162 protein-coding genes, 1 tRNA gene and 11 pseudogenes are annotated in these 196,741 nt (G+C 71.4%); 107 read left to right on the forward strand and 67 right to left on the reverse strand.

The features are described 5' to 3' along the window. A pseudogene (locus ABZ622_RS19205) lies at positions 1-81 on the reverse strand (electron transfer flavoprotein subunit beta); the annotation flags it as partial. A 145-nt stretch (positions 82-226) separates the two neighbouring features. Here ABZ622_RS19205 and ABZ622_RS19210 point away from each other — a divergent pair. The 10 genes and pseudogenes from ABZ622_RS19210 (at position 227) to ABZ622_RS19255 (ending at position 10,393) form a co-directional block, all read left to right on the forward strand. Then, a complete protein-coding gene (locus ABZ622_RS19210) occupies positions 227-898 on the forward strand; it encodes a TetR family transcriptional regulator (RefSeq protein ID WP_360544880.1) in 672 nt (223 codons plus the stop codon). A gap of 143 nt (positions 899-1,041) precedes the next feature. Next, complete coding sequence (locus ABZ622_RS19215) at positions 1,042-1,401, forward strand: zinc ribbon domain-containing protein (protein WP_360544599.1); 360 nt, start codon at positions 1,042-1,044, stop codon at positions 1,399-1,401. 131 nt (positions 1,402-1,532) lie between these two features. After that, positions 1,533-1,696 (forward strand): annotated as a pseudogene (locus ABZ622_RS19220) (ATP-binding protein); the annotation flags it as partial. 288 nt (positions 1,697-1,984) lie between these two features. Further along, on the forward strand, positions 1,985-3,568 hold the full coding sequence (locus tag ABZ622_RS19225; RefSeq protein WP_360544601.1) for an ABC transporter substrate-binding protein: 1,584 nt from the start codon (positions 1,985-1,987) through the stop codon (positions 3,566-3,568). Beyond that, positions 3,565-4,518, forward strand: a complete 954-nt coding sequence (locus tag ABZ622_RS19230) for an ABC transporter permease (RefSeq protein WP_360544603.1) — start codon at positions 3,565-3,567, stop codon at positions 4,516-4,518. Before ABZ622_RS19225 ends, ABZ622_RS19230 begins: the two co-directional genes overlap by 4 nt. A gap of 68 nt (positions 4,519-4,586) precedes the next feature. Then, a complete protein-coding gene (locus ABZ622_RS19235; RefSeq protein WP_360544882.1) occupies positions 4,587-5,408 on the forward strand; it encodes an ABC transporter permease in 822 nt (273 codons plus the stop codon). Continuing rightward, positions 5,405-6,598 (forward strand): ABC transporter ATP-binding protein, encoded by a 1,194-nt coding sequence (locus tag ABZ622_RS19240; RefSeq protein ID WP_360544605.1) that lies wholly within the window; start codon positions 5,405-5,407, stop codon positions 6,596-6,598. Before ABZ622_RS19235 ends, ABZ622_RS19240 begins: the two co-directional genes overlap by 4 nt. Before the next feature lie 68 nt (positions 6,599-6,666). Beyond that, a complete protein-coding gene (locus ABZ622_RS19245) occupies positions 6,667-7,638 on the forward strand; it encodes an oligopeptide/dipeptide ABC transporter ATP-binding protein (RefSeq protein ID WP_360544884.1) in 972 nt (323 codons plus the stop codon). A 58-nt stretch (positions 7,639-7,696) separates the two neighbouring features. Next, positions 7,697-9,502, forward strand: a complete 1,806-nt coding sequence (locus ABZ622_RS19250; RefSeq protein ID WP_360544607.1) for a gamma-glutamyltransferase — start codon at positions 7,697-7,699, stop codon at positions 9,500-9,502. Between the two features lie 63 nt (positions 9,503-9,565). Next, positions 9,566-10,393 (forward strand): inositol monophosphatase family protein, encoded by an 828-nt coding sequence (locus tag ABZ622_RS19255; RefSeq protein WP_360544609.1) that lies wholly within the window; start codon positions 9,566-9,568, stop codon positions 10,391-10,393. A 15-nt stretch (positions 10,394-10,408) separates the two neighbouring features. Here ABZ622_RS19255 and ABZ622_RS19260 read toward each other — a convergent pair whose 3' ends face one another. After that, the gene (locus ABZ622_RS19260) at positions 10,409-11,287 is read right to left on the reverse strand and encodes an SDR family NAD(P)-dependent oxidoreductase (protein WP_360544611.1); all 879 of its coding nucleotides are present in this window, start codon (positions 11,285-11,287) and stop codon (positions 10,409-10,411) included. An 86-nt stretch (positions 11,288-11,373) separates the two neighbouring features. Here ABZ622_RS19260 and ABZ622_RS19265 point away from each other — a divergent pair, with 86 nt between their 5' ends. Beyond that, positions 11,374-11,805, forward strand: coding sequence for a MarR family transcriptional regulator (locus tag ABZ622_RS19265; RefSeq protein WP_360544613.1), 432 nt, complete (start codon positions 11,374-11,376; stop codon positions 11,803-11,805). A gap of 41 nt (positions 11,806-11,846) precedes the next feature. On the opposite strand, the gene ABZ622_RS19270 is transcribed toward ABZ622_RS19265, so the two are convergent. Next, positions 11,847-12,638 (reverse strand): nucleotidyltransferase domain-containing protein, encoded by a 792-nt coding sequence (locus tag ABZ622_RS19270; protein ID WP_360544886.1) that lies wholly within the window; start codon positions 12,636-12,638, stop codon positions 11,847-11,849. 159 nt (positions 12,639-12,797) lie between these two features. Here ABZ622_RS19270 and ABZ622_RS19275 point away from each other — a divergent pair, with 159 nt between their 5' ends. Continuing rightward, positions 12,798-14,213, forward strand: coding sequence for an NAD(P)/FAD-dependent oxidoreductase (locus ABZ622_RS19275; protein ID WP_360544615.1), 1,416 nt, complete (start codon positions 12,798-12,800; stop codon positions 14,211-14,213). Positions 14,214-14,378: 165 nt separating this feature from the next. Here ABZ622_RS19275 and ABZ622_RS19280 read toward each other — a convergent pair whose 3' ends face one another. Beyond that, positions 14,379-15,686, reverse strand: coding sequence for an IPT/TIG domain-containing protein (locus ABZ622_RS19280; RefSeq protein WP_360544617.1), 1,308 nt, complete (start codon positions 15,684-15,686; stop codon positions 14,379-14,381). A 255-nt stretch (positions 15,687-15,941) separates the two neighbouring features. Further along, the gene (locus tag ABZ622_RS19285) at positions 15,942-16,688 is read right to left on the reverse strand and encodes an IPT/TIG domain-containing protein (RefSeq protein ID WP_360544619.1); all 747 of its coding nucleotides are present in this window, start codon (positions 16,686-16,688) and stop codon (positions 15,942-15,944) included. A 959-nt stretch (positions 16,689-17,647) separates the two neighbouring features. Here ABZ622_RS19285 and ABZ622_RS19290 point away from each other — a divergent pair. Further along, positions 17,648-17,878 (forward strand): annotated as a pseudogene (locus ABZ622_RS19290) (macro domain-containing protein); the annotation flags it as partial. A 466-nt stretch (positions 17,879-18,344) separates the two neighbouring features. Here the strand turns inward: ABZ622_RS19290 and ABZ622_RS19295 are convergent. The 5 genes from ABZ622_RS19295 to ABZ622_RS19315 form a co-directional block, all read right to left on the reverse strand. After that, positions 18,345-19,328: an aldo/keto reductase gene (locus ABZ622_RS19295; RefSeq protein ID WP_360544621.1), complete on the reverse strand. Its 984-nt coding sequence runs from the start codon at positions 19,326-19,328 to the stop codon at positions 18,345-18,347. A gap of 17 nt (positions 19,329-19,345) precedes the next feature. Further along, complete coding sequence (locus ABZ622_RS19300) at positions 19,346-20,332, reverse strand: aspartyl/asparaginyl beta-hydroxylase domain-containing protein (RefSeq protein WP_360544623.1); 987 nt, start codon at positions 20,330-20,332, stop codon at positions 19,346-19,348. A 29-nt stretch (positions 20,333-20,361) separates the two neighbouring features. Further along, on the reverse strand, positions 20,362-21,528 hold the full coding sequence (locus ABZ622_RS19305) for a cytochrome P450 (RefSeq protein WP_360544625.1): 1,167 nt from the start codon (positions 21,526-21,528) through the stop codon (positions 20,362-20,364). Continuing rightward, complete coding sequence (locus ABZ622_RS19310) at positions 21,525-22,595, reverse strand: cytochrome P450 (RefSeq protein ID WP_360544627.1); 1,071 nt, start codon at positions 22,593-22,595, stop codon at positions 21,525-21,527. Before ABZ622_RS19310 ends, ABZ622_RS19305 begins: the two co-directional genes overlap by 4 nt. Positions 22,596-22,914: 319 nt before the next feature. Then, positions 22,915-23,649, reverse strand: coding sequence for an AfsR/SARP family transcriptional regulator (locus ABZ622_RS19315; RefSeq protein ID WP_360544629.1), 735 nt, complete (start codon positions 23,647-23,649; stop codon positions 22,915-22,917). Positions 23,650-23,816: 167 nt separating this feature from the next. Between ABZ622_RS19315 and ABZ622_RS19320 the strand changes: the two genes are divergently transcribed. Continuing rightward, positions 23,817-23,963 (forward strand): hypothetical protein, encoded by a 147-nt coding sequence (locus ABZ622_RS19320; protein WP_360544631.1) that lies wholly within the window; start codon positions 23,817-23,819, stop codon positions 23,961-23,963. Between the two features lie 334 nt (positions 23,964-24,297). Continuing rightward, positions 24,298-25,554, forward strand: coding sequence for an MFS transporter (locus ABZ622_RS19325; protein WP_360544633.1), 1,257 nt, complete (start codon positions 24,298-24,300; stop codon positions 25,552-25,554). A 33-nt stretch (positions 25,555-25,587) separates the two neighbouring features. On the opposite strand, the gene ABZ622_RS19330 is transcribed toward ABZ622_RS19325, so the two are convergent. Further along, positions 25,588-26,088 carry a winged helix-turn-helix domain-containing protein gene (locus ABZ622_RS19330; protein WP_360544635.1) on the reverse strand — a complete coding sequence of 167 codons (501 nt, stop codon included), beginning with the start codon at positions 26,086-26,088 and terminating at the stop codon, positions 25,588-25,590. A gap of 192 nt (positions 26,089-26,280) precedes the next feature. Next, positions 26,281-27,092: pseudogene (locus ABZ622_RS19335) on the reverse strand (transposase family protein). Positions 27,093-27,147: 55 nt separating this feature from the next. Here ABZ622_RS19335 and ABZ622_RS19340 point away from each other — a divergent pair. From ABZ622_RS19340 to ABZ622_RS19350, 3 genes and pseudogenes are all read left to right on the forward strand, one after another. Beyond that, positions 27,148-27,330, forward strand: a pseudogene (locus ABZ622_RS19340) (macro domain-containing protein); the annotation flags it as partial. Between the two features lie 755 nt (positions 27,331-28,085). Next, positions 28,086-29,582, forward strand: a complete 1,497-nt coding sequence (locus ABZ622_RS19345; RefSeq protein ID WP_360544637.1) for an AlkA N-terminal domain-containing protein — start codon at positions 28,086-28,088, stop codon at positions 29,580-29,582. Beyond that, positions 29,579-30,103 (forward strand): methylated-DNA--[protein]-cysteine S-methyltransferase, encoded by a 525-nt coding sequence (locus ABZ622_RS19350; RefSeq protein WP_360544639.1) that lies wholly within the window; start codon positions 29,579-29,581, stop codon positions 30,101-30,103. Before ABZ622_RS19345 ends, ABZ622_RS19350 begins: the two co-directional genes overlap by 4 nt. Positions 30,104-30,191: 88 nt before the next feature. On the opposite strand, the gene ABZ622_RS19355 is transcribed toward ABZ622_RS19350, so the two are convergent. Next, entirely contained in the window at positions 30,192-30,776 is a 585-nt protein-coding gene (locus ABZ622_RS19355) for a TMEM165/GDT1 family protein (protein ID WP_360544641.1), read from the reverse strand. Positions 30,777-31,113: 337 nt separating this feature from the next. Here ABZ622_RS19355 and ABZ622_RS19360 point away from each other — a divergent pair, with 337 nt between their 5' ends. Then, on the forward strand, positions 31,114-31,518 hold the full coding sequence (locus ABZ622_RS19360) for a (2Fe-2S) ferredoxin domain-containing protein (protein WP_360544643.1): 405 nt from the start codon (positions 31,114-31,116) through the stop codon (positions 31,516-31,518). Positions 31,519-31,555: 37 nt separating this feature from the next. On the opposite strand, the gene ABZ622_RS19365 is transcribed toward ABZ622_RS19360, so the two are convergent. The 3 genes from ABZ622_RS19365 to ABZ622_RS19375 form a co-directional block, all read right to left on the reverse strand. Beyond that, the gene (locus ABZ622_RS19365) at positions 31,556-32,317 is read right to left on the reverse strand and encodes a Sir2 family NAD-dependent protein deacetylase (RefSeq protein ID WP_360544645.1); all 762 of its coding nucleotides are present in this window, start codon (positions 32,315-32,317) and stop codon (positions 31,556-31,558) included. 115 nt (positions 32,318-32,432) lie between these two features. Continuing rightward, positions 32,433-33,647 carry a hypothetical protein gene (locus ABZ622_RS19370; protein ID WP_360544647.1) on the reverse strand — a complete coding sequence of 405 codons (1,215 nt, stop codon included), beginning with the start codon at positions 33,645-33,647 and terminating at the stop codon, positions 32,433-32,435. 165 nt (positions 33,648-33,812) lie between these two features. Next, on the reverse strand, positions 33,813-34,307 hold the full coding sequence (locus ABZ622_RS19375) for an NUDIX hydrolase (protein WP_360544649.1): 495 nt from the start codon (positions 34,305-34,307) through the stop codon (positions 33,813-33,815). A 134-nt stretch (positions 34,308-34,441) separates the two neighbouring features. On the opposite strand from ABZ622_RS19375, the gene ABZ622_RS19380 reads away from it, so the two are divergent. After that, positions 34,442-35,557 carry a glycerate kinase gene (locus ABZ622_RS19380; protein WP_360544651.1) on the forward strand — a complete coding sequence of 372 codons (1,116 nt, stop codon included), beginning with the start codon at positions 34,442-34,444 and terminating at the stop codon, positions 35,555-35,557. Positions 35,558-35,622: 65 nt separating this feature from the next. Here the strand turns inward: ABZ622_RS19380 and ABZ622_RS19385 are convergent, their stop codons facing one another. The 14 genes from ABZ622_RS19385 to ABZ622_RS19450 all read right to left on the reverse strand — a co-directional run bounded on the left by ABZ622_RS19385 (position 35,623) and on the right by ABZ622_RS19450 (position 50,694). Next, on the reverse strand, positions 35,623-36,132 hold the full coding sequence (locus ABZ622_RS19385; protein WP_360544653.1) for an SRPBCC family protein: 510 nt from the start codon (positions 36,130-36,132) through the stop codon (positions 35,623-35,625). 128 nt (positions 36,133-36,260) lie between these two features. Then, positions 36,261-37,199: an MASE1 domain-containing protein gene (locus ABZ622_RS19390; protein WP_360544655.1), complete on the reverse strand. Its 939-nt coding sequence runs from the start codon at positions 37,197-37,199 to the stop codon at positions 36,261-36,263. A gap of 94 nt (positions 37,200-37,293) precedes the next feature. Continuing rightward, the gene (locus tag ABZ622_RS19395) at positions 37,294-38,139 is read right to left on the reverse strand and encodes a PP2C family protein-serine/threonine phosphatase (RefSeq protein ID WP_360544657.1); all 846 of its coding nucleotides are present in this window, start codon (positions 38,137-38,139) and stop codon (positions 37,294-37,296) included. A 144-nt stretch (positions 38,140-38,283) separates the two neighbouring features. Next, positions 38,284-38,682: a DUF6221 family protein gene (locus ABZ622_RS19400; RefSeq protein WP_259929501.1), complete on the reverse strand. Its 399-nt coding sequence runs from the start codon at positions 38,680-38,682 to the stop codon at positions 38,284-38,286. Positions 38,683-38,834: 152 nt separating this feature from the next. Further along, positions 38,835-39,692, reverse strand: a complete 858-nt coding sequence (pssA, locus tag ABZ622_RS19405) for a CDP-diacylglycerol--serine O-phosphatidyltransferase (protein WP_259929500.1) — start codon at positions 39,690-39,692, stop codon at positions 38,835-38,837. After that, positions 39,679-40,326 (reverse strand): phosphatidylserine decarboxylase, encoded by a 648-nt coding sequence (locus ABZ622_RS19410; RefSeq protein WP_317864270.1) that lies wholly within the window; start codon positions 40,324-40,326, stop codon positions 39,679-39,681. Before ABZ622_RS19410 ends, pssA begins: the two co-directional genes overlap by 14 nt. A 181-nt stretch (positions 40,327-40,507) precedes the next feature. Further along, positions 40,508-41,713: an acyl-CoA dehydrogenase family protein gene (locus ABZ622_RS19415; RefSeq protein ID WP_360544660.1), complete on the reverse strand. Its 1,206-nt coding sequence runs from the start codon at positions 41,711-41,713 to the stop codon at positions 40,508-40,510. A 2-nt stretch (positions 41,714-41,715) separates the two neighbouring features. Next, complete coding sequence (locus tag ABZ622_RS19420) at positions 41,716-42,243, reverse strand: MaoC family dehydratase (protein WP_360544662.1); 528 nt, start codon at positions 42,241-42,243, stop codon at positions 41,716-41,718. 2 nt (positions 42,244-42,245) lie between these two features. After that, a complete protein-coding gene (locus tag ABZ622_RS19425) occupies positions 42,246-43,262 on the reverse strand; it encodes a CoA ester lyase (RefSeq protein WP_266910244.1) in 1,017 nt (338 codons plus the stop codon). Further along, positions 43,259-45,271: a protein meaA gene (locus ABZ622_RS19430; RefSeq protein ID WP_360544664.1), complete on the reverse strand. Its 2,013-nt coding sequence runs from the start codon at positions 45,269-45,271 to the stop codon at positions 43,259-43,261. The genes ABZ622_RS19425 and ABZ622_RS19430 overlap by 4 nt, the downstream gene beginning before the upstream one ends. 1 nt (position 45,272) lies before the next feature. Then, entirely contained in the window at positions 45,273-46,718 is a 1,446-nt protein-coding gene (gene ccrA, locus ABZ622_RS19435; protein ID WP_360544666.1) for a crotonyl-CoA carboxylase/reductase, read from the reverse strand. Between the two features lie 365 nt (positions 46,719-47,083). After that, complete coding sequence (locus ABZ622_RS19440) at positions 47,084-47,878, reverse strand: GNAT family N-acetyltransferase (RefSeq protein WP_360544668.1); 795 nt, start codon at positions 47,876-47,878, stop codon at positions 47,084-47,086. A gap of 79 nt (positions 47,879-47,957) precedes the next feature. Beyond that, positions 47,958-48,773, reverse strand: coding sequence for a TetR family transcriptional regulator (locus ABZ622_RS19445; RefSeq protein WP_360544670.1), 816 nt, complete (start codon positions 48,771-48,773; stop codon positions 47,958-47,960). A 139-nt stretch (positions 48,774-48,912) separates the two neighbouring features. Then, positions 48,913-50,694 (reverse strand): 3-hydroxybutyryl-CoA dehydrogenase, encoded by a 1,782-nt coding sequence (locus tag ABZ622_RS19450; protein ID WP_360544672.1) that lies wholly within the window; start codon positions 50,692-50,694, stop codon positions 48,913-48,915. A 386-nt stretch (positions 50,695-51,080) separates the two neighbouring features. Between ABZ622_RS19450 and ABZ622_RS19455 the strand changes: the two genes are divergently transcribed. After that, positions 51,081-51,665: a HEAT repeat domain-containing protein gene (locus ABZ622_RS19455; RefSeq protein ID WP_360544674.1), complete on the forward strand. Its 585-nt coding sequence runs from the start codon at positions 51,081-51,083 to the stop codon at positions 51,663-51,665. Between the two features lie 13 nt (positions 51,666-51,678). Here ABZ622_RS19455 and ABZ622_RS19460 read toward each other — a convergent pair whose 3' ends face one another. The 3 genes from ABZ622_RS19460 to ABZ622_RS19470 form a co-directional block, all read right to left on the reverse strand. Further along, positions 51,679-52,239 carry a GNAT family N-acetyltransferase gene (locus tag ABZ622_RS19460; protein WP_360544676.1) on the reverse strand — a complete coding sequence of 187 codons (561 nt, stop codon included), beginning with the start codon at positions 52,237-52,239 and terminating at the stop codon, positions 51,679-51,681. Between the two features lie 56 nt (positions 52,240-52,295). Next, entirely contained in the window at positions 52,296-53,903 is a 1,608-nt protein-coding gene (locus ABZ622_RS19465) for an alpha/beta hydrolase (RefSeq protein WP_360544678.1), read from the reverse strand. A gap of 151 nt (positions 53,904-54,054) precedes the next feature. After that, on the reverse strand, positions 54,055-55,095 hold the full coding sequence (locus ABZ622_RS19470) for an Rv2578c family radical SAM protein (RefSeq protein ID WP_360544680.1): 1,041 nt from the start codon (positions 55,093-55,095) through the stop codon (positions 54,055-54,057). A 149-nt stretch (positions 55,096-55,244) separates the two neighbouring features. Between ABZ622_RS19470 and ABZ622_RS19475 the strand changes: the two genes are divergently transcribed. From ABZ622_RS19475 to ABZ622_RS19490, 4 genes are all read left to right on the forward strand, one after another. Beyond that, positions 55,245-55,688: an SRPBCC family protein gene (locus ABZ622_RS19475; RefSeq protein ID WP_360544682.1), complete on the forward strand. Its 444-nt coding sequence runs from the start codon at positions 55,245-55,247 to the stop codon at positions 55,686-55,688. Between the two features lie 187 nt (positions 55,689-55,875). Then, positions 55,876-58,338, forward strand: coding sequence for an MFS transporter (locus ABZ622_RS19480; protein ID WP_360544684.1), 2,463 nt, complete (start codon positions 55,876-55,878; stop codon positions 58,336-58,338). 202 nt (positions 58,339-58,540) lie between these two features. Continuing rightward, on the forward strand, positions 58,541-61,000 hold the full coding sequence (locus ABZ622_RS19485) for a SpoIIE family protein phosphatase (RefSeq protein WP_360544686.1): 2,460 nt from the start codon (positions 58,541-58,543) through the stop codon (positions 60,998-61,000). Between the two features lie 120 nt (positions 61,001-61,120). Next, positions 61,121-61,864, forward strand: coding sequence for a methyltransferase domain-containing protein (locus ABZ622_RS19490; RefSeq protein WP_360544688.1), 744 nt, complete (start codon positions 61,121-61,123; stop codon positions 61,862-61,864). 15 nt (positions 61,865-61,879) lie between these two features. On the opposite strand, the gene ABZ622_RS19495 is transcribed toward ABZ622_RS19490, so the two are convergent. After that, entirely contained in the window at positions 61,880-62,920 is a 1,041-nt protein-coding gene (locus ABZ622_RS19495) for an aldo/keto reductase (protein WP_360544690.1), read from the reverse strand. Positions 62,921-63,088: 168 nt separating this feature from the next. Between ABZ622_RS19495 and ABZ622_RS19500 the strand changes: the two genes are divergently transcribed. Further along, complete coding sequence (locus tag ABZ622_RS19500; RefSeq protein WP_360544888.1) at positions 63,089-63,691, forward strand: TetR/AcrR family transcriptional regulator; 603 nt, start codon at positions 63,089-63,091, stop codon at positions 63,689-63,691. Between the two features lie 92 nt (positions 63,692-63,783). Here ABZ622_RS19500 and def read toward each other — a convergent pair whose 3' ends face one another. Beyond that, positions 63,784-64,443: a peptide deformylase gene (gene def / locus ABZ622_RS19505; protein WP_360544692.1), complete on the reverse strand. Its 660-nt coding sequence runs from the start codon at positions 64,441-64,443 to the stop codon at positions 63,784-63,786. Between the two features lie 172 nt (positions 64,444-64,615). Between def and ABZ622_RS19510 the strand changes: the two genes are divergently transcribed. Together ABZ622_RS19510 and ABZ622_RS19515 are read left to right on the forward strand one after the other, a co-directional pair. Then, positions 64,616-65,212 carry a helix-turn-helix domain-containing protein gene (locus tag ABZ622_RS19510; protein ID WP_360544890.1) on the forward strand — a complete coding sequence of 199 codons (597 nt, stop codon included), beginning with the start codon at positions 64,616-64,618 and terminating at the stop codon, positions 65,210-65,212. 37 nt (positions 65,213-65,249) lie between these two features. Beyond that, entirely contained in the window at positions 65,250-65,756 is a 507-nt protein-coding gene (locus ABZ622_RS19515) for a DinB family protein (protein WP_360544694.1), read from the forward strand. 110 nt (positions 65,757-65,866) lie between these two features. Here the strand turns inward: ABZ622_RS19515 and ABZ622_RS19520 are convergent. Together ABZ622_RS19520 and ABZ622_RS19525 are read right to left on the reverse strand one after the other, a co-directional pair. After that, a pseudogene (locus ABZ622_RS19520) lies at positions 65,867-67,478 on the reverse strand (polysaccharide deacetylase family protein); the annotation flags it as partial. Continuing rightward, entirely contained in the window at positions 67,475-67,888 is a 414-nt protein-coding gene (locus ABZ622_RS19525) for a hypothetical protein (RefSeq protein WP_360544696.1), read from the reverse strand. The gene ABZ622_RS19525 and the pseudogene ABZ622_RS19520, both read right to left, overlap by 4 nt. A gap of 307 nt (positions 67,889-68,195) precedes the next feature. Between ABZ622_RS19525 and ABZ622_RS19530 the strand changes: the two are divergent. After that, a pseudogene (locus tag ABZ622_RS19530) lies at positions 68,196-69,241 on the forward strand (hydrolase). A 55-nt stretch (positions 69,242-69,296) separates the two neighbouring features. On the opposite strand, the gene ABZ622_RS19535 reads toward ABZ622_RS19530, so the two are convergent. Then, positions 69,297-70,205, reverse strand: coding sequence for a LysR family transcriptional regulator (locus ABZ622_RS19535; RefSeq protein ID WP_360544698.1), 909 nt, complete (start codon positions 70,203-70,205; stop codon positions 69,297-69,299). A gap of 111 nt (positions 70,206-70,316) precedes the next feature. On the opposite strand from ABZ622_RS19535, the gene ABZ622_RS19540 reads away from it, so the two are divergent. After that, positions 70,317-71,318, forward strand: a complete 1,002-nt coding sequence (locus tag ABZ622_RS19540; protein WP_360544700.1) for an aldo/keto reductase — start codon at positions 70,317-70,319, stop codon at positions 71,316-71,318. Between the two features lie 75 nt (positions 71,319-71,393). On the opposite strand, the gene ABZ622_RS19545 is transcribed toward ABZ622_RS19540, so the two are convergent. Then, positions 71,394-72,815, reverse strand: a complete 1,422-nt coding sequence (locus ABZ622_RS19545) for an amidase (RefSeq protein ID WP_360544702.1) — start codon at positions 72,813-72,815, stop codon at positions 71,394-71,396. A gap of 47 nt (positions 72,816-72,862) precedes the next feature. On the opposite strand from ABZ622_RS19545, the gene ABZ622_RS19550 reads away from it, so the two are divergent. The 3 genes and pseudogenes from ABZ622_RS19550 (at position 72,863) to ABZ622_RS19560 (ending at position 74,994) form a co-directional block, all read left to right on the forward strand. Then, positions 72,863-73,510, forward strand: a complete 648-nt coding sequence (locus tag ABZ622_RS19550) for a TetR/AcrR family transcriptional regulator (protein WP_360544704.1) — start codon at positions 72,863-72,865, stop codon at positions 73,508-73,510. Further along, complete coding sequence (locus ABZ622_RS19555) at positions 73,510-74,403, forward strand: alpha/beta hydrolase (protein ID WP_360544706.1); 894 nt, start codon at positions 73,510-73,512, stop codon at positions 74,401-74,403. The genes ABZ622_RS19550 and ABZ622_RS19555 overlap by 1 nt, the downstream gene beginning before the upstream one ends. A 116-nt stretch (positions 74,404-74,519) precedes the next feature. Further along, positions 74,520-74,994 (forward strand): annotated as a pseudogene (locus tag ABZ622_RS19560) (DinB family protein). Positions 74,995-75,055: 61 nt separating this feature from the next. On the opposite strand, the gene ABZ622_RS19565 reads toward ABZ622_RS19560, so the two are convergent. Genes ABZ622_RS19565 through ABZ622_RS19575 form a run of 3 tightly spaced genes read right to left on the reverse strand, consistent with a single transcriptional unit; the run spans position 75,056 to position 77,424 of the window. Further along, on the reverse strand, positions 75,056-75,463 hold the full coding sequence (locus ABZ622_RS19565) for a GntR family transcriptional regulator (protein WP_266687572.1): 408 nt from the start codon (positions 75,461-75,463) through the stop codon (positions 75,056-75,058). Positions 75,464-75,508: 45 nt separating this feature from the next. Further along, the gene (locus tag ABZ622_RS19570; protein ID WP_360544708.1) at positions 75,509-76,483 is read right to left on the reverse strand and encodes an ABC transporter permease; all 975 of its coding nucleotides are present in this window, start codon (positions 76,481-76,483) and stop codon (positions 75,509-75,511) included. Next, positions 76,480-77,424, reverse strand: coding sequence for an ABC transporter ATP-binding protein (locus tag ABZ622_RS19575; protein ID WP_360544710.1), 945 nt, complete (start codon positions 77,422-77,424; stop codon positions 76,480-76,482). Before ABZ622_RS19575 ends, ABZ622_RS19570 begins: the two co-directional genes overlap by 4 nt. A gap of 205 nt (positions 77,425-77,629) precedes the next feature. Between ABZ622_RS19575 and ABZ622_RS19580 the strand changes: the two genes are divergently transcribed. The 5 genes from ABZ622_RS19580 to ABZ622_RS19600 all read left to right on the forward strand — a co-directional run bounded on the left by ABZ622_RS19580 (position 77,630) and on the right by ABZ622_RS19600 (position 84,698). Beyond that, positions 77,630-78,463, forward strand: coding sequence for a M55 family metallopeptidase (locus ABZ622_RS19580; RefSeq protein ID WP_360544712.1), 834 nt, complete (start codon positions 77,630-77,632; stop codon positions 78,461-78,463). After that, on the forward strand, positions 78,456-79,808 hold the full coding sequence (locus tag ABZ622_RS19585; protein WP_360544714.1) for a M20/M25/M40 family metallo-hydrolase: 1,353 nt from the start codon (positions 78,456-78,458) through the stop codon (positions 79,806-79,808). The genes ABZ622_RS19580 and ABZ622_RS19585 overlap by 8 nt, the downstream gene beginning before the upstream one ends. A gap of 21 nt (positions 79,809-79,829) precedes the next feature. Further along, positions 79,830-81,809, forward strand: coding sequence for a prolyl oligopeptidase family serine peptidase (locus tag ABZ622_RS19590; RefSeq protein WP_360544716.1), 1,980 nt, complete (start codon positions 79,830-79,832; stop codon positions 81,807-81,809). Next, entirely contained in the window at positions 81,806-82,750 is a 945-nt protein-coding gene (locus ABZ622_RS19595; RefSeq protein ID WP_360544718.1) for an LD-carboxypeptidase, read from the forward strand. Before ABZ622_RS19590 ends, ABZ622_RS19595 begins: the two co-directional genes overlap by 4 nt. Positions 82,751-82,955: 205 nt before the next feature. After that, on the forward strand, positions 82,956-84,698 hold the full coding sequence (locus ABZ622_RS19600) for a CocE/NonD family hydrolase (RefSeq protein WP_360544892.1): 1,743 nt from the start codon (positions 82,956-82,958) through the stop codon (positions 84,696-84,698). Positions 84,699-84,743: 45 nt separating this feature from the next. Here ABZ622_RS19600 and ABZ622_RS19605 read toward each other — a convergent pair whose 3' ends face one another. Next, entirely contained in the window at positions 84,744-84,989 is a 246-nt protein-coding gene (locus ABZ622_RS19605; protein WP_360544720.1) for a substrate-binding domain-containing protein, read from the reverse strand. 9 nt (positions 84,990-84,998) lie between these two features. Between ABZ622_RS19605 and ABZ622_RS19610 the strand changes: the two genes are divergently transcribed. The 4 genes from ABZ622_RS19610 to ABZ622_RS19625 are packed head-to-tail and all read left to right on the forward strand — an operon-like array spanning position 84,999 to position 88,985. Then, positions 84,999-86,840 (forward strand): hypothetical protein, encoded by a 1,842-nt coding sequence (locus tag ABZ622_RS19610; RefSeq protein ID WP_360544722.1) that lies wholly within the window; start codon positions 84,999-85,001, stop codon positions 86,838-86,840. Further along, positions 86,803-87,345: a hypothetical protein gene (locus tag ABZ622_RS19615; protein ID WP_360544724.1), complete on the forward strand. Its 543-nt coding sequence runs from the start codon at positions 86,803-86,805 to the stop codon at positions 87,343-87,345. The genes ABZ622_RS19610 and ABZ622_RS19615 overlap by 38 nt, the downstream gene beginning before the upstream one ends. Then, positions 87,342-88,412 (forward strand): hypothetical protein, encoded by a 1,071-nt coding sequence (locus tag ABZ622_RS19620; RefSeq protein ID WP_360544726.1) that lies wholly within the window; start codon positions 87,342-87,344, stop codon positions 88,410-88,412. The genes ABZ622_RS19615 and ABZ622_RS19620 overlap by 4 nt, the downstream gene beginning before the upstream one ends. A gap of 9 nt (positions 88,413-88,421) precedes the next feature. Further along, complete coding sequence (locus tag ABZ622_RS19625; RefSeq protein WP_360544728.1) at positions 88,422-88,985, forward strand: GNAT family protein; 564 nt, start codon at positions 88,422-88,424, stop codon at positions 88,983-88,985. Between the two features lie 12 nt (positions 88,986-88,997). Here ABZ622_RS19625 and ABZ622_RS19630 read toward each other — a convergent pair whose 3' ends face one another. Beyond that, positions 88,998-89,768 (reverse strand): carbon-nitrogen hydrolase family protein, encoded by a 771-nt coding sequence (locus ABZ622_RS19630; protein ID WP_360544730.1) that lies wholly within the window; start codon positions 89,766-89,768, stop codon positions 88,998-89,000. A gap of 433 nt (positions 89,769-90,201) precedes the next feature. Here ABZ622_RS19630 and asnB point away from each other — a divergent pair, with 433 nt between their 5' ends. Beyond that, a complete protein-coding gene (gene asnB / locus ABZ622_RS19635; protein WP_360544732.1) occupies positions 90,202-92,049 on the forward strand; it encodes an asparagine synthase (glutamine-hydrolyzing) in 1,848 nt (615 codons plus the stop codon). A 75-nt stretch (positions 92,050-92,124) separates the two neighbouring features. On the opposite strand, the gene ABZ622_RS19640 is transcribed toward asnB, so the two are convergent. The 4 genes from ABZ622_RS19640 to ABZ622_RS19655 form a co-directional block, all read right to left on the reverse strand. Further along, positions 92,125-94,272: an ATP-binding protein gene (locus ABZ622_RS19640; protein ID WP_360544734.1), complete on the reverse strand. Its 2,148-nt coding sequence runs from the start codon at positions 94,270-94,272 to the stop codon at positions 92,125-92,127. Further along, positions 94,269-94,988, reverse strand: a complete 720-nt coding sequence (locus ABZ622_RS19645) for a DUF4255 domain-containing protein (protein WP_360544736.1) — start codon at positions 94,986-94,988, stop codon at positions 94,269-94,271. The genes ABZ622_RS19640 and ABZ622_RS19645 overlap by 4 nt, the downstream gene beginning before the upstream one ends. Next, positions 94,985-98,131, reverse strand: coding sequence for a hypothetical protein (locus tag ABZ622_RS19650; RefSeq protein WP_360544738.1), 3,147 nt, complete (start codon positions 98,129-98,131; stop codon positions 94,985-94,987). The genes ABZ622_RS19645 and ABZ622_RS19650 overlap by 4 nt, the downstream gene beginning before the upstream one ends. Positions 98,132-98,343: 212 nt before the next feature. Beyond that, positions 98,344-99,039 carry a LuxR C-terminal-related transcriptional regulator gene (locus ABZ622_RS19655; protein WP_360544740.1) on the reverse strand — a complete coding sequence of 232 codons (696 nt, stop codon included), beginning with the start codon at positions 99,037-99,039 and terminating at the stop codon, positions 98,344-98,346. 240 nt (positions 99,040-99,279) lie between these two features. Between ABZ622_RS19655 and ABZ622_RS19660 the strand changes: the two genes are divergently transcribed. The 16 genes and pseudogenes from ABZ622_RS19660 to ABZ622_RS19735 all read left to right on the forward strand — a co-directional run bounded on the left by ABZ622_RS19660 (position 99,280) and on the right by ABZ622_RS19735 (position 116,370). Further along, on the forward strand, positions 99,280-100,596 hold the full coding sequence (locus tag ABZ622_RS19660; protein ID WP_360544742.1) for a hydrolytic protein: 1,317 nt from the start codon (positions 99,280-99,282) through the stop codon (positions 100,594-100,596). A gap of 484 nt (positions 100,597-101,080) precedes the next feature. Then, entirely contained in the window at positions 101,081-102,610 is a 1,530-nt protein-coding gene (locus tag ABZ622_RS19665; RefSeq protein WP_360544744.1) for a phage tail sheath family protein, read from the forward strand. A 41-nt stretch (positions 102,611-102,651) separates the two neighbouring features. Continuing rightward, positions 102,652-103,092, forward strand: coding sequence for a phage tail protein (locus ABZ622_RS19670; protein ID WP_124720830.1), 441 nt, complete (start codon positions 102,652-102,654; stop codon positions 103,090-103,092). Next, positions 103,089-103,595, forward strand: a complete 507-nt coding sequence (locus ABZ622_RS19675) for a hypothetical protein (protein ID WP_360544746.1) — start codon at positions 103,089-103,091, stop codon at positions 103,593-103,595. Before ABZ622_RS19670 ends, ABZ622_RS19675 begins: the two co-directional genes overlap by 4 nt. Then, positions 103,592-103,750, forward strand: coding sequence for a DUF6760 family protein (locus ABZ622_RS19680; protein ID WP_164495324.1), 159 nt, complete (start codon positions 103,592-103,594; stop codon positions 103,748-103,750). The genes ABZ622_RS19675 and ABZ622_RS19680 overlap by 4 nt, the downstream gene beginning before the upstream one ends. A 4-nt stretch (positions 103,751-103,754) precedes the next feature. Then, a complete protein-coding gene (locus ABZ622_RS19685; protein ID WP_360544748.1) occupies positions 103,755-106,844 on the forward strand; it encodes a hypothetical protein in 3,090 nt (1,029 codons plus the stop codon). Positions 106,845-106,900: 56 nt separating this feature from the next. Next, the gene (locus tag ABZ622_RS19690) at positions 106,901-107,326 is read left to right on the forward strand and encodes a phage tail protein (RefSeq protein ID WP_266910169.1); all 426 of its coding nucleotides are present in this window, start codon (positions 106,901-106,903) and stop codon (positions 107,324-107,326) included. A 60-nt stretch (positions 107,327-107,386) separates the two neighbouring features. Then, positions 107,387-108,109, forward strand: coding sequence for a LysM peptidoglycan-binding domain-containing protein (locus ABZ622_RS19695; protein ID WP_360544750.1), 723 nt, complete (start codon positions 107,387-107,389; stop codon positions 108,107-108,109). Beyond that, positions 108,106-109,872, forward strand: a complete 1,767-nt coding sequence (locus ABZ622_RS19700; RefSeq protein ID WP_360544752.1) for a VgrG-related protein — start codon at positions 108,106-108,108, stop codon at positions 109,870-109,872. Before ABZ622_RS19695 ends, ABZ622_RS19700 begins: the two co-directional genes overlap by 4 nt. Positions 109,873-109,938: 66 nt before the next feature. Then, the gene (locus tag ABZ622_RS19705) at positions 109,939-110,256 is read left to right on the forward strand and encodes a PAAR domain-containing protein (protein ID WP_360544754.1); all 318 of its coding nucleotides are present in this window, start codon (positions 109,939-109,941) and stop codon (positions 110,254-110,256) included. Continuing rightward, positions 110,253-110,678, forward strand: coding sequence for a GPW/gp25 family protein (locus ABZ622_RS19710; protein ID WP_124720822.1), 426 nt, complete (start codon positions 110,253-110,255; stop codon positions 110,676-110,678). The genes ABZ622_RS19705 and ABZ622_RS19710 overlap by 4 nt, the downstream gene beginning before the upstream one ends. Beyond that, the gene (locus ABZ622_RS19715; protein WP_360544756.1) at positions 110,678-112,639 is read left to right on the forward strand and encodes a putative baseplate assembly protein; all 1,962 of its coding nucleotides are present in this window, start codon (positions 110,678-110,680) and stop codon (positions 112,637-112,639) included. The genes ABZ622_RS19710 and ABZ622_RS19715 overlap by 1 nt, the downstream gene beginning before the upstream one ends. Continuing rightward, positions 112,636-113,199 carry a phage tail protein I gene (locus tag ABZ622_RS19720; RefSeq protein ID WP_360544758.1) on the forward strand — a complete coding sequence of 188 codons (564 nt, stop codon included), beginning with the start codon at positions 112,636-112,638 and terminating at the stop codon, positions 113,197-113,199. Before ABZ622_RS19715 ends, ABZ622_RS19720 begins: the two co-directional genes overlap by 4 nt. A gap of 4 nt (positions 113,200-113,203) precedes the next feature. Beyond that, a pseudogene (locus ABZ622_RS19725) lies at positions 113,204-113,266 on the forward strand (zinc ribbon domain-containing protein); the annotation flags it as partial. Positions 113,267-113,905: 639 nt separating this feature from the next. Continuing rightward, on the forward strand, positions 113,906-114,679 hold the full coding sequence (locus tag ABZ622_RS19730) for a zinc ribbon domain-containing protein (RefSeq protein ID WP_360544894.1): 774 nt from the start codon (positions 113,906-113,908) through the stop codon (positions 114,677-114,679). Between the two features lie 263 nt (positions 114,680-114,942). Further along, positions 114,943-116,370: an LAETG motif-containing sortase-dependent surface protein gene (locus tag ABZ622_RS19735; protein ID WP_360544760.1), complete on the forward strand. Its 1,428-nt coding sequence runs from the start codon at positions 114,943-114,945 to the stop codon at positions 116,368-116,370. Between the two features lie 939 nt (positions 116,371-117,309). On the opposite strand, the gene ABZ622_RS19740 is transcribed toward ABZ622_RS19735, so the two are convergent. Next, positions 117,310-117,651 (reverse strand): DUF6204 family protein, encoded by a 342-nt coding sequence (locus ABZ622_RS19740; protein ID WP_360544762.1) that lies wholly within the window; start codon positions 117,649-117,651, stop codon positions 117,310-117,312. A gap of 265 nt (positions 117,652-117,916) precedes the next feature. Here ABZ622_RS19740 and ABZ622_RS19745 point away from each other — a divergent pair, with 265 nt between their 5' ends. Next, positions 117,917-119,887 (forward strand): DUF5107 domain-containing protein, encoded by a 1,971-nt coding sequence (locus tag ABZ622_RS19745; RefSeq protein WP_360544764.1) that lies wholly within the window; start codon positions 117,917-117,919, stop codon positions 119,885-119,887. Positions 119,888-119,914: 27 nt separating this feature from the next. Here the strand turns inward: ABZ622_RS19745 and ABZ622_RS19750 are convergent, their stop codons facing one another. After that, the gene (locus ABZ622_RS19750; RefSeq protein ID WP_259929438.1) at positions 119,915-120,271 is read right to left on the reverse strand and encodes a VOC family protein; all 357 of its coding nucleotides are present in this window, start codon (positions 120,269-120,271) and stop codon (positions 119,915-119,917) included. A gap of 62 nt (positions 120,272-120,333) precedes the next feature. Beyond that, positions 120,334-121,143 (reverse strand): methyltransferase domain-containing protein, encoded by an 810-nt coding sequence (locus tag ABZ622_RS19755; RefSeq protein WP_360544766.1) that lies wholly within the window; start codon positions 121,141-121,143, stop codon positions 120,334-120,336. A gap of 180 nt (positions 121,144-121,323) precedes the next feature. Between ABZ622_RS19755 and ABZ622_RS19760 the strand changes: the two genes are divergently transcribed. From ABZ622_RS19760 to ABZ622_RS19775, 4 genes are all read left to right on the forward strand, one after another. Further along, on the forward strand, positions 121,324-121,908 hold the full coding sequence (locus tag ABZ622_RS19760) for a TIGR03086 family metal-binding protein (protein WP_360544768.1): 585 nt from the start codon (positions 121,324-121,326) through the stop codon (positions 121,906-121,908). 167 nt (positions 121,909-122,075) lie between these two features. Further along, the gene (locus tag ABZ622_RS19765) at positions 122,076-122,927 is read left to right on the forward strand and encodes an SMP-30/gluconolactonase/LRE family protein (protein ID WP_360544770.1); all 852 of its coding nucleotides are present in this window, start codon (positions 122,076-122,078) and stop codon (positions 122,925-122,927) included. Positions 122,928-123,083: 156 nt separating this feature from the next. Beyond that, positions 123,084-124,334: an aminotransferase class I/II-fold pyridoxal phosphate-dependent enzyme gene (locus tag ABZ622_RS19770; RefSeq protein WP_360544772.1), complete on the forward strand. Its 1,251-nt coding sequence runs from the start codon at positions 123,084-123,086 to the stop codon at positions 124,332-124,334. Between the two features lie 25 nt (positions 124,335-124,359). Next, positions 124,360-125,424, forward strand: a complete 1,065-nt coding sequence (locus ABZ622_RS19775) for an MBL fold metallo-hydrolase (protein WP_360544774.1) — start codon at positions 124,360-124,362, stop codon at positions 125,422-125,424. Here ABZ622_RS19775 and ABZ622_RS19780 read toward each other — a convergent pair. Next, the gene (locus tag ABZ622_RS19780; protein ID WP_360544776.1) at positions 125,414-126,034 is read right to left on the reverse strand and encodes a VTT domain-containing protein; all 621 of its coding nucleotides are present in this window, start codon (positions 126,032-126,034) and stop codon (positions 125,414-125,416) included. The two genes, ABZ622_RS19775 and ABZ622_RS19780, sit on opposite strands and share 11 nt — an antisense overlap. Further along, positions 126,031-126,813, reverse strand: coding sequence for an MBL fold metallo-hydrolase (locus ABZ622_RS19785; RefSeq protein WP_360544778.1), 783 nt, complete (start codon positions 126,811-126,813; stop codon positions 126,031-126,033). Before ABZ622_RS19785 ends, ABZ622_RS19780 begins: the two co-directional genes overlap by 4 nt. A gap of 196 nt (positions 126,814-127,009) precedes the next feature. On the opposite strand from ABZ622_RS19785, the gene ABZ622_RS19790 reads away from it, so the two are divergent. From ABZ622_RS19790 to ABZ622_RS19820, 7 genes are all read left to right on the forward strand, one after another. Beyond that, a complete protein-coding gene (locus ABZ622_RS19790) occupies positions 127,010-127,414 on the forward strand; it encodes a hypothetical protein (RefSeq protein ID WP_360544780.1) in 405 nt (134 codons plus the stop codon). Positions 127,415-127,504: 90 nt separating this feature from the next. Further along, positions 127,505-129,604, forward strand: a complete 2,100-nt coding sequence (locus ABZ622_RS19795) for a phage holin family protein (RefSeq protein WP_360544782.1) — start codon at positions 127,505-127,507, stop codon at positions 129,602-129,604. A 27-nt stretch (positions 129,605-129,631) separates the two neighbouring features. Beyond that, positions 129,632-131,749: an NAD-dependent DNA ligase LigA gene (gene ligA, locus ABZ622_RS19800; RefSeq protein ID WP_360544784.1), complete on the forward strand. Its 2,118-nt coding sequence runs from the start codon at positions 129,632-129,634 to the stop codon at positions 131,747-131,749. A gap of 145 nt (positions 131,750-131,894) precedes the next feature. Then, a complete protein-coding gene (locus ABZ622_RS19805; protein ID WP_360544786.1) occupies positions 131,895-132,719 on the forward strand; it encodes a rod shape-determining protein in 825 nt (274 codons plus the stop codon). A 29-nt stretch (positions 132,720-132,748) separates the two neighbouring features. Continuing rightward, positions 132,749-133,300: a hypothetical protein gene (locus tag ABZ622_RS19810; protein WP_360544788.1), complete on the forward strand. Its 552-nt coding sequence runs from the start codon at positions 132,749-132,751 to the stop codon at positions 133,298-133,300. A 57-nt stretch (positions 133,301-133,357) separates the two neighbouring features. After that, complete coding sequence (gene secD / locus ABZ622_RS19815; RefSeq protein ID WP_360544790.1) at positions 133,358-135,727, forward strand: protein translocase subunit SecD; 2,370 nt, start codon at positions 133,358-133,360, stop codon at positions 135,725-135,727. A 123-nt stretch (positions 135,728-135,850) separates the two neighbouring features. Beyond that, positions 135,851-136,594 carry a YoaK family protein gene (locus ABZ622_RS19820; RefSeq protein WP_360544896.1) on the forward strand — a complete coding sequence of 248 codons (744 nt, stop codon included), beginning with the start codon at positions 135,851-135,853 and terminating at the stop codon, positions 136,592-136,594. On the opposite strand, the gene ABZ622_RS19825 is transcribed toward ABZ622_RS19820, so the two are convergent. Then, the gene (locus tag ABZ622_RS19825; protein WP_360544792.1) at positions 136,584-137,387 is read right to left on the reverse strand and encodes a helix-turn-helix transcriptional regulator; all 804 of its coding nucleotides are present in this window, start codon (positions 137,385-137,387) and stop codon (positions 136,584-136,586) included. The two genes, ABZ622_RS19820 and ABZ622_RS19825, sit on opposite strands and share 11 nt — an antisense overlap. Before the next feature lie 63 nt (positions 137,388-137,450). Here ABZ622_RS19825 and ABZ622_RS19830 point away from each other — a divergent pair, with 63 nt between their 5' ends. Beyond that, complete coding sequence (locus ABZ622_RS19830; RefSeq protein WP_360544794.1) at positions 137,451-137,756, forward strand: 4a-hydroxytetrahydrobiopterin dehydratase; 306 nt, start codon at positions 137,451-137,453, stop codon at positions 137,754-137,756. Positions 137,757-137,889: 133 nt separating this feature from the next. On the opposite strand, the gene ABZ622_RS19835 is transcribed toward ABZ622_RS19830, so the two are convergent. Both ABZ622_RS19835 and ABZ622_RS19840 read right to left on the reverse strand, forming a co-directional pair. Further along, complete coding sequence (locus ABZ622_RS19835; RefSeq protein ID WP_360544796.1) at positions 137,890-138,852, reverse strand: LysR family transcriptional regulator; 963 nt, start codon at positions 138,850-138,852, stop codon at positions 137,890-137,892. Positions 138,853-138,965: 113 nt separating this feature from the next. Then, positions 138,966-141,923, reverse strand: a complete 2,958-nt coding sequence (locus tag ABZ622_RS19840) for a hypothetical protein (RefSeq protein WP_360544798.1) — start codon at positions 141,921-141,923, stop codon at positions 138,966-138,968. 342 nt (positions 141,924-142,265) lie between these two features. Here ABZ622_RS19840 and ABZ622_RS19845 point away from each other — a divergent pair, with 342 nt between their 5' ends. From ABZ622_RS19845 to ABZ622_RS19855, 3 genes are all read left to right on the forward strand, one after another. Next, positions 142,266-143,192: a class I SAM-dependent methyltransferase gene (locus ABZ622_RS19845; protein ID WP_360544800.1), complete on the forward strand. Its 927-nt coding sequence runs from the start codon at positions 142,266-142,268 to the stop codon at positions 143,190-143,192. Between the two features lie 281 nt (positions 143,193-143,473). After that, positions 143,474-144,595 (forward strand): CoA transferase, encoded by a 1,122-nt coding sequence (locus ABZ622_RS19850; protein WP_360544802.1) that lies wholly within the window; start codon positions 143,474-143,476, stop codon positions 144,593-144,595. Positions 144,596-144,898: 303 nt separating this feature from the next. Then, the gene (locus ABZ622_RS19855; protein ID WP_124720797.1) at positions 144,899-145,441 is read left to right on the forward strand and encodes a hypothetical protein; all 543 of its coding nucleotides are present in this window, start codon (positions 144,899-144,901) and stop codon (positions 145,439-145,441) included. Between the two features lie 381 nt (positions 145,442-145,822). Here the strand turns inward: ABZ622_RS19855 and ABZ622_RS19860 are convergent, their stop codons facing one another. Further along, positions 145,823-146,305 (reverse strand): RICIN domain-containing protein, encoded by a 483-nt coding sequence (locus ABZ622_RS19860; RefSeq protein WP_360544804.1) that lies wholly within the window; start codon positions 146,303-146,305, stop codon positions 145,823-145,825. A gap of 86 nt (positions 146,306-146,391) precedes the next feature. Then, positions 146,392-147,228 carry an aldo/keto reductase gene (locus ABZ622_RS19865; RefSeq protein ID WP_360544806.1) on the reverse strand — a complete coding sequence of 279 codons (837 nt, stop codon included), beginning with the start codon at positions 147,226-147,228 and terminating at the stop codon, positions 146,392-146,394. Positions 147,229-147,554: 326 nt separating this feature from the next. Between ABZ622_RS19865 and ABZ622_RS19870 the strand changes: the two genes are divergently transcribed. The 4 genes from ABZ622_RS19870 (at position 147,555) to ABZ622_RS19885 (ending at position 153,367) form a co-directional block, all read left to right on the forward strand. Next, on the forward strand, positions 147,555-148,340 hold the full coding sequence (locus ABZ622_RS19870) for a Tat pathway signal sequence domain protein (protein ID WP_360544808.1): 786 nt from the start codon (positions 147,555-147,557) through the stop codon (positions 148,338-148,340). Between the two features lie 219 nt (positions 148,341-148,559). Then, complete coding sequence (locus ABZ622_RS19875) at positions 148,560-149,639, forward strand: chitinase (RefSeq protein WP_360544810.1); 1,080 nt, start codon at positions 148,560-148,562, stop codon at positions 149,637-149,639. A gap of 9 nt (positions 149,640-149,648) precedes the next feature. After that, entirely contained in the window at positions 149,649-151,289 is a 1,641-nt protein-coding gene (locus ABZ622_RS19880) for a glycosyl hydrolase family 8 (protein ID WP_360544812.1), read from the forward strand. Between the two features lie 11 nt (positions 151,290-151,300). After that, the gene (locus ABZ622_RS19885; protein WP_360544814.1) at positions 151,301-153,367 is read left to right on the forward strand and encodes a PQQ-dependent sugar dehydrogenase; all 2,067 of its coding nucleotides are present in this window, start codon (positions 151,301-151,303) and stop codon (positions 153,365-153,367) included. Between the two features lie 43 nt (positions 153,368-153,410). On the opposite strand, the gene ABZ622_RS19890 is transcribed toward ABZ622_RS19885, so the two are convergent. Together ABZ622_RS19890 and ABZ622_RS19895 are read right to left on the reverse strand one after the other, a co-directional pair. Further along, positions 153,411-155,210, reverse strand: coding sequence for an AMP-dependent synthetase/ligase (locus ABZ622_RS19890; protein ID WP_360544816.1), 1,800 nt, complete (start codon positions 155,208-155,210; stop codon positions 153,411-153,413). 336 nt (positions 155,211-155,546) lie between these two features. After that, entirely contained in the window at positions 155,547-156,449 is a 903-nt protein-coding gene (locus tag ABZ622_RS19895) for a LysR substrate-binding domain-containing protein (RefSeq protein ID WP_360544818.1), read from the reverse strand. 119 nt (positions 156,450-156,568) lie between these two features. On the opposite strand from ABZ622_RS19895, the gene ABZ622_RS19900 reads away from it, so the two are divergent. Next, positions 156,569-157,597 (forward strand): bile acid:sodium symporter family protein, encoded by a 1,029-nt coding sequence (locus ABZ622_RS19900; RefSeq protein WP_360544820.1) that lies wholly within the window; start codon positions 156,569-156,571, stop codon positions 157,595-157,597. Positions 157,598-157,619: 22 nt separating this feature from the next. Here the strand turns inward: ABZ622_RS19900 and fdhD are convergent, their stop codons facing one another. Continuing rightward, positions 157,620-158,468, reverse strand: coding sequence for a formate dehydrogenase accessory sulfurtransferase FdhD (gene fdhD, locus ABZ622_RS19905; protein WP_360544822.1), 849 nt, complete (start codon positions 158,466-158,468; stop codon positions 157,620-157,622). Between the two features lie 302 nt (positions 158,469-158,770). On the opposite strand from fdhD, the gene ABZ622_RS19910 reads away from it, so the two are divergent. The 26 genes from ABZ622_RS19910 to ABZ622_RS20035 all read left to right on the forward strand — a co-directional run bounded on the left by ABZ622_RS19910 (position 158,771) and on the right by ABZ622_RS20035 (position 190,902). Beyond that, positions 158,771-159,721 (forward strand): beta-ketoacyl-ACP synthase III, encoded by a 951-nt coding sequence (locus tag ABZ622_RS19910; protein ID WP_360544824.1) that lies wholly within the window; start codon positions 158,771-158,773, stop codon positions 159,719-159,721. 67 nt (positions 159,722-159,788) lie between these two features. Further along, complete coding sequence (locus ABZ622_RS19915) at positions 159,789-160,466, forward strand: GntR family transcriptional regulator (RefSeq protein WP_266910092.1); 678 nt, start codon at positions 159,789-159,791, stop codon at positions 160,464-160,466. Positions 160,467-160,515: 49 nt separating this feature from the next. Continuing rightward, complete coding sequence (locus ABZ622_RS19920; protein WP_360544826.1) at positions 160,516-161,934, forward strand: VWA domain-containing protein; 1,419 nt, start codon at positions 160,516-160,518, stop codon at positions 161,932-161,934. Positions 161,935-162,103: 169 nt separating this feature from the next. Further along, positions 162,104-163,285, forward strand: coding sequence for an ROK family transcriptional regulator (locus tag ABZ622_RS19925; protein WP_360544828.1), 1,182 nt, complete (start codon positions 162,104-162,106; stop codon positions 163,283-163,285). A 179-nt stretch (positions 163,286-163,464) separates the two neighbouring features. Next, entirely contained in the window at positions 163,465-164,991 is a 1,527-nt protein-coding gene (locus ABZ622_RS19930; protein ID WP_360544830.1) for a sugar ABC transporter ATP-binding protein, read from the forward strand. Further along, positions 164,988-166,040 (forward strand): ABC transporter permease, encoded by a 1,053-nt coding sequence (locus ABZ622_RS19935; protein ID WP_360544832.1) that lies wholly within the window; start codon positions 164,988-164,990, stop codon positions 166,038-166,040. The genes ABZ622_RS19930 and ABZ622_RS19935 overlap by 4 nt, the downstream gene beginning before the upstream one ends. Positions 166,041-166,109: 69 nt before the next feature. Beyond that, the gene (locus ABZ622_RS19940) at positions 166,110-167,147 is read left to right on the forward strand and encodes a substrate-binding domain-containing protein (RefSeq protein WP_360544834.1); all 1,038 of its coding nucleotides are present in this window, start codon (positions 166,110-166,112) and stop codon (positions 167,145-167,147) included. Positions 167,148-167,220: 73 nt separating this feature from the next. Beyond that, complete coding sequence (locus tag ABZ622_RS19945) at positions 167,221-168,459, forward strand: Gfo/Idh/MocA family oxidoreductase (RefSeq protein WP_360544836.1); 1,239 nt, start codon at positions 167,221-167,223, stop codon at positions 168,457-168,459. A 12-nt stretch (positions 168,460-168,471) separates the two neighbouring features. Continuing rightward, the gene (locus tag ABZ622_RS19950) at positions 168,472-169,476 is read left to right on the forward strand and encodes a sugar phosphate isomerase/epimerase family protein (protein ID WP_360544838.1); all 1,005 of its coding nucleotides are present in this window, start codon (positions 168,472-168,474) and stop codon (positions 169,474-169,476) included. A 298-nt stretch (positions 169,477-169,774) separates the two neighbouring features. Next, a complete protein-coding gene (locus ABZ622_RS19955) occupies positions 169,775-173,503 on the forward strand; it encodes a ThuA domain-containing protein (RefSeq protein ID WP_360544840.1) in 3,729 nt (1,242 codons plus the stop codon). A gap of 134 nt (positions 173,504-173,637) precedes the next feature. Next, complete coding sequence (locus ABZ622_RS19960; protein WP_360544842.1) at positions 173,638-174,756, forward strand: inositol-3-phosphate synthase; 1,119 nt, start codon at positions 173,638-173,640, stop codon at positions 174,754-174,756. Next, positions 174,753-175,928, forward strand: a complete 1,176-nt coding sequence (locus ABZ622_RS19965) for an SCO3242 family prenyltransferase (protein ID WP_360544844.1) — start codon at positions 174,753-174,755, stop codon at positions 175,926-175,928. The genes ABZ622_RS19960 and ABZ622_RS19965 overlap by 4 nt, the downstream gene beginning before the upstream one ends. Further along, positions 175,925-176,782, forward strand: coding sequence for a sugar phosphate isomerase/epimerase family protein (locus tag ABZ622_RS19970; protein ID WP_360544846.1), 858 nt, complete (start codon positions 175,925-175,927; stop codon positions 176,780-176,782). Before ABZ622_RS19965 ends, ABZ622_RS19970 begins: the two co-directional genes overlap by 4 nt. A gap of 21 nt (positions 176,783-176,803) precedes the next feature. Then, on the forward strand, positions 176,804-177,469 hold the full coding sequence (locus tag ABZ622_RS19975; protein WP_360544848.1) for an EboA domain-containing protein: 666 nt from the start codon (positions 176,804-176,806) through the stop codon (positions 177,467-177,469). Beyond that, positions 177,469-178,317 carry a TatD family hydrolase gene (locus ABZ622_RS19980; RefSeq protein ID WP_360544850.1) on the forward strand — a complete coding sequence of 283 codons (849 nt, stop codon included), beginning with the start codon at positions 177,469-177,471 and terminating at the stop codon, positions 178,315-178,317. Before ABZ622_RS19975 ends, ABZ622_RS19980 begins: the two co-directional genes overlap by 1 nt. A gap of 4 nt (positions 178,318-178,321) precedes the next feature. Further along, positions 178,322-179,497, forward strand: a complete 1,176-nt coding sequence (eboE, locus tag ABZ622_RS19985) for a metabolite traffic protein EboE (protein ID WP_360544852.1) — start codon at positions 178,322-178,324, stop codon at positions 179,495-179,497. After that, the gene (locus ABZ622_RS19990) at positions 179,494-180,900 is read left to right on the forward strand and encodes a nucleotide pyrophosphatase/phosphodiesterase family protein (RefSeq protein ID WP_360544854.1); all 1,407 of its coding nucleotides are present in this window, start codon (positions 179,494-179,496) and stop codon (positions 180,898-180,900) included. The genes eboE and ABZ622_RS19990 overlap by 4 nt, the downstream gene beginning before the upstream one ends. A gap of 30 nt (positions 180,901-180,930) precedes the next feature. Beyond that, positions 180,931-181,962 (forward strand): sugar phosphate isomerase/epimerase, encoded by a 1,032-nt coding sequence (locus ABZ622_RS19995; protein ID WP_360544856.1) that lies wholly within the window; start codon positions 180,931-180,933, stop codon positions 181,960-181,962. 494 nt (positions 181,963-182,456) lie between these two features. Then, positions 182,457-182,544: transfer RNA gene (locus ABZ622_RS20000), tRNA-Leu, on the forward strand. A 293-nt stretch (positions 182,545-182,837) separates the two neighbouring features. After that, entirely contained in the window at positions 182,838-183,854 is a 1,017-nt protein-coding gene (locus ABZ622_RS20005; RefSeq protein WP_360544858.1) for a LacI family DNA-binding transcriptional regulator, read from the forward strand. Continuing rightward, positions 183,851-185,413, forward strand: coding sequence for a sugar ABC transporter ATP-binding protein (locus tag ABZ622_RS20010; protein ID WP_360544860.1), 1,563 nt, complete (start codon positions 183,851-183,853; stop codon positions 185,411-185,413). Before ABZ622_RS20005 ends, ABZ622_RS20010 begins: the two co-directional genes overlap by 4 nt. Beyond that, positions 185,403-187,376 carry a substrate-binding domain-containing protein gene (locus tag ABZ622_RS20015; protein ID WP_360544862.1) on the forward strand — a complete coding sequence of 658 codons (1,974 nt, stop codon included), beginning with the start codon at positions 185,403-185,405 and terminating at the stop codon, positions 187,374-187,376. Before ABZ622_RS20010 ends, ABZ622_RS20015 begins: the two co-directional genes overlap by 11 nt. A 60-nt stretch (positions 187,377-187,436) precedes the next feature. Then, positions 187,437-188,399 carry a ribokinase gene (locus ABZ622_RS20020; RefSeq protein WP_360544864.1) on the forward strand — a complete coding sequence of 321 codons (963 nt, stop codon included), beginning with the start codon at positions 187,437-187,439 and terminating at the stop codon, positions 188,397-188,399. Then, complete coding sequence (rbsD, locus tag ABZ622_RS20025; protein ID WP_360544866.1) at positions 188,396-188,785, forward strand: D-ribose pyranase; 390 nt, start codon at positions 188,396-188,398, stop codon at positions 188,783-188,785. Before ABZ622_RS20020 ends, rbsD begins: the two co-directional genes overlap by 4 nt. A 321-nt stretch (positions 188,786-189,106) precedes the next feature. Then, on the forward strand, positions 189,107-190,066 hold the full coding sequence (locus ABZ622_RS20030; protein WP_360544868.1) for a hypothetical protein: 960 nt from the start codon (positions 189,107-189,109) through the stop codon (positions 190,064-190,066). Beyond that, positions 190,063-190,902 carry an alpha-L-glutamate ligase gene (locus ABZ622_RS20035; RefSeq protein ID WP_360544870.1) on the forward strand — a complete coding sequence of 280 codons (840 nt, stop codon included), beginning with the start codon at positions 190,063-190,065 and terminating at the stop codon, positions 190,900-190,902. Before ABZ622_RS20030 ends, ABZ622_RS20035 begins: the two co-directional genes overlap by 4 nt. 292 nt (positions 190,903-191,194) lie before the next feature. Here the strand turns inward: ABZ622_RS20035 and ABZ622_RS20040 are convergent, their stop codons facing one another. From ABZ622_RS20040 to ABZ622_RS20060, 5 genes and pseudogenes are all read right to left on the reverse strand, one after another. Continuing rightward, complete coding sequence (locus tag ABZ622_RS20040; RefSeq protein WP_360544872.1) at positions 191,195-191,827, reverse strand: class F sortase; 633 nt, start codon at positions 191,825-191,827, stop codon at positions 191,195-191,197. Positions 191,828-191,961: 134 nt separating this feature from the next. Further along, the gene (locus ABZ622_RS20045) at positions 191,962-192,387 is read right to left on the reverse strand and encodes a hypothetical protein (RefSeq protein ID WP_360544874.1); all 426 of its coding nucleotides are present in this window, start codon (positions 192,385-192,387) and stop codon (positions 191,962-191,964) included. 125 nt (positions 192,388-192,512) lie between these two features. After that, positions 192,513-194,519 carry a HAMP domain-containing sensor histidine kinase gene (locus tag ABZ622_RS20050; RefSeq protein WP_360544876.1) on the reverse strand — a complete coding sequence of 669 codons (2,007 nt, stop codon included), beginning with the start codon at positions 194,517-194,519 and terminating at the stop codon, positions 192,513-192,515. Beyond that, on the reverse strand, positions 194,500-195,210 hold the full coding sequence (locus ABZ622_RS20055; protein WP_360544899.1) for a response regulator transcription factor: 711 nt from the start codon (positions 195,208-195,210) through the stop codon (positions 194,500-194,502). Before ABZ622_RS20055 ends, ABZ622_RS20050 begins: the two co-directional genes overlap by 20 nt. 138 nt (positions 195,211-195,348) lie before the next feature. Further along, positions 195,349-195,567: pseudogene (locus ABZ622_RS20060) on the reverse strand (sphingomyelin phosphodiesterase); the annotation flags it as partial. Between the two features lie 643 nt (positions 195,568-196,210). Here ABZ622_RS20060 and ABZ622_RS20065 point away from each other — a divergent pair. After that, a pseudogene (locus tag ABZ622_RS20065) lies at positions 196,211-196,312 on the forward strand (DUF2662 domain-containing protein); the annotation flags it as partial. Positions 196,313-196,492: 180 nt separating this feature from the next. On the opposite strand, the gene ABZ622_RS20070 reads toward ABZ622_RS20065, so the two are convergent. Next, on the reverse strand, positions 196,493-196,630 hold the full coding sequence (locus ABZ622_RS20070; protein ID WP_360544878.1) for a hypothetical protein: 138 nt from the start codon (positions 196,628-196,630) through the stop codon (positions 196,493-196,495). Between the last annotated feature and the right edge of the window lie 111 nt (positions 196,631-196,741).

Below are 196,741 nucleotides of genomic sequence, written 5' to 3' on the forward strand. Positions count from 1 at the left end.
CACCGTCAGATCATCGGCGAAATGCCGGTCACCCGTGGCGTCGGGCACGTACTTCACACAGACAACGATCCTCAAGCTCACGCCGGCTCTCCTACCTGGGTGTGGTTCGTAGGGATGACAATATGGCACTCAGTACCCTCTGTAAAGGAACCCGGTGTCAGAATGGGCCTTCCGGTGCTACGTTCCCGGCATGACTGACGCGCGCAGACCGGCGAAGAAGGCACCGATGCGGGAGGTGCTCGCCCAGGCGGCCTTCCAGCTCTTCCTGGAGCGGGGCTTCGAACAGACCACGGTGGACGACATCGTGGCGCGGGCCGGGGTCGGCCGCCGGTCGTTCTTCCGCTACTTCCCGTCCAAGGAGGACGCGGTCTTCCCGGACCACGAGCGGTGCCTCGCCGACATGACGGAGTTCCTGGCCCGGGCCGGCGATGCCGACCCGCTGGACGCGGTGAGCGACGCGGCCAGGCTGGTGCTGCGCATGTACTCCGCCGATCCGGAGTTCTCCGTCCAGCGGTACCGGCTCACCCGGGAGGTCCCCGGGCTCCGCACCTACGAACTGTCCGTGGTGCGGCGGTACGAGCAGACGATGGCCGGATATCTGCGCGGCAGGTACGGGGAGTCGGGCGACGGGGCGCTGCGTGCCGAGGTGATCGCCGCGTCCGTGGTCGCCGCGCACAACAACGGGCTGCGGACCTGGCTGCGTTCGGGCGGCGAGGGGGACGCGGAGGCCGCCGTCGACCACGCCCTCGCGATGGTGCACCGGGTGTGGGGGAGCGGGGCGGACGGGGGTGCGGCCGTGCCTTCGGCGGATAGTGACGTGGTGGTGATGGTCGCCTCGAAGGGCGCTCCGATGTGGCGCGTGGTGCAGCAGATCGAGTCGGTCATCGGGCAGGACTGAGCCCCGGCCCGACCTGATCTGGCACTGAGTGTCTTTACGATTCGGCACTCAGTGCCCTATGGTGCGGACGCGCCGACGCGCAGGTGCGGCGCATCCGAGCCGAGCGCAGGGGGTCGAACGTGTCCCAGTCATCAAGTGGCACCGTGCAGACGGTGCATGAGGAATCCGGCCTGGAGTACAACCGGTGCCGCTGGTGCGGCACGGCCTCCTTCCGCAGACTGTTGTGCCCGGTGTGCGCGTCGGGCGACCTGAAGCCCGAACGCAGCGCCGGCCTGGGCGTGGTGGTCAGGTCCGGTGTCGTCCACCGCTACACGGAGGCCGCACGCAACGAGTCCCTCGTCCGGCTCCCCGAAGGCTTCGTGTTCCGCTGCCGTGTCGTGGGCGCGGCACCGCACAGGGTGTCGGTCGGCGCCCGGGTGCGACCCGTCGTTGCGGACGGGACGGACGCGGGTGAAGTGGTCTTCGAGCTCTGCGAGCCGCCCAGGGACGACGACTGGTTCTGAGGGCGCCCCCGGGGCCGAGCCGGGCATGGCATCGCGGCTCGGCCCAGCTCGGCTCGGCCTAGCTCGGCCTAGCTCGGCCCGGCCCAGCTTCGGTCCCGGATTCGCGGGTGTTCGACGCCGAGAAGGCCGGCGTGACACTCAGGGGCGTCAAGCCCGAGCCGCCCCGGACGAGCACTGCCAGGACCGGCCGCCGTGCCGGTCGCTCGTCGTCGGGACCGCCCGCCGCGTACTCGACCGCGCCGGCGGCACTCCGGTGGTGCCCATGGCCGTCCTGGTCGAGCAGTGCTGGCGCGAGTCGGCGCGGGCCTCGCCCGACCGGCCGGTGAACCGTCGGGCGAGGACGCGCGCCGACAGGTCCGCGTGCGCGGCCGGGCTCTCGACGGTCGTCGGTTCGCCGAGCCGCCGCGGCCGACGAGGTCCGCCCCACCCTGACGACCGGCCGTTATCCGATCGTCAGCAAAATTCGTCCGCTATCTGGGAACTCCTCTTGCCTTGCGGACTGTATGCGAAATACGGTCTGCGATATTCCTTGATCACCCCTGGCGGGAGGTAGGCCCTCGTGCGCCGAAAAGTGGTTGCCCTGGTGGCAGTTGCATTGGTGTCCCTCACCTCGGGCTGCGCATCGCTGCAGTCCTCGGCGACCGAGGTCGGCGGTGTGCGGAAAACCGACGAACGGTCCGTACGCGACGGCGGGACACTCACCGTCGCTCTCAACTCCGACCCGGACAAACTCGACCCCACCCTCGCTCAGACCCTCGTGGGCCGGACGGTCTTCGCGGGCATGTGCGAGAAGCTCTACGACATCGACGAGGACGGGGTCGTCGTGCCGCAGCTGGCCGCCGCCCTGCCCACCACCTCGGCCGACGGCCGCACCGTCACCCTGCGGGTGCGGCGTGACGCGAAGTTCAGCGACGGCACCCCGCTCGACGCCCGGGCCGTCGCCGCTTCGCTGCTGCGCCACCGCGACCTCCCGGGCTCCGCCCGCGCCACCGAGCTGGCCCCGGTCGACACCATCGAGGCCACCGGCCCGGACACTGTGACGATGAGGCTCAAGCAGCCCTACGTCCCGCTCACCGGCGTCCTCGCCGACCGGGCCGGGATGGTGATGTCGCCGACCGCGATCGAGAAGTACGGCAAGAACTTCACCAACCACCCCTCCTGCGTGGGGCCGTTCCGCTTCGTCGAGCGCGTCGGCGGCGACCGGATCGTGCTGAGGAAGGACCCCAACTACTACGACGCGGACCAGGTCCACCTCGACGGTGTCGTCTACAAGCCCATCCCCGACGGCAACGTCCGGCTGGCCAATCTGCGCTCGGGCGACCTCCAGGTCGGCGACCAGATGGGCCCCGTCGACGTACAGAGCGCGCTGACCGAGCCGGGGCTCCAGCTCTTCAACTCGCCCTCGCTCGGCTACCAGGGCATCGGCCTCAACGTGGGCAATGTGAACGGACTCGGCCAGAAGCCGGGGAAGCTCGACACCCCGCTCGCCCGCGACGTGCGGGTCCGCGAAGCCTTCGAGCTGGCCATCGACCGCGACACCCTCAACAAGGTCGTCTTCCAGGGCATGTACGAGCCGGCCTGCGGCCCGATCTCCCCGCAGTCCGCCATCGCCCCCGGCGTCGCACCGGAGGACTGCCCGAAGCGCGATGTGGCGAAGGCGAAGAAGCTGCTGGCGCAGGCCGGGGTGAAGACCCCGGTGAGGATCGAGCTGAAGACCTCCACCACCCCCGAACAGGGCCGCGTCGGGCAGGTCCTCCAGGCCATGGTCAAGGAGGCGGGCTTCGATCTCGCGCTGCGGCCCACCGAGTACGCCACCATGCTCTCGGAGACCGACGCGGGCCACTACGACGTCTTCACCAGCGGCTGGTCCGGCCGGCTCGACCCCGACGGCAACGTCTCCAACTTCCTGAGGACCGCGGGCGCCATGAACGCCTACGGCCTCGGCGACCCCGGGATCGACCGGCTGATCGACGAGGGCCGCACCATCGCCGACCCGGCCCGCCGCACCGGGATCTACGACGAACTCACCCGGCGCGTCCAGGACGCCCACACCATGATCTACCTCTACCGGCAGAAGAACTATGTCGTCGCCACCAAGTCCGTCGCGGGCATCCGCGTCTACGGCGACGGACTGGTCCGGGTCAAGACTGCGGGGTACACCCGATGACGAAGTACCTGCTGACGCGGCTGCGTCAGTCCCTCATCACGCTCTTCCTCGTCTCCGTCGTGGTCTTCGCCGGAATCCGGGCACTGCCCGGCGACCCGGCACTCGCCCTGGCCGGCGAGGAACGCAGCCCCGAGGCGCTCGCCGCGATCCGTGAGGCGTACGGTCTGAACGACAACATCGTCGTGCAGTACGGACGGTTCATCGGCCACGCCCTCACCGGCGACCTCGGCACCTCCTCCCGCACCGGACTCCCGGTCGCGGACGCCATCGGCCAGGCCCTGCCCGTCACTCTGGAACTGGCCGCGCTCTCCCTGCTGCTCGCCGTCGTCCTCGGCATCGGCGCCGGAGTCGTCGCCGCCGTGCGGCGCGGCAGGCCCGAGGAGTGGCTCGCCAACGTCATCGCGCTGATCGGGCTGTCCATCCCGACCTTCTGGCTCGGTATCGTCCTGGTTCTCGGATTCGCCATCGCCATACCGGTGTTCGCCGCCTCCGGCTACGTACCCTTCGGCACCGACCCGGTCGACAACCTGCGCCGCATGGTGCTGCCCGCGATCGTCCTCGGCTCCGGACTCGCCGCCGTGGTGATGCGCCAGACCCGGGCCGCGATGCTCGACTCGCTCTCCGCCGACTACGTGCGCACCGCCCGCGCCAAGGGACTGTCCAAGCGGTCCGTCGTCGGCGGGCACGCACTGCGCAACTCGCTCGTCACCGTGGTGACCGTGCTCGGTCTCCAGCTCGGTCATCTGATCTCCGGTGCCGTCGTCACCGAGCAGATCTTCGTCCTGCCCGGCTTCGGCAAGCTCACCATCGACGCCGTCTTCACCCGCGACTACGCGACACTCCAGGCCGTGGTGCTCTGCACCTCCGCCGCGTACATCCTCATCAACCTGCTGGTCGACGTGGTCTATTCGGTCATCGACCCGCGCATCAGGCTCGGAGGTGCCCGGTGACCACAGCGACCCAGACGCTCCCCACCGCACCGGGGACCGCCGCGAAGAAGCCGGCCGGCGGCGGCAGGCTGCGGGCCCTGCGCAGGAACCGGCTCGCCCTCACCGGCGGCATCATCGCCGCGGTCTTCGTCCTCGCCGCACTGCTCGCCCCGCTGCTCGCCCCGTACGACCCGGCGCAGCCCGACTTCGGCAACGTACTGGCCGAACCGAGCCGGGCACACTGGCTCGGCACCGACGACCTCGGCCGGGACCAGCTCTCCCGCATCGTGTACGGGGCACGGGCCTCCATGCAGGTCGGCCTCGTCGCCGTCGTGCTGGCCTTCGTCATCGGCGTACCGCTCGGGCTGCTCGCCGGCTACTACGGCAGGCTCACCGACAGCGCCGTCTCCCGGCTCACCGACACCATGCTGGCCTTCCCCTTCCTGGTGCTGGCCGTCGGCCTGGCCGCGATCCTCGGCCCCTCGCTCACCAACGCCACCATCGCCATCGGCATTTCGCAGATCCCCGCCGTCATCCGGATCACCCGGGCCGAGACGCTGCGGCTCAAGCACGTCGACTACGTAGGGGCGGCCGTCGTCAACGGCGGCGGCGACGGCACCGTGCTCTTCCGGCACATCCTGCCCAACGCCACCTCCGCACTGATCGTCCAGGCGACCGTCGGCATCCCCGCCGCGATCATCGGCGAGGCACTGCTCAGCTTCCTCGGCCTCGGCGTGCAGCCGCCCGCCCCGTCCCTCGGCGTGATGCTCTCCGGCGCCCAGTCCTTCCTGGCGCCCGCGCCCTGGCTCGCCGTCTTCCCCGGCCTGGCGATCGTCGCGGCGACGCTGGCCTTCAACCTGCTCGGCGACGGACTGCGTGACGTCCTCGACCCCCGCGGAGGCACCCGATGACCCCAGCCGTACACGAAACGGCGCCCGGCGCCGTGCGCGAACCCGTGCTCAGTGTCCGTGATCTGTCGGTCTCCTTCCGCTCCGACACCCGGACCGTGCACGCCGTCGACGGGGTCTCCTACGACCTGTTCCCCGGCGAAGTCCTCGCCGTGGTGGGGGAGTCGGGGTGCGGCAAGTCCGTCACCTCGATGGCCGTCATGGGTCTGCTGCCGCCCACCGCGCGGATCGGCGGCTCCATCCGGCTCGGCGGCCGGGAACTGGCCGGCGCGTCCGAGAAGGAGCTCCAGAAGGTCCGCGGCAAGGACATCGCGATGATCTTCCAGGAGCCGATGACCTCGCTCAACCCGGTCCTCACCATCGGCCGGCAGATCGGCGAAGTGCTCCGCAGACACCAGGGGCTGAGCCGGAAGGAGGCCCGGGCGCGTGCCGTGGAACTCCTCGACCTGGTCGGCATCCCCGCCCCGCAGCGGCGCGTCGAGGAGTACCCGCACCAGCTCTCCGGCGGCATGCGGCAGCGCGTGATGATCGCCATCGCGGTCGCCTGCGACCCCCGCGTACTCATCGCGGACGAACCGACCACCGCACTCGATGTCACCGTTCAGGCGGGCATCCTGGAGGTCCTCCAGTCGCTGCGCGAACGGCTCGGCACCGCGATCGTCCTGGTCACCCACGACCTCGGTGTGGTGGCCGAAGCGGCGGACCGGGTGCTGGTGATGTACGCGGGCCGGACCGTCGAACAGGCCCCGGTCCACGACCTGTTCGGCTCCGCCCGCCACCCGTACACCCGCGGGCTGCTCGGCGCCGTGCTCCGGCCGGGCGGCGAGGGCAAGCGGCGGCTGCCGGAGATCCCCGGACTGGTGCCGAGCCTCGACAGCCAGCCGGACGCCTGCACCTTCGCACCCCGGTGCGGCCGCGCCGACGACACCTGCACCGGCGGCCGCCCCGGCTTCAGGTCCATCGACCCGGTGGCGGGCGCGGACGCCCGCCACCGGGCGGCGTGCTGGCACCCGTACGGCACCGACGAGCGGTCCGGCACCCCCGGACCGGCCGCCCCCGAAGCAGCCGGCGAAGCCGCTCCCGAAACGGCCCCTGAAACGGCCCCTGAAACGGCCCCCGACCCCGAAGCCGCTCCCGAAGCGGCCGGCGCAGCGTCCGCCGCCGCGCGACCCGACCAGGAGGCTGGAGAGTGACCACCCCGCAGACCGTCCCCGCACCGCGCGACAGCGACGAGGACTCCTCGCCCCGGCAGCCCCCCGTACTGCGGATCGACTCCCTGGAGCGGCACTTCGCCGCCTCCGGCGGCGGCACCGTCCGCGCCGTCGACGGAGTCTCCCTCACCATCGGACGCGGAGAGGTCGTCGGCCTCGTCGGCGAGTCCGGCAGCGGCAAATCGACCGTCGGCCGCTGCGTCGTACGCCTCGACGAGCCCACCGGTGGCACCGTCCACATCAACGGCACCGACGTCACCCACCTCTCCCGCCGCGCCCTGCGCCCGCTGCGCAAGGACTTCCACCTGGTCTTCCAGGACCCGTCCTCCTCGCTGGACCCGCGCATGACGATCGGCCAGATCATCGCCGAGCCGATCAAACTGCACCGGCGGGCCCGCGGCGCGGACGTACGGGCCCGGGTAGAGCAACTCCTCGGCCAGGTCGGGCTGCGCCCCGAGCACGCCGACCGCCACCCGCACGAACTCTCCGGCGGGCAGCGCCAGCGCATCTCCATCGCCCGCGCCCTCTCCTGCGACCCCGACCTCGTCGTCGCCGACGAACCGACCTCCGCGCTCGACGTCTCGGTGCAGGCGTCCGTGCTCAACCTGCTCGCCGACCTCCAGCGCGACCGAGGCTTCGGCTGCCTGTTCATCACCCACGACCTGGCCGCCGTCGAATACCTCGCCGACCGGATCGCCGTGATGTACCTCGGGCAGATCGTCGAACAGGCCCCGACCGCCGAGCTGTTCGCCGCCCCGAAGCACCCCTACACCCAGGCACTCCTGTCCGCCGCACCGGTCCCCGACCCGGTCGAGCAGCGCTCCCGCGAACGCATCGTGCTGCACGGCGAACTCCCCAGCCCGCTGGACCCCCCGCCGGGCTGCCACTTCCACACCCGCTGCCCGCTCGCCACCGAGCGGTGCCGCACCGAGGTCCCCGAGCTGCGCGAACTCCCCGGCGCCCGGCAGGTCTCCTGCCACCTCGTCGGCGACGACGGCACCGCCCCGGACGCCGCCGCCTGACCCCCGTACATACGATCCGTTCCACCCCTTCCGCACATCGCAGCAAGGAGCCGCATCCGTGTTCACCACCCGGCCCACCCTCCAGGGCACCTTCGGAATGGTGTCCTCCACCCACTGGCTCGCCTCGCAGTCCGCGATGGCGGTCCTGGAAGACGGCGGCAACGCCTACGACGCGGCCGTCGCCGCCGGATTCGTCCTGCACGTCGTCGAGCCGCACCTCAACGGCCCGGCCGGCGAGGTGCCGATGATCCTGGCGCCGAAGGACGGCGAGGTGCGGGTGCTGTGCGGCCAGGGCCCGGCCCCCGCGGGCGCGACCGTCGCCCACTACCGCTCCCTCGGCCTCGACCTGGTCCCCGGCACCGGCCCGCTCGCCGCCGCCGTGCCCGGCGCCTTCGACGCCTGGATGCTGCTGCTGCGCGACCACGGCACGAAGACCGTCGCCGAGGTCCTGCGGTACGCCATCGGCTACGCCGAGGACGGCCACGCCCCCGTCGAACGGGTCGGCCAGACCGTGGAGACCGTCCGCGAACTCTTCGAGACCGAGTGGCAGTCCTCCGCCGAGGTGTACCTGCCCGGCGGCAGGGCACCCAGGCCGGGCGAGCTGTTCCGCAACCCCGCACTCGCCGCCACCTGGCGCCGGCTGATCACCGAGGCGGAGGAGACCGGCGGCACGGACCGGACCGCCCAGATCGAGGCCGCCCGCAAGATCTGGAGCGAGGGCTTCATCGCCGAGGCACTGGTCCGCCAGGCCGCCCGCCCCACCATGGACACCAGCGGCACCCGCCACACCGGCACCCTCACCGCCGCCGACCTGGCCGGCTGGTCCGCGTCCTACGAGGCGCCCGCCACGTACGACTGGAACGGCTGGACACTCGCCAAGGCGGCGGGCTGGAGCCAGGGCCCCGCCTTCCTCCAGCAGCTCGCCCTGCTCCCCGCCGAACTGCCCCGGTACGGCAGCGCCGACTACGTCCACCTGCTCATCGAGGGCTGCAAGCTGGCCATGGCCGACCGCGAGGCCTGGTACGGCGACGCCACCGACGTACCCCTGGACACCCTGCTCTCGGAGCCGTACAACGCCGAGCGCCGCACCCTCATCACCGCCGAGGCCTCGCACGAGCTGCGCCCCGGCAGCCCGGACGGCCGCACCCCCGTGCTCAGCGGCCACGCCCACGCGGTCGCCGCCGGCGAGGACGGCTTCGACGCCATGGGCATCCCGACGGCGGGCGTCGGCGAGCCGACCGTCGCCAAGGACGGCACGACCCGGGGCGACACCTGCCACGTCGATGTGGTCGACCGCTGGGGCAACATGGTCTCCGCCACGCCCAGCGGCGGCTGGCTCCAGTCCAACCCGGTCGTGCCGGAGCTCGGCTTCCCGCTCGGCACCCGGCTCCAGATGGCCTGGCTGGACGAGGGCCTGCCCAACTCCCTCACCCCCGGCCGCCGCCCCCGCACCACCCTCACCCCGTCCCTCGCGCTGCGCGACGGCGTCCCCGTCATGGCCTTCGGGACGCCCGGCGGCGACCAGCAGGACCAGTGGCAGGTGCACTTCTTCCTGGCGGTGGCACTGCGCGCCGAGGTCCGCGGCGGACTCGACCTCCAAGGCGCCATCGACGCCCCGAACTGGCACAACGACAGCTTCCCGGGTTCCTTCTTCCCGCGCGGGATGCGCCCCGGCAGCGTCACCGTCGAGGAGGGCATGGACCCGGAGGTCGTCGCGGAACTGCGCCGCCGCGGCCATGACGTCACCGTCGGCGACCCCTGGTCCGAGGGCCGGATGTGCGCCGTGGCCCGCGACCCGGAGACCGGGGTGCTGTCCGCGGCCGCCAACCCGCGCGGCATGCAGGGGTACGCCGTAGGACGCTGAGCGGCCACTTCCCCGACATGACCAGGTCGTCGGGGTTCCGGCGGGACATGATTGGCTGGGGGCATGATCGATGAATTCCTGGCCGGAGACCTGACCGAGGTCGAGGCGGCGGTACGCGCAGCGGCCGCCGCCGAGATCATGCCCCGCTTCCGGCAGCTCGCCGCGCACGAGATAGTCGAGAAGAACGGCCCGCACGACCTCGTCACCGTCGCCGACCGCCTCGCCGAGGAACACCTCACCGCCGCGCTGACCAAGCTGCTGCCCGGCTCGGTCGTCGTCGGCGAGGAAGCGGTCCACGCCGACCCGGCGGTGTACGACGCGCTGGGCGGCGACGCCCCCGTGTGGATCGTCGACCCGGTCGACGGAACCCGCCAGTTCGTCCGCGGCGAACCGGGCTTCTGCACCCTGGTCGCCCTGGCCCACCGCGGCGAACTCCTGGCCTCGTGGACGTACGCCGCGGCCCTGGACGAGATGGCGATCGCGGTCCGCGGCCGCGGCGCCACCCTCGACGGCGAGCCGATTCGCGCCGGCTCGCCCGTCCCCGGCGCCGTGCTGCACGTGGCGATGTCGCACCCCGACTACACGACCGACGCCCAGAAGCGCGCCCTGCTCGGCCTGCGCACCGAGGGGTTCGAGGCCCGGCCCTGCGGTTCGGCGGGGCTCGAATACCTCTACGTGGCCCTCGGCGAGCAGGACGCGGTGGCCTTCAACTGGGAGTACGCCTGGGACCACGCGGCGGGCCTGCTGCTGGTCGCCGAGGCGGGCGGCGCCCAGGCGACCCTCTCCGGGGCGCCGTTCCGCATCACCGGCGGCAACACCCTGCCGTTCACGGCGGCCCGCGACGAGGCGACCGTCGAACGCGTCCTGAGGGCGCTCCGCGGCGGAGCCTGACCGGCGCGCCCCGGGTCAGGCGAGGAGTTCGCGGGTCAGCGCCGCGAGCCGGGCGCGGGCCCGCGGGTCGTACGCCTGCTCATGGGCGGGCGTGTCCGTGAACCGGTCGAAGTATCTGCCGGTGACTTCGGCGAGGGCCGGATCGGTGATCAGCCGGACGGTGGGGCGCACGCCCTCCTCGACGGGTACGGCCGGCGTGAGCCCGTACTCCCGCACGCCCCGGGTGTCCATCAGGTGCGCCGGGTGCAGGGCGTTGACCGTGACCCCGCTGTCCGCGATCCGGTCCGCCAGATCGAAGGCCGACATGATCAGCGCGAGCTTGCTGCGGCAGTACGCCTCCAGTCCCTCGTAGCCGCGCTCCATCATGACGTCGTCGAAATCGATGGGCGCCTGGCCGACCGAGGCCACATCGACCACCCGGGCGGGCGCCGACGCGGTGAGCAGCGGCAACAGCTCACGGGTCAGCAGGAAAGGCGCCAAGTAATTGACCGCGAACCGGAGTTCATGGCCCTGGCGGCTCACCTCGCGCCGGAGCGGAGCGGCGCCGCCACCCGCCACCGCATTGTTGACCAGGACGTCCAGCCGGGGCTCCCGCTCGCGGACCTCCGAGGCCATGGCCCGGACCTGGTCCAGGTCGGCCAGGTCCGCGAGGTAGGTGCGCACAGCGGCCCCGGACCCGGCCGTACGCACCTCGGCGGCGGCTTCGTCCAGCCGTGCCCGGTCCCGGCCGTGCAGCAGCAGCGTCGCGCCCCGGCGGGCCAGGTCGAGTGCGAGGTGGCGGCCTATTCCCTGGGTGGCACCGGTGATCAGCACGGTCCTGTCGAAGGCGGAATCCGGCCGGGCCTGCGCCGCAGCGGGCTCTGTGGTGCGGTTCTCCGTCGGGTGAGTGTCCATGGGATGAGTTATATCAAGACCTTGCTATAAAGGTCTTGATGAAACATCCGGGGTTGACCGATGAGCGTGCCTGTACGCTCGCCGTCATGGGAATGACCGCCGACGAACGCCTGGGCGCGGACATCAAGCGCGCGGAACAGGCACTCATGGCGGCCAAGAGCGCCGCTCTCAAGGCCGCGGGGCTCACCGTCGCCCAGTACGCGGCACTGTTCGCCCTCGCCGACAACCCCGGGATCTCGGGGGCCGCGCTGGCACGGACATGCCTGGTCACACCGCAGGCGATGGCGGCGGTGCTGAAACACCTCGAAGAGCGCGGACTGGTCGTCCGCTCGGCGCACCAGTGGCATCAGAAGATGCTGGAGACCCGGCTTACCGACACGGGCCGCGAAACACTCCGGGCCGCCGACGAGCAGGCGGTAAGGATCGAGCGCCGGCTCGCCGACGAGTTCACCCCGGAGGAGCGGGACACCCTGCGGGCCCTGCTCGCGCGCTGCGGCACGGCCATCCGGCGGGACTGAGCGGCCGGGGCGCGGGCTTTCCGCCCGGCGGCGGCCCCGCCTCAGTCCTCCCCGCCGCCCGGCCCGAGGGCCGACCGGACATCCCGTACCAGCTCCGCGGCCCGCTCCACCGCCGCCGGATCCAGGCCCCGCAGCGCCTCACCGATCCGTTCGGTGTACCGCGCCGGGGTGTCCGGCAGTGCGGCAGCCGCCGCGGACGCGCCCTTCTCGTTCAGGCACCAGGTGCGGTGGTGGGCGTGGAGGGACTGGGCGAGGATGCCGAACGCCCGGGACAGGCACAGCGCGACATGGAGCGTGTCCCCGCCGGGGGCCGACTTGCGGGCGGCCTCCACCGAGAACTCCGCCTCCCAGGCGGCATCGACGAGCGCGGTGCGCAGCGCCTCCGGATAGTCCCGAACCTGCTCCTGAAGCGCCGTCAATTCCCTGTGCGGGTCCACGATCACGCGCCCCAGCGCGACTTCGCCGGGGTATGCGGGCGACCAGAACCCGAGCGGGTGCCCGGGCTGCACACCCACCTCGAAGCGCCCCTCGCGGCAGCCCGCCCAGACCGCCTCCACCCGGTCCAGATCGCGCAGGATCCAGTCCACCGGCACGCCGCCCACCCGCAGCCAGGCCCCGCCATCGACCCACGGCCCCCACCCGCCGGGACCGGCCACCTCGACGGGCGAACCCTGCACCTCACGGGCCAGCGCGGCCAGCGCTGCCACGTCGGGGCTGCCCCGGTAGTACAGGCCCAGATCCCAGTCGGAGTCCGGACGGTGGGCGCCGCGGGCCCGGCTGCCGCCCAGCGCGACGGCCCGGATGCCGGGCACCGCGGTGAGCCGGGCGGCCATGTCGGCGATACGGGCGGGCACGGCTGCTTCGTCGGCCGTCGCAGGCGCGGCCTGGGAGTTCGGTGTGTTCATCGCGCGGCGACGATACCCGTGCCCGCGCTGTCGGTGCATCGGAATATCCTGGGTGCCCTGGCCGTCGGCTGACGAAGGAGTCCGAAGGTGCCGTCGATGCTCGATGCAGTCGTCGTTGGGGCGGGCCCCAACGGACTGACCGCCGCGGCCGAACTGGCCCGCCGCGGCTTCGCCGTGGAAGTCTTCGAAACGCAGGACACCGTCGGAGGCGGTGCCCGTACCGAGGAGCTCACCCTCCCCGGATTCCGCCACGACCCCTGTTCCGCCGTCCACCCGCTGGGCATCGGCTCACCCGCGTTCGACGCGATGCCGCTCGCCCGGCACGGCCTGGAGTGGCTCCAGCCCGAGCTGGCGCTCGCCCACCCGTTCCCGGACGGCACGGCCGCCGTGCTCACCGGTTCGGTGGGGGAGAGCGCCATGTCGCTGGGGCCCCGGGACGCGGGGGCGTACCGCAGGCTGGTCGCGCCCTACCTAGGCCACTGGGACACCCTCGCCCAGGACTTCCTGCGCACACCGTGGGACGGGCTGCCCCGTGACCCCTACCGCTGGGTGCGATTCGGTCTCGACGCGCTCCAGCCCGCGTCGCTGCTCTCCCGCCGCTTCGGCGGTGCCAAGGCGCGCGGCCTGTTCGCCGGGCTCGCCGCCCATGCCATAGCGCCCACCAGCGGCCTGGCGACCGGCGGGATCGCCCTGCTCTTCGCGCTCGCGGCCCACGAGAAGGGCTGGCCCGTGCCGCGCGGCGGATCGCAGGCCATCTCCGACGCCCTCGCCTCGTTCATACGCGAACAGGGCGGCACGATCCGCACCGGCACGGAGGTCAAGCGCCTGGACGAGCTGCCGCCCGCCCGCGCCTACATCTTCGACACCTCGCCGACCGCCCTCGCCCGGATCGCCGGCCTGGGCCACGCGTACCGCGGCTACCGGTACGGCGCGTCCTGCTTCAAGATCGATTACGCCCTCTCGGGCCCCGTCCCCTGGACCGCCGAGGAGGCCCGCCGGGCCGGCACCGTCCACGTCGGCCCCACGGCCGGTGAGATCGACGCCGCGCTGACGGCCGCCGTGACCGGCCGTGACCCCAGCGTGCCGTTCCTGATCACCGCACAGCCCAGCCTGGTCGACCCGTCCCGCGCGCCCGAGGGCCGGCACGTCTTCTGGGTGTACGGACACGTCCCGTCGGGCTGGGAGGGCGATGCCACCGACGTCATCGAACGGCAACTGGAGCGCTTCGCCCCCGGCTTCCGCGACCTGGTGCTCGCCCGTGCGGTGGCGGGACCGCCCGAGCTCGCGAAGCGCAATGCCAACTACGTGGGCGGTGACATCGCCTGCGGCGCGTTCGCGGGCCTCCAGACGGTGCTGCGCCCCAAGCTCGCCCGCGTCCCGTACGCGACGGCGCACCCCGCGGTGTTCCTCTGCTCCTCCGCCACCCCGCCCGGCCCCGGGGTGCACGGAATGTCGGGCCACCACGCCGCGAAGGCGGTCTGGCGGCGCCTGCGGGCGGTCTGAACAGCAGGTCCCGCCCGGACCGCATGGGTTCGGACAGACCTCCAGATCTCGGCCACCGCAGCCGCCCGATCCGCGTAACACCGATCGGCCGGCCACATCTCACCTCGATCGCGGAAGTGCGGTCGCGCAACGACGTGCGTCTGAGCATCTCGCGTGCCCGGCTGCTCAGATGCCGGGCGGGTCAACCCGGGTGTACGGAACGCCGATACTGGTCCAGCCGGGAATGACGACCCTGACGGTTACCGCGCCCGCCGCGCCGGGCGGTGCCGTGACCGTCAGCTGGGTGTCCGAGACCACGGTGAAGGCGGCGGGCACGGCCCCGAACAGCACCGCGGTGGCATACGTCAGGCCGGTGCCCGTGACAGTTACCGTGATTCCGCCTGCCGAGGGCCCCTGATTGGGCGTCAGACCAGTGATGACCGGGGCACCCAGGTATACGTAGGTCGCACCGTTGCTCGTGCCGCCGGGCGTGGTGACGGTGACCGGGACGGTGCCGACGGCACCCGGCGGTACCACCGCCCGGATCTCCGTGGCCGAGGGAATGGTGAAGCTGGTCGCCGCCGTCGTGCCGAAGCGAACCGCGGTGGCCTGGAGAAGATTCGCACCGGTCAGCGTCACGCTGTTGCCACCGCCCACCTGCCCCGCCCCGGGTGTGACACCGCTGAGAACCGGTGCGCCGAGGTAGTAGTAGAAGACGGCTTGGGTACTGGTCCCACCGGGCGTGGTGACCGTGACCGGAACCGGCCCCGGTCCGCCGGTGGGGACAACCGCGGTCACCTGAGTCGACGAGACGATGGTGAACGAACTCGCTGCGTCGACCCCGAAGTGAACGGAGGTCGTCCCGGTGAGGCCGGTCCCGGACAGGGTGATGCTGTTGCCGCCCGCGAGTGGCCCCTGGGCCGGAGCCACACTGCCCAGAACCGGAACGGCGAGATACGTGTAGGGAATCCCGGCACTGGTGCCGCCCGGAGTGGTGATCGTGACATTGACGGTGCCTGCGGGCGCGGCGGGAGCGACCGCGGTGGCCTGCGTCGCGGAGACGGCGGTGAACGCGGCGGCCACGGCGCCGAAGCGGACCGAGGTGGCTCCGGTGAAGCCCGTGCCGGTCAGCGTGACCGTGGTTCCGCCGTCGACCGAACCCTGGTTAGGGGCGATGGAAATGATCGTGGGCGTCGGGATCGTGTAGGTGAAGTTGGCGCCATTGCTGGTTCCGTCGGGCGTGGTCACCGTGATCTGCACGGTGCCCGTACCGGCCGGGGCATTCGTGGTGATCTGGGTTGCGGACACCACGGTGAACGAAGCGGACGGAGTGCCGCCGAAGGTGACCGAGGTCGCACCGGTGAATCCGGTGCCGGTCAGCGTGACGACCGTTCCGGCGGCCCCCGAGGAAGGGCTGCTCGTAGTGATCACGGGGGCCGCCGCGGCCGTCGACGGCCGCATGGTGTGAGGCGTCGAGCTGTCGGAGTAGTCCACAGCCGTTCTCCTGTCTGGTGATGTGATGCACGGGTTGTGATCGGGGCGCTGTGGACAGGAAGCAGAGGCGGGAACGCGGTGATCGGGGTGCCGCCCGAACCTCCTGGCCCGGCGACGATGAGTGGGTGTTGCCGAGCGGGATGCCCGCCCGGCCGGGTACCCATCGTCCCGGGCCGGGCGAACATCAGGCATTGGATGCGGTACCGACGCCGGGCGTTGAGCCGCGTCGGCAGCCGGTGCCGCAGCCGTGGCGGATCAGATGCCGGGGCCCGCCGCATACGTGAAGGCGTTGGCATCCGTGGCTGTGCCCGCGGGGTTGGAGAGAGTGACGTCGACCGCACCGACGGTGCCGGGCGGGGTGACGGCAGACACGGTCGTCGCGTTGATGACCGAGAACGGTGCCGTCACTCCGTCGAACGTGACCTGGCTCGTCGAGGTCAGGTTGGTGCCCGTGATGGTCACCGCGGTTCCGCCGGACGTCGGTCCGGACGTCGGAGTGATCCCGGTGATGGTCGGGACGTCGATGTACGTGTACGACAGGCCGTTGTTGGTGCCTCCGGCGGTCGTCACACTGACGCTCACCGGCCCGGCTGCCGCACCCGCGGGCACGACGACGCTGACCTGGCTGTCCGACAGCACCGTCGGCGTCACGGTATTGGCGCCGAAGGACACCCCCGTAGCGGTGGACAGGCCGGTGCCGCTGATGACGGTGGTGTTGCCACCCGCGGTGGGGCCCGAACTCACGCTCAGACCGGACTTGAACGGGGCGCCGACATAGAAGAACGGAATCGGGTTGCTGGTTCCGCCGGGCGTGGTCACCGACACGCCCACCGCGCCGGAGCCGGCCGGCGAGACAGCGGTGACCTGGGTGGGCGAGACATTGGTGACGCTGGTGGCCGGCTTGGTGCCGAAGAGCACTGCGGTAGTGCCCGTGAGGTTGGTGCCCGTGATGGTGACCGCGGTACCGCCACCGGTGGAGCCCTGGTTCGGACTGATTGGCATGGTTGTCCTCCCTGTGTGAACTGCGGTGTGAAACTGGGAAGTTGGCTTTGAGCCAGATCAAGGTCGAGACCCTTTGGCCGCGACGTGGACCATCGGCCTACCGAATCGGCCGTCCTCGCTCGCCTCCTCCTCGGCCGCTCCCACGGGCATGTCGATGGGCGCACCCGGGGGAAGTGTCCGAAAGTTGCCTGCTGGGAGAAGGCGCCGGCAGCGGCCTTCGCTGCCGTGGAATCGTGATGAGCTTGTACAGCGGGCCGTCGGCCCCGATCGCCGTGGCCGGCCCTCCACGGGTTCCGCTCCTACGAGCCTGTTCTGCCCCCGCGGTGATGAGCCGACAGCCGTCGAACTTCCCTCCTCGGCACGAGGCCGAGGTGTTCATGTGACTGATGTCGATTTGCTTACGGCGGCCATGACCGCACGCGGGTCGCAGAGTTCGCGGCCACGCCCGTGACCTTGACGACGAGGTACTCGGTGTGCGCGGATGGCTCGCGCACCGCTCCCTTGCAGAGGCCGGGGGTTGCCGCATCAGCCTCTGCAATGACCTGGCAGAGGCGACTGGTCGTATCCAAGTCCTCTACGGGGGCGCCCATCGGGGCCATCCTGAGCAACCGATGCCGAGGTCCGTCATGCATGGACGGTCGGCGATCAGAACGGTTCCGCGCTCCCCCGGAGAGGGATGGGCGGCCCGCCGGTTGAGATACCCAAGTGACCCATACAGATGGGATATGACACAAGCGCCTTGACGGAAGGTCAGTCGGATGGACGAGCGCACAAGGGCGGTCGAAACAGTACGCCAGGGGGACAGGCGTCCGCCGCTGGTCCCATCGCGCGCCCCCGGGGTGTGCGGCGTGGCGGGCCACCACGTGGTGAAGGCGGTCCGGCGGAGCCTGCGGGCGGCCTGCGAACCCCGCAGGGCACGATGGTCCGCATGCGTACACCCGAGGGCGTCACCATCGACCTTGGTCCGCGGTGACATCACCCGGCAGTCCGCCGATGTCATCGTCAACGCGGCCAACTCCTCCCTGCTCGGAGGAGGCGGGGTCGACGGCGCGATCCACCGCCGGGGCGGTCCGGAGATCCTCGCCGCGTGCCGGGAGTTGCGCGCGTCGCGGTACGGGAAGGGCCTGCGCACCGGCCGGGCCGTCGCGACCACCGCGGGAGCGCTCGACGCGCAGCGGGCCGTCCACACCGCGGGTGGATGGGGTCGGTGATGGTCATGCCGACCGAGTACGACAGTCACCTGCCCGCTGGGCGAGGCAGGCGACGGGGAGGAAGGCGGGTCGTAATCGAGGGGCGGGGCAAGGGGAACGCCCCGTGAGGCAGGTGGAGGTGGCGGCCCGGGTCCCCCCGGGCCGAGACGGCCGTCGGGGACGCAGATCGCGCGCGGCCCGATCACGCGTACTCAATGGTGGCACGTATGTCCCGCGCCAGCTTCGGTACCCGACGCCGACCCATGCAGGTCGTGGCGCTCTGCACGAGGCCAGAGCCCTTCGTGCGTGTCGTGTTGCGGTGGTCCGTCGTGTCCCTTTTCCAACACGACTGTGCGACTGGAATCACGCCCGTGGGAGTGAGTGCGTCAGCTGGAACGATAGGTGAACGTACGACTTCGGGCAGATCGGTCTTGTCGGTGTCCCGCAGGTGATGACAGGGGATGTCTCAGCCGGGGTGCACAGGGCCGGTGCCCGCCCCCGTGCGTTCGATGGCGGCGGCTATGTCCGTCAGGTCCTGCGCCGTCAGTTCGAGGCGCAGGGCGGACAGCCAACCGTCCACTTGCTCGGTACGCCGCCCGCCCACGATCGCACCCGTCACACCCGGCCAGCTCAGTGTCCAGGCGATGGCCACGGACGGCACGCTGACCTCGTGCCGTCGCGCGATGGGGCGCAACGATTCAGCGAGAGCAAGATTGCGCTCCAGCTTCGCACCCTGAAAATCAGCGACGGCCGACCGCCAGTCGTCCTTGCCCAGTGCCTCGGCACGGGCGCGAGTGAACCCGTCGGACAGGAGACCCGCCTGCATGGGGCTGTAGGCGAGTACGCCCGTGCCGTGGTCCGCGCACCACGGAATCTCGGCACGCGCCACCTCGCGCCTGATCGCGGAGAAAGGTGGCTGAAGAGAGTCGACGTGCCCGATCGCCTCGGCCTCGGCGAGCTGGCCGGCACCGTGGTTCGACAGGCCAACCGCGTTGACCTTGCCCGTGCGTTTCAGTTCCAGCAGCGTCTCCCAGTAAGCGGTGAGTGGTGTCCCGTCCTCCGGAGGGCAGTGCATCTGGTAGAGATCGATTCGCTCCACGCCCAGTCGGCGGAGGGAATCATCGATCTCGCGCCGGATGTTCGACGGTGTTCCGACCTTCCGCAGCTCCGTGGACGCCCCGCTCCCGTCCCAGATATGCCCGCACTTGGTAAACACATAGGGACGATCGCTTGTCGGGAGCGCTGCCAGCGCCTTGGCTACGAGTCTCTCCGAGCGGCCCCGGCCGTATACCGCCGCCGTATCGATCCAATTGATGCCGTTGTCGACGGCGTGCCGAATGGTCTCGATGACCTGCTTGTCGTCGCAGGCGTCCCAGCCGGCACCTCCGAGCCCGACCCGGGTGATCTTCATGTCACTGATTCCCAGCGACCGCATGGGCTGACCGGACATGGTTCGCTCCCCCTCGTTCATGACCTCGTTCGCGATCCGGCGGGTATCGCATACGCGGGTACCGCGATGCCCCCTGCGGAGCGACCGCACCGTGTGCGAAGGACGACCCGCCCGGGGGTGCCGGTCACCAACTCGACCGTTCGCTCATCACTCCATCCCGCCAGCCTGTACTCGTCGCCCTTGATCCGGATCAAGCCGAAGGATCGGCCGCATTCAGACGTCAGATGCGCTCCGTCTGCCGATACCGTGATCACTGCGCTGGTCCGCTCGGCGGAGTCGTCGAAGATATCGTCCTCTTCCCAGTCCAGAAAGGCGGACGGAAGACGGGCCTGCCACGAGGCCGGGGTGAAGTGCCCCGCTCGCGGAGGAAGTTCGGGTTTGCAATACAGAACGTCACCGTGCTGGAAGTAGGGCCCCCAGTCGGGCGGAAAGATGTCGGCCAGCTCCGGAGTGACCAAGCAGTCGATCACCAGGTGGACTCGCACCGAAGGGCCCTCGTTGAGAACCATATGGCGGCGGCTGAAGTCACCGAACCAGAAGGTGCCGGGCTGCCAGGAGTGTTTCACCCCGTCAAGTACCAGTAGTGCACCCGGGTTTGTCGTGATCGGTACATGGAGCCGCGCCACGCCCCAGGCGGGGCCGCACTTCGTGTCGAAGTGGTCGACGCTCCGCACTCCCATTCCCAGGGCCATCAGCCGGGCGGCGCGCAGACTGCCGGGGACAGTCTTGAGGACCTCGCCGAGGTACGGAACCCTCTCCAGCCAAGGAGTGTCGGCGAAGGATTCGGCTCCCGGGCCTCCCGGATCGGTACGCGCGCCGTCTCCCCCCAAACTGCGGAGCGACAGGCAACGCCAGTCGATGCCGGCGGAGGGAAGCACATCGGCGTCGTACGGCCGCTGTTGCCCCCAGGTCGTCTCTCGAAGCGCGCGCAGCTCGTCCACGAGCCGGCTTTCGTCGAACGTTGGCAGCAGACGTGCCGCTGCGGCAGGCATGGGCACGGACATGGTCTCTCTCCTGATCGGGGTCGGCGTTCTTACGCGCGCTGCGTGACCACGGCCGGCAGCGTGGCCCGCATCCGGATGGTTGCCGCCGGTTTGTAGGTGACCGGACCGGTGACCCGAATCGACACGCTGCCTTCGGCCAGTACGGCCACCAGTTCCCGCAGCAGGAAGCGGGAGAGCATCGCGGCGGAACAGCTGTGCGGGCCATGGCCGAATGCGATGTGCTGGTTGGGCCAGCGCTCAGGCCTGAGCCGATCAGGGTCGTCGAACTTCGCCGGATCGCGGTTACCCGCGGAGATCAGTATCAGCACGTCCTCGCCCCGGCAGATCTTCGTCCCCGATAGGACGGTGTCCGCCACACAGAGACGGGTCGTGCCCTGTGAGGGCGACTCATGGCGGAGGAATTCATGAACCGCCATGTCCAGTCGCTTCTCGTCCACGGTGCCCGTCAGGAGCCCGGGGTCGCGTGCGAACCCGTGCACGATGGTGCTGAGCGACGCGGGGAGGGAGGTGAACGCGTTCGCGATCAACGTCCTTACCGAGTTCAGGGTCATGGTTCTCTCCAACCCCTCGGCCGCTGTCCTGTCTACCAGATTTCGCAGCGGCTGCTCCGGGTTCATCGAGGCGACCCAGGTCTCGATGAGCGCTGCCAGTTTCCGGTGTGCGTCCCGTCCGGGCTGGAACGCCTCGGGTACGAGACCCGCATCCATGGCGCGGTGGATGGCCTCGCCCATGGGCCGGATCTCCGGTGTGTCGAGCGACGGAACCTCAAGAACCTCGGAAAGGAACCAGCAAGCCAGAGGTTCGGTGAAATCAGGTACCAGATCCACCGGCGGGCCGGTCAGCATGCGCAGCCTGTCAGAGATGGCATGTCGCAACCTGTGGGAGAGATCCGGCGTGTTCACCTGGCGCAGTGTGGCCGCCAACTCCCGGTAGACCACTGTGCTGTCGGGCGGATCGAGCGAATGCACGCTCAGGGCACTGTCCGGCATGGACTCTCCGCCACGGCGCCAGTCGGCCGCGAAGTTCTCGTGGTCACCAAGGACGCGGCGGCACCCTTCATAGGAGGTGACGACCCAGCACTTCATGATCTCGTTCCAGCACGGGGCTCCGAGCTGCCTCATCGCCGCGTAGGTGGGGTACGGGTCGCGGACAGTCTCGGGGTCCAGCGGGTCGTAGTGGACGAGGGGCTCCTTCACGGCCGGGTCTCCAGTGGGTGAAAGGACAGCGGAAGCCGGTCGGGGTAGCGAAGGGTGGCCCGAGGCAGTCTCTCGGGTGCCCCTGCGAGGGCCAGGCGCCCCCGGGTCTGCGTCAGGCTCTCCAGGAGGGCGCGGATCATGATCCGGGCGAGAATGGCCCCGGAGCATCCATGTATTCCCCAGCCAAGGGCCAGATGCCGATTCGGTTCTCTGGTCAGCACGATGTCGTCCGGGTTCTGGAACTGCTCCGGGTCACGATTCGCCGAACCCAGCAGAGCCATGACGAGGTCTCCCCGCATGATCGTGACATCGCCGATGCGTGTCTCTTGCACACAGGCCCTGGTCGTCCCCTGGACAGGGCCGTCGAAGCGCATGAATTCGTCCACCCCGCTCCGCAGGACATCGGATCCACGCACCTGTTCCAACGCGTCGGGGTGGGTCGCCAGAGCCAGCGCGGCGTTGGCCGCAGCGCCCACAGCCGTACTGAATCCAGCCAGAAAGAGTACGCGCGCGCTGTTCCAGACGGCCTCCTGCGACACCCCCGCGCCCTGGGCTCCGGCCAGCACCTCGCCGAGCAGACCCCGGGTGTCACAGGCGTCGAACCAGCCGGCGATCTGGCGATTCAGCTCCGTCCGCGCTGCGAGCGCGGGGGCGAGCACCTCGGGAAGCAGTCCTGCGTCCATTCCTCGGGTCATCGCGTCCGCCAGGGCGGCGAAACTGTGTACCGGTGGCCTTTCGATTCCCAGCAGTTCACACACGCCGAGAAGTGCGACAGGGCGGGCCACTTCGGCTGTGAAGTCGAAGCTGACGGAGCTCCTGGACCGACGGCTGATGATCCCGTCGGCCAGATCACGGATGTGGGAACCGATCCGGTCGAGCTGCTGGTTGCGCATGGCCACTGTGAACAGCCTTCGAACGGGCGTGTGTTCCGGAGGATCCAGCTCCTGAAGACTGGCAGCCGACCCCGTTTCCTCGTGCCCGGCCCTGCTCCAGTCGCTGGCGAAGGTGTCCGCGTCGGTGAGAAGTGGCAGGCAATCGCGATATCGAGTCAGCACCCAGGAATTCATGCGTCTGCTCCAGAATATTGGAGAAGACTCCCGAAGTTTTGAATATATGGGGTACGGATCGTTAATTGCGGCAGGACTCAGCGGGTCGTAATCCATCGCGTCCCCCTCCGGAAGGGTCTGCTGTGGTCGTGGCGTGACGGGCGGGGGCGTCGATGTGATCGGCGCCCCCGCCGGAAGAATCAGTATGCGTAGCGCATGATGATCTCCTTTCGTCCGGATTTTGTCTCACCACGCTTGTGAAGCGTGCTTCAAGCGCTCGCTGATACTCGCAGCCATCGGTAAAAGAGTGCTCAAGGACCAGTAAAAGCAGTTGGGTCGCTCACCGTGTCCGGACGGCGAAACATTCCATGAAACCCGCCGCACCATCGAGCGCGGAGTCCGCGTCGAGCATGGCTCGGTGTAATTGCTGCACCTTCGTTGAAGGGTCGATACCGAGTTCCTTCACCAGATATTCGCGCAGACGTTGGTAGACGCCTAGCCCCTCGGCGCACCGGCCGCATCGGTAGAGTGCGAGCATGTGCTGGGCGTGGAATATCTCGTTGGTCGGGTATTCCGATATCATCACTGCGAGTTCCGCAGGAAGTTCGTGGTGGAGGCCGAGCCGGAACTTGACCTCCACGCGTTGCTGCAGGACTGTGAGCCTGCTCTCCTTTAAGTACGTCACGGCCGGTTCGAGCAGTGGACCTGCCTGTACGTCCGCCAGTGGCTGCCCTCGCCAAATGTCTAGAGACGCGGTCAGCAGCCGTTCGGCCAGCCTGTCGTCCCTCTGGCCCAGGGCCTTGTTACCCGCGGACGCGAGGCGCTCAAATTCATGAACGTCCAGATCCCCGTGCTGCACGTTGAACTGATAGCCGTCCTGCTTGGTCACCAGGATCTTTTCGGCCACGACTTTTGTTGGCCACCCAAGGGTACGGGCCAGGAACTTGCGAAGCTGTACGATATAAGTCTGGAGTGCGGCCCGCATACTCACCGGTGGTCGGTCGCCCCATATTTCCTGAGCCATCGCGGCAAGGGGAACCGTTCGGTTCGACTGCAGGGCGAGCAAGGCAATCATTTGACGTGGTTTTGGTGCGGTGAGTGGAGCGGTGTCGCGTAATTCTGGACCTGTCGTCAGCCGGAGTGACCCCAGTACGTCTATCCGGATCCGCTCGGAACTCCAAACGTCCGTCACTCCTATTACCTCGATCCAGTCGCAGAAATTTGCGAAGCAAAGCATGAGTAATGACTGCTGGTTTGCGAAATGACGACGATGATGGGATGGATTGGCGCAGCTTTACTGTCGATCATCCGTTCCATCGCGGCAAGGGCGCCTATGAAGCCAGAGGTTCATTCGGCGGCAAATGGGCGCATTCGGGCCGCTGCGGCTGACCCTCGCATCTCGCCGGGGTAGCGGCGGGTAAATATGCCACTGACCTGCGGCGAGTGCAGGTGCACCTAGCGAGTTTGTGCGACGGGTCACTCTCGCGCCGGCGGGGCAGCCCCGATCGCGCTCGGGTGACATCGATGCAGGTCGCGGACCGGTCCGTGGTTCTCTTCGGGGGTGGTGAGTGGAGTTGCCGAAATGGCCAAATGGCACCACTGAAATCCCCGGGGCACCTTCGCGGTGACGTGCGGCGCAGGGTATTCACGCGACAGTCCAGCATGCGTGGTTGCGCGTGCAAGTGATTGGCAATCACCAATCACTTGCACCATGCTAGCAGCCATGTACCGAGACTCCCTCTGGTTCCATCAAGAGTTCCGTCAGCTGTGGGCGGGGCAGACAGTCAGTCAGTTCGGCACGTACGTGGGGCAGACCGTGCTGCCCCTGCTCGCGGCAACGACGCTGAATGCGTCGCCGTTCCAGATGGGGGTTCTGACCGCGGCCGGGACAGCCGCCTTCCTCCTGATCGGTTTGCCCACCGGGGTGTTGGTGGATCGCGTACGACGAAAGCCTGTGATGCTGACGGCCGACTTCACCCGGGCTGCTTTGCTTCTCACCGTTCCACTTGCCGCCTGGGCCGATGCGTTGACGCTCACTCAGCTGATCGTGGTGGCTTTGCTCGCCAGTGCGGCCACGGTGCTTTTCGACGTCGCCTACCAGTCCTATCTGCCGTCCTTGGTCGGGCGCGCCCAGCTCATGGAGGGCAACACCAGGCTTCAGTCGAGTCTTTCCGCCGCTGAGGTCACCGGCCCCGGCGTCGGCGGCGGGCTCGCGCAACTGGTCGGCGGGGCGACCGCCGTCCTGACGACATCTGTCAGCTATCTGATCTCCGGCCTCCTGCTGCTCCGTATCAGGACCCCGGAGCCCAAGCCCATGGGCCACGATGGCAATCGGGTACGCACACAGATGAAGGAGGGGATGGGGTTCGTACTCGGAGAGAAGTCGTTACGGGCCATCACTGTCTCCACCGCCCTCTCCAACCTGGCGATCACGGTTGTGCTGTCGATGCAGATCCTCTTCCTCACGCGGGACCTCGGTCTGACGCCGGGCGCTGTCGGTGCAGTCCTGGCACTGAGCAGTGTGGGCGGGTTGCTCGGGGCGCTCACCGCCGGTCGCTGCGCCAAGTGGATCGGCCCCGCCCGCGCCATCTGGCTGATCCCGCTGGTCATCTCGCCCGTGGCGCTGGTCGTACCCCTCGCCGAGCCCGGCCGGCTGACCGTCCTCTGCGTTCTCGGCCTTGCCCTGCGGGCGTACGGCACCACGGTCTTCAACGTTGTCAACGTCAGCTACCGGCAGGCGATCTGCCCCCGCCGGCTGCTGGGACGGGTCAACGCCACCGTACGTTTCATCACCTGGGGTGCGATGCCCGTGGGCGGCCTGCTGGGCGGTGTCCTCGGGGGCTGGATCGGCGTCCGGGCCACCCTGTGGGTCTCGTGCTCCGCGCTCGCCCTGACCCCTCTGCCGCTCCTCCTGTCCCCGCTGCGCACCCTGCGGGAGTTTCCGGCGGTTCAGGAGGAAGAGGTCCCCTCCCGTAGCTGAGCCGCGTCTTTCACAGGCACGGCCGGACGGCGATCACAGGCTCGGGTAGAGGGCGATGTACACCGCCGTCCGCTCGGTGTCCGGCGCGACGGGATCATGGTCGAACTCCTCGAAGAGCTCATCCAGTCGCCGTTCGTACTCCTCACGCCGCTCCGGTGTGAGATCCAGCACGAAGCGGACCTGGTCGACGTCCTTCATGTCGAGCTCGCCCGCCTCGGAAAGAAAGGCCTCCAACATCGCCTCGGCGATGGGTCCTTCGTTCCGGGGTCCCCGGGCCCAGGGCAGGCCCTTGGACCGATAAGGGATCTCCTTGGCACCCCGGTTCCCCCGACGTGGGGACTGCGGTTCCAGGAGCCCCGCGTCCACCAGCTTGCGTACGTGGTGAAGTGTGGTCGCCGGATCCCGGCCCAACCGCTCGGCCAGCTCCTTGTTCGTCATAGCCTGTGTGCGCGTGAGCCGGATGATGCGGAGCCGCACCCCCGATGCGAGGGCGCTCGCTCGAACCTCGGCGGCGTCCCGGCGCTGATTCGTCATAGCTCGACCCTAAGAGCTCGTGACACGATCTTGTAACCTCAGGCGCTGCATCGCTGTCCCGCCCGCAATACTTGGACTATGGACAGCTACGAGGGCACCACGACGCCTGAGTGGTGGGCCGACCGATCGACGTGCTGATACGGCTCGTTCGAATTCCTCGAAACTGCGGGTGACAGTGAGCCCTTTCCGACCTCAGGCTGAGGCGTGGTGAAGGACGACGACGGCCTGCACAATGTTGGTGCTGCGGTTGGTGCTGCAGCGGAGTTTCCGCAAGAGGCGCCAGCCCTTGAGGACTGCCATGGTTTGTTCGACCAGGCAGCGGGGCTTGGCGTGGCTGCTGTTGTGCCGCCGCTTCCTTCGCTTGAGCAGGCGCTTCGGAGCGGGACTCGTACCGGGTATCCGGCGCCCTGGTAGGCCTTGTCCGCCCAGCACTTGGTATCGGCTTCGGCGAGTGCGTCGGTGATCCCGTGGGTCTGCGCGGCGGTCAGGTCGTGGGTGGACCCGGGCAGCGCCGGCGACGCCCATAGCAGTCGGCCGAACGGGCCGGTGACGACCTGGGCGTTCATGCCGTGGCGCTTGTGTCTCCCGGAGTAGTACGGGGTGTCTGCGACGACCCGGTCGATCGGGAGCAGGGGTGTCGTCCAGGATCACGAACGCCTTCTTCCGCATGGTCTTCATCGCCTCGTCCAGGGGCCGAGCGAGGGCGGTCAGGACATCTACGGCCTCGTTTATGTAGCAGTAAACGGTCGCGATGCCGATGCGGAACCCGGAGGTGAACCGGGCATAGGTGTCGCCGCACTACAGGTGGGTCAGGGCGAGCAGAGCTGACGTCCGACAGGCAGACGCCGCCGGCGCGCCCCGATCTCCCGCCGCCGGGCGCGGAGTTGCCCCGTCGGGTACCGAAGAGTGTGGCTGGACAGATCTATCGACGGCGGGTGGACAAGCGCGAAGCTCCTGGCGGACAGGGGGCTCTTGGTCGAAAACCCGTCCACCAAGAACTTCATCATGTTGTAAAGCAGCCCAACTCGACAGCCACGATGGCAGGTTGGAATGGGCTCAATGCTTGAGACCGTGGGCCCGGTCTGGAGCAGCTCCGAGGACCGCTCGGCCCTGCTGGCCTCCTGCTACCGCGAATCGCTGTGGGTGGCCGCAGAGTTGGGGGCGCACACCGTCGCCTTCCCGGCCATCTCGACCGGATCTACGGCCCGGCCCATGGACGACGGCGCGCGCATCGCCGTTGAGGCATCAGGAACAACCACGTCCGGCGGCGACCCCATCAAATCCGGGTCGAACAAGCTCACTACGTCATCCCACAACAAGTCGGGCATCACGCCAGGCTGCCCCGGACCTCTCCAGAACGCAGCCCGATTCCCTTGACGAACCCCATAGAGGCACCCCGCGGAGACACGGCCGGAAGAGCCTCTCAGTTGGGTCGATTCCGGATACCCGTGAGCAGTACGGCAAGGCGCTTGCGGGCTGAGCCGCCGTCGCCCTCGCCCTGGCGGGCACTGTGAGGGGCGAGGGGACGGGACATGCCCTCCGGTTCGCCGCTCTGATGGCGCCCCGCACTGTGGTGCGGCCCGGTAGCGGTGGGGGGGCACTGCGCGCCGTTCCGGCGTGGGGGAGTCATCCCATGCGCGCGGAGGGAAGGCCGGATCGTCGGTGACATCCTGTGGAATCGCTCCGTCGGCCGAGGCGGCCCGCAGGAGAGCACTTCTGAGGGGGCGTCCGGAGAGGGCGTCAAGCGACTGCTGCTCCGGGGGCCTCCGTTCACGCTGGGCACGCACCGCTGCCCCGATGATCCACGAGCCTGCCACCGGGGAGATCTGACGCGAGGCGTCTTCTCGTGCGGCAACGGGCGAGGGGCGGTGGGCGAGGGCCGTGGCGATGCGGTCGCGATCCGCTTCGACACCGGCTCGTCGGCCATGACGGCCCGGCTCGACGTCGATGTCGGATTCTCGCCAGCTCCCGGGTGCCGGGTGACCGATGCTTGAGGCATGCACACCGACACCGAGCGCTGCGTGCGGGCCGTCCGTTCCAAGGACGCCCGCTTCGACGGCTGGTTCTTCACGGCGGTCCTGACCACCCGGATCTACTGCCGCCCCAGCTGCCCGGCCGTGCCGCCCAAAGTCGAGAACATGACCTTCTACCCCAGCGCCGCAGCCTGCCAGCAGGCCGGGTTCCGGGCCTGCAAGCGGTGCCGGCCCGACACCAGCCCCGGCTCCCCGGAATGGAACGCCCGGGCCGACTCCGTCGCCCGCGCGATGCGGCTCATCCGGGACGGTGTCGTCGACCGCGAGGGCGTCCCCGGGCTCGCCGCCCGACTCGGCTACTCGGCCCGGCAGATCGAACGCCAACTGCTCGCCGAGCTCGGCGCCGGTCCGCTCGCCCTGGCCCGCGCACAGCGCGCCCAGACCGCCAGGCTGCTCATCGAGACGACCGGACTTCCCATGGCGGAAGTCGCGTTCGCCGCCGGATTCTCCTCGATCCGAACCTTCAACGACACCGTCCGCCAGGTCTTCGCGCTCGCCCCGGGCGAGCTGCGCAGCCGCGCCACCCGCTCCCGGACGCCCCCGGCCACACCGGGCGTGATCGCGCTGCGGCTGCCCTACCGCGCCCCGCTCAACCCCAGCAACCTCTTCGGCCACCTCGCCGCGACCGCCGTCCCCGGCGTCGAGGAGTGGCGCGACGGCTCCTACCGCCGCACCCTCTCCCTGCGGTACGGGCACGGCATCGTCGCCCTCACCCCGCACCCCGACCACATCGCCGCCCGGCTCTCCCTCACCGACCCCCGCGATCTCACCCTCGCGATCAGCCGCTGCCGCTGGCTGCTCGACCTGGACGCCGACCCGGAGGCCGTCGACGAACAGCTGAACGCGGATCCGCTGCTCGCCCCCCTGGTCCGCAAGGCACCGGGGCGACGGGTGCCGCGTACCGTCGACGGCGCGGAGTTCGCCGTACGGGCGGTGCTCGGCCAGCAGGTCTCGACCGCCGCCGCCCGCACCCACGCGGCCCGGCTGGTCCGCGCGCACGGCCTGCCGGTCGACGACCCGGAGGGCGCCCTCACCCATCTCTTCCCGGACCCCGGGGCACTCGCCGGGCTCGACCCGCAACAGCTCGCCCTGCCCCGCAGCCGCCGCACCACCCTCACCACCCTCGTCAGCGCACTCGCCGACGGATCGCTGCGCCTGGGCACCGACACCGACTGGGAACAGGCGCGGGCCGAACTGACCGCACTGCCCGGCTTCGGCCCCTGGACCGTGGAGGTGATCGCGATGCGGGCGCTCGGCGACCCGGACGCCTTCCTCCCCACCGACCTCGGCATCCGGCGCGCCGCCGAGGAGCTCGGCCTGCCCTCGACACCCGCGGCGCTCACCGCCCGCGCGGCCGCCTGGCGCCCCTGGCGGGCGTACGCGGTCCAGTACCTGTGGACCGTGGACGACCACCCCATCAACCACCTGCCCACCCGAGAGAGCCGGGAAGTCCAGCCATGACCGATCCGCAACCACCCGCGGCGACCCGGCAGCACACCGTCGTCGACAGTCCGTACGGCCCGCTCACCCTCGTCGCCACCGACGGCGTCCTCGCCGGCCTCTACATGACGGGCCAGCGGCACCGCCCGCCCGAGGAGACCTTCGGCGAACCCGACCCGCGGCCCTTCGAGGAGGCCGTCCGCCAGCTCGACGCCTACTTCGCGGGGGAGTTGCGCACCTTCGACCTGCCGCTGCGCCTGGAGGGCACCCCGTTCCAGCGCAGCGTCTGGGAGCAGTTGCGGCTGATTCCGTACGGTGAGACCCGCTCGTACGGCGAACTGGCCGAGAATCTCGGCAAACCGGGCGCCTCACGTGCGGTGGGGCTGGCCAACGGCAAGAACCCGGTAGGCATCATCGTCCCCTGCCACCGGGTCGTCGGCGCCTCGGGCAGCCTCACCGGCTACGGCGGCGGACTCGACCGCAAGCAGCGGCTGCTGGCCTTCGAGAGCGGTACGCAGGACGAGACCCCGGCGCTGTTCTGACACCGCCCGGCCCCGGGGAAACGAGGAGGACGGGCCCGGACATCAAGATCCGGGCCCGCCCCGAAGCCACCCGCGGGTGCGGCGGCCGTCAGCCGGTGAAGATCTCCACCAGGGTCCAGACCGCCAGCCCCAGCATGCAGATCCCGCCGATCCGCTGGACCGTCCTGAGCGGCACCCGCTTCGCGATGAACCGACCCGCCAGCAGCGCCAGCGCCGAGACGGACATCAGAGCGGCCGCGGACCCGATCGCCGTGGACCAGGTGCCGTTGCTCGCGGCCAGGTTGGCCGTGGTGATCTGGGTGAGGTCGCCCCACTCGCTGATGAAGACGGCCATGAACGCGGTCGAGTAGACCGGCAGGAAACCGGTCACCGTCTTCGTGCCGCCGTCCTCGTCGTCATCGCCGCCGCCGGAACGCAGCAGCATGAACGCCCCGAACGCGAAGAGGGAAGCCGAGACGAGCTTGACGATCCAGTCGGGCAGCAGCCCGATCAGGCTGCCCGCACCCACCGCGATGGCGACATGGACGATGAACGCGGACGACGTGCCGAACCAGACGTACAGCGGTCGCATGCGGGTGCCCATGGCGAGCGACGCGAACATCGTCTTGTCGGGAAGCTCCGCGAGGAAGATCAGACCGAAGGCGGTGAGAATCGCCCAGGGGTCGAGGTGCATTCCGGGTGGCTTTCTGTGAGAGCCGGGCCCCGGGCCTTTCGCGAAGCGCCACTCGGGCTTCCGGAGGACCACTCGGCCCGGCATGACGTCAGCACCCACTGGACGCGGGCGTGTCATACCTGACCGAAGGTCTCGCCCGCCCGTGACGATCCACGGGCCCAGCCACCGGGAACCCGGGGGTTCCAGTGTGTCGACGACCGGTTTGCGGGGCTACTCCCCTTCGCAGCCCTCAACTGTACCCCACCCGCTCACGGGGCAGAGCAGGTGTTCGATCCGGCGGCTGGGGTCGGTACAGTCCCCTGGTGATCATCCGCGCCCGCGCCGCAAGCGTCCCCGCATGAGCCGCCGCACCCGAAGGGCGGCACCCGCCGGGGAAACGCCCCGGCCCACCGTCAGCGTCTGCCGCGGCTGCTGCTGCGGGACGCCCAAGATCCCGGACGTGGACCACGCCGGCCAGCTCGCCGAGCTGCGGCGCTCGCTCGGCGAGGCCGCGACGGTACGTGCCGTGGAGTGCCTGGACGCCTGTGAACGGGCCAACGTCATCGTGGTGCAGCCGTCGGCCGAGGGCCGCCGCGCGGGCGGCCGGCCGGTCTGGCTCGGACTGGTCAACGACCCGGACGCGGTGACCGACATCGTCACCTGGGTCGAGGCGGGCGGTCCGGGGCTGGTGGACCCGCCGGAGATCCTCGACCTGTACACGTTCCGCCCCTCGCGGCGCATACAGCAGGAACTCGACCACTGACGCCGTCCGGCGCACGGACCACGGCACCGAGCGCCGCTCAGCCCTCCAAGGCCCCGCCGGAACCCGCCACCGGCCCCGCCCCGGCGGCCAGCCGCCCCAGCAGCGCGGGCAGCGCCGTGCCGATGGGCTCGCGGATGATCGTCCCGGCCAGTTCGTCGTACGGGGTCGGCTCCGCGTTCATCATGACGAGCCGCGCCCCGTTGTCCACCGCGACCCCGGCCAGCGAGGCGGCGGGGTGCACCTGGAGCGACGTACCGACCGCGATGAACACCTCGCAGGCCTTCGCGACCGACACCGCCCGACCCAGCACCATCGGGTCGAGCCGCTCCCCGAACATGATCGTGGCCGGTTTCAGGACGCCGCCGCAGACCGTGCACGGCGGGTCGGCCTCTCCCGCGTCCACCCGGGCCAGTGCCCCGTCCATCGGGGAACGGGCGTGACAGCGGGTGCAGACCACCTCATGGACGGTGCCGTGCAGCTCCAGGACCTTGCGGCCGGGGAGCCCGGCGCGCTGGTGCAGCCCGTCGACGTTCTGTGTGATCACCCGCACCGGGGTGCCGGACCGCTCCAGCTCCACCACCGCGCGATGGGCGGCGTTGGGCTCCGCGGCCAGGGCCGCCCCGGCGCGCCTCATCCGCCAGGAGCGGCGGCGGATCTCCGGATCGCCCATGTAGAAGTCGTACGTGACGAGCTTCTCGGCCTCCGGGTCCTTGCGCCAGAGCCCGTTGGGCCCGCGGTAGTCGGGGATGCCGGAGTCCGTGGAGATTCCGGCGCCGCTGAAGATCGCGACGAGAGTCATGCCACGAGGGTAAGAGGCGCCGGGCACCGTCCGCGAGACGATTTCCGTCGGGCTGCCGGACCAGCGGCGAGGCGATTTCCGTCAGGCCGCCGGACCGTCCGCGAGACGATTTCCGTCAGGCCGCCGGACCGGCGGGCCTGAACGGTGACGGGGTCAGGCCCGTCCAGCTGTTCAGCTCGGCCCGCGCCGTCTGCTTGGTGACGCCGCCGTCCTGGAGCGTGCCGCTGCGCGCGACGTAGAACCGCCCGTCGTCGAGCGACACCAGGCCGTACTGCCCGTACTGTCCCGGCGCCGGCCACCCGTACGTATCCGTGGCGGCGTCGTGCGCGCCCTCGCGCAGCAGCGGCAGCAGCAGGCCCCGCTCAGGGCGCTGCTGCCCGCGGACGAGGCCGCGAACCGGCTTGCGCGCACCGTCCAGCGCGAAGACCGAGTAGTCGGGGAAGCCCGGCTTGGTCCCCTTGTAGACGGCCATCAGCCAGTTCCCGCTGTGCCCGTCGTACTCCAGGTTCTGCACGCCGTACGTGGTGTTCCCGGTGTACGCGAAGAACTTGCCGCCGGTCCGGGCGGGCCCGCTGGTGTGCGGGGCCGACTCGGTCAGCGGGCGCTCGTACTTCTTCCACCCGGTGACGTCGTACTGGAGCAGCACCTGGTGGTCGTTGTCCGCGCGGCCCGCGTTGGCGTACACGCCGTACGCGACCGTCAGCCGCCTCGCGGCACGCTTGCCGCGCCGGTCACCGAACGCCGGACCGAAGGCGACGCCGTCGATGCCGCTGCAGCCGTAGCGGTGGTCGGGGGTGTTGCCCGTGTCGCCGTCGAAGACCCCGTCGCCGTTCATGTCGGCGGTGAAGTCCTTCACGACCTCCTTGAGATAGACGGTCGAGACGACCCCGGTGGACTGCGCGTCCATGTTCATCCGGGTGATGCGGTCGACGTCGAGGATCGCGATGTAGAAGGACTTCGCCTCCTTGTACTCCAGCGAGCCGTAGACCCGGCCGTCCTTCTCGTCGAAGTCCAGATCGCCGAGGTGGCCGGTGAATCCGGTGACCGAGCCGACCGGGGTGCCCCTGAGGTCGGTCTTGACCAGCAGATTGGTCATGGAGAAGTACATGAAGCCCTTGCGGCGGTCGATGGCCATGCCCTGGACATGGCCGGACTGCCAGGCGCCGCCGTCGACCGACAGCGGCAGCCTGCTGTGCGCGGCCCGGGCCGCGGCCGAGGCCGATGCCGGGTCCGCGAGTGCCGTCGACGCCGTGGCGACAACTGCCGTACAGGCGAGCGCTGCGACGACCGTGGCCAGTCGCCCGCCGAGGTGTCCCGTGTGCGTACGCATGATCCCTCCGCTGTCGTGGAGTCCGGATGATGCCGGTCGAGCGTGCACTGCGGACCAATGGCACATGAACTCGGGAGTCCGGCAGCCGTCGACCGGGATACCAGCTGACGAGCGGTCAGCACAACGGTACAGAAAGGTGATTCGGGACGAATCCGCCCCCGGGCGTCAGTCGTCCGCCGGACGGCCGTCCTCCAGCTCCGCCGCACCACCACCGGAGTCGAGCACGTCCAGCGCGGCCGTCAGGCGCAGCGCGAGAGGGCCGAGCAGATAGCGGTCGAACTCGGCGCGCTCGACCAGCTTCCAGGACAGCAGCTCCTCCTCCTGGAGCCGGATCGCCTTCAACTGAGCCTCGTCCAGCACCCCGCCGTCGTACAGGTAGGCGGCGATCGGCGGGCGTCGCGAGCTGCGGGCCCAGTCGATGGCGAGCAGCCGCCCCGGCGCCAGATCGAGGCCGATCTCCTCGGCCGTCTCGCGTCGCGCGGCCTGCCGCGGGCTCTCGCCGTCGTCGGACTCGATCGTTCCGCCGGGCAGCGCCCAGCCGTCCCGGTAGTTCGGCTCGACGAGCAGCACTCGCCCCTGGCCGTCCCGGAACACGGTGGCCGCGGCGGCCAGCACCCGGGGGAGCCCCGCGATGTAGGAGGTGTAGTCAGTGGTGGTCACGCGGGCAGCGTAGTGGCAGGGGCGGGCCCGGACGAAGACGGCTCTGGGCAGCGGGTATCCGCTGCGGATAGGGTCGGGGGCGGCGCGACTGCCTGTTCGAAAGCAAGGGATGCAAGGTGGCGGACGGAGCAGTGATGGAGACCGCACGCGTGCTCGTCGCGGCGGACAAGTTCAAGGGCTCGCTCACGGCCGTACAGGTCGCGGAGCGGGTGACGGCCGGGCTGCGGCGGGTCGTCCCCGACGTGCGGGTCGAGACCCTGCCCGTGGCCGACGGCGGCGACGGCACGGTGGCGGCGGCGGTGGCCGCCGGATTCGAGCGCCGCGAGGCACGGGTGACCGGACCGCTCGGCGATCCGGTGACCGCGGCGTACGCGCTGCGCGACACCACGGCGGTGGTGGAGATGGCCGAGGCATCGGGCCTCCAGCACCTGCCCGCAGGGGTGTTCGCCCCGCTCACGGCCACGACGTACGGCTCCGGCGAGCTGCTCGCCGCCGCACTCGACGCGGGTGCCCGGACGATCGTGTTCGGGGTCGGCGGCAGCGCCACGACGGATGGCGGCGCGGGCATGCTGGCCGCGCTGGGCGCCCGCTTCCTCGACGCGGACGGCAAGCCCGTGGGCCCGGGGGGCGGTGGGCTCGCCGAGCTGGCGGAGGCGGATCTGTCCGGCCTCGATCCGCGACTGGCCGAGGTGGACCTGATCCTCGCCAGCGACGTGGACAATCCGCTGACGGGCCCGAAGGGCGCCCCCGAGGTCTACGGCAGGCAGAAGGGCGCGACCGAGCAGGACATCGCGACGCTCGACGCCGCGCTCGCCCACTACGCGGCCGTCCTCGGCCCGGACCACGCCGCGCTGCCCGGAGCGGGCGCGGCGGGCGGCATCGGCTACGGGGCGCTGGTCGCCCTCGGCGCCCGCTTCCGCCCCGGCATCGAGGTCATGCTCGATGTCCTCGGCTTCGCCCCGGCGCTGGCGCGCGCCACGCTGGTGATCACCGGGGAGGGCTCGCTCGACGAGCAGACCCTGCACGGCAAGGCCCCGGCGGGAGTGGCGGCGGCGGCCCGCGCCGAGGGGATCGAGGTCGTGGCGGTCTGCGGCCGCCTCGCCCTGTCGCCGGAGGCCCTGAGCGGGGCGGGCATCCGCCGCGCGTACGCCCTGGCGGACCTGGAGCCGGACCCCGCGGTCTCGATGGCCCAGGCGGGGCCGCTGCTGGAGAGGGCGTCCGAGTCGATCGCGCGCGACTTCCTGGTGTAGCTTCCCGGCTTCCTCCGGCGGCCGGGCGGAGCGCTGATGCCGCGCACCGTCCCGGCCGCCGGAGATCAGCCCGGCCATCCCACGGAGGGCGCCGTGCCCGGACCGCCCCCGGCGTCCCGGCCGTCCCGCGCATCGTCCCGGCTGCTCAGCAGATCGGCCAGGCTCTGGAGTTCGCAAGGCAGGTCCCGGCGCCAGGCCATCGTCACGAACGGCGCGAGGATGATCATGCCGCCGTCCAGATGGGGCTTGACCGAGACGGTGACCGTCGTGCCCAGCCGGCCCGGACTCAGCCGGAACTCCAGCTCCGGGGAGTGGCGGCCCAGTGGCGTCCACATGCCCGCACCGCGGAAAGCCAGGTACTCGACGGGAGTGCTCGCGGTGCACCGGAGACGGTGCGCCCGTCGTCTGCCCGGAAACTTGCAGGTGTACTCGTCACCCAGCTCGGTGGCGATCGGGCCCTCGATCACCCGGTCGATGCTCGATGACCACTCAGCCAGGTTCCGCGGATCCCGGAGGAACGAGAAGACCTCGTCGGCGGGGCGGGACACATGGACCTTCGCAGACACATGGGGCATGGCTCCACCTCTTACGGCGCCCGTACGCCCGACTTTCGGCGTCCGGTAGCCCTCGTCGCGGTGCCGTCGCCCATCAGCCTGCTGCGGATCACCGTCCGGCGCACCCGTCGCGGGACCGATGGAGTGACTCAGGGATCCTGATGGGTCACTTTCTCGGAGAGCTGCGTGCAGAGCCGCTTGATCTCGCGGTAGGTGCGATTCCGCTCGGTGACGACCGCGGCCAGCAGCAGGGAGGTGAGCGCGGTGGTGCCGTTGAACGCCTGGAGAGTGATCATGTTGGTGAGCAGGCCGTGGTGGGCGAAGGGGCCGGTCATCCGTCCGGCGGCGAGGATCGCGAGCGTGGACACGCCCAGCGCGCAGCAGGCGGCGCCGGCCCGCTCGAAGCGGAAGGCGGCCCAGATCAGGAACGGGGAGACGAGGAAGAGCAGCGAAGCACTGGTGTCGGTGGCCAGCACGGTGACGCCGGCGGTGCTCACCGCCAGCGCGACGGCCTCCGCCCATCTGGCCGGGCCGATCCCGTACGGCCGGCGGATCCTGCGGACGACGAGCAGGAACGGCGTCACGACCATGACGCCCATGGCGTCGCCCGTCCACCAGACCGACCAGGTCGGCCAGAATCCGGCGTCCGGTAGCGCGCCCGAGACGGCCAGGGCTCCGGTGCCCACGGTCGCGCTGATCAGCATGCCTGCCAGCGCGCCCAGGAAGACCAGCGCCAGGGCGTCCCACAGCCGGTCGACCTCGCTGCGGAAACCCGCGCGGCGCAGCAGCAGGTAGGAACAGACCGGGGCGACCGTGTTCCCGACGGCGATGAGCAGCACGGGCAGTACGGAGGGCCCGATGATGATGTTGACGGCGACGGCGCCGAGAGCGATGCCGGGCCAGATCCGCACCCCGAACACGAGCAGTGCCGCGACCGCGATCCCGGTCGGCGGCCACAGTGGGGTGACCTGGCCGCGCACCAGCTGTTGGAGCAGTCCCAGACGGGCCGTCGCGTAGTAGCAGGCCGCCACCGCGAGGACCGTCAGGACTTCGACCGCGTGTTGTCGGAGCCGTGCTCTGTCCACCATTCCAGCATCGGACATCGCGCCGTTGTGTGCCGCCGGGGGCGTGCGGAGCCGGTGAACGCGGTAGGTCCCGCCCCTGCCCCGGGCCGCGAACGGGTCAGGCCCCGTGCACCGGCCCGGCCCTTCTCGGTGGACCGTCGTAGCGGACGACGAGTACGGCGGCGTCGTCCTCGTGACCGGTCCGGTCCGCCACCTGGAGCACCCGCGAGGCCAGCTCGCCGGGGTCGGCCCCGCCGGCCGCGGCGACCACCTCCGACACGGCGGCGAGCCCCTCGTCGATCGGGTACGACGGCCCCTCCACGACCCCGTCGGTCAGCAGGACGAGATACCCGGGCTGTGCCAGCCGCCGACGGGTCACGGGGTACCACTGGTCGTGCAGGATGCCCAGGGGCACCCCGCCGTCGTCCTGGGAGATGCCGGAGTCGCCGTCGTCGGTGCCCCATACGATCGGCACGTGTCCGGCGCGTGCCACGAACAGCTCGCCGCTCCGCGGGGCGATGCTCACCAGGCAGCAGGTCGTGAACAGGTCACCGCCCAGCGAGATCAGCAGATCGTTGGCGCAGGACAGCACCGTGCCCGGGTCGGTCGTGACGCTGGCGAGCGCTCTGAGGCTGGCGCGGGCCTCGCCCATGAACGCGGCGGCCTCCACCCCGTGCCCCTGCACATCGCCGATGGTGATCCCCGCGACCCCGTCCCGCATCGGGAACGCGTCGTAGAAGTCGCCGCCGACAGCCATCCCGTCCTGCGAGGGCGAGTACTGGGCGGCGATCCTGATGCCCGGGAAGTCGGGCAGCTCGGCGGGGAGCATGTGCCGCTGCAGGGCCAGGCCCAGTTCCGCCCGGGCGCGCTGGAGCCTGATGTTCTCCAGGGCCTGATCGACAAGACGCCCAAGGGTGACGAGGAGCTCGTGGGTGTTGTCCGATGTGCTGCGGTGTCGGTGCATGGCGTCCCTGCACGGTGCGATGCGATGCGCCCCTTCTGAAACCTTAGCCCTCCTGCCGCCATCCGCAGCAGGCCCGTGGCCGGGACACGGAGCCCGCGGTGAGCGGCCGGCCGTGGGTCTCCGGCGTCCCCGCGGCGGGCGCCGCTACTGGATGAACCGGGGGAGCCACCTGGCCCGGTACCCGGGATGGCCGGCGTGTTCCGCGGCCAGTTGCCGGACGGCGAATCCCAGCCCGACGGCCCGGCCGGACCGGAAGTCCTGGTCCGGGCGGTCGGTGTCCAGGCCGGCGACCTCCGCGTACTCGTCGAGGAGCACCCTGCTCGTCTCGATCCGGCGCATCGTGCGTGCGGGGTCCTGGAAGGCGATGTGCTGGTCGAAGCCGAGATTCCGCACGCTGAACGCGATGCCCCCGGAGCGGTCGTGGACCTCGCCGGGCACATCGGCCGGACACCGCCAGCTGTCGCCGCCCGCCGCCTGCGCGATGCGTTCCTCCTCGGCGAGGCGTGCGCGCACGAAGTCGATCATGTCGGAGTTGTCTGTCATCGGGTTCCGAGTCCTTCATCATCAAGGCCTGGTTCCGGGGACGGCGCCCGCAAGCCGGTTGGGCCCAAACATACTGGGCGGAGCGGGGCGGACACGCGGAAGGACCCGGGTGCTGGGGAGCACCCGGGTCCTTCTGTGTGTCGTGTGTGCCGCTACGGCAGCTGCGCCGTCCGTGCCTCGCGCCGGTTGTCGCGGAAGGTGTTCACCCGCCGGGCCGTCGCGAAGAGCGGGATGACCGCTCCCAGGACCACCTGGAGCGCGCAGCCGGTCTGGAGGAGCAGCTGCCCGCCGGGGGCGTCGAACGCCCACGCGGCGAGGAGCCCCATCGCGGCCACGATCCAGCTGAGCATCGCCACCGCGAGGACGCCCCGCGGCTTCGGGTACTCGACCCGGCTGACCATGAGCCACGCCACTCCGACGATCGCGAGCAGCGTCGGCACGAAGGGCAGCTCCAGGAGCACGATGGAGACGACCGTGAGCGCTCCGAAGGGGCTCGGCATGCCCTGGAACATGCCGTCCTTCATGGTCACGCAGGAGAATCTCGCAAGCCTGAGCACCACCGCCAGCAGCACCACGATCGCCGCCAGCGCCGAGACCCGCTGGTGTGCGTCGTCCGCGACCATGCCGTACACGAGGACGAAGTACGCCGGGGCGAGCCCGAAGCTGATCAGGTCCGAGAGGTTGTCCAGCTCGGCCCCCATCGGCGAGGAGCGCAGCTTGCGTGCCACGAGCCCGTCGAAGAGGTCGAAGACGGCCGCCAGGAGCATCAGGATCACGGCGGTGGCCGCGGAGTGCCGGGCCATGCCGCTCTCGTCGCTGCCGGTGAGGTGCGGGATCAGGATTCCGGTGGTGGTGAAGTACACCGCCATGAATCCGCACGTCGCGTTACCGAGAGTCAGAGTGTCCGCTATCGACAACCGCAGAGAGAGCGGCATGTCCTCGCCGGCGTCCTCCTCGGACTCGGCCTCGGGCACCCAGCCTGCCTGTGTGTCGGGATCAATCACGGTCAATTCGAGTCACCCCCGCGGTGGTGGCCTGGCCGACCTCGACCGCGACCTCGACACCTTCCGGCAGGTAGATGTCGACCCGTGAACCGAAGCGGATCAGGCCGATGCGCTCGCCCTGCTCCACCTTCGTGCCCTGCGGGACGTACGGGACGATGCGCCGGGCGACCGCACCCGCGATCTGCACCATCTCGATGTCGCCGAGCTCGGTGTCGAAGTGCCAGACAACGCGCTCGTTGTTCTCGCTCTCCTTGTTGAATGCCGGAACGAACCCGCCGGGGACGTGCTCGACCGAGGTCACCGTGCCGGCCAGTGGCGCACGGTTGACGTGAACATTCAGCGGGCTCATGAAGATCGCGACGCGGGTGCGTCCGTCCTTCCACGGCATGATGCTCTGCACCACACCGTCGGCGGGCGAGATGACCCGGCCCTGGGTGATCTCGCGCTCGGGGTCGCGGAAGAACCACAGCATGCCCGCCGCGAGCGCGGTGGTGGGCACGGCGACCGCGGCCCAGCGTCCGGACCTGCGGGCCCGGGCGAGGCTGAGTGCCGCGGTGGCGACGGTCGGGAGGAGCCACGGCGAAGCTCCGCGCGCAAGGCGGACCCCGCCGCGTGATGCAGAGGTTTGGCTGTCGGGCATGGATGACCTTCGTAGCGGATGATGCCGCGCTGGCAACGGGGGACGGCGGCTTTTCCGGCGATGTTATCGGTTGCGAGCAACAACTGGGCAAGCCAGCAGCCGAGTCGGACGGTGGGAAGGCACCGGCCGAGGGTGACAGGGTGTGATCTTCTTCGCGGCTAAATCGCCTCGAAAGGGACAATCACCCCTGGAACCGGTACTCCTCGAGGAGTCGGCGCCCGATGATCATTTTCTGGATCTCGGCGGTACCTTCACCGATAAGCAGCATCGGTGCCTCCCGGTAGAGGCGCTCGATCTCGTACTCCTTGGAGAAGCCGTAACCGCCGTGGATGCGGAAGGCGTCCTCGACGACTTCCTTGCAGTACTCGGAGGCGAGGTACTTCGCCATCCCTGCCTCCAGGTCGTTTCGCTCCCCGGAGTCCTTTTTGCGCGCTGCATTTACCATCATTGCATGGGCGGCTTCCACTTTGGTGGCCATTTCGGCCAGCTTGAACTGGATCGCCTGGTGCTGTGCGATCGGCTTTCCGAAGGTCTGGCGCTGCTGGGCGTAGGAAACACCCAGCTCGAATGCACGCTGTGCGACACCGCAGCCACGTGCCGCCACATTCACCCGGCCGACCTCTACTCCGTCCATCATTTGGTAAAACCCTCGGCCGGTGGTTCCGCCCAGTACTCGATTGGCCGGAATTCGCAGTCCATCCATGATGAGTTCGGTCGTGTCGACGCCCTTGTAACCCATTTTGTCGATTTTGCCGGGAATGGTGAGTCCGGGTCGGACCTCGCCGAAACCGGGCTCCTTCTCGACCAGGAACGTGGTCATCGACTTGTGCGGGGCGGTCCCCTCGGGGTGGCCTTCGTCACTCCGGCACAGGACGGCGACGAGCGAGGACGTGCCACCGTTCGTCAGCCACATCTTCTGGCCGTTCAGGACGTAGTCCTCGCCGTCCCTGACGCCCTTGGAGCTGATCGCCGAGACGTCCGAGCCCAGCGCCGGCTCCGACATCGAGAACGCGCCCCGGACCTCGCCCAGCGCCATCCGCGGCAGGAACGTGTCCTTCTGCTCCTGGGTTCCGTGCTGCTTGAGCATGTACGCCACGATGAAGTGCGTGTTGATGATTCCCGACACGCTCATCCAGCCGCGGGCGATTTCCTCCACGCAGAGCGCATATGTGAGAAGCGACTCACCCAGGCCCCCGTACTCCTCGGGGATCATCAGCCCGAACAGGCCGAGTTCCTTGAGTCCCTCGACGATCTCGGTGGGGTACTCGTCACGGTGTTCCAGCTGGGTCGCGACCGGAATGATCTCCTTGTCGACGAAATCCCGGACCGTGGAGAGGATTTCCCGCTGGATGTCGTTGAGACCGGCAGTCTGGGCGAGTCGCGTCATGGCTACTTCTCCACGTTCTTCTGCGAAGGCTGGTTCAGCTCGGGGCGGCCGGGCTGCTCGCCGCCGCGCTCCTCGATGTACGTCTCGGTGGGGACCATCACCTTGCGGCGGAACACGCAGACGAGTGTCCCGTCCTGTTTGTAGCCCTTGGTCTCCACGTAGACGATTCCGCGGTCGCTCCTGGACTTTGACGGGGTCTTGTCGAGAACGGTCGTCTCGCCGTAGATCGTGTCGCCGTGGAAGGTCGGAGCGACATGCTTCAGCGACTCGACCTCCAGATTGGCGATCGCCTTTCCGGAGACGTCCGGAACGGACATGCCGAGCAACAGAGAGTAGATGTAGTTGCCGACGACAACGTTCTTTCCGAAATCGGTCGTCCGCTCCGCGTAGTTGCTGTCCATGTGCAACGGGTGATGATTCATGGTCAGCAGACAGAAGAGGTGGTCGTCGTACTCGGTGACCGTCTTCCCGGGCCAGTGCTTGTAGACCGCACCGGCCTCGAACTCCTCATATGTGCGTCCGAACTGCATGGTCAGGCCTCCGGCGCTTCGAACTTGGAGGTGCGCTGCATGCCGGCCGCGCGGCCCTTGCCCGCGATGACCAGGGCCATCTTGCGGCTCGCCTCGTCGATCATCTCGTCGCCCAGCATCGCCGAGCCCTTCTTGCCGCCCTCCTCGGAGGTGCACCACTCGTACGCGTCGAGGATCAGCTCGGCGTGGTCGTAGTCCTCCTGCGAGGGCGAGAACACCTCGTTGGCCGCGTCGACCTGACCCGGGTGCAGTACCCACTTGCCGTCGAAGCCCAGCGCCGCCGCCCGGCCCGCGACCTCGCGGTACGCGTCCACGTCACGGATCTGCAGGAAGGGGCCGTCGATCGCCTGGAGGTCGTGGGTGCGCGCCGCCATCAGAATGCGCATCAGGATGTAGTGGTACGCGTCCGCGCCGTAGCCGGGCGGCTGCTGACCGACGACCAGGGTCTTCATGTTGATCGACGCCATGAAGTCGGCCGGGCCGAAGATCAGCGTCTCCAGACGCGGCGAGGCGGCGGCGATGTCGTCGATGTTCACCAGGCCCTTGGCGTTCTCGATCTGCGCCTCGATACCGATCTTCCCGACCTCGAAGCCCATCGTCTTCTCGATCTGGGTCAGCAGCAGGTCGAGGGCGACGACCTGCTGGGCGTCCTGGACCTTGGGCAGCATGATGCAGTCGAGGTTCTGGCCGGCGCCCTCGACGACCGTGACGACATCGCGGTACGTCCAGTGCGTGGTCCAGTCGTTGACCCGCACGACCCGGGTCTTGCCCGTCCAGTCGCCGTTGTTCAGCGCGTCGACGATGGTGTGCCGGGCGCCCTCCTTGGCGAGCGGCGCGCAGGCGTCCTCCAGGTCGAGGAAGACCTGGTCGGCCGGGAGGCCCTGGGCCTTCTCCAGGAACCGCGGGTTCGAACCGGGCACGGCCAGGCACGAACGGCGCGGACGCAGGCGGGAGGTGCCGTCCCGCAGGGACGTCTCTTGAGGGTGGTGGGAGACGGGCGGGCGGTTGACGGCAGTCATGCGGGGACCTCCAGAGGGTCGAGCTTGTTCGCTTTCCGGATCTCGTCGACGATACGGCCGATGATCTCCGTGATACCGAAATCCTTCGGGGTGAATACGGCGGCGACACCGGCCCCGATCAGGGCCGACGCGTCGGCGGGCGGAATGATCCCGCCCGCGATGACCGGGATGTCGGCGGCGCCCGCCTCGCGCAGCCGGGTGAGCACGTCCGGTACGAGTTCGGCGTGCGAGCCGGACAGGATCGACAGCCCGACGCAGTGCACGTCCTCGGCGAGGGCGGCCGAGACGATCTGTTCGGGGGTCAGCCTGATCCCCTGGTAGACGACCTCGAAACCGGCGTCACGGGCCCGTACGGCGATCTGCTCGGCGCCGTTGGAGTGCCCGTCCAGCCCCGGCTTGCCGACCAGCAGCCGCAGCCGCCCGGCGCCCAGGTCGGCCGCGGTCCGGGCGACCTTCTCGCGGACCAGGGCCAGCGGGGTGCCCGCCTCGGCGGTGACCGCGACCGGCGCGGACGAGACGCCCGTCGGGGCCCGGAACTCGCCGAAGACGTCGCGCAGCGCCCAGGACCACTCGCCGGTGGTGACACCCGCGCGGGCGCACTCCACGGTCGCTTCCATCATGTTCTCGGTGCCCGCCGCGGCCTTCTTCAGCGCGGCCAGCGCCTCGGTGGCGCGGGCCTCGTCGCGGTTGTCGCGCCAGTCGTGGAGGGCGGCGACGACCCTGGCCTCATTGGCGGGGTCGACCGTCATGATCGCCCCGTCGAGGTCCGCGGTGAGCGGGTTCGGCTCGGTCGTCTCGTAGATGTTGACACCGACGATCCGCTCCTCGCCGCCCTCGATCCGGGCCCGGCGGGCGGCGTGCGAGGAGACCAGCTCGGACTTCAGATAGCCGGACTCGACGGCCGCCATGGCGCCGCCCATCCGCTCGATCCGGTCGATCTCGGCGAGCGACTCGGCGACCAGATCGTCCACCTTGGCCTCGATGACGTGCGACCCGGCGAAGATGTCCTCGTACTCCAGCAGATCGCTCTCGTGCGCGAGCACCTGCTGGATACGGAGCGACCACTGCTGGTCCCAGGGCCTCGGGAGCCCCAGCGCCTCGTTCCAGGCCGGCAGCTGTACGGCGCGGGCGCGGGCGTCCTTGGAGAGCGTGACGGCCAGCATCTCCAGGACGATGCGCTGGACGTTGTTCTCCGGCTGTGCCTCGGTCAGCCCGAGGGAGTTGACCTGGACGCCGTAGCGGAAGCGCCGCTGCTTGGGGTTCTCGATGCCGTAGCGCTCGCGGGTGACGCGGTCCCAGATGCGGCCGAAGGCGCGCATCTTGCACATCTCCTCGATGAAGCGGACGCCCGCGTTCACGAAGAAGGAGATCCGCGCGACCACATCGCCGAACTTCTCCTCGGGCACCTGTCCGGAGTCACGGACCGCGTCGAGCACGGCGATCGCCGTCGACATGGCGTATGCGATCTCCTGGACCGGAGTGGCCCCCGCCTCCTGCAGGTGGTAGCTGCAGATGTTGATCGGGTTCCACTTCGGGATGCGGTTGACCGTGTACGTGATCATGTCGGTGGTCAGCCGCAGCGAGGGACCGGGCGGGAAGACGTGCGTCCCGCGCGAGAGGTACTCCTTGACGATGTCGTTCTGCGTGGTGCCCTGGAGCTTCGTGGGATCGGCGCCCTGCTCCTCGGCGACCACCTGGTACAGGGCGAGCAGCCACATCGCGGTGGCGTTGATGGTCATCGAGGTGTTCATCTGCTCCAGGGGGATGTCCTGGAACAGCCGTCGCATGTCACCGAGGTGCGACACCGGCACGCCCACCCGGCCGACCTCGCCGCGGGCGAGGATGTGGTCGGGGTCGTAACCGGTCTGCGTCGGCAGGTCGAAGGCGACCGACAGGCCGGTCTGGCCCTTGGCGAGGTTGCGCCGGTAGAGCTCGTTGGACGCCTCGGCGGTCGAGTGACCGGCGTACGTCCGCATGAGCCACGGGCGGTCCTTCTGACGCCCACTCATGTCAGACGTCCCGGCTGTGCTTGTCGGTCCGCTCCGCTGACGCGTCACGGCTGTGCTTGTCGGTCCGCTCCGCTGACGCGTCACGGCTGTGCTTGTCGGTCCCCTCCGCTGACGCGTCACGGAACAGATTGATGGCGTCGATGTGCTGCTCGCGCAGTTCCTCGTCGCGCACGCCGAGCCCTTCGCGCGGGGCCAGGGCCAGCACGCCGACCTTGCCCTGGTGGAGGTTGCGGTGGACGTCGTACGCGGCCTGGCCGGTCTCCTCCAGCGAGTAGACCTTCGACAGCGTGGGGTGGATCTTGCCCTTGGCGACGAGGCGGTTGGCCTCCCACGCCTCGCGGTAGTTGGCGAAGTGCGAGCCCACGATCTTCTTCAGCGACATCCACAGGTAGCGGTTGTCGTACTCGTGGTTGTAGCCGGACGTGGAGGCGCAGGTGACGATCGTGCCGCCCTTGCGGGTCACGTACACCGAGGCGCCGAAGGTCTCGCGGCCCGGGTGCTCGAAGACGATGTCCACGTCCTCGCCGCCGGTGAGTTCACGGATGCGCTTGCCGAACCGCTTCCACTCGCGCGGGTCCTGGTTGTGCTCGTCCTTCCAGAACTTGTAGCCCTCGGCGGTGCGGTCGATGATCGCCTCGGCGCCCATCTTCCGGCAGATGCTGGCCTTCTGCTCGCTGGAGACGACACAGATCGGGTTGGCGCCGCCGGCCAGGGCGAACTGCGTGGCGTACGAGCCGAGTCCGCCGCTGGCACCCCAGATCAGCACGTTGTCGCCCTGCTTCATTCCCGCGCCGTTGCGCGAGACGAGCTGGCGGTACGCGGTGGAGTTGACCAGGCCCGGAGCCGCGGCCTCCTCCCAGCTCAGGTGCTGCGGCTTCGGCATCAGCTGGTTGGACTTGACGAGCGCGATCTCCGCCAGCCCGCCGAAGTTGGTCTCGAACCCCCAGATCCGCTGCTCGGGGTCGAGCATCGTGTCGTTGTGGCCGTCCGAGGACTCCAGTTCGACCGAGAGGCAGTGGGCGACGACCTCGTCGCCGGGGTGCCAGGCGTTGACGCCGGGGCCGGTGCGCAGGACGACACCCGCCAGGTCGGAACCGATGACGTGGTACGGCAGGTCGTGGCGCCTGGTGAGCTCGCTGAGCTTTCCGTAGCGCTCCAGGAAGCCGAAGGTGGACATGGGCTCGAAGATCGAGGTCCAGACGGAGTTGTAGTTCACCGAACTCGCCATGACGGCGACCAGGGCCTCGCCGGGCCCGAGTTCGGGCACCGGGACCTCGTCGAGGTGCAGCGACTTGCGGGGGTCCTTGTCGCGGGTGGCGAGGCCGTCGAACATCGCGGTCTCGTCCTTGTGCACGGTCACCGCGCGGTACGACTCGGGGATGGACAGGGCCGCGAAGTCTGCGGCTGTGCTGTCCGGCGATTGGATCGCGTCCAGGATTTCCTTCACGGGGTGCCTCCGGCGGATGGGGGCGCTGAGGGAACGCTTGCGATCCCTGCGAGCAGGAGAGGGAACGGTGTGGAGGTGCTGCCGTCGGTTCGGCTGTCAAAGCTTCGGCCTGCTCTGTGGAGCAGAAGGGTTTGCCTGTGACGCAGGCGTCCGGGCGCGCAGGCAATTCGCTTGCGGGGACAGCCGGCGTACGTGAGTTCGCAGCACGCCGGCCGCCCGGACAACTTCAACGTATGGCACTCCGTGACACCTGGCAAGGCACTCGGTGCCAACAATTTCTCTCACTTGTCACCCGCCGGGCACGTATGAGCAGCGTGGGGGGTGTTTCGCAGGGATATGCCCGGTAAAGAATCGCGAATGATCGATCAGTGCGACCGGTACACATAGGGGGTCGTGGTGCTCAGGGCGAGGAATCCGAGCCGCCGCAGGATCGGGGCGCTCATGTCGGAGGCGTCGACTTGAAGGTAGCCGTAACCGCGCTCCGCCGCGATCCGGGCGCGGAAGGCCACCAGGGCCCGGTAGACGCCCTTCCCGCGCCACGCCTCGACCGTGCCGCCGCCCCAGAGCCCCGCGAAGCCCGTGCCCCGGTACAGCTCCATCCGGGCCGAGCTGACCGGCTCGTCGCCCACCATGGCGAGGACGCCGACGAAGCCGTCCGGGTCCTCGGCCAGCCGGGCCAGCACCTGATGCCGCAGCCGCGACCAGTCGGAGCCGAACGCCCGCTCATGGGCGAGGGCCATCAGCTCCACGTCGTCCGCGTCACGCACGGTGCGCAGCCGTACGCCGTCGGGGAGCGCCGCTTCCGTCGAGAGTTCCGCGACCGGGGCGACCAGCAGGGTCTCCGGCTCCTCCGCCTCGAAGCCGGCCGCCGACAGCCGCTGGGCCAGCTCGGCGGGCCGGTCGTGCGCGTACAGCTTCCACTCGAATTCGCCGTGCCCCAGAGCCGTGTAGTGGGCCACCTGCTCGGCGATCACCGCGTCTGTCCGGGCGGGATCCAGGTCCGGGGCCGACCAGACGACGGCGTTCCAGTCGTCGGCCGCGCCTACCTGCCGTACGACGTCTCCGGTGCGCTCGACGCGGACGCCGGGGCCGTCGGGGCGGGCGTGCTCGCGCATCTCGCGGTCGAACAGGGCCAGCAGCGCTTCTCGTTCAGGGTTCATCCGGCCCACACAACACCGGCGTCGCGGGCGCGACAACCGGGTTTCGGTGCGGGCGGGGGGCGCCCCCGCCCGTACCCGTTCAGCGGTCCTGGAGCGCCTGCTGGATCGTGCGCATCACTTCGTCGAGCGGTGCGTCGGTCCGTGCCACGGCGACCAGCACCTCGCCTCGGGACGTCACCGAGGCGGCCGGCTGCTTCGCGGGCTCGGCGCCGACGGTCCGGCCGGCCCCGATGCCGGTCCCGAAGGTGTCCCGGACGATCGCGAAGGCGTGGTCGAGCTGTGCCTCCACATCGCCCTCGCCGTCCGCCCGCAGCCAGCGGCGCAGCACATGGTTGTGCGCGGTGACCACGGCCGAGGCCGCGACCTCCGCCAGCAGCGGGTCGTCGTTGCCGACATGGTGGTCGCGCTCGTCGAAATGGCCCAGCAGATAGCGGGTGAACAGCCGCTCGTAGCGGGCCACCGAGGCGATCTCCGCCTGGCGCAGGGTGGGGACCTCGCGGGTCAGTTTGTAACGGGCCACGGAGACCGCGGGCTTCGCCGCGTACATCTTCATGACTTCCTTGATGCCGCGGCAGACGGTGTCGAGGGGGTGCTCGTGCGCCGGGGCGGCATTGAGGACGGCCTCGGCCCTGACGAGGGTGTCGTCGTGGTCCGGGAAGATCGCCTCTTCCTTGGAACGGAAGTGCCGGAAGAAGGTCCGCCGGGCGACTCCGGCGGCGCCCGCGATCTCGTCGACCGTCGTCGCCTCGTACCCCTTCGTGGCGAAGAGTTCCATCGCTGCGGCGGCCAGCTCGCGGCGCATCTTGAGCCGTTGGGCGGCGGCGCGCGTGCCTGCGGCACTTTCCTGGGCGTCGGGCGCGGCGGAGACACGGGAGGACCTGGCGGGCTGGGACATGGTGTGAACGTACTGCATCGGGTCGGGGGAGTGCGCCCGTGGGGGCGGGCCGCCCGAAGGATCGAGCAGCCCGCCCCAACCGCCCTTGGCCTCGAAGGACCCGGCAGCGGGCCTCGCGGCGCCGCGGCGCCGGGCCCGGTCAGCGCCGGGCATATTCGCGGAAGCCGCGCCCCGTCTTGCGGCCGAGGCAGCCGGCGGCCACCAGGTGTTCGAGCAGCGGCGCCGGAGCGAGGCCCGGGTCGCGGAACTCGCTGTGCAGCACCTTCTCGATGGCCAGCGAGACATCGAGCCCGACGACGTCGAGCAGCTCGAACGGCCCCATCGGGTAGCCGCCGCCCAGCTTCATCGCGGCGTCGATGTCGTCGAGGGTCGCGTAGTGCTCCTCGACCATCTTGATCGCGTTGTTGAGGTACGGGAACAGCAGTGCGTTCACGATGAACCCGGCCCGGTCCCCGCAGTCCACCGGGTGCTTGCGGACCTTGCCGCACACCTCGCGGACCGTGGCGTGGACATCGTCGGCGGTGAGCACCGTACGGACCACCTCGACCAGCTTCATCGCCGGCGCCGGGTTGAAGAAGTGCATCCCGATCACGTCCTCGGGACGCGAGGTGGCCCGCGCGATGGCCACGACCGGCAGCGACGAGGTGGTGGTGGCGAGGACGGCGCCCGGCCTGCAGACCTTGTCCATGGTCCCGAACAACTGCTGCTTGACCGCCAGGTCCTCGGCGACGGCCTCCACCGCGAGGTCGACATCGGCGAAGGCGTCCAGCGAATCGGCCGCGGTGATCCGGGCCAGCGCCGCGTCCCGCGCCTCGGTCGTCAGCCGCCCCTTGGTGACCGAACGCTCCAGAGACTTGGCGATCCGGCCCTTCGCGATGTCCGCCTTCTCCTGGCCGCGGGCGGCCAGCACCACGTCGTACCCGGCCTTCGCGAAGACCTCGGCGATCCCCGAGGCCATCGTCCCGGAACCCGCGACACCCACCGAGCGCACCGTGCGCCCGGCCGCCGCCGCCCCGTTGTCCCGGGGCGTCAGCGCGTCCGGCACCGCGGTCTGGCTGCCGGGACCCTCGTACGTGTAGAAGCCGCGGCCCGACTTGCGGCCGGTCAGCCCCGCCTCGCTCAGCTGCCTGAGCACGGGCGCCGGGGCGTGCAGCCGGTCGCGCGTCTCGGCGTACATCGCCTCCAGGACGGTACGGGCGGTGTCGATCCCGATCAGGTCGAGCAGGGCGAGCGGTCCCATCGGCAGACCGCAGCCGAGCTTCATCGCCGCGTCGATGTCCTCCCGGGAGGCGTAACTGGCCTCGTACATCGCGGCGGCCTGGTTGAGGTAGCCGAACAGCAGCCCGTCGGCGACGAAGCCCGGCCGGTCGCCGACCGCGACCGGCTCCTTGCCCAGGCTGCGGGCGAGCGCCGTGACCGCCTCCACGGCCGGCGGCGCGGTCAGCACCGACGAGACCACCTCGACCAGCTTCATCGCCGGCGCCGGGTTGAAGAAGTGCAGGCCGAGCACGCGTTCCGGGTGCAGCGACTCGGCGGCCAGCCGGGTCACCGACAGCGCGTTGGTGCCGGTCGCCAGGATCGCGGTGGGGGAGACGATCGCGTCCAGCTCCCGGAAGACCTGCTGCTTGATCTCGTACGACTCGGGCACGACCTCGATGACCAGCTCCGCCTCCGCGGCGGCCTGGAGGCCGGGGAAGGTGCGGAACCGGGCGAGGACGTCGCTCCGCTCCTCCTCGGTGATCCGCTCGCGCCGCACGGCGCGGGCGGTGGCGGCCTCCAGGGTGGCGACGGCCCGGCGGGCGGCCGCGTCGCTGGTGTCGATACCGATGACCTCGTGGCCGGCGCGGGCCAGGACCTCGGCGATGCCGGTGCCCATGGTGCCGAGACCGACGACGGCAATGGTGCTGAGCGGCGTGTCCATCACGGGACTCCAGAGAATGAGTGACGACTGAGAGGAGGCACGGCGCGCACTGGAAGAAGGGGAACCGGCGCGACACGTGCGGGTGTTGCGTGTCGTGGAACTCGGGGCCGTCGGCGCGACGAGCACACCCGGACCCGGAAAGGGGCGACGGACTCTGTCCCGGAGTCACGTCTGGCACAACTGCCGAACCGACAGGCACTCCGGGTGGCTGCGTCACCAGGCCACCGGAGCAAGCGGGGATGGTGTCCCGCTCACATGAGATTAACTGCCCGGTAACGAGCGCGCCAGTCCCCGGCCGTTGTGCCCCGTGCCACATTTCCCCCGGCCTCATGACCGAATTCCCCCACCCCTCGATACGCAGAGTCCCCGCCGATACGCTGACGGTCATGGACGAGGAGTTCCGGTCGCTGGCGGACCGGCTTGCTGACGAGGCGGAAGCGGCGGGGGAGTCGGCGCAGTGCCGCGGACTGCTCGCCACCGAGGACGAGGAGGAGCTGGCCCGGGTCCTGGTGGAACGCGAACGCCCGCTCTGGGCCCGTGAGATTGCCGCCTTCCGGCTCGGCTGCGGTGGAGACCGACGGGCCTTCGAGGCGCTGGTCCTGCTGCTCAACCACCGCGACCCGGAGCGCTGCGTCTCGGCCGCCCACGCCCTGGTGCTCCTCGGCGACCCCCGTACGCCCCGGGCCGCGGCCGCCCTGGCGACCAACACCCTGCGCACCGCGTACGCCCTGCACCCGGTGCGGCTGCTCACCGCGTTGCGGGCCCCGGAGTCCGTACCGGCGCTGATGAGCACCCTGGAGCCGCTGCTCGCGCCCGGCGGCGATCCGCACCGGCGGGTGGCGCTCGCCTGTGTGGAGGGCCTCGGCCGGCTGGGGGACGAGCGGGCCCGCCCGCTCCTGGAGGCGGCGCTGGCGCATCCGGGGCTGGGGGCCGCGGCACGCGACGCGCTCGGCCGGCTGGACGCGCCCTGAGCGGCCGTGCGGCTCAGGTGGCGGCGGGGCCGCCGAGAGCGCGTACGTAGCGGACCTCGGGCACCAGCGCGCCGTCCGCCTCGAAGGACTCCTCGGCACCGTCGGGGCGGAAACCCGCGCGTTCGTAGAAGCGGCGGGCCGGGGCGTTCTCCTTCAGCACCCACAGCGCCAGGTCCGGGAAGCCGGCGGCCGTGGTGCGGCCGAGTATCTCGGTCATCAGGGCGCGGCCCGCCCCGGTCCCGATCTGCTCGGGCGTCACATAGAGCGCGTACAGCTCGCCCCGCGCGACCGGCCTTCCCATCTCCCGGTACGGGCCGTAGCAGCCCCAGCCGATCACTCCGGAACCCGGCCGTTCGGCCACCAGGTTCACGATCGTGGTGCCCCCGCCGAGGGACGCCCGCCGCCGCTCCGCGTCCTCGGCGACGGCGAGGTCCATCTTGTCCAGATACGACTGCGGCACCAGCCCCGTGTACGCGCCCCGCCAGCCGCGCGCCCGGATCCGCGAGACCGTCTCGCAGTCGTCGACGGTCATGTCCCGGACTCGGATCCCGGTGGGTGTGGTTCTTGTCGTCATACGGGCCATCCTGGCGCATCCGTCAGGACAGCCCGTACGCGAGCCGGACCGGGGCGTCAGCCGCGGAAGCCGAGCAGCCCGTGCAGGGCGCCGCCCCTGCTGCCGGAGCCCGTACGCCGCGCCGACTTCGACGCCGCCTCGCCGGTCAGCGGCTGCGGGTCGGGGGACTTGGCGCACACCGCGTCCGCGTCGGCCCGGCTGCCCTCGCCGCGCGGGACGGTGCCCTTGGCGAGATAGTCCGCCAGATAGGTGTCCAGGCAGTCGTTGCCGCTCAGCGTGATGCCGTGGTTGCCGCCGCCCTGTTCGACGACCAGGCTGGAACCGCGCAGCCTGCGGTGCAGGGTGACCCCGCCCTCGTACGGTGTGGCCGCGTCGTCGGTGGCCTGGAAGAGCAGTACCGGAGGCAGGGCGCTGTTGGAGACGCGTACCGGATTCAGCGGCTCCACCGGCCAGTCGGCGCACGGGGCGTTGTACCAGTTGTTGTTCCAGGTGAAGAACGGTGCCTTGGCGTGCACCCGACGGCTGTCGCCGCGCCAGGTGTTCCACTGCCGGGGCCACTGGGCGTCGCGGCACTGCACGGCCGTGTAGACCGAGTACCCGTTGTCGCCCTCGGCGTCGACCGCGCCGAACTTCTTGTACGCCTTCATCAGCGGCTTCTCGTCGCCGTCGTTCGTGTACGCGGCGAACGCCTCGGCCAGAAGCGGCCAGTACCCGTTGTAGTAGCCGCCCGGCAGGAAGGTGTCCTCCAGCTCGCTCGGGCCGACCTTCCCGCCCGCCGGACGCGCCTTGACGGCCTCGCGCATCGCGTACCAGGCGGCTTCGACCTTCGCGGGGTCGCTGCCCAGCCGGTACGTGGAGTCGTGCTTCGCCACCCAGGCGGCGAAGGCCTTGTGACGGGCGTCGAAGGCGTAGTCCTGACCGATGTTGTCGTCGTACCAGACGCCGTCCGGGTCCACGTTCGAGTCGAGGGCGAAGCGCCGCACCCGCTCCGGGAAGAGCTTCGCGTACACCGCGCCGAGGTAGGTGCCGTAGGAGTACCCGAAGTAGTTGAGCTGCCGGGAGCCGGTGGCCCGCCGGATCACATCGAGGTCCTTCGCGGCGCTGACCGTGTCCATGTACGGCAGCAGGTCCGGGTACTTGCGCCCGCACGCCTCGGCGAACGAGCGGGCCCGGTTCCGGTTGGTCTGCTCCACGCCGGGCGGGCCGGGCACCGAGTCGGGGCGCAGCGGGTCGAAGTACTTCGGTACGCAGTCCAGCGCCGGCCGGCTCTTTCCGACACCGCGCGGGTCGAAGCCGATCACGTCGTACTGCGAGGCGATTGCCCTCGGCAGTGAGGACGCCACGAATCCGGCCAGCGACAGACCACTGCCGCCGGGGCCGCCCGGGTTGACGAGCAGCGGGCCCTGGAAGGTCTTCGCGGTGTGCGGGATGCGGGACAGGGCGAGGGTGATCCGCCGGCCCGACGGATCGTCATGGTCGAGCGGGGTACTGACCGATGAGCACTGCAGCCGCGGATGCGACTTGGTGCCGCAGTCGGTCCATTCGAGCCGTGCGGCGTCGGTGAGCCGTGCGCCGTTGTCGGCGGCCGCCGGGGACGGTGCGGCGGTCACCAGACCGGCGACCGTCGCACCGACGGCGAACAGAACTCCTGAACGTTTCGTCATATGGCCTCCCGTGGTGGGGGAAACACGGCTGCGCGTGGCGCAGCCCCCGCCGCATGCTCCCCGCATTCGCACCAGGAAGGACCTGTTGTGTGGAGAGTTGACCCGTTTGCCGGTGTTGTTCCGTCGGGGTCTCCACGACGGAACCGGCGGATCAGAGCAGGGTCAGCTGCGTGGCCCCGGGACCTTCGGGCGTCGAGGGCCGCTCCTTCCGGGTGGGGAGCCGCCGGGCGGTGCCGCGGTGCGAGGGGCCGATGCCGAACTCGGTGGCCAGCTCGTGGACGTGCCGGGTGATGCGGCGCTGGTACCACTTGGGCGCGTAGGCGCCCTCGGCGTACAGCCGCTCGTACCGCCGCACCAGATGGGGGTGATGGTTGCCGAGCCACTGCATGTACCACTCCCGGGCGCCGGGCCGCAGATGGAGGACGAGCGGGGTCACCGAGGTCGCCCCGGCGGCGGCGATCGCCCGGACCGTGGCGCGCAGCTGGTCTGGATGGTCGCCGAGGAACGGGACGACAGGGGCCATCAGCACACCGCAGTCGATGCCGTCCTCGCTCAGTGTGCGGACGGCGTCCAGGCGGCGCGGCGGGGACGGGGTGCCGGGCTCGACGGTGCGCCACAGCGCCTCGTCGACGAAGCCGACCGAGACGCAGACGCCGACGTCGGTGACCTCGGCGGCCTGTCGCAGCAGTTCCAGATCGCGCAGGATCAGCGTCCCCTTGGTCAGGATCGAGAACGGGTTCGCGTGATCGCGCAGCGCCGAGATGATGCCGGGCATCAGCCGGTACCGGCCCTCGGCGCGCTGGTAGCAGTCGACATTGGTGCCCATCGCGATGTGCGCGCCGTGCCAGCGGCTGGACGCCAGCTGCCCGCGGAGCAGCTCCGGGGCGTTGATCTTGACGACGATCTGGGAGTCGAAGCCGAGACCGGTGTCGAGGTCGAGATAGCTGTGGGTCTTGCGGGCGAAGCAGTAGACGCAGGCGTGCGAGCAGCCCCGGTACGGATTGACCGTCCATTCGAACGGCATCCGCGATGCGCCCGGCACCCGGTTCACGATCGAACGGGCCCGGATCTCGTGGAAGGTGATCCCCCGGAATTCCGGGGTGTCAAAGGTGCGCGTGGTCACCGCGTCGGCGGTGAAGAGCGCGCTGCTCCCGGTCGTGGCGGGGTTCTCGACCAGATTGTCCCAGCGCATGGACGCCTCCTCGGTAGTACTGGACAGAGAATAGAACACTTGTTCCCTTGATCGTTTTCTCCCCTTCGTCCCGGGCCGGATTTTGAGCGGAGTGCCCGAGGTGGTTGGCTCAGCACACCCCCGAACAACCGAGTGCTGGAGGAACAGCCATGGCGCAGGTCGAGGCCACGACAGAGCGAGTCATCGCGGCGGACGCGGAGACGGTGTTCGACGCGCTGGCCGACTACAAGGAGGTCCGGGGCAAGGTGCTGCCCGGACACTTCAGCGAGTACGAGGTGCGCGAGGGCGGTGACGGCGAGGGCACCCTCGTCCACTGGATGCTCCAGGCCACCAGCAAGCGGGTGCGCGACTGCCTGCTGGAGGTCACCGAGCCCACCGACGGGCAGCTCGTGGAGAAGGACCGCAACTCCTCGATGGTCACCACCTGGACCGTCACCCCGGCCGGCGAGGGCAGGTCGAAGGCCGTCGTCTCGACCGTCTGGAACGGTGCCGGCGGCATCGGCGGATTCTTCGAGAAGACCTTCGCGCCCAAGGGGCTCGGGCGGATCTACGACGAGCTGCTGCAGAATCTCGCCACCGAGGTCGAGAAGTAGCCCTCTCCGTGCTTGACCGGCCTCACCGGTTCGGGTGGTTCTGTCGGCCCGCCGGTTGTGCGCCGTAGCGGCTCCCACCGGGAACTAAGCCCCCGAGTGCGCTGTCGGCGCCCCTCCGTCGCGTTTGCCCTCCGTTGTTTCGCAATGGCAGAAATGGGCGGCGCAGACGCGACGAGGGGAGCGGCACGTGGTGGGTGGGATCACTCTGTTGGAGGAGGAGCCGGGCGGCGCGGGGACCGCCGGAACGGCAGCCGCACCGCCCTCGCCGCCTCCTGCCGGGGCCGGACCGGCGGCTCCCGCCCCGTACGGTGAACCGGAGACGGACCGCCGCCGCATCCGGCTGATCTTCATCGGGCTGATGCTCACGCTGCTGCTCGCGGCGCTCGACCAGATGATCGTCGCCACCGCGCTGCCGAAGATCGTCGGCGAGCTGCACGGCCTGGAGAAGATGTCCTGGGCCGTCACCGCGTATCTGCTCGCCTCCACGATCGGACTGCCGATCTACGGAAAGCTCGGCGACCTCTTCGGCCGCAAGGGCGTCTTCCAGTTCGCCATCGTCGTCTTCATCATCGGTTCCGCGCTCGCCGGCCGGTCCCACACCATGGACCAGCTGATCGCCTTCCGCGCCGTCCAGGGCATCGGCGGCGGCGGGCTGATGATCGGGGTCCAGGCGATCATCGCGGATGTCGTGCCGCCCAGGGAACGCGGCCGGTTCATGGGGCTCATCGGTGCCGCGTTCGGCCTCGCGTCCGTGGCGGGCCCGCTGCTCGGCGGCTTCTTCACCGACCACGTCACCTGGCGTTGGTGCTTCTACATCAACGTCCCGTTCGGCCTGGCCACGCTCGCCGTCATCACCGTCGTACTGAAACTCCCCAGGCCCACCGTCCGGCCCCGCCTCGACGTGCTGGGCGCGCTGCTGCTCGCGGCCGCCTCCACCTGCCTGGTGCTGCTGACGAGTTGGGGCGGAACGGAGTACGCGTGGGGCTCGCGCACCATCCTGGGGCTGGGGGCCGGCGCAGTCGGAACGACCCTGCTGTTCCTGGTGGTCGAGCACCGGGCCGCCGAACCCATCATCCCGCTGCGGTTGTTCCGTGACTCGATCTTCAATGTCACCGCGCTCGTCGGGGCGATCGTCGGGGTCGGACTGTTCGGCGCCGCCAGCTATCTGCCGACCTTCCTCCAGATGGTCGACGGCGCCACGGCCACCGAGTCCGGGCTGCTGATGCTCCCGATGATGGGCGGCATCGTCATCGCGTCCGTCGTCTCCGGCCAACTGATCTCCCGCACCGGCCGCTACCGGATCCACCCGATCCTCGGCAGCGGGATCTCGGTGGTCGGGATGTGGCTGCTCTCCCGCCTCGAAGCCGACACCCCGCCGCTCGAATACAGCATCGCGCAGGCCGTGCTCGGCATCGGGATCGGGCTGATCATGCCGGTCCTGGTGCTCGCCGTGCAGAACTCCGTCGCGCCCGCCGACATCGGCTCCGCCACCAGTGCCAACAACTACTTCCGGCAGATCGGCGGCAGCGTCGGCGCCGCCGTCTTCGGGACGCTCTTCGCCGGCCGCCTCGCGGACGCGCTCGCCGTCCGGCTGCCGTCCGGCGCCGACCTCCCCGACCCCGAGTCGCTCACCCCGCAGCTGGTCCACGCCATGGAGCCCGCGCTGCGCGACAGTTATATCCAGGCGTACGCCGACGCGATGCCGCGGATCTTCCTCTACCTCGTGCCGGTGCTCGCGCTCGGCCTGTTCTTCGCCTTCTTCCTCAAGGAGAAACCACTGGTGTCCCACCACAGCCCCGAAAGCGCCGCCGAGTCCGTGACCGTTCCGGCCGCCCGCACCACCACGACCCCCACGAGCACCGAGGCCGCCGCGCCGCCGCCCGTCTACCTCTCGGGCGTGCCGGTGTGCGGCAGCGTCCAGCACCCCGACGGTACGAAGGTCCCGCGTGCCGCCCTCACCCTCATCGACGTCCAGGGCCAGCAGGTCGGACGGGGCGCGAGCGGCGACGACGGGCGGTACGCGCTGAGCGTGCCGGGCGCCGGTTCGTACGTGCTCATCGCCGCCGCCGGCGGCCACCAGCCGCAGGCCGTCAGCGTCACCGTGGGCGAACGGCCCGTCGAGCTCGATGTGGTGCTCGGCGGGGCCGGGCGGCTCGCCGGGACCGTCGTCACCGCCGACGGCATCCCGGTCCGCGACGCCGCCGTCACCCTCACCGACGTCCGCGGCGAGGTCGTCTCGTCGACCCGGAGCGGACGCGAAGGCGGCTATGTGATCTCGGAGCTGGTCGCCGGGGAGTACACCCTCGCCGCCAGCGCCCCCGCCTTCCGGCCCGCCGCGCTGCCGGTGAGCGTGCAGGCGGCCAGGGAGACCCGGCAGGACATCGAACTCGCCGGCGGCGCGGTGCTGCGCGGCATCGTGCGGGCGAGCGGCGGCCGGCCCGTCGAGGACGCCCGGGTCACCCTCCTGGACGCGGCCGGCAATGTGGTCGACACCCTCACCACGGGCCCCGACGGGGCGTTCCGCTTCGTGGACCTCTCCACCGGCGAGTACACCGTGATCGCGGCCGGGTATCCGCCGGTCGCCACCGTTCTCCAGGTGGCGGGCGGCGGACGCACCGAACGCGACCTCCAACTGGGGCACGAGGACTGAGAGTCCGGAGCGACGACGGGCCGGCCGGCGGCTTCCCCGGCCGGCCCGTCCCGTGGCCCGGCCGCCCCAACGCGTCCCGGTGCTCCGGGCGCACAACCCCCCCGGGGGCGATTCCGCCGATGCCCGGCGGGCGCCGGTCACGGAGCCGTACCGTGGAGTCACGAACCGCAGAACGTTGCGGTGGGGAAGGAGCCTTCCACCCATGGAACCCGAGGTGCCGCCGCAGCGGACACCGGCGTCGCGCGACGCCATGACGGGCCGTGTGCCGCTGGCCGTCGCGGTGGTCGACACGAACGGTCTCGTCTCGCACTGGTCGAGCGGCGCGAGACGGCTCTTCGGCGTCACCAGACAGCAGGCGGTCGGCTGCCCGGCAGGTGAACTCCTCCCGATCCACGGTGTGTTGGGCCGCCCGGAGGAGGAGGCCCGGCCCGGATCCGGTCCCGTACCGGACTGCGGAATCGGCGCCGAGCTCGACGGACCGCCGGGCGGGAGCCTGTCGTACCCGGCGGGGGGCCGGGCCCGGGTCGACGAACCGGGGCGCGGCCGGGTCGATGTCCTGTGGTGGGCCTATCCGCTGGTCGGCCCGGGTTCCGAACGGCTGCTGGTGCTCGCCGCCGACGCCGGCCGGGTGGGCGGGGGCGGCCGGGGCGAGGGCCGGGACACCGGGACCGTCGCCCCCGCGTTCGCACTCCACACCGACTTCCCCGGCTACCGGGAGCTGGCGGGCCGGCTGCCCGAGATCCTGCCCAGCATGAGCGTCGGCGAGGCGACCAGGATCGTCGCCCAGGTACTCGAACTCGGCTATCCCGTCCTGGAGTTCAGCCACCGCAGCCAGGTTCCGGTCACCCCCGACTGGGGTGTGCCGCGACGCGACTCCCGGCACCCCGCCCGCTCCCCGCTCGGCGACGGCGGAGCAACGCCCGCTCCCCGCGCCGTCCCCCGCCCCGAACTGGACCTCGAATACGCGGCGGTCCGCGAACGGCTGGAGTTCTTGAACGAGGTCAGCGGCCGCATCGGCACCTCCCTCGACCTGGAACGCACCATCCGCGAGGTCACCAGCGCCGCCGTACCCCGCTTCACCGACTTCGCGGGTACGCATCTGCGTGCCGCGGTCCTGGCCGGCGAGGGCTTCCCGGACGGACCGCCCGACGTCACCACCGTCTGGCACCGGGTCTGGGTCGAGCACAACGACGAACCGGGCCGCTGGGACGACACCGTCCCCGTCGGCGAGTCCATCGCCTTCCCCGAACACACCCCATTCTTCCGGTGCATGGTCACCGGCGAGCCCGTCCTCGTCCCGTACGTCAGCGAGGAGGCGAGCAACCGGATCTCGGGCGAGTTCGAGAAACGCGACCTGCGCCCGCTGATCACCCACCGCTCCCTGCTGATCGTGCCGCTCAAGGCCCGTGACGTGGTCCTCGGCTTCATGGTCCTGATGCGCCGCCCCGGCCGTGAGCCCTTCGACGACATGGACCGCACCACCGGCGCCGAACTGGCCGCCCGCGCCGGGCTGGTACTCGACAACGCCCGCATGTACACCTTCCAGGAGAACGTCGCGGAGACGCTCCAGGACAGCATGCTGCCCCAGGTCGCTCCCCGGATGGCCGGCTGCGACATCGCCACCCGGTACCTGCCCGGCGCCCGGCTCGGCCGGATCGGCGGCGACTGGTTCGACTCGGTGAAGCTGCCCGGCTCCCGGACCGCCCTCGTGGTCGGCGATGTCATGGGGCACGGCCTCAACTCGGCGGCGATGATGGGCCAGTTGCGTACCGCCGTACTGACCATGGCCACGATGGAGATGCCGCCGTCCCAACTGCTGCGCAATCTCGACGACCTGGCGCAGCGCCTGGGCGAGCAGTACCTGGCGACCTGCCTCTACGCCGTCTACGACCCGATCCGCTCCGAGGTCCAGATCGCCAACGCCGGGCACATTCCGCCCGTGCTCGTCCGGGCCGAGGACGGCCGCGCCGAACTCCTGACCCTTCCCACCGGCGCCCCGATCGGTGTCGGTGGTGTCGCCTTCGAGACCGCGACCGTACGGGTGCGGCCCGGCGACCGGCTGATCCTGTGCACCGACGGGCTGGTCGAGGTGCGCGGCCAGGACATCGGCGCCGGACTCGCCGCGCTCTGCGCCTCGGCCGCCCATCCGGCGGCCTCCATGGACGATGCCTGTGACACCATCATCCGCGCCCTGAACCCGCGCGGGGGCCGCAAGGACGACGTCGCGCTGCTGATGGCCCGGCTGAACGGCATCCCGGACGGCGATGTCGCGGAGTGGCAACTCGCCCTGGACCCGCGCGAAGTGGCGCGATCACGACGACTGGTGCGGGGGAAGCTGCTCGACTGGAACCTGCCGGACGCGGTGGAGGCGGCCGAACTGATGGTCAGCGAGCTCGTGACCAACGCCGTGAAGCACGGCCGGTCCCATCACATCGTGCTCCGGCTGGTGCGCACCGGCGCCCTGCTGTGCGAGGTCAGCGACGACGAACCCGCCCCGGCCACGCTGCTCGACGCCGCCTCCCACGACGAGTCCGGGCGCGGCCTGCTCGTGGTGAGCGGCCTCGCCCGTGAATGGGGCACCAGCACCACGGCACACGGCAAGACTGTCTGGTTCGAACAGGCACTCGGTAAGATCCCGGGCCCGAGGTCGCACACCTGGTGAAGTCCCGGCAGGGAGCGGGTGGATGCCGTGCGGGGTCTTGCCGGGGCCGTCCCGGGACGGTAGTCCGGTCCTGAGCAGGACGCAGCACGGCGTCGCAGGACGAACGGACCGGGAGCGCGCATGGACGTGTCACAGCACTATCGCGAGGCGTGGGAGGGCTACTGGTCCGCCACCTCGGACACGCCCGGCGAGGCGATCTGGGACTCCGACCCGTCCCTCACCTCCGTACCCCACACCGAACTGCTGCTGCCGCACGCCGACACCTCGCTGCCCGTCGTCGACCTCGGCTGCGGAAACGGCACCCAGACCCGCTACCTCGCCACCCGCTTCGCGCGCGCGATCGGTGTGGACCTCTCGCACGCGGCCGTCGAGCACGCCCGCCGCGCGGACACCGAGGGCGTCGCGGAGTTCGCCCAGCTCGACCTCGTCGACGCGGAGGCCGTGGCGGCCCTGCGCGAGCGGATCGGCGACGCCAATGTGTATATGCGTGCCGTGATCCACCAGAGCGAGCCCGGGGCCAGGGCTGCCGTCGCCGCGGCGGTCGCGGCGCTGCTGGGAGAGCGGGGACGGGCCTTCGTCACCGAGCCGACCCCGGCCTCCAAGGAGGTGCTCCAGCAGGTGGCGCAGGGCCCGGACGGGCCGCCGGAGAAGCTGCGCCGGGTACTGGCCCACGGGCTCAAGCCGGCCAGCGCCACCGAGGAGGAGGTACGGCGGCTGCTAGGGGAGGCCGGGCTCACCACGCTGGACGAGGGCGCGACGGCCCTGGCCCAGACCGAGTACCTGCCCGACGGTACGCGGGTCGCGTTGCCCGCACGCTGGTTCGTGCTCGGCCCGCGGGCGACAGCGGCCGGTGGTGTCGGCTGACGCCCTGGGGCCGGGTCAGGCGGTGGGCCTGCGCCGCCGCTCCGCGACGGCCAGGGCCGGGCGGCGGTAGTCGGCGTCCGAGGGGTTGAGGGTGACCCCGGGCGGGACGATCTTGTCGATGCGGTCGAGGATCTCGTCGTCGAGCCGGACCTCGGCGGCGGCGAGCTGGTCGGTCAGCTGGTCGATGGTGCGGGCCCCGAGGATCACCGAGGACACCGCGGGATGCGTCGCGGCGAACGCCAGCGCCAGGTGTGTCAGCGGGATGCCCGCGTCCTGCGCCACGACCAGCAGCTCCTCCACGGCTTCGAGCTTGCGCCGGTTGCCGGGCAGTTCGAGGTCGAACTTGTGCGCCACCACGCGGCGGAAGGCGTCCAGTTCGATCGGCTCGTTCCCGCGGAACCGCCCGGCCAGCCAGCCGCTGTTGAGCGGACTCCAGGTCAGTACGCCGAGCCCGTACTTCCGTGCCGTGGGCAGCACATCGGCCTCGATTCCACGCACGAACAGCGAGTACGGCGGCTGCTCGGTGTGGAAGGGGATGTGGTTGCGCCGCTCTGCGGCCCACTGGGCCTCGACGATCTGCTCGGCGGGGAAGTCCGAGGTGCCGATGGCCATGATCTTGCCCGCGCGGACCAGGTCGGAGAGCACGGAGAGCGTCTCGTCGATATCGGTGGCCGGGTCGGGGCGGTGGACCTGGTAGAGATCGATGCGGTCGGTGCCCAGCCGCCGCAGGCTGTCGTCGACGGCCCGGGTGAGCCAACGCCGCGAGTTGCCGCGCCGGTTCGGGTCGTCGTCGCCCATCCGGACCGGGAAGTGGCCCTTGGTCGCGAGCACCACGTCGTCGCGACGGCCGTGGAGGGCCTTGCCGATGATCACCTCGGCCTCGCCACCGGAGTACTGGTCGGCGGTGTCGATGAAGTTGATCCCGCCGTCCAGCGCCGTGCGGATCAACCGGACCGCATCGTCGTGGTCGCTGTTTCCCCAGGCGCCCAGGCGCAGGGTGCCCAGCGCGAACTTGCTGACGGAGATGCCGGTGCGGCCGAGAATCCGATGCTGCATCACTGCTCCCTGATGTCGTTTCCTCACGAACGGGGCGCGGAGTCGCTACTTCCCCGACGCCGAAAAGCTACAACCTGCAACATCGATGATGCAAGTAGGAGTCTCAGAGGAGTGCTGATGTAGCGTGTCGGCATGGCGGAGCAGAAGCACACGGTGGAGCGGAAGCGCATGGTGGAGCAGAAGCAGCAGACGAAACGGCCGCTCCGGGCCGACAGCGAACGGACCGTGCGGACGATCCTGGAAGCGGCCGAGCAGGTCCTCGCGGCCAACCCGGCGGCGAGCATGGAGCAGATCGCCCGGGCCGCGGGCGTTGCCCGGACCACCGTCCACCGCCGCTTCGCCACCCGGGAGGCGCTCCTGGACGAGCTCACCGGCTGGGCCGCCCGCCAGTTCGCCGAGGCAGTCGACACCGCCCGCCCCGACGCCGCCCCGCCGCTCGTCGCCCTCTACCAGGTCACCGCCAACGTCCTCCGTGTGAAGACCGACTGGTCGTTCGCCATGAACCGCACCGCCGACGACACCCACCCCGAGGCGGCCCGCATCCACGCCGAGGTCCGCTCCACCTGCGCCCGGGTCTTCCGCCGCGCCCAGGAGGCCGGTGTGCTCCGGCCCGACATCGACCTCGACTGGACCCGGCGCGTCTACTACGCCCTCATCCACGAGGCCGCCAAGGAGGGGGCGGGCGGCGGCGACACCGACGTACTGGCCACACGAGTCGTGGACACCCTGCTGCGCGGGACGGGAGGCCCGGCCGGACTCGCGGGAGCGTGATCCGGAACGCCGGAACGCCGGAACGCCGGAACCTCAGAACGCCCGAACGCCGGAACCGTCGACCCTGAGTACGCGCCTGTCGGCGCGATCTCCTACTTGCCCAGCTTCGCGGCCGACGCGGCACGCCGGGCGAAGGTCTCGTCCCGGGCCCCGGCCATCTCCCGCAGAGCCGTTGTGCGTTCCCGCCGGGAGAGCCGGTCCAGGTAGAGGCGGCCGTGCAGGTGGTCCGTCTCGTGCTGGAGGCAGCGGGCGAAGTAGTCCCTGCCCTCGATCACCAGCTGTCTGCCGTCCTTGTCGTGGCCCCGTACGACTGCCCGGTCGAGGCGCGGCACCACGCGGTAGGGGCCGGGAACGGAAAGGCACCCCTCGGATTCGTCGACCAGCCTGCGCTGCTCGGCCGGCACCTCGTCCAGGACGGGATTGGCGATGTGCCCCACGTGGCGCACTCCCCACTCGTCCGTGATGTCCCACACGAACAACTGAAGGTCCACGCCCACCTGGTTGGCGGCCAGCCCGGCGCCCTCCGCCACCTGGTTCGTGGCGAACATGTCGTCGACCAGCTGTGAGAGCTCCGGTGTGCCGAACGCGGTGACCTCCTGGCACCGGCGGCGCAGGATCTCCTCGCCGACGACGGTGATACGGCGCACCGCACCCCGCTCCACCTCCGGCGCGAACCGGGGGAAGGACTCGACGGGTTCGCCCTGTACCCGCACCCGGCGGTCCCGCGAGGTGCCACCGAAACCGACAGCCATGGATCATCAACGCCTTCCACGCATGCCCGAGTCGGCCGGGGAGCACCGGGGCCGACGGCAGGCCACTTGACCGAATGCTTTGCAAAGTAGCAGTCTTTGCAAAGTGAGCGATGAAAACAGGCAAAGCGAGAACAGGCGGGACGACGACAGGCGGGACGAAGACAGGCGGGACGTGGTCCGGAGTCATGAGGACCGACCTGACGCATCCGCGCGACCGTCCTCACAACGGGCCCGGCGCCCGCTCCCGGACCATCCCGTACGCGTCGCCCTGCTGGACCTGCTCGCCGAGGTCGGCACCGTCACGTCCACGCAGGCCGCGGCCCGTCTCGGCCACAGCTCCGGCCTCTGCTCGTTCCATCTGCGCCAGCTCGCCCGGCACGGCCTCATCGAGGAAGTCCCGCACAACGGCGGGCGGGCCCGGCCGTGGCGGCTCCGTTGGGACTCCGCGCACCAGCCGGACGAGGCGGCGCCGGAACAGTTCGACGTACTCGCCCGCGGGCTGGAGGACGAGAGCTACCAGCACTGGCTGGCCCACCGGGACCGGGCGCCCGCCGAGTGGCAGCATGACGAATCCTTCAGCGCCGTGGTTCACCTCACCCCGGCGGAGACGGCCGAACTCGCCGCCTCGATCCGCCTTCTGCTGACCGGCTACCGCGAACGGGACCGGCGGCCCGAAGCGCGCCCGGCGGGCACGGTGGCCGTGGCCGCGGTCACCAGACTCTTCCCTCTGCTGACCGAGCATCCCGCACCGTGGCGCGGGGCGAAATGATGGGGGGCACGGCCGCCGCGGTTGACATGATGACGCGATGCATGACGATCCGAGGAACAGACCTCCGCAGGTGGGCGGCGAGCGTGCCTCGTTGACCGGCTTTCTCCAGTACCAGCGCGAGACCCTGGCCATGAAATGCGCCGGGCTGACCGACGCACAGCTGCGGGAGCCGGCCGTTCCCCCCTCGGACCTGACGCTGCTGGGGCTCGTCCGGCATCTCGCCGAGGTCGAACGATCCTGGTTCCGGCGGGTGTTGAGGGACGAGGTCGCGCCGGCGCATTGGCCGGGGCCGAATCCCGGCGAGTTCGCCGAGTTCGACGTCGCGGACGCCGACACCGAAGAGGCGTTCCGGATCTGGCACGAGGAGTGTGCCCGCTCCCGGGCCGTCGTCGATTCCGCCGAGTCCCTCGATGTCACCGGGAGCCACGGCGACGAGGTGTTCTCGCTGCGCTACATCCTCACGCACATGATCGAGGAGTACGCGCGGCACAACGGCCAGGCGGACCTGATCCGGGAGCGCATCGACGGCGCCACCGGCGAGTAGCAGCCGGACCGCACCACGCGGACCGGCGGTCGCGCAGTTCATGGCAGCAGTCGCGGCCGCCGCTTCGCCGCCAGGTCCTCGACCCAGCCGAACAGGGCCACCGACGCGGCGATGTGCTGCCACGCGCCGATCACGGTGTCGCGGTTGCCGACCTTGGCGTTCCCGGCCACCGCGCCGACCTCCGCGTCGCCGAACGGCTGCACGAGCCGGTGCACGGTGTCGGGTTCGAAGACGGTGTCGCCGTCCATCATCACGACGATGCCGTAACGCGCCTGCCGCACACCGTTGTTGAGCGCCGCAGACTTGCCCGCGTTCTCCTGGCGGACGACCCGTACGTTGGGCAGTCCCAGCGACTCGGCGATCTCGGCGGTGCCGTCGGTCGAACCGTCGTCGACGACGACGATCTCGATCGGATGGGTGCTCGCCGCGAGGGAGCTGAGCGTGTTGGCGATGCACTCCTTCTCGTTGTACGCGGGGACGATCACACTCACCGGTTCCGTGACCTCGGGCCCCCAGGTGAACCGGCCTCCGTTGCGTTGTCGGTGGTGGTGCCGGGCGAGGAGGAACATCAGGCCGAATCTGGCCATCACGGCGATTCCGACCACCACCAGTGCGGCGGCCAGGCCCGGCACGGTCCACTCCGCGACGGCCACCGCGGCGAGGAGGGTGCGGCCCTCCCAGCGGGTGGCGATGTCGGCGGTCCGGTGGGCGGCCTGCTCAGGGTTGCTCTGCCGGGCGTTGTCGGGGGCGGCGGGTCCGGCCGGTGCGCCCCGCGCGTGCTGTGTCGCCCGGGCGCTCGGTTCGGCCTGCGCGTTCGGGGCGCTCCGGGCATTCTGCGTGGCCTGTGTGTTCTGGGCGCCGCTGACCGTGGTGAAGGTGTAGCCCTTCGCCTTCATCTTCTTGATGTACTGCGGCAGCGCCTCAAGGGTCTGGGCCCGGTCGCCGCCGGCGTCGTGGAAGAGCACCGAGGCGCCCTTGCCGTTCTTCGGGGTGGCCCACTTGATGATCTTGCTGACGTCGGGCTTCTGCCAGTCCTCGCTGTCGGTGTCGATGAAGACACTGGTGTAGCCCATGGCGCCGAGCTTCTTGTGGACGGGCCAGCTGTAGTTGTCGATGGCGTCGTTGGTCGAGGAGTACGGGGCGCGGAACAGTGTCGTCGTGATGCCCGCGGCCCCTGCGAGGGCGAGCTGCGTCTGGGCGATCTCACGCGTGACGCGCGCGGAGCTCTGGTACGAGAGGTCGATGTGGGTGAAGGTGTGGACGCCCACCTCGTTGCCGTCGTCCACCGTCCGGCGCACCGTCCGGGTGGCGCGAGATCATCGAGCCGACCAGGAAGAACGTGCCCGGCACGTCGTTGTCGTCCAGGATGTCGAGCACCCGCTGTGTCCACTCGGGGTCGGGGCCGTCGTCGAAGGTCAGCACGATGGTCCTGTCCGGCACCGACCGCGTGCGCGCCGTGCCGCCCTCGAAGCTGAGGAACGGGCCGCCGTCCAGGACGCTCTGCGGAACCTTGCTCGAACCGGCGTCGGAGCGGACCCGCTGGTCGTTTCCGACCTCGGCCCGCAGATAGCCATCGAGCAGCATCACGGAGACGAGTCCGAGCAGCAGCAGAAGGGCGATGACCACCCGTGGCCGGGGAGCGGCCTGCCGGCGGACACGTCCGATCCTGCTCGGTGCGGCGTGCCGTCGCCCGGCCGGGGAGCGGCCGTGGAGCGTGGTCATCGGGCCGCTCCGGTGGCGGAGGCGGAGGGAGAGGAGGCGGACGAGGGCGGCCCGCCCGCTCCGACGCCGGGCCGGGCGCTCGGCGGCGCGCCCTCCGCGCCCGGAGGCATGTTCCCGGCCGGCCCGCCCCGAGAGGCGGGCGCGCCGTCGAAGGGGAGGAGCTGCGAGGGCGACACGGAGATGCCTCCCACGAAGGCGAGCCCGAGCACGGCCGCGTATCCGGCACAGGCGACACCCAGTGCGATGCCCGCACGGCGAAGCACTCTGGCGCGGCGCCCGGTGCTGTCCACGAATACGGGCCCCTCCTGGACCCCGGCTCCCGCCCCGGCACAGGGCTTGGGCGCACCGGCGTGCTTGCGGCGGCGCCCGGACGGCGTCGGGGCGTGCTCGATGGAGGTGACGGATTGCATGTGCGCATGCTGGCGAACGGCGATGTGCGAAGCCTGGGCCATTTCTGGCCGGACGCTGTGGATGGGCGGCCAACCTGTGACGAGCTGAGAGGGAGAGCGCCGCCGCGGCTGTTGCCTGCGCCCGTCCCGCGTACTCAAATAGCGCTGCTGCACCGTGACTTGACCATGGTCGACGTCGTTCTCCGGCCTCCGGCCAGGATTTCCTGTGAGTGGGAGCAGTGCGGGCACGTGAGAGGTTTTCGGTGTGTTCCGGTCCCTTTTCGTTGCCGTTTCCGGAAAACCCTTCACGAGAGCAGATGCAAACACCATGCGGATTTCACCGAAGCGTTCGCCCGATGGCAGGGCAGGGCGCGGGCGGCGTGTCGCCCCGGCCGTCGCCGGGCTGCTCGCCCTCGGACTCGTCTGCTCCGCCTGCTCGACCGGCGCGGTGGCGGACCAGGACCGGGGCGCTCGCGAGGCCCCCGGCCCCGGCGCCGCCGCGGCCACCACGGCGTACACCCCGTACGTCAGCGCCACGACCGCCGCCGACACGGACCCGGCCGGTTCCCCCGACACGTACAACCTGGCCTTCGTCGTAGCCGACGGCGAGGTCTGCACCCCGTTGTGGGGCGGCACCGCGGAGGCCGCCGACCGGGCGGTGGCCTCGCGGATCGCCGGACTCACCGCGACCGGCGCGGACGTCCGGGTCTCCTTCGGGGGGCCGCGGGGAACGAGCGCGCAGCCACCTGCGACAGTGCCCAGGAACTGGCCGACGCCTACGCGAAGGCGCTTGACGCGGTCGGCACGGACAAGGCCGACTTCGACATCGAGGGCGACGCGCTCACCGACCGGGCGTCGATCACCCGCCGCGACCGGGCGCTGCACCTCCTCCAGAAGGAGCGGGACCTCGATGTCACGTACACACTGCCCGTGATGCCGGACGGCCTGGAGACGACCGGGACCGCTCTGCTGAGCGACGCCGTGGAACGGGGCGTCGACGTGTCCGCCGTGAACATCATGGCGATGAACTACAGCTCCTCGTACGACGGTGACATGAGCGACTACGCGCAGCAGGCCGCCGATGCGGCCCACGGCCAGCTCACCGACGTACTGGGCCTGTCGGACGCCGCGGCCTGGCGGGCGCTGCACATCACCGTGATGATCGGCGTCAACGACGTGGCGGGGGAGACGTTCACCCGCGCCGACGCGGTGTCCCTGCGCGCCTTCGCCGAACGCAGGGGAGTCGGCGCGCTCTCCCAGTGGGCCACCTTCCGCGACCAGGAGTGCGCGGACGGGAACTCCTCGAAGGCCGACGACACGTGCAGCGGGGTCGCACAGCAGGCGGGAGCGTTCGCGAAGGCGCTGGGCGGATGACCACGGGCACCGCCCCCGGCACCGCTCATCGCATCGCCCCCGGCACCGCCCACCGTCACGGTGCGGCAGTGCCGCCGCTCGCGCCGTCGCTTCGGAGCAGCGTCATCAGCTCCCGGGCGCCGGGGCTCTGGTCCTGGGCCGCCGGGAGCACCACGACGCTCTCGTAGCAAGGCTGCTGCGGCCCTTCGAGGCCCACCGTCACCAGCCCCCGGGCCTCGGGCTTGCGGGAGAAATGATGCGGCACCAGCGCGATGCCCAGCCCCTCGTGCACCAGCTCCAGCAGACTGTGCACGTCATTCACCTCCAGCCCCACCGTGCGCCGCACCCCCGCCAGGCCGAACGCCCCGTCCGCCGCCCGCCGCGGACCCCAGTCCGGGTGGAAGTCGATGAAGGACTCCCCGGACAGTTCACGCCAGGCGACGCGCTCCGCCGCCGCGAACCGGTGCCCCGGCGCGCAGAGCACGACCATGGGCTCGCGCGCCAGCGGAATGAGATCGCCGCGCCACTCGTCGCCGCCGACCGTCGCGGCGAAGGCGGCGTCGAGCCGCCCGCCGGCCACCCCGTCCACCAGGCTCGTGGTGCCCTCCTGGCGGAGCCGGATCTCCATCAGCGGATGCTTGCGGTGGAAGGCCGCCAGCAGACGCGGCAGACGCACCCCCGGCACGCACTGCTCCACGCCCACCGACAGGGTGCCGCGCAACAGCCCCCGCACCGCGTCGACGGCGGCCCGCGCGGCCCGTGCCCCCGCCAGCGTCCGCTCGGCCTCCACCAGCAACGCGTGCCCCGCCTCCGTCAGCCGCACGCTGCGCGTGGTGCGGCTGAACAGCGGCGTCCTGAGCTCGTGTTCCAGGGCCCGGACGGAGGCGGAGAGCCCGGACTGCGACACGGCGAGGCGCTCGGCGGCACGGGTGAAGTGCTGTTCCTCGGCGACGGCGACGAAGTGTTCCAGCTGACGCAGCTCCATGATTGAGAAATATAGGCGCTGAATCCCAGCAGAATCTTCTGTTGGACCGCTGGATCGTTGTCGGCCAACCTGGAGCTGCGAACCGCACCCGCCCTCTTCCGTGGAGCCCGCATGTACCTTCCGTCCGCCGACCGCTACCAGACCATGCCCTACCGGCGCGCCGGACGCAGCGGACTGCTGCTTCCCGCGCTCTCCCTCGGCCTGTGGCACAACTTCGGCAGCGACAGGACGCCGGAGACCCAGGGACGGATCCTGCGGCGGGCCTTCGATCTCGGCATCACCCACTTCGACCTCGCCAACAACTACGGACCGCCGCCCGGCGCCGCGGAGTCGGCGATGGGGCGGGCACTGAGGACGGACTTCGCCGGGCTCCGGGACGAGCTGGTCATCTCGACCAAGGCGGGCTACCTGATGTGGGACGGCCCGTACGGGGAGTGGGGGTCCAGGAAGAACCTGCTCTCGTCGCTGGACCGGAGCCTCACCCGGCTCGGCCTCGACCATGTCGACATCTTCTACTCGCACCGTCCCGACCCCGACACCCCGCTCGAAGAGACGATGGGCGCGCTGGACTCGGCGGTGCGTCAGGGCAAGGCGCTGTACGTCGGCATCTCCAACTACTCGCCGGAGCAGACCCGTCAAGCCGCCCGGATCCTCGACGAGCTGGGTACGCCGCTGCTCATCCACCAGCCGCGCTACTCGATGCTGGACCGCGGTGTCGAGGACGGTCTGCTCACGGCGCTCGACGAGCTGGGCACCGGATCGATCGCCTACTCGCCGCTGGAGCAGGGCATCCTCTCCGACCGCTATCTGCGCGGCATCCCGGAAGGCTCGCGCGCCGCGGGCAGCAGCCCCTTCCTGACCCCCGAAGCGGTCACCTCGGAGCTGGTGGACCGGCTGCGGGCGCTCGACGAAGTGGCTTCCGCGCGCGGGCAGTCCCTCGCGCAGCTGGCGCTCGCGTGGGTGCTGCGGGGCGGCCGGGTCACCTCCGCCGTGGTCGGGGCGAGCAGCGTCGCCCAGTTGGAGAACAGCGTCGAGACGGTCCGGCACCTGGACTTCGCCGACGAGGAGCTGGCCCGGATCGAGGAGATCCTCAAGGGGCGGGCCACCGGCTGAGCCGCCCGGCGCCTCCGGGTCCCCGGACGTCGCCGGGAGTCGGGGTGGCGAGGTGATCGTCGCCACCCCGAATACTCATGCGGGGGTGGCCCGGGGCAGGCCGCCATAGCGGTGGGCCCACGGCAGGGCCTCCTCAAGGGCGGCCGATACGCCGAGCAGCAGGTCCTCGCGGCCCCAACCGGCCGTGAGCGAGACCCCGAGCGGAAGGCCCCCCGAACTCCAGCCCAGCGGAAGGCTGATGGCCGGGAAGCCGGTGGCGTTCGCCAGGACGGTGTTGCCGGTGAACGCGGTCATCGCGGCCAGCTCCGCCGCCGGGTCGGCGTCGTCGCGGAGCCGGCCGACGAGCGTCGGCGGGGTGGTCACGGTCGGGGTGATCACCACGTCCGCGTTCGCGTAGTCGAGTGCCCAGGCGCGGGCGCGGGCCTGGACCACACCGATCGAGGCGGCCAGCTCGGCCGAGCTGAACTCCTGTGCCCGGGACCGGAGATGGCGGACGATCGGGCGCAGCGACGACTCGTCGAACGACATGGTCCTGGACCCGACCAGCGCCGTGAACATCACCTGGAAACCCTCGGTCAGCTCGGGGTCCGGTGCCTGGTCCCGGATGAACACGTCGTGCCCGAGGCCCGCCAGCGTACGGGCGGTGAGCTCCGCGGCGGCGGCGACCTCGGGGTGCACGGGCGAGCCGGAGACCGACCCCTGGGCGAGTGCGATCCGCAGCCTCGGCACGGGTGCGTCGCAGGCGCGCTCGTAGCTGTCGGCCCGGGGCGGATGCACGGTACCGGCGCCGGTACGGCTGGTCAGCGCGTCGAGGAACGCGGCGGTGTCGCGGACAGTGCGGGCGAGCGGCCCGCGCACGGAGAGTCCCATCCCGTCATTGCCGTTCGGCCCCGCGGTGACCAGGCCGCGGCTGGGCTTGAGCCCGACCACCCCGCAGGCGCTCGCGGGGGAGCGCACCGAGCCCGCGGTGTCGCTGCCCTGCGCGATCGGCACCAGCAGCGCACCGACCGCCGCCGCCGCGCCGCCACTGCTGCCGGCCGCGCTCCGGGTGAGGTCGAACGGGCTGCGGGCCGGACCGGACACCTCGGGCTCGGTGTAGCAGGCGGCCCCGAACTCGGGCACGGTGGTCTTGCCGAGGCTGATCAGCCCGGCATCCGACATGACGTCGACGATCTCGTCGTTGTGCTCGGGAATCCAGTCGCGGAACAGCGCGGAGCCCAGCGTGGTGCGTACGCCCGCGGTGGCCTCCAGGTCCTTGACCGCGGTGGGCACGCCGAACAGACGCGGCAGGCCGGCGCGATCCGTCGTGCGCAGTACGCGTTCGGCCCCGGCCGCCGCGATGCGGGCCCGGTCGGCCGACACGGTGGTGAACGCCCCCACCCGGTCGCCGTCCGACATCCGGGCCAGCAGATGATCCACGACTTCGACGGGCCCCGTCCCGCCGCTCTCGTAGGCGGCGGCCAGCTCCAGAGCCGTGAGGTCGTGCAACTCCGTCATGCGCGCTCCCATTGAAGTTTCGTTACGTGTATCGATATGGTGCGGTCATGGTGGTCGAGAAGGCAAGCACTCCAAAGAACGGCCGTCCCCGGGCGGTCACGCTCGACGCGGTCCTGGACGCGGCGACCGAGCTGGCCGACGACCGGGGGCTGGACGCCGTGACCTTCCGCGCGCTGGCCGACCGACTGGGTGTGTCACCGATGGCGATCCACCGCACGACGGGCGGTATCGACGCGCTCCAGCACGCGCTGGTGTCCCGGATCGTCGGCGAGGTGACCCGGTCGGTGGACTGGCCGGACGACTGGCGCGGCATCGTCCGGCTGTTCGCCGACACGCTCCACGACCTGCTCATGCGGCACCCCGTCATCCTGGAGGCGCACCGCCGCGCCTCCCTGGTCGGGCCCGGCGCCGACGACGTCGCGTACCGGGTCGTGGCGGCGCTGCGCAGCGCCGGTCTCGGCGAGGAGTCCGCCGCGTACGCCTACGGCACCCTGCACGACTTCGTCACCGGACACGTGGCGATCCGGCTCGGCCGCGGTGATCTGGAACTGGTCCAGCTCCCACCGGAGCGCCGGGCCGCGTCGGTGTTCGCGGACCACCACGACTACGACCGCAGGTTCTCCTTCGGCCTCGACTTCGTCATCGGCGGGATCGCCGCCGCTGCCGCCACCCCCGTACCCCACGAGGAGCAGTGATGACCCCCTCCCCGCCGGACCTGCCGAAGACGCCGGAGACGGACCTGCCGCAGACGCACCGCCTGACGGCCCCGGGCGGGCGCCGCATCGCGTACTGCTCGTACGGCGATCCCGCAGCCCCGCCCGTGGTCGTGCTCCACGGCACGCCCGGCAGCCGCTACGAGGGCCTCGCCCTGCGGCAGGCGGCGGAGGACGTCGGCCTGCACCTGGTCTTCCCGGACCGTCCGGGCTACGGCGAGACCGACCCCGTACCCGGTCGCGGCTTCCACCGCTGGAACGACGACTTCGTGGCCCTGCTCGACCACCTCGGCCACGAGCGGGCCACGCTGGTGGCGATCTCCGGCGGCGGCGGGTACGCGCTCTCGGCGGCCCAGAAGCACCCCGGCCGGGTCACGAGGCTGATCCTCGCCTGCGCCGCCGTCCCCGGAGCTCCCGGCTCGGCATACGCGCGCCGGATCCCGCTGGTCAAGTGGATGAACCGGATCGTCGTCTGGGCCCCGGCGCTCGCCCGGCCGATGCTCGCCGGGAAGGGGATCTTCAAGAAGACGAGGAACGAACCGAACCTCGACGCCTGGCCCCGCTCCGACCGGCTGATCATGACCACCCCCGCCTTCCGGGCGCTGTCCGAGGTGGACACCAAGGAGGGCCAGCGCCAGGGCGTGGACGGGGTCATCACCGACCTCGCCGGCTACTTCCGCCCGCTGCCGGACCCGCTGGGCTCGGTCTCCGTACCGACCCTGTTCATCCACGGCGAGGCGGACGGCAACGTCCCCATCGAGGTGGCGCGCTGGGCGCACGCACAGATGCCCGGCTCCGAGCTGCGCACCATCCCCGAGGGCGGCCACCTGTTCCTGCTCGCGGACCCGGAACCGCTTCTGCGGGAACTGACCTGAGCGGTGAGCGCGCCGGTGTGAGGATGGCCGCCATGACATGGACGGCACCTCGCATCGAACGCGCGACGGCCGACGGCGACCAGCTGAACGTTCCGAGCACCGCGGACGAGCGGGCGATGCTGGAGGGCTGGCTCCGCTGGCACCGGGAGACCCTGCTCACCAAGTGCGCCGGGCTCACCGCCGCACAGCTCGCGCACACCACGGCCGAGCCGTCGGGCCTCACCCTGCTCGGGCTGGTGCGGCACCTCGCGGAGATCGAACGCTGGTGGTTCCGGCGGAGCTTCGCGGGTGAGCCGATCGGCGATGTCTTCACCGCCCCCGGCGACGGCGACGAAGGGCTCGAAGGGGTCGACGCCGCCCACGCCGAGCGCGACTTCGCCGCCTACCGGGCCGAGGTCGATGCGTGCCGGGCCGCCGTGGCGGGGCGGGGTCTCGACGAGACCCTTCGTGTCGGCCACCCGCGGCCGGACCGTCAGCCTGCGCTGGGTGTTCCTGGTGATGATCCAGGAGTACGCCCGTCACAACGGCCACGCGGACCTGCTGCGCGAGCGGACCGACGGTGCCACGGGCGACTACCCCGCACCGCGATGACAGCGGCCGGCCCCACCGGGGACCGGCCGCTGCTCGTCCGTGCGGCGCACGGCGCCGCCCCTCAGCCGGCGTCCGCCCCGCCCGGATACACGGCCGCGAAGGCCGACCGGAAGAGGGCGTCCACCTCCGGGCCGCTGAGGCCCTGCGCCCGCGCCTCGTTCAGCCACTCGGCGAGCGAGGCGCGCAAGGGGGAGTCGGGGCCCGACTGGGGCGGGACCAGGGAACGGGTGATGAAGGTGCCCGCCCCCTGCCGGACCTCGGCGAGCCCCGCGCGCTCCAGCTCGCGGTACGCCTTGAGGGTGGTGTTCGGGTTGACCTTGGTCTCGGCCGCCACCTGAGCCGCCGTGGGCAGCCGGTCCCCCTCCTCCAGGGCGCCCATACGCAGCGCCTGTTCGACCTGCCGCACGATCTGGAGGTACGTCGCCACTCCGCTGCGCCGGTCGATGCGGAACACGACCACTGCCTTCACCTCCCGTTCGACTGCCGAAACCCTGTGTACCTGCGTCGGCAGGTCCTAGAGGGGCCGACGGGACACCCGCCACAGGACGAACGCGGTGAGCACGACGGTACCCGCGAGCAGGATGCCCGCCCCGGTCCACTGCATGGCCGGCATCTGGTCGAAGCCGAGGTACTCGTACACATTGTTGACGATGCCGTGCTCCTTGACGCACGCGTCGGAGGCCGCCTCGGTCTCCTTGGCGCACAGGCCCCAGCCGTAGAGATGGCCGTCGGCGGAACCGATCCAGCGGTCCACCTCCCACGACTCGTCGAGCCGGGCGGGCATGTCCGCGTCGAGCGGGTAGCGGATCGTGCGGGTCGGGGCGAGGTGGACGAGCATCTCGTCCCAGAAGACCCCGGCGGCCCCGGCGAACACGAACGTGATCGCCATGGACATCAGGACGCGGCGGACCAGCACACCGATGGTGATGCCGGCGGCGGTCATGAAGAGGCAGAGCGCGGGGAGCACCGGACCGGTGGCATCGAAGACCGCCCCGTCCGACCACTGGCTGGGAAACACCGAACGGTAGGGCTTCCACCACCAGGTGAACAGCGCCGAGAGCACCGCGGTGGTCAGGAGCACCGCCGCGTAGATCCAGGCGAACTTCGTCGCCACCCAGCGCAAGCGTGACACCGACTGGGTGGTCACGAGCTGCGCGGTGCCCTGTTCCTGATCCCCCGCGACGAGCGGGGCGCCGACGAAGACGGCGAGGATCAGCGGCAGCCCGCCCAGCGCGGTGAGGACAAGCCCCACACCGTCCGAGTCGAACGACGGCTGCGCCAGTTCTTTCCCCGGCCAGCCGGCGGCGTCCAGGACGTCCTTCATCTGGCCGCGCTCGTAGACGAGCCAGATCGCGCCGAGGACCGTCACGGCGAGCAGGCTGAGCAGCGCGGCCCGGTGCTGGCGCGCGACGAGCCAGCTCAGCCCGCGCAGCATGCGGAGCCGGGGGGTGCGCCCGGTCCGGGGCGCGTCGGTCAGGGTGGTGCTCATGAGGTGTGGCTCCCTTCGGCCTCGATACGGGCACCGGGCGTGAACAGCGGGGGCGCGTCCGGCGCGCGGAGATGCGCCAGCAGCACCTCCTCCAGGCTCGGTTCGGCGACCACCCAGTCGCCCGACAGCGGGCCGTTCGGGCGGATCAGCGCGTGGAACTGCCGGCCCTGGACGCGGTACTCGATCACGGTGTGCGGTGCCAGCGCGGCGGCCGGATCCCCGTCCGTGGCGAGCCCGGTCACCAGCGCGTGCGCCGGGACGAGCGCGTCCGCGTCACCGGCCATCCGGATCCTGCCGTCCGCGAGGACGAGCAGGTAGTCGCACATGTCCTCCAGCTCGGAGAGCATGTGGGAGGACATCACCACCGTCGTTCCGCGCTCGACGGCCTCCGACATCAGCAGGGCGCTCATGTCGTGACGGGCCAGCGGGTCGAGGTCGGACATCGGCTCGTCGAGCAGCAGCAGATCGGGCCGCTTGCCGAAGGCCAGCGCGAACGCGACCCGGGTGCGCTGGCCACCGGAGAGGGTGCCGACCCGCGCGCCCATCGGCACCTGGCCGGACCGCACGATCCGTTCCGCCGCGGCCATGTCCCAGCCGGGGTTGAGCTCGGCTCCCATGCGCAGCGTCTCGGCCACGGTGAACCGCTTGAACAGCGGCTTGTCCTGGCCGAGGAACGCGAACTTCGGCATGGCCCCGGGGTCGTCCACCGGCACGCCGAAGATCCGCAGGTCACCTCCCGTGGGCTGCACCTGGCGGGTCGTGATCCCCAGCAGCGTGCTCTTTCCCGCTCCGTTGGGGCCGACGAGACCGCAGATCCGGCCGGCCGGCAGCCGGAACGAGACGTCCTGCAGCGCCCAGCCGCGACGGTAGCGCTTACCCAGTCCGCGGGCCTCCAGGGCCCAGGCTCCGGACCCGCCGTCCGGAGTGATTGCGTCTGCCATGCACCCAGCCTCAATTCCATTAGTCAATTAATGGAATCATGGTCTGGGGTAGTGGAAAGTGTCAAGGCGGGCCGGGGGCCGCCCCGGGGGAGTGTCCGTGATGCGGCTGTTCGGGGTGTGCGTCGCACTCTCTTCGGTGGACTGGACCATTGAACGTCTCCGAGGCTCTGGCCTGGCGGTTCTCGGGCGCGTAGCGTGACCCGGCATGAAGATCCTGATCAGCGCGGACATGGAAGGCGCCACCGGCGTGACCTGGCCGGCCGATGTGCTGCCGGGCACTGCGCAATGGGAGCGGTGCCGTTCCATGTTCACCTCCGACGTGAACGCGGCGGCGCTCGGCTTCTACGACGGCGGCGCCGACGAAGTCCTCGTCAACGAGGCCCACTGGTCGATGCGCAATCTCCTGCTGGAGCGGCTCGACGACCGCGTCCAGATGCTCACCGGCAGACACAAGTCCCTCTCCATGGTCGAGGGAATCCAGCACGGTGACGTCGACGCCATCGCGTTCGTCGGCTACCACACGGGTGCCGGTGCGAAGGGCGTGCTCGCGCACACCTATCTCGCCAACTCCATCACCGGGGTCTGGCTCAACGGCGCCCGCGCGAGCGAGGGTCTGCTCAACGCGCACGTCGTGGCCGAGTACGGGGTGCCCGTCGTCCTCGTCACCGGCGACGACCTGACCTGCGTGGACGCCGAGGGGTACGCGCCCCGGGCCCGCAAGGTCGCGGTCAAGGACTACGTGTCGCGGTACGCGGCGGTGTGCCGCACCCCGGCCCGTACCGCGGCCGATATCCGGGCCGCCGCGAAGGACGCAGCCGCGCTCGCCGTGCGGCACACACCGGTGGAGGGCGGACCCTTCACCGTGGAGCTGGAGTTCGACGCCGAACACCTGGCCCAGGCGGCCACCGTCGTCCCCGGCGTGGCCCCCAGTGGCGAACGGCGCGTCGCCTACACCAGCGCGACGATGTACGAAGGTATCCGCACGTTCAAGGCGGTGACGACGATCGTGTCGTCCGCCGTGGAGGAACAGTATGGCTGAGGCGACCCACCCCCAGCAGAGTGCCGGCGGCGTCGACCGGCAGGCGCTCGACGAATCGGTGACGTTCACCTCCGAACTGATCCGGATCGACACCACCAACCGCGGCGGCGGCGACTGCCGCGAACGCCCGGCCGCCGAGTACGTCGCCGAACGGCTGGCCGGCGCCGGACTGGAACCCATCCTGCTGGAACGTACCCCCGAACGTACCAACGTGGTCGCCCGGATTCCCGGCACCGACCCGTCCGCCGACGCCCTGCTCGTCCACGGCCACCTCGACGTGGTCCCCGCCGAGGCCGCCGACTGGTCCGTGCACCCCTTCTCCGGCGAGGTCCGCGACGGCGTCGTCTGGGGGCGCGGCGCCATCGACATGAAGAACATGGACGCGATGGTCCTGGCCGTCGTACGCGCCTGGGCACGGGCCGGCGTCCGGCCCCGCCGCGACATCGTGATCGCGTACACCGCCGACGAGGAGGCCAGCGCCGACGACGGCTCGGGCTTCCTCGCCGACCGGCACGCCGAACTCTTCGAGGGCTGCACGGAGGGGATCAGCGAATCCGGCGCCTTCACCTTCCACGCCGGACCGGACCTGCCGCTCTACCCGATCGCCGCGGGCGAACGCGGCACCGGCTGGCTGAAGCTCACCACACACGGCAAGGCCGGGCACGGCTCCAAGGTCAACAAGGACAACGCGGTCAGCGCGCTCGCCGCGGCCGTCGCCAGGATCGGCGAGCACGAATGGCCCGTCCGGCTCACCCCGACGGTCCGTGCCGCGCTCACCGAGATCGCCGCACTGCACGGCATACACCCCGACCTGGACGCCCCCGGCTTCGACGTCGACGAACTCCTCGGCAAGCTCGGCCCCGCCGCCGACCTGGTCGCGCCGACCGTCCGCAACAGCTCCAACCCGACCATGCTGGAGGCCGGGTACAAGGTCAACGTGATCCCGGGCCACGCCACCGCATTCGTCGACGGCCGGATGGTGCCCGGCGGCGAGGACGAGTTCCACGCCACCCTGGACCGGCTGACCGGCCCCGACGTCGACTGGGAGTTCCACCACCGTGAGGTCCCGCTCCAGGCCCCGGTCGACTCGCCGACCTTCGCGAAGCTGCGCGCCGCGATCGAACACTTCGACCCGGCCGGCCATGTCGTCCCGTACTGCATGTCGGGCGGCACCGACGCCAAGCAGTTCTCCCGGCTCGGCATCACCGGCTACGGCTTCTCACCGCTGAAGCTGCCCGTCGGATTCGACTACCAGGCGCTGTTCCACGGCGTCGACGAACGCGTACCCGTCGAGGCCCTGCACTTCGGCGTCCGGGTCCTCGACCACTACCTGCGTACTGCCTGACCGCTACAGGGGGAATCGATCATGCTGCCCACCGGGGCTCACGGAACCTGGCCGTCGCCGATCGACGCCGCGCTCGCCGCCTCCCACGACGGGCGCCCGGAGTACGTCGGCACCGTCGGCGAGGAGGTGTGGTGGACGGAGCCGCGCCCGGCCGAGGCCGGCCGCCGCGCCCTGGTCCGCCGCCGGGCGGACGGAAGCACCGAAAGCGTGCTGCCCGCCCCGTGGAACGTACGGAGCCGGGTCATCGAGTACGGCGGAGTGCCCTGGGCCGGGACCGCGCGGACCGAGGGCGGCCCACTGATCGTCTTCGTCCACTTCGCCGACCAGCGGCTGTACGCCTACGCCCCCGACGGGCCCGGCGAACCCGTACCGCTCACCCCGGCCCCGGCCACCGCCGGCGGGCTGCGCTGGGCCGACCCGCAGCTCCACCCGGACCGGGGCGAAGTCTGGTGCGTCCTGGAGGAGTTCACCGGCGAGGACCCCAGCGATCTGCGCCGGGTGATCGCCGCCGTACCCCTGGACGGCTCGGCCGCCGACGACCGCACCGCGGTCCGCGAACTCACCGACGACAGCCGCCGGTTCGTCACCGGACCCAAGCTCTCGCCCGACGGACGGCAGGCGGCCTGGATCGCCTGGGACCACCCCCGGATGCCGTGGGACGGCACCGAGGTGATGCTCGCGGACGTGGCCGGGGACGGGACCTTCCACCGCCCCCGCTCCTTCGCCGGCGGCCCCGAGGAATCGGTGACGCAGATCGAGTGGGACGCCGACGGACAACTGCTCCTGGCCGGCGACCACAGCGGCTGGTGGAACCTCTACCGGGCCGACCCGGACCGGGGCGCCATCCCTCTCTGCCCCCGCGAGCAGGAGTTCGCCGGACCGCTCTGGAAGATCGGGCTCAGCTGGTTCCGGCCGCTGGACAACGGCCTGATCGCCACCATCCACGGCAAGGGCACCACCACGCTCGGCATTCTCGACCCGCAGACCGGCGAACTCGTGGACGTCGCCGGGCCCTGGACCGAATGGGCCGAGACGCTCGCCGTGTACGGCAGCCGGGTCATCGGCGTCGCCGCGAGCCCGTACAGCTCCTACGAGGTGGTGGAGCTGGACACCGCGACCGGACGCACCCGCGTCATCGGGTCACCGCACAAGGACGCCGTCGACCCCGCGTACTACCCGCGCCCCGAGGAACGCACCTTCACCGGGCCCGACGGACGCGAGATCCACGCCCACGTCTACCCGCCCCGCAGCCCCGACCGGACCGGCCCCGAGGACGAGCGCCCGCCCTACGTCGTCTGGGCGCACGGCGGCCCCACCGGGCACGCCGCACTCGTACTCGACCTGGAGATCGCCTACTTCACCTCGCGCGGCATCGGCGTCGCCGAGGTCAACTACGGCGGCTCCACCGGCTACGGCAGGGCCTACCGCAACCGGCTGCGCGAACAGTGGGGCGTCGTCGATGTCGAGGACTGCGCGGCCGTCGCCGCGGCGCTGGCCGACGAGGGCACCGCCGACCGGCAGCGGCTCGCCGTCCGGGGCGGCAGCGCCGGCGGCTGGACCACCGCCGCCTCACTGACCGGCACCGATGTCTACGCCTGCGGGACGATCATCTACCCCATCCTGGACCTGACCGGCTGGGGAACCGACGAGACCCACGACTTCGAATCGCGGTACCTGGAGTCGCTGGTGGGCCCGCTCGCCGAGGTCCCCGAGCGCTACCGCGAACGCTCGCCGGTCAGCCGCACCGACCGGCTGACCACGCCCTTCCTGTTGCTCCAGGGACTGGACGACCCGATCTGCCCGCCCGTCCAGTGCGAACGGTTCCTGGCCGCGCTCGACGGACGCGGCATCCCGCACGCCTACCTCACCTTCGAGGGCGAGGGACACGGGTTCCGGCGCGCCGACACCATGATCCGCGCCCTGGAGGCCGAACTCTCCCTGTACGCCCAGACCTTCGGGATCGACCGGACCGATGTGCCGCGGCTGGAGCTGAAGAAGTGACCCTCGCACCACTGACCCGCCCGGCCCGGCTGCGCCCGGGGGCCAGGGTCGCCGTCGTGTCACCGAGCGGGCCGGTGCCCGCCGACCGCCTCGATCCGGGCCTGGACATCCTGCGCGGCTGGGGCCTGGACCCCGTCGAGGCACCGCACGCCCGCGACGTGCATCCGGAGCTGGACTACCTCGGCGGTACGGACGAGGCGCGGGCCAGGGATCTCCAGGAGGCCTGGTGCGACCCGGCGGTGGACGCGGTGATCTGCGCCCGGGGCGGGTACGGCGTCCAGCGGATGGTCGACCTGGTCGACTGGGCGGCGATGCGCGCGGCCGGACCCAAGGTGTTCGTCGGCTACAGCGACATCACCGTGCTCCACGAGGCGTTCGCCCTGCGCACGGGAATCGCCACCCTGCACGGCCCGATGACCGGCACCGAGACCTTCCTCAAGGACCCGGACACGCAGGAGTCCCTGCGGGCCGCCCTGTTCGAGCCCGACTCGGTACGCACTCTCGGCCTGCCCACGGCACGGGCGCTGGTCCCCGGCCGGGCCCGCGGGATCACCTACGGCGGCTGTGTGAGCCTGCTCGCCGCCGAACTCGGCACCCCGCACGCGAGGGCATCGGCCCGGGGCGGGCTGCTGGTGATCGAGGACACCACCGAGGACCCGTACAGCATCGACCGCATCCTCACCCAGCTGCTGCGGGCCGGGGCGCTCGACGGGATCGCGGGAGTGGCCTGCGGCTCCTGGGCGGGCTGCGGTCCGTACGAGGAGGTGCGGGCCGTGCTCGCCGACCGGCTGGGACCGCTGGGCGTACCCGTCGTCGAGGAGCTGGGCTTCGGGCACGGCCCGACCGCGCTCACCATCCCGCTCGGCGTGCCGGCCGTGCTGGACGCCCCGGCCGACGGCGGCCCCGCCACTCTGACGGCCGAGGTGCCGGCACTGCTCTGAACGGGCCCGAACGGTAAAGAAGTTGAGCAACGTTCACGAAACACCCCTCCCAGCGTTGACATCGCTAGGACGCGTGTCACAGCATGAGCGCGGTCCGTTACTTACCGGTTGGTAAGTCGCCCTCGGTGTGGAGGTCTTCGTGTCGCGTGCTGTTCCCCGCCCCCGGTCCGGGTACCGGACACTCACCCGGAAGTCGGCCGCGTACGTGGCCGGGGCCGCGCTCGCCGCACCGCTGGTCCTCACCGGCGCGGCGCGCGCGACCGCGGCCGAACCGTCCCAGTACACCGTCACCCCGCTGAAGTTCACTCTCCAGGCGGGCGGCCGCTCCTGCACCGTGGACGCGGATCTGTACCGCCCCGCCGGGGTCGACGCACAGCATCCGGCCCCCGCCGTGCTCGCCACCAACGGCTTCGGCGGCAGCAAGTCGGACGGCACGACCGACGCCATCGGCAAGGCCTTCGCATCCCGCGGCTACGTCGGCCTCGTCTACTCCGGACTCGGCTTCGGCAAGTCGGGCTGCCTCATCACCCTCGACGACCCGGCCATCGACGGCCGGGCCGCCGCCGGTCTCATCGACTTCCTCGCCGGAACCCGCGCCGCCGACGACGGCACGAAGGCCGACTACGTCACCGCGGACGGCGCGGGCGACCCCCGGGTCGGCATGATCGGCGGCTCGTACGGCGGTGCCGTCCAGATGGCCACCGCCGCCGTCGACCGGCGCGTGGACGCCCTCGTACCGCTGATCACCTGGAACGACCTCGCGTACGCGCTCGCCCCGAACAACGCCGGTACCCGCGAGGGTGTCTCGTCCGACACTCCCGGGGTGTTCAAATGGCAGTGGACCAACGGCTTCTACCTCATGGGGGAGGGGCAGACGATCCTCAACGCGAGCCTCGACCCGTCCCGGTTCAACAACCTCACCTGTCTGCACTTCGCGACCCGGGCCTGCGACACCATCCGGCTGCTCAACTCCGGCCGTTTCCCGGCCGGCCGGACCACGGAAATGCTCGACTACGCGCGCAGCGTGTCACCCGTCGACCACCTCGGCAAGGTCAAGGCACCCACCCTGCTCGTCCAGGGCCAGACCGACAGCCTGTTCAACCTGAACGAGGCCACCGCCACGTACGAGACCCTCAAGGCACAGGGCACCACCGCCAAGATGATCTGGCAGGCCTGGGGCCACAGCGGCGGACAGGTGCCCGGCGAACTCGACCTGGGCAAGGGCAATCTGGAGACCAGCTACGTGGGGCAGCGCGTCCTCGCCTGGTTCGACCGCTACCTCCAGCACCGGAAGAACACCGACACCGGGCCCGGCTTCGCGTACTACCGCGACTGGCGGAGCGGATACGGCACCGCCGACTCCGTACCGTCCCTTTCGAAGAAGCTGTACCTGTCCGGCGACGGGAAGCTCGTCGACAACCGGTCCAAGATCTCCCGGGGCAGCCGCCAGTACGTCAACTGGCTCGTTCCCACCAGTCATTCGGAGAACTCGCTCGCCGGACTGATCGGGCTGCCCGACCCCAAGCCCTATGACACCAGGGGCACCTACCTCGGCTGGAGCAGCGCCCCGCTGACCTCGCCCCTCGACGTGGTCGGCGCGCCGAAGGCCACCCTGAAGGTCGTCTCGCCGAAGACGGAGCGGGTCCAGAACAGCGGCGACGCCGCCGACAAGCTCGTCCTGTTCGCCAAGGTCTACGATGTCGCCCCGGACGGCAGCCGGACCCTCGTGAACCGGCTGGTCTCCCCGGTGCGGGTGCCGGACGTCACGCGCTCGTTCACCGTGCAGCTGCCGGGCATCGTCCACCGGTACGAAGCGGGCCACCGGCTGGAGTTCGTGATCGCGGCGAGCGACAGCGCGTACGCGGGCAACCGGGGAATCAAGCCGGTCACGGTGGTCAGCGCCCCCGAGGGCACCGGTGTGCTGGAGCTTCCGGTGGTCGGCGGCTAGCACCTCGCGCAAGGGACCGGGCCGGCCGGGAGCCGGCCCGATCCCTTACGCGCGTCCGGCGCCGACCACCCGCAGATACGCCTGCGCGGAGTCACGCGTGCGGATCTCGACGGGCAGCAGGACGTGCCGCACCTCGTGCGGGCCGTCCGGGTTCCGGATCCGCCGGGCGAGCATCTCCATCGCCCGTCGGCCCATCTCCCCGGAGGGGAGCCGGGCGGCGGCGACCGTCAGCGGAAGCAGGTCGAACGGGCCGGCGTCGTCCATGCCGGCCAGCTCGATCTGGCCGGGCACCTCCAGGCCGTGGCGGCCGGTGCCGTCCCCGCCGGGGCGAAGCGGGCCGTGGTCACGGTCGACTACTTCGACGCGGGCGCGGTCGGCATGGCCCTCCAGTACGACTCGCAGTCCAACATCTTCACCGGGGCGGCCGGCGTGGCGCTGAAGGGCACCGGAACCTGGCGGAGCCACCAGTTCGAGCTGGCTGACATCCGGTTCGCCGACCGGGCCAACGGGGCCGACTTCCGGCTCGATGTGCAGGCGACGGCCGACAACATGCCGCCGGTCTGCTTCAGCCGGATATCCGTCGAATTCACCGACGCCCCGCTGCTCGACATCACCTCGCGCCGCCTGCTCTTCACCCAGGGCGCGGATCAGGGCCCGATCACCTTCGCCTCCGCGGCCGGCCGGATCGGCTGGACCGTCGGAGATCCGAACGGGGTACCGCTGAAGTCCGGCACGGCGCAGGTCACCGACGGCCGGGCCGCCCTCGACATCAAGGATCTCGGCCCCGGCTACTACACGCTCACCGCCACCGCCGACTCGGGCGCCCCGGTGACACGCACGACCTCGTTCGGTGTGGTCGCCCCACTGCCCGCCAAGGACCCGTACTACGCCGTGGCCATGCACTACGGCTGGCAGCCCGGATGGGAGGACGCGCTGATCGACTCCGCCGCCACCGTCGGCTGGAGCGAGGTCAGGTCCGACGCCAACTGGGCGATGGAGAAGGAGAAGGGCGTCTACGACTCCGGGTCCTCCTCCCTCGACGCGGGCCTGAAGAACGCGGCGAAGCGAGGCATCAGGACCATGCCGATCCTCGGATACCGCAATCCGCTCTACGACGGTGGCAAGACACCCAGCACACCGGAGGGCCTGGCCGCCTTCGCCAGGTTCGCCGCCGCCGCCTACGCCCCGTACACCAATGACTTCTCCGTCTACAACGAGTACAACTCGACCGGCTTCAACGACGGAGCCTGCGGCATCACCGCCAAGTGCTACTACGACATGGTCAAGGCGGTGAAGCAGGCCATGCCGGACGCCAATCTGGTGGGCCCCACCTCGGCCGGCACCCAACTCGCCTGGCACGACGACTTCATCGCCCGCGGCGGCCTGGACCACCTCGACACCTTCAGCGTCAACTACTACAGCAGCACCGGCGACAGCCCCAGCACACCTCCGGAGGAGATCAAGGCACTCGGGGAGTTCGCCCAGCTGGTGAAGAAGGTCGAGGCACGCAAGAAGATGCCCGTCTGGGTCACCGAGAACGGCTGGCCCACACACACCGACGGTCACCGCGGACCGCAGCCGGGCGGGCGTACTGCCCCGCCGGCTGCCGGTCACCGTCGACGGTGTGCGCGGCACACTGACCACCAGGCCGGGCGCGAAGACCTCGCTCGCGCTCACCGTCCCCGCCACCGGACAGACCGGCGTACGCGATGTCGACGTGTCCTTCGGCCGGCAGGCCCGGCTGCGCACCACCACGAAGGTGGTCGATCCGTACACCGTGACCGGCCGGCCCGACATCCGCAGGAACGGCGCGGGGCTCACCGTGCGGCTCACCAACAACGACCCGGAACGGGCTCTGGTGCCCGCACCGGTCGGCTGGCGGGCCGGACCCTGGACGGGCACGATCGCGGACCCGGGGCCCGTCGCCGCGGGGAAGTCCTTCGAGACGGTCGAACTCCCTGCCGAGGCACAGCGGTTCACCTCCTACGCCTACTCCGTCACGACCGGCGACGCCACCGAATCGGGCTCGCTCAGCTTCAGCCCGGTCGAACCGGCGGCCGACACCACCCTCGCCCCGGTCGACCTCGACTCCCAGGGGGAGTGGGTGGGTCTGCGGGGCGGCACCAGGAGCGGACCCGGTGATCTCTCCGGGACGATCCGCTGCACCCACACCGACAAGGACCTGATCCTGGACGCGGTCGTCGAGGACGACGTCCACAAGGCCGACCGGACGGACCCCTCGGCGGCCTGGCAGGTCGACTCCCTCCAGTACGACCTCTACTCGGGCTTTCCCGGTACGACCGACGGCAACCGGGTCGAGGTCGGCGCGGCGCTGCTGCCGAGCGGACCCGTCGCGTACACCTGGAGCCCGCCGCCGGGGCAGCAGGCCGGTCCGACACCGGGCGCGGACGTCTCCGTCGTGCGTGACGGGGCGGCCGGGACCACCACCTACCGGCTGGCGGTGCCCTGGACCTCGCTCGGCTTCGACCGGGCGCCCACCGGAACGTTCGGACTGTCCTTCCTCGTCAACGACGCCGACGCGAGCACCGCCACCGACGCCCGGGACGGCTACCTCCAATGGGGCGCCGGCGTGGGGGCCGCGCCCAAGAACCCGGCGCGGTTCCGGTCCGTGAGGCTGGTGCGATGACCGTCCTCCTCAGCGGCGCCCACCTGCCCTACCCGCACACCAACGGATTCCACGCCGACGGCGAACGGCTCGTACTGACCAGGTACTCCCCGTCCACCGGGGCCCTCGGACTCACCAGCGTCCGCTGGCGCGACGGTGAACCAGCCGCACGGAACCTCTACGATGCAACGCCCGGCACCACGGGGCCGGAGCAACTGCTCTGGCCCGATGTGGCCCTGGCCGCCGAACGCGTCGCCTGGGTCCGCAACGACGCCGTCCACGTTCTCGACCTGGGCTCCCGGGCGGCCCCCGAGCGGCTGTACGCGGCGGCCCCCGGACACACCCTGCAGAACCTGTGCTCCCTCACGGCGGCGGGCGACCGGGTGGTGGTGATGGAACAGCCGGGGGACCGGGACGCGCCGGTCACCTGCCTGGAGATCTCCGTGTCCATCGGGAAGGCCGACGAACTGTTCACCAGGGACTGGTCCGCCAACCACCCCGCCCACAGCCTGTACGACGAGTCGTGGCTGACGTTCGCGCACGAAGGCCCCTCCCGGCAGATCCCGGACCGCGTCTGGGCCCGGCACCCCGCACGGGCCCCGGAGGGCCGCTGCGTCTTCGACCAGGCGGCGGAAGGGGGCACGCTCGCCGTGGGCCACGAACGCTGGATGTTCCACGACCTGGGCGCCCTGGTGTGCGCGTACGGCGAGAGCGAGGCGGGCCCGCGCGGCCTGTACGCACTCCACCCGGACGGCCGGCCCGCCCGCCTGGTCAGCGCGGGCGAACGCGACTGGCACTGCGACATCAGCCGCGACGGACAATGGGCCGTCGTCGACACGACCGGACCCCTGGACGCGCCGGGCCGGGGCTGGCAGAACGCCGGACAGGTCTCCGACGTGGTGCTCGTCGACATCGCCACCGGGGCCCGGACCCTCCTGGCCCGGACGGCGGCCGACCGGCACCCGAGGCACCCGCACCCGGTGTTCACGCCGGACGGCACCGCAGTCCTCCACAACCACGGCGACCCGTCGACCGGCGAGGTCGCAGTGGCCCGGGTGCCGCTGCCCCGGGAGGATTCCGGCCGATAGTCTCGCCGGATGTCCGAGAACCACAATCCGGCCGAGGGGCACCGGGTGGCGATCCGCGCCTACACCCCGGCCGATGCCGAGGAGTTCACCACCCGGGCCCGGGAGAGCCGGGAGCTGCACAGCCCCTGGCTCTTCCCGCCCACCGACGCCCGCGCGTACGCCGCCTACGCGGGACAGCTGATCGACGACCCCACGAAGGCGGGCTTCCTGGTCTGCGAACGGGCCGGGGACAGCGGGCCCGCAGGCGCCATCGCGGGGTTCATCAACATCAACAACATCGTCGTCGGCGCGTTCCGCTGCGGCGCCCTCGGCTACGGCGCCTTCGCCCACGCGGCGGGCCGCGGCCTGATGGCCGAAGGCCTGGACCTGGTCCTGCGGTACGCCTTCGGCCCGCTCGGCCTGCACCGCCTCGAAGCCAACATCCAGCCCGGCAACGAGGGCTCGCTCGCCCTCGTCCGCCGGGCCGGTTTCCGTCTCGAAGGGTTCTCGCCGGACTTCCTTCTCATCGACGGAGCCTGGCGCGACCACGAGCGGTGGGCCGTCACGGCCGAGATGGCCGGCGGGCAACTCTGAGCCCGCCCCCAATTACCGGCCGGCCCAAGGGCGACGGGCCCCGGCCGGGCCCCCGCCCACGGTCGTGGACACCACGGCGCCGGCCTCGGGCCCGGCCTGCACGACCGCCGTCCCGTCCGGTGCCCAGATGCCCGAGCCGCCCGACGTCCGGCCGTACACCCCGCTCGGGCCCGCCGAGGTCGCCAGTACCACCCACACACCGTGGGCGAGTGCCGTCCGGCTCATGTGGCCGTCGCGGCGGGCGGCCTGTTCGGGGCCGGGGCCGTAGAGGGTGCTCGCCACATAGGCGTCGATGCCCAGCGCGGCGGTGTCGGCGGCGTGTTCGGGAACCGCGGCGTCGTAACACACCGCGAGCCCCAGCCGATGTCCGTCGACCACCAGGACCTGCGGCTTCTCGCCGGGGGCGAACCGGTCGGACTCCGCGCCGTGCAGCCACGTCTTGCCGTACACGAAGCGGGCGCCGGCTCCCGTGACGGCCAGTGTGCCGAGGTGCTCACGGCCGTCCGGGGCCCGCACCGGAGCACCGGCCAGGGCCGTCGCTCCCGTCTCGCGGCAGGCCGTGACGAGGGGGCGCAGAAGCGGGTCGTCGGGGGAGACGGCCTCGGCGGTGAGGTCGTAGCCGGTGAGCGAGAGTTCCGGGAAGACGACCAGACGGGCCCCCGAACGCCGGACCGCCTCCGCGTGGGCGGCGGAGTTGGCGGCCACGTCGAGCGGAACGCAGACGGGCTGGGCGACGGCGACGGTGAGCGGCGCGGGAACGGACGGGGGAACGGGCGCGGACACGGGTACTCCGGATCAGGTGGGCGGCCGGGCTCCCCGGGGCGGGCCGTCCTGGGAAGACCGCAGGTCATCAGCTTATCGGGCGGCATCGGGGGCGGGGCGGGCGACGGGTCCGGTTGCTCCGGGCACCGTCCCGTCCGCCGTGCCGGGGCGCCGGCCGGCCGAACCGGTCCACCTCACCGGCCCACCGGGGTTGGGCAAGTCTTTGCCGATGGCCGATTCCGATATCCCCGCAGGGCCGACGAGCCGCTCCCGCAAGGGTTCCGGAGCACGGCGCCAGATACACGAACCGGAAAACCGCGGCCGAAAGTATGAGGGGCGCGCCGCCGGCCAGGTAACGACCATGTTGACCGTACGCGATCCCAGGCAGACGCTCGTCATATAGCTGCTAGATACAACTGGTTCTGCCGGGCGGGACCGGATCGGGAGGACGCATATGTGTGGCATCACCGGCTGGGTCTCCTTCGACCGTGATCTACGGGCGGCGGAGGCGGCCACGACGCTGGATGCGATGACGGAGACCATGGCCTGCCGGGGCCCCGACGCCCGGGGGGCCTGGACCGACCGGAACGCCTCGCTCGGACACCGGCGGCTCGCGATCATCGACCTGCCCGGCGGGCGCCAGCCCATGACGGTCGACACCCCCGAGGGGCCGGTCGCCCTCGTCTACTCCGGCGAGGCCTACAACTTCACCGAGCTGCGCGGCGAACTGACCGCCCGTGGGCACCGGTTCACCACCGACTCGGACACCGAGGTCGTGCTGCGCGGATACCTGGAATGGGGCGAGGCCCTCGCCGAGCGGCTCAACGGCATGTACGCCTTCGCGCTCTGGGACGGCCGCCACGGCCGGCTCGTCATGATCCGCGACCGGATGGGCGTCAAGCCCTTCTACTACTGGTCGACGCCCGACGGTGTGCTCTTCGGCTCGGAGCCCAAGGCCATCCTCGCCAACCCGCTGGCCCGGCCCCGGGTGACCCTCGACGGGCTGCGGGAACTCTTCACCATGGTCAAGACCCCGGGCCACGCCGTATGGGACGGCATGCACGAGGTGGAGCCCGGCACCGTCGTCACCGTGGACCGCGGCGGCCTGCGCCGGCACGTCTACTGGCGGCTGGAGACCCGCCCGCACACCGACGACCGGGACACCACGATCGCCACCGTACGGTCACTGCTCGACGACATCGTCCGCCGCCAGCTGGTCTCCGACGTACCCCGCTGCATCCTGCTCTCCGGCGGACTCGACTCCTCGGCCGTCACCGCACTCTCCGCCATGCAGCTCGCCGAGAGCGGCGAGAAGGTCCGCACCTTCGCTGTCGACTTCGTGGGACGCACCGAGCACTTCATCGCCGACGAGCTGCGCACCACCCCCGACACCCCGTTCGTGCACGACGTGGCCCACCGGTCGGGCACCCTGCACCGGGACATCGTGCTCGACCCCGACACCCTCGCCGACCCCGAGGTACGGGCCCGGATGATCCGTGCCCGGGACCTCCCCATGGGCCTCGGGGACATGGACGCCTCGCTCTATCTGCTCTTCCGGGCCATCCGCGAACACTCGACCGTCGCACTGTCCGGCGAGTCCGCCGACGAGGTCTTCGGCGGCTACCTCCAGTTCTTCGACGAGCAGGCCCGCACCGCCGACACCTTCCCCTGGCTGGTCCGGATGGCCGAGCACTTCGGCGAGGAGTCGGGCGTGCTCCGGGAGGACCTCGTCAGCGCCCTCGACCTGGAGGGGTACATCCGCGACAGTTACGAGACCGCCGTCGCCGGCATCGAACGGCTCACCGGCGAGAGCGACTTCGAGTACCGCATGCGCAGGATCTGCCACCTCCACCTGACCCGCTTCGTACGCGTCCTGCTCGACCGCAAGGACCGGGCGAGCATGGCGGTCGGCCTGGAGGTACGGGTGCCGTTCTGCGACCACCGGCTCGTCGAGTACGTCTACAACGCGCCCTGGGCCCTCAAGTCCTTCGACGGCAGGGAGAAGAGCCTGCTGCGCGAGGCCACCGCCGATGTACTGCCCCGGTCGGTGTACGACCGGACCAAGAGCCCCTATCCGTCGACCCAGGACCCCAAGTACGCCATGGCCCTGCAGGGGTACGCCCGCGAGCTGCTCGCCCGTCCGGACCACCGGGTGTTCGAACTCGTCGACCGGGACCGGCTCCGCCGGGCCGCCGACCACCACGCGCCCCAGGTCACCTCGGCCTCCCGCCGCGGCCTGGAACGCACCCTGGACCTCGCCACCTGGCTGGACCTGTACGAACCCGAGCTCATCCTCGGCTGAGCGGCCCGCCCCGGACGCGGCGCCCGCCCCGGGCACGGCGGGCGCCCGGGGCACGGCGGGCGCCCGGGGGATCCGCTATGCGCCGACGCCTCCCCGCCCGCCGTCCAGCCACGTACCGAACTCGTTCTCCCGCACCAGCCGGCCGAGCTTGCGGTACTCCTGGATCACCGCCGAGACGATCTGCTCCATGCCGAGCGGGCGGCCCGATTCCGCTGCCAGATAGGCGGCGGTCACCGCACAGGCGCGGATCGAGCCGCCCGCCAGCTCGAACCGGCCCGCGCAGAACTCCAGATCGAGCCCGGCCTCGCGGGGGATCGCCGTGCCGAGGCAGCGGTCCCACAGGGCCAGCCGCTGCCGGGCGTCCGGCATGGGGAACTCCGCGATCACATCGAGGCGCCGGGTGAACGCCTCGTCGAGATTGCCGCGCAGATTGGTGGTGAGCACCGCGATCCCGTCGAAGGACTCCATCCGCTGGAGCAGATAGGCCGACTCCACATTGGCGTGCCGGTCGTGCGCGTCCTTGACCTGCGAACGCTTCCCGAAGATGGCGTCCGCCTCGTCGAACAGCAGGATGCCGTTGACATCGGACGCCTCGGCGAAGATCCGTTCCAGGTTCTTCTCGGTCTCACCGACGTACTTGTCCACCACCGTCGACAGATCCACGACATAGAGCTCCATGCCGAGCTCCGACGCCACCACCTCGGCGGACATGGTCTTGCCGGTGCCGGACTCGCCCGCGAACAGCGCGATGATGCCGCGCCCCCGGCCGCCGCCCGGCCGCATCCGCCACTGACCGAGCACCTGCTCGCGGTGGCGGGCGCGCAGGGCGAGTTCGGACAGCTCGCGGCGGGTCGCGGGGGGCAGCACGAGGTCGTCCCAGCCGACCGCGGGCTCGATGCGACGGGCGAGCCGTTCGAGCCCCGCGCCGTTCTGCGCCCGGACCGCCGTGCGCAGGTCCCGCACGTCCACCGGGCGGTCCTCCAGGACGGCCAGCCGGGAGGCGACCGCGGCGGCCTTGCGCATCTGCTCGGAGTCGAGCCGGTACGAGGCGGTGGCCTCGATGACTTCCTCGCCGGCCGACCTGCTCCCGGCGGGCAGCCCGGCGGACGCGCCGGCCTCCGCGAGCGCCTGCCGCCACTGCCGCGCCAGGCCGGTCGGGCCGGGGGAGAGGACGTGCACCGGCACCGGACTCTCCCCGGCCCACAGGGGATCCCAGTTCTTCTTCCCGTACGCGAGCAGCGGCGCACCGCCGACCGCCGCGCACAGGCCCCCGAGCAGCCGGGCCCGCTCGGGGCGTTCGGGGGCGAGCGCTTCGAGCGGCCCGAGGACGATCCCGCCGTTGCTCAGCCGGACCTCGGCCGCCAACGTCCGTACGGCCTCCGCCGGTTCGGGAAGGGCGGCCAGCTCCGCGATGTCGACCACCAGCGGACGACGCCCCGCGGCGAGCAGCGCCTCGACCGCCACTCTGCCGGGGTCGCCGCCCCGGTCGAGCAGATGTACCAGACCGCTGCCCGTGCCCAGCGCCGCCGCGACCCGCAGCACCTCCGGCCCGGTGTCCGGGCCCGCCTCCGGCCGCCCGTCGGGACCGGCAGCGCGGACCAGGCCGCGCAGCCTCCCGTCGATCTCGTCGTCGCCGAGAAGAAACGCTCCGATCCGGTCCGGGACCCGCAACACCCTTGAAAGCAACGGGCGTTCGGCGTCACGGACCTCCAGCAGCCCGCCCGTGACCAGCGGGGCGGACGGCGAGAACCGGAAGCGTCCGGAGCTCGCGGCGGGCAGCCCGCAGAGTTCCAGCGCGAGCCCGATGGTGGGTCTGCGCCGGGTCAGATCGTCGTTGAGGTAGCCGTAGAGCAGCTCGAACCGGCTGTCGATGTCCGGGGCCAGCGCGACCAGCAGAAGGTCGACATCCAGCGGCACCAGGCCGAAGCTCTCGGCCAGCCGGTGGATCCGGCTCCCCGGCGGGGACTGCGGCGGGGGCCCGGAGGCATACACCGGTACGGGCGCGAACGCGTCGCGGGCCGCCACGATCCGCCCGGCCGCCTCGGGGGTGAGGTACTGCCCCCGGTACGGATCGTCCGGCTGCGGGTCGGCGGCCCGTCGGACGGCCACGGCGTTCCTGACCCGCTGTTCCACGTGGACCAGCCGCTCCCAGAGGTCCTCGATCACCGCGGACGGGGCGTCGGCCGTTCCGGGAACGGCACGGGCGCCCTGTGTCGTGTTCACCGCGCCGCGCCCCCACGCCTGCGCCGGCCCGGCGGCAACTGCCGTTCGCGCTGTGCCGCGAAGCCCTGCCCGCCGGGGTCGGACGCCCCGTCGTAGCGCAGCCGGCGCCCCGGCTCGGTGCCGTCGCCGTCCGTGCCGTCGCCGTCCGTGCCGGGCGCGCTCCTCACCACCAGCCCCTCGGTGACCGGCGGTCCCGCGGCGGTCCGTTCACCGGCCAGCGGCGCCCACACCCGCAGGTCGATCGCGGCCTTGAGCTCACCGCCGAGCGCCGACCAGACGTCCGAGGCGGACGGCCCGTCGTTACCCGGACCCGCCGCCTCGATCTCCACGGTCAGCCCCAGCTCGGCGAGGCTGCCGGTGTGCATGTGGGCGGGCAGCGCGTCCGACCGCACGAGGCAGCGCAACGCCTCGGAGAGCAGCCGGTGTTCGTCCTGTGGCCGATTGGTCCACGCGGTCACCAGATACGTCAGCTCGTACCAGCGCGGCGGGGTCCGCCGGCCGATCACCACTCCCTCGTCGTCGTGCTCCTCGGCCGCGCCGGTGCGGCGGCGGCCCGCGTCCTCACGGATACGGTGCAGGAACACACTGATCGTGGGGGCGTTGCGCCGGGCGGACCAGTCCTTCGTCGGCGCGTCGAAGACCAGGTCCACCCCGCTCTCCTGGAGCCCGGCGTCGACCAGCAACAGCCGTAGCCCCTCGTCGACTTCGTGGATCATCGGCGCCCCACCTCGTCCGGCGGGACGATGGTTCCGGCCACCACCAGGAAGGGCGTGGTGACGGGGCCGAACCCCGGACCCGAGGCGGTGATCGTGCGCGGCCCCGTCTGGTCCTTCGCCAGGATCAGCAGCTGCGCGATGAACGTTCCGTCCCGGCGCGGGAAGGCGGGCGGCGCGGTCGCCGTGATTCCCGGCTTCCAGGTGAGCTTCACGGGTGCACCGGGCGGGAAGTCCTTGCCGCGCACGGAGGTGACGAACCCCGGTTTGCCGACGGCGGGCACCGCGACGATCCGGGGCTGCAGGATGCGCAGCGGCTTCCTGGCGACGTTGTCGCGGGTGTCGGCGTCGGTGCCGGTCGTGGTCAGCGTCCCGGTGATGGTCGTCCGCAGCGCCTGATCCGGCTTGAGCACCACCCGGACGACCGTGGACGCGCCCGGTGTCAGATCGGGCAGGGTGCACACACCGTCCTTGCAGCCCGGCGGAAGCGGGCCCGCCGGGATCCGTGCGGGCAGCCCGAGCTTCAGCCGCAGGCCGGTGGCGAGCGCGTTGCGGCCGTTGCGCACGGTGTACGTCACGACCACCCGGCCGCCGACATAGCCGGGGCTGGGCTGTGCCCGCACCGAGACGCCGGGCCCCGCCTCGGGCGCGGGCGGCTCGGGAGCCGGCGGCCGGGGCGGTGTGGGCGTCGGGGTGGGTGTCGGTGTCGGAGGCACCTCCTGGACCGGGACGACCGTCTCTGTGGCGTTGTCCGTGGGGTTCGGGTCGACCACGGCTCCGGTGACCGACCAGCCGATCCGCTGGTCGCCGCTCGTCACTCCGGTGAGCCGGGCGGTGACCTCCACACTCGCCCCGGGCCGGAGCACGCCCAGTTCGCACTGGGGCGAGTCGGTGGCACAGGTGCCGGCCGGGGTGGTGAGCTTCTCCAGGCGTACCCCGGGCGGGGCGTCGACGGTCAGTACGGTGCCGGGCGCGACGGCGGGCCCCCGGTTGGTGACGGTGACCGGCACCGTGACGGAGGAACCGACCTCCACCGAGGGGCCGGTGGGCGGTGCGGTCAGGGCCAGGTCGACAGACTGCTGGAAGCTGGGCTCCTTCTGCCGCCCGCCGAGCCGCTCACCGAACGCCGTCAGGCTGCCGGAGGCGAGGTCGAGCATGGAGAGCTGCTCCGGGGAGTTCGGCGCGAGCGCCCTGCGCGAGCTGAACACCAGCCGCTGCGCGTCCGGCGACCAGGCCACGTCGCGGGGCTGGAAGGGCCCGGTCAGCGAGGTGTCGGGGATCTCCTGATGGCACGCGTCGGGGTCGTTCCGCCGGCTGGAAGGCAGTACGACCCGGCAGTCGCCGCCGTCCAGCGAGGTGACGATGATCCCGTTCTGCTCGTTGACCCGGCCGCCGCCGTCCTTGCGGTTGAAGGCGATCGTGCCGCCGTCGGGGGAGAAGGCCGGGCTGTCGTCGATCTTCTTGCACTCACCGGGGCAGACGGTGGCACTGAGGTCATGCTGCTGGTCGAGCGCCGCCACCGGCACCGTCCAGACGTGCTTGATGCCGCCGAGGCCCCGGATCACGTGGTTGCGGGTGAAGGCGAGTGTGGTGCCGTCCGACGACCACGTCGGCTGCGCGTCCCCGCCGGTCAACTGCCCGGCCGGTGGCACGATTCTGCCCAGGATCGCGCCCGATACGGCGTCCGCGATGAGGATGCTGCTCGGCCCCGCGGCCTCGCCGACCCCGCCGGGCGAGGTCCTGGTGAACGCCAGCTTGGTGCCGTCCGGCGAGAACGTGGGGTCGGTGTCCCAGTCGCGCGGACCGCGTCCGGCGAGCGGCACGGCCGCCTCGTGGGTGCCGTCCGCGTCGGCCAGCCAGATCTGTTCGACGCGCTCCTTCGCTTTGCCCTCGAAGCGGGTCACGACGATGCGCCGGCCGTCCGGTGTGTAGTTCTGCCGCTCGGTCCACGGGTCGTAGATGTCTTTCGGGTTGAACAGCGGGTCCTTGGCGGGATCCTTGTTCACGTCGGCGTCCGGGTCCTCCTTCAGGATGGTGAGTCCGAGGTCCCGGGGGTCCGAACCGTCCTGCCGGACGTCCTGGAGCGTCGCCTCGTGCTCCTCCAGGTGGGTCCGCCGTGCCACGATGGCGGTCCCGGTGTCCATGGACCCGGTCCAGGTGGGCGATTCGACCTTGCGGTCCTCGCCGAGCTTCAGGCTCGGCTCGTTCCCGTCGAAGGCGGTCGCCCGGTAGACGTGGTCGTAGTCCTTGCACCCGCAGGTCGTGTCGGGACTCAGGAAGAGCAGGTCGTTCCCGTCCGGCAGCCAGGCGGCCGAGCGGGTGCGCCAGCCGGCCTGGACCCCGGCCAGCAGGGGACGGTCCCTGCCGATCCCCTCGGTCACCCGGAGCCGGGGCCCGGTCTCCGCGTCCGTCGTGAGGGTGTACGCGACCCGGGCGCGGCGGGTGTCGTCGTCCACCGGGTTCCACGCGGGTTCGGTGGCGTCGCCGGGCGGGCCGTCACTGATCACCCTCGCCGCGCCGCCGGCCACGGCCATCTCGAATATCAGCCCGTTCCGCCCGGGACCGGAGTCACAGGAGTACGCGATCCGTGAGCTGTCCGGGGAGAACGTCGGCGAGGTCTCGTTGTTGGGGGTGTCCGTCAGCCGCCGCAGACCGGAGCCGTCGATCCCGACGATCCACAGCTCGCGCTGGACCACATCGCCCGGCCCCCGCTCCGCGGAGTCGAACACCACGGTCCGCCCGTCCGGGGAGAGTTCGGGGTGTCCGGCGTCCCGGCCGGTGGTGAGCTTGCGGACCGCGCCGCCCGCGTCGCGTACGTACACCTGCGGTCGCAGGCTGTCGCGCAGGCTGGTGAAGACCACCGTCTCACCGCGCGCGAAGGGATCCTGGTCGTAGTGGGCCGGTCCGGTGCCGAACAGCGGTGCGCTGGTGGCCGGGTCGGAGACCCGGCCGAGGCTGCGGTGCCCGGTACCGGCGTAGGCGATGCGTCCGGCATCCGCGGGGCTCTCGTCCGCCGCCGCGGCGAGTCTCGGCGCACCCTGCGGTGCGGACGCGGAACCCGCGACCAGCAGCGGTGCCAACAGCACCACAGCGCCTGTCAGTCGGCCCAGCCGGGTCTTCCTCGCCGGGCCAGCGGTGCCGGTCACGGCCCACCTCACAGTTCTGTCGATGACTCTCCACGACAAGCATCCCGCTCGCCCGGGGACAAACACAGGTCCCAAGTACCCGGCCCGGGGGAAGGGGAGGTTGCCCTTTGCGGCGCCCTTCTGCCCCGCCCGGCCGCTCCTTTCCCGAACACCGGCGCGCCCCCGTGCGGCGACGTCGGTACGCCGTCCGCACGGGAGCCCCTCGGCGGGACTCAGATGAGTCCGTGTCGCATGGCGTAGCCGACGGCATGGGCCCGGTTGCGCAGTTCGAGCCGGGTCGCCACCTCGTGCAGCACGTTCTTGACGGTGCGTTCGGAGTACGAGGTCTTCTGCGCGATCTCCGCGGTGCCGTAGCCCTCCGACACCAGCCTGATCATCTCCGCCTCCCGCGTCGTGAGGGTGGAGAGCGAGAGCCCCCGGGGGTCGAGGACCGTGCGCTGGAGGCTGCTGACATGGGTGAGGAGCTTTCCGAGCAGGTCGCCCGGCAGTACGCCTTCGCCGTTCGCCATCGCCGTCACCAGGTGGACGAGGCTGTCCTGATCGGCCTCGCCGCGTCGCAGCACGGCGGCGACGCCGCACTCGATCATGGTCTGGAGCGCGCCCGATTCGAAGAACCCGACGACGAGTCCGGTGCGGGTCGAGGTGTTGCGCTGGAGGCGTTGCAGGAGCTGGACGGTGGGTTCGTTCACCATGTCCACCACCACCAGGGAGACTTGGGCCCGGTCCGCCTCGGACTCGGGTATCAGCTCTATCTCCGGCCGTGGGCGTAATTGCTGGACCACACCGGTCTGCAGTATCAGGTCCTCCGCGTACACCGCCACGGAGACTCTGCCCCGGGGGGCCTCGGGGGCACTGTCCGCGGCGGCGTACGCCGAGGCGGCGGATCCGCGGAACCGTCCGCGATCCATTGCCCGGCTGTTGGATTCTGCTGCTGTCGTCGTCATTCTTCTGCGTGCCTGTCTTCCTCAGGTACTTCCGTCCGATACGCCGGATTCCGATCTCGACCGCGTCCGCCTGCGGCAGGGCGACCGGGCCCGGGGAGGGCTCGCCGGGACATCGTGCCGTTGGGCCGCCGGGGCACCACCCCTGCCCGTTCGTTGCCCTCGCGTCTCTGCTGCGCGGCCGCGCGTTGGGCCTACCGTCGCATCGTGACCACATCTGCCGAACTCGAAACGCCCACGGTGACGGTGTCGCCCGGCACTGAAGCGACGACGACCCTGACGGTGCGCAACGACGGTGACATCGTCGAGGCGTACACGCTCGAAGTGGTCGGCGACTGCGCCCCTTGGAGCACCGTCGAGCCGGCCCGCGTGTCCCTCTACCCGGGCACCTCCGAAGTGGTGACCGTACGGTTCGCGCCGCCCAGATCCCACGAGGTCCGGGCCGGCGAGATACCCCTGGGTGTCCGCGTACTGCCCACGGAGCACCCCGAATCGGTGGCGGTGCCCGAGGCCACGGTGATCGTCGCGCCGTTCCACGAGCTCCGGGCGGAGCTCGACCCGGGCCGGCGCTCCGGCTGGCGGGGCGCCCGCTTCCGGGCCGCGGTGCAGAACCGCGGCAACACCCCGGTCGACATCGCGCTCTCCGGGAAGCAGGCCGGGGAGGAACTCCGCCTCGCCTTCACCCAGGGCCAACGGCGCCTGGAACCGGGCGAGTCCGCCGAGGCCGGCCTGCGGGTACGGGCCCGGAAGCTGATCTGGTTCGGGCAGCCGGTGACCTGGCCGTTCGAGGTCGAGGCCGCCGAGAGCACCGAGGGGAACACCGACGGCGAGCGGTCCGGCAGGTCCGAGACGCTGCCCGGCGAGTTCGCCCAACGTCCCATCCTGCCCCGGTGGTTGCTGATCGTCCTGGCCGCGCTGCTCGCACTGCTGCTCGCGTGGTTCGCACTGGTGAGGCCCGCGGTGCGGAGCACCGCGAAGCAGGCGGCGAACGAGGCCGCTCAGGAGAAGAAGCCCGACGGACAGCAGGGTGCGGCGGACGGCGGCACGGGCGACCCGGCCGGCGGCCAGGGGCAGGACAAGGGTGACGGGAAGGGCAAGCCCGGCACGTCCGGGGGAGCCGGCTCGGGCGGCTCCAGTTCGGGGACGGGCGGCGGGACCGGTGGCACCCAGCAGAGCTCGGCGACGATCGATGTGCAGACCGGGTCCGGGGCCCAGAAGAAGGGGACGTACAAGGTTCCGGAGGGAAAGGTGTTCGGAGTCACGGACATCGTGGTGGCGAACTTCCAGGGTGACGAAGGCGTGCTGACGATCTCCTTCGGGAAACGGAAGATCACCACCATCGCTCTGGAGACCTTCCGCAACCAGGACTATCACTGGGTCACCCCCATCGAGATTCAGGAGAACGACACCGTCACCGCCTCCGTGACCTGCAACAAACCCGGCACCCCGGCAACCGGAACTCAGGCTTCCAAATGCCACCAGGTGCTCAATGTCAGCGGTGAGCTGAGCGACGTCGCACCGTAGTAACAAAGCGCCTGACCTCCTGCTTCCTCCGCAGAAGATGAGAACAGCAGAGATCCCGTTCCAAGGAAACCCGGCTTGCCGGTCTTTGGCGGTTTCCTTCCCCTGCGCACATCAAGAGGTGGGGAAGGGTGGTCAAGGACGGGATCCGGTCGCCAAAGCCCGACAGGGCCGTCGGGGCCCGAGAATTCTGGCTGATTTCCGTTGATGCGGCACCGGCGGCCGGGCACCCGAATTTCCCCCGGGGAACCGGCCGTTGCCCTGGTGGCCGGGTTCCGGAAATCCATTGTTCACACCGTTGTCACATGGCCGGAACAGGAAATGCGCCGGCCGGCGGGCCCGCCCGCGAAGGGGAGCTTTTCCTGCCCTGCGGGGTGCCTGGGAAGGCAGCACCCTTGCCCCGTGCCCAGGACCTTGAGACCTACTGTCCGCCACAGCCGCCGAGGAAGACTCGGCGACGAACGAATGACCACGCGAAGGAGCGAGCATGCCGTCGTACCTCACCCCGGGTGTTTACGTGGAGGAGGTGCAGTCCGGTGCGCGGCCCATCGAGGGAGTCGGCACCGCGGTCGCAGCCTTCGTCGGTTTCGCGGAGTCCGGCCCCTTCCACCAGCCGACGCTGGTGACCAACTGGGACCAGTACGTCCAGACCTTCGGCACCTTCACCGCCGACACCTATCTGGCCCCCGCGGTCTACGGCTACTTTGCCAACGGCGGCGGCGCCGCGTACATCGTGCGCATCGGCGGCCCCGCACAGGACTCGGCGCAGAAGTCCGTGTCCGGGTCGGCGCCGACCGCCGCCCTCGGCGGGTTCCAGGTCTCCGCGCGGCCCGGCGCGAGCGCCGACCTCACCGTCGAGATCACCGACGCCGAGGGCGAGAACCCCCCGGAGGACCGGTTCCGGCTGCTGGTGCGGCAGGCCGGCAAGGTGGTGGAGACGTACGACGCCTCCAGCCGCAAGAACGTCAAGGGCTATCTCGTCACCCAGGCCCGCCAGTCCAAGTTCGTCCAGGTCACCGAGCAGCCCGGCGCGGCCCAGACCCGCCCCGAGAACCAGAGCCTCGCCCTCGCGCCCGCCGCTGCGGCCCCCGGGGCCGGTGTCGCGCGGCTCGACCCGTCCGAGTACGTTGGTGACGCCGCTGCCCGCACCGGGTTCGCCGGCCTCGAAGCGATCGACGAGATCACCATGGTCGCCGTCCCGGACCTGATGAGCGCCTACCAGCGCGGGGACATCGACGCCGACGGCGTCAAGGCCGTCCAGCTGGCCGTGATCTCGCACTGCGAGCAGATGGGCGACCGGGTCGCCATCCTGGACACCCCGCCGGGCATGAACGCCCAGCGCGTCCGTGCCTGGCGCAACGACGACGCCGGATACGACTCGCGCTACGCCACCGTGTACTACCCGTGGGTCAAGGTCTTCGACCCGGCCACCGGCCACAACTCCCTGGTGCCGCCGAGTGGTCACGTCGCCGGCGTCTGGGCGCGCAGCGACGGTGAGCGCGGTGTGCACAAGGCCCCCGCCAACGAGGTCATCCGCGGCGCGCTGGACCTGGAGATCCGCCTCAGCAAGGGCGAGCAGGACCTGCTCAACCCGATCGGCGTCAACTGCGTACGCGCCTTCCCCGGCCGCGGCATCCGGATCTGGGGCGCGCGCACCCTCTCGTCCGACCCGGCCTGGCGCTACCTCAACGTACGCCGACTCTTCAACTACCTGGAGGAGTCGATCCTCCTGGGCACCCAGTGGGTGGTGTTCGAGCCGAACGACGACCGCCTCTGGTCGAGCATCCGGCGCAACGTCACCGCCTTCCTCACCGAGGAGTGGCGCCGCGGGGCCCTCTTCGGACGCACGGCCGAGGAAGCGTTCTACGTCAAGTGCGACCGCGACAACAACCCGCAGGAGTCGATCGACCTCGGCCAGGTCGTGTGCGAGATCGGCGTGGCTCCGGTGAAGCCCGCGGAGTTCGTGATCTTCCGCCTCGCGCAGTTCTCCGACAGCACGAGCCTCGTCAACGAGTGACCCGCCAGGGTCCCCCCGAACGGAACAGGTGACACAGAGTCATGGCAGAGGGCGACGCTCTTTCCACCCACGTCTTCGGCGTGCAGCTGGGCGGCTATCTCGTCGAGTCGATCCAAGAGATCAGCGGATTGACCGTCGAGGAGGAAGTCGTCGAGGTCCGTCAAGTGACCGCCGAGGGCAAGCAGATCATCCGCAAGCAGCCCGGCGCACGCCAGGCGGGCGAGGTGACGATCACCCGCGGGCTCGACAAGAGCAGCGAGTTCACCAAATGGATCAAGGAGACGCTCAACAACGGTGCGGTCGACACCGCGCGCCAGAACCTCACCATCGAGATCAAGGACTCGAAGGGTGAGACGGTCCGGCGCATCCAGCTGATGCAGGGCTGGGCCAGCAAGTGGGAGGGCCCCTCGCTGAAGGCCGGCGAGTCCAGTGCCGCGACCGAGACGGTGACCATCACCTTCGAGGAGATCGTGGTCGAATGAGGCGCAGGACCGTTACGTCGGGTGGGCTCGACGAAGTCCTCGACAGCCTCGCGTCCTCCTCGCCCGCCACGGGTGAGGAGGCTCCCGCACCGGCTGCGGCACGGCCCCGGGAGCGTGACCGGGACCAGCAGGAGCTGCGTACGGAGTTCGAGTTCGAGCTGCCGCGCGGCTACGTCGACGACGAGGGCCAGGTCCATCGGCACGGCTCGATGCGGCTCGCGACGGCACGGGACGAGCTGCGCCCGCAGATCGACCTGCGGGTGAAGGAGAACCCGGCGTACCTGTCGGTGGTGCTGCTGAGCCAGGTGATCACTCAGCTCGGCACCATCACCGATGTGCACGCCGGGGTCGTCGAGCGGATGTACGCCACGGACGTGGCGTTCCTCCAGGACTTCTACCGCCGGATCAACAGCGAGGGCCACACCCATGCCGCGGTGACCTGTCCGCTGTGCCACGGATCGTTCGAGGTGGACCTCTCGGGTGGGCGCCTGGGGGAATCGTGACGTACGCGCTTCCCCGGCTGCGGGAGGAGATCGCGTACGTCGCCTACCACTTCCATTGGCCACGAGAGGACATTCTCGACCTCACCCACGCCGAGCGTCAGGAGTGGGTACGGGAGATAGCGCGGATCAACACCCGCGTCAACGAAGGCGGGTGATCGTGTGGGTCTCGGGAACTGGTTCCGCCGAGGGGGCGGGCAGCAGCCTCCAACACCTTCCCGGGACGGCGTCGGGCCCGAAGCCGGGGCCGGCACCGGCTCCGCCTCCGCCGCCGCGTCCACCCCTGCCGTCGCTCCGGAACCGGAGGCCGGTGGCCGGGACGGCTCCGGCGGGGGCGACGGCGACTGGGACGGTGGCTGGCGGCGGGTCGCGCCGCCGGCGGTGACCGTCGCCCGGTCCTCGATCGGGGTGAGCGACGGCCTGCGGTTCCGGGACGGCCTCGCGTCGTGGCAGAACCTCGCGTTCGCGGGCGAACTCGGCCATGCCGTACTGCCGTCCGCACCGGTGGGCCTGATCCACGGTGTCGCCCGTCCGGGCGGCGCACGGTCCACGGCCCCCGGCGGACCGCTGCTGCTGCGTGCCGCCCCGACCGGGGCGGACGGGGAAGCGGCAGCCGCTGCGGGCCCGGCACCCGCCTCGGCGGGCGGAGCGACCGGCAGCGGCAGGGCGCGCGGGCGGTCGTCGGCCCCCGCGCCGGTCCAGAGGTCGAGCGGTACGAAGTCCACCGGCTCCTCCGGGAGCGGGGCGCCCGGGCGCTCGGACCATGGGGGCGGTGCCACTGCCGGGAAGGCCGCGGGAGCGGCGGCCCCGGTGAGGAGCACGGCGCGGGCGGACAGCACGGCTCCGGGAGCGGCTGCGGCCCGGGGACCGGCCACCGAGTCGGCGTCGCGGCAGGCCACGGACACCGCACCGGCAGCGGTTTCGATCCAGCGGGCCGGGCCCGCCGCCGTACGTCCTCGGCGGACCGCTCCGCCACTGATCGTCGCCCGGCGTCCGGCGATGGCGCTGCGTCGGATGACCGGGGTACTGCCGCCGACAGCCTCCGCATCGGCCACTACTGCCGCCGCCGCAACCGCCTCCGGCGACGCTGAGCAGGGGCGCGGTTCCGGCGGTGCGGCTCCCGCCGTCCCGGACGGTGCCGTCCTGCCGACGGACCGCGCCGTCGGCCGTACCACTGCCGCACCGGTGCGTCCCGCTCTGGGCAAGCCGCTGCGGGAGCTGCCCACCGGGGCCGTGCCCACCGGCCCGGCGGCGTCGGGCGGGGTCGCGCCGTCCGCCCCCGAAGGGCAGGGGGCGGCGGCCATGCCCGTACTGCAACGCCAGGCATCGGACGCGGCAGCCCCGGTGGTGGACACGCCTTCGCCGGGGGCGCTGGGACCGACGGTGCGTCAGCCAACTCCCGATGGCGGCCGGTTGCCGGACTCCCCGGCACCGCAGCCGTCGCAGCGTGATGTGTCCGGCTCACCTGCTCGCGCCCGTGGCGGGATCGGCGTCCCGCTCACCTCGCTTCCGCCGACCGCCAGGCTCCGGAACGACGCACCACTGCTCGGCGACCGGCGTCGGGCGCAGCCGGGAAGTGCGGGCCCTCGGCAGGACCGGACGGCGGCGGGAGAGCATGGGACGATCCCGCTCCAGCTCTCGCCATCGCCCTCGACCTCGCCATCGACCGCCCCCTCGGCAGCCGTCGAGCCGGTGCCGAAGCCGCTGAACGCGCCCGCCGAGATGCCGGTTCGCTCGTCCGCCGCACCCGCTTCGGCCGCCGGGTCCGGTGGGCCCGGTGGGCCCGGTGGGTCCGCACCGGAACCTGCGGCCGTCCAGCGCGTGGTGGACCCGGCGCGTCCGAACACGCCCCTCGCCGGCCCGTCGCCGTCCCCCGCCGGTCCCGTCGCACCGGTACGTATCCGCAGGATCACCCCGGAGCGGGAGAAGGGGCGGGCGACCGGGCCCGGCCCCGGTACCGGGGGACCAGCAGTCGTCGTTCAGCGGTCGCGGGGTCTCCTCGCGGGCAGGGCCCTGGACGTGAGCACCGGCTCAGCCGAGGGGTTTTCGGCGCAGCGGACGGCGGGCAGCACAGCCCGGCCCGTAGTGGCGGCCACCTGGCGTCGTGACGTACGGCAGCCCGGGTCCGAAGCGCCGCCGCCGCCTTCGCAGGGGCGCGGGAACCCGCGTACCGGGGAGGACCGGGGGCAGCAGTACGCCGCACCCCGGCAGCCCATTCCTCCCGCACCCACCCGCCCCGCAGACCCCACTCCGCCCCGCAGCCCGCGTGCCGCCGGCCCCGGGACGACCTCCGGCGGAGCGGCGCCCGGCGGCACCGTCCAACGCCTCGTGTCCGGGAACCCGGCGCCCGGCACCTCCGGAACCAGCGGTGCGCCCTCGGGCCGCACGCCCACCCGTGCCCCCGGCCGTACGCCCGGCAGCGACCCCGGTGCCGGAACCGGGACCGGCACCGAGCCCGACCGGCGATCGGGGCGCGGCCGGGGGCCGGCCCGTTCCCTCCTGCGGCTCGTACAGCGTTCGCCACGTGACGGCGCGGCAGGGGCACCTGCGATGGCACCGTCCCGTTCCGACGCGCACCCGCCGGAGCAGGGCCCCGCAGGGGGACCTGCCGCCCGCCGCCCCGTAGCGCCGCCCCCGGCGGCGCGCCCCGCGCCTGCCGCTCCGGGCGTCCCGCCCGCGAGACCGGCCGACCGGCCCGTCCCGGTGGTTCGTCCGCATCCGCCCGCGACGGACCGGCAGGGCGCGGCCGCCGTGCCCGTACAGCGGATGGCGTTCCCGGTGGTGCCCGAATCCGCCGCGCCCGCGACCGCCGCACCGATGCCCGAGTCCGCCGGGTCCGCGCCCCACGGACCACCGACCCTCGCGGTACGGGTTCCACAACACGCACCGGCCACCACCCGGACCGCGCCGCCGACCTCCGGTCGCACCGCGACACCGGCTGCCGCGCCGGCTGCCGGAGCCCGGAACTCCCGGGCCACGGCCGAGGTGCTTCAGAGGGTGGCGGCCGACGCCGGGATCACCGGAGTCCCGGTGCGGGCGGTCCCGGTGCAGCGGTCCGGTCCGCCGGGCCGGACCGCCCCGGCCGGACCGGACACGCCGGCCACCGGCGACCCGGCGACCGCGAACCGGGTCAGCGCGACGGACATCGAGGAACTGGCCCGTCGGCTGATCGATCCGGTGAGCCGGCTGATCCGCGCGGACCTGCGCAGAGGACGGGAACGTACCGGACGGCTGTACGACGGCCACCGCTGACAACGGTCCGCCCCTCCCGCAACGTACGTGGCAACAGCAGAGAAGAAGAGAAGCACATGACGGACAACATCTTCGCGACGAGTGTGTTCTTCAAGCTCGTCATCGGAGGCAGCGACCTGGGGGCCTTCCACACCTGCTCGGGGCTGGGCGCCGAGGTGGAGATGGAGCAGTACGCCGAGGGCGGCAACAACGGATTCACCTGGCAGCTGCCGGGGCGGATCACCTGGACCAACATCACACTGACCCGCCCCGTCACCGCCGACACGCTCAAGATCGCGCGATGGCTGAACGAGACGATTCAGCGGGTCGAGCCCAAGGACGGCGAGATCGTCGCGCTCCGCCCCGACCTCAGCCGCATCATCAGCTGGCAGGTGCAGGGAATCGTGCCGGTCCGCTGGCAGGGGCCGTCCTTCGACCCCGCCGACTCGCAGGCGGCGATCGAGACGCTGGAGATCGCACACGAGGGCCTGGAACCATCCTGACGCAACGTCATATGCCGTACCAGGAACCGATACCGGAGAAGAACGGGAAGGAGGAACGCAATGTCACCCGCTGTCCGTACGAGCCGTGCTCGCGCCCAGCTGACCATCATGGAACCGCCGGCGACCGTCGGCGCCAAGCCCGGCGGGACCCTCGCCCGGATCACGTTGCAGTTCAACCCCGCGAAGCTGTCGCTGAGCAAGAGCACCGAGTGGCGGCGTACGCCGTCCCGGATGGCCGGGCAGTCCGCACTGCCCGAATTCGTGGGCAGCGGACCCCGGTCGTTGTCCCTGGAGGTCTTCCTGGACGCCACCGCCACCCATGACAACTCGGTGGAGAAAGCGGTGGAACAGCTCATGACGGCCTGTGTGCCCACCCCGAGCAGCCTGGCCCGCAAGACGCCCGCCAGTCCCTGGGTCCGGTTCGACTGGGGCACGTCGAAGACGACCTCGTTCGACGGCGTGATGTCCAACCTCTCCGTCTCGTACACCCTGTTCGACGTCGACGGGAAGCCGCTGCGCGCCACCTGCTCGCTCTCGATCGAGGAGGCGAGCGTCGATCCGGCCGGCCAGAACCCCACCTCGGGCTCGCGGGAGGCGCGCCGCACCCATCGGGTGGTGGCCGGGGATAGTCTGCCGCTGCTGGCCTGGCGGGAGTACGGCGATGCCACCGCCTGGCGCACCATCGCGGAGGCCAACGACGTGGACGACCCGATGCAGTTGACACCCGGCAGGGAGCTGGTCGTGCCCGGACTGGAAGACCGCGCTTCGGAGGCCGGCCGGTGACCGCCGCAGGGCGCTCCTTCGCCGCGGATCCGATCGTCGAGGCCCCCGGCGAGCTGCCGGCCGCCTGGGTGGCCCAGCTGGTGAGCTGTGTGGTGGACGAGAACGTGGGCCTGCCGGACGCCGCCGTGCTGACGTACCGCGACCCCGATCACAAGCTGCTCACCGCCACCGGAATCACCATCGGCACCCCGCTGAAGATCTCCGTGGTCACCGTGCAGGAGCGGGTGCGCGAGCGGCTGTTCACCGGTGAGGTCACGGCGGTCGAGCTGGACAGCGACACCACCGGCTCGTTCACCGTGGTGCGCGCCTTCTCCAAGGCCCACCGGCTCCAGCGCGGCCGGAAGGTGGTGGCCTTCCGCAACATGAAGACCGCGGACATCGTCCGCAAGGTCGCCGCCGGTGCCGGGCTGACCTGCGGAAAGATCGAGGCCGCACCCATCACGTACAAGCAGCTGACCCAGCCCAACGTCTCGGACTGGGAGTTCCTCCAGTACCTCGCGGGCGAGAGCGGCGCGCACGTACGGGTGGACGACCAGGGCCTGTTGCAGTTCGTGAAGCCGAAGCCCGCCTCGTCGGCGCCCTCGCCCGCCACCTCCGCCACCCGCCACCCGATGGTTCTGGAGTACGGGCGCAACCTGCTGGCCCTGCGGGCCGTGCTGACCGGTGCGGACGGGGCGGACAGTGTGGAGGTGCGCGGCTGGAACGTCGACACCAAGACCCGGCTGGTGGCCCGCGAGCAGTCCGTCCGCAGCGACACCGTGTCCCCGGGGATGAGCCCGTCGCTGGCCGCCGGGGCGTTCGGCCCGAGCGCCCGGCTGACGGTCACCGACACCCCGTACCGGACCCAGGCCGAGGCCAGGGCCGTGGCCGGATCGGTGGCCGCGTCGGTGAGCTCGGGATTCGGTGAGATCGAGGCGGTCGCCGAGGGCAACCCCCGGCTGAAGGCGGGCCTGCCGGTCGCTCTCGGCAACGTCGGGCCCGCGTTCGCCGGGCGCTACACGGCGACCGCCGCGCACCACGTGCTCGAACCCAACGGCGGCTACCGCACCACCGTGCAGGTGAGCGCGGCGCCCGACCGTTCGCTGGCGGGGCTGACCAGCGGCTCCAACGCACCCTCGCGGGGCCCGCGGATGCCCGGCCTCGCGATCGGTGTGGTCACCGACATCCGCGAGGGCAAGACCGAACGGGGCTGGGTCAAGCTGAAGTTCCCCTGGCTCGACGACACCTACGTGACCGACTGGGTCCGCACGGTGCAGTGGGGCGGGCAGGGCGGCGGCGGGGTGTTCAGCCCCGAGGTCAACGACGAGGTGCTGGTCGGGTTCGAGCAGGGGATGCTGGACAGCCCCTATGTGCTGGGCGGTCTCTACAACGGGGTGGACAAACCCTCGCCGCACGACGTGCCGCTGGTCGACCCGACCAGCGGAAAGGTCAACCGCCGTTCGCTGGTGTCCCGTTCGGGGAACCGGCTGGAACTGCTGGACGCCCCGCGCGGACCGTCCGGCGTCCGGCTGGCGACCGGGGACAAGCGGCTCGACATCACACTGGACGAGCGGCGGGGCGAGATCGCCCTGACGGTGTTCGCCCGGGGAGGCACCCGCGCGCTGAGCTCCGTGACCCTCTCCTCGTCCGGGATCACCCTCGACGCCGGTACCGGGGACGTCAATGTGAAGGGACGCTCGGTGACCATCAACGGCAAGACGGGGGTCACGGTGGACGGCGGTCTGCTCGCGGTGCTCAAGGCCAAGCTCATCCGGATCAACTGAGGCCTGTATCCGGGCCCGTGCCGTTCGACGGCGACAGAATTCCCATCACAGCAAGGAGAAGAGATCATGCCCCCCGCAGCTCGCACGGGCGACAGCACCGCCCACGGCGGCGTCATCGGCACCCCGCCCCCGGGCGCGGTGGCCGTCGCCACCGTGCTGATCGGCGGTCGGCCCGCGGCCGTCACCGGGAGCCTGCACGTGTGCGTCATCCCGCACCATGCCGCGCTCGGACCGGGGAACGTGATCATGCCCGACCCGGCCGCCGCGGTCACCGGCCCGGTCCTGATCGGCGGGCTGCCCGCCGCCCGGATGCGGGACAGGACCAGCTGCGGCGCAACCATCGTCAGCGGCGCGCTGAACGTACTGATCGGGGGCCCGATGTGAGCGGCAGCGGGTTCATCGGACGCGGCTGGGGCTTCCCGCTGCGGGTCGGCGCCACCGGGGGCATCGGCATGGTCGAGCGGGACCGGGAGATCGAGGAGGCCATCGGGCTGGTGCTCGGCACGGCGCCGGGCGAGCGGCCGATGCGCCCGGAGTTCGGCTGTGGCATCCACGACTACGTCTTCGCACCCGGGGACGGCGCCACCGCCGGGCGCATCGCGCACGAGGTCCGCACCTCGCTGGAGCGGTGGGAGCCGCGCATCGAGGTGACCGACGTGGTGATCGCCTTCGACGCCATCGAGGAGGGCACCTTGTACATCGACGTGCACTACACCGTGCGGGCCACCAACGACCTGCGCAACCTGGTCTTCCCCTTCTACACCATTCCGTCCTCCGAGGGCTCCGAAGAAACGGGAGTGCGCTGATGGCCCTGCCCTCACCCAATCTGGACGACCGGCGATTCCAGCAACTCGTCGACGAGGCCAAGCGGTATGTCCAGCAGCGCTCTCCCGAGTGGACCGATCACAACGTGTCGGACCCGGGTGTCACACTCATCGAGACGTTCGCGTACATGGTCGATCAGCTGCTGTACCGGCTGAACCGGGTCCCGGACAAGAACTACTCCGCCTTCCTCGACCTGTTGGGCGTCACGCTGTTCCCGCCGACGGTGGCCCGCGCCGAGGTCGACTTCTGGCTCTCCGCGCCGCAGCCGGAGACCGTGCGGCTCCCGGCGGGCACCGAGGTCGCCACCTCACGCGGTGAGACCGAGGAAGCGGTGGTGTTCTCCACCTCCGAGGAGCTGCCGATCGTGCCGAGTTCGCTGATCCGGCTGGTCACCGCGCCGGTGTCGGGCGATCAGACCGACCGCACCGCGCCGCTCGGCGCGGGCAAGGACATCCCGTGCTTCCAGCCCCGGCCGGCACCCGGCGACGCCCTGCTGTTCGGGCTGCCCACCGCCGTGCCCCGGTGCATCGTCGCCGTACGCCTGGACAGCCGGGTGGAGGGCGTCGGCGTCGACCCGCGGCAGCCGCCGCTGGTCTGGGAGGCGTGGGACGGTGCCCGCTGGGTCACCTGCCGGACCGGCACCGACAGCACCGGCGGGCTGAACAGGCCCGGTGAGATCATCGTGTTCGTCCCCGCCGGACACACCGCCTCGGTGACCGCGGGAACCCGGGCGGGCTGGCTGCGCTGCCGGGTCACCGCGCCGGAGCCGGGCCAGCCGTTCTACTCCGAGTCGCCGACGATCCGGGAGGCCGAGGTCTTCACCGTCGGCGGCACGGCGGACGTCGAACACGCGGAGACCGTCCTCGACGTGCCGCTCGGTGTCTCCGAGGGCGTCGCCGGGCAGCGGTTCTCCGTGAACCGGGCGCCGCTGCTGCTGGACGGGGAGCCGCCGGTCGTCCAGGTGTCCTCCGCGGAGGGCTGGCAGGTCTGGACGGCCGTGGAGCATTTCGGCGCCTCCGCCCCGCACGACCGGCACGTGCGGATCGACGCCGTCTCGGGGGAGTTCGCCTTCCCGCCCGAGGTGCGCGAACCGGACGGCACGATGCGCTCCTACGGCGCGGTGCCCGAGAAGGGCGCCCAACTGCGCGTCCCCCGCTACCGCACGGGTGGCGGGGCGGCCGGCAACGTCGCGCGCGGCGCCATCAACGTACTGCGCAGCTCGGTGCCGTACGTGGCGGGCGTGGACAACCGCGAGGCGGCCGGCGGCGGGGTCGACGGCGAGACCGTGGAGAACGCGAAGGTCCGGGCGCCCAACATCCTCCGGGTGCAGGAACGCGCGGTCACGGCCGGGGACTACGAGGCCATCGCCCGCGAGGCCGCACCCTCCCTGCGCAGGGTCCGCTGCGTGCCCGCCGTCGCGGGGGAGGCCGGTGCGGTACGGGTACTGGTGGTGCCCGACGCGGTCGTCGACGAGGGCGGCCAACTCCGGTTCGAGCAGCTGATCCCGTCGGACCCGGTGCTCGCCACGGTCACGGCGCGGCTCGACGAGCGGCGCCTGGTCGGCACCCGGCTGCTGGTGGAACCGCCCGCGTACCAGGGCGTCACCGTGGTCGCCAGGCTGGTGACGAACGGCGGCGACGCCGACCGGGTCCGCGCGGACGCGATCGCGGCGCTGTTCGACCACATCGACCCGCTGCGGGGCGGGGCGGACGGGACCGGGTGGCCGTTCGGCAGGCCGGTGCAGTACGGCGAGATCTTCGCCGTGCTCCAGGGCGTGCGGGGGGTGGGCCTGGTGGACGAGGTGCGGCTGTTCCCCGCGGACCCGATCACCGGCCGGCGCGGGGCGGCGGTCGACCGGATCGATGTCGCCCCCGGCGCCCTGGTCTTCTCGCACCAGCACCAGGTCGAGGTCACCGCGAGCACGGCCGGTGACGGCTCATGACCAGAGCTGCCGTACCCGGGCTGGCCAGCCGCTACCCGATCGGCGGGCTGCTGCCCGCGCTGTACGCGGACGACGACCTGGCCCAGCGGTTCACGGCGGGCCTCGACACCGTCCTGGCGCCGGTCCTGTCCACGCTGGACAACCTTCCCGCCTACTTCGACCCGTCGCTGACCCCGGCCGACTTCCTGCCCTGGCTGTCGTCCTGGGTGGCCGCCGAGGCCGATCCGGCGTGGCCCGAGGAGCTGCGACGGGCCGTCGTCGCCCGCGCCGTCGAGCTGCACCGGTGGCGCGGCACCCGCCGCGGAATGGTCGAACAACTGCGGCTCTGCTTCGGTGTGCACGCCGACATCCAGGACGGCGGCGGCGCCGCGTGGTCGTCCCGGCCGGGCACCGAACTGCCCCCGGCCCCGACCGGGGAACTGCTGGTACGGGTCTGGGCACCGCACGGTGGACCGGTGGACGCCGACCGCGTCCGGGACGTCGTCGCCGCCTCGTGCCCCGTACACCTCACATGCCGGGTGGAGATCCTGCCGGGCCCACCGGACGAGACAGGAGACTGACGCGATGCGCTCGTGTCCGGCGTGCGGTTCCGCCAACCGCGAGGACGACGAATTCTGCGGGAACTGCGGCTCCTACCTGGGCTGGTCCTCCCGGACGCCGCGAACCCCTCCCGCCACGGCTGAGCCCGCCGCCCCGGCGACGGAGCCTTCCGGCACCACGACCGAACCCGCCGGTCCCACAACAGAACCGGCCGGTCCCGGAGCCGAGCCCTCCGACCCCGCGACGGAACCGGCCGCCCCGGCGGCGGTTCCTGCCGGACCATCAGCACCGGCGCGCCCGGCAGCCGAGCCCGCGACCGGTACTCCGCCTGTGCCCACGGCCGGTACTCCGCCCGTGCCCGCGACCGGTACTCCGCCTGTGCCCATGGCTGCCCCTCCGCCCGTGCCCGCGACCGGTACTCCATCCATGCCCACGGCCGGTCCCGCCCCGGAGCCCGCGCCGCCCTCGGCCGGTGCCCCGCCCTCCGTACGCCCCGAGCCACCGGCACCGGCACCGGCACCGGCACCGGCACCGGCCCCTGCCGGGCCACCGCTCGCCCCGTCCGCCCCTCCCGTACCGGCACCGCCGCCGCCCACGCGACCACCCCAGCCGCCCGCACCGGCACCCAGGCCGCCCGCGCGACCGCCGCAACCCGCCCCCGTACGCCCGGAACGGCCGGCGCAACCGGCCCCCGTACGGCCGGATTCACCTGCTGCGGACGAGCCGGTGGGCGCGGTGCAGCCGGCTCAGCCGATCGCCCGGCGGCCCGTCGTGCGGGCCGCGGCGGCCGACGAGGAGCCCGAGGGGCCGCCGTGCCCGTCATGCGGCACCCCGAACCTGCCGGGACGCAAGTTCTGCCGCCGCTGCGCAGCACCGCTGCAGACCCGGGAGCAGCCCGCACCGCTGCCCTGGTGGCGCACGGTGTGGCCGTTCCGCCGCCGGGTGCGGAACGGATCGGGCCGGGCGCTGCGGCGGACCGTGCTGGCGCTGGTGGTCGTCGGGCTGCTGTTCGCGGGCTTCCTGCTCGTACCCGCCGGGCGCTATGTCTTCGAGGACGTACGGGACAAACTCGGCGGCACGGCGGAGATCAGCCCGGCCGGGGCCACCGCGAGCGCCCACGCCGCCGGCCACCCGGCATCCGCCGCCATCGACGGGCTGACCAACAGGTACTGGGGCGCACCCACCCTCGGCTCGTCGCTGACGTGCGTCTTCGACAAGCCGTTCCGGCTGGTCGGCGTCGTGGTGTACACCGGCGTGTCGACGAAGCCCGAGGAATTCCGGCAGGGGGCCAGGCCCACCGAGGCCGAACTGGTCATCACCACGCAGGACGGCGAGGTCCGGAAGAAGTCGGTCACGCTCACCGACAAGCCGGGCCGGCAGACGGTACGGACAGGGATCAGCGACGTCGTTTCCGTCCAGCTGGTGCTGAAGGCCGCGGCCGGTCGGGGCGAGGGGCGGCCGATCGCGGTCGGGGAGGTCGAGTTCTTCAAACGCGCCTGAGACCCGCAGGACCACAGCAGAAGGGGGAGGGGAAGGGGAGCGCAGGGACAGGACCATGTGACTCTGTCATGTTCCGTGCTCCACCTCCCTCTTGATCATGATTCCAACTCGGAATCCTTATCTGAGCCATATGGCCCGGAAGCGGCAGGATTTCCGTCTCTAGGATCTCGTGTACTCGGGGTGTCCACATGCCCTTTGAGTCTTCCGCAGGCAACTCCGCATGCATCGACCACGCGGAGTTGCCTGCCCTAGAGGGGAATTTCATGATTTCTGACTTCCGGCGGCGCGTTGCCCGCCTGGCCGCCACGACCCTGGCGTCGGGTCTGGTCGTGACAGGCGCGATAGCCACGGCCGGTTCCGCGGCAGCGGACGAGAACGTCCGGGGTACGGGCGGAGCCACGGCGAAGCTCGGTGGCATCACCGACTCCGGCCAGGTCGACATCAAGGAGGCGGACGGCAGCCGCTGGTCCGTCGGCCGCGCCGGGCTCTTCGAGATGCGCGTCCACGACGGCGGCACGCTCTCGACGTACTGCATCGACCTGCGGACCGGGGCGAAGCAGGGCTACGACTACAAGGAAGTCGGCTGGGGCGAGTCGTCGCTGCACAACAACGCCGACGCGGGCAGGATCCTCTGGATCCTGGAGAACTCCTACCCGAAGGTCGGCGTGAACGACCTGGCCGGCAAGGTGGGGGCCAAGGGGCTCGACAAGGGCGACGCCGCCGCGGCGACGCAGGCAGCGATCTGGCACTTCTCGGACAAGGTCACGGCCACCCCGGCCGATGCCGACGCCAAGCTGCTCACCGAGTACCTCCTCGACAAGGCGGAAGCCCTGCAGGAGCCCGAGGCGTCGCTCAGCCTCTCCCCGTCGTCCGTCGCGGGCAAGTCCGGTGACAAGCTCGGACCGATCACCATCGGCACGAACTCGTCGGCCGCCAAGCTCTCCCTGGCCCCCGGTGCCCCGGCCGGCTCCCGGATCGTCGACAAGGACGGCAAGCCGGTCGAGTCCGCGGGCGACGGCGCCCAGGTCTTCCTGGACGTGCCCGCCGGCACCGCCGACGGCTCCACCGACCTGATCGCCCAGGCCGGCACCGAGGTGCCGCTCGGGCGGGCCTTCGTCAGCACCGACGGCCCCAGCCAGACGCTGATCCTGGCGGGCTCCAGCCGTTCGTCGGTCACCGCCAAGGCCACCGCCGCATGGGCGAAGAAAGGCGCGGTCCCGGCCGTCTCGGTCGCCAACGACTGCGTGAAGGGCGGCGTGAGCGTCCTCGCCACCAACGAGGGCGACGACGACTGGACCTTCGACCTCAAGGGCACGAAGTACACCGTTCCCGCCGGTGGGACCAAGGCGGTGACCGTCCCCGTCGCCGAGGACGCGGCCTACGACTTCACCGTCACCGGCCCGAACGGCTTCGAGAAGAACTTCAAGGGCGTCCTCGACTGCAAGACGGCGACCCCGGGCACCAAGCCGACCACGGCCCCGTCCGAGTCGCCCTCCCCGGTCGCGTCCGAGAGCCCGGCCACCGGTGGTTCGACCGGCTCGGCCACCGGATCCTCCACCGGCGACGGTGACCTCGCCGAGACCGGCGGTTCCTCCGCCACGCCGATGATCGCCGGTGTCGCGGCGGCCCTCGTCGTGATCGGCGGCGGCGCCGTGTTCTTCCTCCGCCGGAAGAAGGCCGCGGGCCAGTAGCCCACGAACTCCGGGGCCCGGCCCCGGCACTGCGCCCCGCCGGTCGTCCGGCGGGGCGCAGTGCTGCCGGACGACCGGCTCCGGGCCGGACGCCGCACCGGCGCCACGGGGGTCCGGCCCGGCCGCGGGTCCGCCTCACCGCCCCGGCGGGCTCAAGGGGTGCGGGGCAGGATCGAGCAGGTCGCCACCTCGGTGGGACGGGCACTCCGGGCGCGTACGACGGACACCCGCCGGCCGGCTCGAACTGTCCGAGTTCCTCCGGCAGCCGGAGCCGGGAATCGGTGAGCGACCTGCCGTCCCCGGTACGGACGGTGACGGTGACGGCCCACCAGTCTCCGTCGTGCGCTCCGGTGACGGTGACGGTGACCGACTCGACAGTCGCCTCCTCGGCCGTCGCGCCGGGCGGGCCGCGACGGTGAGCTTGGCCGGTGGGGGAGTGGTCCGGCGCCGGATACGCATCTGCCGGACCCGGCGCGGGTGCGCGGCCAGCATGAACGCGTCCGGTCCCCCGTGTCCGCCCGGTGCGCGCTCATCTCAGTACGCACGTGGGTCACAGCATCCAACTCCCGTCCGGTGAACGGGCGACGGTACCCGGCCGGTGGCGATCTCCTCGGGCCGCAGGAAGCCACTCACGACCGCCGACTCCCCGTCATCGCCGGTGAACGAGATCACCACCTCCACCTGGCCCGCCCCGACCCGGTCGGCGTGACGACCACACACAGCACGACCACGACGACGGCTTCCGCGGTGCTCACGACCACCCCTTCGCCCACGTCGGCGCACGCGTGTGGCTGCCGGTGAGCCCCGTCGGTCACCCGAGCGACTCGGGAACCACTCACGCGCAGCATGGCAGCCCGCCCGCGCGGAGGTCAGGTCCCGGGGTCCTTCGTTCGGATCGGGCCAGACCCCGTGACCCCGGCCTGATCCAAACGAGAGGAGCTAGCCGCGCCGCCCCTTGTAGTTGATTTTCATGGTGTCCATGTCCGTCACCGTGGACCGCAGCGCGCCATGCCCGTACGCGCGCCCGTCGAGGTGGGTCTCGGCCCGGTCCTCGGCGATCGCGGCCGCCATCTCCTCGCCGTCCTCCGCGTCGCAGACGACCACGTACCGGAAGCTGAAGTGCTTGAGCCCGCGGTCGTACGTGAGCGAGCCCTCCTCGGTGAACTGCATCGCACTCAGGCCGTGATCGTCCACCTCGGACAGCAGCCGGGCACGGGCCTCGTCCGTCAGACCGTCCCAGGTGCCGCGCACGATTACTCGGTAGGTGTGCTGGGTGCTCATCGTGTCCGGCTCCGCGTTCCGTTCGGGCAGGGCGCATCGGCCGCCGCCACTGATCCCCGTCGAGTGATCCCCGTCGGGGGCCAAGGTTACGGCCGTGTGGCCGGGACGCACCCGAATTACCGGGGCCGGGTCCCGGGGACCGTCCCCGGTGGGTCTTTGCTGAAGTCTGAGGCGCCCCCCCTGGCCAGGGCGTTGTCGAGCGTGTTCCATGGTCATCGGGGGGCGCCCGGACCTGTGGCGGCCCGCGCGAGGGAGCGAGGTTGCCTTGGCCACGACCGTGCGACGTACCGTACTGACTCTGCCCGCCGGGCCGCTGGGCCCGGAGAATCCGCTGCCCGCGCTGCGGCCGCTCGACGAGACGCATGCGGTCGACGAACGCGACCGGGCCGCACTGCCACGTGACATGGCACGCCAGATCGGCTTTGAACCACTGTCCACCGTGCTGCCGGCGCGCATCCTCGACGGCTACGGGCGCGAGCGCACCGCCACCGCACTCGACGCGATCGTCATCGAGAACGACCGGCTGCGGGCCACCGTGCTGCCCGGTCTCGGTGGCCGCGTCCACTCCCTCCACCACAAGCCGACCGACCGGGAACTCCTCTACCGCAACCCCGTTCTGCAGCCCGCCGACTTCGCGCTCAACGGCGCCTGGTTCTCCGGCGGCATCGAATGGAACATCGGCGCCACGGGCCACACCGCACTGTCCTGCGCCCCGCTCCACGCGGCCCGGGTCCCCGCGCCCGACGGCGGCGAGATGGTCCGCCTCTGGGAGTGGGAGCGGCTGCGCGACCTGCCGTTCCAGGTGGACCTGTGGCTGCCGGAGGACTCCGACTTCCTGCACGTCGGCGTGCGGATCCGCAATCCGCACGAACACACCGCACCGGTGTACTGGTGGTCCAACATCGCCGTCCCCGAAGGCGAACGAACCCGCGTCCTCGCCCCCGCCGACGAGGCCTGGCACTTCGGGTACGAACGAACCCTGACCCGGGTTCCGGTCCCGGTGTCCGGTTCCGTCGACCGGACGTATCCGCTGCGCGGCGAATTCCCCGCCGACTACTTCTACGAGGTGCCCGACGGCGCCCGCCGCTGGATAGCCTCGCTCGACGAGGACGGCCACGGGCTCGTCCAGACGTCGACCGATCTGCTGCGCGGCCGGAAGCTGTTCCTCTGGGGCAGCGGCGCGGGCGGGCGGCGCTGGCAGGAGTGGCTGACCGAGCCCGGCACCGTCGGATACGCCGAGATCCAGGCCGGGCTCGCCCGCACCCAGCTGGAGCACGTTCCCCTCGGACCGGGTGCCGAGTTCAGCTGGCTGGAGTCGTACGGGCCACTGTCCGCGGACCCGCTCGCCGTGCACGGCGAGGACTGGGCGGCGGCCCGCGCCGAGACCGAGCTGCGGCTTGCCGAGGCGCTGCCGCGGGCCGATGTCGAGGCCGCCCACGCCGCCTGGCGCCCCTTCGCCGACGCAGAACCCGGAGAGTCGCTCGCCACCGGATCGGGCTGGGGTGCGCTGGAGGTCAGGCGGGGCAAGTACGAGCTTCCCGGCACCCCGTTCGCCGACTCCACCCTCGGTGAACAGCAGCAGCCCTGGCTGGAGTTGCTGGACCAGGGCACCTTCCCCGAGCCGCGCCGGGCGGTCCCGCCCGGACCCTCCCTGGTCTCCCCGCACTGGCGCGACATGCTGGAGACGGCCCCCGCCGAACCCCTCACCGAATACCACCTGGGCATCGCCCAGTGGCATGCCGGCGACCGTGCCCAGGCGGTCCGCAGCTGGGAGCGCGGACTGGTGCTCGCGCCGTCCCGCTGGCCGCTGCTGCGGTGCCTCGCCGTCGCCGCCGAGGAGGGCCGGCAGCGGGACCGGGCCGCGGATCTCTACGGCGAGGCGTTCGACGACCTGTGCGCGGAGCGCCGCGACGAGGACGAGGCCTGGACGGCGGCCGCGGCGGCGCTGGGCCGGGAGGCGCTGGGGGCGCTGCTGACGGCCGGGCGCCCCGCGGCGGCCCGGTCCGTCTGGACCGCCCTGCCCCCGGCGATCCGGCAGCGCGGCCGGTTCCGTCTGCTGGAGGCCCGGCTGCTGATCGCCGAGGACGACCGCGCCGCCGCCCGCGCCGTCTTCGACGAGGGCTTCGAGGTCGAGGATCTGCGTGAGGGCGCGCAGATCCTGGACGAGGTATGGGCCGGGATCACGGACGATCCGCTGCCCGGCCGGTACAACTTCCGGATGCGCCCCGGGTGTTGACGAGGCCGCACCGGTGCCGTCCGGTCCTCACCGGCCGGACGGCACCCGGTCGACGTACTCGAAGACCGAGCCGTCCGGGTGCACCGCGATCAGATTGCGGCCGACCGGCGTCGGCACCGGACCCGCGATGATCCGGGCACCGACCCGGCTGAGGGAGGCGTGCGCGTCGTCGACGTCCTTGACCGCGATCGTCGCCGTCACCTTGCGCAGGATCTCCAGCTCCGACTCCGGGCCGCTCATCAGGAGAAAGCAGCTGATCGCGGCGACCGAGACCCCACCGCGCTCGAAACGGAGCGCCGAACTGCCCGTGAGGTCCTCGTAGAAGGCCACCGCGGCCTCCAGGTCGTCGACGCAGATACGCAGTGTGGTTCCCAGAATGTCCATGCGTACAAGGGTAGTTGGCGGCACATGGGCCGGTGATCGATTCGGCGGCGGGGCGGCGTCCCTCAGGCCCGGCAGAGCACCTCGCCGTGCGGCACCATGAACCAGGCGTCGTCCGCCGCGCCCCACTCGCGCCATGCGGCGGCGATTTCCGCCAGTTCCCCGGCGCTCGCACGGCCGCCGTCGACGGCCATCCTCGCGTACGCCGAACCGACCGTGCGGTCCGCCCACATGCCGCTCCACCAGGCCCTGCTCTCCGGGGTGGCGAAACACCAGGTGGCGGCGGTCGGGGTGATGTCGGTGAAACCGGCCGGGCGGGCCCAGGAAAGCAGCCGCCGGCCCGCGTCCGGCTCGCCGCCGTTGGCCCGGGCGACCCGGCGGTACAGGTCCAGCCAGTGGTCCAGGCCGGGCACCTGCGGGTACCAGGCCATCGCCGCGTAGTCGCTGTCGCGGGCCGCGACGACGCCGCCGGGGCGGCAGACGCGTCGCATCTCGCGCAGCGCCTGCACCGGATCGCCCACGTGCTGGAGCACCTGGTGGGCGTGGACGACGTCGAAGGAGTCGTCGGGGAAGTCCAGGGCGTGCACATCCGCGGTGATGAACTCGACGTTGTCCAGGCCGCGTTCGGCCGCGACCGCGGCCGCCGGGGACAGGATCTCCTCCGTGGTGTCGACGGCGGTCACCCGGCCGGGAGCCACCAGCGCGGCCAGGTCCGCGGTGATGGTGCCCGGACCGCAGCCCACGTCCAGCACGGTCAGGCCGGGGCGGAGCTCGTCGATCAGATAGGCCGCGGAGTTGGCGGCGGTGCGCCAGCGGTGCGAGCGCAGCACCGACTCGTGGTGGCCGTGGGTGTAGACGGCGGTCTCCTTCGGCATGGCCGTGGATCCTTTCTCGGAACGCGGCCGCAAGTGTTCCGCGGCGTGCCGGAAACGCGAGCCGCGAAGCGGTGATCGGTACGCTCACCGTACGCCGCGGCGCCGCATTTTGAGATGGACGTCTTGATATATGGGCAACGTGCACTCGCGCCCCGGCTCCGGGCCGGGGAGAGTGGACGCATGGCATCTGCTTCCGTCAGCGAAATCCTCGAACGCCACGGCGAGGTGCTCCGGCTCTTCACCGACCGGGTGCACGCGGTGCGCGAGGACCAGTGGTCCGCAGCCACCCCGTGTACCGAGTGGACCGTCCGTGACCTGGTCGCCCATCTCACCGCGGAACAGCTCTGGGTGCCGCCGCTCGTCACCGGGGGCCGCACCGTCGCCGAGGTCGGCGACGCCTTCGCGGGCGATGTGCTGGGCGAGGACCCCGTGGCCGCGTGGGACCGGGCGGCCGCCGGAGCGCGCGGGGCGTTCGAGACGCCGGGCGCGCTGGAGGGGACGGTGAACCTCTCGTACGGGGACACCGCCACCGACGCCTACTGCGCGCAGATGGTGGCCGACGCCGTGGTGCACGCCTGGGACCTGTCGCGGGCGGTCGGCGCCGACGAGCGGCTGCCCGCCCGGCTGGTCGACTTCACCCGCCGTGAGGTCGGACCGTACGCGAAGGACCTCTCGCGGAGCGGCCTGTTCGACGCCCCCGTGGAGACCGCACCGGACGCCGACCCGCAGACCCGACTGCTCGCGCTCCTCGGCCGGCAGGCCTGAGGCCGGCCGGGGCGGTCGGCATTGCCGGGTCAAAAGCCACACGATTACCCTGTGTTCGATATTCCGGTCATCGTCCGGAGTGCCGTCGGCGCGCCCCGGAACGGGGCCGTGCGGGAGGTGTCCTCGCGCGCTCCCCGGACCGGCCCGGACACCACGAGAGGCAAGAAGTGAACACCCCACACCTGGACGTGGCCGTGCACGAGCAGGCCGAGCTCGGCGAGGGCCCGACCTGGGATCCGGCCACCGGCCGGCTGATCTGGGTCGACATCGTCTCCGCGCGCGTACACACTTACGACCCGCTGAGCGGCCGCCGGACGGTGATGGCCGCCGAACAGCACGTCGGTGCCGCCAAACCGCGCGCCGGCGGCGGACTCGTGGTCAATCTGCGCGACGGCATCGGCCTGTACGACGCCGACGGCGCCTTCCGCTGGCTGGTCCGCGACCCGGTGCCGGGCCGGCGCGGCAACGACGCGGCGGTCGCGCCGGACGGGGCCCTGTGGGCGGGCAGCATGCGCTACGACGGCGCCCCGGACGGCGGCGGCCTCGTCCGCGTCGCGGCCGACGGCGCGGTGACCGCGGTGCTGCCCGTCGTGGCGTGCGGCAACGGCATCGGCTGGAGCCCGGCCGGGTCGCTGATGTACTTCATCGACACACCGACGCGCCGGATCGACGTCTTCGACTTCGACGGGGAACACGCCGTCGACCGGCGCCCGTTCGTCACCGTCGAGGAGGGCGCGGGCTTCCCCGACGGTCTGACGGTCGACGCCGAAGGGGCCGTCTGGGTCGCCCTGTGGGACGGCGCCGCGGTGCGCCGGTACACGCCCGACGGCGCCCTGGACCGGATCGTCCCGGTGCCGGTCAGGCGCCCGACCGCCTGCGCCTTCGGCGGCCGGGACCTCGACGACCTGTACATCTCCACCGCCCGCTCCGGGCTCACCGCCCCGCATCCGCTGTCCGGTTCACTGCTGGTGCTGCCGGACGCGGGGCGCGGACTGCCCGGTACGCCCTTCGCCGGCTGATCCCGCGTCATCGGCGCCCCGCCGCTCCGTCGGCGGGCGCGGCCGGCCGAACCCTCGTATAAAGGGCCCAGGGTCTGTCCGGCCCCGATCCGCCGGACAGGCCCCGAGTGCGAGACGGCGCGACAGGGTGACGGGGCGGCGGCGAAGGAGGCCCGGATGGCGCGGCAGCGGACCGAGCGGCCCGGGGACGGCGCGCGCTCCGTGCGTGAGGACCGCGGCCCCGTCCGGTACGGGCCGCCCGCCCCCGACCCGGGGCTGCCGGTGCTGCCCGAGCTGGCCGAGGTGCTCGCCGCGGCGGCGGGCCGCGGCGAGCCCGAACCGACCGGCGGCGGCGAGCATCTGCGCACCGCGGCGGCCGCCTACTGGGAGCGGCGCGGGCTGCCCGGCAGCCCGGAGCGCGTCGCCGCGGCCCCCGGCGCGTCGCCGCTGCTGCTCGCGCTGATCGCCGCGCACGGCGGCGACGTACTCATGCCGCGCCCCTGCCCCGCCACCTGGATCCCGCAGGCCCGGCTGCTCGGCAGGCCCGCCTACCACGTGCCGACCCCGGCCGAGTGCGGTGGCGTGCCCGACCCGTACGCGCTGCTGGAGACCGTGCGCAGGGTCCGTGCCGAGGGCGGCAGGCCCCGGCTGCTGCTGATCTCCGTCGTCGACGACCCGACCGCCACCGTCGCCCCGCCGGAGCTGGTCCGCGAGGCCTGCGAGGCGGCGATCGCCGAGGGGCTGCACGTCGTCAGCGACGAGACCTGGCGCGACACCCTGCACCGGCCGTACGACACGGTCCTGCTCAGCCCGGCCGAGATGTGCCCCGACGACGTCACGGTCGTCTGCGATCTCGCCGGCGCGCTGACCCCGTCCGCCTGGCCGGTCGCGGTCGCCCGGTTCCCGGACACCGAACGGGCGGCGGTGCGCCACGCCCGTACGCTCGACATCCTCACCGCGCTCGGCGCGCTCGTCGCGGGGCCGGTCGCCCTGGCCGCCGCCCACGCGCTGCGCGAACCGGAGGCCGTGACGGACCGGGCCCGCCGGGCCGCCGCGCTCCAGGCGCGGATCGCCGCCGCGGCCCACCGCGCGGTCCTGGCGGCGGGCGCGCTGGCCAGGCCCCCGCAGGCCGGACGGCACCTCTACGCGGATCTCGGCCCGCTCCGGTCCCGGCTGGCGGGCCGCGGCGTCACGGACTCGCTGGAACTGGAGGAGTACCTGACGGAACGTCTCGGCGCGCCGACGCCGGGCGGGCACCGGTTCGGCGACGAACTGGGGGCGCTGCGGGTGCGGCTGGGAACCGGGACGCTGCTGGGGTCGACCCCGCAGCAGCAGCTGGAGTCCCTCACCGCTGTGGCGCCCCTGGAATTGCCGCATGTGGCCGAGGCCCTGAGCATTTTCGCAACGGCCCTCGACGAACTCCGATGAGGAACTGCGAGACGGGAGTCTCCCGATGACGGAACAGACCGGGCGCTGCCGCGCCGGGACCGCACAGCCGCAGCCGCACCACGTCCCGCACGGCCGGATCGTCGCACCGCGTCCGCTCGGTGAGGTCCGGAGCTGGCCCAGGAGCTTCGCGGACCGGCTCACCGCCCCCCTCCCGGGTGTCATGGGCATGTCCCGACTGGCCCGTGAGCGCGCCCTGCGGCCCAACGCGGAGGGCCTGCGTGGCATCGACCGCCTCCCGTACGCCCCCGGACCCCTGCCGGTCACCTCCGAGGGCACCACGTCCGTCACCTGGGCCGGGCACGCCAGCTGGATCATCCGCACCGGCGGACTGACCGTCCTCGCCGACCCCGTCTGGTCCCGGCGCATCCTCGGGACCCCCGCCAGGATCACCCCGGTCGGCGTCCGCTGGGAGGACCTGCCGCCCGTGGACGCCGTCGTCATCAGCCACAACCACTACGACCACCTCGACGCCCCCACCCTGCGCAGACTGCCCCGGGACACCCCGCTCCTCGTCCCCGCCGGACTCGGCCGCTGGTGCCGTCGTCGCGGCTTCACCTGCGTCACCGAACTCGACTGGTGGGAATCGGCCGAGCTCGACGGGGTCCGCTTCGACTTCGTACCGGCCCATCACTGGTCCAAACGGACCCTCACCGACACCTGCCACTCCCTCTGGGGCGGCTGGATCATCACCGCCCCCGGCCCCGGGGCGCAGCGGATCCACTTCGCCGGGGACACCGGCTACGGGCACTGGTTCGGCGAGATCGGCAGCCGGTACCCCGGGATCGACCTGACCCTCCTGCCGATCGGCGCGTACGAACCGCGCTGGTGGCTCGGCGACGTACACACCGACCCCGAGGAGGCCGTGCAGGCGTACGAGGACCTCGGCGCCCGGGCGATGGCGCCGATGCACTGGGCCACCTTCCTGCTCTCCGCGGAACCCGTACTCGAACCGCTGACCCGGCTGCGTACCGCCTGGCAGCGGGCCGGACACCCACGCGACCGGCTCTGGGACCTGCCGATCGGCGCCTCGCGGGTACTGGAACCGGCACCCCGCACGATCAGTGGCTGAACCGTGCCCGCGTCCTGCGCCACACCGTGGGCACCCCGCTGACCAGCAGCGTCAGACCCACCGCCGCGACCACCCCCTGCCACGGCTCGGGGAAGAGCGAACCGCCCAGGATTCCGATCAACTGGTACGTCGCCGCCCACGCCAGACACGCCGGCACATCGCCACGGGCGAACCGCCGCAGCGGCATCCGGCCCAGCAGACACGCCAGCATCACCGGAATCCGCCCGGCGGGCACCAGCCTGGACAGCACCAGCACCATGGCGCCGTGCTCGTCCAGCTTCCGCTGCGCCTGCGCCAGCCGCTCCGGAGCCGCCCGGTCCCGGATCGTCCGCAGCCACTTCGAGCCGTTCTTCGACCGCACCCCGCGCTGACCGAGCCAGTACAGACAGACATCACCGAGGAACGCCGCGGCCGAGGCCACCGCGAAGACGATCAGCAGCGAGAACGGCGACGACTGATGCAGCGCCACCACCGCGGCCGAACTCACCAGGGCGCCCGTAGGCACCACCGGCACCAGCGCCCCCAGTGCCACCAGCAGGAACAGCGACGGATAGCCGACCGCCTGCTGCGTCGACTCCGGGGGCAGCTGCCCCACGACCTGATGGATCACCCGGCGGCCTCCGGCCGCACATGCTCGCCGTGGGACAGCCGGTGCACGGACACCTCGGGCGCCAGCAGCGCCGCCTTGCGGACGAACTCGTCACCCGGCGAGTGGAACTCGTGCGGCCTGACCCCGTCCATGCCGATCGGCCAGTACGTGCCGTAGTGCACCGGCACGGCCGACCGCGGTGCCAGCCGGGCCAGCGCCTGCGCCGCCCGGCCCGCGTCCAGATGACCGTGGCCCAGATACGGGCCCCAGCCGCCGACCGGCAGCAGCGCCACGTCCACCGGGCCGACGGCCTCGGCCATCGAGTCGAAGAGCCCGGTGTCCCCGGCGAAGTACGTCCGCGCCTCGCCCTCGACCACGAAGCCGAGCGCGGGGGAGCGGTGCGGGCCCATCGGCAGCCGCCTGCCGTCGTGCATCGCCGGAACCACCCGCACCCGCACCTCGCCGACCCGGACCTCGTCACCCGCGGCGACCTCGGTGATCCGCAGCCCGCGCATCGAGCGCAGCACCCGCAGCCCCGGCACCGCGCGCACCGCACCCACCGGCACGATCAGTCTGCTGCCGGGGGCGAGCCTGGCCAGGGACGGCAGATGCAGATGGTCGGAGTGCAGATGCGAGACGAGCACGACGTCCGCGACCGCGGCCTCGGGACCGGGCAGCTCCCCGCGGCGGCGCCGCAGATGCGCCATCCGCCGCACGAAGAGCGGATCGGTCAGCACCCGGACCCCGGAGTCCTCGATCGTGCAGGTGGCATGACCCCACCAGGTGACTTCCACCGGCACGCGATCCCTCCTCGTTTCCCGGACTCCTCGAATCCTGTCCCCGGCATCGAGCCTAAGGGCTGGGGCGCACAGGTGTTCCGGGCTCGCGCCCCGCGCTCCTCCCAACCCCTCCCGTCCCGGCACGCGCCTTTTTGCGCGGGAGGACTGAGGGTAGGGTCGCCGATACGCCTAGCACCGGGGGAACGGCCATGGGGACGTGACGGACGTACGGGTGGCGGCCATCGCCAGCCTCACACCGCTGGAACAGCTCGACGACGACCCGTTCCTCGTGGACACCCGCGGCCAGCAGGACATGTGCGCCCGCTGGGCCGCGGACAAGGGCTACGTCGTCACCCGGCAGCTGCGGCTCTACGGACTGCGTCCCGACCACCACGCCCTGTGGTCCGACGTCGAGAGCGGCGAGGTCGAAGTCTTCGTCGCCGCCAACGACCGCGTACTGGCACGGGCCCTCACCTCGGTGCCGGAGTTCGCCGCGGAGTGCGAGCGGCGCGGCGTGCGCCTGGAGCTCGCCGGGCTGGACGAGCCGCCGTACAACGCCCGTACCAAGGCGAGCGTGCACCGCAGACTCTCCATGCCGACCGCGGGCTACGACGGCTGCTGACCGTCCGGCCCCGGAGGTCCACGGCCCCGCTGTGAAAAGCTGGGGGCCGAGGCCCGGAACGGCGGGGGCCGGACGTGAGGTGGAAAAGGCGTGAGTGACGGGCGATGGCGAGCAGCCGGCAGCGCCCTGATGCGAGTGGTCGTGGTCTGGGCGGTCTCGACGCTCACGATGCTGGCGCTCGCCGGGATTCTGCCGGACTTCCAGCTCCAGTCGGACGACGGCGACAGCATAACCAAGATCGCGTTCACCGCCGCCTGGGGCGCCGGCGCGTTCGGTCTGCTCTCCGCACTGGTCTGGCCCGTCGTGGTGCGGGCGCTGCTCATCGTGCCCGCGCTGGTCCTCGGGCTGCTCGTCTTCTTCCTCAACGGCTCGCTGCTGCTGCTCGCCCTGCGGCTCATCCCGGACGGGCGCGGCGCCGCCAACCCGGAGACGGCCGTCGTCGTCGCGGCCGTGATGTCCGCCGTCGCCTCGGCCACCTCCACCGCGCTCGCCGTCCGCGACGACAACGCCTACCGGCGCAGGCTCTCCCGGCTGGCCGTCCGCCGCCGGCGTCGCACCGGCACGGACAGCGGCCGCAGCGGACCGCCGGGCACCGTCTTCATCCAGCTCGACGGCGTCGGCCACGACGTCCTCGCCCGCGCCGCCGACGAAGGGCTGATGCCGACCGTCGCACAGTGGCTGGCCGACAAGGAGGGGCACCGGCTCACCCCGTGGCGCACCGACTGGTCCAGCCAGACCGGGGCCAGCCAGCTCGGCATCCTGCACGGCAGCAACCACGACGTCCCCGCCTTCCGCTGGTACGAGAAGGAGACCGGCGACGTCATGGTCTCCAGCAGACCCGCCAGTGCCCTCGAACTCCAGCGCAGGGCCGTCGCGCGCACCCACGACGGCGGACTGCTCACCGTGGACGGCGCCAGCCGGGGCAACCTCTTCAGCGGCGGCGCCGACCAGCTGGCGCTCGTCCTGTCCATGGCGGCCCGGTTCGGCAAGGGCCGCCGCTCCCGGGCCGGGTACTTCGCGTACTTCTCCGACCCGGCCAACGCCGTACGCACCGCGCTGTCGTTCGTCGCCGAGGTCTGCCGCGAGATCGGCCAGTCGACCCGGGCCCGGATGCGGAAGGTCACACCCCGGATCAAGCGCGGCGGTCTGTACCCCTTCATCCGGGCCTTCGCGACCGTCGTCGAACGCGATGTGGTGGTCTCCGCCGTCATCGGGGACATGTTCGCCGGCCGGACCGCCGTCTACGCCGACCTGGTCGCCTACGACGAGGTGGCGCACCACTCCGGACCCGGCAGCCGCGACGCGGAGAAGGTGCTCGCCCGCCTGGACCGCTCGCTCGCCCTGATCGTCAAGGTCGCCGAACACACCCCGCGCACCTACCGGATCGTGCTGCTCTCCGACCACGGGCAGAGCCCCGGGGAGACCTTCGCGGGGGCGTACGGGCTGACCCTCAAGGACCTGGTCCGGGCCGGCTGCGGGCTGCCGGTGTCCCGCCGGGCGCAGCACACCCGCAGCGGCTCGGAGGCGCGTGACGCGGTACGGATCGCCCTGCACCGGCCGGTCGGCGAGGGCGCTGCGGAGCCCCTGGCGAAACCGTCCGGCCCGGTGGTCCTCGCCTCCGGGAACCTCGGTCTGATCTCCTTCCCCGACATCGCGGGACGCGCCTCGCGCGAACAGCTCGACCGCAGCCACCCCGCCCTGCTCGGCACCCTCGCCAACCACCCCGGCATCGGCTTCCTGCTGGTCCGCAGCGAGCGGCACGGATCGGTGGTGCTGGGCCGCGGCGGGGCGGAGATCCCGGTGCCGGAGCTGGTGGACGCGGAGGGGCCGCTGGCCCCGTTCGGCCCCGGGGCTGCCGCGGCGGTGCGGCGGACCGACACCTTCCCGCACGTCGCCGACATCATGGTCAACTCGATGTACGACGGCGCCACGGGCTGTGTGCACGCCTTCGAGGAACAGATCGGCTCGCACGGCGGCCTGGGCGGCGAGCAGTCCAGACCGTTCCTGCTGTGGCCGTCCGAGCTGTCCGCGCCGGTGGCCCCGGACACGGAGCTGGTCGGCGCCGAACAGGTGCACGACGTGCTGCGGCGCTGGCTGCGGGAGTGCTCGGGCCCGCAGATTCCGCTGCCACCACCGGGCGCGGCACGCGGCACCGACGAGCCGGACGGAACGGTCCGGGCGGCCGGCTGAGGGCCGTTGTCAGTGGTGGGCGGCAGGATGGGGGCCATGACGAACTCAGCTGTTGTGCTCGCCGACACCGCCGCCTACGCCGCCGCTGTCGAAGAGGCGTCGCGGGCCGCGGCCGCGTACTACGCCACGGGCGAGAGCACGCTCGACGACGACGCCTACGACCGGCTGGTGCGGGGGATCGCCGCGTACGAACAGGAGCACCCGGAGGAGATTCTGGACGCCTCCCCGACGGGCAAGGTGGCGGGCGGCGCCGCGACCGGGGACGTGCCGCACACCGTTGCGATGCTGTCCCTGGACAACGTCTTCTCAGCCGAACAGTTCGTCACCTGGACGGCGTCGCTGGAGCGCCGGATAGGCCGCCCCGTCGCCGCCTGGAGCGTGGAGCCGAAGCTCGACGGGCTCGCCGTCGCGGCGCGCTACCGGGCGGGCCGCCTGGAGCAGCTGATCACCCGGGGCGACGGCACCGCGGGCGAGGACGTCTCGCATGCGATCGGCACCGTGGTCGGCCTGCCCGAGCAGCTCGCCGAGCCGGTGACGATCGAGATGCGCGGCGAGATCCTCATGACCACCGAGCAGTTCGAGCAGGCCAACGCCGTACGGACCGAACACGGCGGCGCCCCCTTCGCCAACCCGAGGAACGGCGCGGCGGGCACGCTGCGCGCCAAGGACCGCGCCTACACGGTGGAGATGACGTTCTTCGCCTACGGCGCCCTGCCGCTGCCCGACTCCGCCGAGCTGACCGACCGGCTCGCCGAACTCCCGCACAGCGAGGTCCTCTCCTACGCCGCCCGGCTCGGCGTGCACACCGCGGCGGACACGGACGTCGCGCCGCGCACCGTCGCCACCGTCGAGGAGGTGCAGAGCCGGGTCGAGGAAGTCGCGGCCCAGCGCGCCTCGTTGCCCTTCGGCATCGACGGCATCGTGATCAAGGCCGACCTCGCCGCCGACCGGCGCGAGGCCGGATCCGGGACCAGGGCGCCGCGCTGGGCCATCGCGTACAAGCTCCCGGCCGTCGAGAAGGTCACCCGGCTCCTGGCCGTCGAATGGAACGTGGGCCGGACCGGGATTATCGCGCCGCGCGCCGTGCTGGAGCCGGTCGAGATCGACGGCTCGATCGTCACCTACGCCACGCTGCACAACCCCGCCGACATCACCCGCCGCGATCTGCGCCTGGGCGACCGGGTGATGGTCTACAAGGCGGGCGACATCATCCCCCGGATCGAGGCCCCCGTCGCCCATCTGCGCACCGGCGACGAGAAGCCCATCGACTTCCCCGAGGCGTGCCCGCAGTGCGGCTCCGAGATAGACACCAGCGAGCAGCGCTGGCGCTGTGTCCGGGGCCGCGACTGCCGGCTCGTCGCCTCCGTCTCGTACGCGGCGGGCCGCGACCAGCTCGACATCGAGGGCCTCGGCGCGACCCGCGTCGTCCAGCTCGTCGACGCGGGTCTGGTGGCCGACTTCGCCGACCTGTTCACCCTCGACCGTGAACAACTGCTGGGCCTGGAACGGATGGGCGAGACCAGCACCGACAACCTCCTGGCCGCCATCGCGACGGCCCGGACGCAGCCGCTGTCCCGGGTCTTCTGCGCGCTCGGCGTACGCGGTACCGGGCGCTCCATGTCACGGCGCATCGCCCGGTATTTCGCGGACATGGACCGGATCAGGGCGGCCGACGCCGAGGAGCTCCAGCGGGTCGACGGCATCGGCAAGGAGAAGGCCGCCGGCGTCGTCGCGGAGCTGGTGGAGCTGGCCCCGCTGATCGCGAAGCTGGTGGCCGCCGGGGTGAACATGACGGAGCCCGGCGCGACGCCGCCGCCCGAGCCGGGGGAGGAGAGCACACAAGCCGCCGACGGGGACGGGGACGGGGACGGGGAGGGTAGCGGTCTGCCGCTGGAGGGGATGACCGTGGTGGTCACCGGAGCCATGACCGGCGCACTGGAGAAGCTCTCCAGGAACGAGATGAACGAGCTGATCGAGCGGGCCGGCGGGAAGTCCTCGTCCAGCGTCTCCAAGCGCACCTCGCTCCTGGTCGCCGGGGAGAAGGCCGGATCCAAGCGCACCAAGGCCGAGGACCTCGGCGTCCGGATCGCCGCACCGGACGAGTTCGCCGAACTGGTCGCCGTCTTCCTGCCGTCGGAGGTGTGACACACAACAGGCCCCGGCCCTTGGATTTTGCCTGGGAGTGGCTTTCTTTGCCTCCCTATTGCATAGTGAGGGCTCGGCCATGCCTCGCGATCAGCGGGTCCATGGGTGGCATGCGTGGCTGCGGCAGCAGGGCGGGGAGGGACGGATGCGTTCTCTGCACGAGGGACGACGCCTCGGCCCGTCCGCCCGCCGGGGCCACCGGGGCGTCACCCGTGGCCTCGCCCTCGATCTCGGCAGCTCCCGCACCCGCGTCTGGGTGCCCGGACACGGTGTCCTGGCCGACACCGACGTCCGCGACGACCCCGGTACGGAGTCCGGGCCCGGTCGCCCGGTCCGGCGGGGACGCATCGTCGACCCCGAGTCCTGCGGCCGGCTGCTCGGCCGTATCGCCGACACAGCACTGGGTACGGACCGCACCGACACCGTGATCGTGGTCAGCCACCCCGTCCTCGCCGGGGCCCGGCACCGCGCCGAGGCGGCGGAACTGATCGCCGGTCTGGGGCCGACGACCGTCATCGCCCTCGACAGCGCCAGGGCCGCCGCCGCATGCGCCGGGCCGCGGACCGGCGGGCCGCTGCTCGTCGTCGACATCGGTGCCGGGCTGACCGAGGCGACCGTGCTCGTCGACGGGCAGATCCGCGACGCCCGCCAGACCGAGACCGGGCTCGACGACCTCGACCCGGCCCGGCCCCCCACCGCCGTCGTCCGCACCGTGCTCGACATGATCACGGAGATGTGGAAGCAGGACCGGCACGGCGCCGTCCTCGGGGCCCTGCGCAAGGGCCCGTTGCTGACCGGCGGCGGCGCCGCCCGCACCGACATCACCGACAGGATCGCGGTCCGCCTCGGCGTCCCGGTCCGTCCCGCCGACGACCCGGCGACCGCGGTCGTACGCGGCGCCGGCCTGGTCCTCAGCTCCGTACTCCGCCGGGCCGGCACGGCACCGGCCCCGACCGGCGAAACCGGGTGACCCCCCTCCCGGGGCCGCCCCCGGGGAATGTGCCCCCGAGGGCACGGCCGGGCGCCCCGGCACACCCCGGCACCGCGCGGGCGGCCCGGCTGCTGCTCGCCGCCCTTCTGCTCGCCGCCCTCACCGTCGTCGGCGCCGCCCCCGCAGCCGCCGGATCAGTGCCCACGGCCCGGCCGGCCGCCGGGGTGCCGCCCTCCGCCGCGTACCCGCCCGGCACCCATCAGCCCACCCAGCACACCGAGCGGACCGCCCGCACCGGCACCTTCCACGACTCCCGTCGCAGCCGCACCGCCACGGCCACCGACCACCACCGCTCCCAGCCGCCGCCCGCACCCCGTCCCCAGCCCCGGGCCGGCAGCGACCAGGCCCGTACCGCGCACCACCTCCCGCCGCCCGGCCCGGACCTCCTCCTGCCGCCCGGCGCGCCCGGCGTCCACGCGCCCCGCCGAGCCCACCACCCGGCCCCCGCCGCGCCCCCTCGTGCCACCGCCCGCTCCCGCGTCACGCTCCCCGGCGTACGCGGGCCTCCGTGGACGGCCGTTCACCGGCCACCGGTCCTGCCACCGGGCCCGTCCCGCTGAACCGCCGTCCCGTCCTCGCCGAGGTGAGGGCGCCCGGCGCCCCCTCGGAGGAAACCCATGACTCGCGCCACCACGGTGCGAGCGGTTCTGGCTGCCGCCGTACTGCTCGTCTCCGTGCTCATCACGCTGACCATGTCACCCAGACTCGGCCTCGATCTTCAGGGCGGCACCAGAATGGTGCTCCAGGCCAAGGACTCGGACACCGCGAAGGCGGACCGGGACAGCACCGACCGCACCCTGGAGGTGCTCCGCCAGCGCATCGACTCCCTCGGCGTCGCCGAACCCACGCTGACCCGCTCCGGCGAGGACCGGATCATCGTCGAACTCCCGGACGTCCAGGACCCGCGCAAGGCCGCCGAGGTCATCGGCAGAACCGCCCAGCTCAGCTTCCACGCGGTCCAGGGGCAGGGCACACGGACCGACGAAGAGCCCGGCGCGTCCGGCCCGCGGACCGAGGACAAGCCCGGCGCGTCCGGGAAGCAGGGCGGCGAGAAGTCCGGCGACGGGCCGACGCTCCCCGACGAACAGGGCCGCGCCCTCGACCTCGGCCCGGCCAGGCTCTCCGGCGCCGGGGTCAAGGACGCCACCGCCGCGTTCGACGCCCAGCAGGGCGCCGGCTGGACCGTCTCCCTCGACTTCCACAAGGCGGCGGGCCGGGACTGGACCCGGCTGACCGGCGAAGCCGCCTGCCACCCGGTCCAGGACGACCGGCGCCGTGTCGCCATCGTCCTCGACCAGCAGATCATCTCCTCGCCGCAGGTCTCGCCCTCCGTCGGCTGCAACGCCGGCCTGCCCTCCGGCTCCACCCAGATCACCGGATCCTTCAGCGCGGACGAGGCCCGCGAACTGGCCCTGCTGATCAAGGGCGGCGCCCTGCCGCTCCCCGTCGAGATCGTCGAGCAGCGGACCGTCGGCCCGACGCTCGGCGCCGCCGCCATCGACGCCAGCGCGCGGGCCGCCCTCATCGGCGCCGCCGCCACCGCGCTCTTCATCACCGTCGTGTACCGGCTCTTCGGCGCACTGGCCGCCGCCGCGCTCGCCGCCTACGGACTGATCTCCTACGCGGCCCTGGTGGCCCTCGGTGTCACCCTCACCCTGCCGGGCCTCGCCGGGTTCGTCCTGGCCATCGGGATGGCGGTCGACGCCAACGTGCTGGTCTTCGAGCGGGCCAGGGAGGAACACACCCAGCATCCGGGCCGGTCGCTGCGCTCCTCGCTGACCGCCGGATTCCGCGGCGCCTGGAGCGCTGTCGCCGACTCCAACGTGACGACGCTGATCGCGGCCGGACTGCTCTTCTTCCTCGGCTCGGGACCGGTGAAGGGCTTCGGCGTCACCCTCGCCATCGGCGTGCTGGCCTCCATGTTCTCCGCGCTCGTCATCGCCCGCGCACTCACCGAGATCGCCGCGGGCTCCCGGTTCGTCGGCGACTACCGGGGCGTCAACGGCATCTCCGGCCCCGGCCGGGTGCGCGCCTGGCTGACCCGCCGCGGCCCCCAGCTGATGCGGTCCCCGCGCCGCTGGCTGCTGATCTCCTCGGCCCTGGTCGCCGTCGCCGTCCTCGGCATCCTCGTACGCGGCGTCAACCTGGGAGTCGAATTCACCGGCGGCCGGCTCGTCGAGTACTCGACCAGCCGGCCCGTCGACGTGGAGCAGGCCCGAACGGCCCTGGCCGGTGCGGGCTTCGGCGACGCGGAGGTCACCACCGCGGGCGCGGGCGACCTCTCCGTACGGACCGGGAAGCTCGACAACGACGGCGAACACGCCCTGCGCGCCGCCCTCGCGGAGGAGGGCGGCAAGACCACCAAGGTCCGCGACGAACTCATCGGCCCCAGCCTCGGCGACGAACTCCGGCGCAACGCCCTGATCGCGCTCGGCATCGCCGTCCTCGTCCAGCTGGCGTATCTGGCGATCAGGTTCCGCTGGACCTTCGCGGTGGGCTCGGTCGCGGCGCTGGTCCACGACGTCATCGTCCTGGTCGGCGCCTTCGCCTGGCTGGGGCGCACCGTCGACGGCATCTTCCTGGCCGCACTCCTCACCGTCATCGGATACTCCGTCAACGACTCGGTGGTGGTCTTCGACCGGGTGCGGGAACTGTGGGCGAAGGCCCGCCGCCGGCCCGTCGCCGAGGTCGCCAACCAGGCGGTCATCCAGACCGTCCCGAGAACGCTCAACACCGGAATGGGCGCCCTCTTCATCCTCACCGCACTCGCCGTACTGGGCGGTGACTCGCTCGCCGACTTCGCGCTCGCCCTGCTCATCGGCATCTGCGTCGGCACGTACTCCTCGGTGATGACCGCCGTCCCGGCCGCCCTCGTCCTGGAACGGAGCAGCAAGGCACCGCCGCCCGCCAGGAAGCGGGCCCCCGGCCGTCGCTCCGGTACGAGAACGGCGCGCCGCGACCCGCTCGACAACGGAGCACGCGTGTAGCGGCCGGTGCTCCTTCCGGCTCGGCGGGCCGGGAGGAGCACCGTGGGTCGGTCATGGTGATCCACGGGTCCGGGGCGCACAATTCCGAGCAGTCGCCCCCGTGATCGGAGTGTGCCCGTGCCCATGCCCGTCCTGCTGCGTGAGGCCTGGACCACCGTCGTTCCGGACCCGGAGGACCGTCATGGACCGCTGCCGCCCGTGATGCTCGCCCTGACCGTCGTCACCGGGCTGGTGGACGCCGTCAGCTATCTGGAGCTGGGCCGGGTGTTCGTGGCGAACATGACCGGCAACGTGGTCTTCTCCGGCTTCGCCATCGCCGGAGCCCCGGGCTTCTCGCTCGCCGCGTCACTCGTCGCGCTCGCCGCGTTCGCGGTCGGGGCGCTGCTCGGCGGCCTGATCGTGCACCGCACCCTGACCCACCGCGGCCGGATGCTGCTGTACGCGCTCCTCGTCGAGACCGCCTGCGTCCTGGCCGCGCTGATCGTCACCGCGGCCTCCGGCCACCCGTTCACCGGCGGGGTCCGCTTCGCGCTCGTCGTGCTCCTCGGCCTGGGGCTCGGTGCGCAGAACGCCGTGTCCCGGGCGCTGGCGGTTCCCGACCTCACCACCACCGTGCTGACCCTGACCATCACCGGCATCCTCTCCGACAGCCGGTTCGCCGGCGGAGGCGGCAGCCGGGCCGGACGGCGGGTGCTCTCGGCCGCCGCGATGATGCTCGGCGCGGTCGCCGGCGCCACGGCCGTACTGCACGGGCATCCGAGGCTTCCGCTGCTGATCGCCGTGGCCGTACTGGCCGGTGCGACCGTCGCGGCGGCCGTCCTGGCGCGCTCCCGGGCGCCGTGGGTCGCTCCGGTCGTCAGGAAGTGAGCGAGCGCAGATGGTCGGCGGTGGCCCGGTCGGCGGGCAGGAACGTCTCGATCGCCAGCTCGGCCACCGTCACATCCATCGGTGTGTTGAACGTCGCGATGGAGCAGACGAAGGAGAGCACCGCTCCGTCGTGCTCGATCAGCAGCGGCAGCGCGAACGGCAGCGACGGAGCGGGCCCGGCACCGCCGCGGCCGGTGCTCTCCGGTACGGGATAGGCCGCGACCTCCTCGTACACCTCACGCAGCTCCGCCGAACGGGCCAGCGCGATCTGACGTTCCATCTGGGCCAGCAGATCGGCCCGCCATTCCCGCAGATTGCGGATGCGCGGGGCGAGGCCGTCCGGGTGCAGAGTGAGCCGCATGGCGTTCAGCGGCGGGACGAGCAGGTGCTCGGCCACCTTGTCCGTCAGCAGCGCCATGCCCCGATTGGCCGCCACCACGTTGTACGTACCGTCGACGACGATCGCCGGATACGGGTCGTACGCCTGGAGCAGCCGCTCCATGCCCTCCCGCAGTGTGTCCAGCGCGGGGTCGTCGAGCGCCGTCTGCGCGTAGTGCGGGGCGTAACCCGCCACCACCAGAAGGGCGTTGCGCTCCCTGACCGGGACCTCCAGGTGCTCGGCCAGCCGCAGGACCATCTCCTCGCTGGGCCGGGAACGGCCCGTCTCGATGAAGGAGATGTGCCGGGCCGAGGAATCGGCACGCAGCGCCAGCTCCAGTTGGCTGATCCGGCGCTGCTCCCGCCAGCTGCGCAGCAGCGGCCCTACCCCCGTGTCAATCGCGACAGTCGTCATACCCAGACCGTAACGTCACCGGCACCGCCGACCGGCACCGTTCGCCGATGAGGGAGACGCCGTATGCCCGCCGCACCGCTGTCGCAGCAGGAGATCGAGGACCGTCTGGGCGACCTGCCCGGCTGGTCACTGGAAGGGGACCGGATCACCTGCGTCTACCGGCTCCACAGCCACTTCGCCGCCCTCGGGCTGACCGCGCACGTCGCCGCGATCCAGGACGAGCTGAACCACCACTCCGACCTGACCCTCGGCTACAACACCGTCTCCCTCTCCGTGAACACGCACGACGCGGGCGGTGTGGTCACCGAGAACGACCTGAAGCTGGCCGCGCGAGTGGCGGCGATCGCCGACGGGCACGGGGTGCGGTAGCCGGGGCGCCACACGGTACGTGGCCCGTGGCGCGTCACATGTCACGCGGCCCATGACACGTCGTACGTCACGTGGCCCGTGACACGTCACACGCCACGCGGCCCATGGTGCGTCACATGTCACAGCCCACATGTCACATCGCCGCTCCGAACCGCGGATGCGCGGCGAGCCAGCGCGTATAGCTCTCGCTGCGCTCCGCCGCCTCCGCGTACGCCGCCCTGGTGTGTCCGCTCACCGCGCTCGCCGCGGCATCGGCCGCCGCCGACCGCGGGTGCCAGCCCAGCAGATGGCGCCAGCTGAGCGGCGAGCCGGTGATCGGCCGTGTCACCACCCCGGGCGTCGGCGGGAACGTGGCCCGGCACAGCCCGACCGCCCGGCCCACCTGTACGAGATGGACGACCGACGCCGTGTCCGTCTCGTACACCGAGACCGGGCTGAATCCGGCCCGTGCGCAGGCGCCGACGAAACAGTCGGCGAAGCAGCCCTCGCCCGGCACGTCCGCCCAGCACTCGTCCGCCAGGGCGGAGAGGCTGAGCTCCTGCGCACCGGCCAGCGGATGGGAGTCCGGCAGCATCACGAAGACCGGGTCGATGCCGATCACCTGCCAGGTCAACCGGTCGTGCGCGGGCGGCGGGCTCTGGCCACATGCCCCGATGAGCGCGAAGTCGAGCCTCCCGTCGATCAGTTGGGCGGCGATCTCACCGACCGACCAGGAGGTGTACGTCGACACGGGAGCGGCCGGGTGCGCGGCGACCAGCCGGTCCACCAGGCCGCCCAGCAGCGGTCCGTGCGTGCCGCCCAGCCGGAAGCGCTCCATGGTCCCCCAGGCATTGGCGAACCGCACCGCCTCCTCCTGGAGTTCGCTCACGGCGGGCAGCACCACCCGGGCCCGCTCCAGCACCAGCTCGCCGAGGAGCGTGGGCCGGGCGCCGGTGTGGTCCCGGTCGAACAGCGGGCCGCCGAGTGCCTTCTCGATCCTCCGCAACTGTGCGCTCAGGGCGGGCTGGGCGAGCCCGAGGGCCGCGGCCGCCTTGGTCAGGCTCCCGGCGTCGGCGATGGCACGTACGGTTCGCAGATGGCGCAACTCCAGCTCCATAAACGCAAGTTATGGGTCCGGAGGCCTACCGGCAATATGCCGGTGTCCAATCGGTGGCGGAGTGTCCGGAACGACGGCGTACGCCTGAGCGCCCCGGACCCCTCCGCGCCCGCTCACCCGTCGGTGAGCTTGACCAACTCGACGCCGCTGTACGCCGGTACCCCGTCCCGGGTGACGACGGCGCGGACCGTGACCCAGCCGGTGGCACCGCCGGGGTTCGGGGCGAGCCACACACTGCCGTCGGCGTCGGTGACCAGATGGGCGATCGGCCGGCCCTCGATCTCCCACTCGATGTCCGCGCCGCTCAGGTCGACCGGTGCGCCGTCCCAGGCGGCGAGGGCCAGCGCCGCCCGGGTGGTGCCGGCGGCGGGGAGCTCGGCGGGTGTGGCGGTGAGCCGGAGGTCGGCGTGGATCGTGTCGGACCGGTAGCCCGCCAGGTCCGCCGGGTACCACGCGAGTTCGGGAACGAACCGGCCGCCCGTCCAGCGCGCGAGATGGCCGGGCCGGTGGTGCGCGTCGTCGATCAGCGCGTACGTCGGGGTTCCGTGCTCGGAGGCGACGAAGCCGTGCGGCGCGACGGTCACCGTGCCCAGGTTGCCGGGCAGTGACAGCGCGCGCGGCTGGATGTCGTGGCTGGCGACGATCTCCACGCCTCCGTCGAACACCGTCCGTGACACCTTCAGGTCCTCCGTGAGGTACCGGAACGCGGTCATCTTCCGCCCGAAGTACCGGCCGGCGACCCGCCGCTGGACCAGCGAGAGGCCCTTGAGCATCTCGAATCCGCGCCCCGCCCTGAAGTCCCGCTCCATGTGCTGCGCCTGGTAGTGCAGATTGAGGCCGAAGGCCAGTGCCCAGCTCAGGTTCTCGGTGGTGTCGACGCCCCGGTCGAGGTTGTGCGGGTAGAACGCGACCTTGTCGTGCATGACGCCGGTCCCCAGCGGCCACTGCTGGACCACGACACCGTTGCGGTTGGGGCCGTCGTACGTGTTGGCCCGGTCGCCCTGCATGGTGTTGAGGAAGAAGCCGAGGCTCGACGCCAGGGTCTGGAAGAGCCGGTCCCCGCCGACCCCCTCGGTGCCGATCGGCAGGATCGCGGCCGACTGCGCGGTCTGCTCCACCAGCTTCTCGCAGTACGCGTACGGCGGTGCGCAGAAGTCGGCCGAGTAGTCGTACTCCCGGCGCGCGATCTCGTCCTGGAACATCATGTCCAGTCCGTAGGTGTCGCGGAACGTGCGGAGCTGGTCGAGGATCAGCGCCCGGGGCGCCTTGCGCCAGCCGCCGATGAGATACCCCAGGTTGTCGGTGTGGGTCTTGGTGACCAGCTTGCCGTGCCCGTCGCGGATCCCGATCCGCTCGACGCCGCCGAGCTCCGCCACCGCCCGGCTGTCGGGGTGCCACCACGTCGGGTTGGTGTACGCGCTGGCGTAGTGCCCGCCGTCGTGGATGGTGTCGATGAGCCGCTGGAACTCCGCCGGCCCGCCGAGGTAGTCGAAGGTGAGGAAGTCCGGGTAGTGGTGGTCGTGCTGCCCGTCGGAGTAGTAGCTGGCCAGCTCCACGCTGTACGGCCCACCGGGCACGGCACGCAGGTATTCGAGGGCCGCTTCGGGCCGGCCCGTCGCCCAGGTGCCGCCGGTCGGCTGCCACAGGTCCACCTTGAGGTGCACCGCGTCGGGCAGCCCCGCGCGCAGTCGGGGGCCGAGCTTGTCCGACAGCCCGCGCCAGGAGTCCACCTCGTTGTCCGCCCGGTAGGCCGCGAACAGGTCGAACGCGGTGCCCCCGGCCACCAGCCGGGTCGCGGGCAGGCCCCCGGACCCGCCGGGGGCGATCCAGGCGTCCAGCCGGTGCATCAGCCCGGTCAGGGACTCCTCGCGGGCCCGGGCGCCCACGAAGCCGAACTGCGTCGGGCGGTAGGGCTTCGCGCTCGCTGGCTGTACGGAGTACACGCCGAGCGCGGAGTCGTCCTCCTCGAACAGGATCAGGTCATGGGTCGCGGTGGGCATGCCGTAATTCGCGTAGAAGCCACCGGCGAGCACCGACCGGGTGTGGGCGAGCCCGCCCCACTTCGGCGCGATGCCGAGCATGGTGCCCTCGGCGGGGATCACCCGGTACGCCACCTCGGGACAGGTGATCCGGAGGATGGGCCGGGACCAGAGGTTCCGGATGGCGGTGGGGCGCAGTTCCAGGCGGCCCGCACGGAGTCTTACCGCCAGCTCGGCGGCGAAGAACCCGGGCACGGTGAGGCCGACCCGGGCCTCGTCGGCGGCGACCCGGGTGACGTCGACCGTGGCCTCGTCGGAGAAGACGCCGGTGCCGTTGTCGTAGTACACGGCGAGTGGCAGCACGCCGGGGGACTGGACCCGGCCACCGGACGTCCAGTCGAGCAGCCGGCCGTGACCGTCGACGAGGACCCGGTCCGCGCCGCTGGTCAGTTCCAGCGCGCCGGTCCGGCTCCAGCCGGCCACCGGCCCGCCGTCACCGACCACCTCCACGGAGTCGATGTCGAGCACGAGCGGATCGGCCGACTGCTTGTCGTCGGGGAAGAACACCAGCACCAGCCGGCGCAGCGGGTGGGTGAGCCGGCCGTCGCCCTTCCCGCTCCATGTCATCCGGGCCAGCCGCTGCGGCTCGAACGTGACCCTGGTCCGCCCGTCGAAACCGGCCGGGTCGACCCTGCTGGCCAGCGTCCCCCACTCCTCGCTGTCCCCGTCGAAGAGCTTCAGCCAGAGGTTGCCCTTCTTCGGCGTGACGCCGGTGAGCCACACCGACACCCGGGCGAGGCCGGGCACGTACGGGCTCGGGAACGCCATCGAGAACTCGCTGTACGGGCCGGTCATGGTGACCCGTGCCTGCCCGGCCGTGCCGGTCGCCGCGAGTGTGGTGTTGTGCACCGTGGTCGGCGGCAGATCGTGCGATATGCCGTCGATGACCAGGCGCACGGTCTCGGCGGCGGCCGAGGAGGCGTCGCCGGGGGCGGGTGCGGCCAGGGGTGCGGCGACGGCGGGTGCCGCCGACAGGGCGACGGCCGGTGCGGACACTGCGGCGGTTGTGGCAAGGAAGGTGCGGCGCTTCATGAGTACGCTCCGGCGTCGGCTCGATGGGGGCGGGCGAGTGCACCGTATGGGCTCGGCCATAACGCGTCAACACTGTTGTCGCACAAGCTTGTTGGGCGATGAATTAGCGCGCTAAGGCCGGTGTGGGGGTGATGCTCGCGGTGCCGGCCCTTCGCCTGCCTCGCTCACCAGGGAAAATGTCTTCGGGGTGGTGTGCCGTCCCGCCTCGGGGGTGATCCTGATCCGGCAGGGCTTGATGCGTGAATGGTTCGCCGGGCGGAGGGGCATGACGCGTCAAGTGTGCGAGTTGCCGAACCGGCAACAAAGCTTGCCAGGACGCCGGTGCGGGGTGAGGGTGGTTCCATGAGTCAGCGAACCGACCACGGTCATCACCGGCACACCTCCGGCCGCCACCACGGCGCCCCCCAGGGGCATCACCACGACAACGGCGACCTCGACTGGGACGTCATGGGGCCGATGCTGGAGCAGGAGGCCGAGGTCAGCCGGCCGCAGTACGAGGAGGCCGCCCGCTGGATCGCCGGGCTCCCCACGGCACCGAAGGTGCGCAGGGTCCTCGACATCGGCAGCGGACCGGGAGTGATCTCCTGCCTGCTCGCCGAGGTGTTCCCCGAGGCGGAGGTCGTCGCCGTCGACGGCACCCCGGCCCTTCTGGAGCGCACCCGCGCCCGCGCCGAGAGGCTCGGCCTCGGCGACCGGGTCCGCACCCGGCACGCCGACATCCCCGACGACCTCGAAGGACTGGGGGAGGCGGACCTCATCTGGGCGGGCAACGCCCTGCACCACATGGGCGACCAGCGCGCCGTCCTCGCCGGGTTCGCCGCACTGCTGCGTCCCGGCGGGACGGTCGCCCTGGCCGAGGGCGGTCTGCAGCCCCGCCGCCTGCCGCGCGACATCGGCATGGGACGGCCCGGTCTGGAGGCCAGGCTCGAAGCGATCAACGCGGAACGGTTCGAGAACATGCGGGCCGCGCTGCCCGGCGCCAAGCGGGAGACGGAGGACTGGAGCGCCCTGTTCGCCGCGGTGGGGCTGGAGCCGCAGGGCACCCGCAGCTTCCTGCTCGACCTTCCGGCACCGCTCCCCGGCCCGGCCCGCGACCACGTCGTCGCCGAACTCGGCCGTCGCCGCGAGATGTTCGCGGACGAGCTCCCGGCCGAGGACATCGCCGTACTCGACCGGCTGCTCGACCCCGAGGACCCGGCCGGACTGCGCCGGCGTCCCGATGTCTTCCTGCTCTCGGCGCGTACCGTGCACCTGGGCCGACGGGGCTGACGCCTGCCCCGGCGGCCCATCGACGGATTGGAGTGGTACCGGGTGTCCGGACAGGACATCTCGTCCACTGGCACGGGGTGTGCGGCATGCCCAGGATGAGGCTTCGCGATCGCGGTCATCAGTGGCCCGGCGCCTGAGAAGCCGCATCGAGAGGGAGCCGCATGCAGCACACCCCAGCCACGCCGTCCGCTCAAGAGACCGCGTCAACCTCCCCGCCGCGGCGGCAGATCGCCGGCGGACGCCCGGGGGACACTCAGGTTCCCGGCCCCCTGTCGGGAGTCGTGGTCGCCGACTTCGGGCGGGTGCTCGCCGCTCCGTACGCCACGATGCTCCTCGCGGACCTGGGCGCCGACGTCATCAAGGTGGAACGTCCCGGCGCGGGCGACGACACCCGGGCCTGGGGGCCGCCGCACGCCCATGGGGAGTCGACGTACTTCCTGTCCGTGAACCGCAACAAACGGTCCTTCGCCATCGATCTCGGCACACCGGAAGGGCGCCGCGACGCCCACGAACTGGTGCGCCGGGCCGATGTGCTCTTCGAGAACTTCCGCCCCGGCACGATGGACAGGCACGGCCTCTCCTACGCGCAGGCCGAGGCGCTCAACCCCGGCATCGTCTACTGCTCGGTGACCGGATTCGGATCCGGCGAAGGCGCCGCGCTGCCCGGCTACGACCTGCTGCTGCAAGCGGTCGGCGGACTGATGAGCGTCACCGGGCCCGCACCGGGGCAGCCCGTCAAGACGGGTGTGGCGCTCGTCGATGTGCTCACCGGACTGCACGCGGCCGTGGGCGTCATGGCGGCGCTGCGCCACCGCGACGCGACCGGCGAGGGCCAGCACGTCGAGGTCGATCTGCTGTCCTCGCTGCTGTCGAGCATGGTGAACCAGGCGGGTGGCTACACCCTGGCCGGTCAGGTGCCGGGCATCCTCGGCAACCGCCACCCGTCCATCGCCCCGTACGAGATCTACCGGGCGGCGGACCGGCCGCTGGTCGTCGCCGTCGGCAACGACCGGCAGTTCCGTGCCCTGTGCCGGGGCCTGGGCGCCGAGGAGCTGGCCACCGACCCCCGGTTCGTTTCGAACGCGGACCGGGTCGCACACGTCGACGCGCTGGCCGAGGAGATCTCCACGCGGCTCGCCCCGCGCACCGCGGCCGAGTGGTTCGACCTGCTCACCCCGCTCGGGGTGCCCTGCGGCCCGGTCAACGACCTCGCGGGCGCCTTCGATCTCGCCGAGCGTCTGGGCCTGTCGCCGCGGGTCACACCGGCCGACGCGAACCCCGACGACCCCATGCGCCTGGTGGCCAACCCCATCGGGCTGTCCCGCACCCCGCCGCGGTACGAACGGCGGCCGCCGCGCCTCGGTGAGCACACCGAGGATCTCAGGCGCTGGCTGGACGGCTGACCTGGGCATTTGCGGCACCAGTGTCTTGCCTGGCCCGTGTCAAGGCAAGACACACTGCCGCCGGGGTGAGTGGGCATCAGAAAGTCCCCTGTGCAGCCTAATGGCAAGTCAACCCACCTACGAGCAGGGGCAGTTAGAACTCATCTAATGATGTGAAAATCGCATATCGCGTATTTCATGTAACCCGACTGGCGCTCGGGCGTCGACCTTTGACGTGTCTGAAATGACACGTATTCGGATCGTCAGTAATTTCATCCGCAGATCGACCGCATCGGTCGGTCTCTCTGAGACAGGAGAAGCGACATGATTACGCGTTCCACGATCGTTACGGCTGCCGTCGCGGCCGCCGCGGCCCTCGCCGCTACCGGCATCACCTACGCTTCGGCTGCCACCTCCGAGCCGGCTCAGGCGGCGGCCCCGGCCGTCCAGCAGGCTGCTCCCGTTTCGGCTCTCGGCGGCGGCGACGTCGGCAAGGGCAACGAGGGCAAGGGCGGCGGCAACGAGCGAGGTGGCGGCTACGGCGGGGGCCGGGACCACTACGAGGGTCGCATCCACATCAACGAGCGGACGTACAGTGACGAGCTCGGCGGCTGCGTGACCGTGGTCAGTGGCCTCGGCTCCAAGACCCTCAACATCCGCAACGACAGCCGCCACACTGTCGAGGTCTTCCGCGGGGTCACCTGCGACAACGGCGCCCCCATCGCCACCGTCGGACCGCACAGCGACAGCAACGGGGTACACCCGGGCCACGTCGAGGGCGGTGTGTGGGTCAAGAACGGTGTCGTGGGCAGCTTCCGGGTGATCGAGCGTCACTTCGACGACGACCGCGGTGGCAAGGACTGGTAAATCCGAGTCACTCAGGTGACGTAGAACCCCGGCCCGCCGTAATCGGGCCGGGGCTCCATTCAGGCTATCCGACCGGGTCGCCCCGGTCGGATAGCCTGACCTGAACAACCACAGGTTCGAACACCTGCCAGGCCATATTAAAGCCGGACGGCGAGGCTCTGCCAGCCGACCGGTACGGCCCTTGGCGGGGCCCGGCGACCGGGCGGCAGAACGTGGCGTCGGCGTGGCAGACGCCGCCCATGTGCCGGCCGCCAGGGGGTCGGCGGGTCGTCTTGGCCCAGGCGAGTGACGGCCCGGGGCGGGACGGCCCCGAAGGGCCGCCGGGACGGCGGTGCGCACTACGCACAGCCGCACATGTCCCCGTGCGGGCCTGTATCCGGCCTATGCGCCGGTGGCGTCCCGCGCCGGTTCCAGCCGCCACCACTGGCCGGGGGAGTCGGTGTCCTCCCACTGCTGGACCCGAGCGCCGTCCGCCGTGCTGCCGTCGGCGACTTCGAGGACGAGGCCGCTGATGAAGCTGACCAGGGTCACCACTCCCGGCGTTTCCAGGTGCCGCTCGATCAGCCATTCCTGGGCGCCGAAGTTGTTGGCCCGCCACTGCTGGATCACGGCGCCGTTCTCGGTCGAGGCGTTGGCGACGTCCAGGCGCTTCCCGCTGTGGACATTGACCAGGTAGTGGAGCGCCGCGCCCTCGTGCACAGGCGAGAGCTGCCAGTGCTGGGAGGCCGATCCGGTCTCCGGGCCCTGCTGCACCGGGGCGCCGCCGCCCTTGGCGGAGCCGTACACCTCCAGCAGCAGTCCGCTGGCCACATTGCGCAGCTGATAGCGGCCCGCGGCGACGACGGGTGCGGTGTCCCCGCTCATGGTTCCGGTCCCTTCAGCCCCAGGGCTGTCCAGTGGTGGACCGCCGCCCGGCTCGGCAGCCGGGCGGCGGTCCGTCTCGTCGTGGCTCAGGCGCCGACGTTGAACTCGGCGGGGTCCGGGCCGAGGCGCTTGCCCTCGTCCAGCGCGGCGAGCGCGGCCAGGTCGTCGGCGTCCAGCTCGAAGCCGAACACATCGAGGTTCTCCGCGATCCGGGACGGCGTCACGGACTTCGGGATCACCACATTGCCGAGCTGGAGGTGCCAGCGGAGCACCACCTGGGCGGCCGTGCGGTCGTGCTTGCGGGCGATCGCGACGACCGTCGGGACCTCCAGGAGGCCCTTGCCCTGGCCCAGCGGCGACCACGCCTCGGTCGCGATGCTGTGCTTGGCGTGGAAGGCACGCGACTCGGCCTGCTGGAGCTGCGGGTGGAGCTCGATCTGGTTGACCGCCGGGACCACGGAGGTCTCGCCGAGCAGCCGCTCCAGGTGCCCGGGGAGGAAGTTCGACACACCGATGGCCTTCGCGCGGCCGTCCGCGTGGATCTTCTCGAACGCCTTGTACGTGTCGACGTACGCGCCCTTGGCCGGCACCGGCCAGTGGATCAGGTACAGGTCCACGTAGTCCAGGCCCAGCTTGTCGAGCGAGGCGTCGAAGGCCCGCAGTGTCGAGTCGTAGCCCTGCTCGCTGTTCCACAGCTTCGTGGTGACGAACAGCTCTTCGCGCGGGACACCGCAGGCCGCGATCGCCCGGCCGGTGCCCTGCTCGTTCTCGTATATCGCGGCGGTGTCGATGCTCCGGTAGCCGGACTCGATGGCCGTGGCGACCGCCTTCGCGGCCTCGTCGTCCGGCACCTGCCAGACGCCGAAACCGAGCTGAGGCATCTCGACGCCATTGTTGAGAGTGATGGAGGGGACCTGGCTCACGAGCGGTCGATCCTTACGTCGTTGGTTGGTACTCCCGTAGTCAACGATCACCCGCCGCCAGACATTCCCCCTGCCGCCCGAAGTTCCGAGGGCTCGCGCCGTCGCCCCTCGGCGCACCGTCATCGCTCCGGCCTCTTCCGTCCGGGCCATTGACCGAGACCCGTCAGCACGCAACTCTTGAGCACATCACTGAACAACGGACACTCTTGTGAACGCGCGACGGCGCGAGAACGGCGCGGCAAGGGCGCGAGCAATCCCGTGATACCCCCGTGGTACGGCGCGACAACTCCCGAGATCCCGAACGAACGACTCCCAGCGAGGTCGAAGTGACGAACCCTTCCAGGCGAGCACTGCTCGGCGCGGCCCTCGGCGGCGCCGTCGCCGCAACGGCCGGGCTCCCCGCCACCGCCCACGCGGCGAGCTGGAAACTGCGCTGGTCACCCTCGGCGAGCGGTGACGGACTCGGCGCCTTCGAGACCGTCGAGGACGACCGGGCCGACTCCCATCCGGCGGGACAGCCGCACATCTTCGTGGAGGGCGACAACTTCCGGTTCAACATGCACACCGTGGACCGGGACACCTCGACAGACCGTCAGCGCCAGGAGGTGACCGGGCTGCGCACCGGCAGCGGCTCGTACCTCAAGTGGCTGCCCGGGGAGACCTGGCGGGTCACGTACCGCATGTACATCCCCGACTCGCTGAGGGCGACCACCAGCTTCACCCACATCATGCAGATGAAGCAGCCGGGCACCGGCACCTCCCCGATCGTCGTCCAGTCCCTGCGTCGGGTGAGCGGCGTACAGACCATCGAACTCAAGCTGCCCGTCGCCGACATCCTCGTCGGCCGCACCGACCTCGAACCGCTCCAGAACAAGTGGATCGACGTCGACTTCCGGATCACGATCGGTGACGGTACGTCGGGCTCGGTCCGCTGGATCCTGAAGGACGGGGCGACCACCGTCATCGACAGGTCGAAGTCCGGTGTCGACACGCTCCTCGCCGACCGGGTCCGGCCGAAATGGGGCATCTACCGGTCGCTCGGAGACACCTCGGGATCGTTGCGGGACACCCATCTCCTGCTCACCGGCATGCGCGGCCACCAACTGGTCTGACCGGCCCGGACCGTCCCGTCAGGAGGTGGCTCGAACCGGCGTGCCCGGGGCGGCGGGGTGAATCCCCGCCGCCCCTCAGGGCTGCCCGCACACCGGCCAACCCGATTGCCCTGTCCGGGATTTGGGCCCACGCGGGGCATTGACAGAAAGCTCCGCAGGGAATCCTATGCAGTGTCGGTTAGGAACCTTTCCTAACACCGCAACCGGAAGGGATCATCCGTGCACCCTGCCGCACCCCCACGCCGCTTGGTGGCCGTCCTCGCGGGCCTCAGCTGTCTGCTCCTGCCCCTGCTGGGCCACCTCCCGAAGGCCTCCGCCGTCGAGAACGCGGACCGGGCCCGCTCCGACTCCACCGCCGGCACGGCGAACGGCGGCCCCGGCTCCCCGGCCCCCGGCATCAGGGCCGCGGGCCCCGGCGCCATGGCCGCGGCACCGTACGAGTACCTCGGCTGGGGAAACCCGCAGAAGCCGACCGAGGTGATGGCGGCGACCGGCGTGAAGTGGTTCACGCTCGCGTTCGTCCTCTCGGACGGCACCTGCAACCCGAAGTGGGACGGGGACCGGCCGCTGACCGGCGGCTCGGACCAGAAGGCCATCGACTCCATCCGGGCGGCCGGCGGTGACATCGTCGTCTCGGTGGGCGGCTGGAGCGGCGACAAGCTCGGCGAGAAGTGCACCAGCGCCACCGCGCTGGCCGGGGCCTACCAGAAGGTGATCAACGCCTACCGCCTCAAGGCGCTGGACATCGACATCGAGGACACCGAGTTCTCCAGGGCCACCGTGCGGCAACGGGTGGTCGACGCCCTGAAGATCGTCAAGAACGCCAATCCGGGCATCGTGACGTACGTGACCATGGGGACCACCCCGACCGGCCCCGACGCCACCGGCGAGGACCTCATCGAGCGGGGCGCCGCCGCGGGTCTCGACAACGACGGCTGGGTCGTCATGCCGTTCGACTTCGGCGGGCACAGCGGCACGATGGGCGCCGCCACGGTCGGCGCCCTCGACGGACTGAAGGCCGCCGTGAAGAGCGCCTACGGCTACGACGACGCCACCGCGCACCGGCACATCGGGGTCTCCTCGATGAACGGGAAGACGGACGAGCCCGGCGAGACCGTCACCACCACCGACTTCCGGACGATCCTCGGCTACGCGCAGCAGCACCACATCGCGCGCTTCGCCTTCTGGTCCGTCAACCGGGACCGCAGCTGCGGCTCCGGCAGCGACGGGGACACCTGCAGTGGGGTGTCCCAGTCCCCGTACGACTTCACCAAGATCGTCGTCCAGTACAAGGGCTGAGGAGATCCCATGCGTACCACCAAGAGCAGACTGACCCTCGGCGGAGCGGCACTCGCCGCCGCCGGACTGCTGCTGCCCCTGCTCGGCGCGCCGTCCGCCGCCGCGGCGGACACCCGCTACGAGGCGGAGGGCGCCGTACTCGCCCGGGCGGCGGTGGCGACGAACCACACCGGCTACTCGGGCACCGGCTTCGTCGACTACACCAACGTGGCTGGATCCTATGCGGAGTTCACGGTGAACACCGCCGCGGGCAGCGACTCGATGGCCGTCCGCTACGCCAACGGCACCACCACCGACCGGCCGCTGGACATCAGTGTGAACGGAACGGTCGTCGCCTCCGGTGTCTCCTTCGGCGGGACCGGATCCTGGGACACCTGGAAGACGAAGACCATCGGCGCGAAGCTCGCCGCCGGGACCAACACTGTCCGGGCCACCGCCACCACGGCGAACGGCGGCCCCAACCTCGACTATCTCGACACCGCGGCCCCGGCGGCCGGTGGCCCCGCGGTGCCCTTCGGCAGCCATCAATTCCCCTACGCCGCCGGGATGCTGAAGCCCTCGGGCACACAGTCGGCACTCGACCAGGCCGTGATCAGGGCGTACAACGCCTGGAAGTCCGCGTTCGTCAAGAAGAACTGCGGCAACGGCTGGTACGAGGTCATCTCGCCGGACGCCGACCACCCCTACGTCGCCGAGGCACAGGGCTACGGGATGGTCGTCACCGCGACCATGGCGGGAGCCGACCCCGACGCGAAGACCGTCTTCGACGGCATGGTCAAGTACATGCTCGCGCACCCCTCGGTGAACAACGCCAATCTGCTCGCCGCCGAACAGGACGCCTCCTGCAAGAGCGTGGACGGCTCCGACTCGGCGACCGACGGGGACCTGGACGTCGCCTTCGGACTGCTCCTCGCCGACAAGCAGTGGGGCTCCACCGGCACGTACCACTACAAGGACCTCGCGGTCAAACACATCAACGCCATCAAGAAGAGCGAGGTCAACCCGACCACGCACCTGATGCTGTTCGGCGACTGGTCGGACTCCGGCGAATCCCACTACTGGATGACCCGCTCCTCGGACTGGATGATCGACCACTTCCGCGCCTTCAGGGCCGCCACCGGTGACAGCACCTGGGACACCGTGCGCACCGCACACCAGAACCTGATCACCTCGCAGCAGTCCAAGTACGCCTCCGCGACAGGTCTGTTGGCGGACTTCGTCGTCAACACCAACAGCACCGCCAAGCCCGCCCCGGGCGAGGTGCTGGAGAGCCCCAATGACGGCGACTACTCCTGGAACGCCTGCCGCGACCCGTGGCGCATCGGCGCCGATGCCGTCACCAGCGGGGACAGCGCCTCGCTCGCCTCGGCCCGCAAGCTCAACTCCTGGATCAAGACCAAGGCCGGCGGGAACCCGGACAAGATCGCCAGCGGCTACCACCTGAACGGCTCGGTGTTCGACAACGGCAACGACATGGCGTTCACCGCCCCGTTCGTCGTGACCGCGCTGACCGACTCCGGCTCCCAGGCCTGGCTCGACGCACTCTGGAACAAGCTCGCCACCACGTCGATCGACCCGGATCTCTACTACGGCGGGAGCGTCCAGCTCCAGTCGATGATCGTCGCATCCGGCAACTACTGGGTTCCCTGACGGAGGATCGGATGCAGACCAGAACACTCACCACGGTACGAGGCAGAGTGGCCGCCCTCACGGCCGTACTCCTCTGTACCGCCCTGGTACAGGCGGTCCCGCAGTCGGCCTCCGCGGCCGCCACCCGGTACGAGGCGGAGTCCGCGACGATCGTCGGGGGCGCCGCCGAGTCCAACCACTCCGGCTACTCGGGCACCGGCTTCGTCAACGGCGACAACGTCGTCGGCAGCCATGTGGAGTTCACCGTCGACGCGGCCGCCGCCGGCACCGGGAAGATCGCCATCCGGTACTCCAACGGAACGGCGGACGCCCGGCCCGCCGATGTCGCCGTGGGCGGCACGGTCGTCTCGGCCGCCCGCGCCTTCAAAGCCACCACCGACTGGAACACCTGGGCCACCTCCACCCTGACCACCCCGCTCAAGGCGGGCAGCAACAAGATCCGGCTCACGTCCACGACGGCCAACGGGCTGCCCAACCTCGACTACCTCGACGTCACCGTCACCGCCCCGTCGGACACCCAGGCACCCACCGCGCCCACCGCGCCCAGCTGCTCGGAGATCACCGAGAACAGCCTCACGCTCAGCTGGGGCGCCGCCACCGACGACGTGGGTGTCGTCGCGTACGACATCTACGAACACGGCAACAAGTTCGGCGAGGCACCGGGCACCACCACCACGAAGAACCTGACCGGCCTCACCCCCGGTACCACGTACAACCTCACACTGTTCGCGCGTGACGCGGCCGGCAATGTGTCGTCGGTCAGCCCCATCGTGGACTGCACCACCCTGCGCAGCTCCGACACCACCGCACCCACGGCACCCGGCACCCTGTCCACCTCGAACCTCACCGCGAACAGCGTCGCCCTGAGCTGGGGGGCGTCCACGGACGACAAGGCCGTGACCGCGTACGAGGTACGCAGCGGCAGCACCGTCTACAAGACCGTGACCGGCACCCCGCCCGCCACCACGACCACACTCACCGGGCTCGCCTGCGCCAGCCCGTACACCCTGGACGTCGTCGCCAAGGACGCGGCGGGCAACGCCTCACCGCCCAGCAACGCGGTCACCTTCACCACCCCGGACTGCGCCACCGACGGCGGAGTGCCTTCCGGCATCGCCACCGTCTCCAGCGGCTGGTCCATCCCCTGGGGCACGTACTGGATGCCCGACGGAAAGACCGCGCTGGTGACCGAACGGGACAGCTTCAAGGTGCTCAAGGCCACCCCCGACGGCACCCGCACCCAGGTCGGCACCGTGCCCGACGCCGTCACGACCGACGGCGAGGGCGGCCTGCTCGGCGTCGCCGTCGACCCGAAGTGGTCCAGCAACCACTACGTGTACTTCATGCACACCGCGTCCGAGGGCAACCGGGTCGCCCGGATGACCTACGACGGAAGCTCGCTCAGCGGGTACACGGTTCTGCTCCAGGGAATCAAGAAGAGCCGGTACCACAACGGCGGACGGCTCGCCTTCGGCCCCGACGGCTATCTGTACGCGTCGACCGGCGAGGCGCAGACCCCCGACCTGGCCCAGGACAAGAACTCGCTGAACGGCAAGATCCTGCGGATGACGACGGACGGCAAGGCCGCCCCCGGCAACCCGTTCGGCAACTACGTCTACAGCTACGGACACCGCAACCCGCAGGGCCTCGCCTTCGACCGCAACGGCCGTCTGTGGGAAGCGGAGTTCGGCGACAGCAAGAAGGACGAGCTCAACCTCATCAAGCCGGGCAAGAACTACGGCTGGCCCGTCTGCGAGGGCACCTGCACCACCACCGGCATGACCAACCCGAAGAAGACCTGGAACATCTCCGAGGCCTCGCCCAGCGGGATCGCCATCGTCCGCAACGTCATCTACATGGCCGCCCTGAAGGGCGAACGGCTGTGGCGGGTGCCGATCACCGGTGACACCGAGAACCTGGGCACACCGAGCGCGTACTACGTCGGTACGTACGGCAGGCTGCGCACCGTCACCAAGGTGCCCGGCCAGGACCAGCTCTGGCTCTCCACCACCAACTGCGACAACAAGGGCAACGAACCCGACGGCTCGGACAAGCTGTTCCGCGTCTCGATCACCTAGCAACTGACGTCGTACCCGCTGTACCGCCGGGGCCTGCCGGGTCTCAGCGGTACAGCGCGTCGACCTCCGCCGCGTACGCCGTCTCGATCGCCCTGCGCTTCAGCTTCAGCGACGGGGTGAGCAGACCGTGCTCCTCGCTGAAGGGATGCGCCAGGATCCGGAACGTACGGATCGACTCGGCCTGCGAGACCGCCGTGTTGGCGGCCACCACCGCCCGCCGGACCTCCATCTCCAGGTCCGGATCGCGCACCAGCTCCTCCGGCTTCAGCGGCGCCCGCCCCTGCATCACGAGCCAGTGGTCCACCGACTCCTGGTCGACCGTGACCAGGGCCGCGATGTACGGCCGGTCGTTGCCGACCACGATGCACTGCGCGACCAGCGGATGCGCCCGCACCCGCTCCTCCAGACCGGTCGGCGACACGCTCTTGCCGCCCGACGTCACCAGGATCTCCTTCTTCCGCCCGGTGATCGTCAGATAGCCGTCCTCGTCGAGCGAACCGAGATCCCCGGTGGCCAGCCAGCCCTCGCGCAGCACCGCGTCGGTGGCCTCCGGGGCGCCGAGATAGCCCCCGAACACATTGCCGCCGTGCACCCACACCTCACCGTCCTCGGCGATGTGCACGGTCGTCCCCGGGATCGGCAGCCCGACCGTGCCGTACCTGGTGCGCTCCGGCGGATTGGCCGTGGCCGCGGCGGTCGACTCGGTCAGCCCGTAGCCCTCGTACACCGTGACGCCGGCGCCTCCGAAGAACAGTCCGAGCTGCCGCTCCATCCCCGAACCGCCGGACATGGCGTGCCGGATCCGGCCGCCCATCGCGTCGCGCACCTTCTTGTACACGACCTTGTCGAAGAACTGGTGCTGCATCCGCAGCCCGGCGGACGGCCCCGGACCGGTCCCGAACGCCCGCGCCTCCAGCGCCTCCGCGTACTTCACCGCGATGTCCACGGCCTTGTCGAACGGCCCGACCCGGCCCTCCGCCTCGGCCTTGCGGCGGGCGGCGTCGAAGACCTTCTCGAAGATGTACGGAACCGCCAGGATGAACGTCGGCCGGAACGACATCAGGTCCGGCATCAGCGCCCTGGCCGACAGCTCCGGCTGATGGCCCAGCTTCACCCGGCCCCGGATCGCCGCGATCTCGACCATCCGGCCGAAGACGTGGGCCAGCGGCAGGAAGAGCAGCGTCGCCGCCTCGTCACCGGGCCTGGAATGGAAGACCGACCGCCAGCGGGCGACCATGGTGTCCGTCTCGAACATGAAATTGGCGTGCGTGAGCACACAGCCCTTGGGCCGCCCCGTCGTCCCCGAGGTGTAGATGACCGTCGCCACCGAATCGGGCGTCACCGCGCGGCGGTGGCGGTGCACCACCTCGTCCTCGACGTCCGCACCCGCCTCGACCAGCTCGGACACCGCGCCGGCGTCCAGCTGCCAGAGCCGCTTGAGACCGGGCAGCCGGTCGATCACCGAGGCGATCGTCATGGCGTGGTCCTCGTGCTCGACCATCACCGCCGACACCTCGGCGTCGTGCAGCATCCACAGCACCTGCTCGGCCGAGGACGTCGGATAGACCGGTACGGACTGGGCGCCCACCGCCCACAGCGCGAGGTCGAAGAGCGTCCACTCGTAGCGTGTGCGCGACATCAGGGCCACCCGGTCGCCGAATCTGACGCCGTGCGCGATCAGCCCCCTGGCCAGCGCCAGCACCTCGTCGCGGAACGCCGCAGCAGTGACATCCCGCCATTGTCCGTTCGCGTCTTTCCGACCGAGCGCGACCCTGTCCGGGTCCTCCTCGGCATGGTCGAACACCACATCGGCCAGGCCGCCCACGAGGGGCGCGGCCGCCATGGGTGGGACAGTGAACTCGCGCAATGACCTGCTCCTTGTGGCGCTCCGCACAGCGCCGTGACGCTACCCCACCGGGCGGCGCGGCGGGAGGGCCCCGGGCGGGTGGACAACCGGGCATATGCACAGGTCAGTCACCGAAATCCGGCCAGATGGGCAAGGCTCGGGCGTGGCCTGGACCGTAGAGTGAGCGGTCGGCGCCGGAATCTCCACCGAATCTGTACGCCGCTGCCACTCCCGTTCCGGACGCATGCGCGGTGTTCTGCCCTCGTCCGTCCTGAATCGGGTGGGTCGGTCACCCGACCTCCGCCGTCCGATGCTTCCCGCACGCGCGGGCGGTCATGCGCCGTCCCGGCCGCTGATCGGCGCCATCGGGCCGACGCCCCGGATCAGCCGGTCGCCGCCCGCCAGGATCGCCGACGCCAGGGCGTCCGCCGCCTCGTGCGCCCCGTCACGGCGGCGGCCGTGCGACAGTACGAAGTCCACCCCGCCCAGCTCCGGCAGCCCCGCCCTGGCCGGCACCGGCGCCAGGCCCGGCGGGATCAGCCCCCGGCTGTGGGCCATCACGCCGAGCCCCGCGTGGGCGGCCGCGATCAGCCCGCTCAGGCTGGTGCTCGTACAGGCGATCCGCCAGGACCGGCCGTGCTCCTCCAGGACCTCCAGGGCGCGGGCCCGGGTGATGCCCGGCGGCGGGAAGACGATCAGCGGAACGGGGCCGTCCGGGTCGATCCGCAGCTGCGGGGCGCCGATCCAGGTCAGCGCGTCCTGCCAGACCAGCTCGCCGTGCGTGTCACCGGCGCGCCGCTTGGCGAGCACCAGATCGAGCCGCCCGGCCGCGAGCCGCTGATGGAGTGTCCCGGAGAGTTCCACCGTCAGCTCCAGCTCGACCTCCGGGTGGTCGCGGCGGAACGACTCCAGGATCTCCGGCAGCCGGGTCTGCACGAAGTCCTCGGAGGCCCCGAACCGCAGCCGACCGCGCAGCCGGGTGCCGGTGAAGAAGGCGGCGGCCCGCTCATGGGCCGCGAGTATCGTCCGGGCGAAGCCGAGCATCGCCTCGCCGTCCACGGTGAGATCGACCCGGTGTGTGTCCCGGGTGAACAACTGCCGACCCGCCGCGTCCTCCAGGCGCCGCACGTGCTGGCTCACCGTGGACTGCCGTACCCCCAGCCGGCGGGCGGCCCGGGTGAAGCTCAGCGTCTGGGCGACGGCGAGAAAGGTACGGAGCTGTGCGGGTTCGTACATGAGCCCAAGGATATCGCGCAACGTGATGACAGTGAGAGCGGTGTGCGGGATTCCCGATCGCACCGATCGGGAGCAGCATGGAGAGGGCAGGACCAGAACCAAGAGAACATGTGGAGCACATGAGCCGCCGCACCCTGAAGCCGCCGTCCTGGCTGCCGCTCGACCCGTACATCCTGGCGTTGATCGGCACCGTCGTGCTCGCGGCGATACTGCCCGCGTCGGGGAGCGCCGCGAAGGTGGCGGGCGGTGCCTCGACCGGGGCCGTCGCCTTCCTCTTCTTCCTCTACGGCGCCCGGCTCTCCACCGCGGAGGCATTGGACGGACTCAAGCACTGGCGGCTCCATCTCACCGTGCTGATCTGCACCTTCGTGGCCTTCCCGCTGCTCGGGCTGGCCGGCCGGGGGCTGGTGCCGTACGTCCTGACGCCGCAGCTGTACAGCGGTTTCCTCTTCCTCTGCCTCGTCCCGTCGACCATCCAGTCGTCGATCGCTTTCACCTCGATCGCCCGCGGCAACGTGCCCGCGGCGATCTGCGCGGGCTCCTTCTCCTCGATCGCCGGGATCTTCCTCACCCCGCTGCTCGCGGCAGCCCTGCTCGGCAACGACGGCGGCGGATTCTCGGCGGACGCGCTGCTGAAGATCGGGGTCCAGCTGCTGCTGCCGTTCGTCGCCGGGCAGCTGCTGCGCCGCTGGATCGGCGGCTTCATCACCCGCCACAAGAAGGTCCTCGGTTACGTCGACCGCGGCTCGATCCTGCTCGTCGTCTACACGGCCTTCAGCGAGGGCATGGTCGCGGGCATCTGGCACCAGGTCACCCCGGCCCGGCTCGGGGCGCTGCTCGGCGCGGAGGTGCTGCTGCTCGCGCTGATGCTCGCGCTGACCTGGTACGGGGCGAAGCGGCTCGGCTTCGACCGGGAGGACCGGATCGCGATCCAGTTCGCCGGTTCGAAGAAGAGCCTGGCCTCGGGGCTGCCGATGGCGAGCGTGCTGTTCGGGGCGCAGGCGTCCCTGGCCGTGCTGCCGCTGATGCTCTTCCACCAGATGCAGCTGATGGTGTGCGCGGTGATCGCCAAGCGCCGCTCGCGCGACGCGCGGGAGGAGCAGCCGGTGAACGGGCCGGTGTCGCCCCGGCCCGCTGTCGCGAGCTGAGGACGGGGACGGGCCGGTCGCCTCACTCCCGGGCGGCCGCCGCCTCCAGGGCGATGCGCTGCTCGCCCGCGTACACGTTCATCGACGGGCCCCGCAGGAAGCCGACCAGGGTCAGTCCGGTCTCGGCCGCCAGATCGACGGCCAGCGACGACGGCGCCGAGACCGCCGCGAGCATCGGGATGCCGGCCATCACCGCCTTCTGGGCCAGCTCGAACGAGGCCCGCCCCGACACCAGCAGAATCGCCCGGGACAGCGGCAGCCGGTGGTCGGTCAGGGCCCGGCCGACCAGTTTGTCGACCGCGTTGTGCCGGCCGACGTCCTCCCGGATGTCGAGCAGTTCGCCCGCCTCGGAGAACAGCGCCGCCGCGTGCAGCCCGCCGGTCCGGTCGAAGACCCGCTGTGCGGCGCGCAGCCGGTCGGGAAGGGCGGAGAGGAGGGCGGGCTCGACCCGCAGCGGGGGAGCGTCGGCGACCGGGTGCCGGGTGGTGGTGCGTACCGCGTCCAGGCTCGCCTTGCCGCACAGCCCGCAGGACGAGGTGGTGTACACATTGCGTTCGAGCGTGATGTCGGGGACCGCGACCCCGGGGGCGAGCTTCACGTCCACCACGTTGTACGTGTTGACGCCGTCGGCCGTCGCACCGGCGCAGTAGACGATCGACTGCACCTCGGAGCCGTCACCGATGACGCCCTCGCTCACCAGGAACCCCGCCGCCAGCGCGAAGTCGTCTCCCGGGGTGCGCATCGTGATGGCGAGCGGCCTGCCGTTCAGCCGGATCTCCAGGGGCTCCTCGGCGACGAGGGTGTCGGGGCGGGTGGAGACGGCCCCGTCCCGGATGCGGATGGTGCGGCGACGCTCGGTGACCCGTCCCATGGCGGTTGAACCCGATTCTGTACGTGGTGGAGGCCGCGACGCGCTGGAAGCCGAAGGGGCCCTGGTCCTGCACCTGGAGTGTGACACCGCAGCCGGTGCCGGGGCATGTGCGGAGGGCGCCGGCGCGTGCCCGCGCCGCCACTTGGCAGGATATTGTCTACAATATGCCTTTCGAGGGGCCGGGGCTGTTGTCAAGCCTCCAACGGCCGGGCGCTATTCCTGTGGGAACACGTGCACGTGTACCGGGCGGTAGCGACCAAGACTGGATGGTTCCTGCCATTCGTAGCGAGGGGACCCCGTACATGACCGGCTCACGTGTCGTGGCGCTCGGCCACTATCAGCCCGCCAAGGTGCTCACCAACGACGATCTGGCGGCCCTGGTCGACACCAGCGACGAGTGGATCACCAGTCGCGTCGGCATCAAGACCCGTCACGTCGGTGGCCCGGACGAGCCGGTGGACGAGATGGCCGCGCACGCGGGCGCCAAGGCGCTGGCCGCGGCGGGGCTCCAGCCGGCCGAGGTCGATCTGGTCCTGGTCGCCACCTCGACCGCGATCGACCGCTCACCGAGCATGTCGGCGCGCGTCGCCGCCCGGCTCGGGATGGGCTCGCCCGCGGTGATGGACATCAATGTGGTCTGCTCCGGCTTCACCCACGCCCTCGCCACCGCCGACCACGCGATCCGGGCCGGGGCCGCCGAACGCGTCCTGGTCGTCGGCGCCGACAAGATGGCGGACATCGCCGACTGGACCGACCGCAGCACCTGTGTGCTGCTCGGCGACGGGGCCGGTGCGGCGGTCGTCGTCGCGGAGCCGGGCGGGGACGGCCGGCCCGGGATCGGTCCGGTGCTGTGGGGATCGGTGCCGGAGATGGGGAACGCGGTGCGGATCGAGGGGACCCCGCCGAGGTTCGCCCAGGAGGGGCAGTCCGTCTACCGCTGGGCCACCACGCAACTGCCGCCCATCGCCCGCAAGGTGTGCGAGAAGGCCGGCGTGGCGCCGGAGGAGCTGGCGGCGGTGGTGCTGCACCAGGCCAACCTGAGGATCATCGAACCGGTCGCCAGGAAGATCGGTGCGGTCAACGCGGTCATCGCCAGGGATGTGGTGGACTCCGGAAACACGTCCGCGGCCTCGATCCCGATGGCCCTGTCCAAGCTGGTGGAGCGCGGCGAGGTCCACAGCGGTGCGCCGGTCCTGCTCTTCGGCTTCGGCGGAAATCTCTCGTACGCGGGTCAGGTGATCCGCTGTCCCTGAGGGGCGTTGTGCTCGGTAGACTGTAGACGATAAGCAATGGGTGCTCGTCGGCTGGAGGGGGACCGCGATGTTGTCCACAGGACTGCCGCAGGGGGCTGTGCCGAAGCTGGAACGGCCCGGTCCGCTGCGCGAACGCGTGTATGAGGCGCTGCTCGAACTTATCACGACGCGTGCCCTCCGTCCCGGTCAGCACCTGGTCGAGAGCGAGCTGGCGGGCCATCTCGGGGTGTCCCGCCAGCCGGTGCGCGAGGCCCTGCAGCGGCTGAACACCGAGGGCTGGGTCGATCTCCGGCCCGCCCAGGGCGCGTTCGTGCACGAGCCCACGGAGGAGGAGGCGGACCAGCTGCTCTCGGTCCGCACCCTTCTGGAGGCCGAGGCCGCGCGCCTCGCCGCGGCCAACTCCTCCCCGGCCGGCATCGCGGCCCTGGAGGAGCTCTGCGCCAAGGGCGAGCAGGCCGTCGCCGCCGACGACGTCGACCTCGCGGTCGCCACCAACGCGGACTTCCACGCCAAGGTCATGGAGCTGGCGGGCAACGTCGTCCTCGCCGAACTCGCGGGCCAGGTGGACCGCCGGGTCCGCTGGTACTACACCCCGGTGGCCCGGCAGCGCGGCACCGGGTCCTGGATCGAGCACCGCTCGCTCATCGCGGCGATCTCCTCGCGCGACGAACAGCGGGCCACGGAGATCATGCGCTCCCACACGGAACACACGCGCCGCACGTACCACCAGCGCGACGAGGGCTGAGGGCTGCCGCTCGGGGCGGGTGCAACGGGCGGCAGGCACACTGGCCGGTGTGACGATACTGAGCAAAGGCGCCAACGTGCCGGTCGCGGCCTCCGCGGTCCGGGCCGTACTCGACTGGTCGGCGGGGTCCGGAGTCCCGGACGTGGACGCTTCGGCCCTGCTGCTGACCCGCGGCGGGCGGGTGCGGTCCGACGACGACTTCGTCTTCTACAACCAGCCGCTGCACGCCTCGGGCGCCGTGAGCCACCTCGGCAAACAGCCCGGCAGCGAATCGCTCGACGTCCGGCTGGGCGCGCTGGGGCCGGACGTCGAACGCGTCGCGCTCTGCGCCTCCGCCGACGGCGGCACGTTCGGTCAGGTGCCGGGGCTGTGTCTGCGGCTGCTCGACGCGGCCACCGGTGCCGAGCTGGCACGCTTCGACATCGCCGCCGGTACGGAGACCGCGCTGGTCGGCGGCGAGCTCTACCGCCGCGACGGCGGCTGGAAGTTCCGCGCGGTCGGCCAGGGTTACGCGAGCGGACTGGCCGGACTGGCGACCGACTTCGGGATCAGCGTCGACGAGGAACCGCCCGCGGCCGGGCCCGGCCCGCGGCCCGTGACGGCTCCGGCCCCCGCCCCGGTCCCCGCGCCGTCGTTCCCCCCTCCGGTGCCGCCCGCGCCGCCCGTACCCGAGCACACCGGGGGCGGCGGGCCGGGCCCCCGGCTCACCAAGGGCGAGGAACGGCTGCCGGTGGACATGCGCAAGCGCCTTTCGCTGCGCAAGCAACAGGTCCTGGTCAGCCTGAGCAAACACGGCGTACCGGAACTGCGCGCCCGCGTCGTCCTCGTACTCGACGCCTCGGGTTCGATGAGCACCCTCTACCGGCGCGGCACGGTCGCGGGCGTCGCCGAGCGGATGGTCGCCGTCGCGGCACAGCTCGACGACGACGGCGAGATGCAGGCCTGGACGTTCGCCACCAACCCCGCCCGGCTGCCCGACCTCGCCGTCGGCGACCTGCCCCAGTGGCTCGCCCTGCACGTACGCGTCGGCCAGATCTTCGGCTTCGGTCGCAGGAAGCCGCCCAGAGGGCTGCTCCCCGGTCAGATCGACATGCGCACGGTCGGGATCCAGAACGAGGAGCAGAAGGTCATCGCCGAGGTGCGGGCCTTCGTGCGGGCCCACCCGACGCCCGATCCGACACTGGTCCTGTTCTTCTCGGACGGCGGTGTGCACCGCAACCGGGAGATCGAGCAGGAGCTGCGGGCGGCCGCCGAGGAACCGGTGTTCTGGCAGTTCGTGGGGCTCGGCAGCTCCCAGTACGGCGTGCTGGAACGGTTCGACACCATGCCGGGCCGCCGGGTCGACAACGTCGGCTTCTTCGCGGTCGACGACATCGAGAGGATCTCCGACCAGGAGCTGTACGACAGGGTCCTGTCGGAGTTCCCGTCCTGGGTGCGGGCCGCCCGGCAGGCCGGGATCCTGCGCTGAGCCGGCCGGCCGGCGGGAGCCCGGCCCCGCCGACCGGCTTTGTCCTCGGTGTGGAGAAAGTTGTGGTGGATTCCTGCGCAACTTCTTCCCACTCCCGGCAACCGCTGCTACGTTCCACTCGAAAGCCCGACGTACAGGCCGATGTGGCGGGGAGGGGCACGTGAGACGTATGACTGCACGACCCGCGAATGCGCATCAGGCGCGACTGCTGCGGCTGTTGCGCGACGGCGGGCCCAACTCCCGGGCACAGCTGGGGGATCAGGTGGATCTCTCCCGCTCCAAGCTCGCCGTCGAGGTCGACAGACTGCTGGAGACCGGACTCGTCGTCGCCGACGGACTCGCCGCATCCCGCGGCGGGCGCCGCTCGCACAACATCCGGCTCGCACCGCAACTGCGCTTCCTCGGCGTCGACATCGGAGCCACATCCGTCGATGTGGCCGTCACCAACGCCGAGTTGGAGGTACTTGGCCACCTCAACCACCCGATGGACGTACGCGAGGGGCCCGTCGCCATCTTCGAGCAGGTGCTGGCCATGGCGGCCAAGCTCCGGGCCTCGGGACTCGCCGAGGGCTTCGACGGCGCGGGCATCGGCGTACCCGGCCCGGTGCGCTTCCCCGAGGGCGTACCGGTCGCACCGCCGATCATGCCCGGCTGGGACGGCTTCCCGGTCCGCGAGGCGCTCAGCCAAGAGCTGGGCTGCCCCGTCATGGTCGACAACGATGTGAACCTGATGGCGATGGGGGAGCAGCACGCGGGCGTCGCCCGCTCCGTGGGCGACTTCCTCTGCGTCAAGATAGGCACCGGAATAGGCTGCGGCATAGTCGTCGGCGGCGAGGTCCACCGCGGTACGACGGGCAGCGCCGGGGACATCGGCCACATCCAGGTGGAACCCGAGGGGCGCGCCTGCGCCTGCGGCAACCGGGGCTGCTTGGAGGCCCACTTCAGTGGTGCCGCGCTCGCCCGCGACGCGGAGGACGCGGCCCGCACCGGGCGGTCGGCGGAGCTGGCCGGCCGGCTCGAAGCGGCCGGGAATCTCACCGCCGTCGATGTGGCGGCCGCCGCGGCCGCCGGTGATGCCACCTCGCTCGACCTGATCCGCGAAGGCGGCAACCGGGTCGGCCAGGTCATCGCGGGACTCGTCAGCTTCTTCAACCCCGGTCTGGTGGTGATCGGCGGCGGTGTGACCGGCCTCGGCCACACTCTCCTCGCCAGTGTCCGGACCCAGGTCTACCGGCAGTCGCTGCCGCTGGCCACCGGCAATCTCCCCATCGTGCTGGGCGAGTTGGGACCGGCCGCCGGAGTCATCGGCGCCGCCCGGCTCATCAGCGACCACCTCTTCTCACCGGCCTGATCCCGGGCCGGCAGCACACGGGCGCACCCGGAACACCCGCAACACCGGGAGCGCCGGGAACACCGCACCGCCGCACGCCGCACCACCGCACCTGGTACAGCCCTGCCCGCTCATCGGCCTTCCCCCAGCACTCGGCTGCGTTCGAGCAGGGGAGACCCCATTCGCCGAGGGGATTCGTCATGGCACCAGAACCACCCCTGCTCACCATGTCCGGCATCACCAAGTCGTTCCCCGGAGTCCGCGCCCTCGACGGCGTGGACCTGGAGGTCCAGGCCGGCGAAGTCCACTGTCTCCTCGGGCAGAACGGCGCCGGCAAATCCACCCTCATCAAAGTGCTCGCCGGGGCCCACCAGCCCGACGGCGGCGAGATCACCTGGCGCGGCGAACCGGTCGCGCTGAAGTCGCCCATCGCCGCCATGCGACTGGGCATCGCCACCATCTACCAGGAACTCGACCTGGTCGAGGGCCTGTCCGTGGCCGAGAACGTCTTTCTCGGCCACGAACCCACCACCGCCCGCTTCGTCGTCCGCACCCGCGAGGGCCGCACGGCCGCCGCCGCGCTGCTGAAGCGGCTCGGCCACCCCGAGATCGACCCGGCCCGCCCGGTCGGCGAACTGTCCGCCGCCCAGCAGCAGATCGTCTCCATGGCGAGGGCGCTCTCGCACGACGTACGGCTCATCGTCATGGACGAGCCGTCCGCCGCACTCGACCCGGACGAGGTCGACAACCTCTTCCGCACCGTCGCCTCGCTCACCGCCGACGGCGTCGCCGTCGTCTACATCTCGCACCGCCTGGAGGAGATCCGCCGGATCGGCGACCGGGTGACCGTGCTCAAGGACGGCCGCGCCGTGGCCGTCGGGCTGCCCGCCGAGTCCACCCCGACACGCGACATCGTTGCCATGATGACCGGCCGCAACGTCGAGTACGTCTTCCCGCCGCGTACCGCGGACCGTGCGGGCACGGCGGGGGCGGAGCCCGTCCTGAAGGTCGAGGGACTGGCCAGGGCGGGCGAATTCGCCCCGGTGGACCTGGAGTTGAGGCCAGGCGAGATCGTGGGACTGGCCGGACTCGTCGGCTCGGGACGCTCCGAGATCCTGGAGACCGTCTACGGCGCCCGCAGGCCGAGCGCCGGACGGGTGACCGTGGCCGGGAAGCCACTGCGGCCCGGCAGCGTCCGCGCGGCCGTCGCCGCCGGAATCGGCCTCGCCCCCGAGGAACGCAAGGCACAGGCCCTGCTGATGCTCGAATCCGTCACCCGCAATGTCTCCGTCTCCTCGATGTCCCGCTTCGCCAGGGCGGGCTGGATCGACCGCGGGGCCGAACGCCGGGCGGCCCGTGAGGCCACCCGCGAACTCTCGCTGCGCCCCGACAACCCGGACACCCCCGTCCGTACGCTCTCCGGCGGCAATCAGCAGAAGGCGGTCCTGGCCCGCTGGCTGCTGCGCGGCTGCCGGGTCCTGCTGCTCGACGAACCGACCCGCGGCGTCGACGTCGGCGCCCGCGCCGAGCTGTACGCCGTGATCCGCCGGCTGGCCGACGAAGGCCTCGCCGTCCTGCTCGTCTCCAGCGAGGTGCCCGAAGTGCTGGGCCTCGCCGACCGGGTGCTGGTGCTCCGCGAGGGCCGCGTCGTGCACACGGCCGACGCCCGGGAGCTCGACGAGCACCGCGTACTCGACCTAGTGATGGAAGGGAGCCCGACGTCATGACGCAGCCCGTTTCCCCGACGCAGCAGGGCAGGCCGGACAAGGGGGCCGCCGACGCCGTCCCGGTCTCCGGACTCCGGAAGAAGGACGGACCCGCACGCGGCAGCGGCCTGCGCCTGGACGTCCGTAACCTGTCGCTCCTCGGCGTCCTCGCCGCACTGGTCGTCGTCGGCGGATTCACCGAGCCCGACGCCTTCCTGGACACCGGGAACCTTCAGCTGATCCTGACCCAGTCGTCCGTCATCGGGGTCGTCACCGTCGGGATGACCTTCGTCATCACCAGCGGCGGCATCGATCTGTCGGTCGGTGCGATGGTCGCGCTCGCCTCGGTATGGGCGACCACGGTCGCCACCCAGGAGTACGGCTTCGCGGGAATCCTGTTCACCGCGGTGATCGTCGGACTCGGTGCCGGGCTGGTGAACGGGCTGCTCATCGCGTACGGGCGGATGGTGCCGTTCATCGCGACGCTGGCCATGCTCGCCTCGGCCCGCGGGCTCGCTCTCCAGATCACCGATGGCAGGACCCAGATCGTCACCGTCAAGTCGGTCCTCGACCTGGGCCTGCCCGACTCCTACTTCCTCGGCATTCCGCCGCTGGTGATGATGTTCGCCGCGGTGACCGTCGTGGGCTGGGTGGTGCTGAACCGTACGACGTTCGGACGGCGCACGGTCGCGGTCGGCGGCAACGCGGAGGCCGCCAGGCTGGCCGGCATCGACGTACGGCGCCAGCGGCTGTACCTCTATCTGCTCTCCGGACTGTGCTGCGGCATCGCCGCCTTCATGCTGATCATCCTGTCCGGCTCGGGACAGAACACCAACGGCAATCTGTACGAGCTGGACGCCATCGCGGCCGCGATCATCGGCGGCACCCTGCTCAGCGGCGGTCGCGGCACCATCGTCGGCTCCATGCTCGGTGTGCTGGTCTTCACCACCATCACCAACATCTTCGCGCTCAACAATCTGCAGAGCGACGTCCAGCAGATCGCCAAGGGCGCGATCATCGTCGCCGCCGTCCTGGTCCAGCGCCGCACATCGGCGCACGGCGAGACCTGATCCACCACCTCACCCCGCCCCTCCCGCCCCACGCGACACGCCACGCACCGGATGAAGGGTTTGACAGCCATGCCAGAAACCAGCCGCAGACGACTGCTCTTCGGCACCGCAGCCGTCTCCGCGGGCGCCCTGCTCACCGCCTGCACCAGCAACGATCCCAAGACCGAGGACACCGCCAAGAGCACCGGCCCGGCCGCCGACGACAAGCCGGGCAAGCCCGTCACCATCGGCTTCGCGGGTCCGCAGGCCGACCACGGCTGGCTCAACGCGATCAACGAGAACGCCAAGTCGCGGGCGGCCAAGTACTCCGAGGTGACACTGGAGTCCACCGAGGGCTCCAACGACACCGCCGCCCAGATCGGCCAGGTCAAGACCCTCATCAACAAGAAGGTCGACGTCCTGGTCATCCTCCCGGCCGACGGCAAGGCGCTCACCCAGGTCGGCCTGGAAGCCATGCGGGCGGGCATCCCCGTCGTCAATCTGGACCGGATCTTTGCCTCCCCGCAGGCCTACCGCTGCTGGGTCGGCGGCGACAACTACGGCATGGGTCTCAACGCCGGCACGTACATCGGCGAACAGCTCAAGGACAAGGCGGACGCCAAGGTCGTCGAGCTGGCGGGGATCGACAACCTGGAGCTCACCAAGCAGCGCAGCCAGGGCTTCGCCGACGCACTGAAGAACTACCCCAACATCAAACTGGTGGCCCGTCAGGCCGCCGACTTCACCGTCGAGTCCGGCCAGGCGAAGATGGCCCAGCTCCTCCAGGCGCAGAAGAAGATCGACGCGCTGTGGAACCACGACGACGACCAGGGCGTGGGCGCGCTGCGCGCCATCCAGCAGGCCGGCCGGGACGAGTTCCTGATGGTCGGCGGCGCTGGGGCCAAGTCCGCGATGGACGCCATCAAGGCCGACAACAGCGTCCTGAAGGCCACCGTGCTCTATCCGCCGACGATGGCCGCGTCCGCGATCGACCTGGCCCGTGCGCTGGCCCAGGGCAAGGGTGTCGGCGGCCTGGCCGAGCTGGAGATCCCGACCAGCCTCACCCTCTACTCGGCGGTGGTAACCAAGGAGAACATCGAGCAGTACCTGCCGACGGGCTTCAGCTGATCCGCCCCGCGGGAGGGTGCTGACCGACCCCTCCTGCCGTATTCATCGAACGACCGACGAGGAGGAAGCCCCGATGGCCCGTAGGGAAGAGACGGATCAGGAGGCCGCAGCGCCGCCGACGCAGCGGCCGGCGACGAGTGTGCCGGTGCTCGGAGTCGGCATGGTCGGATACGCGTTCATGGGAGCCGCCCACTCACAGGGCTGGCGCACCGCGGGACACGTCTTCGACCTGCCGATGAAACCGGCTCTCGCCGCGATCTGCGGCCGCGACCGGGCCGCGGTCGACGCGGCCGCCGTCCGCCTCGGCTGGGCGGCGGCGGAGACCGACTGGCGCGCGCTCATCGCCCGGGACGATGTGCAACTCGTCGACATCTGCACCCCCGGCGACAGCCATGCCGAGATCGCCATCGCCGCACTGGAGGCGGGCAAGCACGTGCTGTGCGAGAAGCCGCTCGCCAACACGGTCGCCGAGGCCGAGGCGATGACCGAGGCCGCGGCGCGCGCGGCGGCCCGCGGCCAGGTCGCCATGGTGGGCTTCAACTACCGCCGGGTGCCCGCGATCACCTACGCCCGGCAGCTGATCGCCGAGGGACGGCTCGGCACCCTGCGGCACGTCCGCGCCGCCTACCTCCAGGACTGGCTCGTCGACCCCGAGTCGCCGCTCACCTGGCGGCTGGAACGCGAACGCGCCGGCTCGGGCGCGCTCGGCGACCTGGGCGCGCACCTCGTCGACCTGGCCCAGTACCTGGCGGGGGAGCCGCTGGTCGGGGTGTCGGCGGTCAGCGAGACCTTCGTACGCGAACGGCCCCGGCTCGCGGGCCCGTCGGCCGGGCTCTCCGGAGCCGCGGACGCCGGTGCGCGAGGGACGGTGACCGTCGACGACGCGGCGCTGTTCACCGGCCGGCTCGCCTCCGGGGCGCTGGCCTCGTTCGAGGCGACCCGGATGGCGGCCGGACGGAAGAACGCACTGCGGCTGGAGATCAACGGGGAGCTCGGCTCGCTCGCCTTCGATCTGGAACGTCTCAACGAACTGTCCTTCCACGACCACACCGAACCCGCCGCCACCGCGGGGTTCCGGCGCGTCCTGGTCACCGAACCCCAACACCCCTACCTGGAGGCGTGGTGGCCGCCCGGCCACGCCCTCGGCTACGAGCACACCTTCGTCCACCAGGCCCGCGACCTGGTGCGGACGATCGCCGAAGGGACCGCCCCCGCACCGTCGTTCGCCGACGGACTCCAGGTGCAGCGGGTGCTCGCAGCGGTGGAGGAGAGCGCCGAGAAGAACTCCGTACACACCCCCGTGGCTCTCTAGGAGGCCCTGCCCATGCCCCGTCCCTTCACACTCTTCACCGGCCAGTGGGCCGACCTGCCGCTGGAGGAGGTCTGCCGGCACGCCCGGGACTTCGGCTACGACGGCCTCGAACTCGCCTGCTGGGGCGACCACTTCGAGGTCGACAAGGCACTCTCCGACCCCGGCTATCTGGAGGGCCGGCGTCAGCTGCTCGACAAGTACGGACTGAAGTGCTGGGCGATCTCCAACCACCTGGTCGGCCAGGCCGTCTGCGACGACCCGGTCGACGAGCGGCACCGAGGGATCCTGCCCGCGCGCATCTGGGGCGACGGCGAGCCCGAAGGGGTCCGGCGCCGGGCCGCCGAGGAGATCAAGGACACCGCACGGGCGGCCGCCGCCTTCGGGGTGCGTACCGTCGTCGGCTTCACCGGCTCGTCGATCTGGCACCTGGTCGCGATGTTCCCGCCCGTCCCGCCGCACATGATCGAGCGGGGGTACCAGGACTTCGCCGAGCGCTGGAACCCGATCCTGGACGTCTTCGACGCGGAGGGCGTGCGGTTCGCCCACGAGGTGCACCCCAGCGAGATCGCGTACGACTACTGGACCACCCACCGTGCCCTGGAGGCCGTCGGTCACCGCACCGCGTTCGGGCTGAACTTCGACCCCAGCCACTTCGTCTGGCAGGACCTGGACCCGGTCAACTTCCTGTACGACTTCCGGGACCGGATCTACCACGTGGACTGCAAGGAGGCACGCAAGCGCCTCGACGGCCGCAACGGCCGGCTCGGCTCGCATCTGCCCTGGGGCGATCCCCGGCGCGGCTGGGACTTCGTCTCGGCCGGGCACGGTGACGTGCCCTGGGAGGACGTCTTCCGGATGCTCCGGTCCATCGACTACGACGGGCCGGTCTCCGTGGAGTGGGAGGACGCCGGGATGGACCGGCTGGCCGGCGCGCCGGAAGCGCTGGCCACGCTGAAGCGGTACGACTTCGACCCGCCGGCGGCGTCGTTCGACGCGGCTTTCGGGGGCGGTGACTGACCGACTCCCGCCGGGGGGGGTGGCACTCGGGACGGGACGGGCCGGAGGGAGCTCCGAGGCCGTCCCGTGCCCACCCCTGCCCCGACCCCGCTTTGTCCTGGCGCAGGAAAAAGTTCAACCGGACCGCTGCGCAAGGCCTTTCCGTCCCGGACGAACAGGTCTACGGTCCACAACGTGTACACGACATGACTCGGGTCGCCGGTGTCCCACGCACCCCGGACGACCCGCGCGGCAGTCCCCGCGCAGCACGGCACGGCAGCACCCCGCCCGTACAACCGGCACACCCCGGAGGACACTCGTGCACCGAACCACCACCCGAAACCGGAGCAGAACACGGCTCCGCGTCCGCAAATCCCTCGCGCTGTTCACCGGCGGCCTGCTCGCCGCGGCCACCCTGGCCCTGGGCGCCACGCCCGGAGTGGCAGCGACGGGACCGTCCTCACCGGCCGCCACCGATGCGGCGGCCGAGGAATTCCAGCAGGTCACCCTCGCCAAGGGAGTCGCCGAGACCGGCGAGCCCATGACGCTGGCGGTGCTCCCCGACCGCAGCGTCCTGCACACCGCGCGCGGCGGCGAGCTCTGGCTCACCGACAGCGGCGGCGACACCACCCTCGCGGGCGTCCTGCCCGTCTACTCCCACGACGAGGAGGGCCTCCAGGGCGTCGGCGTCGACCCGGACTTCAGCAAGAACCGGGCGATCTACCTCTACTACGCGCCCCCGCTGGACACCCCGTCCGGCGACGCCCCGGAGAACGGCACCGCCGCCGACTTCGCCAAGTTCGATGGTGTGAACCGGCTTTCGCGCTTCGTTCTCAAACAGGACGGCACGCTCGACACCGCCAGCGAGAAGAAGGTCCTCGACATCCCGGCCTCGCGCGGCATCTGCTGCCACGTCGGCGGCGACATCGACTTCGACGCGCAGGGCAACCTCTACCTGTCGACCGGCGACGACTCCAACCCGTTCGCCTCCGACGGCTACACCCCGATCGACGACCGGCCGGACCGCAACCCCGTGTTCGACGCCCGCCGCAGCGCCGGGAACACCAACGACCTGCGCGGCAAGATCCTCCGCATCAGGGTCGCCGACGACGGCACGTACACCGTCCCCGACGGCAACCTCTTCGCCCCGGGCACCGACAAGACCCGGCCCGAGATCTACGCGATGGGCTTCCGCAACCCCTTCCGCTTCACCGTCGACAAGCCCACCGGCATCGTGTACGTCGGTGACTACGGGCCCGACGCCGGTGCCGCCGACCCGAAGCGGGGACCGGCCGGGCAGGTCGAGTTCGCCCGGGTCACCAAGGCCGGCAACTTCGGCTGGCCGTTCTGCACCGGGAAGAACGACCCGTTCATCGACTACGACTTCGCGACCAAGACCTCCGGTGCGGCCTTCGACTGCGCGGCGCCCAAGAACACCTCCCGCCACAACACCGGACTGGTCGACCTGCCGCCGGCCCAGCCCGCCTGGATCCCGTACGACGGCGCGTCCGTGCCCGAGTTCGGCACCGGCTCCGAGTCCCCGATGGGCGGACCCGTCTACCACTACGACGCGGCCCTCGACTCGCCGGTGAAATTCCCCGAGGCCTACGACGGCAACTTCTTCGCCGGTGAGTTCGGCCGGCGCTGGATCAAGCGCATCGACCAGGACACCGAGGGCACGGTCAAGTCCATCAACGCCTTCCCGTGGTCGGGAACCCAGGTGATGGACATGACGTTCGGTCCCGACGGCGCGCTGTACGTCCTGGACTACGGCACCGGCTACTTCGGCGGCGACCAGAACTCGGCGCTCTACCGCATCGAGAACGCCACCGGCGGACGATCGCCGATCGCCGAGGCCAGTGCCAACAAGACCTCGGGCACCGCACCCCTCAAGGTCGGCTTCTCCTCGGCCGGAACCACCGACGCCGACGGAGACACGCTCAGCTACAGCTGGGACTTCGGTGACGGCGGCACATCGACCGCAGCCGACCCCACGTACACGTACAAGAAGAACGGCACCTACACCGCCACCGTCACCGCCACGGACCCCACCGGCCGCACCGGCTCGGCAAACGTCCATGTGACGGTCGGCAACACCGCTCCCAAGGTGAACCTGGAACTCCCCGGTGACGGGCAGCTGTTCGCCTTCGGCGACGAGATCCCGTTCAAGGTGACCGTCACCGACCCCGAGGACGGAACCATCGACTGCTCGAAGGTCGAGGTCCGCTTCATCCTCGGCCACGACAGCCACGGCCACCCCATCACCTCGGCGCACGGCTGCTCCGGCACCATCAAGACGGAGATGGACGGCGGACACGACCCCAACGCCAACATCTTCGGCGTCATCGACGCTTCGTACACGGACGGCGGCGGAGGCGGCCAGGCCCCCCTGTCCGGCCATGACCAGTCCGAGCTCCAGCCGCGCCACCGGCAGGCCGAGCACTACGGCGACTCGCACGGCGTCGCCCCGCAGAACAAGGCCACCGCGCACGGCGGCAAGACCGTCGGCGACATCCACAACGACGACTGGATCTCCTTCAAGCCGTACCTCCTGACCGGATCCACCAAGCTGACCGCACGGATCTCCTCCGGCGGCGCCGGCGGCTTCCTCGAAGTCCGGACCGGCTCGCCGACCGGCAAGATCCTCGGCTCCGCAGCCGTCCCGGTGACCGGTGCCTGGGACAACTTCCAGGACATCGACGTACCGCTGCGCGGCGTCCCGAAGAAGTCCACCGAGCTCTTCCTGGTCTTCAAGGGCGGCGCCGGAGCGCTCTACGACATCGACGACTTCGAGCTCTCCAACAGTGCCCCCGACAGAACCGCCAAGCGGATCCTGGTCTTCTCGAAGACGGCCGGTTTCCGGCACGACGCGATTCCCGACGGCATCGCGGCGCTGAAGGAACTCGGCAAGGACAGCAACATCACCGTGGACGCCACGGAGACGGCCGGCCAGTTCACCACCAGCAACCTGGCCCGCTACGACGCGGTCGTCTTCCTCTCCACCACCGGTGACGTGCTCAACGCCGACCAGCAGAAGGCGTTCGAGAACTACGTGGCCACCGGCGGCGGCTACATGGGCGTCCACGCGGCGGCGGACACCGAGTACGACTGGGCGTTCTACGGCGGACTCGTCGGGGCGTACTTCTCCTCGCACCCCGCCATCCAGCCCGCCACCGTCCGCGTCGAGGACCACGACCACCCGGCCACCGCACACCTCGGCGACGAGTGGAACCGCACCGACGAGTGGTACAACTACCGCACCAATCCGCGCAGTCAGGCCAAGGTCCTCGCCACCCTCGACGAGACCACCTACACCGGCGGAACCATGAAGGGCGACCACCCCATCACCTGGTGCCAGACCTACCAGGGCGGCCGCTCCTTCTACACCGGCCTCGGCCACACCAAGGAGTCCTACGCCGAAGCGGACTTCCGCAAGCTGCTCCTCGGCGGCATGCGGTACGCGGCCGGCCAGGTGAAGGCCGACTGCAAGCCCGACACCGGCTACCGGTCGATCTTCAACGGCAAGACGCTCGAAGGCTGGAAGCAGGCCGGCCCCGGAAAGTTCGACGTCGTCGACGGTGAACTCCGCTCCGAGGGCGGCATGGGCCTGCTCACCTACCAGGCCAAGGAGCTGGGGTCGTACTCGCTCAAGCTCGACTGGAAGATGCAGGGCGACGACAACTCCGGTGTCTTCGTCGGCTTCCCGGAGTCCGACGACCCCTGGTCCGCGGTGAACAACGGCTACGAGGTCCAGATCGACGCCTCCGACGCGGCCGACCGCACCACGGGCTCGATCTACACCTTCAAGGCGGCCAACGCCAAGGCCCGTGACCAGGTCCTGCGGCCGCCCGGCCAGTGGAACAGCTACGAGATCAAGGTCAGGGGCGAACGCCTCCAGGTCTTCCTCAACGGAGTGAAGATCAACGACTTCACCAACACCGATCCGGTACGGAGCCTGAAGAGCGGCTACATCGGCATCCAGAACCACGGTGCCGACGACCATGTGTCCTTCCGCAACATCCAGCTGAAGGAACTGCCCTCGGCATAGGGCGCCCAGCACGGGGACGGCGGGCGGGGGAGACCACAACACCCCCGCCCGCCGTCCCCGGCCGGTCCCCACCTCCTCGACGCACAGCGCCACCCGCTCTGCCCAGCCAGCACCCCCAGCCAGGGAGGCAGCCCGTGTCAGCACCCGCCGTTCGTACCGGAGTCTGGTTCATCGGAGCACGCGGCTCCGTCGCCACCACCGCCACCGCGGGGTGCGCGGCGGTCGCGGCAGGGCTCCACCCGGCGGCAGGCATGGTCACCGAGACCCCACCCTTCGCCGACAGCGGGCTGCCCGCACTCACCTCACTCGTCTTCGGCGGCCACGACACGACCGGCTGCCCACTGCCGAAACGGGCCGAGGCACTGGCCGCCGGGGGAGTACTGCCGCACGGACTGCCTTCGGCGGTGCACGCCGAACTCGCCGCGGCGGACGCCGGGATCCGGCCCGGCGGGCCACTGCCCGGCGACCCCCGCAGCGACGAGGAACTCGTCGCCGCCTTCGCCGCCGACCTCACCGACTTCACGCACCGCAACGAGCTGGCCAGGACGGTCGTCATCAACGTGGCGTCCACCGAACCCCTTCCGGACCCCGGCGAACAACGGCTGCCCGCCAGCTCGCTCTACGCGGCGGCGGCACTGCGGGCCGGCTGCCCCTACATCAACTTCACCCCCTCCACCGGGCTGCGCGCCGCCGCCCTCCAGGACACCGTCGCGGACTGCGGACTTCCTCACGCGGGCCGCGACGGCAAGACCGGCCAGACCCTGCTCCGCTCCGTACTCGCCCCGATGTTCGTGCAACGCGCCCTGCCCGTACGGGCCTGGTCCGGCACCAACCTGCTGGGCGGCGGCGACGGAGCGGCGCTGGCCGACCCGGGCGCGGCGGCCGCCAAGAACGCCGGCAAGGAACGCGTACTCGCCGACACCCTGGGCACCGCACCCGAGGGCGAGGTCCACATCGACGACGTACCGGCCCTCGGCGACTGGAAGACCGCCTGGGACCACATCGCCTTCGACGGGTTCCTCGGCGCGCGGATGGTGCTCCAGACCACCTGGCAGGGCTGCGATTCGGCACTGGCCGCGCCCCTGGTCCTGGATCTGGCCAGGCTGGTGGCCCGCGCCCACGAGCGCGGGCTGAGCGGCCCGCTGCCCCAGCTCGGCTTCTACTTCAAGGACCCGGACGGCGGCCCGGCCGCGCTCTTCGAGCAGTACCAGGAACTGCTCGTCTTCGCCGGGACGCTGCGGGGGCAACGATGACGGCACGCGCCTGGGCGGAACTGCTGAGGGTGTCCGCGCTGTTCACCGTCCCCGGCGACGCGCTGGCCGGGGCGGCGGCGAGCGGCCGACGCCCCAACGGCTCGACCGCGCTCGCCGTCGGCGCCTCGCTCTGCCTGTACGAGGCGGGCATGGCGCTCAACGACTGGGCCGACCGCGAGGAGGACGCCGTCGACCGCCCGCACCGGCCGATCCCCTCGGGGCGGATCGCACCCGGAGCGGCCCTGGCCGCGGCGGGCGCGCTGACCGCCGCCGGGCTGGGGCTCGCGGCCCGGGCCGGCCGCCCGGCCCTCGCGGTGGCCACCGGACTGGCGGCCACCGTGTGGGCGTACGACCTGCGGCTGAAGCACACCCCCGCCGGACCCGCGGCGATGGCCGCCGCCCGCGGACTCGACCTGCTCCTCGGGGCCACCGCCACCGGGGCGGCGGGGCGGCCGACGGGGCCCGGGGCGGGACCGGATCCGGCCGCGCGCGGCTCCGTTCTCGGCGCACTTCCGGCCGCCGGCCTGCTCGGCGCGCACACCTACGCCGTCACCGCCGTCTCCCGCCACGAGGCACAGGGCGGATCGACCACCGCCCCCCTCGCCGCCCTCGCGGCCGTCACCGCACTGGGCGCGGCAGCCCTGCACACGCGGCGTGAGCGGTGCGGAGAACCGGGAACGGCCCGGGGGACGACCGCGCGGACGGAGAACGGGCGGGGCGGGGAACGGGAGCCGGCCTCGGCGACGACTGCGCGGACGGAGCGTCGGCGGGGCGGGGAACCGGGCGCAGCCCCGGAGACGACCGCGCAGGCGCGGCGCGCACGGCGTGGGCAACCGGGCGCAGCCCCGCGCACGCGGAGTGGACGGGGCGGAGACCGGTCCGGCCCTCGCCCCGCGCACCGCCCACCCGCGCCCCTCTCCGTCACCGCCCCCGGCCTCGTGCGCACCGCGCTCACCGGCTCCTACGTCCGGACCGCCGCCGTCCCGCTCCTGCACGCCGCCCTCAACCCCTCCCCGCAGCTGACCCAGCGCGCCGTCGGGGGCGGCATCCGGGCGATGATCCCGCTCCAGGCCGCCCTCGCCGCCCGCACCGGAGCGGTCGGCACGGCGCTCGCCGTCATGGGACTCGTCCCGATCGCCCGCAACCTCGTCCGGAAGGTGAGCCCGACATGACGATCCGCCTCGGCTACGGCACCAACGGGCTCACCGACCTCCGCCTGGACGACGCCCTCGGGCTCCTCGCCGACCTCGGGTACGACGGGGTCGGCCTGACCCTCGACCACATGCACCTCGACCCCCTCGCCCCCGACCTCGCCGCCCGCACCGCCCACGCGGCGGCCCGGCTCCAGGAGCTGGGGCTCGGCGTCACCGTGGAGACCGGCGCCCGCTACGTCCTCGACCCGCGCCGCAAGCACGGCCCCTCCCTCCTCGACCCGGACCCGGAGGCCCGCGCCGCCCGCACCCGGCTGCTCGTCCGGGCCGTCGGCATCGCCGCCGACCTCGGCGCCCACGCCGTGCACTGCTTCAGCGGCATCACCCCGCCCGACACCACCCCCGACACCGCCTGGCAACGGCTCACCGGCTCCCTCGCCCCGGTGCTGGAAGCCGCCGACCGCTCCGGCATTCCCCTCGCGATCGAACCCGAGCCCGGACACCTCCTCGCCACACTCGCCGACTTCCACCACCTGCGCGTCCTCAGCGGAGATCCCGCACCGCTCGGACTCACCCTCGACATCGGCCACTGCCAGTGCCTGGAACCCGCCATGCCCGTCGACTGCGTCCGCGAGGCCGCCCCCTGGCTGCGCCACGTCCAGATCGAGGACATGCGCCGCGGCGTCCATGAACACCTCCCCTTCGGAGAGGGCGAGATCGACTTCCCGCCCGTGCTCGAAGCACTCGACACCCTCTCGGACACCGGCTACCAGGGCCTCACCGTCGTCGAGCTGCCCCGCCACTCCCATGCCGGGCCCGAACTCGCCCGCACCTCCATCGAGTTCCTCCGCAAGCACAGTCCGTCGAGCCGCTGAACCGCCGAAGGGAGCGACGCCATGCCGATGTCCCCGACGAACCCCCCGCTGCTGACCCGCAAGGAGCTCGACGCACAGCTCGGCGGAGCCGCGCGCGCCTGGCTCGACGAGGCGCTCGCCGAGGCGGAACACGCCGCCTCCCACCAGGACACCGAACAACCCGGCAGCCCCTACGCCGCCCCACCGTGGGAGCTGCGCTACGCCGCGGCCGGCCGGCACTGCGGACTCGAACACGCCGACTCCGTACGCGCCCTCCTGCTCGTCGAAGCCGGAGCCGCGCTGCCCGCCCTGACCAGGCTCTACGAACAGGGCACCGCCGCCGAACGACGCGCCGTCCTGCTCACCCTGCACCGGCTGGACCTCGGCCCCACCGCCCTTCCGCTTGTCGAGGACGCACTGCGCACCAATGACACCCGGCTCATCGCCGCGGCCGTCGGCCCGTACGCCGCCACCCATCTCGAAGCGCACAGCTGGCGCCACGCCGTTCTCAAGTGCCTCTTCACCGGGGTCGACGTCGAAGCCGTCGACGGACTGGCCCGCCGCGCCCGCGGCGACGCCGAACTCGCCCGCATGCTGGGCGACTTCGCCGCCGAACGCCTCGCGGCGGGCCGCGATGTCCCGGCCGGCCTCACCCACGTCCTCGCACTCACCACCCCCGGTGCCGCCGCCCCCACGGAGGAGTCCTGATGCGCATCTTCGACCCGCACATCCACATGACCTCCCGCACCACGGACGACTACCGGGCGATGTACGACGCGGGAGTCCGCGCCCTCGTGGAACCCTCCTTCTGGCTCGGCCAGCCCCGAACCTCGCCCGCCAGCTTCTTCGACTACTTCGACGCCCTGCTCGGCTGGGAACCCTTCCGCGCCGCCCAGTACGGCATCGCCCACCACTGCACGCTCGCCCTCAACCCCAAGGAGGCGAACGACCCGCGCTGCACCCCCGTCCTGGACGCCCTGCCCCGCTATCTGGTCAAGGACTCCGTCGTCGCCGTCGGCGAGATCGGCTACGACTCCATGACCCCGGCCGAGGACACCGCCCTGGCCACCCAGCTCCAGCTCGCCGCCGACCACGGCCTGCCCGCCCTCGTGCACACCCCCCACCGGGACAAGCTCGCCGGACTGCACCGCACCATCGACGTCGTCCGCGAATCCCACCTCCCCCCGGAGCGCGTGCTGCTCGACCACCTCAACGAGACGACCGTGAAGGACGCCAGGGACAGCGGCTGCTGGGCCGGCTTCTCCATCTACCCCGACACCAAGATGGACGAGGACCGCATGATCGCGATCCTCAGGACCCACGGCACCGAGAAGATCCTGGTCAACTCGGCGGCCGACTGGGGCCGGAGCGATCCGCTCAAGACCCGCAAAGTGGGCGACGCGATGCTCGCCGCCGGGTTCGGCGACGACGACGTCGACAAGGTGCTCTGGCGCAACCCCGTCGAGTTCTACGGGCAGAGCGGCCGGCTCCAGCTCGGCATCGCCACGCCCGAACCACTCCACGAGGGCAACTCCATCCTGCGCGGCGGGGAGTGAGGCGATGCGCTTCCGCCACCCCGACGGCTCCACCGTCCACCTCTCGTACTGCACCAACGTCCACCCCGCCGAAACACTCGACGGCGTCCGCGCCCAACTGCGCGACCACTGCGAACCCGTCCGCAAGCGCCTCGGCCGCGACCGGCTCGGCATCGGCCTCTGGCTCGCCAGGGACGCGGCCCGCACCCTGATCAACGACCCGGCCGAACTGCGGTCCCTGCGCACCGAACTGGACCGCCGCGGCCTGGAGGTCGTCACCCTCAACGGCTTCCCGTACGAGGGATTCGGCGCCGACGAGGTCAAGTACCGGGTGTACAAGCCGGACTGGACGGACCCCGAACGGCTCGCCCACACCACCGACCTCGCCCGGCTCCTGGCGGGCCTGCTCCCCGACGACGCCACCGAAGGAACCATCTCCACCCTCCCGATCGCCTGGCGCACCCCCTTCGACTCGGACCCGGAAGCGGCCCGCACCGCACACACCGCGCTCACCACCCTCGGCGAACGCCTCGACGCCCTCGCCGAACTCACCGGCAAATCCATCCGCGTCGGCCTCGAACCCGAGCCGGGCTGCACCGTCGAGACCACCGCCGACGCCATCGCCCCCCTCACCGCCGTCGCACACCCACGCATCGGCATCTGCGTCGACACCTGCCACCTCGCCACCTCCTTCGAGGACCCCGACACCGCCCTGGACGCACTGCGCGCCGCGGACATCCCGATCGCCAAATCACAGCTCTCCGCCGCACTGCACGCCGAACACCCCCACCTCCCCGAGGTACGCACCGCACTCGCAGCCTTCGCCGAACCCCGCTTCCTGCACCAGACCCGCACCAGCACCGCCGCCGGACTGCGCGGCACCGACGACCTCGACGAGGCCGTCACCGGCCGGGCCCTGCCGGACGGAGCCCCCTGGCGCGCCCACTTCCACGTCCCCCTGCACGCACCACCCGCACCACCGCTCACCTCCACCCTTCCCGTACTCCGATCCACCCTGACCCGCCTGGTGGGCGGCGCACGCCCCCTCACCAGGCACCTGGAGGTCGAGACGTACACCTGGCAGGCGCTCCCGGCCGCGTCGCGCCCCCGTACCCGCACCCAGCTCGCCGACGGAATCGCCGCCGAACTCACCCTCGCCCGCGACCTCCTGGTCGACCTCGGCCTCAAGGAGCTCCCATGACCACTGCCGAGCAGCCCACCGGGACCCTCGCACCCACCCCTCTCCTCGTCATCGACGTCGTCGGCCTCACCCCACAGCTCCTCGACCACATGCCACACCTGAAGGCCCTGGGGCAGTCCGGCACCCACGCCCCGCTCGGCACCGTCCTGCCCGCCGTCACCTGCGCGGCCCAGTCCACCTTCCTCACCGGCACCACCCCTGCCGAGCACGGCATCGTCGCCAACGGCTGGTACTTCCGCGAGCTCGGCGATGTCCTGCTCTGGCGCCAGCACAACGGACTGGTGGCGGGCGACAAACTCTGGGACGCCGCCCGCCGTGCCCACCCCGGCTACACCGTCGCCAACATCTGCTGGTGGTACGCCATGGGCGCCGACACCGACATCACCGTCACCCCGCGCCCCGTCTACTACGCCGACGGCCGTAAGGAACCCGACTGCTACACCCGGCCGCCCGCCCTCCACGACGAACTCACCGAGAAACTCGGCACCTTCCCCCTCTTCCACTTCTGGGGCCCCGGCGCCGACCTCGTCTCCTCGCAGTGGATCATCGACGCGACCCGGCACATCCTCGAAACCCGCCACCCCGACCTGGCCCTGTGCTACCTCCCGCACCTCGACTACGACCTCCAGCGCTACGGCCCCGACGACCCGCGCTCCTACCGGGCCGCGGCCGAACTCGACCGGGCCATGGCCCCCCTCCTCGACGACGCCCGCCGCGAAGGCCGCACCGTCGTCGCCCTCTCCGAATACGGCATCACCCGCGTGGACCGGCCCGTCGACATCAACCGCGCCCTGCGCCGCGCCGGCCTCCTGGAGGTCCACACCCAGGACGGCATGGAGTACCTCGACCCGATGGCCTCGCGCGCCTTCGCCGTCGCCGACCACCAGCTCGCCCACATCTACGTACGCCGCCCCGAGGATCTCGAAGCCACCCGCGAAGCCCTCCGAGACCTCCAGGGCATCGATCAGCTCCTCGACGACGAGGGCAAGAAGGCACACGGCCTGGACCACCCGCGTTCGGGCGAGCTGGTCGCCGTCGCGGACCCGGACGCCTGGTTCACGTACTACTACTGGCTCGACGACGCCCGCGCCCCCGACTTCGCACAGCTCGTCGAGATCCACCGCAAACCCGGCTACGACCCCGTCGAACTCTTCCTGGACCCCCAGGACCCGTACGTCCGGGTCAAGGCGGCCACGGCCGTCGCCCGGAAGAAGCTGGGCATGCGCTACCGCATGGCGGTCGTGCCGCTGGACCCGTCACCTATTCGCGGCAGCCACGGCCGCCTTCCGCAGAGCGACGAAGAAGGTCCGCTCATCCTGTGCTCCACCCCCCACGCGTTCACCGGCCCCGTCCGGGCCACCGAAGTGAAGTCCCTGCTGCTCCGACTCGCCGGACTGCACTGACAACGTCCCGCCCCCCAGAAGGAGTTCCCCATGAGCCGCCGCACCCCCGTCGACGCCGAACTCGCCCGCAAGCTCAGCAGGCGCTCCATGCTCGGCGTCGCCGCCGGAGCCACCGCAGCCGCCCTGCTCGGCGCCGCCGCCCCGGCCGCCTCCGCCCAGGGCCGGCCCAAGGGCGACCCGCTGCTGCCGCCCGGCCGTCTCGGAATCCAGCTCTACACCCTCCGCGACAAGGTCTCGGCCCTCGGCTTTGACAAGGTCTTCGCCGAGCTCTCGGCGTACGGCTACGACGAGGTCGAGTACGCCGGCTACACCCAGGGCTCGGCCGGTGCCATCACCCTCGCCCAGCTCAAGCAGCTCACCCGCGACCACGGTCTCAAGGGCATCGGCAGCCACGTCGGCTACTACGACGACAACAACGCCAACGCCTACACCTTCGCGCAGAACCTCACCAAGGTCCTCGACGACGCCCAGGCCCTCGGCCTCAAGCACGTCGGCACCGCCTCGGGGCCGTTCCGCTACGGATCGACGGTCGACGCCTGGAAGCGCGCCGCCGCGGACTTCAACACCTACGGCGCCGCGGCCAGAGAACGCGGCATGAAGTTCTACCAGCACAACCACGCCGAGGAGTTCTCCTTCGCCACCGACCGGCCCGACGTCCGCCTCTACGACGTACTGCTCGCCGAGACCGACCCCGATCTGGTCTTCCTGGAGATGGACATCTACTGGGCCTACGTCGGTCAGTTCCGGTTCGGCAAGCGGGCCGACGGCACCCCCGCCACCTTCGACCCGCTGCACTACGTACTGAAGCAGCCCGACCGCTACCCGCTCTTCCACGTCAAGGACGGCGAGCACGACATCGCGGCCCGCGACGGCTACCGCATGGTCGATGTCGGGGACGGCGACATCGACTACAAGAAGTTCCTCTCCGCCGTCACCAGGACCCACGGCGGCCGCCGCGACCACCACTGGCAGGTGGAGCACGACCAGCCGATAGTGGACTCCTTCACCACGGCCCGCCGCTCCGCCGCCTACCTGCACACCCTGCGCCGCAAGGGCTGCTAGGGCCGCCCGCCCACGACGGCCCTCCCCGCGACCGGCGAGGAGGGCCGTCGGCGCCCGCGGTCACGGCGTCGGCAGCCGTTCCCGGCCCGGCGGGGACGACGGCACCGCCGGGCTTGGGATCCTGGCTGTCCTCGGGCACGGCGATACCTGGCCCTTCGTGGGCGAGTGCGGAAGCCGGTCCGGTACTGCGGGTTCGAGCGGAAGAAGATCCCATACAGTCGCCCGAATACTGTATGGATTTTGCCCTCCCGCATCCGGTGGGTGGCGTCCAGGGGGTGTGCGGCACTTTCACCAGCCGTGACCTGCTCGGCTCGTGGCCCGAACCGTGCGTACGGTCGCGACCACGGAACGTGGGCGAGCCGGGCCGAGTGTCGCAGGGCGGCGCGGAGTGCACCCGACGCGCCGCACTGACCACCGGAAACGCAGGTGAGAGGCGCGCCGAACCCCTGGTATTGTTTTCCATGTCGCCGCGGGAAACCGGGGCCGACCACCTGGTCCGGGTGGCGGAATGGCAGACGCGCTAGCTTGAGGTGCTAGTGCCCTTTATCGGGCGTGGGGGTTCAAGTCCCCCCTCGGACACCAGTAGGAAAACCAGTCAAGTGCCGGTCGGGATTTTTCCCGGTCGGCATTTTGCGTTCCCGGGCCCGCGCGGCGGTGCGGGATGTCCCATGTGGTGCCGCGCCCCGCTCCCGTACGTCGGCGCCCGCCCTCCCCGGCTCCCGTGCCACTCGCCGCTCGTCACGATCCGGTCTCGGACCGCGGGTGGGGGCTTGTTTCCCGTCGTGTAATCGTTTCCAATCTTCCGTGTAATCGATTCCACGGCTCCGGCCCACTGGTTTCGAGGCTCACGGAAACCACAAGGAGGTGGTCCGGACATGACGAGCATCAAGGACGTCGCGGCTCAGGCAGGGGTCTCTGTCGCCACGGTCTCCCGTGTTCTCAACAGTCATCCCTCCGTCAGCCCGGACGCGCGGACCCGGGTCCTCGCCGCCGTCGACGCCCTCGGCTACCGGCCCAACGCCGTCGCCCGCTCGCTGCGCACCGATCAGACGCGCACTCTCGGCCTGGTCATCAGTGATGTGCTCAACCCGTACTTCACCGAACTGGCCCGCTTCGTCGAGGAGGAGGCCCGCGCCCTCGGCTACAGCGTCATCATCGGCAACGCGGACGAACGGCCGGAGCTCCAGGACCACCATGTCCGCACGCTCCTCGACCGCAGGATCGACGGGCTCCTCGTCTCGCCCGCCGACGGCGACTCCCCGCTCATGGCGGAGGTGTCGCGCGGCGGTACGCCGATGGTCTTCGTGGACCGCTGGATGCCCGGCGTCGACGTCCCCGTCGTACGGGCCGACGGCCGCCACGCGATCCGGGACCTGGTCGCCCATCTGCACGCACTCGGCCACCGCAGACTCGCCATCATCGCCGGCCCCGCGGCCACCACCACGGGCGACGAACGCGTCGAGGCCTTCCGCGAGGCGCTGCGTGCGCGTGAACTCGACCTGCCCGAGGCCTACATCGGCCAGGGCGACTTCCAGGCGGACAGCGGCCGACGTGTCACCGAACGGTTCCTGGCGCTTCCCGAGCCGCCCGAAGTCGTCTTCGCCGCCGACAACCTGATGGCACTCGGCGCGCTGGACGCCATCCGGGCGGCCGGTCTGCGCGTCCCGCAGGACGTGGGGCTCGCCGCCTTCGACGACATCCCGTGGTTCGTCCACACCGATCCGCCGATCACGGCGATCGCCCAGCCGACCGGCGAACTCGGCCGCGCCGCCGTCCGCGCGCTGGTCGACATGGTCGAGGGCCGGTCCCCGCAGTCCGTCACCCTTCCCGCCCGCCTCGTCGTACGCCGTTCCTGCGGCGAGCCCGCTTCGGACCGGAGGAGCAACTTGTGAGCAAGCCGGACGAGTTGCTGCGCATCGAAGGCGTACGCAAGACCTTCCCCGGTGTGGTCGCACTGGACAGCGTGGACTTCGACCTGCGCAGCGGCGAGGTGCACGTCCTGCTCGGTGAGAACGGAGCGGGCAAGAGCACACTCATCAAAATGCTCTCCGGCGCCTACCGACCGGACAGCGGACGGATCTTCGCCAAGGGCCGCGAGGTCCGCATCCACGGCGCGCAGGACGCCGAACGGCTCGGCATCGCCACGATCTACCAGGAATTCAACCTGGTGCCCGATCTGACGGTGGCCGAGAACATCTTCCTCGGCCGGCAGCCACGCCGCTTCGGAATGATCGACCGGCGCCGCATGGAGACGGACGCCGAGGTGCTCCTGCACCGCGTCGGCCTGCACGTCTCGCCGAAGGCCAAGGTCCGTGAACTGGGCATCGCCCGGCTCCAGATGGTGGAGATCGCCAAGTCGCTCAGCCTGGACGCCCGCGTGCTGATCATGGACGAGCCGACCGCCGTTCTCACCTCGGAAGAGGTCGACAGGCTCTTCCGGATCGTGCGGCAGCTGCGCGAGGACGGGGTGGGAGTCGTCTTCATCACCCACCACCTCGAAGAGATCGCGGCACTCGGCGACCGGGTCACGGTGCTGCGCGACGGCCGGTCCATCGACCAGGTTCCCGCCTCGACGCCCGAGGCGGAGCTCGTACAGCTGATGGTGGGACGCAGCATCGACCAGCAGTACCCCCGTGAACGCCCGGAAACCGGCGGCCCGTTGCTCTCGGTGCGCGGCCTGACGCGCAACGGTGTCTTCCACGACATCAGCTTCGAGGTGCGGGCCGGAGAGGTGCTCGGCCTCGCCGGTCTCGTCGGCGCGGGCCGCACCGAGGTCGCCCGCGCGGTCTTCGGCGCCGACCCCTACGACGGGGGCACCGTCGACGTGGTCGGCGAGCGGCTGGCCAAGCACGACGTCACCGCCGCGATGAGCGCCGGAATCGGCCTCGTGCCCGAGGACCGCAAGGGGCAGGGCCTGGTGCTCGACGCCTCGGTGCAGGAGAACCTGGGCCTGGTCACCCTGCGCTCGGCGAGCCGGTCCGGACTCGTGGACCTCAAGGGGCAGCGCGTGGCCGCGGCCCGGATCGCCGAACAGCTCGGCGTACGGATGGCGGGTCTCGGCCAGCACGTCCGTACGCTCTCCGGCGGCAATCAGCAGAAGGTCGTCATCGGGAAGTGGCTGCTGGCCGACACCAGGGTGCTGATCCTCGACGAACCCACCCGCGGGATCGATGTCGGCGCCAAGGTCGAGATCTACCAGCTCATCAACGAGCTGACCGCATCGGGCCACGCGGTTGTGATGATCTCCAGCGACCTGCCCGAGGTCCTCGGCATGAGCGACCGGGTGCTGGTCATGTCCCAGGGCCGGATCGCCGGAGAACTCACCGCCCACGAAGCGACCCAGGACGCGGTGATGGCCCTCGCCGTCGGCGCGGCCCCCACGACAGCGCCCACAACAACTACGGCGGCGGATCCGGCCGTGAACGAAGAGGAGAGCCCCCGTGGCCACTGACACGCTCAAGAGCAGTATGGGCGCCAGTGGCGCCGCAGGGCGCACGGTCCGCCGGCTTCTGCTCGACAACGGCGCCCTGAGCGCCCTGGTCGTACTCCTGGTGGCGATGTCGCTGCTCTCCGGCGACTTCCTGACCACCCAGAACCTGCTGAACGTCGGTGTGCAGGCCGCCGTCACCGCGATCCTCGCGTTCGGCGTCACCTTCGTCATCGTGTCGGCGGGCATCGACCTGTCCGTCGGCTCGGTGGCCGCGCTCTCCGCGACGGTCCTCGCCTGGTCGGCCACCTCGCAGGGGCTGCCGGTCTGGCTGGCCGTCGTCCTGGCCGTCGCCACCGGCATCGCCTGCGGCTTCGTCAACGGGGCCCTCGTCTCGTACGGCAAACTGCCACCGTTCATCGCGACGCTCGCGATGCTGTCCATCGCGCGGGGCCTGTCCCTGGTCATCTCCCAGGGAAAGCCGATCGACTTCCCCGACCCGGTCTCCGTGCTCGGCGACACACTCGGTGGCTGGCTCCCCGTCCCCGTCCTCGTGATGGTCGTGATGGGACTGATCGCGGCGCTGATCCTGGCCCGTACCTACATCGGCCGTTCGATGTACGCGATCGGCGGCAACGAGGAGGCGGCCCGGCTCTCCGGGCTGCGCGTCAAGCGGCAGAAGCTGGCCATCTACGCCCTGTCCGGGCTCTTCGCCGCCGTCGCGGGCATCGTCCTCGCCTCCCGTCTGACCTCCGCGCAGCCGCAGGCCGCGCAGGGGTACGAGCTCGACGCGATCGCCGCGGTCGTCATCGGCGGCGCCAGCCTCGCCGGCGGTGTCGGCAAGGCGTCCGGCACACTGATCGGGGCGCTCATCCTCGCCGTGCTGCGCAACGGGCTGAACCTCCTCTCGGTGTCCGCCTTCTGGCAGCAGGTCGTCATCGGTGTCGTCATCGCCCTCGCGGTGCTGCTGGACACGGTCCGCCGCAGGGCCGGATCAGGCGCCGCCGCCCCGGGCGGTTCGTCCGCCGCGCCGGGGTCGCCGGGATCGGGCCGCAAGGGAGCGGGAGCGCTGAAGTTCGGCATCGCCGCAGTGTGCGTGGCTGTCGTCGTGGGCGGGGTGTCCTACTTCAACTCCGGTTCCTCCGGCGGTAACACCAAGGTGGGCATGTCGCTCTCCACGCTCAACAACCCCTTCTTCGTGCAGATGAAGGCGGGAGCGCAGGCCGAGGCCAGGACGGCCGGGGTCGACCTCACCGTCACCGATGCACAGAACGACGCCTCGCAGCAGGCCAACCAGCTCCAGAACTTCACGAGTTCCGGCGTGAAGTCGATCATCGTGAACCCGGTGGACTCGGATGCGGCGGGCCCTGCCGTCCGGGGCGCCAACAAGGCGGACATCCCGGTGATCGCCGCCGATCGAGGGGTCAACAAGGCGCGGACCGCCACGCTCGTGGCATCCGACAACGTCGCGGGTGGCAGGCTCGCCGCCCAGGCACTGGCCGACCGGCTCGGGGGCAAGGGCAGCATCGTCGTGCTGCAGGGGACGGCCGGTACGTCGGCCAGCCGCGAGAGAGGCGCCGGCTTTGCCGAGGGACTCAAGGCGTATCCGGGCATCAAGGTCGTCGCCAGGCAGCCGGCGGACTTCGACCGCACGAAGGGCCTGGACGTCATGACCAACCTGCTCCAGTCCCACCCCGGGATCACCGGCGTCTTCGCCGAGAACGACGAGATGGCGCTCGGCGCGGTCAGGGCGCTCGGCAGCAAGGCGGGCAAGTCGGTGTCCGTCGTCGGATTCGATGGAACTCCGGATGGCCTGAAGGCGGTTGGCGCAGGCACGCTGTACGCGTCCGTGGCCCAGCAGCCGAAGGAACTCGGCCGGATCGCCGTGCGGAACGCGGTGAAGGCGGCAGAGGGGAAGAAGGTCGACAGCATGGTGATGGTGCCGGTCAAGGTCGTCACCAAGAAGAACGTCGCCGATTTCTCCTGACCGCGAAAGACCGCGAATGATCTGGGCCCCAGCAGTGGCCGGCCACGGAAAGCAGGAACGATGAACGACAGCGACCGCGACAGCGATCAGGACCAGGGCCAGGACCGGTACGACCTGCTGGTCGTGGGCTCCGCCAACGCCGACCTGGTCGTCGGCGTCGAACGCCGGCCCGCCGCCGGTGAGACCGTGCTCGGCTCCGATCTGGCCGTCCACCCGGGCGGAAAGGGTGGGAACCAGGCGGTCGCCGCCGCCCGCCTCGGTGCCCGCACGGCCCTGCTGGCCCGGGTGGGCGACGACGCGCACGGCCGCCTGCTCCTGGAATCACAACGGGTGGCGGGCGTCGTGACCGATGGTGTCCTGGTGGGCGGGGCCCCCACCGGCGTGGCGCTGATCACCGTGGACCCCTCGGGTGACAACAGCATCGTGGTGTCGCCGGGGGCCAACGCCCGCCTCACTCCGCAGGACATCCGGGCGGCCGGCGCGCTCTTCGGTGCCGCCCGGGTCGTCTCCGTACAGCTGGAGATCCCGCTGGAGACGGTCGCCGAGGTGGCCGGTGCGATGTCGCCCGGCAGCAGGCTGGTGCTGAACCCTTCCCCGCCCGCGGCCCTGCCCGGCCATGTGCTGGGTGCCTGCGACCCGTTGGTGGTCAACGAGCACGAAGCGCGCTACATGCTGGGCGAGTCCGCAGGCAGCACACCCCAGGAGTGGGCGCGGGCACTGCTCGGTCTCGGCCCGCGGTCGGTCGTGGTCACACTGGGGGCGGCGGGAGCGCTCGTCGCGGACGGCCGTACCGGCGATGTGGTACCCGTTCCGAGCCTCAAGGTCGAAGCCGTGGACACGACCGGGGCGGGTGACGCCTTCACGGCGGCCCTGGCCTGGCGGCTCGGCCTGGGGGAAGGACTCACGGAGGCCGCCGCGTTCGCCGTGCGGGTGGGGGCGGCGGCCGTCACGAGGCGGGGCGCGCAGGAGTCCTTTCCCACGGCGGACGAAGTCCCGGCCGCGGCGGAAGTCGCGGCCCCGTGAAGAAGGCAGGAATTCTCAACCGTCACCTCGCCGGAGCCCTGGCCGGACTGGGACACGGCGACGGAGTGCTGATCTGCGACGTGGGCATGCCCATTCCGGCCGGCCCCCGCGTCGTCGACCTGGCCTTCCGCGCCGGCGTCCCCTCGTTCGCCGAGGTTCTCGACGGTCTGCTGGACGAACTCGTCGTGGAGGGCGCGACAGCGGCGCACGAGGTCATGGCGGCCAACCCGCAGACCGCCCGTCTCCTGACCGACCGCCTCCCCGGACTCGCCCACGTACCGCACGACGAGCTCAAGCTGCTCTCGGCGGGATCCCGGCTGGTGGTACGGACGGGCGAGGCGCGGCCGTACGCGAATGTGCTGCTGCGGTGCGGGGTCTTCTTCTGACCTCTGCTCTGACGGCCTGGGCGGTCGGTCCGGACCGGCGTCCCGGGTGCTGAGCCGGTCCAGGAACACGGCCGAGGAGGACCGAGACCTCCTCGGCCGGGAATGCCTTCCTGCTCACTGCCTCGGTGGCGGTGATCCGGAAGTGGAGTTCCGCGCCGCTGTCGTTGTGGACAGCGGAGGATGAACGGAGCATCAGTAACCCACGGCCGAGGTCGCTTTGGGGCAGGCGTGACGTAGCGTTGCCCTTTTGGTGGTGTTCGAAGGAGCACCACGAGGCATCGTTGTGCCCCCATCAACCGTGGGGCACCGAGGGGTTCTGGGATGAAGCTCTGCTTCCTCGTCGAAGAGCTGTACCGGCATGACGGCATGCCGCTCGACGTCGTCCGGCAACTGAAGTCGTGGGGACACCAGGTGGACGTGGTGCGCCCCGGCGGCTCGCTCCTGCGGATCTCGGAGGAGGTGCGGGCGGGGACCCATGACGCCTGGGTACTCAAGACCGTGTCCGGCGGCCCCGGGCTCACCCTGTTGGAGGCCGCGGCGGCGGTGGGGCTGACCACGGTGAACGATGCGCGGTCCATCCGCGCGGTCCGGGACAAGGTCCTCACCTCGGTGATCGCGCGACAGTACGGGCTGCCGGTTCCGGTCACCTATTCGGCGCCGAGGGCCACGCTGTTCGCGGATGTGCCCGCGGAGCTCTTCCCCCTGGTGGTCAAGCCCGCCGACGGCAGCTCGGGGCGCGGGGTACGGCTCGTGTCGGACCCCGAGGGGCTGGCTGAGGGGGAGTGGGCGGGCGAGGGCCAGCTCATCGCACAGCCCTACGTGGCCAATGCGGGCTCCGACCTGAAGGTCTACTGTCTCGCGGGCGAGTTCCACGCCACCGTGCGCCGCTCCCCGCTCCACCCGGACGCCCCGGTCGACGAGAGGGCCGTCCCCCTGCCCGCCGAGGTGGCCGCGGCGGCGGCGAAGGTGGGAGCGGTCTTCGGCCTCGATCTGTACGGCATCGACGTGGTGCTCGGCCCGGACGGCCCCGTGATCGTCGACATCAACGACTTCCCGAGCTTCCGTCAGGTCCCGGACGCCGCGTCCCGGTTGGCCGGAGCCGTCCTTGAGCTGGCCAGGACCGGCGGCGCCGACCGGGCGGGCCCGCCCCCTGCCACCCCGCGCGTTCCGGTGCCGGCGCAGGGCCCCCACGCGCGACCCCACCCGTATCCCGTGGCCGGACTCGGTCCCGGCACCGGAGCGGACATGGTGGCAGCGGTGCCCGAAGGCGCGCGGATATGAAGGTGTGTCTGCTGACCGACAAGCCGGATCATCCGCTGCTCGCCGCGGTTTCCGCCGCGCTGGTCGAGGCGGAGCACCAGGTGACGTTCTCGGACCCGGATTCCGGAGCCGTCTCCCCGTCGCAACCGGTGTCCCCGGACGAGCTCGCCGATGTCTACCTCCTGAAGGCACATACGCCCCGGGCACTGGTGCTGGCACGCTCTCTCGCAGCGCTCGGCGCCCGGGTGGTGAACTCCGCTGCCGCGACGGAGCTGTGCCAGGACAGGAGCCGGATCGCCGCCGTGGCGGAAGACGCAGGCCTGCCGATGCCCCGGACATGGACCCTGGACGCGCTGTCCGAAGCCCTCCGCGGAGCGGAGCCGGAAGCGAACGGCTATCCGCTCATGGTCAAGAGCCGTCACAGCCGGCGCGCGGACCTGGTCGCCCGCGTCGACGGCCCGGACGGGCTCAGGGACCTGGCGTCGAAGTGGTCCGACGAGCCCGTCGTCCTGCAGGAGTTCGTCGCGAACAGCGGCTGGGACCACAAGCTGTGGGTGATCGCGGGAGAGGTGTTCACGGGCGTGCGTCCCGCACCGGTGGGCGCACCCCCGGGCGGCGCGCGGCCCGCGCCGCTGGTCCGTGATCTGCCGCAGGACTGGACCCGGCTCGCCCTCCGTACAGGGGAGGTCTTCGGCCTGGATGTCTATGGGGTCGACCTGCTGGACCGCGAGGGGGCGCCCGTCGTCGTCGACATCAACGCCTTCCCGGGCATCCGCGGCCCGGAGGGCGCCCCCGAGGCGCTGGCGGCCCTGGCCCTGCGACGCCCACGGCCCGGCCCTCGCGCCCAAGAGGCCTGAGACACGTCGGCCGCCACCAGGAAGTCGCCGGGCGTGCCCGGCCATTGCACAGGCAGCCCGTCCCGGGCCCGCGTGCACGCGAAGAGCAGCGGCCGGCGTTCCGTCGGCAGGTCCGCTTTGTGCTGGAGCCGGTCGATGCGCACATCGGCCGGCTGCTCGACGCCACCGCGGACGGCTCATGACCGGGGAAGCGGCCGGCGGCTGTTCCAGGGCCCTGCCGTGATCGAGCCCGAGACGTCCTCCGAGCGCCTTCGGAAGACATGAATCGCTATGCGGCCGGCGCGGGGATTCCTCAGCTCCGGTTCGCGTACACGATGAGATTGTCCACCGGGTGGCCCTGGGCGTCGAAGGTGCCGTCGCAGGTGATGAGACGCAGGGTGCGAGCGCCGGTGGATCCGTAGACCTTCTCGGTCGGGAAGGCCTTCTTGCTGACCGTCTCGGTGGCGGTGACCCGGAAGTGGAGTTCCGCGCCGCGGTCGTTGTGGACGGCGATGTCCGCTCCCGCGGTGATCTTCTTCAGATCGTGGAAGACGGCCTTCCCGAAGCGGGTGTCGTTGTGCCCGATGACGACCGCGGCGCCGCGCTCGCCGGGAGCGGCGCCGCCGGTGTACCAGCCGGCGGTCATGCCCTTCTCGGCGGGAGGTACCTCGACGGTGCCGTCCTGGTTGAGGCCGAGGCGCATCAGCTCGCTGTCGATGCCGAGCGACGGGATCCGGATGCGGACGGGGGCGGTTGCCGGGGCGTCGTCGGATTTCCCGGCCCCCGTCGAACCGGCCTGTGCCGGAGTGCCGACCGCGGCGGTCCTGCTGCTGCCGGGTGCTGCGGCGGCCGGGCCGTCCGTGGTGTCGGAGGAGCAGCCGGCGAGGAAGAGACAGGCGAGCAGCGGCAGCGCGGCGCGTCGGAGCGAGAGCGAGATGCGGAACATGAGGGCTCCAGGTCTGGGCGGGAATCGGCAGTGGCGCCGCCCGGGAAGGACGGCGCCACGAGGGGGCGTCAACTGCTGACGGGTGTCAACCGGCCCGCGGAGTCAGTCGACTCGGCGCGGTCGCTGCCGGTCGGTCAGCCGTTGCGCTGCGCGGCGGAGCGGCGGCGCAGCACGATCGTTCCCGCACCGGCGACCAGCAGGGCCGCCGCGGCCGATCCGGCCAGGGCGGTGGTCTGATCGCCGGATGTTCCGGCCGGTCGCTCACCGGCGGCCACGCCACCGCGCGGAGCGGCGGTTCCCGGACGCCTGACAGCGGGCTCGGGCTCGGCCGGTGCCGGGCTGTCGCCCGCGGCGACGCCGCCACGGGGCGCCACCGACGGCTGTGCGCTCCTGGGCTCGGGGGTGGCGCCGCCCTCCGCGCGGGCTGCCGCGGACCGCTTCACGGACGGCGCCGAAGGCGAGGGCGCGGAGTCGGCGAAGGCGGCGGCGGACGGTACGAGCACCGCGCCGGCCGCGACAGCGGCGAGGACAGCAGTGCGCAGGGACAGTCGGTGGGGCATGGACATCGCTCCATTCCAGGTCGGCCTCGTCGGTACCCGGGTACCGGTTCGCACCGGGGCGCGAGGCATGCCGACAGGCTGGCCCGAAGTTATGAAGAAGCTGTCAGAACGTTGTGGTCATCGCATCAGGCCCGGTCAGCGGCGGTCTGGGACTCGTCGGCCGGTTCCTCGGCGTTCCCCGTACCCGGTGTATCCGCCGCATCCGCCGCATCTGCCGCATCCACAGGCAGGCGCAGTGTGAACACCGAACCCTGACCCTCGACGCTCGCCGCGCTCACCGAGCCCCCGTGCGCCTCCACGAGCTTCCGTACGATCGCCAGACCCAGCCCACTGCCCCCGGTACGGCGGTTGCGCGACTTCTCGGCGCGCCAGAAGCGGTCGAAGACATGCGGCAGGTTCTCAGCCGAGATGCCGCTGCCCGTGTCCGCGACCTCGATCACGACCTCTCGGCCGGCCGCGGCCTCGTCCACCGACGTCCCCGCGCCGTACGCGCGCACCGTCACACGTCCGCCCGGCGGAGTGTGACGTACGGCGTTGGAGACCAGGTTGCCGATGGCCTGGCGCAGCCGGACCGGGTCGGCCCACAGCGCGGGGGAGGGCGTGCTGTCCGCAGCGGGCGGCGCCGAGAGTGTCACCCCGGCGGTCTCGGCCCCGGCCTGGTGCGCCGCGGCGACCTGTGCGAGCACGTCCTCGACGCGTAGCTGCTCGGGGTGCAGACGCAAGGCGCCCGCGTCCGCCGCGGCGAGATCCTGGAGGTCGTCGATGATGTGCTGCAACTGCAGGGCCTCCGTGTGCAGCGAGCCGATGAACGCCGGGTCGGGCTCCGCCAGGCCGTCCTGAGCCGCCTCCAGCCAGCCCCGGATATTGCTCAGCGGGGTCCGCAGCTCATGGGCGACGTCGCTGACCATGTCCTTGCGCTGTGTCTCCAGACGCGCGCGGTGGTCGGCCATGTCGTTGAAGGCCGCGGCGAGCCGGCCGATCTCGTTGTCGCCGGTGACCAGCACGGGCTCGGAGTCCTCACCGTCCCGCATCCGCTGGGCCGCGCCCGTCAGCGCGTGCAGCGGCCGCGCCAGCCGGGATCCGGCGAGCATCGTGGCCCCGACGGTGAGTGCCAGGACGAGCGCCGCGGCGCCCGCGATCTTCGCGGTGTTCGCGGGGGAGAGGTCGAAGCCGGGCACGGTCGTGCCGTCCTCGTCGCCGATGAACAGCAGGGCGGGCGAGGCGACATAGGAGCTGAGCTGTTCCCGGCGGGCCGTGTCCACGCACGAGGCGGTGGCGCGGTCGTCCTCGTCGGTGCGGAGGCTCGGCGGCGGTTCGGGTACGGGAGCCGCGGCCTCGGAGGGGGCCTTCCGTATGGAGCCGCCGCCCCAGGACAGGTCCAGGTTGAGCTGGATGCCCGGACGGTCCTGGCGTTTCAGGCAGGCGTCGGCGAGCTGGTTGAGCGCGTCCAGGGCCTTCTGTTCGGTCGCGGTCGGGGAGTCCAGCTCGTCTGTCGTGCACCGGGTGTTCTGCACACGGTCCGGATCATTGCCCACGATCTCCATGCGCGGACGCCCGCTCGGGCCCGTGACCACGTCCGCCGCGATCCCGACCCGGCTCAGGCACGCCGCGTTCCGGTCGGCGGCACGCTGCAACGCCTTACGCTCGGCGGCGGGCAACCGGAACGGTCCGACCGCGCGCGGGTCGACCCGGTCGGCCGCGTCCTCGGACCGGTCGACCGTCCGGGACAGGGCCGTGTCCACGGACAGCGGGTCGACGATCGCCGATGCCTGGGGCGGCAGCGCGGGCGGCGCCGGCCGGGAAGCGGAATCGGCGAGCGGGCGGCGCTGCTCGGTGGTGAGCGCGATCCGCCGGCCGGACTGCCGCGCCAGGTCGCGCACGGTGCCGTCGACGCCCTCCCAGGTGGGGTGGCCGGCCGCGTAGCCGAGCAGGGTGTTGTAGATCCGGGCGTCGGCGGTCAGGTTCTGGCCCTGCTCCTGCTTGATGGCGCCGGAGGTGGTCTGTACGGCCAGCCAGGCCGTGGCGGCCACCGAACAGGCTGCCACCAGCGCGGAGACCGCCAGCAGGCGGCCGAACAGGCTCTTGCGGAGCGGCGGCCGGTTCCGCCGCCGGTCACGACGCACGCGGAGCATTCCTCGCCGGGTCCGTCAGCTTGTAGCCGACACCGAAGACGGTGAGCAGCCTGATAGGCCGACGTGGCGCGGGTTCGATCTTCTTGCGCAGGTTCATGATGTGCACATCGACGGTGCGGAAACTGATGTAGCGGTCGAAGCCGTGCAGCTCCTCCAGGAGCCGCTGCCGGGTGAAGACCCGGTCCGGTTCGGTCGCCATCGCGGCGAGGATGCGGAACTCACCGGGTGTGCAGTCCACCGGCCGGCCCTCCACGGACACCTCGTGCCGGTCCGGGTCGACGACCAGCGCACCGCACCTCAGCGCCTGGTCCGCGGCGGACGCGGTGCCCTCCGTGCCCCGACGGCTGCGCCGCAGCAGGGTCCGTACCCGGGCCATCAGCTCACGCGGGCTGTACGGCTTCGTCATGTAGTCGTCGGCGCCGAGATCCAGACCCAGCAGCAGATCGTCCTCGGTGCTGCGGGCCGTCAGCATCAGCACCGGCAGCTCCCGGTGCTCGGCGCGCAGCACACGTACCACGTCCAGACCGTCGGCGCGCGGCATCATCACATCGAGCACCAGCAGATCGGGCTCCCGGTGCCGGACCTCGGCGAGCGCCGCGAGCCCGTCGCCGACGACCGTGACCGCGTGGCCCTCGTGTTCGAGGTAGCGGCGTACGAGTTCGGCCTGTTTCTCGTCGTCTTCGGCGACCATGACATTTGCGCACACGCGAACGATCGTAGATGACCACGAAGCGACCATTCATGGCGCCGGTTTGTGCCGCTCACGTCGGCCGGACCACCGCGGTGCGGATTCCCCGCACCGCGGCCGAAGCCCTGACCGCTCCGGGCGCTACCGGACCGACGCGACCACCGGGTAGTGGTCGGAGAGATTCGTGTACGTGTAGCCGGTGCCCCAACTCGACACGGTCCAGGGCGCGCTCTGCTCCTCGACCGCCTCGTTCGTCCACCCGGACGGCTGCGCGTGCCCGGTGCGGTGCAGCACGTGGTCGAGGTCCTCGCGGAGGTAGCGGTCGGCGGCGATCGAGTTGTTCCGGGTGTCGAAGGAGTACGGCCTCTGACGGCCGGTGGCGCTCCCGTGCTCCCCGCGCTCTCCTCCGGGTAGAGTGCGGTCGAGCGCCCCGGCCGCACGAACCCTGCCGACTTTCCCTCGTCTCACGTTGGTGGGACACATCTGACGGAGTGTTCGGAGCGCCGATAGGCGGGCGAGAGCAGATGGACCACTTCGTATTCTCCGCCGGGACAGTCGTCGTTCAGCACTCGCGTATCGATGAGCAGGCGATTTACGGTGTGCCCGTCGCGTTCCAGTAGGTCTCTCAAGAACGTTTCGGGAGCTGCCCTAAGTTCGCTCTGCTCGGCCTCGGTCAGCTCAAGTCTGTAGACCTCAAAGGCGGATGCTTCAACTTCCGTCGGGCGGTGGACGGTAGCCATAGCGGGACCTCTCGATGGGACGTCTCCTTCCAGCATGCGCGGATCGGAGCGCCCCGCAACTGCACCCCGACGTTCGGGGGAAGTGTGGGTTCGAACCCCGTCCGCGACGCCTCGTCTTCGACGTGAGGGATCACCTTCAGGGGGCGACCGCAATGCCGCGAACGATCGGCTCCGGGCTGCCGGGGACCGAGTAAGGGGTGGGGTCTGCGATGCATGGGGGGAGCCGCCTGATTTCCTGAGACGTGAATACGATCAGTAAGGATTCCCCCACGACAATCCAGGATCTCGGGTCTACCAACGGCATCGCGGTAGACGTGCACCCCACCGCCCGCGCTACGGTCCACCACGGCTCGCAGAACCGCTGAGAGCGCAAGGGAGGGACAGCCCATGGGCACCGACCACAGGACCCCCGCAGTAGACATCCGAGTTGGCGGATTCCGTATGACTGTTCAGCGTGCACCGGTGCGCCTCTTCACGGCGCTGGTGACCCTTGGAGGGTCGGCGCTCACGGCATGGCTGACAACGCGGTAAAAAAGTGCCTGCGGCTAGGTGTTGTACGTGAGGACGCGCAGCGACGGAGTCCCGGCCGCCGACGCCTGCGGTGCGTTGGCGGCCAGAGTCGCCGCGGCGAGCGCGCCGGCCAGGGTCGCGCCGGAGATACGACGGATCGCGCGATTCGGCACAGGATCTCCTCGTGTGGGGGGGGTGCCTCTATGTCCTTCGTCAAGGCTGCGCCATCGGATTTGTAGCTGTTTGCCTTGGTCATGCGGCGAGGGTGACTGTGCGGGTTCGGG

Source organism: Streptomyces sp. NPDC007164 (genome assembly GCF_040634135.1).
Classification (GTDB): Bacteria; Actinomycetota; Actinomycetes; order Streptomycetales; family Streptomycetaceae; genus Streptomyces; species Streptomyces sanglieri.

Coding starts and splice junctions, on each gene's coding strand:
- ABZ622_RS19210 (WP_360544880.1), top strand. CDS start 227: ATGCGGGAGGTGCTCGCCCAGGCGGCCTTCCAGCTCTTCCTGGAGCGG.
- ABZ622_RS19230 (WP_360544603.1), top strand. CDS start 3,565: ATGACGAAGTACCTGCTGACGCGGCTGCGTCAGTCCCTCATCACGCTC.
- ABZ622_RS19240 (WP_360544605.1), top strand. CDS start 5,405: ATGACCCCAGCCGTACACGAAACGGCGCCCGGCGCCGTGCGCGAACCC.
- ABZ622_RS19255 (WP_360544609.1), top strand. CDS start 9,566: ATGATCGATGAATTCCTGGCCGGAGACCTGACCGAGGTCGAGGCGGCG.
- ABZ622_RS19260 (WP_360544611.1), bottom strand. CDS start 11,287: ATGGACACTCACCCGACGGAGAACCGCACCACAGAGCCCGCTGCGGCG.
- ABZ622_RS19265 (WP_360544613.1), top strand. CDS start 11,374: ATGGGAATGACCGCCGACGAACGCCTGGGCGCGGACATCAAGCGCGCG.
- ABZ622_RS19270 (WP_360544886.1), bottom strand. CDS start 12,638: ATGGCCGCCCGGCTCACCGCGGTGCCCGGCATCCGGGCCGTCGCGCTG.
- ABZ622_RS19285 (WP_360544619.1), bottom strand. CDS start 16,688: ATGCCAATCAGTCCGAACCAGGGCTCCACCGGTGGCGGTACCGCGGTC.
- ABZ622_RS19295 (WP_360544621.1), bottom strand. CDS start 19,328: ATGTCCGGTCAGCCCATGCGGTCGCTGGGAATCAGTGACATGAAGATC.
- ABZ622_RS19300 (WP_360544623.1), bottom strand. CDS start 20,332: ATGTCCGTGCCCATGCCTGCCGCAGCGGCACGTCTGCTGCCAACGTTC.
- ABZ622_RS19310 (WP_360544627.1), bottom strand. CDS start 22,595: ATGAATTCCTGGGTGCTGACTCGATATCGCGATTGCCTGCCACTTCTC.
- ABZ622_RS19315 (WP_360544629.1), bottom strand. CDS start 23,649: ATGATTGCCTTGCTCGCCCTGCAGTCGAACCGAACGGTTCCCCTTGCC.
- ABZ622_RS19320 (WP_360544631.1), top strand. CDS start 23,817: ATGACTGCTGGTTTGCGAAATGACGACGATGATGGGATGGATTGGCGC.
- ABZ622_RS19325 (WP_360544633.1), top strand. CDS start 24,298: ATGTACCGAGACTCCCTCTGGTTCCATCAAGAGTTCCGTCAGCTGTGG.
- ABZ622_RS19330 (WP_360544635.1), bottom strand. CDS start 26,088: ATGACGAATCAGCGCCGGGACGCCGCCGAGGTTCGAGCGAGCGCCCTC.
- ABZ622_RS19345 (WP_360544637.1), top strand. CDS start 28,086: ATGCACACCGACACCGAGCGCTGCGTGCGGGCCGTCCGTTCCAAGGAC.
- ABZ622_RS19350 (WP_360544639.1), top strand. CDS start 29,579: ATGACCGATCCGCAACCACCCGCGGCGACCCGGCAGCACACCGTCGTC.
- ABZ622_RS19355 (WP_360544641.1), bottom strand. CDS start 30,776: ATGCACCTCGACCCCTGGGCGATTCTCACCGCCTTCGGTCTGATCTTC.
- ABZ622_RS19360 (WP_360544643.1), top strand. CDS start 31,114: ATGAGCCGCCGCACCCGAAGGGCGGCACCCGCCGGGGAAACGCCCCGG.
- ABZ622_RS19365 (WP_360544645.1), bottom strand. CDS start 32,317: ATGACTCTCGTCGCGATCTTCAGCGGCGCCGGAATCTCCACGGACTCC.
- ABZ622_RS19370 (WP_360544647.1), bottom strand. CDS start 33,647: ATGCGTACGCACACGGGACACCTCGGCGGGCGACTGGCCACGGTCGTC.
- ABZ622_RS19380 (WP_360544651.1), top strand. CDS start 34,442: ATGGAGACCGCACGCGTGCTCGTCGCGGCGGACAAGTTCAAGGGCTCG.
- ABZ622_RS19385 (WP_360544653.1), bottom strand. CDS start 36,132: ATGCCCCATGTGTCTGCGAAGGTCCATGTGTCCCGCCCCGCCGACGAG.
- ABZ622_RS19390 (WP_360544655.1), bottom strand. CDS start 37,199: ATGGTGGACAGAGCACGGCTCCGACAACACGCGGTCGAAGTCCTGACG.
- ABZ622_RS19395 (WP_360544657.1), bottom strand. CDS start 38,139: ATGCACCGACACCGCAGCACATCGGACAACACCCACGAGCTCCTCGTC.
- ABZ622_RS19400 (WP_259929501.1), bottom strand. CDS start 38,682: ATGACAGACAACTCCGACATGATCGACTTCGTGCGCGCACGCCTCGCC.
- ABZ622_RS19410 (WP_317864270.1), bottom strand. CDS start 40,326: ATGCCCGACAGCCAAACCTCTGCATCACGCGGCGGGGTCCGCCTTGCG.
- ABZ622_RS19415 (WP_360544660.1), bottom strand. CDS start 41,713: ATGACGCGACTCGCCCAGACTGCCGGTCTCAACGACATCCAGCGGGAA.
- ABZ622_RS19420 (WP_360544662.1), bottom strand. CDS start 42,243: ATGCAGTTCGGACGCACATATGAGGAGTTCGAGGCCGGTGCGGTCTAC.
- ABZ622_RS19425 (WP_266910244.1), bottom strand. CDS start 43,262: ATGACTGCCGTCAACCGCCCGCCCGTCTCCCACCACCCTCAAGAGACG.
- ABZ622_RS19430 (WP_360544664.1), bottom strand. CDS start 45,271: ATGAGTGGGCGTCAGAAGGACCGCCCGTGGCTCATGCGGACGTACGCC.
- ABZ622_RS19440 (WP_360544668.1), bottom strand. CDS start 47,878: ATGAACCCTGAACGAGAAGCGCTGCTGGCCCTGTTCGACCGCGAGATG.
- ABZ622_RS19445 (WP_360544670.1), bottom strand. CDS start 48,773: ATGTCCCAGCCCGCCAGGTCCTCCCGTGTCTCCGCCGCGCCCGACGCC.
- ABZ622_RS19450 (WP_360544672.1), bottom strand. CDS start 50,694: ATGGACACGCCGCTCAGCACCATTGCCGTCGTCGGTCTCGGCACCATG.
- ABZ622_RS19455 (WP_360544674.1), top strand. CDS start 51,081: ATGGACGAGGAGTTCCGGTCGCTGGCGGACCGGCTTGCTGACGAGGCG.
- ABZ622_RS19460 (WP_360544676.1), bottom strand. CDS start 52,239: ATGACGACAAGAACCACACCCACCGGGATCCGAGTCCGGGACATGACC.
- ABZ622_RS19465 (WP_360544678.1), bottom strand. CDS start 53,903: ATGACGAAACGTTCAGGAGTTCTGTTCGCCGTCGGTGCGACGGTCGCC.
- ABZ622_RS19470 (WP_360544680.1), bottom strand. CDS start 55,095: ATGCGCTGGGACAATCTGGTCGAGAACCCCGCCACGACCGGGAGCAGC.
- ABZ622_RS19475 (WP_360544682.1), top strand. CDS start 55,245: ATGGCGCAGGTCGAGGCCACGACAGAGCGAGTCATCGCGGCGGACGCG.
- ABZ622_RS19485 (WP_360544686.1), top strand. CDS start 58,541: ATGGAACCCGAGGTGCCGCCGCAGCGGACACCGGCGTCGCGCGACGCC.
- ABZ622_RS19490 (WP_360544688.1), top strand. CDS start 61,121: ATGGACGTGTCACAGCACTATCGCGAGGCGTGGGAGGGCTACTGGTCC.
- ABZ622_RS19495 (WP_360544690.1), bottom strand. CDS start 62,920: ATGCAGCATCGGATTCTCGGCCGCACCGGCATCTCCGTCAGCAAGTTC.
- ABZ622_RS19500 (WP_360544888.1), top strand. CDS start 63,089: ATGGTGGAGCAGAAGCAGCAGACGAAACGGCCGCTCCGGGCCGACAGC.
- def (WP_360544692.1), bottom strand. CDS start 64,443: ATGGCTGTCGGTTTCGGTGGCACCTCGCGGGACCGCCGGGTGCGGGTA.
- ABZ622_RS19515 (WP_360544694.1), top strand. CDS start 65,250: ATGCATGACGATCCGAGGAACAGACCTCCGCAGGTGGGCGGCGAGCGT.
- ABZ622_RS19525 (WP_360544696.1), bottom strand. CDS start 67,888: ATGCAATCCGTCACCTCCATCGAGCACGCCCCGACGCCGTCCGGGCGC.
- ABZ622_RS19535 (WP_360544698.1), bottom strand. CDS start 70,205: ATGGAGCTGCGTCAGCTGGAACACTTCGTCGCCGTCGCCGAGGAACAG.
- ABZ622_RS19540 (WP_360544700.1), top strand. CDS start 70,317: ATGTACCTTCCGTCCGCCGACCGCTACCAGACCATGCCCTACCGGCGC.
- ABZ622_RS19545 (WP_360544702.1), bottom strand. CDS start 72,815: ATGACGGAGTTGCACGACCTCACGGCTCTGGAGCTGGCCGCCGCCTAC.
- ABZ622_RS19550 (WP_360544704.1), top strand. CDS start 72,863: ATGGTGGTCGAGAAGGCAAGCACTCCAAAGAACGGCCGTCCCCGGGCG.
- ABZ622_RS19555 (WP_360544706.1), top strand. CDS start 73,510: ATGACCCCCTCCCCGCCGGACCTGCCGAAGACGCCGGAGACGGACCTG.
- ABZ622_RS19570 (WP_360544708.1), bottom strand. CDS start 76,483: ATGAGCACCACCCTGACCGACGCGCCCCGGACCGGGCGCACCCCCCGG.
- ABZ622_RS19575 (WP_360544710.1), bottom strand. CDS start 77,424: ATGGCAGACGCAATCACTCCGGACGGCGGGTCCGGAGCCTGGGCCCTG.
- ABZ622_RS19580 (WP_360544712.1), top strand. CDS start 77,630: ATGAAGATCCTGATCAGCGCGGACATGGAAGGCGCCACCGGCGTGACC.
- ABZ622_RS19585 (WP_360544714.1), top strand. CDS start 78,456: ATGGCTGAGGCGACCCACCCCCAGCAGAGTGCCGGCGGCGTCGACCGG.
- ABZ622_RS19590 (WP_360544716.1), top strand. CDS start 79,830: ATGCTGCCCACCGGGGCTCACGGAACCTGGCCGTCGCCGATCGACGCC.
- ABZ622_RS19620 (WP_360544726.1), top strand. CDS start 87,342: ATGACCGTCCTCCTCAGCGGCGCCCACCTGCCCTACCCGCACACCAAC.
- ABZ622_RS19625 (WP_360544728.1), top strand. CDS start 88,422: ATGTCCGAGAACCACAATCCGGCCGAGGGGCACCGGGTGGCGATCCGC.
- asnB (WP_360544732.1), top strand. CDS start 90,202: ATGTGTGGCATCACCGGCTGGGTCTCCTTCGACCGTGATCTACGGGCG.
- ABZ622_RS19645 (WP_360544736.1), bottom strand. CDS start 94,988: ATGATCCACGAAGTCGACGAGGGGCTACGGCTGTTGCTGGTCGACGCC.
- ABZ622_RS19655 (WP_360544740.1), bottom strand. CDS start 99,039: ATGGATCGCGGACGGTTCCGCGGATCCGCCGCCTCGGCGTACGCCGCC.
- ABZ622_RS19665 (WP_360544744.1), top strand. CDS start 101,081: ATGCCGTCGTACCTCACCCCGGGTGTTTACGTGGAGGAGGTGCAGTCC.
- ABZ622_RS19670 (WP_124720830.1), top strand. CDS start 102,652: ATGGCAGAGGGCGACGCTCTTTCCACCCACGTCTTCGGCGTGCAGCTG.
- ABZ622_RS19675 (WP_360544746.1), top strand. CDS start 103,089: ATGAGGCGCAGGACCGTTACGTCGGGTGGGCTCGACGAAGTCCTCGAC.
- ABZ622_RS19690 (WP_266910169.1), top strand. CDS start 106,901: ATGACGGACAACATCTTCGCGACGAGTGTGTTCTTCAAGCTCGTCATC.
- ABZ622_RS19695 (WP_360544750.1), top strand. CDS start 107,387: ATGTCACCCGCTGTCCGTACGAGCCGTGCTCGCGCCCAGCTGACCATC.
- ABZ622_RS19705 (WP_360544754.1), top strand. CDS start 109,939: ATGCCCCCCGCAGCTCGCACGGGCGACAGCACCGCCCACGGCGGCGTC.
- ABZ622_RS19715 (WP_360544756.1), top strand. CDS start 110,678: ATGGCCCTGCCCTCACCCAATCTGGACGACCGGCGATTCCAGCAACTC.
- ABZ622_RS19720 (WP_360544758.1), top strand. CDS start 112,636: ATGACCAGAGCTGCCGTACCCGGGCTGGCCAGCCGCTACCCGATCGGC.
- ABZ622_RS19735 (WP_360544760.1), top strand. CDS start 114,943: ATGATTTCTGACTTCCGGCGGCGCGTTGCCCGCCTGGCCGCCACGACC.
- ABZ622_RS19740 (WP_360544762.1), bottom strand. CDS start 117,651: ATGAGCACCCAGCACACCTACCGAGTAATCGTGCGCGGCACCTGGGAC.
- ABZ622_RS19750 (WP_259929438.1), bottom strand. CDS start 120,271: ATGGACATTCTGGGAACCACACTGCGTATCTGCGTCGACGACCTGGAG.
- ABZ622_RS19755 (WP_360544766.1), bottom strand. CDS start 121,143: ATGCCGAAGGAGACCGCCGTCTACACCCACGGCCACCACGAGTCGGTG.
- ABZ622_RS19760 (WP_360544768.1), top strand. CDS start 121,324: ATGGCATCTGCTTCCGTCAGCGAAATCCTCGAACGCCACGGCGAGGTG.
- ABZ622_RS19770 (WP_360544772.1), top strand. CDS start 123,084: ATGGCGCGGCAGCGGACCGAGCGGCCCGGGGACGGCGCGCGCTCCGTG.
- ABZ622_RS19775 (WP_360544774.1), top strand. CDS start 124,360: ATGACGGAACAGACCGGGCGCTGCCGCGCCGGGACCGCACAGCCGCAG.
- ligA (WP_360544784.1), top strand. CDS start 129,632: ATGGGGGCCATGACGAACTCAGCTGTTGTGCTCGCCGACACCGCCGCC.
- ABZ622_RS19805 (WP_360544786.1), top strand. CDS start 131,895: ATGCGTTCTCTGCACGAGGGACGACGCCTCGGCCCGTCCGCCCGCCGG.
- secD (WP_360544790.1), top strand. CDS start 133,358: ATGACTCGCGCCACCACGGTGCGAGCGGTTCTGGCTGCCGCCGTACTG.
- ABZ622_RS19820 (WP_360544896.1), top strand. CDS start 135,851: ATGCCCGTCCTGCTGCGTGAGGCCTGGACCACCGTCGTTCCGGACCCG.
- ABZ622_RS19825 (WP_360544792.1), bottom strand. CDS start 137,387: ATGACGACTGTCGCGATTGACACGGGGGTAGGGCCGCTGCTGCGCAGC.
- ABZ622_RS19830 (WP_360544794.1), top strand. CDS start 137,451: ATGCCCGCCGCACCGCTGTCGCAGCAGGAGATCGAGGACCGTCTGGGC.
- ABZ622_RS19835 (WP_360544796.1), bottom strand. CDS start 138,852: ATGGAGCTGGAGTTGCGCCATCTGCGAACCGTACGTGCCATCGCCGAC.
- ABZ622_RS19840 (WP_360544798.1), bottom strand. CDS start 141,923: ATGAAGCGCCGCACCTTCCTTGCCACAACCGCCGCAGTGTCCGCACCG.
- ABZ622_RS19845 (WP_360544800.1), top strand. CDS start 142,266: ATGAGTCAGCGAACCGACCACGGTCATCACCGGCACACCTCCGGCCGC.
- ABZ622_RS19855 (WP_124720797.1), top strand. CDS start 144,899: ATGATTACGCGTTCCACGATCGTTACGGCTGCCGTCGCGGCCGCCGCG.
- ABZ622_RS19860 (WP_360544804.1), bottom strand. CDS start 146,305: ATGAGCGGGGACACCGCACCCGTCGTCGCCGCGGGCCGCTATCAGCTG.
- ABZ622_RS19880 (WP_360544812.1), top strand. CDS start 149,649: ATGCGTACCACCAAGAGCAGACTGACCCTCGGCGGAGCGGCACTCGCC.
- ABZ622_RS19885 (WP_360544814.1), top strand. CDS start 151,301: ATGCAGACCAGAACACTCACCACGGTACGAGGCAGAGTGGCCGCCCTC.
- ABZ622_RS19890 (WP_360544816.1), bottom strand. CDS start 155,210: ATGGCGGCCGCGCCCCTCGTGGGCGGCCTGGCCGATGTGGTGTTCGAC.
- ABZ622_RS19895 (WP_360544818.1), bottom strand. CDS start 156,449: ATGTACGAACCCGCACAGCTCCGTACCTTTCTCGCCGTCGCCCAGACG.
- ABZ622_RS19900 (WP_360544820.1), top strand. CDS start 156,569: ATGAGCCGCCGCACCCTGAAGCCGCCGTCCTGGCTGCCGCTCGACCCG.
- fdhD (WP_360544822.1), bottom strand. CDS start 158,468: ATGGGACGGGTCACCGAGCGTCGCCGCACCATCCGCATCCGGGACGGG.
- ABZ622_RS19910 (WP_360544824.1), top strand. CDS start 158,771: ATGACCGGCTCACGTGTCGTGGCGCTCGGCCACTATCAGCCCGCCAAG.
- ABZ622_RS19915 (WP_266910092.1), top strand. CDS start 159,789: ATGTTGTCCACAGGACTGCCGCAGGGGGCTGTGCCGAAGCTGGAACGG.
- ABZ622_RS19925 (WP_360544828.1), top strand. CDS start 162,104: ATGACTGCACGACCCGCGAATGCGCATCAGGCGCGACTGCTGCGGCTG.
- ABZ622_RS19930 (WP_360544830.1), top strand. CDS start 163,465: ATGGCACCAGAACCACCCCTGCTCACCATGTCCGGCATCACCAAGTCG.
- ABZ622_RS19935 (WP_360544832.1), top strand. CDS start 164,988: ATGACGCAGCCCGTTTCCCCGACGCAGCAGGGCAGGCCGGACAAGGGG.
- ABZ622_RS19940 (WP_360544834.1), top strand. CDS start 166,110: ATGCCAGAAACCAGCCGCAGACGACTGCTCTTCGGCACCGCAGCCGTC.
- ABZ622_RS19945 (WP_360544836.1), top strand. CDS start 167,221: ATGGCCCGTAGGGAAGAGACGGATCAGGAGGCCGCAGCGCCGCCGACG.
- ABZ622_RS19950 (WP_360544838.1), top strand. CDS start 168,472: ATGCCCCGTCCCTTCACACTCTTCACCGGCCAGTGGGCCGACCTGCCG.
- ABZ622_RS19965 (WP_360544844.1), top strand. CDS start 174,753: ATGACGGCACGCGCCTGGGCGGAACTGCTGAGGGTGTCCGCGCTGTTC.
- ABZ622_RS19970 (WP_360544846.1), top strand. CDS start 175,925: ATGACGATCCGCCTCGGCTACGGCACCAACGGGCTCACCGACCTCCGC.
- ABZ622_RS19975 (WP_360544848.1), top strand. CDS start 176,804: ATGCCGATGTCCCCGACGAACCCCCCGCTGCTGACCCGCAAGGAGCTC.
- ABZ622_RS19980 (WP_360544850.1), top strand. CDS start 177,469: ATGCGCATCTTCGACCCGCACATCCACATGACCTCCCGCACCACGGAC.
- eboE (WP_360544852.1), top strand. CDS start 178,322: ATGCGCTTCCGCCACCCCGACGGCTCCACCGTCCACCTCTCGTACTGC.
- ABZ622_RS19990 (WP_360544854.1), top strand. CDS start 179,494: ATGACCACTGCCGAGCAGCCCACCGGGACCCTCGCACCCACCCCTCTC.
- ABZ622_RS19995 (WP_360544856.1), top strand. CDS start 180,931: ATGAGCCGCCGCACCCCCGTCGACGCCGAACTCGCCCGCAAGCTCAGC.
- ABZ622_RS20005 (WP_360544858.1), top strand. CDS start 182,838: ATGACGAGCATCAAGGACGTCGCGGCTCAGGCAGGGGTCTCTGTCGCC.
- ABZ622_RS20020 (WP_360544864.1), top strand. CDS start 187,437: ATGAACGACAGCGACCGCGACAGCGATCAGGACCAGGGCCAGGACCGG.
- ABZ622_RS20030 (WP_360544868.1), top strand. CDS start 189,107: ATGAAGCTCTGCTTCCTCGTCGAAGAGCTGTACCGGCATGACGGCATG.
- ABZ622_RS20035 (WP_360544870.1), top strand. CDS start 190,063: ATGAAGGTGTGTCTGCTGACCGACAAGCCGGATCATCCGCTGCTCGCC.
- ABZ622_RS20040 (WP_360544872.1), bottom strand. CDS start 191,827: ATGTTCCGCATCTCGCTCTCGCTCCGACGCGCCGCGCTGCCGCTGCTC.
- ABZ622_RS20045 (WP_360544874.1), bottom strand. CDS start 192,387: ATGCCCCACCGACTGTCCCTGCGCACTGCTGTCCTCGCCGCTGTCGCG.
- ABZ622_RS20050 (WP_360544876.1), bottom strand. CDS start 194,519: ATGCTCCGCGTGCGTCGTGACCGGCGGCGGAACCGGCCGCCGCTCCGC.
- ABZ622_RS20055 (WP_360544899.1), bottom strand. CDS start 195,210: ATGGTCGCCGAAGACGACGAGAAACAGGCCGAACTCGTACGCCGCTAC.